Source organism: Nonomuraea fuscirosea (assembly GCF_035917475.1).
Lineage (GTDB): Bacteria > Actinomycetota > Actinomycetes > Streptosporangiales > Streptosporangiaceae > Nonomuraea > Nonomuraea fuscirosea.
The window spans coordinates 564,344-795,029 of sequence record NZ_CP109074.1 but is presented as its reverse complement, the minus strand read 5'-3'; the positions used below and the strand labels follow the sequence as shown (position 1 = coordinate 795,029).

The following is a 230,686-nucleotide window of genomic DNA, read 5'->3' as shown; positions in this document are numbered from 1 at the left end:
ACCTTCTCGTCCGAGATCAGCTCTCCGGCGGCGAGCGTGGACATGGAGGCGGAGCAGGGAGCGGCCACCTTCTGTACGCGGCTGGTGTAGTCGAGCATCCAGCTCGTGTCGTTGCGGGCGTAGGTGTAGCGGGTGCACCGGTCGTCGTCGGTGCCGGCCAGGTCGCCCTTCTCCTCGACCGTGGTGAGCAGACCCTTGGCGTCGTACGTACGCGCCTCGCCGGTACGCCGCCACTTGCCGCCGGGCAGCGCGGTACGGGTGACCATGGACTCGGCCTCGACCACGTACGCGGCCTTGGTGACGCCGTCCTGGGTGGATTCGGCGGTCTTGACCGACCACGGCGCCTCGACGGTGGCCTTCAGCAGGGAGCCGCCGTCGCCGTCGTACAGCATCTCCTCGCGCTCGAAGCCGGAGTACTGGTCGAGGTCGTCCAGTTTGACGCCCTCGGAGTCGACCACCTGCACGTTGCGCTTGGAGCCGTCGGCCTGCTTGTCGCCGTGCATGCCGCGGAAGTAGCGGAACTCCGTCAGCGTGCGCTTGGTGTCCTGGCCGTCGCCCGAACGGACCCGGACCCGGCCGAAGCCGCGGAAGTCCGACCAGGTGCGGTGTGCGGGCTTGACCAGGATGTTGTCGGCGTACCGCCAGGCGGCGCCGTCCAGGTACTCGTAGCTGGTGACCACGTTCGGGGAGGCGGCCACCCGGTCGACCTCGACCGTCTGCGCCACCACGTACTTGTGGAACCAGTCGGTGACCTCCGCCTCGTTCGGCGGGGACCAGCGCTGCGGGAAGCAGAGCTTGGTGTTCTTGTCGGCGGCGGGCAGCGCGCCGGCCTGGCAGTCGGCGGCCTTGTAGTTGACCCTCAGCTCGCCGCCCGTGCCGTTGTCGACGGACTGGACGCGCCACTTGACCAGCGGCGCGCGGCCCTCGGTGGCGTCCACCCGGTTGGGCAGCTGCACGCCCTTGAACGTGGTCTTCGGCAGCGTGATCGTGCCGCCCACGTGACCGGTCTGCTGGATGGAGGCCAGCCACAGCGCCGGGCTCAGCCCGTCACCGGTGGCGGGGAACTGGTGCGTCAGCGCCCAGGAGTCCACCGGGTAGTACTGACCGGCGGCGTTGAGCACCTGGGTGGTGACCTTGGTCAGCCGCTTGCGGGTGAAGAACGTCGGCGCGAGCCGGTCGGTGCACTTCACCCCCGAGTCGCAGATCTGGTCGAACGGGACGTCCGGCCAGTGGCTCGCGGTCTCCTTCTTCAGCTCGCCGGGCGCGCAGGTGACGGTGCCGCTGGGCAGGCAGCGCTCGGCCGTCTCGAACAGCACCCGGGACGCCGGATTCCTGGTGAACAGCTCGTTGCTCAGGTAGCCGTAGTCGATGCGGGTCAGGTACGCGTGCCGGTCGTACACGGTGCCCTGCTCGGGCTTCGAGTTCCGGCCGTAGTAGTTCTTCTCCTGGGTGTACCAGTACGTGGCGGCGTTGCCGTGCGTGTCCACCTCGTAGTCGAGGTTCCACCGGTAACCCTGCTGGCACCAGGCGTTGGCCGGAGTGCTGCTGTAACAGGGCTCACCGCTGTTGTTGCCGAACACCGGCACCGTCTGCACCGACTTGGTCTCGGCCTTACCGCTGGCCCAGCCGGGCAGCCGGTTCAGGCCGAAGCTGTACTGGGTGCCGTCCGCGGTGGTGACCCGCCAGTACTCGCCGTTGTTGTCGCCGTTCGTGGCACCGGTCAGCAGCTCGATCCTGGTGCCGTCGTCCCGCTTCGGCCGCCACTGCTTGCTGGTGGCGTCCTTGACCAGCTCGATGGACGAGCCGTCCAGCGACAGGACGGCGTTCTCCTGGTCCCAGCACAGGTCGCCGGTCTTCCTGCCGTCGATCGAGCAGGACTTGTAGCGGCGCTCGATGTAGCCGCCGGGGCTGAACTCGAAGCCGTCACCGGCCCAGGACGCCTGGTTGTTGGTGGAGGCGGTGCGGCCGTCCACGCTCTGCGAGGAGTAGGAGAGCGACAGCTCCGGCTCCTCCCCGCCCAGCGCGGGCGGGGTGCGCAGGTCGTAGCTCCAGGAGAAGTCGCCGGTCTGCGTGCCGACGCTCCAGTCGGACGAGGCTGACAGGGAGGTGGCGGAGTGGTCGCCGGACTGGCCGGAGGGGGCGGCGGCCAGCGCGTACACGGCGCCGGTCTCGACCTGGGCGCTCAGCGTGCCGGTCTTCGGGTCGTTGCTGCTCCTGACCGGCTCCGGCTGCGGGCATTCGGCCGTGGCGGTGGCCGACTGGAGCGCGCATTCCGCGAGTTTGACCATGCCGAGCCGGGCGCCGTAGTCGCCGCCGTAGGCGTAACGGAAACCGGAGTAGTCGATCTTCAGCTCGGTTTTTCTGCCGCCCGCCCTGGCGGCCGCGACGCCCTGGCCCGGGGACACCCGCATGGCCAGGCCGAGCCGGTCGGTGTCGAGCAGCTCCACGCTCACCGGATCGCCGCTCTGGTCGCTGCTGCGGTTGCCGCTCTTGTCGGCGGCCAGTCGCACGGGGAACCCTGCGGGAGCCTTGCTGCTCCCCAGCTCCGCCTTCTGCGGCTTGGGCCAGGTGACCGCCGGCGCCGCCTTCCACGCCCGTTCGGCGACGGGATCCGCCTCCGGCGGCTGGACCGGCACGCTCGTGCCCTTGACCGGGGTCTCCTTCTGCACCGCCGGGGCCGAACGCGGCGCCGCGTAGGCGGGCATGGCGTTGACCAGAGGCACCACGAGGACCATCGACAGAGCGGCCGCCAGCCGGCGCGGCCATGCGGACACGGGCTTGGCCACGTCCCGGAAGGCGTTCCACGACATGTCCGGAAGGTCTGGTTTATCGGGTTCGGGTAAACGATTCCAGCGAGCTTCTGGCAGGTCGAACTCATCCTGCGGGTCCATGAACCTCTCCCAGTGAGGGTGGGGGACTTACTGGGCTGCCAACCAGGGGTTGCTCGGCGCTCAGGACGCCGTCGTAGGTGCGGATGTTGTCCACGGTCCCCGACCAGTGGCCGGTGAAGACGCTCCGCGTACGCGCCTCACCCGAAGCCGAGCAGGGATTACGCCCGGGCGGAAAGCCGCCTGGCCTCCCGCGATCTTGTGTTGACGATCGGATTGTCACTCCGAGGCGTCCGCGGGTCCACGGTTCTGATCATTTCGCTCAAAGAATTACTTCATGACCGCACGCACGCGAGAATTGCGCCAGGGCGCCGCCGTTCACCGCTTCAGCTGCCGCGGATCGGCGTCAGGAAGAGGGTGAGGCGGTCCTGCGAGGCCGGCTCGGCGCGGGTGGTGAGCGCGTCCCCTGCCTCGACCTCACCGGTGCCCGACCGGTCCAGGTGCGCCGTGACGATGACCGTACGGCGAGGGTCCCAGGCGGGGCTCGGGAGGGAGAACGGGACGCGCCGCTCGGCGCTCCCGTCGTAGGAGAGCGCGGGCAGCGCCAGCTCCGCCAGCGGGCCGGCGGGCGCGTCGGCCTCGGTCACGTCCAGGACGCGGACGCGCAGCGTCGCGTCCTGGAACGAGCCGAGCATGGGGGTGAGAACGACCTCACCCTGCACTTCGGGCATGCGGGGCGGCTAGGAGTTCAGCACCGCGTAGCGGGCCTCGATGTCGACCGGCCCGCCGGTGAGATTGCGGATCTCGATGAAGTACTTCAGCAGCGTCGCGGCCTGGCGGTCCACCTGCACGCGCCACTCGATCTGCGCGTCACCGTCCACCATGGGCCACGTCGGGGCCACCATCCACGCCACCCGCCAGGCCTCCGGCCAGCTGTGGGTGAACCAGCGGCGGGTCGAGTTGGCGGGCACCTGTCCCTGGAACTGCACACCTAGGATCATGGCCGGGCCTCACTGTCGTCGTCACGGTCTCGGGGAGCTTCCGGCGCGGCGCCCGCGTCGTTGACCTGCGAATCGAAGACGATCTCCCCTGTGGAGAGGTCGCCGCCGCCCTGGCGCGGGGCGGGGCCGCCGTCGATGGTGGGACTCGTCGTCGTGTCGGTCATGGCAGGGGCGGACCCCTGCGGGCCGTCGAGCTGTACGGGGGCGGGCCCCGCGTCGACGGCGTCGGCCCAGTCGGTCCTTGCCTGGTCGGTGGGGATCACGGAACGTCCTCCTCTCTCGTGCTCGCTCAGGTGGCGCTGAGGCTCCAGCCGAGCACGTCGTAACGCGCCTCGATCTCGATCTGCCCCGAGGTCAGGTTGGTGATCGCCAGGAAGTACTTGATCAGCCCGCCGGACTGCCGGGTGACCTGGACGTTCCACGAGACCTGCGCGGGGCCGTCCACGATCGGGGCCTTGGGGGCGACGGTCCAGATGACGTACCACTGCGCCGGCCAGCTGTGGGTGAACCACCGGCTGGTCGCGAACGCCTCGACCTTGGCGGAGAACTGGGTGCCGGAGAAGCGGGCCGCCGGTTCGAGATCGCTGTACATGGTGCGCACGGCCCGGCAGTCGCCCGGGCTCAGCCCCTGCCGCTGCCCGATCTCGACGTTCTGCGGCGGCACGATCGTGTCCTGGCCGTTGCTGGAGAACGCCCAGCGCGGATAGTGCATGATCGAGTGGTAGTCGTAGGGGCCGACGTCGTCGCCGTCGGTGATGTGCTGGTTGAAGTTGTGCGCCTGCGCTTGCAGGATGTTCTGCCAGTTGATGGTGACGAACCGGTCGCGGTCCTCGCGGCTCTGCTCGTGCCACAGGCCCGTCGCGTGCCCGATCTCGTGGATGGTCGAGGCCGCGTCGCAGCCGCCTTCCAGCGTGATGGTCTGCTGCCCGGTACGCCGCCCGACCGCCGAGCTACAGCCGGTGCCCGGCCGGAACATGACGAAGTCGGGGAACTCGGCCTGGTTGGCGGCGGTCCTGCGGACGAAACGGATCCGGGTGTTGCGCTCCCAGTGCGCGATGGCGTCGGTGACCCGGCCCTGGTTCGGCAGAGCGGGATCGATGTCGTACGGCACCCTGCCGTTGGGCCAGCGGAACTGCGTACCCGGGATGATGATCCCCGCCTGCTCCTCGGCCACCGTGGCGTTCTCCACGTCCCCCGGGCCCATCAAGGCGAGCTCGATGTCCCCCTCGAAGAGCGGGCGCCCGTCGATCATCGTGTACTGGACGGCCTTGGGCCCTTTCGTGGCCAGCCGCACCAGCCCCGTCTCGACCGTGGAACCCACGTGGTACGGACCGAACCCCATTGTTCGTCGTGCGCCATTGTTTGCTGGCATGCGGCCTCCTTCTGATGGCGCGGTGAACGTGCGACGCGAAAAAGGATCAGGCCATTCCGAAATGGCCGCGCGTAATATCAGAGCCCGTTCCCCGATTCCCCGCCGCAGCTCTGACCTGCTCCGCCATGATGTACCCGGGTCGATATACGGTCAAGGGGCCGCCTGCCGTTCCGATAATGATTTTTCTCGGACGGCAGGCGGCCGGCGTAAAACAACGGGCGCGCTGGCGCGGATGAGGTTTGTGGTGACAACGGCGGCGAGAAAGGGCCTGCCATACGTAAGTGCGTCCTGTTATGACACGGCGGCCGACAAATCCTCGACAAGGCCGTAGCGTGCGTGGCGGGCCTGGGTGATGAAGGCCCAGTAGCGCTCGCCGAAGGACCAGTGCCACCACTCCGTGGGGTAGTTGACGAAGCCGGCGGAGGCCAGGGCGTCGCCCATGAGGCGGCGGTTGCTCCTGGCCTCGGCGGAGATGGCGGTCGCGTCGGTGTAGCAGTTCTCGTCGCTCTCCGGCGGGGTGGCGTTGACCGCCGTGCCCATGTCCAGCTCGACTCCGCCGGCAGAGCGCAGGGTCAGGTCGACCGCGCCGCCGGTGACGTGGGGGGCGACCTCGGGCGGGGAGACGTACCTGCTCGCCTCGACTCGGGCGCGGGCGTCGTCCCAGCCGGGATGCGCGGCCCGCTGGCGGGCGACGGCCGAGCCGAAGTAGCGCCGCTGCAGGCCGGCCGGGCGGTACCCCTCGATGATCAGGAACCGCAGCTCGCGAGGCAGCCGCGTCTGCGCGACCACCAGGCGATCGGCCACGCTCTGCCGCAGGTGCGCGTACGCGCCCGCCTCGTCGGCGAGCCGCGGGTCGACCCGGATGGCCTCCAAGGTACGCAGATCCACCAAGGGTTCCCCGCATTCCTTGACGGGGACCTCGGCGATCCGCGAATCGGACAGGAACACGATCTCCCGCATGGAGCCCTCCGGTTACCAGCCATGGACGCGTCGCTATGAGACGTCGACGCCATGGTGCGGCGGCCTGCTCCAAAAACGCTGCAAACGATCAGTAGGGCTTGTCCTTCAGCATTTCGTCGTACTCGCGGCAGCCGTGTAATCGGAACGTCTCCAGCGCCTCCGACCAGATGGCGTCGGCGGTGACGTCGTCGCCGAACGCCCGGTGCACCAGTGCCAGGTCACGCTGGGTCCGGGCCTGGAAGGGGAGGACCCGCAGCTCCTCCCACAGCCGCAGCGATTCCTCCAGCCGGCTCCTGGCCTGATAGAGACGCCCCTCGGCCAGGTCGAGCTCGCCGATCGTGCGCAGCGTGCAGGCCTCCCCCCAGCGATCCTGCAGGGCACGCATGGTGGCGAGCACCTCCTCCAGCGGTTGCCGCGCCTGGTCGTGCTCGCCGAGCCGGAGCCACGCCTTGGCCAGCGAACGGGTGCAGTAGGCCACCAGCAGCCGGTCGCCGAGCGGGCGGAAGATGTCCAGCGCCTGCTCGCACAGCTCCGCGGCCTTGCCGTGCTCGTCCCTGGCGCGGTGGTACAGGGACATGCTGCGCAGGGTCAGCCCGGCGCCGCGCCGGTTGCCCACCTGCTGGTAGAGCTCCAGCGCGGCGGTCAGATCCGCCCAGGACGCCGGATAGTCGCCGCGTTCCAGGCGTACCGTGCCCGACAGCCGTTTGACGTGGGCCAGGGCCGCCGTGTCGGCGAGGTCGTGCAGGAGCGTCCCGGCCTGACCGAGGAAGTGCAGGGACTCGGCCAGGTATCCCTGCTCGCGGCAGGCCTCGCCGAGCCCGGCGAGGGTGGTCGCCTCCCCGCGGACGTCCTTGGTCGTACGGAACAGCGACAGTGCCTGGCCGAGATACTGGCGGGATTCGGCGAAGGAGTCCCGCGCGTAGTGGAGGTGCCCCAGACCGGCCAGCAGGGCCGCCTCGCCCGGGACGTTGTCCATCCGCCGCGCGACCGCGAGCGCAGCGTCGTTCATCCGGCGCCAGGCCGCGAACGGGTCGTCGAAGATGTACTGGCTGCCTTCGAACGCCGCCGCCGAGACGGAGCAGGCGAGCTGGATGGCCAGTTCGTCGAGTTCCATGGCCGCCGCCAGTTCCACGCCGGCGATCAGGGCCTCCTCCTCGCTGCGGAACCAGGCGTGCGGATCGGCCAGCGCCGGCCTGGTGGCCTCGTCGTCCACCGGACGGGCCAGCCCGGGCGCGGCGCGCATGGGGATCGCCCCCGTCGGGACGGCCTGGCTCAACCGCTCGATCAGCCACAACCAGCCGCCCAGGACCCTGCAGACCGTGGCCGTCAGCTCCGCCACCGGCTCCTCCGCGTGCGCGCGTTCCGCGGCGAACAGCCGGATCAGGTCGTGCAGCCGGTAGCGGATCTGGCCGGCCGCGTCCACGTCCGCCTCTTCCAGGAGGGAGGCGTCCACGAGCTGCTCCAGCAGCTGCTCGGCCTGGCGCGGGCCGGTCTCCAGCGCCGTCGCGGCGACCCAGAGGGGGAAGCTGGGCAGGCCGAGCAGCCCGAGCCGGCGCAGCGCCGTCTTCTCCGCGGCGGGCAGCATGGCGTAGCTGAGCGCGATGCTGGCCCGCACCTCCTGGTCTCCCGCGGCCAGTTCGTCGAGCCGGTGCTGCTCGTCGGCCAGCCGGTCGGCCAGGCGTCGCGTGGACCATTGACGTCGTGAGGCGAGCCGGGCTCCGGCGATGCGCAGCGCGAGGGGCAGGCCACCGCATCGCGCGACGATGTGCCGGGCCGCGTCGAGGTCGACGGTGATGCGCTCGTGGCCGGCGATCTGGGCCAGCAGCTCGACACTCGCCTCGGCGGGCAGTGTCCCGAGGTCGATGAGGGCGGCGCCGTCCAGTCCGGCCAGGCGGTTGCGGGAGGTGACGATCACGCCGCAGCCGGGGGCGCTGGGCAGCAGGGGCCGTACCTGCGCCTCGGAGCCGGCGTCGTCCAGCACGATCAGCTTGCGCCGGCCGGCCAGCAGGGTGCGGTAGCGGTTGACGCGTTCTTCCACGGTGGCGGGGAGTTGCGCGCCGGGCGGCTGGAGCTCGCGCAGGAGCCGGCCCAGGATCTCGGCCGGGGTGGCCGGTGTGTGCGTCGTGCCGCGTAGTTCCACGTGGAGCTGGCCGTCCGGGTAGAAGTGGGCGAGCTCGTGTCCGGCACGCAGGGCCAGCGCGGACTTGCCGATGCCGCCCTGTCCGCAGATGACGCAGACCGGCATGGTGTTCGGCCTGGTGAGCCGGTCGCGTAACGCGGCCAGCTCCTCCTCGCGCGCGGTGAAGTCGGGGGGCGCGGAGGGCAGTTGCCGGGGCGCGACGGTTCTGGCCGCGCCGAGCAGCGCGGGGTCGGAGTGCAGGATCGCCTCGTACGTACGCCGCAGGTCCGGGCCGGGGTCGATGCCCAGCTCCTCGATCAGGACCTGCCTGCCCTGCTGGTAGATCGTGAGCGCGTCCGCCTGCCGACCGGCCCGGTAGAGCGCCACCATGAGATCGCGGCGCAGCCGTTCCCGGATGGGATGGACCGCGACCAGCTGGGTGAGCTCGTCGATCAGGCCCTCGACCCCGCCGGCCGCCAGGTCGGCCGCGATCCGCTCCTCCAGCACCGCGAGCCGCAGCTCCTCAAGCCTGATGGCCTCGGGGCGCAGGCCGGTGTCGCCGGTCCCGCCCAGGGCCGGGCCCCGCCACAGGGCCAGCGCCGTACGGAGGAGACCCGCCGCCTCCTGGTGGCCTCCCGTGCGCGCCGCCTGCCGTCCCTGGTCGACGAGCCGCTCGAACACGTCCTTGTCGAGAGTGCCGGGCGGGATCCGCGCCAGGTAGCCCACGCGATGGGAGACGATGATCTCCGGCAGGCCCGCGCCGTCGAAGGCCCGGCGCAACGAGGCGACGTACGTCTGCAGCACACCCCGGGCGGTCGGCGGCGGGTTCTCCTGCCAGATCGCCTCCATCAACCGCTCGACGCCGACCGCACGGCCGGCGTCGAGAAGCAGAGTGGCGAGCAGGGCCCGCGGCTTGGGCCCCCCGAGGGCGACCTGCCGCCCGTCGTTCCACACCTCGACCGGACCCAGGAGCCGGAACTCCATCGGTTTCCCCCCATAGGGTTCGGCGGACCTTGAACCGAACCCTACGGGTACAACGGCGAGGCTTACCAGAGGCGGCGGTCAGGCGAGGATCTGCGCGAAGCCGCCCCAGCCGTGACCGACCTCGCGGGGCTCGCTGCCGGTGAACGGCTGGCCGTTGTCGCGGACGAAATTGTTGCTGTACAGCATCAGCTTCCCGGCCGAATCCAGCGCCAGCAGATCCGTGAACCCGTCGCCGGTGACGTCAGCGGCAACGACCTTCGAGAAACCGCCCCAGCCATGGCCGACCTCGCGGGGCTCGCTGCCGGTGAACGGCTGGCCGTTGTCGCGGACGAAATTGTTGCTGTACAGCATCAGCTTCCCGGCCGAATCCAGCGCCAGCAGATCCGTGAACCCGTCCCCGGTCACATCCGCAGGAATGATCCGAGCGAAACCGCCCCACCCGTGACCCACTTCCCGAGGCTCACTACCGGTGAACGGCTGGCCGTTGTCGCGGACGAAATTGTTGCTGTAGAGCATCAGCTTCCCGGCGGTGTCCACGGTGAGCAGGTCCGTGAATCCGTCGCCGGTGACGTCGGCGGGAATGACGTTCGAGAAACCGCCCCACCCGTGACCGACTTCCCGAGGCTCGCTGCCCGCGTACGGCTGACCGTTGTCCCGGACGAAGTTGTTGCTGTACAGCATGAGCTTGCCGGCCGAATTCACCACGAGCACATCCGTGAACCCGTCGCCGGTGACATCGGCGGGCATGGTCCGGGCGAAACCACCCCACCCGTGACCCACTTCCCGAGGCTCGCTGCCGGTGAACGGCTGACCGCCGTCCCGGACGAAGTTGTTGCTGTACAGCATCAGCTTCCCGGCGGAATCCACGGTGAGCAGGTCGGCGTACGGGTCACCCGTCACACTGTTGCCGGGCAGTTCGGCGGGTTCCGACATGGACCACACCGCGTTCGCGATGGCCACACCGTCCGGCGTCTCTTCCGTGTACCTGTTGGGATAGGCGGAGACCTGCACCTGCTGGCATACCTTGCCAATGGGATCGTTGCGCCAGTCGAACCTGAGCATCTTGCTGAGGAACTTGTTCGTCGCGTAGACCGGGTTCAGGATCTGGTCGACCGTTCCCCAGCCCTGCGAGGGGCGCTGCTGGAAAAGGCCGACGCTGTCGTCGGCGCCATAGGTCAGGTTGCGGATGGTGGATTCGACGATGGTGGTGGTGATGGCGATCTGCGCGGCCCGGACCGGCAGGCCCCGGCTCTTGACGGTGGCGATGATGACGCGGGCGCAGGACACCCGGTAAGCCGTCATCGAGCCGCGCAGGTCACCGGGTAATTCCCGGTTCAGCCGCGTCGCCATGTTGGCGTCGGCCGTGGTGGTTCCGTTCTTGTCGCAGGGCACGGTGTCCGCGGCGTGCGCGGGAGCCGAGGACATCAGGGCGATGGGTCCCGAGAGGCACAGGGACAGAAGCAAGCCGGTCAGGGATCGGATGAGGGCAGGCCGCATGTCTACTCCATGAGTGATGAGGAAGGGGCCCCGTGCCGGCCGCCTGGGCCGGCACGGGCGGGGATGACGTCAGGCCAGGATCTGGGCGAAGCCGCCCCAGCCGTGGCCGACCTCGCGGGGCTCGCTGCCGGTGAACGGCTGGCCGTCGTCGCGGACGAAATTGTTGCTGTAGAGCATCAGCTTCCCGGCGGTGTCCACGGTGAGCAGATCAGTGAACCCGTCGCCGGTGACATCGGCGGGAATGACCTTCGAGAAACCGCCCCACCCATGGCCGACCTCGCGCGGCTCACTGCCGGTGAACGGCTGGCCGTCGTCCCGGACGAAATTGTTGCTGTAGAGCATCAGCTTCCCGGCGGTGTCCACGGTGAGCAGATCAGTGAACCCGTCCCCGGTGACATCGGCGGGAATGACCTTCGAGAAACCGCCCCACCCATGGCCGACCTCGCGCGGCTCACTGCCGGTGAACGGCTGGCCGTCGTCCCGGACGAAATTGTTGCTGTAGAGCATCAGCTTCCCGGCGGTGTCCACGGTGAGCAGGTCCGTGAATCCGTCGCCGGTGACGTCGGCGGGAATGACGTTCGAGAAACCGCCCCACCCGTGACCGACTTCCCGAGGCTCACTGCCCGCGTACGGCTGACCGTTGTCCCGGACGAAGTTGTTGCTGTACAGCATGAGCTTGCCGGCCGAATTCACCACGAGCACATCCGTGAACCCGTCGCCGGTGACATCGGCGGGCATGGTCCGGGCGAAACCACCCCACCCGTGACCCACTTCCCGAGGCTCACTGCCGGTGAACGGCTGACCGCCGTCCCGGACGAAGTTGTTGCTGTACAGCATCAGCTTCCCGGCGGAATCCACGGTGAGCAGGTCGGCGTACGGGTCACCCGTCACGCTGTTGCCGTCCCTCGGCTCCTCGGAGGTTCCTCCGACGGGAGCGCTGTAGCCGACGATGTCGATGTTGGAGCGGCTGTAGGAGTTGGCCTTGATCCGGTCGCCGCTGTTGCCCTCGATCGTGTAGACGGTGCTCCCGTTCGCCGAGCTCACGATGCCGACGTGGTCGATGTCGCCGCTCTGGTCCCAGTCGAAGACGACGGAGTCACCGGGCTGGGGCGTGTAGCCGCTGCCGCGGGTGTGCCACGTTCCGTACTTGACGCCGTAGTCCTTGAACGACGCCGCCCATCCCGTGAGGATGCCGCCGCCGGTCTCGGGCACGTTGGCGTACGGAACGCGGGCCCGCTGCCAGACGTATTTGACGAAGTCGGCGCACCAGTCGCTGTCGCGCCACTGGACGCCGTCACTCGACGGGCAGCCGCCGGCGGGCTTCCACGTACGGAAGTAGCCGGTGTAGTAGTTGCAGCCACTGCCCATCGGCGATTCGTGATTGCGCGCGGAGTTGCCGAGCTGGTCCTGGGCCGCGGCCACGATGGCCGGGCGGGACACCGCCGACGCCTGCGTCGCGGAGAGCGCGACCACGCCCAGGGCGACGACGGGAACCGCCAGCATCGAACGGAGAGCGCGGGATAAGAACGCGGTGTGCTGTTTCATGCTGCGAAGCCTGCGCCGGGCTTCTGCAAACACGGTTCAAAGCCGCTTGAACGCCGGTTACAGCGATTTTCCAGTGGCGTACGCGCCCTGGCGGCAGAGCTCGATCGCGTCCGCCAGGGCCCGCTCGGGAAGCGCCGGGACGAACGCCCGGCGCGCCCACGCGACGAACAACCGGACGAAGTCGGGATCCCCGTCGTCCGCCGCGCCGTTGACGTGGAACCACGAGATCAGCGGGGCGGCGGACGAGTGGACCTCGATCCGCCGGCTCACAGCGACAGCGCCTCCGGGCCGAGTAGCGCCTTGATGTCGGCGGCGAAACTCGGCTCGGCGTTGACCGGCCACTCCGGCAGCGCCATCACCATGACCTTGCCGGCCGGCCGCCGCAGGTTGACCTGGAGCGGCACCTGGCCCTGGTGCATCTTCAGGACCTGCCGCAGCTCGTCCAGCAGGGTCGGCGTGATGCGTTCCTCGCGCAGGAGCAGGGTGATCGGCGCGCCGGACTCGTTGACCCCGGACACGTCGATGATGGCCATCTCGTTCGCGAAGATGCTGATGGCGCCGTCGCGGTTGTTGATCTGGCCGGCGACCGACACCACGATGTCCGGCCGCAGTTCCGGCCCGTACAACTCGTAGCTGCGGGGGAAGAACAGGCATTCGACGGCGGCGTCCATGTCCTCCACCGTGAGGATGGCCCACGTGTTGCCCGCCTTGTTCACCCGCCGGTCCACCTTCGTGACCAGCCCGGCCACGCGGACGTCGCCGCGGTCGTCGCGCCCGGAGTCGAGCAGGTCGACGATCGTGGTGTCCCGGTTGCGGGCGAGCAGCCGTTCGGTGCCGGCCAGCGGGTGGTCCGACACGTACAGGCCGAGCATCTCCCGCTCGAAGTCGAGCTTGGTCTTCTTGTCCCACTCCGTGTCGGGGATGGCGATCGTGAACGCCGCGTCGTCGTCCGCGTCGTCCATGCCGCCGAACAGGGAGTCCTGGCCGTGCGCCTCGTTCTTCTTGATGTCGATGACGGACTCGACCGCCTGCTCGTGGATCATCAGCAGGCCCTTGCGCGGGTGCGCCATGGAGTCGTACGCGCCCGCCTTGATCAGCGACTCGATGACGCGCTTGTTGCAGGCCGTGAGCGGCACCTTGGCGAGGAAGTCGTTGAAGTCGGTGAAGCGCCCCTTCTCCAGGCGGGCCTTGACGATCCCGTCCACGACGTTCTCACCGACGTTGCGGACCGCGCCCATGCCGAACCGGACCTGCGTGTCTCCGACCGCGACGAAGTCGAGCTGGGAGTCGTTGACGTCCGGCGGAAGCACCTGGATGCCCATCTTGCGGCACTCGGCCAGGTAGACGGCCGCCTTGTCCTTGTCGTCGCCGACGGAGGTGAGCAGGGCGGCCATGTACTCGGCGGGGTAGTTGGCCTTGAGGTAGGCGGTCCAGTAGGCGACGAGGCCGTAGCCGGCGGTGTGCGACTTGTTGAAGGCGTACCCGGAGAAGGGCAGCATGACGTCCCACAGCGCCTGGATGGCCTCGTCGCTGTAGCCGTTGCCGCGCATGCCGGCCTGGAAGTTGGCGAACTCCTTGGCCAGGATCTCGGGCTTCTTCTTGCCCATGGCGCGGCGCAGCAGGTCGGCGCCGCCGAGCGAGTAGCCGGCCAGCTCACGGGCGACGGCCATGATCTGCTCCTGGTAGACGAGCAGATGGAAGGTCGGCCCGAGGATCGGCTCCAGCGCCTCCTTGAGCTCCGGATGGATCGGCTCGATGTCCTGGCGGGCGTTCTTGCGGTGGGCGTAGTTGGTGTGCGCGTTGGCCGCCATCGGGCCCGGCCGGTAGAGGGCGAGCACGGCGGCGATGTCCTCGAACCGGGTCGGCTCCATCAGCTTCAGGAGCTGCCGCATGGGGCCGCCGTCGAGCTGGAACACGCCGAGCGTGTCGCCGCGGGCCAGCAGCTGGTATGTCTTGGTGTCGTCGAGCGGCATCGTCAGGGTGTCCAGCTCGACACCCCGGTTCTGCTTGATGATCTTGATGGCGTGGTCGATGATGCCCAGGTTGCGCAGGCCCAGGAAGTCCATCTTGACCAGGCCCATGTCCTCACACGACGGGTAGTCGAACCCGGTGATGACGACGCCGTCCTTGTCCCGTTTGTGCATGGGGATCAGGTCGAGCAGCGGGGTGGAGGACAGGATGACGGCGGCGGCGTGCACGCCGGTGCCGCGGATCAGCCCCTCGATGCCGCGGCCGGTGTCGATGACCTTGCGCACGTCGGGGTCGTTCTCGTACAGGGCGCGCAGTTCGGTGCCCTCGTTGTAGCGCGGGTGGTCCTCGTTGAACATGTCCGCGAGCGGGACGCCCTTGCCCATGACGTCCGGCGGCATCGCCTTGGTGATCTTGTCGCCCATCGCGAACGGGTAGCCGAGGATCCGGCTGGCGTCCTTGACGGCGGCCTTGGCCTTGATGGTGCCGAACGTGTTGACCTGCGCGGTGAACTCGCTGCCGTACTTCTCGGTGACGTAGGCCACCATGCGGTCGCGCTGGCGGTCGTCGAAGTCGAGGTCGACGTCGGGCGGGTTGATCCGCTCGGGGTTGAGGAACCGCTCGAACAGCAGGCCGTGCTCCAGCGGGTCGAGCTCGGTGATGCGGGTGGCGTACGCCACGATGCTGCCGGTGGCCGATCCTCGTCCCGGCCCGACCGGGATGCCGTTGTCGCGGGCGTACTTGCAGATGTCGGCGACCACGAGGAAGTAGGAGGAGAACCCCATCGGGCCGATGACCTTCATCTCGGTCTCGTAGCGCTCCATCACCTCGGCGGGGATCGGGGTGCCGTACCGCATCGCCAGTCCGGCCTCGCACTCCTTACGCAGCCAGGACTCCTGTGTCTCCCCCTCGGGCACGTCCGGATAGTCCGGCATCCGGTCCACCTGCTTGAACACGTCGCCGTAGTCGCCGATCATCTCGGCCACGAGCAGGGTGTTGTCGCACGCCTCGGCCAGCTCGGGGAACAGGCGGTACATGTCGTCGGCGGACTTGAGGTAGTAGCCGGACCCGTTGAACCGGAACCGGTTGGGGTCGTCCTTGTTCTTGCCCACGCCGACGCACAGGAGGCTGTCGTGCGCGTCGGCCTGGTCCTCGGTCACGTAGTGGGAGTCGTTGGTGGCGAGCAGCGGGATGTTGAGCTGCCTGGCCAGCCGGAGCAGGTCCTCGCGCACCTCACGCTCGATGTTGATGCCGTGGTCCATCAGCTCCAGGAAGTAGTTCTCCTTGCCGAAGATCTCCTGGTATTCGCCGGCCACCCGGACGGCCTCGTCGTACTGGCCGAGCCGGATCCTGGTCTGCACCGCGCCGGAGGGGCAACCGGTCGTGGCGATGATCCCGGAGGCGTGCTGCGAGATCAGGTCCTGGTCCATGCGGGGCTTGGAGTAGTAGCCCTCGAACGAGGCGAGCGACGACAGCCGGAACAGGTTCCGCAGCCCGTCCGCGTCCTTGGCCCACATCGTCATATGGGTGAACCGGCCGCCGCCGGAGACGTCCTTGCCGCCCTCGCCGTCCGCCACCCCGGTCTCCGCGCGCTGCCCCCAGAACACCGGCTTCTTCACGAACCGGCTGTGCGGCGCCACGTACGCCTCGATCCCGATGATCGGCTTGACCGGGGATCCGGCGGCGACCTTCTGGAACTCGTACGCACCGAACATGTTGCCGTGATCGCTCATCGCGATCGCCGGCATCTCCAGCCGCTCGGCCTCCTTGAACAGCGGCTTCAGCTTGGCCGCTCCGTCCAGCATGCTGTACTCGGTGTGGACGTGCAGATGCACGAACGACTTGCTCACCCGGTCCCCTTAACGCTCGCCCCGGCAGACTTACCGCACGAGCCTATTCCGTCTTGTGGGGCTGATGGGGCATCGCGGCCCCAGTCGGTCGAGATGGACGCGGGCCCGCGTCATCGTGTCCGCGTTGTGTCCGGCGGGGGATCCTCGTGTCCCCGCCATGCGCGAAGTTTTTCAGGATTCATCACGACCCACACGTCCTGAATGCTGTCGTCGCAGGTGCGCAGCATGACGACCGCGGCCGTAAGACCGGCCACGCGGACGACGAGCCCCGCCCCGCCGTTGATCGACGCTTCCACCAAGGTCACGTCGTCCTGCCCGCCGAACAGGCCGACGAGGAAGCGCGCGACCTGCTCAGCTCCGGTGACCGGTTGGACAGGTGCGCGTATCCGGCCGCCGCCGTCCGTGATCAGGGTGACGTCGGGAGCGAGCAGTACGGTCAACTCGCCGACTCCGTCCGCCCTCTCGCAAGCCCTCTTGAACGCATGGACGATGCGGTCATACCGGTAGGCGGGCACCCAGGGCGCCCTCGGTCCGCCACGGGGCGCGCGTTCGCCAGGGTGACGGGATTCGGCCAGGAGGGGCGGACTCACCCGCGCCCCGTTCAGCCGTTCGAAGCACAGGCGGCTCGCGACGCTCGTGAGCCAAGCGGTAGGCCAGCCGACCTCGTCCTGCAGGTCCTCCGGCATCGCGTACCAGCGGGCATAAGTCTCCTGTACCACGTCCTCGGCTGCGCACGCCGAGCCGAGCAGCCGCTCAGCGACCGCGGCCAGCAGCCGCCGCTCGCTCACGATCGTGCTGATCCCCACGTCGGACCAGCGTCCAGGCCGGCGGTGCTCAGACATGACGGACGGAACAACGACGGACAGCCCAGGGTTGCGTGAGGTTCATGTCTCTACGACGACGCAGGGGCGTTCCTGTGTGAGGCGGACACCGCAGGAATCAGCCGGTGCGTGGCCGCAGGAGAAGGGCGGACTGTCTGCTCGGCTGAGGCAAGTGGTACAGCCAGGAAGCCGGCAAGTGGACTAGTTCACTGGTCCGTTCTCCGCCTAGCGTCGATGGCATGGATCTGAAAAGCAATTCCGAACTCACTCTGCTTCTTGACGGGACGCCGCTCCAGCTTCCCGATCCTGCCCATGCGATGACTGTGCTCATCGAACTGCCGCCCGGCGACTCCGGCTCCCCGCCACACCGGCACTCGGGCCCGGTCTACGGGTACATGATCGAAGGGGAGATGATTTTCGAGCTGGAGGGTGAGCCGGAACGGGTGATCCGCACGGGCGAGGCGTTCTGGGAGCCCGGCGGCGACGTCATCCACTACCAGGCGGCCAACAACCTGTCCGACCGGTGGAGCCGGTTCGTCGTGGTCATGTTCTGCGTGCCCGGTGAGCCGATGCTCAGCTACGTCGGTGACGAGGAGCTCGCGGCCCGCCGTGACCGCCGCGTCCCCCGTCCGTCCTGAGGGCGACCGGCGGCTGCCCCCGGGTGTGGGTGCCCGCTCGCGGCGTTCGCCGGTGGCACCCCTACCCGCTTGTTCCTGACAGGCCGCTGACCAGCGAGACCAGCAGGTCGAGCGTCTGACGCCAGGCGTGCCGCGGCGGTGTGGCATAGCCGATGAGCAGGGCGGCGGGCCGCTCCTCGTCCGTCGGGTACCAGTAATCCGCCGTGTGCAAGCCCTGCAGAAGCAGGCCCGAGCGCTCCGCCGTGGCGACCAGTTCACGTTCGGCGGCTTCCGAGGCGAGCGGCAGTAGCGTGTGCAACCCGGCGGCGACGCCCGTGAGCGGCGTGTCGGTGACCACCGCCAGCCGTTCGGCCAGCTCCTGGCGGCGCCGCCGGTAAGCCAGCCGGGCCCGCCGTACGTGCCGGTCGTAGCTCCCGCTGGAGAGCAGGTCAGCGAGCACGAGCTGGTCGATCACCGGTGGCGTCGAGCCGGTCTCTCGCACGGTCCGCAGCAGCGGGCCGCGCAGGGAGGCGGGCACCACCAGCCAGCCGAGCCGCACCCCCGGAGCCAGGGTCTTGCTGGTGCTGCCCGCGTAGATCACCCGGTCGGGTGCCAGCGGCTGCATCGCGCCAACCGGTTGCTGACCGTAGCGGAACTCACCATCGTAGTCGTCCTCGATCACGTAGGCGTCGTTCCGTCGGGCCCAGTCGATGAACGCCGAGCGCCTCCCGGGCGCCAGCACGACGCCCCACGGGTGCTGGTGGGCGGGAGTGAGCAGCGCGAACCCCGCGTCATCCGGCAGGTGCGCCGGATCGGACCCACCAGCGTCCACCGCCAGCGGCATCGGGTCGATCCCCGCCGCGGCCAGCAGTTCGCGGTGCACCGCGAATCCCGGGTCCTCGGTGGCCGCGCGCCGGGTGCCGAGACCGCGGAAGGTGCGCGCGAGCAGCGAGAGCGCCTGGGTGAACCCAGCGGTGATCACCGTCGATCCGGCGGTCGCAGCCACTCCACGGGTCCGCGAGACGTACTCGGCGACTGCCGAGCGCAGCGCGGGCACGCCTGCCGGATCGGGGTAGCCCAACTGCTCGGACTCCATCGCCGACATCACCCGGCGGACGCCGGCAACCCAGTCCGCGCGCGGAAAGGCGCTGACGTCGGGCCGGCCGGGACGCAGGTCGCCGAGGGCCGTGACGCCCGGCTCCGGAGGACCGTGGTCGGCGGCCTCGCCGGTACCGGACTCCGGCAGCACGTCGGCCACCCGGGTGCCGGATCCGCGCGCGCCTGTCAGCCACCCCCCGGCGATGAGCTGCGTGTATGCCTGGACGACCGTACCCCTGGACAGGCCGAGGTCTGCGGCGAGGGTACGGGTGCCGGGCAGCCGGGTGCCCGCGGTCAGCCGCCCCCGTCGCACGGCCTCACGCAGGGCGCTCTCCAGCGACCGTCCGGCCCCGCGGTCGCCGGTCAGGTCGAGATGCAGATCGAGACCTGACGTGAAGTCAGCCTCATCATCCGGCGAGTTTCGCATCTACCGACCCCCTCTGGTCTCGCGTCTTATGCCCCCACCTGGAACCCGCATGGCTTTCACCTGCTGTCCAAGCCTGAAGTGATCATCGGCTCGCGGTACCCCTGCCGCGCGGGTCATGGAACTGGCGGGCGATCTGGTCGTCGGCCGAAGCCGTCCCCAGCAGGCCGTCGCGAGCGCCGGCGAGAACACCCAGGCTCCCACCACGGGGACGGACTGCCGCTACAGGCCTCTTCGCGTGTGGCTTCGCTCACAGTTCGAGGTGAATCATCACACCGGTCCCGTCCCTGTCGTCGAGACAGGCGTAACCATCAGTACTCCTGGCCTGCTGCAACGGCCGGGAGCGATCGGGGGTCATCGATGCAAGCAACGAAGTTCCGCAGTCTCGCCTTCGGGGCGGCCGTGACCGCGGCACTGGCCGCGGGAACGCCGCTCGCCGCCCAGAACAGCGGCGAACCGGCGGTGACCGCGCAGCGGCCTGCGGCGCAGGCACACGCGACAACCAGGCCCCAGAGCGCAGGGGAGCTGATCTCGGCCAAGGCCGTCACCGCCCTCGACCCGGCGCTGGCGTCGGTGGCCGGACGAGCGGCTCGGATCACCTATCGCTCCCGCTCGCTGAACGGTGATGCCATCGTGGTCAGTGGGGTGCTCCTCACGCCGAATGGCAAGGCGCCCAAGGGAGGCTGGCCCGTGGTGTCGTGGGGACACGGGTCCTCCGGCACCAGCGACCAGTGCGCTCCGTCCACCACGGCGAACAAGGACGGCAAGGTCGACCTGTACGGCTACAGCGGTTTCATCGTCGAACTGCTCAAGGCCGGCTATGCGGTGGCCGCGACCGACTACGAGGGCCTGGGCACCCCTGGTGAGCATCCCTACATCGTGGCTGACAGCGAAGGCCGCGGCATGATCGATGCTGTTCGCGCTGCGATCCAGGCCGAGCCCACGCTGTCGAAGTCGTGGTTCGCCGTCGGGCATTCCCAGGGCGGGCAGGCCGCCATCGCCGCCGGGGAACTCTCCAAGACCTGGGGCCGGGGCCTCGATTTCCGGGGCACGGTCGGGCTGGCACCGGTGACCGACGTCGGCCAGGCCTACAACTACGGTTCGCCCGGTCCGGTGGACCGCGGCTTCTATCTGCTGGCGCTGCAGGGTTTGAAGACGCTGCACCCCGGCTTGCGGTACGACGATTACCTCGGCGACCAGGCCATGCGCATGCTGCCCGTGGCCGAGAAGGAGTGCACCGCGAAAATCTGGGAGTACTTCTCCACCGACCTCGGCGACAAGCTGAACGACTTCCAGTTCACGCCACAGACCCCGCAGGCCGCGCTGAAGCTGCAGCCCTTGCTGGACGCGCAGAGCGTGCCTCACGGAAAGACTCCCGGCCCGATGCTGCTGCTCCAAGGTGATCAGGACCCGTCCATCAAGATCGCAGTGACCAGGCAGGCGGCTCGCGACGCCCGCGCAGCCGGCACCGCGGTCAAGGTCCGCGTCTACCCGGGCAAGGACCACTACTCCGTGCTGACCCCGCACGACGAAGGCGGCGCGGCCACTGACGTCATCAACTGGCTCAACAGCCACAAGAACCGATGATGGCCCGGCAGGGCAGACAGATCGGGAAAAGCATCTTTGCCTCCGGTCTGGGATGGATGCGGGGTACAGCGGCATAGCCTCTGTAGACCGGGAGAAACAGTGATCTCGGGTGGTTCGCCACGTGAACCGCGGAAGGAGAGCCGTCATGCCACGCTACCGGGGGCAGGCCGCCCTCCCCCTGACTTCGATCCTCGAGGAGCGCGCCACCGTGACGCCGGACGATCGCGTCACCTTGCTGAATCTGGCGTACCGAATGCTCGGCTCGACCCACGACGCCGAGGACGTCGTGCAGGACGCCTACGCGCGGTGGTATGCCCTGTCCGACGAAGCACAGCGCGCCATCCGCTCGCAGATCGCCTGGCTCGTGCGGGTGACCAGCAGGATCTGCCTGGACCAGCTCACCTCGGCCCGGGCGCGCCGGGAGAGGTACGTCGGGGACTGGCTTCCTGAACCGCTTCCCGGCGACGCCCGGTGGTCCAGCACCGCGAGAACCCAGCAGGACGATCCGGCCGAGCAGGTGTCTCTCGACGACTCCGTCAGTATGGGCGTACTCGTCATGCTCGAATCCGTGACTCCGGCCGAACGGGTCGCCTTCGTCCTGCACGACGTCTTCAACCTGCCACATCCCGAGATCGCCGGCATCGTCGGACGTACTCCGGAGGCCTGCCGCCAGCTCGCCACCTCGGCCCGGCGGCACCTCCAGCGCGACCGCCGCCTCGCAGTCAATGCCCATCAGCATCGCAGCGTCGTCGCCGCCTTCAAGGACGCCTGCGAGCACGGTGACTTCGACAGCCTGATCAGGCTGCTCGACCCCCAGGTGAGCGTTCGCACCGACGGCGGAGGAAAGGTTCGGGCGGCCCTGCGCCCGATCGCCGGCTCCGAGAAGGCGGCGCGCTATTTCCTCGGCCTGCGCGCGAAGGAATTCGCCCAGGAGATCACCGAAGAAAGCGTCAACGGCCGTCCCGGATTGGTCACCCATGCCAACGGCGGAATCAATGGCGTCATGGCCATCGCCGTCCACAACGGCCGCGTCACCGATATTTGGCTGGTAGTCAATCCGGACAAACTCCAGGTCTGGCAAGGCTTCAATCCGTGACGATTCAGCGGCGCCGAACGTGAGGTCGATCGGCTATGAGATATGCCCTACAGGCCGAACGCGAAAAAATGGCCGATCAGTTTCTATGCTGAAGAAATGAATAACACACAGAGCCGACGCGCACTCATCGTCGGAATGGGAATCAGCGGTATGGCCACGGCGATCCGGTTGCGTCAGATCGGCTGGGAGCCGATCGTCGTCGAACGGGCACGGCAGCGCCGAACGGGCGGCTACTTCGTGCTGCTGTGGGGAGCAGGGCGCGCAAGCGCCGAGCGACTGGGCATGGGGCCAGGCGTGCCGGACCACGGCGCTCCCGACACCGTCCACTACGAGATCGACCGCCGCGGCAACCGGACCAGCACGGCCATCCTCGGCAGCCTTCCCGGCGGTCCGCGCACGATGCTGCGGGGCGACGTCGAGAACGCCGCGTTCGAAGCGTTGCCCGACGACGTCGAGATCCGCTTCTCCACCGTCCCGACAGAGATCCAGCAGGACGCCGACGGCGTCGCCGTAACCCTGCGCGACACCGCGAACGGCGACACCGTGACCGAGCGGTTCGGCCTGGTCGTCGGCGCGGATGGGCTACGGTCGACCGTGCGCGGCCTGGTGTTCGGCCCGCACGAGCGCTACATGCACCGGCTGGGCGGAATCACCTGCGCCTTCCAACTCTCCAAGCCCCTGCCCGGCCTCGCGCAGGAAGACACCGCCGTACTGCTGGAACCGGACCGCGACCGCGCGATGTGGGTGTTCGGATTCCAGGACCGGATCCCCACGGTCATGCTCACGTACCGCAGTGACGACATCGACTCCGAGTTCCGTCTGCCTCCGGCTCAGCGGCTGCGTCAGGTCTTCGGCGACCGCCCGACGGGCAAGCTGCTCGGCGCGGTCCTCGACGAGGCAGACAAGGTGAAGGACATCCTCTTCGACTCGGCCGAACAAGTACGGATGGACTCCTGGCATCGAGGGCGGGTGGTTCTACTGGGTGATTCGGCATGGTGCGTTACGCTCTACGCCGGAATGGGCGTCTCGGCAGGGTTGGTGGGAGCGGATCTGCTCGGCTCCATGCTGCAGCGGCATCCGGACGACCTCGAAACGGCGTTGACCGAATGGGAAGGTAAATTGCGACCGGTCATCACCGAGTGGCAGGGCACGGCCGAAGGGCTGCGTCAGTGGTTCAACCCATCGGGCCGCCGTGAGAAACTGCTGCGCCTTTTCTGGACTCGGGGCGAGGAATGGCCCGTCGTCGGCCACTGGGTCCGGCGCTTTTTCATGCGTGGCAGGATGTCGAAGAATGCGGACGTCGCTGCGGTCTGAGCTCGGATGAGATGCGGTGACCGAGCTTGTGCGGCACGTCCCGGCAAAGGGCGCACGCATCTTCAAGGTGACGCGAAAGCTGGTGCTCCGCCACGCTCTGCGGAGCACCAGCGTCCCGGACATCGTGCGGTCGGCGCGCATGGGCAAGGGAACGCGTCGTTACTCGCCGCCGGCTTCCACGATCATGAAGGTGGCCGTGCCCACCGCCATGTTCCCGGCCTTGTCGGTGGCCCGGTACGCCAGCGTGTGCTCGCCGGGCTGGTCGACCGTCAGCGGCTTCGTGTACGCCGCGAACGGCTGGCCGTCGAGTGAGTACTCCACCGTGTCCAGCCCGGACCCGACGTCGCTCGCCGTCAGCTTGACCGTCGCCGAGCCGACGTAGTTCCACGCCCAGTCCATGCTGCCGGTGAGCGCGGCCGACACCTGCGGCAGCGTGGTGTCGTCCTCCGGACGTACCACGGTGAACCTCAACGTCGCCACCGGCGAGGTGTTGCCGGCCTTGTCGGTGGCCCGGTACGACAGGGTGTGCGCGCCCGCCTGGGTGACGGACACGGGGGACGGATACTCGGTGTAGGGCCCGCCGTCGAGCGAGTATTCCAGGGTGTCGACCCCCGACTCGGTGTCGTTCACCGAGAGCATCACGGTGGCCGAGCCGACGTAGTTGCCCGCCGAGTCCTGCTGGCCCGACAGCTGCGCCGAGACCTGCGGCGGGGTGGTGTCCCCTCCTTGGGAGGGCGCCACCGTGAACGTCGCCGTGCCCACCGGCGAGGTGTTGCCGGCTTTGTCGGTGGCCCGGTACGCCAGGGTGTGCGCGCCTGGCTGGTCGACCGAGAGAGGCTCCGTGTAGACCGCGTACGGCTGGCCGTCGAGCGAGTATTCCACGGTGTCCACGCCCGAGCCGGAGTCGGTCGCCGTGAGCGTGACCGTCGCCGCGCCCACGTACTCGCCATCCTCGTTCCTGTCGCCGGTCACCTGGCCGGTGACCTCGGGCGGAGTGGTGTCCTCCTCCTGCGGAGCCACCACCGTGAACGCCACCGAGCCCACCGCCGAGGTGTTGCCCGCCTTGTCGGTGGCCCGGAAGGTCACCGTGTGCGCGCCGGGCACGTTCACCGACACCGGGGCCGAGTAGGCCGCGTACGGCCCGCCGTCGAGCGCGTACTCGACGGTGTCCACCCCGGACTCGGTGTCGCTCGCCGAGATCGTGACCGTCGCCGCCCCCACGTAGCCGCCGTTCTCGTCCTGGTCGCCCGTCACCTGCGCGGAGACCTGCGGCGCGGTGGTGTCCTCGCCGCCGCCCTCGGTGACGACGAGTTCGCCGACCATCTGGCCGTGACCGGGGATGACACAGGAGTAGCGGTACTTGCCGGGGGTGAGGTTCACCTGGGCGACGTGCCGGCCGCCGTCGGCGTCGAAGGGGCTGGCGATGATGTTGAGGCTGACGTCGTGGTTGTAGCCGGGGGTGGAGGTGTCGAACGTCAGCGTGTGCGTCATGCCGGTGGTGTTGCCGGTGGCCGTGCTGTTCTCGAAGACGATGGTGGCGGGGCCGGCCGTCGCCGATTCCGGCGCCGACTTGTAGGCGATCATGCTGTCGTCGGCGGTCCAGGTGAGCTCCTGGTCCGCCGCCTTCGTGGCGGTGGGTTGCGTGGCGGTGGGTTGCGTGGCGGTGAGCCGCGTACCGGGTTTCGCGGCGGCCTGGATCGACGGCAGGAAGAGCGCGGGAAGCGCCACGGCGAGCAGCACCACGGCCAGGCGCGGCGCCGTCACCGCTCCGGCCGCCCGGCGTAAGGACCTGATCACGAGAGAGGGCAGAGATCGGACACGCATGGGTCGATGCACCTTTCCGAGCTGGGGTGGAGTGCCGGGCGCGGGGACTGCTCCCCCGCCCGGCACCCGGCCGGCGTACCGTCCTAGAGTTCGCGTACGCGGATGTTGCGGAAGTCGATCACGTCGGTGTTGCTGTGGTTCTGCAGCCCGATGAACCCGCTGATGAACTGGCGCAGGTCCGTGGGCGGGTCACCGGCGCGGGACGACGCCTTGCCCGGCGTGTTGTCGAACTCGCTGATCACCGTGCCGTTGCGGATGATCGTGTAGTGCTGGCCGACCACCCGGACCTCGTAGTCGTTCCACCGGCCCTTCGGGGTCGCCCCGGCCCGGTTCAGGTCGTTGGGCGAGAAGTTGTAGACGGAGCCCGTCTTCTGCGGCTCGCCCGTGTCGCCGTCGTAGATCTGGATCTCGTGGCCGCAGAAGATCGCGACCCACGCCGCTGACGTGCGCGCCGAGCCGACCGTGCCGCAGCTTCCGGCGGGACGCTGCTCCAGCGGGGTCCTCGGGTCGGGGAACCGGACGAAGACGCCGCTGTTGGCGCGGGCCGGGTCGGGCGCGCTGTCACGGAACTGCAGCCGTACCGAGAAGTCCGCGTACGCCTGGTCGGAGTACCACAACATGCCCAGACCGCCCGAGCCGCGGATCGTGCCGTCCGGCTGGAGGGTGAACTGCCCGGACGGGGCCTGGCTCCAGCCCAGCAGCGACGCCGCCGTGCCGTCGAAGATCGACTGGTACCCGTTCACCTTTCCGACCTCGGACTTGGCGCCGGCGGTGCGCAGCGCCTCCGCCTCCTGGGCGGTGATGACGCCGTCCGCGAGGAGCTGGTCCACCACGGCCTTGACGTGCTTGACGAACTGGTTGTGGTTCTTCCAGACGCGCTCGTCGTCGATCAGGTCGTTGATCGTGCAGCCGCCGGCGACCGCCTTGTTGCGTACGCCGGTGAAGGCGTCGAGCAGCTGCACCGTCGGCCGGGCGTCGGGCGCGGCGCAGCCGACCGTGACCGGAATCTTCCCGGTGGCCTGCTCGCCGTCGGCGTAGGTGACCTTCAGCGTCGCCTGGTAGGTGCCGAACCCGGCGTAGGTGTGCGTCGGGGCGGCCTGGGTCGACGGCTCGCTGCCGTCGCCGAAGTTCCACTCCCACGCCACGCCGCCGGCCTGGGCGCTGGAGAACGTCATCGTCCTGGGGTCGGCGTTCTGCCGGGCGGGACGCGCCACGCCGGCGGCCGGGTCCGGCGTCGCCGGGCCACCCTTGTAGGTGATGCGGATCAGCTTCTGGTTGGCGTGCAGGCTGAAGAAGCCGTTGCCGTAGTCGAGCAGGTAGAGCGCGCCGTCGGGACCGAACTTCGCGTCCATCCACGACTGGAGCTGGTCGGCGCCGACGCCGCCGGGGATGATGCCGCGCAGGTCCTCGGCGAACGCCGGCCGGCCCGCGTCCCTGGCGGTCTCCGGGTTCACGGTCACGGCGATGCGGTTGTTGCTGTTGCCCTCGTCACCGATGAACCACTTGTTGTCCCAGTACTCCGGCCACGCGACCCCGCTGCCGATGTCGGTCTGCGAGCGGTGGTAGGTCGGGCCCGTCATGACCGCCTGGTTGCCGCCCTTGAGGTAGGGCATGGTGAAGGTCTCCTCGCCCTGCTTGTACGTCGGGAGACCGCTGCCGTCCGTCCGCTTCGGGTAGACCGGGCCACCGCCCTGCGGCGAGTACCAGATCATGTTGGCCCGCGCCGGCGGGATGTCGACGAGGCCGGTGTTGCGCGGCGAGGTGTTCTTCAGGTTGTCGCAGTCGTACCACGCGGCGGGCTGGGTGGCGTCGTTGTTGCTGCGGTCGCGGTAGGGCTGCTTGTTGCCCATGCAGTACGGCCAGCCCTGGTTGCCGGCCGAGGTCAGCACCGTCAGGGTCTCGTACTTCGCCGGTCCCCACGTCTCGCTCGGGCCGAAGGCGTCAGGACCGACCCAGCCGGCCGTGATCCAGTCGTTCTCCTTGTCCCACTGCAGCCGCGCGATGTTGCGCACGCCCATCACCCAGATCTCCGCGCGGGTCTTGCCGCCGCCCTCCTCCTTGCCGGTGAACAGGTTCCCCTCGGGGATCGTGTACGTGCCGTCGGGCTCCGGGTGGATGCGCAGGATCTTGCCGTTGAGGTCGTTGGTGTTTCCGGCGGTACGGCGGGCGTCCTGGAACGAGGTGCCCTTGTAGTCCTGGGTCCAGTTGTTGCCGGAGTAACCGCCGGATCCGCCGGAGGAGTTGCTGTCGCCGGAGCCGATGTAGAGGTTGCCGTCCTCGTCGAAGGTCATGCCTCCGCCCGCGTGGCAGCAGCTGTGGATCTGGGTGTCCCACTGCAGCAGGTCCTTGCGGCTGCTCAGGTCGATCGTCTGGGTGCGCGACTCGTAGTCGAACCGGGAGACCGTGCGCTTGCCGATGCGCCGGTCCCGGTCGATGGACGCGTGCGGCATCCAGTACGCGTAGATCCAGCCGTTCTCCGCGAAGTCCGGGTCTAGCGTGATGCCGACCAGGCCCTCCTCGTTCTTGATCAGCTCGTCGCCGCTGCCGCGGTTGCCCATGACGGGCAGCGTGGCCAGCAGCTTGGCCTGCTTGGTCCGCGGGTCCCACTGGTGGATGGTGCCGCAGCCGAGGCCCACCTTCGGGTCGTTCCAGTCGGGGATCGGGCCGGTGGCGCAGGCCGCCTTGCCGATGTAGAACACCTTGCCGTTCGGCGCGATGGTCAGGCCGTGCGGCTCGCCGATCTGGTCGAGCTGGCCCTGCGTGTTCGGCGTGGTCAGCCGTTCCACGGTGTAGTTGGCCGCGATGGTCGCCTGGCAGTCACCCCTGACGATGCCGGTCGCCCACCGGATGGCGCCGGTGAGGTGCGTGCGGAACTGCTTGTCGCCGTAGCTCGCCGTGGTGCCGCCCATGCCGGTGTAGAAGGAGCGGCCGCCGTCGTAGTCACGGCACCAGGAGACCGGGTGGAACGCGCCGTTGCCGTCCATCTTCGGGTTGTAGGTCCACTCCTCGACCTGCGCGATCGTGTGCACCTTGCCCACCGGGTTGGGGTCCCAGCTCAGCCACTTGTCGGTCCGCGACAGGGTGAGCGGCAGGCCCTCGTTCGCCGGGTGCTGACGGTCGACGATGTCCACGACGGCCTTCTGCTCCTTCGGCGCGGGAGGAGGCGCGGAGTCGGGCCCGAACAGCCGCAGCTCGGCGAGCTGGGTCAGCGGCTCGCCGCCGTTCGCGGTGACGTCGAGCCGGTAGTACTGGTACGCCGTGGTGTTCTCGAACTCGTACTCCTTGGTCTGGAACCGCTGGGCGAAGGTCTGACCGGTGCGCCTGTCGAGATCCGTCCAGGTCGTCCCGTTCTGCGAGCCCTGGAGGGTCCAGTCCTTCGGGTCCCGGCCGGTGAAGTCGTTGGCCGACGTCAGCGCGTAGTGCGCCACCGCGACGGGCTTGTCCAGCTTGCCCTGCACCCACGCGGTCGGCGTCCTGGCCAGCCACTTGGTGTCGTTGTCCCCGTCGAACACCTTGTCCTTGGTCTCGTTCGGCGGGTTCTCCGCGCTCGCCGCGCTCTCCGTCACCTTCTCCGCGATGGGCAGGGCGCCGACGGGACGGGTGCCGATCAGCTCGGTGAACCAGGCCGAGTCCACCTGCGCGCGGGCGGCGTCACGGATGCCGACGAACCCGCCGCCGCCCCTGATGAACGCCTGGAACGCGGCGAGCTGCGCGTCGTCCAGGTTCACGCCCTTGGCGGACAGGAACACCACGCCGCGGAAGCGCGCCAGGTTGTCGGCGGTGAAGACCGCGGGATCCTGGGCCTCCTCGACGGTGAACCCGTTCTTCTTGCTCAGTTCCCTGATCGCCGTCGCGGCCGCCCGTACCGGGTCGTCCTGCTGCGCGGCCTGACCGCTGAAGACCAGCACGTTGACGGCGGCCTTCTTGGCGGCCGGGGCGGGGGCCTGTGCTTGGACCTGCGCCTGCACGGCCGGAGGCGCCAGCCCGAGCACCAGGACGGCGACCGACAGCGTTGTCAGGACGCGCCGCCAGACGGGCGGTCGGGACGATAAATGACCTGTTCGACCCATCATTGCTCCTTGGGAATGAGAGTGATGCGGGACCATGTGCGGGATGAGTTCGGGGGGCGGCCACGGTTGGGGCGTCCGCGTGGGGCCGTACGGCATGGGGCGCCCGAATCCGGACGATTCGACGCTCAGGGCCGGGCGCGGCCGTCAGTGGCCCGTGTGAGCACCGCCGGCGCGGTGATCGCCCGGATGACCTGGCACGTTCCCGTCCGCGTCCGTCACCTTGAAGATGCCGGCCATCCCCATGTCGGAATGGCTCTGGACGTGGCAGTGGTACATCCACGCCCCTGGGCCGACCCGCTCCCCCGCGATCAGCTGGAACCCGAACGACTCGGCGGGTCCGGTGATCTTGGTGTCGATGATCCGGCTCGGGTCCTCGGGGCTCTCCAGCATGCCGGTGCGGTTGTCGGCCCAGCGGTGCCCGTGGATGTGGAACGTGTGGTAGAACTCGCCGTGGGTGATCACGATCCACTCCACCCGCTCGCCGACCTTGGCCACGAACTCCGGCGCGGCATGCGCGGGGCGATTGTTGATCATCATGTCGTTGAAGACGACGGTGAACGTCTTGTCCGGCCTGACGTCCTTCTTCCGCCGGACCACCAGCGGGCCGTAGAGCCCCTGCCGGATGCCGATCGTGCCGTGCGGGGTCCCCACCACGTGGTCGTGATAGTGCCAGTAACCCGCACTGCCCGGCTCGATGCCGGCGCCGCCGCCACGCTTGCCCTGCGGGTGGGTGCGCCAGATGTAGGTACGCCGGCCGCCGGGCTCGACCACGCCGTCGTTCAGCCGCGTACCGTCGCTGGCTATGTCGTAGTCCACCCCGTGGACGTGCAGGCTCGCCGTCACGTCCGCGTTGTTGACCATCTCGATCTCCAGCGTGTCGCCTTCGACCATCTCGATGAGCGGCCCGGGAATCGTCGCCTTGCCGGGCTCCAGGCCGTAGCCCAACTGGCCGTCCGCCAGCCGCTCGGCGTACAGGGTGATGCGACGGACCGCGCCCACGGCCGTTCCGGCTGTTGCCGACGTCGCGCTCGGATTCGCTGTGACCAGTGGCGCCAGCGCGGCAGCCGCCGCGGACGTGGTGAAGGCACGCCGGGAGAGCAGGCTTTTCGCCATGCCTCTGCCTACCTCGGTCATGGTTCCCCAATCGGTGCGCTTGCGTGAGGGTGACTTGGGGGGTGCTCGGAACACTGCGCTCACGCGACGTCGGTTCAGGCCTAAACCGGTCGCGTCGGGATTGGTTGATGCTGAGGGGTAGTTAGACCGATCATCGATCGAAGTACGCGCCATTTTCGGCGGAATGTCAATAAGTAGCACCAAAAAGAGTCAAAACCTCCACCCCTGGCCGGCCAAGGATGGAGGCATCGACGGCGGTGCCCGGTCGGGCCGCCAAGCTGGTCATCGCTGGAGCCGCTGGATGCCTACCGGACTCCGCTGGAGCGGCTCCGCCTCAGTGTCTTGTTCGAGCCGCGGCCAGATGGGGCAAATCCTCACGGCGTGCCGTGAGTCGCCCCGGCGATCCGGCTGATGGCGGCTTTCCGATCGCGCTGAGTGACGAAGCATGGAGAAACTCGTGGCTGGACAGCGGCTGAGCGTGGGTGTTATCGATGGGGCACAGCACCGATCACCTTATCCCGCTTTTATGCACCGCACCCGCATCCCTCAGGCGGCCGTGCGGAAGCCCTTCACGACCACCGCCGACGGCGAGAGCGCCAAGACGATCACCCATGACGAGGCCCGGCTGGACATCGGCAGCGCGGCGCTGGACGAGCCGGCCGAAGTTCGGCATCACACCGCTCACCCCGGAGCAACTGCCGGTGCTGGGCGCCCGGTAACCCACCGAACCCGCGGCCCCGGCGGGCCCCACGACGACCCTGCAGGGGCTGTGCACATGCTGGAGGATCGTGAAAAAGATCATCTGGTCGGCGACACTCGCGCTGTCGATCCTCGTCCTCACCGCCTGCCAACCACGCGTCAGCCGATGGGTGGAGTTCGAGAACCGCTCCGGCGAAACCGTGACGGTGAAATGGCTCGGCGACGTGAGCTACGGCCGGCAGGTTCCCGCCGGAGAGTCGGCCCGGATCCCGGTCGTCTCAGGCGGTTGCCTCCGTATGGGAGCCGAAGACGTGCTCGTGGCCGACACGGCCGGCGGACGCCGTTTCACCTTCGGCCCACCCGCCTGCGAAGGCGGCACATGGACACTGCCCACCCGCTGACCTCTCCCACGCGCCCCTGCGCCTGCCGCTTTCGGGTGCTGTGAGGCCATCAACCACGCGGGTTTCGTTCGTTTCAAGGTTGGTGGCCGCCGAACCAGCTGAGCAGTCCCCACAGCGTGGCTCCGCCGGCGGCGAGCCCGTACAACAGGGCTGACGGCCACGTGGAACCGTCCGCGATCATGAGAGCCGCGGCGATACTGGTGACTGCCGCGGTCGCCACCGTTATCAAGACAACACGATCAGGATTCATCGGCCGCTCTGAACAGTGAGCACCAGAGAGGTCGAACGAACGGGGCGGTGCACATGGACTCCTTGCGTTGATGTCGCGCCAGGCCATAGCGGAGCCGGAAAGCGACTCCCTGAGCCCAAGAAAGCCAGAGTCCTAGGGCGTTGCGCCACACTGCAACATCACCGGCAAGGGGTTGCAGACAGTTGGCAACGCCCGGGAAGGCGCAACTGCCGGGAAGGACGTGGCCGAACCCGGATGATGGACAGATGAGCGAGATTGCCCGCCGTCCGGTTGCGTTAGCTCCATTGAGCCCCGGCCTCAGTCCACAGACGATGGCCTGGGTAACAGAACTGCGTGCGCAGTTCGCCGCGTTGGGCATTTCGATCTGCCTGTTCTCCCGGCTTCATCCGATCGACAAGGGCACCGTTTCCCGGTACCTCAGCGGTAAGCGCGTCCCCACTGACCGATGGTTTCTCGACAAGATCCTTGCTCTGCGTACAGCCTCGGGTGAATCAGTGACAGAGGAAGTCCGCGAACACTTGACCAACCTCCAACTGGCCGCTCTCCAAGTGGCGCATCCACACGAGTACCGACTCAGGAAGGCGACGGATGAGTTGGACATCGCGGTCACGCGCTGGAAGGAGGCGGAACGCTACGCCCACAACCTGGAACAACAGCTGAATGAGCGCACTCACGCCCTCGAGGCTGTGCTCGCCGAGACTGATCGGCTTCGGGTCGCGTGGGACCACGACCGTGCTCAATTCCTTGAAGAAATCGCTCGCCTGACCGAGCAACTGGCACTCGCCCGCGGCAGAGCTCTCAAAACTGAAGAGCGGGTTCAGGAGATGGAAGCTCTTCTGAGTCAGTTGGAGACCCAGCAGCCAGATGAGGGCGGGTCCGCCGCCGACATCGTGGACGATCAGGTCAGCTGGCGGAGCGCGACTGCTTACATGGCAGCCGCGCAGTCGCAGGTGGTGTGGATCACCTCGCCCGCCGGCGTCGCCATCGAGGACGCCCCGCAGTGGCGTGCCATCACCGGCCAGGGCCTGGAGGAATACCTGACCAGCACCTGGCTGGGCGTCGTGCATCCCGAGGAGCGCCAACGAACCGAGAACGCCTGGCGGGAAGCCCGGCGTGAGCACAACATCTTCGAGTGGAACTGCCGGGTGCGGACCAGGGCCAGCGGTTACCGCCACTTCGAGGTGCGCGCCGTGCCGATCATCCGCCACGGACGACTGGTGGAGTGGGTTGGCATCAACACCGACGTCACCCGACAACGCGAGGCCGAGGAGATGCGCGGCAAACTGACCGACCAGCTCGGCGCCGCCACACTGCGTACCGCGCGGTTGCAGGGCGCCACGGCCATGCTGGCGGAAGCGCTCACGGTCGAGCAGGTGGTGCAGGTGATCAGCGACGTCGGCCGCACCGCCCTGGCCGCCGACCGCTCGGCGGTCGCGCTGCTCGACACCGACCGCGCCGCGCTCAAGCTGATCAACGGGGAGGGCGCCATAGGTGACGAGATCCCGCTGTCCTATCCCAACCTGATGACCATGGCCGTCAACCGCCGTAGGCCCGTGTTGGCCGAGTCCCCCGAGTCGCTGAAGGCCCAGCTGCTCGAAGCGGGCGGCGACGAGGAGGTCCTGGCCGGGTTCCTGGCCCACGGCGACGAGCGCGCCTGGGTGGGGCTGCCGCTGCTCGCCGCGGGACGCGCCCTGGGAGCGCTGCGGTTCTCCTTCACGCGCCCGCAGAAGATCTCCCAGGAGGACGGCGTCTTCCTGGAGGCGCTGGCCGGCCAGTGCGCGCTGGCGGTCGAGCGGGCCACCCTGTTCGAGCGCGAGCACCGCACGGCCGAGACGCTGCAGCGCAGCCTGCTGCCCGACCGCCTGCCGGTGGTCAAGGGCCTGGTGCTGGCCCAGCGCTTCCGCTCGGGCAGCCGCCACGTCCAGGTCGGCGGCGACTGGTACGACGCGTTCGTGCTGCAGGACGGGCGGGTCGCGGCCGTCGTCGGCGACGTCATGGGCAAGGGCGTCAAGGCAGCCGCCGGCATGGGCCGCATCCGCAACGCCATGCGGGCCTTGGCGCTGACCAACCCGCCGCCCGCGGCCGTGCTCACCGGCTTAGACCAACTCCACCAATCCGAGGGCGACGAACAGATCACCACTCTGGCCTATATGCTCGTCGAGCCCACCACTGGCGAGTGCACGCTGGCCCTCGCAGGCCATCCGCCTCCCTTGCTGATCTCGCCGGAAGGGACGGCAACCTTATGCGACGTTGAACCCAGCGCTCCCCTGGGTTGGCCGAGTCCGCGCGGGCACGCTCGCTTTCTAATACCTCCTGGCCATACTGCCGTTCTTTATTCTGACGGACTCGTAAAGGGCAGGAAGCGCGGGCTCGATGCCGGACTCGCTCAACTCTGTGCGACTGCGAGCATGGCCCCGAAAGGCGTTGTGAAAAGCCCACAATTACTGCTCGACTACCTCATCGACCAAATGCTATCCGTATTCACACAGGACGATGACGTTACTATGCTCGCGCTTCACGTTCCCGCTCCCGCAGACCCCATGCAGAGCTCGATGACCCCGTGTTCATGCCGACCTGTCCCGTCGCCGGCACCGTCTGTGTGAGCAGCCAGACTCGTGCACACGGGTCGTTCGGCGTGAACCGCCTCGCCCTAGCAGATAAGCAGATAATGGGCCGATGAAGGTACGCATCGGGATAGCGCCGCCACCTGGAGACACCCCCGGCCACCTCGCCGGGCTCGCCCAGCGGGCCGAGGCTCTCGGGATCGACTCCCTGTGGCTGTCGGAGCTCGTCCACGGGCCGTCGGTCGAGCCCGTCGTCGGCATGGCCTACACACTGGCCGTCACCCGCAGGCTGAAGGTCGGCACGGGGGTGGCGATCCTGCCGGGCCGCCATCCGGTGCGGGTGGCCAAGCAGCTCGCGTCGCTGGCCGCGCTCGGCCCCAAGCGGGTGCTGCCGGCCTTCGGGCTGACGCCGGCCAGGCCCGCGGAACGGGAGGCGTTCCCCGTGCCCGGGCCACGCGGCGCGGTGTTCGACGAGTCCCTCGAACTGCTCAGGCTGCTCCTGCGGCAGGAGAAGGTGACCTTCCACGGCGAGTTCTTCACGGTGGAGAACGCCGGGGTCGGCCCGCTGCCGGCCAAGCCGCTCGACATCTGGGTCGGCGGCAGCGGGGAGCGCGCCCTGCGCCGCGCCGGCCGGCTCGCCGACGGCTGGCTGGCCAGCTTCCTCACCCCTGACCAGGCCGCCGCCGGCCGTACGGCGATCGCGGCGCACGCGGCCGAGGCCGGCCGTGAGATCGAGGCCGACCACTACGGCACCAGCCTCGCGGTGGCCGCGGCCGAGATCCCCGCCACCGCGATCGACGCCATCGCCCGCCGCAACCCCGGCGCCGACCCCGCCGAGATCGTCCCGGTCGGCTGGGTCGCCGCCCGCGACCTGATCGAGCGCTACGTCGAGGCCGGGATCACCAAGTTCGTGGTACGGCCCGCCGCGCCGGTGCCCTCGGCCGAGCGCTGGCTCGACGAGTTCGCCGACCACCTCATGCCGCTGCAGAACTGAGCACAACCCTGACGAGCCGCCGCTACGAGGAGAACAGCTCCACTGTGAGAATCACCGACGGCAAAGATCGTGACCAGCCGGTCCCGCAACCACGTGACTCTACGTGGTTGCGGGACCGGCCGCGACACGGTCGAGCTGCGCTCACAGGCGCGGGTGCCAGGACGAGATGCCGTACTCGGAGCGACTGGACTCGTCTCGCTCGGCGATCCGCAGGCGGGCGTGGCGGCGCGCCGGTCGCCCAACCACAGCACCGGCGCGAGAGCCTCCCCCGTGCCGCCGACGTCGCGGCGGCTAAACCTCAGCAGGTGTCGTAATAACTCTTTTTGACGATGCGCTCACGAACACGGTTACGAGCCGTCTCCGCAGAACTCGAAGAATTCGATATGCCCGTCACCGTAAAGTGAATTTTGGCGAACTGCGCGGGATTGTAGCTCGTCTGTGCGGGAGCGTACGACACCTCGACCATGGTGGTGCCGTTGCTGCCCAGCACCGCGTTCGGCGGCGTGTAAGCGGTGCGATAGCCGTGGTAGGTCAGGGCTTCCTGGGAGAACTTGCGGGCGTCCTTGTAGCACATGGTCTTGACGAACCAGCCCGAATGCCATGCCAGTGGGGCGGCGTTCGGCCTCTTGTCGTCACTGACGGCGCTGCCGGTGACGAGGGCGGAGACCGTGGCCACGAGGGCCACGCATGCTTTCATCCGACTCTCCATTGCCATCCTCCCGCTTCGGCGGATACAGCCGTACGCAGGTCGGCTGCCCGCATGTGGTGATGTCGAGGTGGAGATCAACGGCGCCGGCGCCGCGTGGCGCAGGAGATGCGGCGCCGGTGCCCCATGAGGAAGCGGAGCTCCTCCCATAGTGCTCTGTGGTGCGGCAGGAACCCTCGATCGGGCACTTCTCGCACTGACTTCTTAATTGCAAATGTAGCTCTCGCGAGTAAAGGCGGGCACGAAGAAGATGCATGAACCTTGAAAAGATACTTCCGGCATAATTGTCTGTGGCTTCGCCAGAAAGCAGCAGTCGGCAAAAACTCCGAGTCCTGCTCTGGAAATCCAGCCGCCCGATGCCGGCGTTGTACCCGCTGGACAGCGTCAGCTGCCGTTCCGCGGCCACTTCAGGCCGTCATCGCCGCGTACGAGACGGGACTCATCCAGCCCGGCTGCACTGGATTTCGGTGAACCCGCCGCCTACGCCCGGGCCGGGCCCGGGAGGACGTCGCGGGCCACGTACGCGATGAGGACGAGCAGGAGGAGGTCCACGGCCAGCGGGGCGGCCATGCCGGCGACCAGGTAGAGCGCGGCCCCCAGGATCCCGCCGGCGAACATGGCGGCGATCGCGCACGCCCGGCGCCGCCACGCCTGCGCGGGCGCCTGCGAGACCAGCCGGGTGACGATGCTCGTGACCACGGTGATGTTGACCAGGTCGGGCACCGCCATGCGCAGCGCGACCGCGTTCTGCATGCCCATGCCGTAACCGAGCAGCACGATGAGCGCCACCTCCGGCCCCGTGCCCCGCACACCCGCCAGCAGCACCACGGCCGGCGCCGCCGCCACCAGAACCGCGTGCGTGACCGTGAGGTGGAACAGCCGGCGGCGAGCTTCCTCGATCTTTCTGGCCACGCGCCCCTCGCTCCACGCCCCGGCGGCGAAGGCGGCCAGGGCCAGCAGGTGCGCCCACAGCTGGTGCCGGGGCTCGCCGGCGATCGCGAAGCCGGAGAAGACCACGTTGCCGGTCATGTTGGCGACGAAGACGCGGTTCAGGCCGAGGAAGGTGATGGCGTCGACGAGGCCGGAGGAGACCATCAGCATGACGAGCAGCGCGGGCAGGGGGCCGTGCTCGTTCGTGCCACGCGGGAACAGCGCGTCGGAGAACCAGTGCGCCGGCCTGTTCACGGACGACCTCCCAGACGTTCTCCCCCGATGCCGGGTACGCGTACCCGGACGGGCGGGCGCTCATCCCGCGACGGCAGTGCGTGACCAGCCAGGACGCCGCGATCCCCGACGGTGCGTGCCGCTTCCACGCGGACCGGCGTACTGTGGATCTAGGGCACCCCGTTCGACTTCTACGACCAGGAGCCGCAAGTGACGTTTTCGGCCGACACAGCAGCCGCGCACTTCCGCGGGACGTTGCGGTGATTCTCGTCACCGGAGCCACGGGAAACGTCGGCCGCGAGCTGGTCGCGCGGCTCACCTCGGCCGGCGTCCCGGTCCGCGCCCTGTCCCGGGCCGACGGAGCCGACCTGAACGAACCCGCCTCGCTGCGTCCCGCGCTGGACGGGGTGCGAGGAGTGTTCCTGCTGCCCGGCTATCGCGACATGCCCGGGCTGACCGCCGAACTCGCCAGGGCCGGAGTCGAGCGGGTGGTGCTGCTGTCCAGTCAGGCCGCCGTGGCCACCGACACCGGCAACGCCGTCTCGGCGTACATGATCGACTCCGAGACGGCGGTACGCGAGTCCGGTCTGGCCTGGACGTTCCTGCGGCCGGCCGCCTTCATGTCCAACACCCTGCGCTGGCTGCCCCAGCTACGGACGGGCGACGTCGTGCGTGACGCCTTCGGCGACGTGCCGGTCGCCTCCGTCGACCCGGCCGACCTCGCGGCGGTGGCCGCCGAGGCGCTGCTGGAGCCGGGGCACGAGGGACGCGCCTACTCCCTCAGCGGGCCCGAGGCGCTGCTGCCCGCCGACCGCCTCCGTATCCTCGGCCGCGCGCTGGGTCGCGAGCTGCGCTTCGAGGCGCTGACCGACGAAGAGGCCTGGGAGCAGATGAGCGCCACCACGCCGATCGAATACGTCAGGGCCTTCTTCAGCTTCTACCGCGACCACACCATCGACGAGACCACCGTCCACCCTGCGGTCGAGCAGCTCACCGGCCGGCCGCCGCGCACCTTCGCCCAGTGGTCCGCCGCCCACGTCTCCGACTTCTCGCGGTGAAGGCCCCCGGCCCGTCCTGACCGTCCCGTCACCACCAGTCCGCTACGTGCCCGTCGCGGCCCCTGTCCATCCAGTTCATCGGGCTCGTCAGGGCCGGTTGTCCTTGCCGTCCAGCCAGAGCGTGTCGGACGCGTCGCGATGGACGCCCGAGCCGCCGACGTGCTTGGCGTCGATCTTCGGCCCCTTCTTGATGACGTGCACCAACGCCATCGCGTGGCCACGTCCGAGGTCGTAGTCCTGTTTCAACCAGTCGACGATCACTCCGGCCTTGACGGACGGGTCGTCGAAGCCGCGTTCCTTCGCCGCAGCGATGAAGTCACGTGGCGTCAGTCCGGTCTTGTCCTCGATGTTGTCCAGGTACGCCTGAAACGACATGCGTTCTCTCCAATCTGTCCGGCGCATACCGGCTTCACGGCAACCAAGCTTGTCTTTTACAAGCGTGCTCTGTCAATTGAAGTAGAGGCTAAGATCTGCATCATGGCGTCCCGGGAGTACGGACAGTTCTGCGGCCTGGCCCGCGCGATGGAGATGGTCGGCGAACGATGGACCATGCTGATCATCCGCAACCTGCTCACCGGAGCCCAGCGCTTCACGGACCTGCACAAAGGCCTGCCGTCGATCCCGACCAACATCCTGTCGGCCCGCCTCAGACAACTCGAGGAGACCGGGCTGGCCACCCGTCGCGCGCTCCCGCACCCCGAACGCGCCGTCGTCTATGAGCTCACCGACTACGGCCGCGACCTCGAACCCGCGTTGATCGCACTGGGCCGCTGGGGCGCACGGACACTCTCCGAACCCCGCCCCGGCGAGATCATCACCGCCGAGTCGATCGCCATGTCCTTCCGCACCACATACCGCCCGGAAGCGGCCCGCGGAGTCACCGCCGGCTACGAGATCCGGATGGGCGACTTCACGTTCCGCCTGCAGATCACCGATGGAGAGCTCGCGGTCGGCATCGGCCCGCACCCCGCCCCCGGCCTCGTCATCGAACGCCTGGCCGGCTTCCCCGTGCGCGAGCTGATGAGCGGCGACAAGACCCCGGACGAACTACTCCGCACAGGCAGCATGCGCATCGAAGGCGACCCGACGCTACTCGGCCGTTTCACCGAGATGTTCCGCTTCTGACCAGCGAACGCCCTCCCAGCCGGAGCAGCAGCCCCGCAACGCGGGCGGTACCGGCCTGGGCTGGTGCCGGTCCGCCGGGCGAACTCGCGGGCGAAGTGGGGGCCGTCCGCGTATCCGGACAGGAATCCAACCGTCGACAACAGCACGTCGGTGCCGGCGAGCAGCGTCGCCGCCCGGATGGTGCGGACGGCGGCGACCGCCGAGGAGTATCCCTCGTCCATCCCCGACCACCTCCGCACCGAGCGTACGGACCCGCGCGAGGCGATGTCGTGAACGATCGCGCCATTCCACCAGGCCCGCGGCGCTGAAGCGTCAGGCAATCTGACCCTCAAGGCCCACGCGGTCCGCGACCTCGCCCCGGCCGCCGTCACCATCGGCGGCCCGGCGGCCACGCAATGGGACAGGCAGCCAGGTCAAGGCGGGCTGAGGATGCCGCGGGCGAGGGCGGTGGTTACGGCGGCGGTGCGGTCGGCGACGCCGAGTTTGCCGAAGATGCGCATCATGTGGCTCTTCACGGTCGCCTCGCTGATGAACAGCTCCCGCCCCGTCTCCGGGTTCGACAGGCCGCGGGCCGCGCACTCCAGCACCTGGATCTCCCGCGTGGTGAGCGAGGGGGCCTCGCCCCGCATGCGGGTGGCCAGCTTGGCCGCGACCGGAGCGGCGAGCACGGTGCCGCCCGCGGCGGCCGTGCGGACCCCGGCGACCAGTTCCTCCGCCGAGGCGTCCTTCAGCAGGTAGCCGGTCGCTCCCGCGGCGACGGCGCGCAGGATGTCCCCGTCGGAGTCGTACGTGGTCAGCACGACGACCGCGGTGGCGCTCCCGGCGGCGACGATGCGCTCGGTCGCATCGACGCCGCCCAGGCCGGGCAGCCGCAGATCCATCAGCACCACATCGGGCCTGCCGTCCGCTGCCAGGGCGACCGCCTCCTCGCCGGTGCCGCATTCGGCCACGACCGCGAAGTCCGGCTGCGCGGCCAGCACCGCACACAACCCCTGCCGCACGATGGGATGGTCATCGACGATGAGCACGCGCACGGTCACGACGGCAGCTCCACCTGGACCAGGGTGCCCGACGGCCTGCCCGGTCCGATGCTCAGCACCCCGCCGACCTCGGCGACCCGGTCGCGCATGCCACCGATCCCGAATCCGGTGCCGGCCTCGCCGGGGTCGAAGCCCTGGCCGTCATCGCTGATCCGCAAGGTCACGCCCGCGCTTCCATACGCCAGCACGCCCCCCAACCGGCCCGCCCCGGAGGCGTGCTTGCGGACGTTGGCCAGGGCTTCCTGGGTGACCCGCAGCAGCACCACCTCCTCGTTCGGGGTGAGCCGGCAGGGCGTCCCCGTCACCGTGAAGCGAGCCTCCAGCCCGGTCTCCGCCTCGAACCGCTCGATGAGCCCGCCCAGGGCGTCCGGCAGCGAGGCGTCACGGAGCTGCGGCGGCGGCAGCGCCGCGACCAGGGCGCGGGCCTCGGCCAGGTTGTCCATGGCGGTGCGGCGGGCCTGGTCGAGGTGGCCGCGAGCGGCCTGGTCGCGCTCGCACGTGCCGGCCTTGGCCGCCTCCAGCAGGAGCAGCACACTGGTGAAGCCCTGCGCGAGCGTGTCGTGGATCTCCTTGGCGAGCCGCTCGCGCTCAGCCAGTACCCCGGCCTCCCGGCTGACCTCGGCGAGCTCGGCCCGCGTCGCCGCCAGCTCCTGCACCAGCCTGGCCCGCTGCCGGCTCTGCTCGATGATCCGGGTGATCCAGACCCCGAGGACCAGGGCGACCACCAGCGTCACCACCGCCAGGAGGATCACCGAGGACAGCTCCTGCTCGTACACAGCGCTGCGGACGATCATCACCGCGGCCATCGACATCACGCTCGCGACTGTCACGGCCATCGCTTTGCGCAGCGGGAGCAGCGCCCAGATATGCGGGTACAGCATGAACGACATCAGCGCGCCCTCAGGCGCCGCCGCGAACAGCGCCGCCGACAGCGGGACGGCGCCGACCAGATAGACGATTCCCAGCCGGCTGTGGTCACGATGCAGGGCCCGAGCGCCGGTAGCGCCGTACCAGCCGCTCAGCAGCACGAGCAGCGCGGCACCGCGCTCGGCGGTGGCGGGGCCGGCATCGCCGGTGACGACGAGACAGGCGGTCAGCACGGCCAGCGTGGCGAAGGCGAGATGCCAGCCGGGCACCGTCCGATGCCAATCGTCCTGCCCGGCATCGACCGGGTCTGTGAGGGAGCCACCAACCATCTGACCAGTATCGATGACCGGCGTCGCAGCCCGGTATCCACCTTTCGTTGGAATCAGCATCCCCTCCCCCGGTGGCTGTCCGCACACGTCGGGTTCGGGCACGCTCAGCAGCCATGAACGCGAAACTCTCCGCACGAGCCCTCATCGCCCTGTCCGTCGTCTACGGTTCGACGATCGGCGTCCTGGCCCTGCTCCATGTCGCCGAAACCACGACGACGACCTTCATGATCGTCGGGGCCGTCGTCATCGGCGCCCTGTGGACGGTACGCGGCCTGCTCACCGGACGCGGCCGACCGTCCTGAAATCGCAGGTCCTCGACCATCGCACAGCTCCGGCGGGCCTATCCCGACTTCAGGCTCGACGAGGACGGACCCATCGCCGGCGTCCCCGGCAACCGGAGGGCTACCTACGTCAGGTCGGCGACGTGACAGCCGCGTCACCCCGGCGCTCATGGAGCGGTGGGGCCCATCGTCGCGGGCTCCTGGCCGCTGAGCTGCTTGGACGACACCTCAGTTGCCGGGAGCCCGGGTCAGCTCGGCCGCGGGCGCTACCTCCCCCCGCAGGACCGAGCGACGGTGACGTTCTCGAACGAGCTCTCCGTGGATGCGTAAAGCCCGACGCCGCCGCTGCGTACAACGGTGTCGCGGCCCTTCAGGATCTCGGCGCCGTTCAACGTCACGGTGATGCGGTCGCCGTGGATCGCCGCGCCCAGTCGCACGGGACCGGTCAACGGGTTACTGAGGGTTGCCTTGGCCACGGTGACGGGGCCCGACGCGTGAGCCTCGCGGATGATGCTCGCGTACCGGTCTCCGTCGCTCGTCTTGCCGACGTGGATCCGGTACCCGTACGCGTCCGTGGTGTCTCGCAGCGAGATTCCCGCGTTGCCGGCGGCGGATCCGTCGATCGTGAGCGTGGTCTCCACGGCGTAGTCGCACGCCTCGGAGAAGCGCTCCGGCAGTGTCGAGTCGGCCAGGACGTGCGCCCGGCCACCGGAGGGCGTGAGGCGCAGCTTGCCCGAGGCGACGGACACCGACCCGGCTATTCCTCGCCAATGGGCCTGGTCGAGCCCTTCCCTGATCACGATGTCGTCGAAGGTCGCGGCCCGCCGATGGGTGAAGGCGGCGGCGCCACCCGTCGGCAACTGTCCGTCGTCCGCGGAGATCGACGTATCGCCGACCTTGGCGCTCAGATGCCTGCCGATCGCGGATACGACCAGCTTGTGCGGGACGTTGGCACTGATCGGCAGTTCGGTCTCCGCGAGGATCTCCGTCTTCGAGTCGTAGATCTTCACCAGCTTCAGCGTCGCTCCCGTCGTGGAGTTGAGCACTTCGGCCCGGTAGTAGTTGCGGGAATTGTGGTAGCGGAACGCGAGACCGGTACGGGACGTCGTCTGGCCGCGTAGCCCGGGAACGATGTCCGCGGCCATGACCACGTCATCGGGTACGTCCTGCAGCGCCGCGAACGACATCATGTCCGCGGTCGAGCTCTGTGCCAGTTGTCCGCCGGTCACCGCCCAGGTCCCCTGGACCGGCGTCCAGCCGCCGAGGGATCCGTTGAAGTCATGGACGGTGCGGTCCAGGCCGGCGTCGTCGAACTCCTCGTCGAGCACGGGTGCCGGGGTGAAGTGTTCCTGGAGTGACACGGTGATCAGGTTGCCCGTGCGGGTGAACGCGGTCGGGGTGCCGTTCACGGTCACCGCGGTCGCGTTCGGCGCGTGGACGGAGAGCGTGCCGGTGAACGGGTCCCCCATCGAGATCCGCGCGGTCGTGCCGCTCAGTTCCACACTGACGTCGGACACCGGTGCGGACGCGCTGATGAGCGTCTTGTTCGCGTCGGTCAGCGACGATCCTCTGGTCAGCGCGTACCTGGTGAACCCGCCGCCCGAAGCACGCTCGAGGTACGCGGTCTCGGCGTCGGTCGTGGCGGCCGCGAACGCCCTCGACGAGGGATTCGCCTCGCGCGAAAGGTAGAAGCGTCCGGTCGCGCCCGGCTGGGCGATCTCCATCGCCGTCGCCACGGAGTGACTCACCCCGGGCATGGCGATGCGCTTCGCGCTCACCGAGGGCGCCGCGCCGGCCGGGCCGGGAACCACGACCGTGTCCAGTCCCGTCGGCCCGGTGGCGGACCAGTCGTACGACAGGTAGTCGACGTCGGTGAGGACCCGCTCGCCGACGCGTACGGCGCCGTTCTTGTTGACCCTGGGAGTCACCGCGGCACCGGTCGTCGCCACCGGGATGAGCCGCACGCCGGCGCCGGGTGCGGCTCCCGGCACGGTGTCGAACCCGACCGTGGCGACCTTCGTCCTCGGATTGACGGTCACCGGATCACCGGGGAAGTGCCAGAGCTGCCGGTAGTCGTGTGCGGCGGTGTCACCGGTGAGGGCGTCGGAGACCACCCAGAAGCCGGGCTTGACGAAGTAGACCGCGCGATCGTGCGCGACCGGCCGGTAGCCCATCGCCGCACCGCGGTAGACGTCGAGGCCCGCGTTCGAGCGCCACAGCGACGTCGTGCGGGGAACGTTCTTGGCCTGCGGCTCTCCGTCGACCTCGATGGTGTTGTGCGCCTCGGTCTCACGGCGCATCCAGTTGTTCGTGTCGGTCGCGCTGTAGTCCCCCACCCCGGAGTCCACGATCAGCGGCCGCCCGTACGCCGCCATCACCAGGCTGAGATCGTCCGGATGCCGATGCGAGGCGGTGTAACTGGAAAGCTGGTTGTTGATCAGCATGTACCGGGCATCGGCGTCCCACCCGGAACGCTGCACCGCGAAGCTGATCGGAAACACCGTGGACGGCAGCGTCGGGGCGGTCCCCTGCGTCCGGCCGGAGGCGACCCAGGTGAAATCGGGCCAGGAGTTGCGTACCCCGCTCCGGCGGATGGCCGACGTACCCGCGTAGTTGTTCGGCGTGTCGCCGATCGCCGCGGGTTCGAGATTCGGCTGACGGGTCGCGAACAGCGAGTCCGCGATCCAGTCCGCCCCCTGGACGAGCGCGTCAGGAACGGTCCGCCCGTTGGCCTCTGCGACCGCTATGACGGAGTTGAGCATGTCCGCCACGTATGCCTGATAGTTGAACGCCGGCTCGCGGTACACGCCGTCGCCCTTCAGCCAGGTGCGCAGGAACCGCTCGGCCGAGCGCACCGCGAACCACTCCCAGCCGGGCGATGCCGAGAACTCGGGCAGGAACACGGCTGCCGCGTGCACGGAGCGGGCCATCGACATGTACCAGTTGTTGCCCACGTGTGTCTGCAGCACGCCGACGAGGTAGTCCGTCGTGGCGTGCACGCCGGACAGATACTCCACGAGATCGCCCGGGTCGATGCCGGGATCGGCCCTGAACACGGAGAACCCGCTGACCAGCTGGGCGAGCCGCTTGGCCGCCGACAGGTTGCGGCCCTGCGGCCAGCTCTGGTTGTCGGCGAAGAAGTCCAGCGAGATGTCCATCCACGCCTTCGCGTACGCCGCACGCTTCGCCGGATCGCTCTCGGACACGTAGGCGTACGTCAGCTTGGGCATGAACGTGAAGTCGCTCATCAACGTCTGCGCGCCGCCCGGCGCGGTCTGCGTCCCACCCCAGAGGTCCTGCCAGTCGACGTCGATCCGCTGCTCGGCGCTGTCGTAGAAGGTACGGGTCTCGGCGCCGAACCGGAAGATCCCGGCCGCGAGCTCGTCGGGGCCCGAGTCGCCACCGCCCAGGCCCTCGGCCGGAGCCGGGTAGTGGACGTCGGCGCGGCCCGCGTAATAGACCTTGAGCTCGCTCGCGGCGCCCGCTTCGTCACCGGCGGCCAGCTCGGCCGCCACTGCACTGAGCCCGGGGCGCGTCAGGTCGAGCAACCTGCCGAGATCCGACATGTCGGCGAAGGCGGCACTGCCCGATGACAGAGGCGACAGGAACGCCGCCACCAGAGCCAGCACGACCGCCGCACGTAACCTGCTCCGTCTCGCTGAGTTCACGCCTGCTCCTCGTACTCGGCCTTGATCTTGTCGCCCACCCGATCCATGAACTTCTCGATGGCCGGCTGCCACGCCGAGACGGGCTTGTTCCCCAGCTGGATCTCCAGCAGCACCGCGTCCAGTTCCTGCTGCTCGCTGGCGGCCCTGCTGGCGGCGGTCTCCGAGTAACGCCCGAGGGTCGGGTCCGCGACGGCGAGCGGGACGCCGGCCACCTGGTGGTCGTGCTGGTCCTGTACGGCCTGGCGGTTGCCCGGCTCGTAGATGACGGGCGATGCCTCGGCGAGGTACCGCACCGGCAGGAACACCTGGCTGCGCCCGGCCTCGGTGAGGGCCGGGTCGGAGCCGTCGCGGGTGAACGTCCGGCCCTCGACGCCGTACCGGAGGGCCAGGTACTCGCTGCTGCCGAAGGGTGCGCACAACCAGTCGAGGACCTTGAGGATCTGCTTGATCCGGTCGGCGTCGTCGGTCCTGGCCAGGGCGGTGAAGCTGGACAGCGTCGGGCCGGGCGTGCGTACCCGCGTCCCCTTGCCGTCGCGGGTGGGCGAGAGCATGCCGGTCAGGCGGAAGCCGGGCACGTCTTTCGCCTGGCCGTAGAACTTGCCCCACCCGGCGTACCCGCCGATGGTGAACGAGGTCGTGCCGGCCAGCATCCACGCGTTGCGCTTCGTGTTGGGCGCGCCCGCGTGGTCGGGATGCACCACCCCCGACTTCACCAGCTCGACGGTGTCCGCGAGGGCCTGCGTGAACTGCGGTGTCGTCCCTGAGTGGGTGAAGACGCCGCCTTCGGCCTGCCAGGCGCCGGCGCCGCCGGGCCAGTTGCCGGTGATCCCGTTCATCTCGAGGATCGTGGTGAACGGGATCTGCCCGAACGCCCACCGACCGGCTCGCTCGTCGGTCAGCGCGTCCGCCATCTCCTTGAACTCGGCCCATGATTCGGGCTGGAGGCTGAGTCCTGCCTTCTCCAGCAGGTCGGCCCGGGTGTACAGCACGGTGCCGATCCGGGCCCGCGGCACGGGGACGCCCCAGATCCGCTGGTCGTAGACGGTGCTGCGCCAGGCGTCGGTGGGCAGGGCGGCGAGGTTCGGGTAGGCGAGGACCGCGTCCCCTGACAGGTACTCGGTGAGGTCGGTGAACGCCGCCTTCAGCATGGCCGGCATCTGCTGGACGACGCCCTGGATCGCCACCATGTCGGGCAGATCGCCGCCGGCGATGGTCGTGGCGACCTTGCTCTTGTAGTCGGTCGAGGCGACGTACGTGAGCTTCAGCTCGGTGCCGAGCTGGCTGTTGAGGTTCTGCCAGTAGGGGTTCGAGCCGAGCGCGGGGGCGATCGGGTCGTAGGTGTACGTCAGCGCCGTGACGGCCTCGCCCCGCACCGGTTGCGATGCGGCGCTGGAGGAGGCCGGGTAGCTGAAGTATCCCGGCGACACCCCGGCCGGCTCGGCGGCCAGGTCGGGCGTGGCCGCGGTGACGGGCTTGTAGGTGGGCAGCTTGACCGGCCCGGTCGAGCTGTTCGAGCTGTTCGGCGAACTCGGGCTGCCGTCGCCGCAGGCCCCGAGCAGCGGGGCCAGCCCCGTTGCCGCACCGAGTGCCAGGACGCGGCGGCGGCTGAAGGTGGGTGCCATGACGTTCCCTTTCCACATGGCGTGGACGATCGGTCAGCCCTTGACGGCGCCGACCATGAGTCCCTTGGCGAAGTGCTTCTGTATGAAGGGGTAGATGAACAAAATGGGGAGGACGGAGATGACGAGAATCGCCATCTGGACGGAGATCTGCGGTGGCAGGTTCTCCAGGTTCGAGCTGAGCTGGTCGGCCCCGATCGGGGTGTTGTTGACGACGTAGGTGCGCAGGACCAGTTGCAGCGGCCACTTCTCCGACGACTGGAGGTACAACATCGCGGAGAAGAAGGCGTTCCAGTACGCCACCGCGTAGAACAGCCCGATCACGGCGACGACCGCCTTCGACAGCGGCAGGACGATCCGCAGCAGGATGCGCAGCTCCCCGGCACCGTCGATGTAGGCGCTCTCCCGCAGCTCGCCGGGGATTCCCTGGAAGAACGCGCGCATGACGATGACGTTGAACGCGTTGACCAGCACCGGCAGGATCAGTGCCAGATAGCCGTCCAGCAGGCCGAGCTGTTTGACCGTCAGGTACATCGGGATGATGCCCGGGTTGAACAGCAGGGTGAACACCGTCATCAGCAGGATCGGCTTCTGCAGCAACGTGCCCGGCCGCGACAGCGCGTACGCCAGAGCGATCGTGCTGACGAGGCTGAGTGCCGTGCCGACCGCGGTGATGCCGGCGCTCACCAGCAGCGCACGGGTGACGATGCCGCCGGACAGGACGGCCCGGTAGGAGTCCAGCGTCGGTTCTTTCGTCCACAGCACGAAGCCGCCCGCGCTGTTGATCTCCTCCGGGGAGGCGATGCTGGTCATGAGCACCGCCCAGAACGGCACCAGAACCGCCAGGCAGCCCAGGCCGAGCACGAGTCCGCGCGCGCCGACCCCCAGCTTGCTCGGCTCGCCCATCCAGACCGGCCGCCCGCTGCGGCTCGGGCGCGGCCTTGTCCGCGCGGCGTGGCGTGCCACGGACACCGCGGCCGGCGCAGGTCGGCTCGTCATTTGGCGTACACCCCCTGCTCGCCCAGAGCGTGGGCCAACCGGTTGGCGCCGAGTACGAGCGCGACACCGACCATGCCTTTGATCAGCCCCACCGCGGCCGCGGCGCCCCAGTCGCCGCCGACGATCCCGTGGTTGTAGACGTAGGTGTCGAGCACTTCACTGGCACCGGCGCCGACCTGCGCCTGCTGCAGGATGATCTGCTCGAACCCGACGGACAGCGAGTCCCCGAGCCGCAGAATCAGCAGCAGCACGATCACCGGGCGGATGGCGGGCAGGGTCACGTGCCACAGGCGGCGAGCCGCCGAGGCGCCGTCCACCACCGCGGCCTCCATCTGCGCCGGATCCACTCGGGACAGTGCGGCCAGGAAGATGATCGTCGACCAGCCGGTGTCCTTCCAGATCACCTGTGAAGTGATCATGAGTTTGAACAGCTCGGGTACGCCGACGACGGAGAACGTGGACAGGTCGGCCGAGCGCAGCCAGGCGTTGAGCATCCCGCCGTTGCCGAACATCTGCTGGAACAGGGCGACCACGATGACCCAGGACAGGAAGTGCGGCATGTAGAGGATCGACTGGGTGAGGCGTTTGAGCCGTTCGCTGACGGTCGCGTTCAGGATCAGCGCGAGGCAGATCGGCAGCGGGAAGACGAAGACCACCTGGATCAGCGTGATGATCAGCGTGTTGACGAGCGCGTTGAGGAACACCGGGTCGCCGGTGAGCACCGGCTCGAAGTTGTCCAGCCCGACGTACGGGCTGTGCCAGATGCCGAGGAACGGCTGAAAGTCCTGGAACGCGATGACGTTCCCGCCGAGCGGCAGATAGTGGAACAGCAGCAGCGCCGTGACCCCGGGAAGCGCCAGCAGTAGCAGGACCCGGTCGCGCCGCCAGCGGTCGCGCAGGCTACGCATCGCCGGTCCCCGCCGATATGGGCCGACCCGCTACGCAGGCTTCCACCGCCGCCCGCAGCCGGTCGTCGGCGTTGGCCGCGATCCTCCTGCTGCGGGCGACCGCGGGCGCCGGGTCGGTGGCGATGTCGGTGACCGCAGCGACGACCGCCGCCGCGGCACGATGGTCGAGCTCGATCACCAGGTCGGGGCCGCCGAGGTCGGCGAACATCTGGGACTTCGTGGTCTCGCTCGGCTGCCGGAGGTAAACGGTCGGGATCGCATGTCGTGCGGCCATGATCGGCGAATGACACTCCATGCTGACCACCAGCGACGAGACGGCGTAGACCCCGGTCGCCTCCTCCAGCGGCCAGTACCGGTCCAGGATCCGGACCTGACCGAGCGTCCGCGGGCTGAGCAGGCCGGGAAGCTGCTCGTGGGCGAGCTCGACGGCGTAGCTCATCTCGGGCACCACGAGGGCCGGCCGGCCGCTGACGCGTACCCAGGTCTCGATCGCCGCCGCAAGCACCGACAGGTCCTGCGTCACGGTGGCCCGGTTGACCGCGTCGCGCCGCATCTGCTCGCGGGTCGGTTCGGTGCCGTAGATCTTCGCGTAGGGGGCGTAACGCAGCCGCGGAACGAAGCAGGCGAACCGGCCGGGCTCCAGGCCGAGATCCTCCAGCAGGCGAGCGGCGGCGACGTCGTCGGTGTGGTCGAACGCGAACGTGCCGTCCGGCCCGAAGGCGAGGTCGGGCCCGGTGATCTTCTGGCCGCGCAGGGTCGCCAGGGTCAGCCTCTCGCGGCAGTACACGAAGTCGGCGCCGTCGAAACGCTCCTTGACGTCGTCCGCGAGATAGGACGGTGGCAGCAGCTCGACCATCTGCGCCAGCTCCGGCAGCGTCGCCATGGTCGGCGGGCACAGCGGATCCACGGTGATCCCGAAGTACCCGTACGGGCGGCCCACGTGCTCGCGCCACCAGTCGATCTCGGTGCTCTGGAAGGCGTCGGCGCCCGATCCGTGCATCAGGACGTCCGCGCCGTCGAGGGCGGCGGCCAGCTCCGGGGTGCTCGGCCCGTCCCCGCCGAGGGTGCCGTCGACGACGCGTACGTCGGGAAACGCGTGCCGCAGCATGGACCGTTCGCGCTCCTCCAGCCGCACCGGCCAGAGGACGACCTCGACCTCGGGGGCGAACCGCTGAAACGCCCGCACCACCCCAGGGGAGTGAGCCACGTCGCCGATGTTCACCGTCGCCCAGGAAGACCGCAGCAGGACGGTGCGACGTGTCGATGTCATAGATACTCCTTGCTGACGTAACGTTAATTCAACATAGGGATGGTGAGACGTTACGTCAAGAAGCGAGTAGGCTTCCACCATGGCAACGCAACGTGACGTCGCACGGGCGGCTGGGGTGTCACTCGCCGTGGTGTCGGCGGTGGTCAACGGCACGAGCCACACCCGGATGAAGGAATCCACCCGCACCCGGGTCCTCCAGGCGATGCGGGAACTGGGCTACCAGCCGAACCAGACGGCGCGCTCGCTGCGGCTCAACCAGACCGACATGATCGCGATGATCCTCAACAAGATCGACAACCCGGTCTACGGCCCGCTGCGGCACGGGGTCTACGAGGCGGCGGCCGAGCACGGCGCGACGGTCCTGCTGGGCGATGCCGAGACGATGCGCTCCGGCAGCCGGTTCCTGACCCGGCTGCTCAGCCAGGGCACGGTCGACGGCATCCTGATCCGCGGCGAAGGGTTGCTGGACGACGACGTGATGGCCGAGCTCCGCTCCCACCCCAAGCCGATCCTCATCCTGGAACACGCACTGGACCATCCCTGGATCGACGTGGACGATCACCGCGCGGGCGAGATCGCGACCCGGTTCCTGGCCAACCTCGGCCACCGCCACATCGTCTTCGTCGGGGGCACGGGATACCTGTCCCAGCAGCGCTACCTCGGCTACCGGCAGGCGATGGAAGCCGCCGGCCTTGAACCGGCCCCGCACCTGGCCACCGGGTTCGGCGAGCAGGCCGGCGCCGACGGGCTCCGGCAGGCCATGCAGGCGCCGACCGCGCCGACCGCCATCGTCGTCAACAACATCATGAGCGCGGTCGGGGTCCTCGCCGCCGCCCGCGACCTCGGCATCGCCATCCCCGACCAGCTGTCGGTGGTCGGCATCCACGACGTCGACCTGATGCGGCACCTGCGCCCGGCCGTCACCGCGGTCCGGATGCCCATGTATCAACTCGGCCGGGCCGGCGTCGAGGCGCTCTACGACCTGATCGCGGGACGGCCGAGCGCCGGCGGCGTCATCACCGACCCCCAACCCGAACTGGTGATCCGCGACTCGGCGACCGCTCCGCCCCGGCTCCGCGACTAGCGTTCGCATGATCGCGACCCGCCCTTCACCGCCGCCTTCGACGCGGTCCGCACAGGTGAAGAACCGCGGGTCGTCACCACGCGGCCTGCCTCCGGCCGCCCTCAGTGTCCGTGCCCGTGCCCGACGAGGGCCGCCGCGGGCACCCGCGGGGAGCATCAGCGCGGCGAACGTTCGGCGTACGCGCGCCCTGCAGGCTTCGAACCTGCGACCGCCGGATCAGAAGCAAGATCCCTGAGTATCGCGGAGTGTCATTTGACGGTAGTCGCTCCCACCTCCGAATGCGTGAGCGTTTCTACCGGGTGGAAGAAGCATTGCCGACACCAAGGGTCACCGCCGTATGGGGCCAGGTGAGATCGCAGTGAGTAGCAGATTGATTACAAGTCGCCGGAAGCGCCTACTCTGCGGAGGCGCAGGATCACCATAAAGGGGTGGCAGCGCGGAGAGCGAAGCGGACGGTTATGTGGGTCGCCCTGGTGGCCGGGGCTGGGTTCGTGGTGCTGGGCGGGGTGTTCTTGCAGATGGGCCTCGAACAAGCCGATCAGCTAGCCAGCGTGCTCGGCGCCTTCACCGGCCTGGCCGGACTGGGGTTGTCGGGGTACAGCGTGCTCCTGTCCTCCCGTAATGGCCAACCGGCTTCGGCTGGCCCGCCGACGGACGGCGAGAGGACGGGCCACGGGCCAACCGCAGGCGCGAAGGACGCCATGGGTGCGCCGGGAGTACACCAGATCGCCGAAACGGCAGGTACAGGCTCCCCACGCGATCCAGCGGAACCCGGCACGCCAGTGGGATGGAGTCGGCGTCTCTTCCTGTTGTCTGCGGCCGCGACGGCGGCCCTCGCCGCCGTTACCCTCCTCCTGGTCCGGCCTTGGCAGGGCGAGCGTTCTCAGCCTTCGAGCAACGCGGCCGGCCACAACACCAGCTCCGTCCAGCCGCCAGCGAGCACGCCGGCCCCCAGGCTTCGATTACCAGCCCCGCATCCACCACACCAGAGACGAGCGAAACTCCATCGCCAACAGATTCCCCGGCCGGCGAGACGAGCGCCGCAGCCTCGGGAACCGTCCTGCACCAAGGTCGGGTTTCGCTGATGGACCAGGACTATCTCGATGTGGAAAGTGGGAAGATTGGCGAGATCATCCCCGACAGCAGTGACCTGTGGTACGTCAGCCCGTACCGTGCGTTGTGGACTTCCGGCGGCGGTGCTCAGCCGATCACCCCCGTCTCAGGCAAGCCCACCGCCAAGTCCTGCGAGGCAGATCTGAAGAAACGAACCTACGACCAGATCGCCATGGCCGACATGAAAGCGGGCGGCTGGGCCTGCGCCCTCACCGTAGAAGGCAACATCGTCGGTATCCAGATACGCTCAATACCACCCATAGGTGATGAAAAGGCACCATTGCCCCTCTTCTACACCGTCTGGCAGCGATAGGGTTTATCGGAACGTTAGGGCGGCCTTTTCGACGACACCACGGTCGCACGTGTGGTGCGGAAATCGTGTCACCGCCTCTGAGTGACCGGCTGTCGGTCTACGCCCGTACGGTCCGCCCACTCTCCCAGGGGCCGTCTTGGGAGAGTGAGTCACGTTCGGTCCAAGGATCTTCTCGATCGTGGGATCTCGCAGGTGATGACCATTCTTGTGTGGCCTAGCGTGGATAACAGAGGCGAACACCAGGCTCGCTCGCCGGAGCACCGCCAGCGAGAGGAGGAGACCGATGGGAGCCCAGCTGAACCTCTACCTCTCCGAGGAAGACTCCGACTCCGAACGGCTGGACAAGCTCACCAGGTTCCTGCGTGGACAGCTGCTTGAGCTGGACGTGGAGGATGTGACGCCGGTCAGGACGGGGCCCCCGCCGCCCGGAGCCAGGGCGGTGGACGTCGCCATGATCGGCGAGCTCGTGGTCAGCCTGGGACAGTCGGCCGCCGCGCTCCAGGCCGTCCTCGGCACCGTCTTCCAGTGGATGGGCCGCAGGGGCGAGGCCAAGCGGATGGTGCGGATCGAGCTGGACGGGGACGTACTGGAGCTCTCCCAGGCGTCGAGCGACGAACAGGTCAGGCTGCTCAAGCTATTCGCCGACCGGCACGCCCCGGCGGGAGACGGGCGGTGAGCGGCGGGCGGAAGGCGCTGATCATCGCCAACGACGTGTACGAGAACCCTTCGCTGGGGCGGCTGCGATCGCCGGTCCAGGACGCCAGGGCACTGGCCAGGGCGCTCGGCGATCCGGGCATCGGCGGGTTCGAGGTGCGTGTGGTGCACAACGAGCCCGCGTACCAGATGGCCGGCCACATCGAGGACTTCTTCCTGGACGCCGTACCGGGGGACCTGCTGGTGCTGCACCTGTCCTGCCACGGGGTGAAGAGCGAGTCAGGGGAGCTGTTCTTCGCCGCCCGCAACACTCGCCCCGACCGTCTCGGCTCCACCGCCGTTCCGGCCGACTTCGTCCAGCGCTGCATGCGCGGTAGCCGGTCCAGGAGCATCGTGCTGTTCCTGGACTGCTGCTACGGCGGAGCCTTCACCGAAGGGGCCGTGGTGCGCGCGTCCGGCGACGTCAACGTGCTGGACAGCTTCGCCGGGCAGAGTTCGGGGCATGGCGGGCGCGGGCAGGCCGTCATCACCGCGTCCACCTCGATGGAGTACGCCTTCGAAGGTGACCAGCTGTCCGAAGAGTCCGGGCCGCGGCCGTCGATCTTCACCAACGCCCTGGTGGAGGGCCTGGTCACCGGGGACGCCGACAGCGACGAGGACGGCCAGGTCTCGCTGGACGAGCTGTACGACTACGTCTTCGACCGGGTCCGCGACCAGAACCCGAACCAGACCCCGAGCCGGAGCTTCGACCTGCAGGGCGAGCTGTACCTGGCGCGGAGCGGGCGACGCCGGATCCAGCCGCTGCCCGTGCCGCCGGACCTCCGGGCGGCCATGACCGATCCGAGCATCTTCGCCCGGCGCGGCGCGATCACCGAGCTTCGGCATCGGCTCACCAGTGACAATCTTCCGGCCGCCGCCGGTGCCCGGGACGCGCTGCAGGAGATGGCGCACAACGACATCGACTACATCGCCACGGCGGCCCAGGAGGCCCTGCGCGAAGCGCTCGTTCAGCCGGCCGAGCACCGGGTGGACTTCGGACAGGTGCCCCAACACTCCACGCCCAGCCATACCGTGCCCGTCCTCGGCCCACCTCTGGCCCGCGCCTGCTCGTTCCAGGTAAGCAACTGCGGCATCCACGTCGAACAGGACGCCACGGGGCTCCACATATCCCCGGACACCTCCCACCAAGGCTCCGTCCAAGGTGACATCCTCCTGAAAGACCCCATCCAGGAGACGGCGATCCACGTCGAAGCCATCGTCACCGCGCCCCAACCTGCCGACGTGACCACGGGTCCGCGGAACGGGCGGACGTCACCCCCGGATGCCGAGCGGCCGAGCTGGGAGAAGACGGCCTCCAGGCAGCCGCCCCATGCCCGCGCGCAGGCGCCGCCCCCGGAGCTGGTGATGCGATCCCGGGGGAGCCCGCCGACCCACGGCAAGGCGTTCTGGGCGCTGGGGCTCGCGAGCGCCTCGCTGCTGTCGCTGACCTGGGCCGCATGGCGGATCGGCGACTTCGCCGCAGTGGGCGTATCGAGCTACATCGACACCGTGAAGGCCGCGGGTGGCAGCTCTGAGATCATCCAATCTGTCATCGGGCAGGCGCTGTGGGACATCCTCACAATCCTTGTCTTGACGGCAGTCGGCATCGTGCTGTCCATAAAGGCCCGCCGACTGGCCGGCCAGTCGAACCAGGCGATATCAGCTTCCCCGGGCCGTTACGGCGGCCGAGGCGTCAACCAGGCTGCGCTGATCCTCTCCTGGGTCGCGATCGCCTGCGCCATGCTGGTGCTTCTGGTACGCATCTCAAACGGCATGTGAGGCGTTGCCGTACTCGGCAGGCGTGGCCAGAGCCTCCACGGCGACCTTTCCGAGGAGGCTCTGACCACTTGGCTATCTCATAGGCGCGGGTCCTGCTGGACCTTCAGGGCGTTGAGGATCGGGTCGCGCTCCCCGATCTCGCGGAGAAACTCGACCTTCAGATCGCCACCGCCGTGCTCGACGGTGACCGTGTTCACGTCCGCGGTCAGCGCACCCACCTTCTTCTGCACGTCGTGGTCGTGGAGCGCTACCTTGCCGTCGACCAGGACATCGAAGGCACGCTTGCCGACCTTGACCTTCTCGATCTCCGCGAAGTCGAGGCCGATCCGGTACATCCCGGCGGGCGCGTTCTTGAACACGTAGGCGAACGTCTCACCGGTCCGCTGGGTGCGGAACAGGTCGTCGTCCTCCGTGCCGCCGATGCCGGCCTTGGTGGTACGCGCCGTGCCGCCGACGTAGCCCCACGGCCGCGAGCCGAGTTTCTGGTCGGGCGACCAGACGAAGCCGTCGGCACCGACGTGCCCGGACCCGCCCGCGTCGACGCCCTGCCAGTAGGCCGAGGTCGCCAGGCTGACCGGTCGGAGCTGGGCTTCGCCCTTGCCGGCGTTCGACGCCACGAGCACGTCCCCGACGAGCACGCCGGGCGCGACCGCGGCGTTGTCGGCCGTTGCCGTGACCGTGGTGGACTCGCCGGCCGCGAGCTTGACCGGGCCGGCCGCGGCCGGGCCCGTGAGGGTCAGCCACGGAAGGTCGGCGGCCTCGTGCCCGCCGTCACTGGTGCGTTTCTGCTCGCTGAGCCGCACCTCGAGCGGGGCGGAACCGGCGTTGGTCACGATCACCTCGGCGGTCGCCTTCTGGTTCGGGCCGAGGAGCCAGTCGAGGTCACCTCCCGTGACGGTGGCGACGCCCGTGGCCAACGCCGTGTCGACCACCTCGGCCTGATCCTTCTTGGCGATGGTCACGGGGTGCCTGGCCGTGACGTAGTTCGGCGCCCAGACCTGCACGGTGTTCTCACCGACCAGTGCCTGAGCCTTCCACCGGCCCTTCTCGTCGGCGGTGATGACCCGCTCACCGTTCGGCCCGGTGAGCGTGACGATCGCGCCCGCGATCGGCTTGCGGTCGTTCGCGTCGGTGACCGTGCCCTCGATCGTGCCCGCGGCCGGGAGGGTGTACTCCAGCCCCAGACCGGCCTTCAGGATGGGCTGGTTGAAGGAGTACTGGCTCGCGGGGTTGCCCTTTAGGCTCTCCACGCCGACCGTCGCCGACGACCCGCGGGTGAGCGGGTTGTCGCCGCCGATGCCGTCGCCGTACCCGATCTGGATGCGGCCGTCCGCGATCAGGGTCACCGAGAAGCTCACCCGGGCCGTCTTGTCGCTGTGGAAGGCGGCGTTGCGCCACTCGATGACCTCAGCGGCCAGGCCGTCCACCTCGGTGGTGCCGAAGTAGATGCCCGCCTCGTTGTCGATCTCCAGGTCGTCCCAGAACGGGAAGGTCGCGTCGAACTTGTACGGCGTCGGCAGCGCCGTGTTGTTCCCCAGAGAGCTGGCCCGGTCGAAGACCAGCGCGCCGTTCGTCGTCACGCACACGCCGTCCCAGGCCGTGTCGTAGAACGGGAACAGGAAGCTGGAGTCGAACCACAGCACGCCGCAGGAGTCATCGCCGTGCCACCCGGAGTCCTGCGTACCCTGGCGGTAGAGCCCGTCGCTCACCTTCATCGCGTACGAACGACCGGCCGGGGACACGGGCACGGGGCCCGGCTCCGGCTCCTCGGGCTGGGGCTCCTCCTCCTTGTCTCCGCGCGGATCGAGCGTCACACGCAGCGCCGCGATGCTCGGAGCCCGCAGGCCCTTGCTGCCCCTCAGCTCCACGGTCAGCGGACCGCCGTCGTGCTGCACCACTGCGGTGTGCCAGTCGGCGGTGTTCGGGCCGGCGGCTTTCACGGGGTCGTAGGCGTACTGCGTCAGCTCGTCGTCGATGAGGACGTCGAACACCCGCTTGCCCCGCTTGACCTGCTCGATCTCGGCGAAGCCGAGGTCGACGGCGTAGGTGCCCTTCGGCGCGTCGGGGAACGTGTAGACCAGGTCCTCGCCCGGCGCGGTGCGCTGAGCCTGGAACAGGGCGTCGTCCTCGGTGCCCGCGATCGGGGCCCTCGTGGAGATCGTCTTGCCCTTCCCGGCGTAGCCCCACGCCTTGCCACGGGCGGCCTGGTCGCCGGACCAGGTGTAGCCGGAGGCGTCGGTGAACGAGCGGCCACCGGCGTTGACGCCGACCTGGTACTTCGTGGTCGTGAGCGTCACCGGGACGTAGGTCTTGGGCTGCCGTCCGGAGTCGGACCGCACGATGATGTTCGCGCCGAGAGTGCCCGGGTCGGCGTCCTTCGAGGAGATCGAAACCTTGACCGTCGTCGACTCGCCCGGGGCGAGGGTGCCGCCGGTCGAGGAGAGCGACAGCCAGGGCAGGTCGGTGATCAGGTCGTCCTCGACGTCGACCAGCACGACGTCGTCGGCGATCTGGTCCGCCGCCCACAGCGCCCCGGTCGAGTCGGTCTCGAGGCCGCCACCCTGGCCTACCTTCTGGCCGGGGAACCACCACGCGTTGACGAGCGAGCAGTCGTCGGGGTCGACCTGCAGCAGGCGGGTGGGCCTGTCCGAGGTGAGGTCGGTGTACCAGATGGTGTCGGAGGCCTGGTTGTAGGCCAGGCCCATCACCTCGGGCAGCGGCGGGGCGCAGAAGGACAGCAGCGCACCCGCGTTGTCGTGCGACGTCCCGGCGACGGTTCCGATCAGGCCGTTCGCCCGGCCGCCGACGTAGAACACGTCCTCGGCGGGGTTGTAGGCGAGTCCGGTCAGCTGCAGCGTGGACCAGTCACCCTTGATCTGCCGGGTCTCCTTCCCGGTCTCCCGGTCGAAGCAGTGGATGTAACTGGCCGGGCTGTCTTCCATCTGGCACATGTCACCGGTCTTGGTGTCGAGCGCCATGTCGAACGCCCGGTACTTGGGGTTCCACGAGGCGTCGAAGACCTTGCCGGTCGGCTTGCCCGTCACGGTGTAGGCGGTGTTGGTCCGCGCGTTGTAGTCGTGCACCCACACGTCGCCGTCGTACCCGATGCCGGAGGGTTCCTTCTCCGCGATCGTGCCAGGGATCTCGATGCGGGTGATGACGTCGCCGCCGGAGGTCTTGCCGACCTTGTCGGCCGCCTTCGCTTCCGCGGCGCTCGCCTTCGCGGCCTTGCCGTCGACGTCCGACGGCTTCATGCCGCTCGCTTCGGCCTTCCACGCCTTGAGGTCGATCGTGCTGTCCGCACCCGTCCCGGTGCGCGTGGTGGCGCCGGCGGTGTCGAGCTCGTGGTGGCGCCCGGCCTCGCCCAGGTCGTACGTGAGCGGTGCGGAACCGGTGTTGGTCAGCGTCAGCGAGCCCACACCGTTCTGGCCGGTTCCCATCACGGCGTCGAGGCCGCTCGGCTTCAGGCCGGCGACGCCCGTGGTGAGGCGCGCGTCGATCGTCGCCTTCGCGAAGAGCTTGTCGAGGGTGAAGTCGTACGACCCCGTCACGTAGTTCGGCGCCTCGACGGTCATCGTGTAGCCGGCGACCGGCAGCTGGCGGTGCACGACGCCCGTCCCGTTGGTCGTGACGCTCTCGACGAGGCCGTTCTTGTCGGTGAACGAGACCTTGGCCCCGGACACCGGCAGCCCGTCGTTCTTGTCGACGACGGTCGCGTCGAGGTAGCCCCAGTCCGGAAGATCGTAGGTGACGATCATTCCGTCGTGGAGCACCGGGACGTTCTCGGAGAACCGGATGCCGTCCACACCGGCCCAGCCCTGGATGCCGGTGATGGCGCGGGCGCCGCCGGTCACCTCGTCGTCCGTGCCGATGCCGTCGCCGTACCCGTAGATCACCTTGCCCGAGCGGGTGAGCGTGGCCGAGAAGCTGACCGGCTCCGTGTACTCGGACCGGATCGGGTAGGCCCAGATCTTGGCGTCGCGGAACTCGATGACGAACGCGTCCTCGCCGTCGACCTTGGTGGCCGCCGTGAAGACTCCCCCGCCGGAGGCGAACTGGACGGGGGACGAGACGGTGAACGGGAAGAGGCCCGCGCCGCCGAAACCGGGTCCGGTGGAGTTGTTCGGGGAGATCACGCCGCGCAGGCTGATCGCGAGGCTGTCGTGGCTGCCGTTGTAGAGCGCGATCGGGAACGGCAGGTTCACCGTCGCCCACACGCCGCTCCCGTACGTGACCGGGTCGGTGCCGCGCAGGTACTCACCCTCGGAGACGGAGCAGCTGTAGCCGCCCTTGTCGACGACGAGCCCGACCGGGATCTCCAGCGGCTGGTTCTCGGCGCCGACGGTCAGCGGGACGGACGCCGGCGAGAAGCAGGCGTTGGGCGTGACGGCGAGCCCGTACTGGCCCTCCGGCACACCGGCGATCGTGAACGCGCCGCCGGCGTCCGTGCGCACGGCGTCCAGCGGCGTGTCCTTGACGGAGACGTCGGCGTTCGGGACGGGCTGTTTCTTGTCGTCGACGACCCTGCCGCTGATGTCGTGGCGCGCGGCGGCGGTGAGCGCGATCTGGACCGAGGCGTCCTGGCCGAGGGCGATCGTGGCGCTCGCGGTCGCGGTCAGGTACCCGAAGGGCTTGGTGCTGAGCTGGTAGTCGCCGACTGGGAGGCTCACCGTGAACCGGCCGTCCTTGTCGGTCCCGACGGAGCGGCTGAACGGTCCGCTGATCGTCACGTCGGCGCCGGAGACCGGGGCGCCGTCGGCGGTGACGACACCGGTGAGGGTACCGCCCTCCCGGGGAGCGAGCTTGAGCAGGCGGACGAGGTCGAGCCGGCCTTCGCCGTACTTGTTGTTGAAGCCGGCGGTGCCGCCGCACTCGGTGTCGTCGACGTCGGCGGCCGACTCGCCCAGCAGGCGGCGCGTCTCCTCGACCTGCCCGATCAGGGTCGGGTCGTAGCTCCACAGGGCGGCGACGGCGCCGGCGACGTGGGGAGCCGCCATAGAGGTGCCGGACATCGCGATGTAACTGTCGTTCGGGTAGGAGGAGGTGACGGCGACGCCCGGAGCGGAGATCTCGGGCTTGATCCGGCCGCCTTCACCCTCGCCCTTGCGGGAGAACAACGCGAGCGTGCCGTCCGACGCGTAGGCACCGACCGAGTAGGCACTCTCGGCGGAGCCGGGCGAGGAGACGGTGTCGCACGCCGCGTACGGCGAGGAGTTGCCCGACGACCAGGTGCTGAAGATGCCCGCGGCGCTCCAGGCCTCGTCGATGGCCCGGAAGAAGTCGTCGAAGTTGTGCTCGAGGGTCTGGCCCCACGAGTTGTTGATGACGTGGGGGCGCTTGGACGGGTCGGGGTTGTTCCCGTTGACGTCGGTCGGGGCGAGCAACCACCAGCCGGACTTGAGCAACGACTCGACGCCGGTGCTCTCGCAGCAGCCGTTCGTCGCGATCCACTGCGCGTCCGGGGCGACGCCGACGTGGTTGGTGCCGTCGTCGCCGACCATGGTGCCCATGGTGTGCGTGCCGTGTCCGTCGTCGTCGCACGGCGTTCCGGTGCACGTGCCCCGGGTGGCCATCCAGTTGTAGTTGTGGTCGACGGTGCCGTCGGGCTTCCTGCCGCGGTACTGCCGCGTCAGTGCGGGGTGGTCGAACTGAACGCCCGAGTCGAGGTTGGACACGGTGATGCCCGAACCGGTGGCCCCCATGGCCCAGGCCTCGGGGGCGTGAATGGCGTCCAGACCCCACGAGACGGTGCCGTCCTCGGCGGCTTCCTTGGAGGCGTCCTTGGAGGCGTCCTTGGAGGCGTCCTTGGGGGCGGCGGGGCGGGTGGCCTGGTCGTCCGGCGTCTTCTCGTCGATGGGCTCGACCAGCGCGACCTGCGGCGACGCCTGGATCTCGGCGACCTGCCCGATCGAGGCGACGTCGAGCGCGAGCTTCTGCGTGCCACCCTTGACGAGCACGGCGTTGACGAGCGGGTAGGAGGTGTACTTCACGCCCGCCGCGTCGAGTTCGGCGGAGACGGACGCCGCGGAGGCCTTGGCCGCGGCGTTCAGCGCGTCGTAGACGAACTGACCGCGAGCGGTCCAGTCGGCGAGCTTCTTCGCCGGCGCGAGGTCGGCCTTGGTGTCGAACGTGATCCAGAAGTCGGAGACCGTCTCCGTGCGGAAACGGCCCTTCAGGTCCGACGCGATCTTGTCAACGGGTGCACCGGGATCCGGCTCAGCGGCCGACGCCGGTGGCGGCGAGATCATGCACAGGCCGACCGCTAAGGCCAGCGAAGTGACGAGGGCTTGCAGTCTCACGTGGGGGGTCCTCCGGCCTACAGGGGTTGGTAGGGGTCGTGGCTCTCGTCGTCGCCGTCATCGCCGTCATCCCGGGTGTCGGGGGCGTCAGGGGCGTCGGGGGCGTCAGGGGTGCTGAAGGCTCCGCGCGACGGCTCAAGGGGTCGCTGGTGCTCGATGGGGAAGTCGTCACGCGCGACAGGTCGCTCAGGCATGCACTGCCCTAGGGCGATGGATCATGGAGTCATGCTCGGGGTGACGAGCGATCTTCGCTATCCGGCGGATACGTCAATTTTCATGACAGGTCGCCGAAGGAATCCTCTTCCGCGAACACTCCGGCCTCTACTGCCTTGACCGCGAGCGCGGTCCGGGTGCTCACCTTCAACTTGCGCATCGCCGCACGCAGCTGTTGATCCACCGTGGCCGGTGACTTGGCCAGGATCCGGCTGATCTCCCGGTTCGTCTTGCCGGCGACGACCAGCCGGACCACGTCGAGCTCACGAGGTGAGAGCCGGTCACCGTACCCCCGCCGGCCGCCGCGCCACAATCGCGGAACCTCGGCGCCGTGTTCGCGAAGCCGCTGTGCGACACGGTCCGCATCGCCGCGGGCTCCGAGCCTGAACAGCTGCTCGTACTGTGCGGCCAGCAGTTCCCGGCCCTGTTCGACATGGCCTTGCGCGATGAGCGCCTCGGCTTGACGCTCGCGGGCGAGCATGGCGTCGTAGGGGCGCGGCAACGCGTCCCAGGCGCGCGCCGCCCGGTCGTACGCCCTCGCCGCGCGGGCGTGGTCTCCGGCGGCGGTGGCCAGCAGAGCACGGCATACGGCGAGGGCGGCGCGAGGCGCAGGCGCCGTGCGGCCGCGCAGTCCTCTGGCGAACCGGTCGCCCAGGCGGGTCGCGGCCCGCAGGTCGCCCGCGACGAGATGCGCCTCGATCCGGGCGGGGACGAGGTCCGCCGCCCAGACCCAGATGCCCTTTCGCCGGACCGTGTCCATCGGCTCGTCCGTGATCTGCAGCGCCCGGCCGCTGTTCCCCTCCGTCAGCCACAGCCTGGCCAGCGCGGCGGCGGCCTCCATCGTGTCGTCGGCCGCGCCGAGACGGGCGGACTCCTCAAGGACCAGCCGGAACTGCTCCCTCGCGGCGCGCCGCCGTCCGGCGGCGGCCGCCAGCCGGGCCGCGAGGCGAACGCTGCCGAGGTAGAGCGCCGGCCGGTCCCGGTCGGCGTCGGCGAGCTCCGCGCTCGCCTCCGCGAGACCCTCCCACCGGCCGGTGAACCACGCCAGGTTGCTCTGTTCGAGCCGGACGTTGTGCTGCAGCCGGGACGCCTGCTCGGACTCGGCGAGGCGCATGGCCACAACGAGGTGTTTCTCCGCGTCGGCGTACCGGCCCCAGATCAGTGCGCCGGTCCCGACATTGGTGTGGATGCGGGCCACGTCGAGACGCTCCGCCGAGGTCGCGCCGTCGACGGGCAGGCCGGCGACGACGTCCCAGGCCTCCTCCTCGCCGAGCATGAGCAACGCGGCGGCTCGGTTGCCGGCCAGGTTCAGCCGCTCCGCGGGAGAGTCGACCTCGGCGGTGAGCTCAGCGGCGCGATCCAGCCAGCGCCGATGGGTCGACGCCGGCCACGGTCCCGCGTAGGCCCACCCGAGATAGGTCATCGCCCGGGCCGCCTCGACCGGGTCATGGTCGAGGTTGGTCACCGCTTGCTCAAGCTCGCCGAGCGCGGCCTGCGCCTCACCCCCGATGATCAGGAGCCGGCCCAAGGGGTTACGGATCTCGGCCTGCTGGCGGGCGGAGAGCCCGGGGGTCTCCAGCGCCGAGCGCAAGGTACGGATCACCCGGTGGTAGACCTCGTCGACCGGTTCACGACGGCCCAGTGCGGCTACTCCGGCGATGCGCGCGACCCGTGCCCGATCCGCCGGCGGCAGCTCGGACCACGAGAACAGATCGAGCAGCAGGTCGACCGCCTTGGTGTGGTCACCCGAGGCCATGGCCAGCTCGGCACCCTGCTCCGCGTACCGCGCCCAGGACCGTGTCTCGCCCGCCTCACGGAAGTGGTGGGCGAGGCGGGCGACAGGCGGCGGATGGATGCCCTCCAAGGCCCGGCCGGCCAGCAGGTGGAAGCGTCTGCGGTCGGTCAACGGGATCGCTTCGTAGACGGCCGTGGCGGCCAGCACGTGCCGGAACCGCCACTGGCCGCGGTCGTCCCCGTCCAGGACGCCGACGTCGGCCGCCTCCGCGATGGCGCCTCGGCACGCGGCCGGCGACAGACCGGCGGTCATCGCGATCGTGGCCACCGATGACCGCTCGGCCAGCGTGGCCGCGGCTCGCAACACCTGCTGCGCCGTCGGTGACAGACGGCCCACCCGCTCCCGGGTGGAGTCGCGCACCGTCGGCGGCACCTGGAGTTTGCGCAGCTTCAGCCGGACCCACTGCCCGTCGCGGAAGACGAGGTCGGCCCGGTCGCACATGAGGCGAACCGACTCCTCCAGCACCAGAGGCACCCCACCGGTCCGCTCGTGCATGAACGTCGTGAACTCCTGCGATATCGGGTTGCCGTCCAGCATCGAGGACACCAGCGCCGCCGTGTCGCCGGGTCGCAGCGGCGCCAGGGCGATCCTCAGCTGGGTCACGCCGGCCGGAAACCGGGACGTCAGCCGCAGCAACAGCGATCCGGCGTCCACCTCCTCCGGCCGATAGGAGATCACGAGGCTCGGCCCGTCCGATTGCTGGCGAGAGGCGACGAACAGCAGGAACTCCAAGGTCACCTCGTCCGCCCAGTGAGCGTCCTCGAGCACGAGAACGTCGACGTGCAGAGCCCGCAGCAGCTCGTCCAGGGCGCGGAACAGGCGATGCCGTGCCGCCTTCGCATCGTTCAAAGGCGGCAACGCGGGCGGCAGGTCCGCGGACCATTCAGGAAACAGGGGCCGTAACGCACCCGCGAGCTCGGTGAGCCCCGATCGCGACACCGGGCGGTCGATGCCACGGAACGCGTCGACGATCGGCCCCAACGTCAGCGACTCGCGAAGCGGTGGGCACACCGAGACCAAGGCAGTGCGCTGGTCCGGCGCGGCCAGCCACTCCCGCAGCAGCCGGCTCTTCCCGATCCCCGCCTCGCCCTCGACCAGCACGATCGCCGGCGGCCGGGCCAAGGCGACCCGAAGCGCCGCCATCTCCCGATCACGACCCACGAAATGCGGCGTGGAAACCGTCGGTGAAGTCCCATCGTCATCGGGCAAGGGGTCGAGCATGCGTGATGATCTCGCTTTTCGCTGCTCAGGCGCAACTGCCCGCTCGCCGGGGATCCTGCGGGTGCCGATGACGGGTGACCTTCTCAGGGCTGAAGCCGTGGGAGGTCAGCGACGAGCTGTGGGCGGTGATCGAGTCGTTGTTGCCGCAGCGTCAGCGGGGGTTTCGGCATCCAGGACGTAAGCGGCTGGATGACCGGCTTGCCTTGCAGGGCATCTTGTTCGTGCTGCACACCGGGATCGCCTGGGAGCACCTGCCTCAAGAACTCGGCTACGGCTCGGGCATGACGTGCTGGCGGCGGCTGGCCGAGTGGAACAAGGCCGGCGTCTGGCAGCGATTGCATGAGATGCTGCTCGACCGGTTGCGGGCCGCCGACGCACTCGACTTCTCCCGGGCCGCGGTGGACTCCTCGCAGGTCAGAGCGTCATAAGGTGGGCAGACCGGCCCGGGGCTGCGCACTCATCTGCTGGCGCCGCCTCGCCTCATTGCGTTAGCGGCGGGTGCGGTAGCCCTGACGCCGGTTCGCCCGCTCGTCGCTGCGCCGGCCGTAGCCGGCGCCGGACACTGTTGTCCACGGCCATCACGTGTTCTCCTTCGATCTTGACTTGCGCCTTCGGAGGATCATGCGATGGCCGTCGCCATTCGACGGCGCCACTCCTGTGACCAGGTCTAACTCGCCCAGCGAAGCGATCGAAAGCAAAATAAAAGCAGCCTTCGTTAAGCTCGGCCCCTGGCGTGATGGGAGGCGCAAACGTGCGGAAAATACTGGTCGGCCTGGGCATTGCCGTAGCGATCGTGACGGGCTCTGCCGCCACGGCGCAGGCTGAGAGCGAGGGCCCGGGCTGCGTGCACTATAAGGACAGGCCCTGTGACATGTCCTGGACCGAGGAGACCGAGGCGAGGCCGACGTAGGATCTCACTTCGATCATGGGAACGGAGAAGCGGGTCGGCTGCTGACGATGTCGGGTGGCAAGGTTCGGCGTGAACGCCGTTCCCGCCATCGTTCCGAAGTCGTCACCGCGCCCCTCGCTCAGCGTGACCGGGCGAGAGCCTCCTCCGCTTTCGCCCGCCAGCGTTCTGCCCCCATGTCGCTGAACATCGCGTGCGCCTTCTCCAGGTGCGTCACCCCGCCGGGATTCCCCTGACGGCTGAGCAGCAGGCCAAGCGACAGCCTCGTCCGCCCCTCAATGTGACGTTCGCCCAGTTCCTGTGCCATCTCCAGAGCACGCGACAGAGCGCGTTCAGACTGTTCGACCTGGCCGAGGGCGGCCTGCGCCTCACCTGTCCCGTGCAGGACATAGGTCTCACCGATCCGGTCGTGGACGCTGCGTACGATGGCCAAAGCCCCTTCGAACGCCTCCAGTGCGCGCCGTGCGTCACCTCGCAGCAAAGAGAGCTCGGCGATGCGGTTCAGAGCTTGAGCCTCGCCGCGTTGGACTCCCTCGTGCCGGAAGATCTCCAGTGCACGGTCGAGTGGCGGCTCCGCCTCTCCCAGGCGGCCCTCTTCGAGATGGATGGCTGCGATGCTCACCAGGACGTGGCCCTCGGCCGCCCGGTCTCCCACTGCTTCCAGCAGCGGCAGTGCCTGCCTGTACCTGTCGAGCGCCACGTCGACCTCACCCTTGACTCTCTCCGAGAGCGCCAGATTCCGCAAGGCCAGAGCCATGCCGTGCACCTCATCGATCTTCTCGAAGATGTCGATCGCCTGGACCAGCAGGGGTTGCGCCTCGGTGTACCGCTGCTGGAAGACGGCCAGTGTGCTCAGCGAGTACAACATTGCCGCCTCTCCGCGCGTGTTGGCGGAGCTCCGGCAGGACTTGAGTGCGATCTCGGCAACGGTGCGCCACTCGTCGTAGTACGCCCGGATCTCGAACAAGGTGATGGCGGTCATCGCGATGTTCCAGCACAGCTCGTCGAGATCATGCACCGCGGCCTGCCGTACGGTCACCAGGAACGTAGTGCGCTCCTCGTCCAACCACCCGAGAGGATCATCTCCAATCAGCGCGTCGGCCAGGCCATCGTCTCGGGCCTCACCCATGTCCTTGCCGCGGAGCAGCGTGAAATGCCCGCCGTAGTAACGCTGATGCGCGCGGTCGGCCAGGGAGAGGAAGCGCCTGCAGGCGCGCTCGATCGCGGCCCGGTGCTGCTCATCGCTGTCGCTGTCGCTGTGGGTGTCGCTTTCGCCCGCGTACGCGCGCACAAGATCGTGCATCACGTATTTCTGACCCCTGCGGACCAGCAGCGAAGCGTCGACCAGCTCATCGAACGCGCCTTGGGCTGCGTCGTCGCCGAGGAGCGCCTCGCCTAACCAGTGCGCGATCTGCGGGCTGCCGAGCAGCCCGATCCGCCGGAACAGCGTTCGCGCCTTGCGCGACAGCCCTCGATAGCTGACATCGAGGCTGGCTCGTACTTCAAGATCGCCGTGGCTGAGTACGTCCAGCATGATGCGGGAGTCGCTGAGCAGATCCACCAGGGTCTGAACGGTCCACCGCGGGCGAACTGCGAGCCGCGCGCCCGCGATGCGCAGCGCGAGAGGCAGCCCGCCGCACTGCTCGGCCAGTGTCCTGACGGAGCCGTGCTCGAGCGCGGCGCGATGGGCACCGATATGGTGGGCGAGCAGTTCGACGGCGGCTTCGTGGCCAAGAACGTCGAGGCGGAGGACCCGATGCTCCGGAAGCCCGATCGGGGGGCCCGAGCCAGCGTGGCTTCAGCGCTCAAGCGCTTCTTCACCTTGCTGACAGTTCCCGGGGACACGCCGGCAGCGGCGGCGATAGTGCGAAGGGATGCATCAGGCCATCTCGCGATGAGTTGCGCCACCCGCTCTCGACGCTCAGCACTGTCTGTCGGATAGCTGTGACCGTCTTGCCCGACTCGGCTCTCATGCTCACTGCGTTGTGCATCGGCCCGCCCGCGCCGGATCACCGCGACGGTCTTGTCCGACAGGCCGGTCTTCACGGCAATGGCCCTGTCCGACAGGCCGGGAAACGCCGCGAGGACCCTCTGGGCCGCCGCCTTCCGATCCGCGAGCGGCAGATGAAGACCGTGTTGGACGTTGATTTCGACCGCGCGAGCGAAGGCTTCCTCTTCGCTGCCGTCGAAAAACCTGGCTGCGACCGTATCGTGGCCGGCGCGAATGGCGGCGTAGAGGCGGTGCATGCCGTCGATGACGCGCATCGTCTGACGGTGAATCAATATGGGCGGCAATTCGTGAAGACACTCGGTCAACAGAGTGACGTGTTGCTCGTTGATTCCGTCCAACCGTGGCGAATCCGCTGACGCTATCGTCTGGATTGGGACGCCGCACACCTCATCGTTCGGAACCACGCTCCCGGCTTCGTCACTGTTTCGCGCGGGGGGGTGCACAACCATTCTCTGAGTCCTCCGCTCTCGCCCATCCTTCACACACCCTCGAACGGGCGACAATAGGTCCCTTGGAGAGGGTTGACCTCTCGCGTCCCTGCGATCGGCGCCACGGCGACCGGGACGCTATATCTTCGCCACCATGATTCACGCGCGACCTACCAAGTCGCTAACCGCCGGCTACTGAGCCTTTTTCGCCCTGAGTAACGCCGCCCACCACCTGATCGGGCAGATGGCGCAGGAGAACCCGGGCGGGGGCATAGAGGCGGGTTGGCCCGGCTGGGCTACCCGATCGCGGCCTCCACGGTGTGGGAGATCCTCCACGCCGCCGGCATCGATCCGGCGCCCCGCCGGGCCGGGCCGACCTGGCGGCAGTTCCTGACCGCACAAGCCCTTCGTGGCACGTAAATGGACCTCCACCGACAGTGCGCCTGCCGATAATTCCATCCACGCAGGTCACGACGCTGCGAAGGCTTCGCGTGGCGGCGCGAGCTCCGGCGGCCCAGAAGATGGAACCAAGTACGGCATGATGATCGGCCGTGCTCCTCCGCCTGGCCTACCTCACCATCACCAACACCTTCGCTGCGCTGCGATTGCTGCCTATGAGCGATCGCGACAAGGACGTGGAGATTCTCGTCCTGCGTCACCAGATCACCGTCCTTGAACGCCAGATCGGCGCCGACACCAGAGTGAGATTCGCACCTGAGGACCGGGCCTTTCTCGGCGCGCTCCTGGCCTCGCTGCCCCGCGAGGTTCTACACCGGCTGCGGCTTCTCGTCCAGCCGGACACCGTCCTGCGCTGGCACCGCGATCTGATGAGACGTCGTCATGCCCGTACCTGCCGGCCGAAGCGACGTGGGCGCCCACCCACGGTCCGCTCCATCCGCACTTTCATTCTGCGACTGGTTCGGGAGAATCCCAGTTGGGCTATCGGAGGGTACATGGTGAGCTCGCCACACTCGGCATCAAGGTCGCGCCGTCCACGGTGTGGGAGATCCTCAAGCAGGAAGGTCTCGATCCGACCCCCGAGCGGGCCTCCACCACATGGGCCGACTTCCTGCGCTCGCAAGCCGACGCCCTGCTGGCCTGCGACTTCATCGAGGCCATCACCCTCAACGGGCAACGCCCGTACATCCTGGCCGTCATCGAGCACACCACCAGGCGCATCCGCGTGCTCGGCACCACCGCACACCCGAGCGCCAGCTGGGTCATCCAAGCAATCAGGAATCTGGTGATGGATCTAAACGATGCGGGTTGTCGGGCGCACTATCTGCTCCGCGATCGGGATGGGAAGTTCCCTGCCCTCATGGACGAGGTCCTCGCCGAGGCCGGCATCAAGACGGTGCTCACGGGTATCCGGATGCCGCGGATGAACGCGACGCCAAGATCAGCGCGTTAGAAGAGGCATTCACCGGCCGCTTCACCGACCACCACGCGTTCCTACTGGCCAAAATGCTTGAGGTGCCCAACAGATTCCGGACAGTCGGCTACATAAGCTGACAGAAGTCTGGAAGAGGTGGGTACGTGGCAAGGCGTCGCAGGCAGTTCTCGCCGGAGTTCAAGGAAGAAGCCGTCCGCATGGTGCTGGAGGGTGAGCGGACGGTCGCGTCGGTGGCGCGTGAGTTCGACATCAACGCCAGCACCCTGGGCAGCTGGGTGAACCGGCATCGGATCGTGAGCGCGCAGGACGAGCAGCCGCCGGTCTCTGGGCCGGAGCGGGCCAGGATCCGGGAGTTGGAGCGGGAGAACGCCGAGCTGCGCGAGAAGTTGATCTTCCTGAAAAAAGCAGCCGCCTTCTTCGCGGCCGAAACTCGATGACGCTCGCCAAGTACGAGCTCATCGACGCGGAGAAGGCCAGCCACAAGATCGCGCGGATGTGCGCCTGGCTGGGCGTGTCCCGCTCGGGCTACTACGAATGGCGCGAGCGGCCCGCCTCGGCCACCGCGCAACGCCGCACGCTGCTCAGTACGCTGGTTGCCGAGATCTTCGCCGGCTCGCACGAGACCTACGGCTACCGGCGGGTGCACGCCGCCCTGGCCCGCCGCGGTGAGCACTGCTCGGCCGAACTGGTGCGCACTCTGATGCGCGAGCAGGGCCTGGTTCCGGCGCAGGTGCGGGCGTTCCGGCCGGCCACCACCATCCAGGGTGACTACCGCGGCATCCCCGATCTGGTCGGCCGTGACTTCACGGCTGAGCGTCCGGGCGTCAAGCTGGTCGGTGACGTCACCTACGTCCGCACCTGGGAGGGCTTCCTGTATCTGGCCACGGTGATCGACTGCCACAGCAAGGCGGTGCTGGGCTGGGCGATGGCCGACCACTACCGCACCGAGCTGGTCACCGACGCGATCCGGATGGCCGCCGGCACCGGCCTGCTCCAGAGCGGCGCCGTGTTCCACAGCGACCGCGGCTCGAACTACACCAGTGACGAGTTCGGCCGCTTCCTGACCGGCCAGGGCATCCGTCGCTCGGTCGGCCGCACCGGGGTCTGCTGGGACAACGCGATGGCCGAATCGTTCTTCAGCGCGATCAAGAACGAATGGCTGCACCGCTTCGTCTTCACCACCCGAGCCAAAGCACGACGGCAGGTCATCCGCTACATCGAAGGCTTCTACAACCACCGGCGCCTGCACTCAGCCCTCGGCTACCGGCCACCCCTGGAAGTCCTCAACGAGTCCCTCTCACAACAAGCAGCCGCATAGGCTCTACGACCATAAGACGGCTGTCCGGAATCTTCGAGGCCCCTCAGCTGGCCCGCGTCGATCAGCTCAACCGGGATATCGCCGAGGTCGACGCCAAGATCGAGGAGCTCATCGCCCCTTTCACCCCGGCGGTAGAGCGACTGAATGACATCCCCGGCATCGGCCACATCGCCGCCTCGATCATCCTGTCCGAGATCGGGCTGGACATGTCCCGCTTCCCGACCGCCGGCCACCTGGCCTCCTGGGCACGCTTCGCCCCCACGACGAAGGAATCGGCCGGCCGAAAGAAAGGCCGCAGCGCCACCGGCTACGGCAACCCCTACCTGGCCCGCGTCCTGGGCGAAGCCGCAGTCTCAGCCGGCAAGATCAACACCTTCCTCGGCGAACGCTACCGCCGCATCGCCCGCCGCCGCGGCAAGAAGAGAGCCATCGTCGCCGTCGGCCGCTCCATCCTCACCATCGTCTGGCACCTGTTGTCCGACCCGAGACCTGCTTCATCGACCTGGGCGCCGACTCTTACGACACCCGCACCGGCCCCGAACGCAAGAAATGCACCCACATCCGCCAGCTCGAAGCCCTCGGCTACCGAGTCATCTTGGAACCCATCGCCTGACCAACTGGCCTGATCACAAACCCTGTCCCAGCGGCACCCATCGGGGTTCGCTGCCGCGTTCCCATCTACTCTCCGATTTTCGGATCAGAAGCGCGATCTGGACAGGTCGACCGTTTCCTGCTCCTCCAGAGTGCGCTAGCAGAAGTCGCCATATCGTCGTCGCCGAACGCAGCGGCCAGCGACGGGCGCAGGCTCAGCCGGCTCGTCGCGGCGGCCGCCGTCTGCGCAGCCGCCGGTGTTCGGGCACCTATCCTTGCGTGCATGGGTGAAGTACTGAAGGGGCGAGGTTCCGCGTGGGAGTTCGAGGACAGAGGGCTGCGCATCACGCCTGAGCCGGGTAAAGCGTCGAAACTGAGCATGGAGCTCGGTGAGCGGTTCGTGCCGTACGACGCGCTGGCCGATGTCATGGTGGAGCCCGGTGCACGCGGCAGGGTGGTGTTGCGGGTGGTTCCCCGGGAGGGGGCCGATCCGGTCATGTCCGCAGCAACGGGGCAGCTTCAGGAGTCGCTCGATCCGTACCGGCTGGTGCTGCCCGCCGCCACGAAGACGCTGGCCGACCAGTATGCCGACGAGATGCGCGCGGCCCTGTCCGAGCGCGGTCCGGCTGAGCGGTTCCTGATCGCCGGTCCTTCGGTGCCGCGTAGTTTCAAGGCATGGGACGGTGAGGCCGCCTTCGACGGGCAGGCTGTCACCTTCACCTGGTTCTCGTCCGGAGCTTCCCCGGTCAAGTTCACGGCCGGTGACCGGCGTTACCCGATCACCGAGATCGAGGGCGTCGATTGGCATGCACTGGAGGACGCTCGCGGGTCGTTGCGGCTGCGCATCCTTGGGCAGCAGGCCCTGTCCAACCCCAACAACGATCCCGCCTCCGTGGTGTTCGGCATCGGCTGGGGAGCCACGCATCACTCCCTGCCCTTCGCCGCCGCCGTGCTGGCCGCCGTACAAGCTTCCATGATCGGACAGGTCGCGACGGAAGGCTGAGCTGCGGAGTATGAGCGAGCGGCTGGGTCGGTTTGAGCAATCGATCAGGCAGCGATTGAAGTGCCCGGTCAGAGCGAGGGCGCAATTTTCAGCGCCCCCACGCTCACTACCAAGATCTCCACCTCTTTGAAGGCGCTGCCCGTGTGAGCAGCATCGGCCAGCCGAACACCCTGACCACCAGCAGATACAGAAGTTGAAACAGCGCGAGAGGCAAGCCCGGAAGACCAGGTCAGACCCTCATCACCAGTTTCTGGCACCGGACAGGCTCCGGCCGACACTCGCGGGCTCGTCGCTCGCTTTTCACACTCCCCATCATGGACGGGCCACCCGACCACCGCGCCACTAGCACGGGGGCCGGTCGCCGTGGCCACCCCGGCGCCATCCTGGCGGCCGATAGTCTTGGGGTTCTGATGACCGCCACTCTTGTTGCCAAAGAACTCGCCGCCGGCCACGGCGACCAGGTGCTGTTCGCGGATCTCGATCTGGTCGTTGCGCCCGGGGACGTGGTCGGGCTGGTCGGGGCGAACGGCGCGGGCAAGTCGACGCTGCTGCGCCTGCTGGCCGGCCTCGATGCCCCCCAGCAGGGCTCGGTACGGCTCAGCCCGCCCACCGCCAACGTCGGCCATCTGCCCCAGGAACCCGAACGGCGGCCCGGTGAGACGGTCGCCGCGTTCCTCGCCCGCCGGACCGGCGTGGCCGCCGCGCAGCGCGCCCTCGACGCGGCCACCGAGGCCCTGGTGAGCGGAGACCCCGGCGACGCGTACTCCGAGGCGTTGGACCGCTGGCTCGCCCTCGGTGGCGCGGACCTGGAAGAACGGGCCGGGGAGGTGACCGCCGGCCTCGGGCTCGCGGTCGACCTGAACCAGGAGATGACGTCACTGTCCGGCGGCCAGGCCGCGCGGGCGGGCCTGGCGTCGCTGCTGCTCAGCCGCTACGACCTGTTCCTGCTCGACGAACCCACCAACGACCTCGACCTGGACGGCCTGGAGCGGCTGGAGCGCTTCGTGACCACCTTGCGCGCTGGGACCGTCGTGGTCAGTCACGACCGCGAGTTCCTCACCCGCAGCGTGAACCGGGTCCTGGAACTCAATTTCGCCCAGCAGCAGGTCCACGCCTACGGCGGTGGCTACGACGCCTACCTGAACGAACGCGAGGTCGCCCGTCGGCACTCCCGCGAGCAGTACGAGAGCTACGCCAGGACCAGGATGTCGCTGGAGGCCCGCGCCCGAACCCAGCGCGCTTGGATGGAGAAGGGCGTCAAGAACGCCCGGCGCAAGGCCACCGACAACGACAAGACCGGCCGCAACTTCCGTACCGAGACGACCGAGAAGCAAGCCGCCAAAGCCCGGCAGACCGAGAAACTGATCGAGCGGCTGGATGTCGTCGAGGAGCCACGCAAGGAATGGGAGCTGCAGATGGAGATCGCTGCCGCGCCTCGTTCCGGGGCCGTGGTGGGGACGTTGCGCGGCGCGGTCCTACGGCGCGGCGGGTTCTCCCTCGGACCGGTCGACCTGCAGATCGACTGGGCGGAACGAATCGCGATCACCGGCGCTAACGGCTCCGGCAAGACCACCTTGCTCGGTGCGCTGCTCGGCCGGTTTCCCCTCGACGAGGGCGCCGCCGCGCTCGGCCCCGGCGTGGTCGTCGGCGAGGTCGACCAGGCACGTGCCCTGTTCGAGGGGGACGAGCCGCTGCTCGAGGCGTTCGGCGCGCTCATCGACCTGCCCCCGGCCGACGTACGCACCCTGCTGGCCAAGTTCGGCCTGCGGGCCGGCCACGTGTTGCGCCCGGCGGCCACCCTGTCCCCTGGCGAACGCACCCGGGCGGCGCTCGCCCTCCTGCAGGCCCGTGGGGTCAACCTGCTCGTCCTCGACGAGCCCACCAACCATCTCGACCTGCCCGCCATCGAACAATTGGAGTCGGCTCTCGCCGCGTACCAGGGGACCCTACTGCTGGTCACCCACGACAGGCGCATGCTGGAGGCGGTCCACACCACCCGCCGTCTCCACGTCACGTCCGGACACGTCACCGAGGGCTGATCCCACGCCGCGAGGCGGTCGCGGCCTTCGTATCGCCTGGATGCCTGTCGGTGTCAGGGATTCGGCCTGTAGGTGCCGAAAACCCTATCCATGGGCTGTGACTCGCCGGTTCTCGACATATCTGAAGACCTGAAGGGTGTCCCGCTCGCGAATACGGTTTCGCTCTGTGAGCTGGCGTTTTGCGGCATGATCAGGGCGGTGGCTGCGACCAGTTGAGCGGCCACAACGCGGACCTAGTCGCCCAGGCCGACGATCTGCCCGGCGATACGCCGATATCCCCAGTCCGGGTTCTCGGCAGCCAGGCGCGGCACCAGGGCTCGGATAGCAGGTCGAATCGGTGGCCGTCCCGGCCCGTGTTCGGGGTAGGTCCAGCGTCGCTTGCCAAGCCGGAGCTCACCGTGTCCACCCGGGAACACGGCGGCGCCCCAGCCAGAGAGTGGGCTGCTGAACCTATGGTCAGAGGGAGTTCAGCGCCGCCGAGAACGCTTCGACGGTGGCGGCGACGTCCTCCTCGGTGTGCGCGGTGGACAGGAACCACAGGCCGCGTGGCACCATGTTGACCCCGCGATCGAGCAGCGCGGCGTGCAGGCGGCCCATCATGGCCCGGTCCGTCGCCGCGAAGTCGCGGTAGTCGCGCACGGCGGGCGCCTCGGTGAAGTAGGTCTGGAAGACCGGTCCCGGCCCGTCGACCAGCATCGGCACCCCCGCCTTGGCCGCCGCCTCCGACAGGCCGCGCATCAGCTCCCGGCCGCGCGCGTACAGGGTGCCGTACACCTGGTCCCGCTGCTCGTCGAGGATGCGCAGGGTCGCCTCGGCGGCGGCGATGCCGATGGGCTGGGAGTTGAACGTGCCCGCGTGCGCGACCTTGCCGGAGGAGATGGCATCCATGACGAAGGCACGTCCGGCCAGCGCCGACACCTGCATCCCGCCCGCCATCGCCTTGCCGAACACGGACAGGTCCGGGGAGACTCCCAGGTACTCCTGGGCGCCGCCCGGAGCGAGCCGGAAGCCGGTGATGATCTCGTCGAAGACGAGCAGGCTGCCGTGGCGGTCGCAGAGCTCGCGCACGGCCTGAAGGTAGCCGGGGTCCGGCTCGATGGCGCCGGTGTTGCACAGCACCGGCTCGGTGACCACGGCCGCGATCTGCCCCGCGTGCTCGTCCATCAGCCGTGACAGGGCGTCGATGTCGTTCCACGGACAGATCACCAGGCCGGCGGCCTCCGGTTGGCCCGCCGTACCGGGAACCGCGGCCGGGCGGTCGGCGGGGCCGGCGGCCTCCAGCGGCGGATGCACGCTGTAGAGGACCGGGTCCAGCCAGCCGTGGTAGTGCCCCTCGAACTTGAGGATCTTGGGCCGTCCGGTGAAGCCGCGCGCCAGCCGCCAGGCGGCGTGCACGGCCTCCGAGCCCACGGTGTTGAACCTGACGCGCTCGGCCGAGGGCACCATGGCGCAGAGCCGTTCGGCGACCCGGACCTCCGCGGCGTGCTGGGCGGAGTAGACGATGCCCCGCGACACCTGCGCGGTGACGGCCTCGACCACCGCGGGCGGGCAGTGACCGAGCAGCGCCGGTCCCTGCCCGAGCACGTAGTCGAGGTAGGCGTTGCCGTCAACGTCCCAGAGCCGCGCACCCGCCGTCCGGTCCACGTAGAGCGGAACGCCGGCCATGCGGCGGGCGTCGCTGGAAACGCCGCCGGCGAGGTAGCGCTGGGCGGTGGTGTACAGGTCGCGGCTGACGTCCAGTGTCCGGGTCATGCCGACCATCAAACGGCGCGATGCCGCCGAGCCACAAGAAAGAGGGCAAGAAGCGGGTCGTCAGCGCAATTTTCGGTGCTTGTGGTGGTCGCGCGCCCTTGATGGGGTTGCGGCCATGTTCCTTGGACGTATTCGGCGAACCCCCTCCGGCCCTGTCGAACTGGTGGCCCTGCATTCTGACGGCGGCCTGCTCAGCCTGGCGGACCTCGGCGACGACCCGGTGGCCGCGCTGCGCGTGTACGGGCTCGACCGGCTCACCGAGCTGGTGGGCGAGCGTTCGTCAGGACCTTCGCTGGATCAGAGCGCGGTGCTCTTCGAGCCGCCGGTGGCAACCTGCACGAAGATCTGTTGTCTGGCCCTGAACTACCGGGCCCACGCGGAGGAGAGCGGCATGGAGGTACCGCCCGAGCCGGTGTTGTTCTTCAAGCCGCCGTCCGCGCTCACCGGCCACCGACGGCCGGTCCTGGCACCCGCGCGTACCCGCCATCTGGAGCACGAGGTGGAGCTGGCGGTCGTCATCGGCCGGGTCACCAGGGACCTGCCCGCGGAGCGGTGGCGGGAGGCCGTGGCCGGCTACACGGTGATCAATGACATGACGGCCCGCGACCTGCAGCTCGCCAACATCGCCAGGAACGCTCCATGGGACCAGTCGAAGGGTTTCGACACCTTCGCCCCGGTCGGCCCGTTCCTGGCGACGGTGGACGAGGTACCGGATCCGCAGGCGCTGGAGTTGGTCCTGGAGGTCGACGGCGAGGTCAGGCAGCGGGCGAACACCAAGCAGATGGTCTTCGGCCTCCCCCGGCTGATCGAGGACCTGTCCGACGGGATGACCCTGATGCCCGGAGACGTGATCGCGACCGGAACCGTGGCCGGAATCGCCCCGCTCAAGGACGGCGACACCATGCGGGCGACGGTGACGGGGGTCGGCACGCTGGTAAATACGGTCAAATTCCGGTCCGCCTAAAGTAGAGGGATGGACTACGCTGTGGCCGCCCTGGTGGACATCGACGACTACGTGGCCTCCGAGCAGGCCCGGGGGAGGTCTTGGGCGCGGCGGCAGCTCCAGCACGCCGACCAGGTGGTGCGGGCCGCGATCCGCGGCCGCCCCGGGGCCACCTGCCGGCCGCAGCCGCCGGAGGAGTGGCTCGTGCTGCTGACCGGAGCCGATCCCGAGGCCCTCATGAGCGACGCGGCGGCGCTGGCGGAGGAAGTGCGCGCGTGCATGGCACGCGAGACGGCGTGGACCGCCACCGTCAGCCTCGGGCCGCCGAGCCTGGCGGGCGGTGGGACTGCCGAGCAGGACGCCAGGCTGGCCAACGACTACAAACTCGTGCTCGGCGGCGACCGGGTGATCGCCCCGTCGTCACCGGCACATGTGCGGTTCGCTCCTCCCGTCCGCATCGAGCAGGAGCTCTCCAGGCGGGTACGCGCCGGCGACCACAACGGTACGGCGGGACTGCTCGCGAGCTGGGTGGACCGATGCGCCCGCGAACGGGACGTGGACCCCCGGACCCTGCGCAACTGGCTCATCGGGCAGTTGTTGTTCGTGGTGGACGTGGCCAACCGGTCCAGGCTGACCGACGGCTCGACCGACTGGGTGGAGGCGTGCGCCCGGCTGCCGATCGAGGACATCGTCTCGGTCGGCGACATCCACGAGCGCTCCTATCTGTACATCTGGCTGCGTGAGACGCTCGGCCGGCTCATCCCGCCGCCTCCGCGCCGGGACGTGCTCGCGCTGGCCGAGGCGTACCTGGCCGAGCACTACACCGACCCGGGGCTGCGCCTCGCGACGGTGGCTGAGGCGGTGAACGCGAGCCCGTTCTACATCTCGCACCTGTTCGCCGAGGAGCGCCGCACCACCTTCCTGCGCCACCTGACCGGCCTGAGGTTGCAGCACGCGCGCCGGCTGCTGACGACCTCGCCGCTGCCCGTCGACGTCGTCGCGGCCCGAACCGGTTACCCGAGCGCGAAGGCACTGCGCGGTGCGTTCCGGCGGCACGTCGGCTGTTCCCCGACCGAATACCGCAGGGCCGGCCTCCGGCCCGGCTCGTGATGGAGAGCGTATGGACCTGGTGATCGACGGCGGCCAGACGGGCGTGCGCCTGGGCCTGGCGAGCGGTGGCCGAATCCTGGAGGTGCACGAGAGGCCTGGCCTGTCCTACGCCGAGGGCTCGCCGGTGGAGGCGGTGTGGTCACGGATCGGCGACGGCTGGGGTGAGCTCGACACCGTCTGCCTCGGCCTGACCACCATCCTCGACGACCCGGAAGGGCTGGCCGCCCGGCTGCTCCCGACGGCTCGGCGGGTGCTGGTCACCACAGACGTGGTCACCTCGCACGCGGGTGCGTTCTCGGGCGGGCCGGGCGTGGTGCTGGCCGCGGGCACGGGCGCGATCGCCCTGGGTGTGAGTGCCGGCGCCGGGTCCCGGCCGCCCGTCGTCCGCCAGGTGGACGGATGGGGATTCCTGTACGGCGACGCGGGCGGCGGCTACTGGATCGGGCGGCGCGGGCTGGAGGCGGCCGCCCGGGGCTTCGACGGCCGCGCCCCGGACGGCCCGCTCACCCGGCGCGCCCATGAGGTCTTCGGCGACCTGTCCGAACTGCCCGCCAGGCTCTACCTCGCCCCGGACGGGGTGGCGCAGGTGGCAGGATTTGCCCTGCACGTTTTCGAGGTGGCTCGCGAAGACCGGACCGGCGACGCGGCCCGCGCCATCGTCGGGGAGGCCGCACAGGAGCTGGCGGCCACGGTGGCGGCGGCCGCCCGCGCCTTGCCCGGCACCGCGGAGGTGCCCGTGGCGTGGACCGGCCGGCTGTTGCGCGAGCCGGCGCTGCGGGCCGCGTTCGAGGCGGAGCTGACCCGCCTCTTCCCCCGGGCCCGCCCGCGTCCGCCGGACGGCGACGGCCTCGCGGGCGCGGCCCGGCTGGCCGCCGCGGCGGAACCGGGACCCTACGAGACGATGATCAGGACGGTACGGCGATGAGAGTGGGCCACGGCAGCGCGGACCTGCCCGTTCCTGACGGCACGCCGATGGGCGGCTACCTCGACCGTCCCGGCCCCTCGACCGGGCTGCTGGACCCGTTGTCGGTGGAGGCCGTCACCTGGTTCGACGGCGAGCGCCGCTTCGCGCTCGCGACCGCCGACGTCATCTGCGTGAACGAGGACCTGGCCCACCGGGTCAGGTCGGAGTCCCAGTCGTCGGACCGGTCGCTCGGCTGTGAGCTGTGGCTGGCGGCCACCCACACGCACTCGGGGCCGGAGACCGGCTGTGTGCCCGGTGGAGGCCCCACTCCCGGCCCGTGGCTCGACCGGCTCAGCGAGGCGGTGGGCACGGCCGTACGACGCGCGATCGACGACGAGCGCCCGTGCGACGGGGAGGCACGGCACGGCGAACTCCACGGCGTCGGCGCCGACCGCAGCCGGCCGTCCGCCCCGGCGGTGGTCCCGCTCACCGTGATCGCCGTTCGCGAAAGGGGGGATGACGACGGGCGGATCGCAGGGGTGCTGGCGGTGCTGCCCGTTCATCCCACGGTGTTGCCGGCCGCTGGCCGGCTGGTCAGCGCCGATCTGGCCGGGGCCGTGCGGCGGGCGCTGCGGGCCAGGCTCGGCCCGGGCGTGTGGGCGGTGGTCGCCACCGGCGCGGCGGGGGACATCAGCACCCGCCACACCCGGCGCGGTCAGGACGCGGCCGAGCTGGACCGCCTCGCCGGGATGGTCGCCGACCGCTGTGTGGAGCTGCTGCGGGAACCTCCCGGCCGGGCCTGGTCGGCGGGCTCCCGGATCGCGTTGGCGGCGCGGCGGCTGCTGCTCGACCCAGCCGGACCCGGCACGGTGGCCGGGTCCGCGGATGCGGCGGAGCTGGCCCGCGGTCTGCGGGCGGCGGAGGAGAGCGGCGACCCGATCGCCGTCCGGATGGCCCGCAGCAGGATGGAGGGCGTCCGGGCGCGCTCCGCCCGCACGGACCCGATCGGCGTGCACGTGCACGCCGCCCGCATCGGGGAGCTGTCCGTGGCGGGCCTGCCCGGTGAGCCGTTCCTCGCCGTGGCAGGCAGCATCACCTCGGCGGGGCCGGTCATGGTGCTGGGTTATGTCAACGGCTATCCCGGCTACCTGCCGACCGCGGAGGCGTACGGGCGGGCCGAGTACGAAGTGCTGGTGAGCCAGGTGGCCCCGGGCAGCGCCGAGGCGCTGGCCGGGGCCGCGCGACAACTACTGGAGGACATGTGATCGACCAGAGCACGTACGCGGACGTCGCCAGGGCTGCCGTGGAGCGGGTGCTCGGCGCGGAGCGGGCGGCGATCGAACGGGCCGGCCGCCTCCTCTACGACGGGTTGCGCGCCGGCGGGGTGGTGCAGGCGTACGGCACGGGGCATTCCAGGGCGGTCGCGCTGGAGCTGGTGGGGCGGGCCGGTGGGCTGGTCCCGGCGAACCAGCTGGGCATCCGCGACCTCGCCTACTACGGCGACGCCTCGCTCCAGGACCTCCTCGACCCGAAGACCGAGCGGCGGCCGGGGTTGGCATCGCGCATCTGGGAACTGGCCGGCATCGCGCCGGCCGACGTCTTCGTGATCATCTCCAACTCCGGCGGCAACGCCGCGATCGTCGAGATGGCCCGGCTGGCGGGCGAGCGCGGGCATCCGGTGATCGCGATCACCTCGCGGGCCCACACGGCCGAGGCCGCCGCCCGCGAGCGAGCCGCCGGCCGCGCCTCCGACGGGGTCGCGAGCGGCGGGCGGGCGCGGCTGGACGGGCTGGCCGACGTGGTCATCGACAACGGGGCGCCGTACGGGGACGCGGCCGTGCCGTTGCCCGGCGGCGGCGCCGTCTGCCCGGTGTCGAACCTGACCGGCATTCTGATCGCCCAGCTCCTGGTGGCCGAGGTGACCGGCAGGTTCCTGGCCGCCGGCCAGGAACCCCCCGTCTACAGGTCCGCCAACACCCCGGGCGGCGACGCGCACAACGAGAGACTGCTGGCCGCGTACGGCGGCCGGGTCCGGCTGGGAGACGCCTGAAGCCCGGGAGGTCAGGCCCGCACCAGCCGGTACGGCTGGCGCGGCCGCCCCGCCTGGGCGCCCTTGACGGGGGGCACGGGCCAGGCCAGTCCCTCCTCCGCGAGGCTCTGCAACACCCGGCGGGCGCTGCGTGGCGCGATGGACAGCACGTCGGCGACGATCTCGGCGTCCACCACCATCGCGTCCGGCCCGTCGTCGAGCCCTTGGATCAGGCGTTCCAGCAGTTGGGCCGCCTTGGTGGTGACGGCGGGCTCGACTCCGGCCCGCCTGCGCCGGCGTACCGGCAGGGACAGCACGGCGCCTTCGACGCCCACCAGGTAGGCGGCCGCAGCGCCCGCGTTGCGCGCCTTCTCGACCGCCGCCACGGCGTTGGCGTCGGCGTCCCTGGCGGTGCTGCCCAGGCCGATGCCGACCTCGACCTCGACGCCGGCCTCGGAGCGGATACGATCCATGAACGGCGCCGCCCGCAGCCCGTCGGTGGCCTGGCCGAGCGCGCCGAGGGTGGCGGTGACGACGTAGCTGTTCTCGTCCCGCGGGGTCACGGTCGCCCCCATGAGCCGGGCGTCGGCCAGCAGCGCCTGGTGCAGTTTGAGCTTGAGCTCCTGCTGCCAGTAGTTACCGGGCCCCGAATAGCTGGGCCGGGCGGAGGTGGCGAGCTCGACCACGACGATGGCGATCTGCGCCTCCTCCAGCCTGCTGCCGGTGCCGAGCAGGGCGGCGGTGTTGAGGGCCAGGCGCAGGGTGTGCGTGGTCGGCATCATCCGCAGGGCGGGCACGCCGGCGGTGTTCAGTGCCTTGGCGACGCTCCTTATCGTGGTCAGCGCCGCGGTGGTGGCGCCCTGCCGGTAGAGCTGCTCGTGGAAGCCGACGAAACCGCGGACGGACTCCGGCTCGTCGTACTCCGACAGGTGGACGCCCGCGGTGTCGACCCCGATCTCGTCGTAGGCCTCGTCCACGTCGGCGGCGGGCAGCGAGTCGATGCTCACCCTGGCCGGGTCGACGCCGTGGGTGAGCACCCCGCGCAGCAGGCTGGCGTAGAGGGCGGCCCCGCTCATCGGGATGTGCGTGGCGGGAACGGGCAACTCGCCCGCCTGCCTGGCGAGGTCGTGCTGGAGCGGGCCGGTGAACAGGACGACGTCGATGCTGTCGGCGATCCGGGAGAACTTCTCGTACGTCTCGTGCTCCCCTGCGTGCGGGGCGCCCACCAGCCGCCAGTCGGCGGCGGCGGGCAGGTCGGCGGCCACCATGACGATCTGCTCGACGAGGTCGTGCGGGCCCACCACCCCGATCCCCACCCTGGACCGTGTCTCGGGACGCAACCGATCCATGTTCCTGATCACCCCACTCCCGAACGCCATCGAAGCAGGCGGCTCATCGTCCCGCCGAGCACCGCCGCGCGGTCCTGCTCGGCAAGGTCACTGAAGATTACCCGGCCGAGCGACATCCGGAGATCGATGAACGGGAAGTCGGACCCGTACACCACCCGGTCCGCACCCACCTCGCGCACCATTCTGGAGATGTCCGCGCCGCTGTTGAAGGAGCCGCAGACCTCCAGTATCACCCCGGGGCGCCGGAGCGCGACCTCGATCGCGTGCTCGAAGCCGAGCGGGGTGGCCCCGGCATGTCCCGCGAGGATCCGCACGCCGGGGTGGTCGGCCGCCACCTGGTCCACCATGGGCAGGTCGTTGTACGCAGAGCCGTCGTAGGTGTGGGTGAGGACGGGGCAGCCGTTCCGCTGGGCGAACTCCCACACCGGGGCGTAGCGCGGGCCGGTGAGCGGGTAGTCGTGCAGGTCGGGGTGGAGCTTGATGCCGCCGAAGCGCTCGTCGCCGCCCCACTTCTCCAGCTCCCCCACCGGGTCCTGCCAGGGGTTGACGGTCAGGTAGCCGGTGAAGCGGTCCGGCGCGAGGTCCACCGCCGCGGCGGTGGCGGCGTTGCCGGCGGCGGCGTCGAGCTGGATCGCCAGGTGACTGGAGATGACGGCGTGCGAGACGCCGCACCGGTCCATGACCCCGACCATCGCCTCCGGTCCCGCGTCGGGGATGAAGAACAGGCTGTACGGGCCGGCGTGCGCGTGCGCGTCGACGATCCGGACCTCGGTCTGTGGGCGCCGCTTCCGCAGCGCGGACACGAGCGGGTTCACGTGGCCTCCGCCTTCAGCAGTCCCAGCAGCGTGCCGGAGCCGATGGCGGCGACGGCGTCGTCGTCGAGTTCGGCCCAGAGCAGCCGGGTCACGGCCTCGGCCGGGTCGCGCAGCGGGGCGCCGGTGCCGAAGAGGAGGCGGTGCGCGCCGTACCGCTCGGCGAGCCATTCGAGCCCGCGGTGCGAGGACAGGTTGGCCAGCCCGAGGTGGACGTTGCCGGTGCGGGACAACACGCCGGCCGCCTGCCTGAGCACGCGGTAGCCGAGCGAGCCGACGACGATCGGCAGGCCCGGGTGTGCGGCCGCGACCGCCTCCACGGCGGTCCAGCCGATCTGTGGCGCGTCCACCAGCAGCGGCAACCCGGCCTCGGCGATCGCCGCGAGCATCGGCGCCGCATCCTTGCCCGCCAGGTCGTAGCCGTGGTCGGCGGGGTAGGCGCGGACGGCGCGGACCCCGCCGTCGAGGGCGGCGGCGACGAACCGGGCGGGCGTGCCCGTCTCCCCGCAGGTGTCGGGGAGCATCACCCAGCAAGGGTGGAGCCTGGGCTCGGCCGCGACCAGGCCGAGCAGCTCCCTGTTGCCCGTTCCGGGGTCGTGCAGCCACGACAGCGTGTGGCTCACCACGGCCTCGGCGATGCCGAAGCGGTCCATCACCGCCAGTGCCCGCGTGACCGTGCCCGGGCCGGCGTCCCTTCGGGGGTGGCGGCCGAGCATGGCGTCGGCGTCAATGAGCATGGACCGTCCAACTGTCAGGGATGGTGGGCGGCTCGTCGCGGTAGGGGAACACGCCCACCGTGAAGCGGCCGTCGCGACGGCGTAGGCCGAGCGAGTGGATCTCGCCGTACTCGGCCGTCCGGGTCGCCGGGTCGGGGATCCTGGCGGGACCGCTCCCGTACAGGATCTCGTCGGGCGGTTCGAAGGGGACGACGAGGATTCCGGGCCCCCGCCCGCCGTGGTGGCCGCCGGAGCCGGGTGTCCATGGCGACAACCCGTGGATCTGCCAGATCGCGTCGGCGTCAATCCGGTCGGTGATCACCAGATAGGGCGACGGGGTCTTGACGAAGCGCAGCTCGCGGTCGTGGCGGACGCCGAAGCCGTGGTGGTGCCCGGCGAAGACGTCCGCCTCCGGCATGACGGAGTAGACGTCGCAGGCCGCACGACGGTCCTCGGTGTACTCCTGGCCCGGCACCAGCAGGGTGTTGTGGGCCCTGGTCGCCTGGTACCAGTCGTGGTAGCCGGGGTCGTCGTAGGACGGCGGGCCGCCGCCCTCCCAGGCCAGCGGCACACCCCAGCCGGACAACACGAAGTCGAGCGCGGCGTGGTGGCTGTGCGGCTCCAGTTCGTGGCCGACGTACGGGCCGTAGTTGATCACGGTGTGGAAGTGGTCGTGCCGGAAGGTCGCGTAGCCGCTGGCCGCCAGGTTGTGCGAGCCCTCGGCCGGCCGGTCGCCGTCGAGCCAGACGACGCCGCTGTCCTGGAGGTGCGGCACCCAGCCGGCGGGTGTCGACAGGATCGTCAGCCAGCGGCGCATGGCCCGGTAGCGGGGGTGCGCGTCGAGCCCGGGCTCGACGGCCGCGGCCCGGGCGAGCCCTTCGAGGCACATGCCGTGGTAGCCGGGCGAGCGCTCGTGGTGACCGCCGTCAGCCCGTACGTCGTGTTCGAGGTGCTCCAGGACGCGGGCCGTCGCGACGGCGGCCCAGCCCGCCGATTCGGGCAGGTCGGCGAAGATCCTCGCGGTGTGCAGCAACTCGCAGGCGGTGGCGAACTGCCAGTTGCCGTGCCGGAACGCGTCGTGCTCCTCGGCGGCCCAGCGGGCGCCGCCGAGGACAGTCTTCATCATCCGCGACCAGCACCCGTCGGTGAGCGCGGGCTCGTCGGCGAGGACGGCCAGGGCCTCGGTGACGTACATGGCGCGGGCCCGGACTCCGAGCGAGTACCAGATGACGTCGAGGCCCGGCCAGTCGCCCCGGACCTGGTCACGGCCGTCGTACCACTGGCGGAAGAGGCGGTCCCACCCGGCGGCGTAGCGCGGGTCGCGGGTCTCGGCGTAGGCCGTGACCAGCGGGCTCATCCAGCGCAGGTAGTGGAAGCCGTACAGCCGGGAGCGGCCGTGGCCCCGGTCGAGGAAGTCGACCTCGGCACCGAGGAGTTCGTCCGCCCCGGCGGCGGGGAGCGCGGCGGGCGCGGGCCGGGGCCGCCGCCGGCGCCTGGCCTCGGCGACGCTCGCCGCGCCCAGCGTCGCGAGCAGCGCCTCGTCGCTGATGTGCCGCATCCGCGCGAGATCGACGTGCGGCGGTTTCTCCACGTAGGTCATGTCGTCGCCCCTTCCGGCCGCACCGGAAGCCCCGTACGGGCCGACTCGTGCGCGGCGGCGAGCACGGCGGTCACGTGCCGTGAGCTCTCCACGCTGACGAGGGGCTTGGTGCCGGTACGGGCGCAGTCGACGAAGTGGTGGATGGCGTCGCGGTAGGCGCCCGCGGGCACGCCGTGCACCACCCGTTGCAGCATGTTCCTCGGGTAGGAGTAGCCCTGTTCGGTGGCGAGCTGGATGTTCTCCTTCTGCCGGTCGAGCTGGATGACGCCCGACTCCCCCACCACGGTGACGTAGCTGTCGACCATGGTCGGGAAGGTGCCGGGATAGATCCAGGCCGACTCGAACGTGGCCACCGCGCCGCCCGCGAACCTGGCCTGGATCTGCATGGCGTCGGGGGTCTCGATGCCGAGCCCGCGCAGCTTGCCGTAGCGGGCGGTGGCGAAGACCTCGACGACGCGGTCGTCGTACAGCCAGGTGACCAGGTCGATGTCGTGACTGGACAGGAACCACGCGCAGGTGGTGCGGTTGGCCCAGCCGATCATCTCGGTGGGGACGTGGATGGTGTCGTCCTTGCGGGCGTAGCCCACGACGGGCTCGCCGATGAGCGGCATCTGCTCCTTGGCCTGCGCGTAGGCGGGCACCCAGCGGTGGTTGAACAGGCACATCGCGGTCACGCCCGCCTGCCGGATCGCGGCGACGGAGCGGTCGGCGTCCTCGACCGTCGTGGTGAACGGCTTCTCGACCAGGATGTGCACGCCCGCCTCGGCCGCGGCCACCATCACGTCGGCGTGCAGGTGGTCGGGCGTGGTGACGGAGACGGCGTCGACCGTGCCGGAGGCGAGCAGTTCCCGGTAGCCGGGGAAGAGCGCCGCCCGCGGGGCCTGGTCCAGGGGGCGGCGGGCGACCGCGGTGATCTCGGCGTGCGGGTGGGCGGCCAGGACCTCGGCGTGACCGCGACCCATGATCCCGGCCCCGACGATTCCGATTCTGAGCTTAGGCAAGGGCGTCGTTCCATTGCTTCTCGGCGGCTTGGAGTGCCTCTTCGGCGGTCTTGGAGCCCTGGAGGAAGGCTCTCAGCTCCTCGGCCAGCGACTCCGACAGCTCCATGTCCTTCTGGGTGCCGAGCGGGGTGTACTCCAGCTTCGGCAGCCCCTTCACGATGACGCGGCGGGCCATGTCCATCGGATCGCCGCCGCCGTGCGTGGTGAAGAAGGGGTCCTTGGTCGAGGAGATCGTCGAGGGGTAGATCGGCACCAGCTTGCAGAAGGCGAGCTGGTTGGCGCCGTTGGTGAAGAACTTGATGAACTCGGCCGCGGCCCGCTGGTGCGCCGAGGCCTTGGGGATGGCGAAGGTCTGCTGGGCGAGCAGCAGGTAGCCGCCGGTCTTGGTCTGCACGGGCTCGGTGACCACGAGGTCGTCGTAGACGTCGGGCGCGTTCTTCTGGATGTTGAGCAGCGTGGCGGCGAGCGTGCTCGCGGACAGGGCGAGCTGGCCGTTCTCCAGGCTCTGTGGGAAGTTGCGCACGTCCTTGGAGACCGCGCCGGGCGCGATGCCGTGCCTGTCGTAGCTCTTCTTGAAGGTGCCGAGCAGCTCGGCGACCTCGGGGGTGTTGAAGGCGGCCTTCTTCTTGTCGGCCGACAGCAGCTCGACCCCGTAGTAGCGGAGGACGGAGGCGGCGTTGAGGCCGGGGATGTCGTTGGTGCCGTAGACCTTCGTCTCCGCGTAGACCTTGTCCGCCAGGGCCAGGGCCTCGTCGAACGACTTCGGCGGGGCCTGCTCGTCGAAGCCGGCCTTGGTGACGACGGATTTGCGGTAGATGCCCACCGGGGTGCCGCCGTTGTACCAGGGCACGGCGTAGAGCTTGCCGTCCACGCGCAGCGGCTCGACCAGGTTCGGCTGGAAGTCGGCCAGGTCAGCGGGCTTGATCAGGGCGTCGAGCGGGGCCAGCGACGGGACGAACCTGCCGAGATCGCTGGAGGCGAGGTTGACGGTGTCGGGGACGTCGCCGCTGGCGACCGCGGCGAGCAGCTTGGTCGCCATGTCCTGGCCGGGCACGTCGACCCACTTGACGGTGACCTTGGGGTGCTCCTTCTGGTACTGGGCGATCAGGCCGTCGATGTAGGAGCCGTAGTTCTTCTTCAGGTTGATCGTCCAGAACTCGACCTCGCCCTCGAAGGGCTGGTCGTCGGCCGTTCCGGCGGTGCCGCCGGACGTGCCGGCGACGCAGCCGGACGTCAGGAGCGCCAGGGCGAGCGCTCCTGACGTCAAGGCACCTGTTCTCATCACCGTTGGACCTCCTGGCGCTTATGGCCGTCCTTAATTCTTCTTTCGGCACGATGGCAGGATGCAGCTCGCTCCGTCAAGCCTCCGCCTACGTGGACCTTGACGCGTTTCATCGGCCGTTTATAGGCTCCGTCCAAATTCTGGCCAGTTTTTATGCGAACTTCGGCCAGCACGATTAGGTTTTGAGGGATGTGATGCCGATGGCCATCAGCCGGATCCCCGGACAGCGCTGGTACACGCCGTACCTCTTTCCGATCCCGGCCCTCATGCTGTTCGGCGTCTTCTTCGCCTGGCCGGCGATCACCGCGCTGCAACTCTCCTTCACCGACTACGACGGGGTGAGCCCGCCCGTCTTCACCGGCGTGGACAACTTCGTCAAGATCCTCGGCGACACCCGTTTCTGGACGGCGCTGGGCAACTCCCTGCTGTTCCTGCTCGGGCTGTTCCCGCTGCTGGTCGTGCTGCCGCTGCCGCTGGCCACGCTGATCAACCAGAAGCTGCCGGGAATCAGGACGTTCCGGATGCTCTACTACCTGCCCGTCGTGACCTCGATGGTCGCGGTGGCGGTGGCCTGGAACTACGTCTTCCACCAGCAGGGCGTCCTCAATTGGCTGCTCACCGGCTTCGGGCTGCTCGACGAGCCCGTCCAGTTCCTCCTCGACCCCGCCTGGGCGCTGCCCGCGCTCATCCTGGTGGAGGGCTGGAAGAGCATGGGCGTCTACATGATGATCTACCTCGCCGGTCTTCAGACCATCCCCGCCAACCTGTACGAGGCCGCGCGGGTCGACGGCGCGGGCGCCTGGCGGCGCATGCGCAGCATCACGGTCCCGCTGATGATGCCCTACGTCGCGGTCGCGATCACGATGGCCATGCTCGACGCCATGCAGGCGTTCACCACGGTGTTCGTCATGACGAAGGGCGGGCCGCAGGACGCCACGCTCATGCTCGGCTACTACATCTGGTCCGAGGCGTTCGAGAAGTACGACATGGGCTACGCCAGTGCCGTCGGGCTCGTCCTGTGGGTGCTGCTGATCGTCATGGCCCTGCTCAACTATCGGCTCACCGGCGGAAAGCAGGCGGAGCGTTGATCCACAGGCTCGGCTTCCACGCGCGGCGCGCGGGCATGTACGTGTTGCTCGTCGCGATCGCCCTGATCTTCGTCGGCCCCTTCCTCATCCTGCTGTCGGCCGGACTCAAGCCGGCCGGACAGGCCGTCTTCTCCTTCCCGCCCGACGTCGTCCCCCGGCCGCCCGTGCTCACCTGGGCCGAGGAGGCGTGGACGGCCATCCCGTTCCTGCGCTACCTGCTCAACTCCGTGCTCCTGGTCGGCGTGACCGTGCCGCTGTACATCCTGGTGTCGGCACTGTGCGCCTATCCCCTCGCGCAGTTGCGCTTCCGGGGCCGGAGCCTGATCTTCTTCGCGATCCTGGCCACGATGTTCATGCCGGGCGAGGTCATGTTGCTCCCCCGGTTCCTGGTGGTCTCCCAGATCGGGATGGCCGACAGCTACCTGGGCGTGATCCTGCCCGGGGTGCTCTCCGCCTTCGGGATCTTCCTGCTTCGCCAGACCTTCGCCGGGATACCGCGCGAGGTGGTGGACGCCGCCAGGACGGACGGCTGCCACGAACTGCGCATCTTCTGGCACATCATGCTGCCCGCCGCCCGGCCCACCCTGGCCATCCTCGGCGTCTTCGGCTTCATCTCGGTCTGGAACAGCTTCATCTGGCCCATGGTCGTGCTGAAGGACTCCTCGCTCTACCCCATCGCGCTCGGCATCGCCTATCTCGCGGGCATCACGGGCACCGACGTCCGCAGCCTCGCCGCCGGCACCGTGATCTCGATCCTGCCGGTCATCGTCTTCTTCATGCTCATGCAACGCCACGTCCTCGAAGGCATGCGCGGCGCCGTCAAAGGCTGACGCCGCGTCCCACCCCCTCGGAAGGCACTCCCATGCACCTGTCCCGCAGACAGTTCACCACCGGCGCCCTGGCCGTGGGCGCCCTGGCGCCCTTCGCCGGCGCGCTCGCCGGAACCGCCCGCGCCGCGGCCGGATACGACTACACGGCGCGCGAGACGTTCGACCTGTTCGACCGGACCTTCCACGAGAGCGGCGTCGTCGGACAGCCGGGCGACACCAACGAGGCGGGCGGGCTCGCCTGGGGCCAGTCGTACATTCTGGCCGGGTTCATCCGCATGTACGAGGCCTACCGCGACACCCACTATCTGGACCGGCTGATCACCAACATCGACCTGGTGCTGGCCGGTCGCGACTCGGCGCGCGGGGTGACGGACTATCGCGGTCGCTCGCTGCCGGCCTGGCGGGCCAGGGCGCCGTACACCGCCGGGTCCGTCACGCTGAAGGGCACGGACGGCACCCCACTGCTGGAGGTGCGCACCTCGCTCACCTACGCCGACGACGCGGTCGCCACCGTCACCGCGGGCGCTTCCGAGGGCCGCTTCACCCTGGAGGTCAGGAACAACCGGACCAACCTGGTCGCCACCTTCCCCGACCTGTCGATGGACCCGGCGGCGGCGGACTACGCGGTGCGCCGGATCCTGGACGCCTTCCCGACACCGACGCGGGTGACGGCCAAGGACCTACGGGACTCACCGTCCGGCGGCGCGGTGCCCGCGCCAGGAACGAGCCCGTTCGTCTCGCAGCCGGTCGTCTTCACCGTGCACACCGGGATGATCAGCTACCCGATGGCGTCGTTCGCCAAGATCGTCCTGCGTGACCCCCGGCTGGCGGCCGTCGCGAAGTACCGGCACAAGGCGGTCGAATACCTGAAGGCGGCGCGGGACGCGGCGGCTGTGCACGACGACGAGTGGCGCCAGACCGACGACGGGTACGGCTATTTCATCTGGAACAAGGGCACTCCGCTCGGCTACGACGGCACCGAGCAACCCACCAACCAGAGCCTGGCACTGGGCCAGACCTACGCCGAACTGGCGGCGGCCACGGGCGACCCGTTCTACCGGAACCGGACCCGGCTGATGGCCAGGATGTTCGCCCGCGAGCTCACGGTGGACGCCGACGACGCCTACACGTGGTCGTACTGGCCCGCGTTCGGCAGGACGTACCACGGCTTCGCCAAGACCGACGGCGCCTCCGAGTACACCCCGTCCAGCAATCCGGTGCGCAGCATCGAGGACCTCAGCCACGGCGCGATCGACGTCGAGTTCGCCGCCGCCGCGTTCCGCAACAACCTGTTCTTCACGGGCCGGGACATGGCCAGGTTCGCGCGCACGTACAGCAAGAACCTCATCGCCCCGGCCGGCGCCGACGGACTCCCGACCGCCAATGTGCGCGTCGACGGGACGGGCGGCGGCACCAGCCCCGGGCAGTACCTCCAGGCGCCCCGCTGGATGGCGGTCGCGCAGTGGGACGACGCGGTGTTCACCCACTCCCGCTCGATCTACGACGCCCGCGCCGTCGAACCGCAGTCCGGTTCCTACCTGAGCTCCGTCGCCTACCTCAACTGGCATGCCCGGCGTCGCTAGCGGCCGGGACGCCGCCGGCCACCGTGGTGCGGATCCACGCCGTCTTCGCCTCGGTGGCCGAGCGGGCCATGTGTCACCTCATACGTCACGCCGCGATCCCCGGCGGCAGGACGACGTGGAGGAGCCGCCGGATTCTGTCCAGGTCGACGTCGGCCGCCAGCCGGCCCTCCTCTGGCGACTCGTCCACGAGTGGTTCGACCCCGAACAGCAGGTTGATCGAAATGAGTGGTTGACGCCTGATTCGTAAGCTCGTCGTCGCTTGCCGGTGCAAGTCCGGTCCGCGTGGCCTGTGGGTGCCGAATATTGTGTCACAGGGTTTGATCTGGGGTTTTGCGGTGTTGGATGGGCTGATCTCCGGCAGGATGGCTCTGCGGATGCTGTACGTGATCGTCTTACGGGCATTCGGCTGGATCGCGCTGTTCGGCGTGCGCGGCACGTTGCGGAGTGGTCAGCGAGTGGCCATGGCGGCTGGTCCTCCGCGATCATCAAGGAATCGGACGGTGGCCTCAACGAAGGCCCGGACCCTGCTGGTCTCGCCGTTCGTGCGCCACACCAGTCCGAATTCGAAGGGGGGCGTGTCGGGCATCGGAATGAACGCGACATCCGTCCTGGGGTGGTAGCGGATGTTATGCGCTGCCACGGTGCAGATGCCCTTGCCGGCGGCGATCAGCGTCATCAGTTCCTGGAAAGTCCGCACCGCCGGCCCGCGATCGATCGGCCGGCCGCTGGGTGTTGCCCAAGGCTGGTAGCTGTCCAGCCACTGTTTGGGTGGTGACCCGGCAGGGCGGAGCATGCGGTCGGTGGTGAGATCTTCGAGCGAGGCGGTGCTGTTGCGGGCCAGTGGATGTTGCGCTGAAACCGCGAGCACGCGCGGCTCCACGATGACGACCGGTCCGGTCGTGATGCCCGGCTCCGTCACGGGGAGCTGGGTGAGGAGCAGATCGAGCTCATTGTCCCGCAGCGGCCGGCAGGGGTCGGCGACTTCGGTCGCATGGAGCTGGATCTCCAGGTCTGGGTGGGTGGATCGTAGAGTGTCGAGGATGTCGAGAAGGACCCGGCCGGCAAGCGGGCCCAGGAATCCAACCGTGAGGACGCCGTTGATGCCGCGGCCGGCTGCCTGTGCCCGCGCGATGCTGTCGAGGACCGACTGGTGGGCCGGACCAAGATCGGCCAGGAGCCTCTGGCCGATCGGTGTCAGGCTCACCCGGCGGGTGGTCCGGTCGAACAACAACGCGCCGACCCGCCGCTCCAACTTCTTGATCATCTGACTGACCCGGGCCTGGGACAGGCCAAGCCGATTCGCGGCCCGGCCAAAGTGCAATTCGTCCGCGACCGCCAGGAATGCCTCGATCTCCTGCCAGTCCATGACGCCTCGATTCATTACTCCAGCTTATTGATTGTGTCAGTTTTCACGGCTGCACATCGCCGCCGACGACTGGAGAGTGAGGGGGCGGCCGGTGGCCGGCCCAAAAGCGCGGCCGTGGCGCCACGACGGCGGAGCGAAGGAGTCTCGCGCGATGAGCAGGGTGATGCTGGATGAGCGAATGTCGCCGGACGAGTTCCGGGTCCGGCCTAACGCCCAGAAGCGGGAAGACAAGGATGTCTCGGAGGCATCGAAGTGACGACGCCACCGGCCCTGGGGATCACGGCGCCGGTCCGCCTGGACACACCGGCCGGGCGGTGGGTGCTGGTCGTCACCGCCGTCGGCTCCGGGCTGGTGCTGCTTGAGGCGACGGTGGTCAATGTGGCCTTGCCGGCACTCGGCCGGAGCCTGGACGCGTCGATGGCAGGGCTGCAGTGGACGGTCAATGCGTTCACACTCACCCTGTCCGCGCTGATCCTCTTGGGTGGCGGCTTGGGCGACCGTTTCGGTCGCCGGCGCGTGTACCTGGTGGGGGTGGTGTGGTTCGCCGTCGCGTCCCTGCTGTGCGGCGTGGCACCGAGCCTGGAGTGGTTGATCGCCGGTCGCGCCTTGCAAGGCATCGGTGGCGCCCTGGTCGTGCCGGGCTCGCTCGCCCTCATCCAATCCTCGTTCCACCCCGATGATCGAGCGCGAGCGATCGGATGGTGGTCGGGAATGAGCGGGATGGCCGGTGCTGCTGGGCCGCTACTCGGGGGAGCGCTGGTGGACGCGGCCGGGTGGCAATGGGTGTTTTTGATCAACGTGCCGGTCGCCGTGTCCCTCGCGCTGCTGCTGGTCGCTCATGTGCCGGAAAGACGTCACGGCAAGCTATCCGGCCGGTTCGACGTGGCCGGGGCGGCGCTGGCGGCGCTCGGCCTGGGCGCGATGACCTACGCGCTGATCCAAGCTCCCTATGATCCGGGCGCGGCAACCGTTGCCGCCTTTCTCGGGCTGATGGCCATGCTGGTCTTCGTGTGGGCCGAGCGGCATAGCCGCACGCCCATGCTGCCGCTCGGACTCTTCGCCTCACGTCCGTTCAGCGTCGCCAACCTCGCAAGCTTCTTCCTGTACGGCGGGCTCGCCGGTCTGTTCTTCCTGCTGCCGATCCAACTACAGGTCACCTCCGGATACGGCACGCTGGCAACCGGATTGGCGCTGCTCCCCCTCACCGTGCTGACGCTCGTTCTGTCGGCCTGGGGCGGGGCTCTCACCACACGAACCGGCCCCCGCGTACCTGTCGCTGCGGGTGCCCTCATCTGCGGACTTGCGCTCCTGCTGGCAACCCGGATCGGCTCGGACGCCTCCTACCCGGTTGACGTGCTCCCAGTGGTCGCCCTGGTCGGAATCGGCATCCCGCTGATCACACCCCCCATCACCGCCACTGCGCTCAGCGCCGTCCCCGACGCGCGTGCCGGCACCGCCAGCGCCGTCAGCAACGGGGTCGCCAGAGCCGCCGGCCTCATCGTCGTCGCCGCCCTGCCGCTGCTGGTGGGGTTGCCGCAAGACGCTGCGACCAATCCGGCCGCCCTCGACCGGGGATTCGATGTCGGCATGCTGATCTGCGGGGGTCTGTTCATCCTCGGCGGCCTCATCGTCTGGTTCGGTGTCCCCCGTCCAGCTGACGTCCCCGCCGAGCCGATACGTTGAGGCTCTCCCCCGGAGTGAGGACACCAGGGTATCGCCCACACCTGCCATTGAGCAGGGGATCGCTTGTCGCGGACCCTGGGCCAACGCCGACCCGGCACCTCTCCATCAGCCCTAGTCGCACAGGCTGCGCCGTGAGTCGCCCCGCGGGATTCGAACCTGCGACCGTCGGATCAGAAGCAAGATCCTTTAGTGTCGCGGGGTGTCATTTGAGGCTGGTTCGTACCGCCTCCGCGCACATTGCGTGCCAGACGGTGCCGGGCCCCGACGGCGCGTGACGGGGCGCCCGAGCACGCATCGAGCACGCGGCCGTCACGCGTGTTGCCCCCGGAGCCATGCCCGAGCAGCGCCCTGAGGCCCTCTACCGTGGCCCGGACCACCAGACGTAGTGATGTGGCCGTGCGGAAAGACTCTGCTCATTCCTCGGGACTGTCCTGCCGACATTGACCACGGCATCCTCATTGGGCAGGGAAACTGTCGATATGGCTTTCCCGTCTCAGGAGCATCAGCCCTTCGCTCACCTGGGCGTGCCCAACGCGGCCTTCTACCGGGCGATCCTCCGCGCGTTCGCGCGAGCGAAGGAACGATTCATCGTGCACCTCCGGCCCGAGGACGTGGCGGCGGAGCTGCGGCGGGACAACGACGACGCGCTCGCACAGGCACTGGACAAGCTGCGGGAATGGGGCAACCTGCGCGCGGACGCCGACACCGGCAGGGTCACGAGCGTCGAAGACTTCCACCGCAAGCGGTACCTGTTCCAGCTCACGCATGCCGGGCAGGCAGCCGAGCAGGCGATCGCGTTCTACGAGGATGCCATCGGCAAACGCGGTGCGCTGCAGTCCGTGGCGCTGGGAGACATCGCCGAGCAGTTGCAGTCGCTGGCCGTTCTCGCTCGCGATGCGGATCCCGACCCTGCGCGCGTGCACCTGCTGCTGCTGTCCCTGTCCGATCGGTTCTCGTCCCTGGCCGACAACGCGCAGGCTTTCATGGCCTCGTTGCGGCGCGCGATCGACTTCTCCGACGGTGACGTGGCAGGGTTCATCGCCTACAAGGAACGGCTGATCGACTACATCAACCGTTTCATCGCCGACCTCGCCAACTCCGGCGCGCGCATCGCGACGCTCCTGGAAGAGCTGGAGAGATTCGACCATGATCGGCTGCTCCGGCTGGCCGCGGGCCGCGAGGCCGCCGACGCGGTGCCCGACCAGGAGGAGGCGGCCGAGGCGTACGTCAAGGCGGAGGAGGCGGCGTTCGCCTCCTGGTCCAATCGGTGGCGCGGTCTGCGGGACTGGTTCGTCTCCACGGGCGCCGATCGGCCGTCGCAGGCGCGGCTGCTGCGCCAGGCGGCGATCACGGCGATCAAGCAGCTCATCGACACGGTCGGGCTGCTGAACGAGCGGCGGTCCGGACGTTCCGACCGCAGCGCGGACTTCCGGGCGCTGGCGCGCTGGTTCGCCGAGGCTCCCGACGAGGCCGCGGCGCACCGGTTGTGGCGGGCGGCGTTCGGACTGACCCCGGCCCGGCATCTGACGGTGACGGCTGCGACGCTGGAGGAATGGCGCGAGGCCGAGGCAGGAGCCGCTTGGCGGGAGGCGCCGCCGATCAGGATCTCGCCGCAGCTGCGCCGTACCGGCTCCTATGAGCGGCGCGGCAGGCCGAACAAGGTGACCGACCGCTCCCAGGCCCGCATGCTGCTGGTCGAGCAGGCCGAGCGGGAGACGAGCGAGACGGCCGCGGCCCGCGCCGCCCTGCGGACCAGCGGCCCGGTCCTGCTGTCGGAGCTGGATAAGCTCGATCCGCGGGCCTTCGGGTTGTTCCTGGGGCTGCTGGGCGACGCGCTCGCGGCCCGCCGGCCGGGCGAGACGGAGGTGAAGACGATGAGCGCCGACGGCTCGATGGAGATCCGCCTGACGCTTGTTCCCGATGGTGGCGAAGTGGAAATCCATGCGGAGGACGGCGTGCTCACCGGCCCCGAGCACGTGATCGAGATCACCGATCTGACGGCCGCCCCATGACCGGGGACGAAGAGCAGGCCCAGCGGCGTGCCGCACTACGCGCGCTACTGGCCAGACCGCTGCTCACCGCCGAGCGTGATCCCGAGGCGCTGCTGCTGGTGCGCCGGCATGTGACCGAGCTGCGCGACTGGCTCGCGCGCGAGACCGGCTGGCGGCTCATGGTGGACTCGGGTACGGCGAGGCTGTTCAAGACCGTCCCTGACACCCGCGACGCGACTCACCCCGCGCGGGGAAAGGCGGGAGAGCCCTACGGCCGGCGCCGTTACGTGCTGTTCTGCCTGGCCCTGGCCACGCTCGAACGGGCGGACGCGCAGACCACGCTCGGCCGGCTGGCGGAGGAGGTGCTGTCGGCCGCGGCAGAGCCTGAGCTGGACTTCGTCTTCACCCTCGACAGCCGTGCCGAGCGGGCCGATCTGGTGGCCGTGGTGCGCACGTTGCTGGACTGGGGCGTGCTGCGCCGGGTCGCCGGCGATGAGGAGGCCTATCTGTCGGCGAGCGGTGACGTGCTGTACGACGTACGCAGGCAGGTACTGGCCGCGCTGCTGACCGGCGCGCGCGGCCCGTCCACGATCACGGCATCCTCGTTCGAGGAGCGGCTCGCCGAGCTGGTGGCCGAGCCGGTCGCCGACACCGACGACCTGCGCAACCAGGCCCTGCGCCGCAGGCTGACTCGCAAGCTGCTGGAGGACCCGGTGATCTATTTCGCCGACCTCGACGAAGCCGAGCGCGCCTACCTGGCCTCCCAGCGGCACGCCATCGTCCGCCGCCTGGAGGATGCCACCGGTCTGGTGGCCGAGGTACGAGCCGAGGGCATCGCCATGGTCGATCCCGACGACGAGCTGACCGATGTCCGCATGCCGGAGCAGTACACCGACGGCCACGTGACGCTGCTCGTGGCCGAACGGCTGGCCGTCCACGGCGAGCTGACGGTGGAGGAGCTGAGGTCCTTCGTCCGGCAGGCGGCCCGCGAGCACGTGTCCTTCTGGCGCAAGGGCGTGACCGAGCCGGGCGCCGAGAACGGCCTGCTCACCACGGCTTTGGCCAAGCTGACGGCGCTGCGGCTCGTGCACGCCACCGAGGACGCGGTCGTGGGGCTGCCGGCCATCGCCCGCTACGCGCTGACCGAACCCGTGATCAAAGGACAGTGATGCTGCCTTCCCCGACCTCCGAACGCTGGAAGCCGCTGCGCGCCGGGCTCGTCGACCTGTTCTATTACGACGTGGAGGAGTTCCACTTCCACGACGGCCGGCTGCTGCTGCGCGGCAACAACGGCACCGGCAAGTCCAAGGTGCTGGCCCTGACGCTGCCGTTCCTGCTCGACGGCGAGCTGGCGCCACATCGGGTCGAACCGGACGGCGACCGTCAGAAGCGCATGGAGTGGAACCTGCTGCTGGGCGGCAAGCACCCGCACTCCGAGCGGCTGGGTTATGCGTGGATGGAGTTCGGCCGGCGCACGGCGGACGGTTCGGAGGAGTTCCGTACGATCGGGTGCGGGTTGAAGGCGGTCAAGGACCGCGGCATCGTCCGGCACTGGTTCTTCCTCACCTCGCAGCGCATCGGCGCGGAGCTCCATCTGCTCTCCTCCACCGGCGTGGTGCTCACCAGGGAGAAGCTGCGCGAGGCCGTCGAGGGCCGCGGGATGGTGTACGACCGGGCGGCCGACTACCGCAGGGCCGTGGACGAGGCGCTTTTCGGCCTCGGCGAGCACCGCTACGAGGCCCTGGTGAACCTGCTCATCCAGTTGCGCCAGCCGCAGTTGTCCAAGAAGCCGGACGAGAAGCTGCTGTCCCGTGCCCTCACCGAGGCGCTGCCGCCGCTCAGTCCCGCGCTGATCGCCACGGTGGCCGAGGCGTTCCGCGGCCTCGACGAGGAGCGCGACGCCCTGCGCGGGCTGGAGGAGGCACGCGAGGCGGCGACGGGCTTTCTGGTCCACTACCGCCGGTACGCCGCCATCGCGGCCAAGCGCAAGGCCGCCGTACCGCGACTGGCGCACAGCCGTTACGAGCACCTGGGCCGCGACCTCGGCGAGGCCGAGGGTCGCCACACCGCGGCGGAGGCGGAGCTGGCGGCGGCCCAGCAGGTGCTGGCAGAACTGGAGGAGCAGCGAACCCTGCTGCAGGCACGCCGGGACGCACTCCGGGAGAGCCCCGAGATGCGTGACGCGGAGCGGCTCAAGCAACATGGCCAGGAGGCCAAGCGGCTGGCCGATCACGCCCGCCGCTGCGAGCAGGAACGCGACCGCCTCGCTGGCGAGGCACTGCGGCGCGAGCAGCGGGCCCGTACGGCCCGGGACAAGGCCGATGCGGCGGCACGCGACCTCGACCGGGTGAGTGAGCTGGCCGTGTCGGCCGCCCATGAGGCGCGGTGCGAGCCCGGGACCGCCGGTACGGAGGCGGATCATCTCCTTGCGGCCGACGGGCAGGAGCTGGCGCGGATCCGGCGTGCGGCCGAGGCGCTGGCGGAACGTCAGGAGCAGGCGATCGACGAGCTGGAGCGGCTCATCGACCGCGTGCGCCAGGCCCAGGAGCGGATGAGGTCCGCGCGCTCGGAGGTGGAGCGGCTGACCGCGGAGACACAGGCGGTCGCCCAGCGTGTCGCCGACGCGGAAGGGGCGGTGGGCGGAGCCGTCGCCGGGCTCGTCCAGAACTACATCCTCTACCTGGCCGGCCTCGTCGAGCTGCGGCTGGACGATCCCGATGAGCTGATCGCCGCGCTGCGGTCCTGGGCCGCCTCCACCGACGGCCCCAACCCTGCCGCGAACGCCGTGGGCGACGCGGCCAGAGCCGCCACCGACGCGCTCGGCCGGCTGGGCGCGGAGCTGGACTCCGAGATCCAGGAGGCAAGACGGGCCGCCGCGGACCTGTCCGGAGAGATCTCCCGCCTGGAGGCCGGCGGCCACGAGGCGCCGCCTCCGCCTCACACGCGCGACCCCGCCGCCCGCCTCGACCGTCCCGGCGCGCCCATGTGGAAGGTGGTGGACTTCGCCGACGCGGTAGCCGCCGATCATCGGGCCGGGCTGGAGGCCGCACTGGAGGCGGCCGGCATTCTGGATGCCTGGGTGACGCCGGACGGGACGCTGCTGGCCGCGGACGACACCGTCGTCGTCGCCGGCGAGCCGCCGTCCGGCCCGTCCTGCGCCGCCGTCCTGCGTCCGGCTGTCGACCGGGCGGATCCGCAGGCCGCGACGCTGGCCGACAGCGCCGTGGAGGCCGTGTTGTCCGGCATCGGGCTCGGACCGGGCGACAACGGCCGGACGTGGGTGGCGGTGGACGGCCGGTGGGCGAACGGCGTGCTCACCGGCTCCTGGCGCAAGAGCGAGGCACGCTACATCGGCGAGGGAGCCAGAGAGGCGACGCGGCGCACCCGGCTGGTGACCCTTCGCGGGGAGCTGGACCAGGTCAACCGGCGGATCGACGACCTGCGCGACCGGCTCGAGTCGCTCGCCGCCCGCCGGGAGAGGCTCGCCGCGGAACACCGCGGCCTGCCCCCGGATTCCGAGCTGCGGGAGGCGCACGTCAAGCGCGCCACCGCCTACGAACGGCGTGACGAGGTCAACGCCGCGCACGCCGCGGCGGACAAGGCGCTCCGCGAGCGGCAGGACGAGCTCCGGGACGCGGGGACGCGGGCCGGCGAGTTCGCCGCGGACGTCGGCCTGCCCGCGGAGCCCGCCGCGCTCGACGAGGTCAAGAGGGCGCTCAGCCGCTACCGGCTGGCCCTGGCGCAGCTGTGGCCCGCCGTACAGGCCTGGCGTGACGCATACGAGAGCGCCGCGGACGCCGAAGGGGAGCTCGGCAGGACGAAGGAGCAGCTCGACGGCGCCGCCGAACTGGCCGCCAAGGCAGGCGAGGAGGCGGGCGCCGCGGCCGAGGCGTACCGCACGCTGACCGAGACCGCGGGCGCCGCCGTCGAGGAGCTGTTCCGCCGACTCGACCAGGTGGAGCACGAGCTGCGCGAGCGCACCATCGCCGAACGCGCCACTCGCCTGCGCGAGCAGCAGGCCCTGCAGCAACGCGGCAAGGCCGAGGGCGAACGCGACAACCTGCGGGGGCAGATCGAGGAGGCGGCCACGGCCCGCGACGGCGCCGTGCGGGAGTTCCAGGCGTTCGCCGCCACTGGCCTGCTGAAAGTCGCACTGGCCGGCCTGGACGTGCCCGACACCGACGGCGAGTGGGCGGCGACACCCACCGTGCTCCTGGCCAGGACGGTCAACGCCGAGCTCGACGCCGTGGACGACGGCGACGGCCCATGGGACCGGGTGCAGAAGAAGGTCGCCGAGGAGCACAAGCTGCTGTCGGATGCCATGGCCAGGCACGGGCACTCGGTCGGGCTGACCCTGCGCGACGGAGTCATGATCGTCGACGTGATCTTCCAGGGGCGCGCCAGGGACATGCCCGAGCTGGCCGCGGCGCTGGCGGAGGAGACCGGGCAACGCGCGCAGCTCCTGTCGGCCAAGGAACGCGAGATTTTGGAGAACCACCTGCTCAACGAGGTCGCCGGCACGCTGCACGAGCTGATCGCAGCGGCGGAGTCAGAGGTCCGGGAGATGAACACCGAGCTGGAATCCCGCCCCACCTCCACCGGCATGCGGCTGCGCCTGATCTGGAGGACGGCCAGGAACGCCCCCGACGGGCTCGACCGGATCAGAGGCAAGCTCCGCCAGACCGTGGACGCCTGGTCCGCCGCGGACCGGGCCGCCGTCGGCGCTTTTCTGCAGGAGCGGATCGCCCGCGAGCACGCCGACAACCCGGCCGCGGGCTGGACCGAGGCGCTGACCCGGGCGCTGGACTACCGAGCCTGGCACGAGTTCGCCATCCAGCGACTCCAGGACGGCCAGTGGCGCGCCGCCACCGGTCCCGCCTCCGGCGGAGAACGGGTGCTGGCGGCGTCGGTTCCGCTGTTCGCCGCCGCCTCGGCCCACTACAAGTCCGCGGGCAACCCGCACGCGCCACGCCTGGTCGCGCTGGACGAGGCATTCGCCGGTGTGGACGACGACTCCCGGGCCAAGTGCCTGGGCCTGCTGGCCACGTTCGACATGGACGTGGTGATGACCAGCGAGCGCGAGTGGGGGTGCTACCCGCAGGTGCCCGGCCTGGCGATCTGCCAGCTCTCCCGCCGTGACGGCATCGACGCCGTGCTGGTGACGCCCTGGCGGTGGGACGGGCGCGAACGACGACGGGCGGAACGCCCCGCTCGTGGCGTGCCTGCGCCCTCCTCCGCACCCGCCGTACGGCAGGATGGCCTGTTCGGCATGGACGAGGGTGGCGCGGCCGGATGAGCGGCGGCGGCACGAACAGCTCCGAGGCAGGCGGCGGTGCGAGCGAGCGGCTGGGGCGGCTGCTGGGAGGCGACGAGACCGCCTGGCTGGTCGACCGGGCACGCCGCCGCCTGGAACAGGGCAAAGCGCTGACGGGAACGGTGACCCTCACGACGGCGACCCCAGCGCAGCGCCGCGCGGCCGAGGTGCTGCTCGGCCGCCGTGCGGGAGCCGGTTCCTCCCTGTCGGTCTCCTTGGACGAGGTGGATCGCATCCTGCGAGCGGGTGGCATCACCGCGGACGGGCTGCGCGAGGCCGTCATCCGGCTACGTGGCCCGATCCGGGACCTGACCGGGGAGAAGGCCGCGCAGGCAGCGGCTTGGGAACGGGCCTTCGCCAAGCTCGACGCCCTCGTCTCCGAACGGCCCGAACTGTGCGGGTGGCGATCGTGGCTGGAGTCCACCGGGCTGGTCAGAAGGCTCGCCACCACGGCCGGAGAAGCACGTATCCTGCTCGACCGGCTGAGCAGCGTACTGGAGCGGCTGCCGTCACCGGGCACGCGCCTCGGCCGGCTTGCCGCCGAGACCTGCGCGGACGCACACGCCCTGGACGAAGGACGCCCGCTGGCGACCCTCGCCCTGTCCGCGGCCCGCGCCCTGTCCGGCCTGCCGTACGCGGGCGAAGGCGGCGCGGACGCCCGCCGCTCGGCCTGGGCCGCGGTCGGCGTGCACCTCGACGACCTGTCCTCCTTCGTGCTCTGCCTGGGGCTGCCGGGTGACGACCACTCCCCCACCGGGCGCATGCTCACCGCCGCCAGGGCAGCGGGCGAGCCGTGCGTGCTGACCCTGCGCCAACTCCTCCGCCACGAGGCGCCGCTCCGCGCGAACCTGGTCAGAATCTGCGAGAACCCGGTCGTGGTCGCGGCGGCGGCCGACGAACTCGGCGCCTCCTGCCCACCCCTGGTATGCGGCGGCGGCCGGCCGTCGGCGGCCGTCTGGCGACTGCTGGACCTGCTCGCGGCCGGTGGCGCGACGTTCGCCTACCACGGGGACTTCGACTGGGGCGGGATCGCCATCGCCGCCGCGGTCCACGAGCGGGTCGGATTCCTGCCGTGGCGCTTCGACGCCGCCTCCTACCTAGCCGTGCCCTCGTCGGCTCCGCTCTCCGGGCATGTACGTCCCACCTCCTGGGATCCGGAGCTGTCCGTGGTGATGGAGCGACGGGATGTGCGGGTCGAGGAGGAGCTCGTACTCGCTGAGCTGATGGCCGACCTGGCCCCGAAGGGACGTCGCGAGCACTCTTTGTGATCATCGAGGTAGTGTCGACGCTCGGCCCTGTACCGCTTCAAAAGTCATCGCAGGGTGCTTGGCCTGCGGATCGCCAGGTGCCGGATCGCCGAGGACATGACCCGTCGGCGGCGCCGGTAGACGCCGGCCCGGCGTGGCCAGAAGCCACGCCGGGCACGGTTCGTCAGCAAGCTGAGCCGGACCGTGGTGAGCTGTCCCCCGCTTCTCCGCCGATGTCGGCGATCTCCCTCCCGCGCGTTCTGCCTTCGGCGCGCGCTCCACGCTCGGACGATCTCGCTTGCCGACGCCGTCAGCCCAGGTGTTTGCCCACACGGTGAACCGGAGATCGAATCAGTGATCAATTCGCTCGTCGAACTCCTTCGTGAGCTCGGTCTCCTGCCACGCCTTCACCCGCTGGTGGAAGCGGGAGTCGAACCAAGCTAGGGGCTGTTCGGAGTTCGGATCATGTGGTTGAGGTGAGGAGTCGTAACCACAGGGTCGAGCCTCGTAGCTTTCCGGGGCATTGTCGTAGCGGGTGGCCAGGCCACGCCAGGTCTTGATCTTCTGGAAGCAGCGTTCGATGGTGTTGCGCTGCCGGTAGCGTTGCGGATCGAAGGTGACGGGCCGTCCACCGGCATAGCCCTTCTTCTCCCGGTTGGCCTGCTGATCGCTCTTCTCCGGGATGACCGCGCCAATCCGACGGCGGCGCAGATAGGCGCGGTTGGCCTTGGAGGAGTAGGCCTTGTACGTGCGGCCTGCGGCGCATCACCCGCAGCACCGGCGGCTGCACCGGCGGCTGCACCGGCAGCGGAGCCGGCAGCGGAGCCCCTTTTTTCCTCGGTCAGCGCCCGCTCCAGCGCGTCCAGGGTCTCTCCGGCGATCGCCAGCCCGGCCGATTCCTGATGTGCCCGCACGATCGTGGAGTCCACGCTGACCAGCTCCAGCCCGACCTGGCCGCGCGCTGCGGCCTCGGCGATTAACGCGTTCATCAGGTCCTGGAACACTCCGGCCTTGGCCCAGCCGTTGAACCGGGAGTAGAGGGTGGACCAAGGCCCACAGCGTTCCGGCATGTCACGCCAGCCCGACCCGGTGCGGAACCGCCACAAGATCCCATTGAACTGATCACGCACCCGCCGGGGCAGCGGCCCGGTAGCCGCCACCGGCAGATGCGGCTCGATCAACGCCCACTCGGCGTCGGTCACATCGAAACGCCAGTCACGGCCAGCCCAGCCCCCGACCTTACCAAGATCCGAACTTCAAACAGCTTCTAGCACGACGCCTTCGGCAGCTCGCAGACCCTGATCGTCATCTGTTCGGCCTGGGAGATGAGGCGACGGAAGCGGTTGATGGGCAGGCTCTTGGTCGGAGAGGCGGTCTCGCCGACGATGTAGACGGCCGCGCCGCGGCGTACGGCCACCGAATGCTCGCCGTTCTCAAAGAACAGGCCCCCCGCGCGCAGGCCCTCGTCACCCACGTCCAGCGGCTTGCTGAAGTACCGGTAGCGGTGCACGCCCTTGCCCACGTCCGCGCATTTCGTGAGATCCCTGCGCAGCAGGTTCATGGCGCGCTTGGCGTGCCTGACGTTCTTGTAGATCACTAGTTGCTCGTACTTCAGCTCCGTTTCCGCGGCGTAGATCACGGCCCGGGTGGCCACTCGCCCGGCGTCCCTGCGGTGGCGGAAGAAGCACGGATCGAGCTGGAGCGGCAGGTTGTTGGAGTCGGTCACCTTGTACGTCTCCCACTCCTTCGCGGGCGGGTGCGACTCCATGAAGAGCATGCCCTGCGGCAGCCCGCCCGACAACATCGCCGCCGCCAGCGCGACAGCCGTCCCCGTCTGGAACATCGAGAACCTCCTAGTTCGATCGTGTCGCATCATGAGACCAGCAGGCTGATGTGAGTTTTATCGGTGGCCCACACCAGCGCGGTGCGCGGTAACTCCCGCAGCCGGGCAGTGATGGGATGGCGGCCACCGCCCGCCTGGCCTGCCGCCGCCGGCCGCGCAGGTCCGCACGCAACTGCTCGATCGAGCCTTCGGGACCGTTGGCGAACACGCTGACCGGGCGCATACTGACCACGACCTCGCGGGGTGGGTGGGCGTTGCCAGCAACTTCGATCCAACTCCCAGCGAGGCCCCTGTCAACGCCCGTCCGCGCCCGCGATCTCACGCCCCGTCACGCGCAGGACTTCTGAAATCCCGCTTAGTCACGCGCGCGAGCGGCCCCGACGGCGGCGCTTTGCGTCGAGGTCTTCTGGGTCGCGGCGAGAGCAGGCGCCCCGGTCATTCCGGCTACGGCGGACAGACCGGCGCAGACGGCCAGCCCGGCGAAGAGACGACGATGCAAGGTACCTCCAACGGCTCGGCCCATCACCGCGGCGTTTCGTTCTGCGGCGACCTGGTGACACACCATCCTCCCGTGCCGGAGGCTCGTCATCCAGGACGTTGACCGGTCGCTTGCCGGACATATCTCATCAATCCAGATCAGATCATCGCGCAGGCGCGCGAGGTTCTCGACTGCACCCAGCCGATCGCCGTGATGTTCATGGGCGTGCTCGGTTACGTGAAGGACCTGCAGGTGATGCACTCGATCATCGACCGGGTCATGCAGGCCGTGCCGTCCGGCAGCTATCTGGTGTTGTGGGACGGCACCGCGACGGGCGAGGCGATGTCGGCGGGCAACGACAGGCTGGCCGAGGCCGGAGCCGTTCCGTACTACCTGCTCTGGCTGGCGGAACTGGCCGAGTGTTTCGCCGGGTTGGACCTGGTGGAGCCGGGGATGCGAGCCGTCCGCCGTTTGGGCCGGGCCGGCTGCTCATCGGTCACCCGGCCATCCTGCCCCGTCATGGCGCTCTGGTCGGCGAGGGTCATCGTCACTGTCTCGACCGTCCCGTCTCGCCCTGCTTCACATCAAAAGGTCTCATCTGTCTCATGTATCACAGCAGTCTGACAGAGAGGGCCGCTGCAGCGGAACGGAGTCTGGGCGCGCATCCTTGTCGCGTTACAAGCGCAAGCTGATGCCAAGGACCGCGCCTCTTCCTGTCATGCGCGTACATCGACCCAGAATTTGTCCCCGTCGACGACCCGGTCCTTGTTCGCCCACAAATTCATGGCGTTTCCGGCGGTCTGGCTGGCGGGGCCGCTGATCACGTACACCGAAAAATCGGGCTTACCTTGACCCGCCTGCGCCAATCCTTCGTAGGTGGGGTTGAACGGGTCTTCATCGCAGTCGCCCTGCACGCCCGGCTAATCCACGATGCCGTCGTCGAGAATGCCGTCCGGCTCTCGTCCGGCCGGCTGGGTACCCCACCGGGGCGCCCACCGGAGCCGCATATTTGCGAGAGTAATCGGCGCCGTACCAGGCGCGGCACGCCTTCGATTCTTTCCCTTCTTCTCGCAGACGTCGCCGTAGTAGCAGCGGGTCAGCAGTGAGTCCCTGGAGAAACCCGGGATCTTCTCAGGCAGGCCCAGCTGGGGATAGGTGGCGTTCATGTTGTCGCGGGCGTACTTGAGGTGCGCCCACTGGGTGTTGTATCCGACGTACCGCCGGATGTTCAGCACGGTTGCGATGCCCTCGAAGACGCAACCGCCCGCGGCCACAGGTACGACGCGCTGTCGCAGCGGACGACGACGCCGGCCTCCTGGACGGTGGCGACGCCGCCCGGTGCTGGCCGAGCAGCACGACGAGTGGACCGAAAGCCGTCGCTATCTCGGCCTGGAGGTCTTGGCCGACTGCCGCAAGGCCGCCGAGAGAGAGGCACAAGAAGACGCCGCTGATGCCAAAGTGACGAATGATGCTATTGCTGCTTAAATAGGATCTAGATCGCAGAGTGGTTGAATATCCTACACCACGATCTTGAACGCCAGCCCTAGCTGCGCCTGGGCATGCAGGTATATCCGCCACGAGGCGTCAACGCTTCGGGTACCAGCCGGATCGCCGACCGCGGGAGGGTTCTACGTACGATCGCTTCGCCGACCTGATAGCCGAGCCGGTCGAACTCCCCATGCATCCGGCGGTATCCCCCGTCGGATTCCCCTCGCCACCGCATCACCAGGTCTCTGATCGTGTTCGTAGTGATTTCGCCGACGCCAGCTCACCCCGGCAGGCCACGTCCAGCTCCGCCGGCGCGCCGCCGTCGAACACACCCTGGCCCACACCGGACGCCGGCAAGACGGCTACCACCTCGCGTCCTGACCACTATGACCGGCTCTCCAGCTTCCTGAGGGCGATGCCGAGGATTCGGTCGGCGGGGTAGGGGCCGTTCAGGCGGGAGTCGTTGCTCGCGTTGTTGTCGCCGAGGACGATCAGCGTACCGCCGGGGACGGTCCGCAGAGTGCCTGCCGCCTCCTGCGCCGGTGGCGGGATCGGGTCACCGGGGAGCGCCGCGACTCGTTTGACCTGCCATTGCGTTCGCGTCGGCAGGCGGGACAGGACCGTGACCTCGTGGGAAACGGGTACGCGTGGTGGTTCCAGGACCACGATGTCACCGACCTTCAACGCGGTGATGCCGCACCGGCGTACGAGGAGCTTCTCGCCGGGTTGAAGGGTGGGTGTCATGCTGGTCCCGGACACGGTGACGACCACGATGCGCCGCCGCACGAAGACGGTCGCCACCAAGATCGCTGCGATCACCGTCAGCGCGGAGGTCAGGGCGATCACGGGATCGGCTGCGGCTCGTGGCCGGTGTCGTAGCCCGATGCCTGCTTGCGGAAAAGCCGGGCGTAGGTGCCGTCCTGCGCCATCAGTTCGTCATGGGTGCCTTGTTCGGTGATGCAGCCGTCGTCGAGGACGGCGATACGGTCGGCCATCCGCACCCCGTTGAGCCGGTGGGAGATGATCACGCTGGTGGTGCCGTGGCGGTGTTCGACCAGCCTCTGGTGGATGGTGTGTTCGGCTTCGGCGTCCAGGCCGGAGCTGGGTTCGTCCAGGATGAGCAGGTCGCGGCGGCCACGCATCAGACCACGGGCCAGGGCGATCCGCTGCCACTGGCCGCCGGATAACGTCATTCCCGTGGTGGAGCCGTCGGAGTCGGAGTTCATGAAGAACATCCGGCTCAACAGGGTGTCGTAGCCATGGGGCAGGGCGGCGATGGTGGCGTGTACTTCGGCGGATGCCGCGGCGGCGCAGATCTTGTCACGGTCATGCAGGGCGGGCAGGTCGCCGATGCCGATGTTGTCCGCCGCCGTGAAGTCGTAGTTCATGTGGTCCTGGAAGACGGTGCCGATGCGTTCGCGCAGGTCGGCGACGGGGATATGGCGGATGTCGATGCCGTCCCAGCTGATCGAGCCGCGGGTGGGCTCATACAGCCGGCACAGGAGCTTGACCAGGGTGCTCTTACCGGCGCCGTTCACGCCGACCAGGGCGAGCAGCGAGCCGGCCGGTATCTGCAGGTCGACCCCGCGCAGCACCCAGGGTTTGTCCGGGTCGTAACGGAACCAGACGTCGCGCAGCTCGATCGCGCCACGCAACGGCGCCGCGGGCACCGGGTGAGCCGGTGTGGTCAGGTCCGGCTCGGCGTTGACAACGTCGAGGAAGTGGCCGAACTGCAGCAACGCCTGGTGCCCGCCAGCCAGTTGGGTGACCAGCCCGGACAACCCGGTCTGCACCCCAGCGACGGCCGCTGTGAAAACGATCAGATCTCCCGAGGTCAGCAGACCGGCGCGTGCCTGCAGGATGCCCCAGGCCAGGCCGGCACCGGAAACGACGGCGGTCAGCACGGCCAGCCCGAACTGGGTGTGGAACACCCGCCGGTCCAGCCCCCGCTGTGCAGCGTTGACCTGGCGCAGCTCGCCCAACATCAGCGAGCGGATGAAGTCTGCCAGACCAAACAGCCGGATTTCCTTGGCGGCGGTGCGGTCGGTCATCAGCTGGGAGTAGAACACCTGCCGCCGCTCGTGCGGGCTGATGGTCCACATCATCCGACCCCGCCTAGTGCTCAAGCCCAGCTCGGCGGCAACCACCGGGATGGCCGAGGCCAGCACCACCGCGGCCATGACAGGGCTGACGGCCAGCAGCGAGCCGGTGAACCCCAGCATGGTCACCACGGTGCGCACCCCGCCCAGTGAGGCGTCCAGGATCATTGGCGGTGACATCGCACCGGATTGCTGAGCCAGCCGGATCCGGTCATGAAAGACCGGATTCTCAAACCTCGACAGCCCGGCCAGGCGGGACAACGCTGCGTACAGCCGGTCTTGGCTGTGCAGCCGGATGGAGCGGCCCATTTCGGCATCGACGTAGTGGAAAAGGTGCGGTAGCGCCGCCGCGATCAGTCCAAGCCCGGCCAGGAGCGCGCTTTGCCCGACCAGCCAGCCGATGGACCGCTGTTGCCCCAGCAGCTCATCGAGTATCTGCTTGGTCAGCCACGCGACCGCGACCGGCGTGGCGCCCATGACCAGTGCCCCGGCCAGCTGTACGGCGAGCAGTGCCGGTCTGGCCTGCCAAGCGACCCCCAGCGCGGTCACACATCGTTCCCACCAGCCCGATTCGCCGCCTGCCACGTACTCGGCCGCCGCGTCATCACCCATAGCCTGATCAGCTGCGCGCATCACACCGAGACGGCCTGCTGCGAGCGCGCCAGAGTGGCAACGCTGCCAGCGCTGGCCTGGACTGTGCCGTCCCGCTCGAGCACGACGAACGAGGGCCAGCGCCGCACGCTGAACGCGGTCATCAGCGGACCCTCAATCGGCTCGACCACTACGCAGGCCATCGGTGAGACGGCCTCGATGATGTCCTCGGCATCGTCGGCAGATCCGGAGATCACCACCAGGTTCTGCGCCCGCCCGCCCCGCACGGTGCCGGCGTATTCGACGAAACGGGGAAGCTCTTCATGACAGGACGGGCATCCGGTGGAGAAGAACCCGACCAGCAGCGGACCTTCCGCACCACTCACACCGGCCGGATCACGCAAGGTGATCTCGGAGCCGTCCAGCGTGGTCGCGGTGAAATCGGCGATCCGCGTCCCCGGCTCGGGGACCAGCCTGCGCTCCGCGAGGTTGTCCATACCTGCGCGTGCCCATTTCTCGTCGTACTCCCGCAACCGCCGCAAGACAGCCAGCATCAACAACAGGTTGAGCCCGCCCAGCACACCGACCACGACAACCGCCGCGATCAACACCACATCCATCGACACATTCCCCTTCAGAAGATTACGTTCTCAGTGGTTCGGCGACTCAGCTTCAACGCCTTCAACGGGGAAGTACCACCGCCACAAGATCGTCATAAGAAACGACCAAAGCGGCCAAGACCACCGCCACGAATCCGGACACCGTCAACGCTGCCGGGTTCCACCCGGCAATCCCCAGGGCTGTAGTCAGCGAGGTCCCCGTAACACCCACGGCTGCGATCGACAACAAGATCGCGTTACGCACCAGGTGCCGCCTGCCCAGCGGCCGCGTCGATGCGCCGAAACACCGGCAACGCGCCGACGTACCCTGCCGCAGAACTGAATTGATCGCCATCGTGAAGATGATCAACAGCGCGGCCCCGACACCCAGACCCGCAAGCGCGGTGGCATCGGCTGCCAGCAGCACCGCTGTGGCCAGCTCACACGTGATCACCGCTGCAGCGACAGCAGATCTCCAGCGCGGTTTCACGCCAAACGCCCCTAACGACGCCCGGAATTCAGTTCGATTACGCCGCCTCAGCATTTTACTCACCGCCGCGGCGAAGAACACCACCGCAAGTAACACACGACAACCGAATCCGATATAAGCAATCAATATTCCGGCTCCCTCCCGGCAGGGCAGAAGTCAGGTGGATCCCTCCGAAGTCCACCCTCTCTGATCGGAGCGGTTGGAGTTGGTATTCATGGCGATCGACCAACCCCCTCGGGGGAATGACTACGCCTTGCATTCTGCTTGATCCCAAGAAATCGTGCTTTGGTCGATCGACGGTGTCAGAATGCAGCCTGAACCTGCCAGGGCGCGATCTGAAGAGCCGTTGATGACCTCGGCACCGACTCAGTCTGAAAGGGCCGTAACCCACAGCAGGTGCGGGACCAAGCAGAATTTCAAGGATTAAACCCTACTGGAGCCCTAGACGCAACAACCGTCGTACACCATATGGCAGTTGCTGTAGAGCGTGTAATGCTGGTAGTTGAACCTGATGCCCCCTGAATAACATGTTCTGGCGAGGCAACCTCGCTCGTATTCGCATCCCCCCGCGCTGGCAACCGCCTTGGGCGCGAGGAGTGTGAGGAGCCTGTCGCCTATTGCCGCTAGTGCAGTTCTCATGCCTTTGTCGCCTCTCTGTGACCGTTCTCGGACGCTTTATTCATGAGTATCGATGCGAAGGATACGAAATCAAGGACCCAAGGAGGGCATTTACCGGACATATATGTCATGGCCTGGTGCCGGTAAGGTGCTGGAGGCCGGATTGTTCGGCGGTCGGAGGCCGGGTTGACCCCTGTTCGGTCAAGGCTCGCTCTTCGGTGGTGAAAGGTCCCGGCGGGGGCCGGCGGGAGCGACGGTTGTTGTGATCGTTGATCTTCCAAGGTAAGTTCCCAGGTCGCCTGGTTCCTTCCGCAGTCCGCTGTGCTGGCCCGGGGTGAAACTCGGACCGGACGCCAGAACCCAGTGCGGCGCGGCGCGGCAAAGGCACCTGTCGTTCTCCTACGGTGCCGGCGACCTGGCCATCATGGACATTCGATCCCGTGAAGCGAGCACCTGCTACCGTACGTGCGAAGGTCTGCCGAGCCGCACCGAGGGGCCGCTACCAGCATGCGGCGCCCACCCGTCGAGCGATCCGGGGTCCATTCGCGTGGCGAGCGGCCATCTCGCGCGGCACTCTGGGTGCAGGGACGGATGTCCGATGCTCGAAGTGTCCGGTAAATACCCTGCCGTTGGCCTGGATCTATTACTCATGTCGACTGATACTTATGGATCTCCTAGCTCTCCGGAGAGCCCGCCGGTCGGTTAATGGACGGACGTGCATGCATTGCCGTCAGGTCGCCAGGAAGGTCTGTTGCTTTATGACTGTCTATGAACGACCCAAAGATGCAGTGAGTGTGCCGACCGATTTCGGCGCGGTCGACCTGACACCGGATCCCGATCGCCCCGGATTCTGGGTGCTGCTATTTGACTCTTTTCCGCAGTCCTATGTGGACCTCGCTGACCCACGTCATCTGAGATTCAAGTATGTTCAGTGGCTCGCGTCGATCGCAGACTGTGTCGCGGACCATGGTGCGCCGATCAGGGCGCTGCACCTGGGGGGCGGAGGTCTCACGCTCCCGCGGTACGTGGCCGCCACCCGGCCGGGGTCGGCTCAGCTGGTCGTCGATCGGGACGCCGCGCTGATGGAGGCGGTCAGGAGAGTGTTGCCGTTGCCGTCTGATTCCGCGATAGAAATCCGTATCGCGGACGCGCGGGACGCAATGCGGTCTTCGCGTCCGCGAGCCTACGATCTCATCGTCACGGACGTATTGATCCGGACCGGGGTACCCGCGCGGCTCACGAGTCTGGAGTTCGCCACCGCGGCGGCAGAGGTACTGCACCCAGGCGGGCAGTACGCGTTGAACATCGTGGATTCGGTACCCTTCGATTTCGCGCGTCGTCAGGTTGCGACATTGCGTGCGGCGTTCGGCGATGTGTGCCTGTTCTGTGAGCCGGATGTGCTGCGCGGCGACCGGATCGGAAATCTCATACTCGCGGGCGCGAACGGCAGCCTGCCAACGCGGGCGTTGGCCGAGTGGGTGGAGCGTGCGCCCGCTCGCGTGCGACTGCTCAGTGGTGGCGAGTTGGAACACTTCGTCGGTGACGCCCAGCCGATGGGCGACGCGGACGCAGTCGATTCGCCACCAGCGGTGCCTATTTAGGTCCGTCTGTCATCTTGGCGGGCCAGTACTCAGGCGTGCCCTCGACTAGTTCTGACCGCTCAGGGACCGATCACGCACGCAGAACGGTGACGTGGCATCAAAGGCCGTGCCCGGCCTCACTCGCGAGAGCGGATTCGTCGCGCTCGAAACCGCGCTGCCGTCGACGGCTGACGCACGTCCTGGACCAGGATGAAACCCGGTCCAATTCGGTAATAGCACATCGGGCCATCGCCCTGATCGTCTTCGCGACGGTTACCTTTGTGATCGTCCCGGAGTCCTGGGCGGCCGAACTCGGCACTGGCTCGGATGTGGCCCAGGGGCTCATCATGGCTGCGAATTCGCTTGGCATGACGATCGGCGGCTTGCTGTGCTCGCCTGCGTACTCCTCATGGTCGCCGTCTGCGGCGTGGTCATGTCACTGCTGCTGCCCGCTGCTCAAGCACTGTTCAACAACGTGCTTTCGGACGAGTATCGGGCCCGGGCGTTCGGTGTCATGAGTGGCGGCATGCAGGTCGCGTGCAGCCCGCACCAAGAAGCGGATGGGGGCGGCGGCGCCACCGGTCGCGGGCCCGAGTACTCCTGCGGTTCCACGTGATGCCCGCCGCCACCCTTGCTCCCATCACCACGGCGATCACCACCAGGCCGGTCCGGTTCCGGGCGGGTGGGGGCTCGGGGTTCACCCGAGTCGGCGTTCCCAAGGCGGCGATCGGTTCGGGAGTGAGCGGTTCCATGCCCTGCACCTGGTCGGAGGGCCGCAACGGCTGGTCACCGGCAGGAAGGCGCAGGTTGCCCGAGCACAACGTGGTGGTCGGCCTCGAGTCGCGAACCCTGGCGAGCACCAGGTAGCGAACGCCCTTCACGAACTCGTACCCGCAGGCCGGTCGCTGCGCCCTGGTGAACACCTCGACCACGGCATCGAGCCGGCCCTTGTAGACATGGTCGGCGCGGCGTCAGCGGCCTCACGATCACGGATGTGCTCATGAGACCGCTGAATGTCGGTCTGCTTCACCGGCGGCGTCCCGATCCTGCGGCAGGGCCGGGACGCGTTCGCGCGCCGCGCAGAACTGTACGCTGCGGAACTCAGCCCTCGGCCGGATCGTCCGCATGCCCGCCGAGGACTTTCAGGACGGCGATGGCCCCGGCCGCGCTCGTTGCGACATGGTCGAACAGGCCCTCGTCGATCCATCCGTTACGGTCGTAGAAGCGCCGGGCGCCCTCGACAGTTGCGACGACCGTGTCCCCGCCGCGCTGCGGGCTCTCACGGCTGGCCGACGGGACCGGCTCCGTCACCTGCCACCGGCAGATCACCTTGGTGAACAGGCCGGACCCGATGCGCTGGTAGAACCGCTGGGCCCGCACGTCGGCACGCGTCAACTACTCCCCGACCCTCCAGCCACGCTGTTCGGCGCGGACGCAGAGGTCGTCCAGCGCGAGCTAGTCCGTGCCCGCCCACAGGCCGGATGCTTTCGAGCGCGCGCTCCGTAACTCGTCCGCACCATGTCGTCGTCGTGTCACGATCACGCCGACAGTTCATGGTGACGGGGCGTTGAAGGCTGCTCGATGATCAATAGCCCAGTTTTCGAACGTGCCCGGCGGGCGCCCGAGGATCCTTTTCACCTCTTCCGTGAGGTGAGCGTCGCCTCCTTCCCCTGCCCAGGTCGCTCCGGCGATGACCATCTCGATGGCAGGGGCATCCATACCTGATGACCGCATCCGCACCCGCGCCTGGTCAGGCGGCACGTCAACGGTGGTGATCTGCCGGCCGAGCACGCGCGCCAGACGGGCGACCCGGTCTGGAACGCTCAACAGCTCGGGGCCGGTCAAGGTGATGGTCTGCCCTGCTCCGACGCCGGAAAGCAGGCATTCGGCCGCGACCGCGGCCACGTCCCGCGGATCGATGACGCCCTGGAGACCGGAACCCGTCATATTGGGGATCGGAAGACCCTCATTGATCGCATCCGCCCATCGGAGGAAGTTCGAGGCGAAGCTGGACGGGCGCAGGATCGTCCAGGGCAGCCCGCTGGCGATCACGGCATCTTCGGCGGCGCGGTGCCAGCTTCCCACGATCCGGTTGTTCGGTCCTCGGGCGCCTGCACTGGTGGTGGAGAGCTTGACGATCCTGGTGACGCCCGCCGATCGGGCTGCCCGAAGAATCGCCCGGTCGTGACGCGGCACAGGCGACTCGGGCGTCGTCAGCACGAAGATCGCCCTCACGCCGGCGGTGGCGGCGTCAAGAGAACGCTGATCGTCGTAATCGCCCTGCACGACGTCGACGAGCGGGTGCTCGGGAAGCATCTCGGGGTTGCGCGCGAGGGCACGGACGAGCACGCCGCGGGATTTCATGACCCCGAGGATCGCGCTCCCGACGTTGCCCGTCGCGCCGGTGACGAGGGCCTGAAAGTCGGACATCGAGCTAACACCTCATTGTGCAACAGCCAGGGCGCCATGAACGAGCATCACCGTGCAGGCAGGCGCCGGAGCGATTCTTGTCGTTTACGGAACGCCGAGATCGATGACCTCATGACTCCGGATCCGGCTCGGAGCGATAAGCCGGGAAAAGAAAGCCCGCCAGAAACATGAGGGCGGCCATACCTACAGCCACCGCGAACGCGGCGAACGCGGCGAACGAAACGGAAGATCTGTGGTTGGCCACCTCGAAGAAGACGGTGCCGAGCAAAGCGGCGCCGACAGAGCTTCCCCCCTGCTGAAGTGCCGACAGCGTGCCCGTTGCCGTACCCATCTCGTGAGGTTCGACGTCGGAGAGGGCCAACGCGAAGAAGGGCCCCATCATCAGACTGGATCCCAGCCCTGCCACCAGCAGCGAGGGTACGAGTCGCCACGGCGTGACGTCCATATGCATCGCCCACAGCAGCGACAGAAGGCCGGCGACGGTTATCGCGGCGCCGCCGTGGAACACCCTTCGGCCGTACTTGCTCAACTTCGGCATCACGAGCGAGCCGACGATGATTCCCACTGTCATCGCCATGCCGATCAGGCTCGTCTTCGCCGGCGAATAGCGCAGTCCGAGCTGCAGGTACAACGTGAATGCCAGCCCGAAGCCGGAAAGCGCTGCGAAGTACAGCAGGCCCACGGTGATCCCGGCAACATAGGAACGCTTCCGGAAAAGGCTCGGCACGACAAGAGTATCGCCGCCCAAGCGGCTCCTGCGCGCTTCGAGCCGGCCGAACATGATGAACGCCGCCAACGATCCGCCCATCATCGCATATGTCCAGATCGGCCAGTTGTGCTCGCGGCCCTGGACAATTGGGAAAATCATCAGAAGCGATCCCGCTGAGGCCAGTGCCACACCTGGCAGATCCAGTTTGACCGACCGTGGAGGCGGATCTGGCGGCAGGGTGAGCAACGCGGCCAGCCCGCCGATCAACCCTATCGGCACATTCACCAGGAAAATCATCCGCCAGCCGGCGCCCAGCAGGTCGGCCTGTAACAGCCAGCCCCCGAGAATTGGCCCGCCCAAGGAAAAGACGGCCATGAAGGGCCCCATGGCGTTGAACGCCAGCGGCAGACTCCTCGGCGGGAAAATTTCCTTGATGATGCCCAGGCCTTGTGGAATCATCGCCGCACCGAACAGCCCCTGGACGGCCCGCATGATGATGAGCATTTCTGACGTGACGGCGGCCGCGCACAGCGCTGAACCGATGGTGAAGCCGGCCATGCCGATGAGAAACATTCTCTTGCGGCCGACGATGTCACCGAGCCGGCCGCCCGTCATCAGGCCGCAGGCCAGCGCCAGGGTGTAGGTCGCGCTGTACCACTGAAGATCCGACGTACCACCTTGGAGGCCCGACCGGATCGTCGGTCCGGCGAGGACCGTGACGGAAACATCGAGAAGCTCCATGGCGGAGCCGATCATGATGATGATCAGAGCGGGCCAGCGCCACCGATAACCGGCGTCTGCTTCCCGCTCCCCCCGTTCCACATTGTCTTCGGCGACAGTCATCTCTCTCCTGTTCGCTCCCCGGCGGGCCGCATTCTCATGACGAATGCGAGGCCTATACCCGGGAGTGAAAGACGGCGCGCAACCCGCGAGGGACAAGCAGTGCTTGCGGCGCCGGCACAGCGATCTCCAGGTTGGTGACTTCGATGTCGAACCTTGTGGCTAGCCAGGCAGCGGCCAGAATCAACTGCAACATTCCGAGCTGATTGCCCAGACAGATGCGCGGTCCCGCGCCGAAGGGGAAGTACGCGTATCGGCTATGAGGTGTATCGCCGTCGAGCCATCGTTCCGGAAGGAGTTCTTCCGGGTCCTTCCACCATCGGGGATCCCGGTGCACCAGATAGGTACAGAACATCACATGTTGTCCGGGCTGCAGAGTCCACTTCCCCACGCGGGTCTCGCGGACGATGTCGCGCCCCATCAGCCACGTGGGCGGATACATCCGCAGCACTTCCTTGATCACGGCCTCGGTGTAGGGGAAGTCGGCTATCCCGAGGGGGTCGCTTGACGTGGCGAGGCCCACCTCGTCGGCTTCGGCTCGCACGCGTGCCGCGAGGTCCGGATCCATCGCGAACTGGCGCGCGATCCAGCTGAGGGAGGCGCCGGGTACACCATGAGATGCGCGTAGTACCACATTGAGAACGTCATAGATGGCTTCGTCGGTCAGCTCTGCTCCCGCACCATGAAGCAGTTCATCCAGCAGGTCCTGGGTGTGCGGCCGGATGACCGCCGCTCGCCGGCGTGCGACCTGATCGAGAAGCACGGACCTGACGTCCTGCGCGGTGCGGCGGAACCTGCGGATGCGGGGAGTGGGCAGCCAGTGCGGCAGCGTCAGCGAGCTGGACATCAGCGCGACGGCCGCCGTCGCGGCCCTGTCCACAGCCTCCGCGACCGCCCGCACCGATTCCCGGTCTGCCGGAGGACCGCCCAGGCAGAAATCGGCGATGGCCTGGCCGGAGAAGGACTTCATGAGGGACAGGACATCGACCTCCCGGTCGGCCTGCTCATCCATGATGGCGGCGAACTGTCCCACCAGCCGGGAACTGTAGGCCGCCGATCCGGCGAGATTCATGCCACGCCAGCCCTTGCGCCGTGTCGACATCCAGACGGGCAGCCGGCGGTCGATGATGTCCTGAAACCTGCCCGTCGCACCCGACACGAGCGGGCTCTCTGCACGGAATTCCGCATTCGTCCGGACCAGAACGTCGTGTATCAGTTCCGGATCCTGGACGACGACCGTTGACGAACTGAAACGGAATACGTCCCCATATTCGCGCTGTGCGCGCGCCAGGAAGCCAAGGCGATCACGGTCGTATTCATAGGTGTTACCGATCAGAAGTTTACCGGAAGGGCCGGGGACGGGTTCATATGGTTCGGACATCGATTCCATCTCAGGAGAGAGGGAGGTCCGGCCTTCTGGCCGGACCTCCCCGATATTCATCCGGTAGGCGTAGCCCAGTGGTAACGTCCGCCCATCTTGCCTCGGTTGAGGCGCAGAACCGTGAGCGTCAGAATCTTTGTCATGCGAAAAACCACTCCCTCTGGCAGTCGAAATACCTGGACAGGAGATCACATACCGCATTCACACGGTACGTGCCCCTTTCGCACCGCCACAGTAACAATTGGCAGTTTCATCATGGCTTCACATCTGTTTCTGCGACGGCGGTCGAGCGGTTGCCGTTCCGCGGCGGCGCGATCGAGTGCGACTGTTCGGAGGACGAGCCGGGGGCGACGCCGGTGCCGCTGCCCCCGGGTTCCGCCGTGGTGCACGCCGGGCGCACGTTGCACTACTCGCGCGGCACACCACCGACGGGCCGCGCCGCGCGTACATCCATAATTTCCGGCCGGCAGCCATGATCGCCAGGGAGCGCGAACTCGGCATGGACCACGGCCTGACCGGGAACGTCCGGACGGTCCGCAACAGCCTGGCGGACTGACCGGGGCACCGGCCGCGCTGGTCGCCGTCCCGGCCGGGCCATCCTGCCCTGCCCCGGCCGGGACGGCCGTCATGCCGCTTCCAGGGCCCACAGGGAGGGAAGCTTGCCGTCGAGGTGCCACGGCGGAACCATCTGATAGCAGTAGTGGTTCATTATCCGGGCATTGGCCGCGCGCCAGATCCCCGCGTAGCTGATCTGGTACACGGCGGCGAGCCGTTCGCCGGTCGGCAGGCGCGACGGGTCGAACTGTCCGTCCGCGTCGGCGTGGCCCAGCACGCCTTCGTCCACCCAGTCGCCGCTGTCACGCAGAACCGCGGCCTCGTCGGGGCGGGCGAGCCGATAGACGCTGCGGTCGGCGGCCCGCAGCCGGTGGACTGCCACGCTGCCGGGGAAGACCGTCCGGGAGATGAAACGGGCGGCCGACGAGCCCGCGGGCCCGAACCCGTGGTCGCGGATCGCCGAGTCCCGCTCGGCCGCGCTGGCGGTGTAGAAATATCCGCCGGCGGGGGTCGACAGTTCGTAGAGCTGGGTGAGCTGGGGCAGGGTCGAGGGCATGTCCGCTGCTGATGCGGGACAAGCGCCTAAAGGCAAGCCGATGGCAAATACCGTAGCGATAAGCGTCATGCGGAGCGACCGCTGCCGAATGGTGGGCATGTTCACTCGCCGTCCTTCACGGTGGGATGTTTCGAAGGAGATGGGTGGCTGCCGGAGTACCCGCGGCAAGGGTCCTCACAGGGGTCCAGCAGCGTGATGGATAGATCAGATCGCCCGATGGAAGAAGTACTACGCCGTCGTGGCGGCGCCGACTGCGGTGGCGGTCGCAGCACCTGCGGCGGAGGGTGCCAGGGGGGTCACCTGCCGCACATTAGCAACGGGCTCCTTCATTCCACCTTCAGAACTCCTCATCATCCGGAGCGGCGACAGGTGCGGCGGTAACACCGTCGACATTCGCCCGTCTTTTCTGCCGTCACCAGCAAACAGGCGAACGGAACCCGGCCGAATGACGATTCCCGGAAGCGCCCGCGAAACGTGCAAAATGTCCGGCGAGCGTCCGCGTCTTTGTCCTGGACCCGCGTTTCCCGGGAACGCACGATCATTGCGTGCCCCTGCCACCGTAGGGCGCACGAGGCCTGACGCATATCAGCGCCTGAGTGAGCCTACCGGCGACCGCGGCACCGCCGCTGATGAACCGCCATTCTCTCCACCATCGGGAAGATCATGAGCTGTTTCAAATCCCTGGCCGCCATGGCGGCTGTCACGGCCGTGTTGTTAGGCCAGCTGTCAGCCCCGCCTCCGGCCGCCGCCGAACCGACGCCGACCCCACCGCCCGCCAACGCCGACCTCACCGTACCGGCCCCGAAGTCCGCGGCTCCCGAGAGCCTGGCCACCGGCGAGCGCGCCGGAGTGCTGGGCAGCGGATGGGAGAAGTCCGCCGACCGGGCCGTGGCCACGAGCGGGGACGCCAGCGGCTTCCACGTGCTGGTGGCCGACGCCAAGGACGGCTACCGGTGGCGGACCGCCGCGTCACTGTCGGAGCCCGGGTTCGACACCGACGCGTGGATCGGCAACGTCTGCGTGACGGCCTCCGGGAAACGAGCCGTCGTGGTGTACGCGCCCCGCACGTTCACCAACAAGGCCGAGCTGGCCGATCGCGGCGGGTTCACCGCGATCGTGGACCTCGACGGCGGCCCGGTGCGCAAGCTGAAAGCGCAGACGAGCCTGGCCTACTTCAACCCGGGCTGCGGCCCGTCGGAGTCGGTGGTGCTCACCCAGGGCAGCGGGGAGGACCTGACCTCGACCCGGCTGCTGGAACTGGACACGGTCAAGGGGAAGCTGGCGTCACCCATCGAGGTGCCGGGACAGCTCACTTCGGCGGTGCCGGTGAAGGACGGCATCGTGGCCGCCGACTCCGGCGCGGTGGTCCGGGTGCGCCCCGACGGCAAGCGCACGGTGCTGGCCTCGGCCAAGGGGGTGCCGTACCGGCTGGCCCCCGACGCCGACGGCGGCGTCGTGTACGCCCAGATGGATGACGAGCAGAACGCCTCTGTGCGCCGCGTGGACATGGAGAAGGGCAATGCGGTCACCACGCTGGCCACCGGCGGCATCACCGGCCTGAGCGTACGCGCCGCCCGGGGCGGCCAGGTGTACGTCACCGGCGCCAAGTCCACCGCGGCCCGCACCGCGGCGGCGCCGAGCGTGGCGCTCGCCAACGTACCGTCCGACGCGGGAGTGTCGCTGTCCGGCGGCCTCGCGGTGACCTCGGTGCTGCGCACGAACACCAAGGACCCGCGGGTGGCGCCCGTCGACCCGGACGCGCCGCAGCGGGTGGACATCACCGCCACGTCGCTGGCCACGAACAAGCCGTTCACACTCTCGGTGACGCCGGTGAACGGCGCGGGCGGCGGCGCGGAGCCGAGCCCGGCGCTCGGCCGGTTGGCGCTCGGCCGGTCCGCGCTCGCCGCGGGCGGCGGCCCGAACGACCCCGCCGACGGCGCCCAGCAGGTCTGCTCGGTGGCGCGCAACGATCCGCGTAGCCAGGTCATGCAGCCCAAGCCGCGGCAGGTGGAGTGGGCCGTCGACCAGGCCGTGCTCGGCGTGCTGAACGTGCAACGGCCGGCCAACTGGAAGAACCTGGGCATGCCCGCGTACACGCCGCAGGGCCTGTTCCCGCCCAGGGCGCTCGACGGCGGCGGGCACGTGCCCGCGCAGATCATGATGGGCGTCGCCGTGCAGGAGTCGAACACGTGGCAGGCCGCCCGCTTCGCCATCCCGGGCGTTACGGCCAACCCCCTGATCGGCAACTATTTCGGCATCGACTACTACAACGACACCGAGAACGACGACTGGAACATCCGCTGGGACAAGGCCGACTGCGGTTACGGCATCATGCAGGTCACCGACGGCATGCGCCTGGCCGGCAAGGAGAAGCCGGGCGAGACCGCGCTGCCCGTCAACCAGCAGCGGGCGATCGCCCTCGACTTCGCCGCCAACATCGCCAAGGGCCTGCAGATGCTGCAGGACAAGTGGAACGAGACCCGCAGGGCGGGGCTGATCGTCAACAACGGCACCGCCGCGGGGCTGGAAAACTGGTTCTTCGCGGTGTGGGCCTACAACTCCGGCCTGCACCAGCCGAGCGGAACGAACCCGTGGGGGCTGGGCTGGCTGAACAACCCGGTCAATCCGCGCTACCCGGCCGACCGTCCCCCGTTCATGGAGACCTCCTACGCCGACGCAGCGCACCCGCAGCACTGGCCGTACCCGGAGAAGGTGCTGGGCTTCGCCGGCCACCCGATCGAGCTCATCGAGAGCCCCGGCACCCTCGTGTACTCCCACCTGTACGCCTGGTGGAACTCCAATGCGGACCGCTACAACGTCAAACCGCCGGTCGTGCAGTTCTGCACGGCCGGCAACGACTGCTACCCCGGCGCGTCCCACACGCCGAACGACCCCGAGGTGATCGGCGAGCCCGCCGGTCCCTGCGCGCACAAGAACGCCCTCGGCCAGTACGACCTGAAATGCTGGTGGCACCAGGCGTCCACGTGGAAGGCCAACTGCCCGACCACCTGCGGCAACGGCAGGGAGCGCTTCGACGCCGGCTACGCCTATCAGGAGGACGCCACCAACTACGCCCCGAACTGCGGCCTCAGCGGATTGCCGAGCGGCGCCCTGGTCGTCGACAATCTGCCCCCCTCCGTTCCCTCGATCAGACCGAACTGCGCCCCGCAGTACACCAGTGCCGGCACCTTCCAGTTCAGATTCCAGAACGACCTGAACGGCAACTATCCCGGCAAGATCGACATGCATCAGATCGGCTCGGGCTTCGCCGGCCAGTTCTGGATGAGCAACACCCTTCCGAGCAGCGACGAAGTCCGCAGAGCGGTCGGCACCTGGACGCTGAACCAGAGCGCCGGATGGGCCCGGGTGCTGGTGCATCTGCCGGTCACCGGAGCGCGCACGCAGCAGGCCCGCTACGAGATCGACACGGACGGGAGCCGCACCTACGGCAAGAAGCGGTACCTGCCGCAGCAGATCGGCCGCAACGGCTGGGTGTCGCTGGGGGTCTACAACTTCAACGGCACCGTCCCCAGCATCCGGCTCACCAACGAGACCAAGGACGGCAAGGGCACCGTCCGCGTCGCCTGGGACGCCATCGCCGTCCAGAAACTGCCGGCCAAGCCCAAGCACATCGTCGCCGCGCTCGGCGACTCCTACAGCTCCGGCGAGGGCGCGGGCGACTACTTCGCCTCCTCCGACGCCGACCACGGCACCGCCTGGTGGAACGCCTGCCGCCGCAGCAACGACGCCTACTCGCGCAAGGTCGTCCTGCCCGGTGACACCGAGAATCTCGGCACGCTCGTCGACCGGTTCGACGCCAACCACGAACTCGGCTTCGTGGCCTGCTCGGGAGCCAAGTCCGGGAACGCGGGCGGCTGGCTCACCCCGGAATCCTGGGCCTCGCCGGGCGACTACGAGAAGGGCGAGGGACAGTTCCACGAGTTCGCGCAGGTCAAGTCCGGCGTGCTGACCGAGAACACCACGCTGGTCGTCCTCAGCATGGGCGGCAACGACATCGTGGACGGCGGCGAGAAGGGCATCTTCGCCAAGGTCGTCGCCAACTGCATCGTCCCAGGCACCGACCCGCTCTGCGTCTCCGCCATCGACAACCAGAAGGCCGGAGTCGGCACCATGGTGAACAACGTGGAACGGGTGATCAGGGCGATCCGGGAAGAGGCCAAGAACGCCAAAATCATCCTGCAGGGCTACCCCGTGCCGGTCAGCACCATCGGCGAGTGCAGCCTCTCAACGCTGATCACTGTGGAGGACGCCCGCGCCATCGCCGACCTCGTGACGCAGATGGGCATCAAGGCGAAGGAGCGGGTGGACGCGCTGCGCGCCGGAGGCATCCCCGTGTACTTCGCGGAGCCCTACAGCCAGTTCATCTTGCACGGCGTCTGCGACCCCGACAGCTACATCAACGGAATCAAGTTCACCCCGGCCGGTGACGGCGACTTCCACGCCGGCGACGACCCCAGCCCGATGTGCATCTTCGTGGACCTCACCTGCGTCAGCAGGGAATCCTTGCACCCCAACGACTCGGGCACCTCCGCCTACGCCAGGGCCCTGCGCACCAGCCTGGACGAGGCCGGATACCGCGGCCCGTGACCGCCCGGGCCGCCGGGCGCCGTCCCCTGCGCCCGGCGGCCCGTCACTCTTTCGAGATCCCCGGACAACAGGAGAGCAACATGTGGAGACGACTGTCTCTGTTCTGTGCGGCCGTGCTGACGGCTATGGCGGGTCTGCAGGGAGCCGGCGCGGCGCAATCCGCCGCCCTGGCGCCCACGAGGGAGGCGTGCCGCAATCTCGGTAACGGCAACCTGTGCATCCGGGTCGCGCCGACCAGCAGCCTCGCGGCGAAGATCACGGTCTGGTACGACAAGAACGCCGGCGCCAAGCGCTATATCAGGCTGCGGTACTACAGTCCCGGACAGGTCGGCTGGGACGACGGCGCCTTCTGGATCTCCACGGGCCAGGTGAAGGGGTACATCTGGTATGACCAGCCTCTCACCCAGGGCTGCTTCATCGGCCAGTTGCAGGACCTCACCGATGGCGGGCTCGGCGTGACGAGCGGAGGCTACGTCTGTTACTGACCGTGACTCGCACCACCGCTGGGGAGACGGGCTGACCCGGCACACCGACCTGGGCAACAGAAAGCACCGCCGGATCCCGAGGGGGGGATCCGGCGGTGCTTGCCGTCCGCGGCCGTGAGCCGCGGCCGGTCACGCCGCCCGGATGGGCGCTATCGGGCCAGTCTCGTACACGTTCCCGTGGTCCCCCGGAATCCGGTGCAAACCTTGAACGGGCCGGACCAAACGGTGGTGGGGGTGTTGTGCCAGCCGCGCCCGCTGGTAGCAACCTTCGGGTTGACCACGTTCTGCCCACGGCTGTCGCGAAGCGAGACGTTCGCGCCGTTGCTCAGCAGGGCCGCGCCATGGTAGCCGCGCTTGGTGCCCCCGGTGCCGTTGCAGTACCACAACCGGACAGTGTCGCCGTTGGCGCTGGCTGCCTTCCTGCACGGCGCGGCAGTCGCCGCGCCGGACTCGGCGGTGACCGCCTGAGCTGGTGCCGTACCAAGCAGCGTCACGGTCAGGGCGCCGACCGCCATGGCACTGACCCTGGCCGCCCAGGCCCCACGTTCCACGGCTGCGTTCATGAATCCTTCTCCTCGTTCGGCTACTTCTGCATCGTCAGCCTCGCAGGCCACGGTTTCATCCTGGCTTCATGACGGGCCGACGGAGGTTCGTGCCAAGGTCGCGCCGCGATTCAACCGACGGCGAAAGGCGAGATGAGCGGCGAGTGTGCCGCGCTGTCGTCGTGACGGCGGATCTCGTCCAGGATCTCCTCAGCACCGCGCCGGCACCGGCCCGCCTCAAGCGGTTGGCCGGCGGCCTGGTAGGTGTCGCGTTGCGTCTCGCGGAACCAGTCGAGGCACCGCTCGGCGTGGCGCGACCCGGCCGCTCCGCGGCTGGACCTTCTGGTACGTGCGGTGGCGGGCCGGACCAGCCCTCCGGCCAGGAGCGGCTGTTCTGGCAGGCCGCCTGTCGTGGCGAGGGCGAGCACGACGGGACGCCGACAGCCCGCGTTCGGCGGCCAAGCCGAGCTGACACCGGTTTGAAGTCGATCGCCGCAACCATGGAGGCATGTCGCGCCCGTCGATCGCCAGACATCGGGAGGCGGATGTGTCAGCGCCGGCATGTGCCCTAAACAGGAGGTTTTTCATGCGCATCATTGCTCGTTATGCCATCGCGGTGGCGGCCGCCTCAGCGCTGGCGATCGTGGCCACGCCGGCCGTGGCGGCGACCGGCCAGCTCGGTCTCCGGGGGCCGGAAGGCAGCCTGGTGGTCCAGAACCCGAAGGCCGGGTGCATCAACACCGCCTTCGCCATCTCCCAGGTAGCCAACCACACCAACGCGCCCGTCACCGTCCACACCGAACCCGGATGCGCCGGCGCCGGGCTGGTGGTCGCACCGGGCAGCACCGTCTCGGTCGGGACCCGTCACAGCGTGAGGGTGCTGTCCTGACCGTCACCGCTCCTGCCGACCGCCGCGAGCCCCGATGGGTCCGGACTCGCGGCGGTCGCGCGGAGTGATCGGAGAAGTACTTCCGAGGACCGGCTGCCTGCGTCGGTCGACACCGACTGTCACTCGGCTCTGCCGTCCGGAGCCCTTCCGACCGGTGCAGGGACCTCGCGAGCTCGGCCAGGGACCGGCGCTGCTCGGGCACTGCCCGCCCGCCGTGGTCAAGGCCGTGACCGCGCAGGTGTCGCGCGGCATCCTGTTCTCCGCCCAGCACGCGCTGGAGGTACGGGTCGCCGAACGCCTGTGCGCGATGGTCTCCCTCGGCCGAGCGGGTCCGCTTCAACACCGTCGGTTCCGAGGCCGTGCACGCCGAACTGCGCCTGGCCCGGGGACACACCGGCCGGCCCATGATCCTCAAGTTCGAGGACCACTACCACGGCTGGCTCGACCCGTCCTCTACAGCGCAACCCGATCCGTCACTCCCGGGCCCGGCCGGAGCCCCCATCCCGGTGCCCGGCACGCTCGGTCGGCCCCTCGCGGCCGGCCTGATCATCGCGCCATGAAACGACCTGGTCGCGCTGTCGGAACTGATGGACCGTCACACCGGCCGCATCGCCGCCGGAGTATGCGAACCCGTAACTGGTCGAAGGATCCGGCCCCCTCTTCCACACCTACCTCACCAAAGCCGCCGCCATCAGAAACTACCGCCACTTGGCGCAACCGACCGCGCCATGATGAGCGCCCGCACGCAGCACTCCTGGACCGCGGAGTGAACATCGCGCCACGCGGACTCTGGTTCCTCTCCACCACCCATACCGCCACCGACATCGAATTCACCATCAACGCCTTCGGCGACGCGCTCACCTCACTCCCACCCGACTGAACCTCCACCCGTCGGGCGGATGAACCAACCGCCGCGCAGCCCCGCCGGCATCGGCATGGCCCGGGACGGCACGCGCCCCGGGCCGCGCCGCCTGTGCGGGCCGCAACACCGGGCGGCTCAGGTCGAGCGGCGCCGCGCCAGCCATATGGCGGCCGCGATGATCCACGCCAGCGCCGTGAAGCGGCCCAGCGGCAGCAGAAAGGCGACGGGAGTGGCGATCAGAGAGGCGACGGATGCCAGCGACACCACGCCCGAGATCGCTCCCAGCAGCGTGAGCGCTCGGGGCGCGGCCCCGGCCAGGCCGATGGTGCCTGCGCCGACGAGGATCCCAAGAAAAAGCACGTGGATGCTGCCGCCGGACAGGAACGTGAGCAGGTGTAGCGCGCGCAGCGCCTCGCCCGTGAGGCCGCCGCCGGAGACGAGCGCGATGTCGCACATGGCGGAGATCAGCAGGAACACCGCCGCAATCACGCCCGCGTGCTGGACCACCATCCGGTGCAGGGCATCGGGCAGAGCCCTGGCCAGCGCCGTCGTGAAGATCGTCAGCGGGATCGCCGCCAGCGTGTGCAGCAGCCCGAGCCCGAGCACCGCGCTGCCGCTGGCGGCGAAGTAACCGGTGATCGCCGCCTGCGTATCGTAAGGGGAGGGGAAGGTCCGGCTGCCCAGCACCATGGACAGGATCAGGCCGCCGATGAACATCCCGGCGAAGCTGATGCCCGCCAGTAGCCATCGGCCGGGTGCCCCTGACGGCGTGGCCGTCGCGGTGGGCAGAGCGGTGTCGTGCATAACTAGCCTCCGAACGCTTGGGAAACGACTCGTGTCGTTTCTCCATGGTGCGCACAGGGACACCCCTTGTCAATACGACACGTGTCGTTTCTGCTAGACTGCGCTCATGCCGAAACCACCCGATACCCAGCGACGCAGCGAGCGGAGCCGGGTGGCGATCCTTACGGCGGCGCTGGAGCTGTGCGCCGAGCACGGATACGGGAACGTGACGGTGGAGGCCATCGCGGCCAGGGCGGGGGCCAGCAAGAAGACGATCTACCGCTGGTGGCCGTCGAAGGGCGCCGTCGTCCTGGAGGCGATCGTGACCAACGCCCAGGCCGGGACACCCTTCCCCGACACCGGCGACATCACCGCCGACCTCCGCGTCCAGATGACCGGTGTGATCGAGGTCCTGACCAGCCCGCAGATCGGTTCGGCCTACACCGGGCTCATCGCCGAGGCGCAACATGACGCCACGCTCATGGAAGCGCTGGTCGGCCAGCTGATCCGGCCGAGAGTGGACGTGGTCATCGGGCGGCTCCGCCAGGCACAGGAGCGGGGCGAACTGCGCGAGGACGCGGACCTGCGACTGGTCACCGAGCTGCTGTACGGGCCCATCTACTACCGGATGCTCCTCCACCTGGGATTGCAGTCCTCCGACCGCATCCAGTCGCTGATCGACTACGTGATCAGGCCCCTCATGCTCCGGCCCAGCCGCTGAGCCGCCGCCCGCAGCCGGACCGGTCCGCGCAGACAGCGCAGGCGAGATGCACGGCCTGCGGACGCAGGATCCAGCAGCCGGGCGGCCTCCGACGGGTGAGGCGAGGCCGTCACACCCGCCACGGCGGCGCGGGCGATGTCCGGCCGGGGTGGACCGCGAGCACCTGCAGGGACTCCTCCACCAGCAGAACGGCGTGGATACCCCGCAACCCGGGAGAGGGGGCGATGCCCAGGTCGACCCATCGCTCCACGGTACGAGCCCAGGCTGACCGGCAGGTCGTCACGCCAGACCTCGGATGGCCCCAGAAGGGCGACTCGCAGGTCCGGCCGCGAGGACGGCGGGCCGGGTGGGTTCGCTGGTGTCATGTCCCCGGAGTCGCCAAGAAGGCGGCAGAGCGGGCCAGGCCGCCGCAGGACATTGCGAGGACATCGTGGCCGGACCATGTCGTGGCGCACACTGAACGCCGGACACCGTGATCCGCACGCGCCGTGGCGCACACCGGGCGCCGGCGCCGGCGCGCGGATAACGCCGAGATCACGGCGCATTCCGCCGAACCCGGCCGGATTTCCGGTCATGCACCCGGTCTCGTATTCCGCCGGGCCTATTCACGAATAGCGTGCGGCGCAGCGATCCGGCGCCGATGGTGAAAGGTGAAGCCGGTATGACGCACCGCATCCTTAGGCTATAGGCCGCTGCGACCTTTTGACGCGGTGCGAAACATTCTTGCTGCGCTCGGCGGGCCGTGCTGACGGATCCACACCGCGATACCGGCGCCGGCCGAAAAGACGAAATCCCGCACGCGTGTCGGCCTCGCACCCCGCGGCATCGCCGCAGATACGCGCAGCAGAATCCCGCCTTTGCGCCGAACGTGACGCACTGTTCTTCATCACCACAGGAGTCAGACATGAATTCAGGGCGGCACCGTAACCTATCCGCCACGCCGCAACGCGAGCCGGGACAATACGCGGTTCCAGCGGCCCGTAAACCGGTGCTGCTGTCCATCGCGACCGGCTGGAGCGCGCTGATCGGCTGCCTCTACGTCTACAGCGGCATCAACGGGCTGGTCAGCGCGAAGGACAGCCTGGTGGCCTACATCGCGGGCGCGAGCATCGGCGACATGACGAGCAACCAGCTCGCCTCGCTCGCCGCCGACCCGGAGGTCGCCGCGGCGGTCGACGACCGTTACGAGATCATCGCCACCAAGGCCGTTTCCGTACTGATCGCGGGCGTGACCATCGTCCTGCTGACCTGGCTCGCCCGTCACGCCGCCACGTGGGCGCGGGCGCTCGTCCTGGTCGCCACGTTCGTGGCCATGGTGCCGGTTGTGGTGCTCCTGGCGGAGAACACCGGTCTGGCCGTCAACAAGGTCCTGCCCACCGGGACCTGGATAGCGGCGTTCTGCGCCGTCCCGCTCAGTTTCGCCGTGTACGTGCTGTTCTTCCTACCGCCCATCAACCGGTACGCCAGGGCACTGCGAGCGGCGCGTTGAGTGGTTCGTCCAGCACCCACCCCAAGCGGCCCGGCACGGACGGGGCCGCCGCGAAGGCACGACATCCACGGAAGGACTCACATCATGTGCGCTTCGAACCGCGCTAGCCTTCTTGCCACCGGGCTCACAGCCGCTTTCCTGTGGGGCGGCCTCGCCGCGTGCGGCGGCTCCGCCGGGGCCGGCGACGGGCAGGCCGCCGCCTCCCCTGGCCCCACCGCGTCGGACACGCCACGGCCGCGGAAGAAGGCGACCAGCGCACGGCCGACGCCGCCCTCTGACGGAGGCATCAGCAAGACCGCTCTCCTGCGCAAGATGCGCAAGGACCCGGAGCTGCAGGGGCTACCCGACACGTACGTCACCTGCATGGCGGACCTCGCCATGAAGTACGGCGACAAGAAGGACCTGCGACGCTACATCAACGGCGCGATCAAGTCCGACGACATCAAGGGCCTGACCCCGTCGAACAAGCGCTTCTGGAACGAGGCGGACAAGTGCGTGCAGTGACCGCCCGGCGGTCCGGGGCAGTGCCACCAGCCGGGGCGTGACCGGCCAGCCGTCGTATCGGGGGACGCGGCCTGCGCGGAGTGAAGCGGGACTGAAGCCGGCACTTGCTAGGTTTCCGGCGTTCGTCCAAGATCCTTCACTCCCGGTCATGGAGGTTGTCCATCTTGTCGTTACCAGGTGGGTCAGGACGCGGGCACGACGGGTCGCGCCCACATCACGGAGGACGCACTCGTCCGCTGCCGGCGGCGATCGCCGTGGCACTCACCGCGGGCGCGCCGGCGGGCGGCGTTCCCGCGCACGCTGCGTCGGCTCGATCAGCGGCGGCACCGGCCGCCCTCTACCTGGTGCAGTTCGACGCCGCCCCGCTCGCTACGTACGCCGGCGGGGTGGGCGGTATCGACGCCACCCGGCCCGCGCCGGGCGGCAGGCTGGACCTCGGGTCCAGGCAGTACACGGCCTATTTGCCACCTACGCCCCCGACGTCCCGGCCGGCACCGACCTCAACCTGTACGTCTACCGCGACGGCGCCCTAGCCGGACGCAGCCTGGGGCTCACCGCCGAGGAGGCGTTCACGGCCACCACGGCCGACCGCTACGAGGTGTACGTCGTGCGGTATGCCACGGCCGAAGGGGTGTCCGAGCAGGACGTGGGGCTGAACGCCTTCGTGGCCGCACCCGCGTCCGCGGGCAACCTGACCGTGACCCCGGCCTCCGTCGCGGTGACGCCCGGCAGGCAGATGGAGCTGACGGACGCCTGGTCCGGACTCGGGCGCGCACCCGGTACCTGAGCGTCGTCGGGTACGGCGACGGCGCCGCGCCCCGCGGCACGATCCTCGTGTCCGTGGCCACGTGAGGCCGCTACCGCCGCGTCCTCTCATTTTGAGAAACACCGATGATCCCTCAGGAGGGACAGTTGCCCCGATTCTCCAGGTTTGTGGCGGCTTTTCTGACGCCGATGCTGGCGGCCGCGGTGGCCATCAGCTCTGCTCCCCCACCGGCCTCGGCCGCCGCCCCCGCCGGTGCCCCCGCGGATGTCGACACCGGCGCGCTCCGCAGCGCCATCACCCTCGACGGGGTCACCCGGCACGCGCGCGCCCTGCAGCGGATCGCGAGCGCCAACGGCAACACCCGGGCCTCCGGCACGCCGGGCTACGACGCGTCGGCGGACTACGTCAAGAAGGCCCTGACGGACGCCGGTTACCAGGTGACCGAGCAGGCCTTCACCTTCCCGTTCTACCGCGAGCTCGCGCCCGCCACGCTGGCGCAGACGTCGCCGAACCAGGTCACCTACCAGACGCTGGCCATGGATTTCTCCGGCAGCGGGGACGTCACCGGCCAGGTCGTGCCCACCAATGACGTACAGGTGCCGCCCGGCGCCCAGCCGAACTCCTCGACCTCGGGCTGCGAGCCCGGGGACTTCGCGCCGGTCGGCGCCGAGCCGCGGATCGCTCTGATCCAGCGGGGCACCTGCTCCTACGCCGTGAAGGTCGCCAACGCCGAGGCGGCCGGCTACGACGCGGTGGTCGTCTTCAACGAGGGCCAGGCCGGCCGCCAGGCGCTCGTGCCGGGCAGCCTGTTCACCCCGGCACACGTGCCGGTGGTGCTGCTCAGCTACGCCGACGGGGCCGCGCTGCACGCCGCGGCGCAGGCCGGGCCCACCGAGCTGCGCGTAGTCACCCGGACCGAGATCCGGCCCGACGCGGTGACGTCCAACATCATCGCCGACTCGCCGGGCGGCGACCCCGGCAACGTGCTCGTCGTCGGCGCGCACCTGGACTCGGTCACCGGCGGGCCCGGCGTCAACGACAACGGTTCCGGCGTCGCGGCGCTCGTCGAGATCGCCCGGCAGATGGCGGCCCTGAAGATCACGCCGCGGCAGAAGGTGCGCTTCACGTTCTGGGGCGCCGAGGAGTTCGGCAGCCTGGGCTCGCAGCACTACGTGGACAACCTGACCGACGCCCAGCTCGGCGCGGTCGCCGCCAACCTGAACTTCGACATGATCGGCTCGCCGAACTTCGCCCGGTTCGTCTACGACGGGGACGGCTCCGACTTCGGCGTGCCCGGCCCGAAGGGGTCGGGCGAGCTGGAGCGTATCTTCACCTCCTACTTCGAGGGGCGCGACCTCCCGCTGGCACCGACCGTCTTCGACTTCCGCTCCGACTACGTGCCCTTCTTCGACGCGGGCATCCCGACGGGCGGCCTGTTCAGCGGCTCGGAAGGCATCAAGACCGCGGCCGAAGTAGCACTCTTCGGCGGTGTCGCGGGCAAGCCGTACGACCCGTGCTACCACAAGGCGTGCGACACGATCACCAACGTCAGCAACACGGTGATCCTTGAGCTGACGCACGGGGCGGCGCACGCAGTCCTGACGAGCGCCCTGTCGCAGGACCTCGCACCCGCGCGGGCCGACCGGGCCTCCGCGCGCAAAACCGCCCGCCCGCTCCGCCCGACCGAGGGCTGACGATGGCCGGGTAGAGCCGGAGCGAGGCGGGCCGCTGGCCACCGGGCGCCCGCCTCGCTCCTCTCCGTTCGGAGCAACTCCTTCTCGGACAGGCCCCCACGACTCCTCAGCCAGGCTTGCACGACGGTCTCGGACAGACTGCACGACCTGTCGACGAGACATGCGCGACGCCTCGCGGCTCCGTATCTCTGCAGTGGCTGGCGTTGCAGCTCACGGCCCTGCTCCACGATCGTCTCCTCAATCCGCTGCCGCGCCATGGCCTCGCGCCGCGCCAGCTCCTCCAGCAACGAGCCCACCGTCACCCCTGCCTCACACTCTGCACTCACAGGAGAAGCGCTCAGGGACGCGCGTAGCCAGGACGCGGCAGGACAACTCGCTCGTTGAGCGTGCTCATGGTCTGCGACACGTTGCAGAGCCAAGACGCCTTGTTCCCTCGGCGTAGCCACCTTGGCCAGACTCGTCGCTCGATGATGCTGGCTGGTTACGGCCTGCGCCATCAGCTTGCCGTCCTGCGCCGCCAAACGAGGTCCGATGCGTGTCGATGCCGAAAACTCGACCACCCTATGCGACCTGGGAGTATTTGTGTATCCAGGCAGGCTCTTGCTGCCCCCGGCCGCTCAGCAAGTTCCGAGATCGCAGGATCGCTCGGCGCAGCCCGCTCGACACGATCCTGGAGCGCGCGGAGACTGCCGGGCTGCTTCGGCTAGCGGCCGGCAGCGGTCCGATTCGACCCACGTGCTCTTCGCCGTCGGCGTCGATCCGGCGGCCAGGTAGGCAAGCTTGGCCTGCGTCAAGCCCTCACCGGTCAGCCGCAGCCCGCCCGCAGGTGCTCGCGACAGGCTGCAACCGGCTCGGCGGCGTAGAAGGCTACACGCATGGCGCGGGCCGCGATGACTTTTGCGGACGCGCCGAGTCCATCCCTTGGAAGGCCCGGACCTCCCCGGTCCCGGCAGAGAGGAAGACGGACAATGACAGTAGGGATCTTCGCGGGCATTCCTGTCCGCGACTGCAAGAGCGCCGTGGAGTGGTACGCCAAGCTCCTTGGTAAAGAGCCGGCGTTCTATCCCAACGACATCGAAGCGGTGTGGCAGCTGGCCGAGGACCGGTACGTGTACGTCATCGAGGACGCCGCTCGCGTCGGAGGCGGAGTGGGCATGATCTGGGTGGACGACCCGGCGTCCGAGGTGGACCGGATCGCGGAGCGCGGGCTGCGGCCGGTGGACCTGGAACAGCATGGGAACGTCTGCAAGTGGGTCTTCCACGACGCCGACGGTAATGAGACGGGCATCGGAGGCGAGATCGCGCCCGCGCCCTGAGCCGGAGATCAGCCACTGACGCTTTGATCGCTCCACTCTGCCGGACGACCTCGCCGCCGGCGAGATGGACTGGGAATGCGCCGCGCCAGGTCCAGGCAAGCGCCCGCTGGGCGGGCCCGGCACACCCAGTCGGCGAGGTGAGGCTGATGACAGCCGGTGGGGTCGAAAAAGGCCTCGCTGCGCGCCCAGCCGACCTGGGCGATCGCGAACGCCCGAAAAGCCCTTCGAGGGCTACCGAGTCGATCTCGCGCAGCAGACCGGCTGCGGGTGTGCCCGGGGTCGGCCTGACACCACTGAGATGGGCGACCATGGCCCGTACCCGGGGTCCAATCCGAGGCATGTCCCGACACCGAACCGTCGACGTAGGAGTGTTTGATGGTGTTAGGTCCATGGGGGTGGAGGATGGCGAGACACGGCGCGCCATCGCGGTCCGGCGGCCCGTACCGGAACGCTTGAAGAACCGCGCATCGACGGGCAGATCTGTGTTCAGGCCGACGATCATCATTGTTCGCGGCGAACTCGGGATCCTTGCTGGTGGTCCAGGATCAGGTACGGCGCCATCTCATCCCTTCCTTCAGCAGGATCCGGCGGTTCTGGGAGCGGTGCACGTCGATCCCCGCGGTGCGGGCCGCGGCGGTGAGCGTGTCCAGTGTCCACACCGCCGGCCCGCTCTCCCCGGCGGCCCGCAGTTCACCCCGGTTTGCGGCCCGGCCCCGGCAGGCCGGCCAAGCCGTGGATCCCCTCGGCGGAGAATCGGCGAAGACGGCGCCGCACCGTGGCTGGATGGCAACGGGGCATGCCGGGCCCCGGCCAGCAGGCGAATTTGGTGCTCTTCCCGATCGTCTCGCGGTGGCCTGGCGCGTAACAACTTCGGCATGGCATAACCCCTCCTACCATGCACGATGTCTCTGCTCAGAACGACGAATCAGCGAGAAACTGCTTACCCGATGAGGAACGCGGCACTTGAAGGGTTGGAGCAACGCCAAGCCCGCTCTGCCCGACTAATTAGTCGACGGTGGCCGCACCTCCCTGGTCCACCTCGAACAGGCAGAACGCGGACACCAGATCACCGTGGTCGGACCGCTTCCGGGCACCCCCACCCACCAGAACCGCCAGGGTGAGGGTTTCGCCCGCGACGACATTCGCATCGACTTCGACCGCCAGGAAGCCACCCACAGGGCCAGGTCAGCAAGGGCCGGCACGGGCCCTTGTCCGGCATCCTCGCTGACCGCCGCCCCGTTGATCGTGGCCCGCTTCACCAAGGGCCAGTGCCAACCTGCCCGGTCCGAACCAAGTGCACCACCTCCCGCGACGGTGCGCGCAACGTGGGCTTTCCTCCGCGAGAACTACACGAACCACAGCTGCGCAATGCGCCGCTACCGCTACCGCTACCGCTTCCGCAGGCAAGCCAAGGCCACCTGCAACACATGCTCACCGCCATCGCCGTCAACGTCGAACGCCTCAGCCGGGGTTGAAGTAGGCCAGGCTGGTCCGCACCTTCAGCTTGCGTACCGGACCGCCGTCGAGGTCCGCGATCGCGGTGAACCCGCCGCGGTCGGCCAGCTCGGCCTTGTTGGTGAACGTGCGCGGCCCCTACACCACCGCGGCTCGTTCGCCGGACGCCGTCACGCGGATATTGCCGATCCACGTGTGAGCGGGCGCGCAAGTTCACTGCTCGGACGAAGGGTCAGGCGTTGTAGCGGAGCCAGGTCTGATGGGCCCGGCGGTGGCAGTCCCACTGAACGATCTTGGTGAGGTCGGCCAGCGAACCTCCCTGGACCTCCATGCAGTAGTGGGAGGCGTCGTTCACCTGCACGTTGGGGTAGGTACTGGTGTTGTACCAGACCTGGTTGTCCAGGCCGAGGTAGCAGTTGTACTGCAGGAGCGGCGCTCCCCGCGTCGCGCTCGGAATGGGCTCCAGGCACTTCCCGCTGTTGCCGTTAGCGATCAGGTGGAAGTCGATGGAGCCGTCGCCCTCGGTGTGCCAGAGGTACCACATTTGCGAGGTCCTGCCAGCGATACACCTGTACTGCACCGCCTGCGCGCCGCTGTCCTTGGAGGCACCCCGGATGTCCAGGCACCTGCCGCTGTTGAGGTTCCGGTACGTGTAGGGCCCGATCCACGAGCCCTGGAGCTGCACCCCGTCGTTGGTGACCGGTGGAGGCGGTGGCGCCGGTACGTCGTCTGTGGTGGCCGGGACCGCTTCGATCTGGGGGTCCGACGGCTGCGCGTTCGCCGTACCGGACAGGCCGCCGACTAACATGGCGACGGCTGAGATGAGCATGGCAATCTTTCTGACACGCAAGATGTGCCTTCCTCTCGTGCTGGGAGTGTTCAGACGAAATGGTCGCAGCGCAGAGGGTTGCCGGATAGGTATTCAACAGGACATCTGCCGGGCATTTCCGGTGTGGCCAGCAATTTTCGCGTCGCTGGCCGACGGACGAAGATCGCCCCGCGCAGGACTGCACCAGGCCCGGGCCGTCGGTCACGATGCCGCCGTTCTCCGGTTCGAGGAGGTGCGGCAGGGCCGCAACCGCTCCCGCGCCGCCGACCCGCTGCCCTGCACGACCGCGGCTACGTCACCCTCGCGCTCTACGTCAGCACACTGGCGCGCCGCCAGGAATTAGCGATTGCTCCGGGTGGCAGCACGAGGACATTCAGCGGACATCTGCGACATTCGGCGCCGTCCGCAGTGTCCCCTGCCCATTCATGCGGAACAATCTCATCACCGGCAACGATGGCAGCAAAGAGCCCTTTGGTGCCATCGTACATACCGGAGATCGCCTCAACGTATCAAAGGGGAGCGGGCGATCAGGGCGGGACATCATCGCCAGCGGGCGTGGATCGGCTCCGCGATGCCACCGTTGCCCAGCGGGTCGTCGCCTGACGGCTGCTTGCCCAGACGCGGATCGCGGTCGTCGACGTGCCGGTCAACACCACAGCCCAGCGCGCTTTCGACAAGGCCGGCGAGAGCGTGCCCGGACGAGCGCGCCAGAAGGCGTAGAAAGAAAGGTGTCGTGATCCCCATACGATTCTCGGTGCTCGGCCCTTTGGCAGTGGTCCGTGATGGGGTGAAGGTGCCCATCCCGGGCGGCAAGATCCGGACTCTGCTGGCGGCACTCCTGCTGCGGCCCAACCAGGTCGTCTCGTTCGACCAGCTCGCCGAACGGCTGTGGGGCCATGACCTGCCGCGCCACCCCCGCCGGGTCCTGCAGACCAACGTTGTGCGCCTGCGCCAATTCCTGGACCTCACCGACGTGATCTTCACCGAGCGGCACGGCTATCTCGCCCGCCTGGAGCCCGGCCAGCTCGACCTGCTCGAGTTCCAGCAGCTGATTCGCACGGCCGCCGGTGCGGCGACTCCCGCGTTGGAAGGGCGTCTCCTCCATGACGCCCTCGCCCTGTGGAGCGGGCCGGTGTGCGCCGATGTCGAGTCGGACGTGCTCGACCAGATCGACGTCCCCCCTCTCACCGAGCAGCGGTTGCAGGCCATCGAACGCCGCGTGGACATCGACGTCCAGTTGGGCGGGAGCGCCGCGCTCGTGCCGGAATTGCGCGCCCTCACCACCGAGCACCCGCTGCGCGAGCGGTTCTGGGCCCAGCTCATGACCGTCCTTTATCGGACCGGGCGGCAGGCCGATGCTCTTGAGGCGTACCGTACCGTGTCCCGCCTGCTGAAGGAGGAGGCCGGCATCGACCCCAGCGCCGAACTGCGCGAGCTCCACCAGAACTTCCTCACCCAGCAGTACGCGCTCCAGGAGCGCTCCCCTCTGCCTGCCTCGCGGAGTGATGACCCGCCCGCTGGGATCCGCGCGCCCAAAGGCCGGCCGAAAGCGAGAGAGGCTGGAGTGTCCACGGCGCCGCAAGCCCACGGCACGCAGGCGGCTTCGCTGGAGGAGGCGCCAGAGGTGGGCACGCTGATCCGCACCTGGCGAACGCGGGCCTTGCTGACGCAGGAGCAACTGGCGCAGCGGTCCGGACTGAATGTCCGCACCATCCGTCGGCTGGAAATGCACGCACAACACCGGCCGCGTACGGCTTCCTTGTCCCTGCTGGCCAAGGCGCTGAAGCTGGATGAGATGGAGGAGGCGCAACTGATCGCCTTGGCGCGGACCGCGAGCGAAGGCGCCGAGGCGGCGCCGAGTCGGGAGCCGTCGCCGAGCTCGATCACCGTACCCCGGCAGCTTCCTCTCGGCACCGCGTACTTCATCGGCCGGGACAAGGAGTTGTCGGCGTTGGACGCCACGCTCGCGGAGGACGGATGGGCCCGGCAGCTCGCCCCCCAGCTGGTGGTCGTCGTCGGATGCGCAGGTGTCGGGAAGACAGCGCTGGCCGTGCACTGGGCGCACCGTGTGATGGGCCGCTTTCCTGACGGCCAGTTGTATGTGGACCTGCGCGGGTTCGACGTGAGCGAGGACCCGCTCGATCCATCGACGGTGATCCGGGGCTTTCTGCACGCGTGCGGCGTTACCTCGCAACGCATTCCCGCCGATCCGGACGCCCAGTCGGCGCTGCTGCGCAGCACACTGCACGGCAAGCGGCTCCTGATCCTGCTCGACAACGCGCGCGAAGCCGCACAGGTGCGGCATCTGCTCCCGGGCGCCGGCGGCTGCCTCATCATCGTGACCAGTCGTAACCAGTTGTCCGGCCTGGTCGCGGCAGGCGCCACGCCGGTGGTCCTCGACCCGCTGCCCGATACCGACGCCCGGCTGCTGCTGTCGCAACGGCTCGGAGCCGCGCGTGTCGACGCGGATCCACGCGCACTCGACGAGATCGCCGTGTTGTGTTCCGGGCTGCCGCTCGCGCTGGCCATGGTGGCGGCCCGTGCGGCAATCCATGAGAGCTTCAATCTCGAAGCGCTAGCCGCGGAGCTGCGAGCCACGAACGACCGCCTGGACGCGCTGTCAGGAGATGACGGCTTCGCCGACGTCCGCACCGTGTTCTCCTGGTCATACCGGACCCTGAGTGTTGAGGCTGCACGCCTGTTCCGGCTCCTCAGCGTGCATCCGGCACAGGACATCGGCGTGCCGGCGGCCGCCAGCCTGGCAGGACTGCCGATCCGCAGGACGCGCCGACTCCTGGGCGAGCTGCGCGGCGCGCATTTGGTCTTCGAGCCCGCTCCTGGTCGGTATCTGCAGCACGACCTCGTACGGGCATACGCCGCCGAACTGGTGGCGAGCCAGGAGCTGTCCTCGGGGCGCACGGATCTGGAGAACCGCGTAGTCAGCCATTATGTCCATACCGGCCTGGCAGCATCGCGTCACCTGACCAGCCATCCGCAGAGTGCGGTCCAGGTCGATCCGCTTCCCGAGGGAGTTGATCCCCAGCCCATCGCCGGGTACGAGGAGGCGATGAACTGGTTCCGCGACGAGCACAAGACGCTGCTCACTCTCGTCACCCAGGCCATTGACAACGGGCACGACAGCCTGGTGAGTCAGATCACGGGCGTCCTCACCGACTATTTCCACCGCAGCGGGCACTGGCAGGACTGGGCGATCATCGAGCGTTTGGCGCTGGAGGCGGCCCGCCGCACAGGCGACATCGCCGCACAGGCTCGTGCCCTGCACATGCTCGCCAGGGCCACCGCCAGACTGGGCGACCACGAGGAGGCCTGTGAGCTACTCCTGCTCGCCATCAGGCTCTATCGCAGGCTGGGCGACCGGCTCGGCGAAGCCACCGTGCATCCCGACGCCGGTGAAGTCCGGCACAAGCTGCGGAGCCTGCCGCCTTCTCGTCTCCCGGGTCGCTCCCCTGTGCGGGAACGGTCCGGCGCCACCGGCTCGCCGGACGCCTGTGGATCACGGCATGCGCCGGCACAGCCGGTAAACGAGTAAGGCCGTTCGCCGGCCAGATCATGGCCTCGCGGGCTCATGACCGAGCTGGTTCAGGAGTTCGAAGACATCTTTCTCAGGAAGCTCGCAACGCGTGCCTGCCACTCGCGGGCCGAGGCCAGCACCGCGGTCATCTCGTGCGATCCATGGACATGCCCCGGCCAGCAGATCACTTCGGCCGGGACTTCGTCCCGTCTCAGTGCCTGGCCGTAGGCTTCGCCTTCGTCGCGGAGAATGTCGTACTCGGCCACCATGATCAACGCTGGTGGCAGGCCTGCCAGGTCGCTGGCGAGGAGTGGCGAGGCGTACGGGTGGCGGCGGTCCTCGGGGCCGCAGTACCTGTCGATGTTGGCGGCTAGTTCGTCCGGCGTCAGCACGAGCGCCTCAGCGGCGTTGGTCACCCGGCTCATCGTCAGGTCGAGCGTCGGGATCTCCAGGACCTGGACGATGAGCCGCGGCCCGCTCAGGTCGCGGGCCATGAGCGCGACCGCGGCGGCCAGGTTTGCGCCCGAGGAGTCGCCACCGATCGACAGCCGTGACGCGTCGGCGCCGAGCCGGGCGGCGTGCTCGGCCACCCACAGCAGCGCCGCGTAGCAGTCGAGGACCGGCACGGGAAAGCAGTGCTCAGGGGCCAGTCGGTGAGCGACGGAGAACACCACGCAGTTGGCGTCGGCCGCGAGACGGCCACAGACGGCGTCGCGGTGGGCGAGTTCACCCAGCCACCAACCGCCCCCGTGAATGTAGACGTGACAGGGCAGCGGCCCCATCCCGGCCGGCGTGTAGCTGCGAACCGTGATCTCGCCACCCTCCACCTGGACCAGGTGATCCCGTTGCGTCACTGCGGGCGCCGGTAGGGATACGGTGGCGGCGCGTTGATCCATCCCTCGATGGATCATGGCTCGCCGCTGGGCCACCGGCACCGACGCGTCCGCCGTGCGCGCGCGGTTCTCCTCGATGCGGGCCAGCATGGGGATGAGCTCAGGAAGTACGGGCACAGGTTCGGGCCTCCAGATTGACGTGACAGGCGTCCCTCGGATTGTTGGCCGTCGGGTGGAGCAATTTCCAGGGCAGCAACAGGCCGTTGGCGGGACATTTCATGCCAGGTGCGGGTGGAGCCGGGGGCGGCGGAAAAGTACCAGCTCACGCGCTGCTGGTCGGCGTCGCAGCAGGCTGTCCGGTACGTGCCGGCCGGACGGTCCGCGCCGCCGACGGTGTCAGGACTGTGATGGTAGGCGACGTCACCCTCGCTGACCAGAATGTCCTCGACACGCATCTCCGAGGTCAGGGGGATGTCGACGTAAGCGACGTGTCCCGGCCGCTGCCAGGTGAAAGCGTGCTTCTCAGTGACCGCGACCCGGCCATCCGCCGTGACCTCCGCCAGCACGGACGTCCCGGGAAGCGTGTAGCTCGGATCGTCGTGGGTCGCCGCCTGCGCGGCCGCACTGCCGGCGAGGAGCAGCGCACAGTGCGAGGATCACCCTCAGTAATTGACGCATTGTTTCCCCTACGCGTCATCTGAGCAGATTTCCGTGCTTCGAGCGTACGAGGGAAAGACCCGTCCATGCCGCTCGCCATCGGTGCGGGCTGACCGTGGCCGAGGAGATTCGCACCGCCACCAACTGCCGGAACACCACTCTTGTCGCTGGGCCACCATGAGTTCAACCGCTCCGCAATGCCCGCCAAATGTCCGGTTGCTGCCCTGAGGCGGCCACTTCTCATCGTAGAAAATGTACTGATTTGAAAGGTCGTGCGGATGTCTGATCCCCTTCGTCCGAAGGGCGTGGCATGCCGTGCCGTCACCGCGAAGAACGCTCGGGCGTGGTCTGGAGGCACGTGATGGGCGATGTGTCGCGGCAGGGCGAGCTGACGCCGACGGTCGCCTGGCTGTTCGCCCCGGCCTTCCTGTGCCTGGTGCTACCCGCCAGGTCGGCCGTGGCGGCGTACGGGGCTGGGCCGGTCGGCGTGGTGGCGGTCATGACGCTGTTCGTGCTGCCGTTGTCGTACGCGGTCCCGCCTGGCCGGGCGCTGTGGGCCCGTTGCCGTGATCCGCTGCTCGTCGTCCAGGCTGTCCTGACGTATGTGCCGTTCGTCGTGTTCGGCCAGGACTGGTTCGTGGGGCTGGCGGGACTGCTGGGCGGTCTGCTGCTGCTCACGGTGGGAGCGCCGGCCTCCTGGGTCCTGTTCGGCGCCGTCCTTCTGCTCGAAGGGATCCTGCGGGCCGACGGCTCGTGGTCGTTGACCATCTGGGCGCTGACGGGCCCGGCGAACATGGCTTTGGCGTTGTTCGGCCTGGTCCGGTTGGCCGACCTGGTCCACGATATGCATACAACCCAGGCCGAGCTGGTCGCCATGGCCGTTGCCCGGCAACGCCTTCGGGGGGCCGCGCTCCTGCGTGAGGCGATCGGGGACCGGCTCCAAGCCGTTACCGCACATGGCAAAGCCGCCTTGGCGTTGATCACCGACAGTCCGGGCCAGGCGCGTGACCGTCTCATCGAGGCGGCCGGCATTACGCGTCAGGCGCTCGACCAGGTCCGGGTGACGGTGGCCCGTGACGACCGCGCCCACGGCCCGCCGAAGGCCGGACGGGAAGGCGACACCGCCGACGGCATTCAGCACGGCATTCAGGGCGGCACCGTGGCGCCGCAGGTGGCCCGGATGGTGCTGGTGGTGGTGCTGTGCGCTTTCTCGGCCCAGACGCTGGTCAACGTACTGGAAACGGCGGCGGATGTAGCCGCCAAGGTCGGCGCGTGCACCGTCATCGTCACGGTGGGGGCGCTGCAGCTCCGGCACACCCGTGATCGCCGCGATGGTGTCCGCCCCCAGGGCTGGGTCTGGACTTTCACGGCTCAGACGCTGCTGAGCGTCGCGTCGGTCTGGGTCTTCGACGAGGTGAACCTGCTCGGCATGGCGGGATTCGCGGCGGGTTCGGCGATGCTGCTGGTTCCGGGCCGCTGGGCGTGGGCGGCATTCGGGGCCATCTCGCTCATGGCCGGGACGACGATGGTGGCCTACAGCACGTACGGACTCTACGACGCGGTGTATGCCGCGACAGGAACAGCGGCGTACGGCCTGGTGGTATACGGACTCTCGCGACTGACCGACCTGGCGCTCAGGGTGGAGACCGCTCACCGGGAACTGGCCGGCAACGCCGTGGTGCGGGAGCGGGCACGCGTCGCCAGGGACACCCACGACCTTCTGGGCCTGGGCCTGTCGGCCGTCGCACTCAAGTGCGACCTGGTTGTGCGACTCATCGACCGCGACGACGCCAGGGCCCGGCACGAACTGGAGCAGCTCCTGCGGATCATTGCCGAGTCCCGTGACGAGGTTCTGTCGGTAACTGAGGATGTGCGCGGTCATCTGTCCTTTCTCCATGAGCTCGCCACGGCCCGTGACGCTCTGGCCGCCGCCGGCGTCGAGGTTCGCACCGATCTGCCCGTTGTGCCGATCCCTCCTCCGATCGACGAGGTGCTGGCCACTGTGCTGCGCGAAGGCATCACCAACGTCCTTCGCCACGCGGCGGCCAAGTGGTGCGCCATCCGGCTGTCCGCCACGGACGAAGCCGTCCGGCTGCGCATCACCAATGACGGTGCCCGTCCCTCCGAGGCGGCCGGCACCGGCCTTGACAACCTCCGCGCACGAGTCGGTGCCCTCAGCGGGCGCCTCACCGCCGCGGACGATGGTGCGGGCCGCTTCGATCTGGCCGTGGAGATTCCGCTCGTTCTGTGAGCAGGGGCGGTGCCGGTGCCCACGGGTGCTACGTTGATGGCTGGCCGGCAGTGGGGACGGTGGTGGTGGCCTGGGCACCGGGCCGTAAGGTCGCAGCAGCCGTCGTGGTCGCCACGGGGAGGTGGAGATGATCCGGGTCCTGATCGCCGAGGACATGCGCATCCTGCGCGACACCCTGGTCGCCCTCCTGGAGTTGGAGGACGACCTCAAGGTCGTCGCCGAATTGAGTTCCGGTGAGGACGTCGTGCCCGCCGCGCTTGAGCATCGCCCCGATGTGGCCGTGATCGATATCGACCTGCCCGGTTCCGATGGGCTCACCGCCGCCGCCGAACTGCGTCGGCGGCTACCGCAGTGCCACACCTTGATCCTTACGGGCCTGGGCAGGCCAGGGACACTGCGCCGCGCACTCGCCGCGCAGGTGTCCGGGTTTCTGGTAAAAGACGCTCCAGCGCAGGAACTGCTCGACGCGGTACGCCGGGTTGCCAAGGGCGAGCGCGTGATCGACACGAAACTGGCTCTCGCCGCACTGGAGACCACCGAGAGCCCGCTTACTCCCCGGGAAGCCGAGGTGCTCAGGCGTCACGCAAACGGGGCCTCGGCGGCCGAAATAGCTGTAGAGGTGAATCTGACGTACGGGACCGTACGAAACTATCTGGCATCCGCGGTCACCAAGCTGGGCGCGCGCAACCGGGTGGACGCTGCGCGCATCGCTGATGAGGCCGGCTGGCTGTAGCCGGCCTGCGCCCACGTGATCGATCAGGGTCGGCAGCCACGCGCAGGGCCGTCACCGCCGTCCGCCGTCCGGAGAACGCGGGCCCGCCGAACCAGCCAGGCGGCGCCGAGGGCGGCGGCCAGTCCCGTCAGGCCCAGCAAGAGCGGGCGCAGGACCAGCGCCCATGGCCACCCGGGACCGGACAGCCCAAGCCCGTCGGCCGGGTACTCCAGGACCTTGGCGGCCCACCGCGCCGTAGGAACATCCATCGTGCGGGCGACATCCCGCAGTGCCGCGTCGAAGGCGAAGCCCGGCCGCGCCTGGAGGTACTCCACCGGCACACCTCCCCGTCGGGCGGCCTCGACTGCAGCCTGCGGATTCGCCGCCGCAGCGCCGCCGGGCACCAGCAACCGGTCAAATCGGACAGCAGCGTTCGCCAGGGTGTCCCGCGGGGTGAACGTCAGCCCATGGCGGGAGCGGATGGCGGCTCCATCCGGCGTGACCGCGACGGTACGCGCGGCCATCGAGTGCTCGGCATACGGGTCGAACGCAGCGGCCAGTTCAATCTCGCCGACGCCGTCGGTGAGCACAACACCCACGTTGGGAGCCTCCCAGCGGAAGCCCACGTTGAGCGTATGCAGGATGGCATCGCCGAGAGTCAGCTTCGACTGAGGGAGCGTAGCGGCCTTCCCGGGGGTGTAGTACCGCCAGCCGACGGACTCGGCGGCGGCCTGGGCGGAGTCGGCGCCGAGGAGCCGCTCGACCACGCGCAGTGTTCCGTCGACTGCCGACAACAGCCCGCCAGTGCTGATCACATCGCCGTCATCGACATATCGGATGCCGCGCTGCCAGTTCACCTCGGGATGGTCGCGCTCGAGCCGGGAAATCCAGTACCAGTGCGAGGCCGCGTCGCGCCCGTCGAGCAACCCGGCTTCGGCGACCAGTTGCGCGCCGGCACACACGCTCAGCAGCAACCCCTTACTCCCGGTGTCCCGAATCCAGGTGGTCACCATCGTACGGTCGGAGGCGTCTGAGTTCGGCATGGCAGGCACTACGGTCACGTCCGGGGCCGAACCACTCGTCAGCTGCCCCAACTGCGCGAAGCTGAGGTCCGGCACCAGATCCAGCCCACCAAGCAGAGGTAGCGGGCGGCGGTCCGGCGCGACAGTGTAGACGTTGAACCTTCCCGTGACGGCCAGGATCTCGTACGAGACGAGTGCGTCGGCGATGTTGGCACCACTGTTGCCGACGACGACCACGGCCGTGGGCTTGCCCGGATCGTACGCCGGCTGCGTCACGGTGGCTGTGGTCCTCTCAGGTTGGCTGTACTGGTTTCTCGCATAGGCCGCGGAGCCCGCTGTGTACGCGGCGCCGGGAACGAGCAGGAAGGCGAGCAGAACGGCCAGGCCGTAGCCGAGCTTCCGCACAGCCGGCCGGGCAGGGCCGTGGGCCATGCTGTATTCCTGACGGCGGCGGAGCATGACCATCAGCATGGCCGGCAGCATCAGCACGTGCAGCAGCATCATGAGCGCCCCGTCCGAAACCGCTCCCGCCCATAGCAGTGCCACCAGCACCACGAGCGGGGCGACCATGGCCGCCACCATCTCCAGGATGCTCCCCCAACTGTGCCGGCGGTAGCGCATCCATGCGGCCATGCCCAGCGACATGGTGAGCACCATTTCGCTCGCGCCGATCACCGGGTGATCGGCGTGGGAGTAATCCCACCCGACGGCACTGAGCACAATGCTCAGCGCCGCTCCCAAGGCCAGCATCCCGGCCAGCATCGCCACGACCATCTCCACGTAGTGCCAGGCGAAGCGCCACCAGCTTCCGCGGAGAGCGGTGTCGGCCCTTTCGACGGCCCGCACCCGGCCGGCCGAGGTGTCATGATCCAGTTCGGTGTGAGTCATCACACAGTCCCTCCTCCACGGGAACGGAAATCGCTCCTCTTCAGCGAATTGTCTGCTTGACAGGGAGAACCGGACCAGTGCCAGACGCACAACCTGCATATGGGTTCCGCAGCAGCTCGGGGATGCAAAATGCACAAACAGCCTTCCCTTCACCGGAAGAGAAAGCGGGGTGAACTTAAGGCGATACGAAACAGGCACCGTGCACGCCACCTGCCCACGATGGTCATGGAGAAGGCCCAGTACCTGTCAAAAGAGACCGGTCGTGGGGATGCCAGCCGCGGAGCTGAAGCATCGCATCCATCTCAAAGCGGAACCTATCGGACATGGCCAATGTTCGGGGCCGCGGACACCGCCATTCCGTCAGTCCACTCGCGTGAGATCACGTATTGCGGGGACCACGAGCAACGGACAGCAGACGACGAGGACCATGGCCGAGGCCGCGAGCAGCAACGGAACCGTCCCCAGCAGCAGGGCGAGAGGCCCATCCGGAAGCCGGATCAGGCCGGCACATGGCCGGTGCTGTCGCCAGTGCTGGGTCACCCGCATCGAGCTCGCCACCTGGGTACGCTCACCCCGATACAGTCCCAGAACGCGTCCACCGTGCCATGACCATCCAGGAATGCGATCCACCAAAACTCGGGGCTCACCGGCGCCGGAGCGGTTCACGCAGCCAACAGGGCGCGGACCTTGTTGGCCTCGGGGCTGCCGATGTCGGTGAACAGCTCCAGAGCTTCCTTCCAGCGGCGCACGGCCGTCAGGAGATCGCCGGCATCACGGAGCACACACCCCATCACCTGCAGGGCGCGGGCGGCCCCGAGTCTGTGGCCGGTTTGCTGGTGCAGCTCCAATGCCTGCTGGGCGTGCATGAGCGCTTGGTCATAGCAGCCGAGCTGATGGTGGGTCGCGGCCAGCGTGGTGTGGGCGTGGCCCTGAAGGGGGCGTATGCCGGCCTCGGCCGCGAAGTCCAGTGCTAGCCGGGCACCGTCGAGGGCCTGGCGGGGCTGGTCGAGGGCGAGACAGACGTCGGCCAGCCCCAGTCGCGCGGCGGCCTCGGTCCAACGACTGAAGATACGCTGTGCCAGTTTCAGGGCCCGCCGGTAGTGATCATCGGCGTCATGGGCCTGGCCGAGATGCAGGTGAATCCTGGCCAGGACGATACGGACCCTGGCCTCGGTATAGGGGTCACCGATCTCTCCGGCCAGCCGCAGTGCCTCCTCAGCTGTCACCAGCGCCTCCTGAGTCTGACCGGCATCGCAGGTCACTGCGGCAAGGGCACGCAGCCAGTAGGCTCGCCCGAACCGCATGCCCAGCTCCTCATAGAGCCGCGCCGCGTCGGTGAGGTGCCGGCGGGCGCTCTCCCACTGCCCCAGGTCGTGGTCGATCTCGCCCAGGGCGCCCAGGACGCCCGTGTCCCCGAGGCGTGAGCCGATCTGCCGGTAAAGCTCGGACGCCTGGTGGTGGTGGGCGGCAGCCTCCTGCAACTGGCCAAGCTCCCGCTCGACCAGGGCGAGGTCGAACAGGCTGTCGGCCTGCGCGCCCTGCGAACCGCTGCTGTGGTACAACGCCACCGCCTGGGCCAGCTCTTCGGCGGCCTGCCGGAAGTCGCCCGACAACACGCTGACGACTCCCTGGCAGCTCAGGGCGGCGGCCTGGCCCTCGGTCCAGCCGACCTGCCGGGCCAGGGTGAGCGCGTCGGTGAGATGTCGGCGAGCCGACTGCGGTCGGCCGGCGGCCCGGTCGACTTGGCCGAGGCTGAGGTGGCCGAGGACTTGGGCGCGTACGTCGCCGATGACCGTGGCGGCCTCGAGTCCGGCCTGAGCGATCAACTCCCATTCCACCATGGGCCGTCGCTGCCAGAAGTATTCACGCAGCGCGTCGGCCAGGCGCCAGGCGACCGGATGAGGACCGTGGTCGGCAGCGTATCTGGTGGCTGCGACCAGGTTGGCCAACTCGGCTTCGAGCCACGCGGCTGCCTCTGGCAGATCGCCGAACGCTGTCGGGAAGGTGGTGTCGGCCGCCGGTGGCTGAGGCAGCCGCATCGTCTCCGGATACAGCAGCCCCACGGCCGCGTCGACCCCGCCCAGGTACCAGTCCAGCAGCCGTTCCACAGCCGCCTCGCATTCCACTTGGCCGTCGTGAAGGTGCGCGCGCTGACGCGCGTACACCCGCAGCAGGTCGTGCATGCTGTACCGGTCCCGGCCGTGTGGCTGCACCAGGTGTGCGTCCGCCAATTCGCCCAGCGCCCGTCTCGCATCCTCTGCCTCAACGTCCGCCAGCACCGCGACGCCCGCGACGCAGACGTCCGGGCCTGGGATCAGGCCCAGCAGCCGGTACAGCCGTTGGCGGTCAGGGGTCAGGCGATTATAGGAGTGGTCGAAGGCCACCCGGATGGCCGCTTGGGGATCGTGGGAGATGGTCAGGCCGTCCAGCCGGTCCTCCTCCTGCAGTTCGGCCAGATACTCGGCGATCGGCTTGTCCGGCCGGCCGGTGATGTTGGCCGCGGCGATTCGCAAGGCCAGTGGCAGGTAGCCGCACACCTGTGCCAGCGTGGTCACGGCCTCAGGCTCGGCCGCCGCCCGCTCCGGTCCGATGATGTGCGTCAGCAGCAGCGCCGCCTCGCCGGGGTCCAGGACCTCCAAGATCAGCCGGTGGCCACCGTGGGTGGCCGTCAGCCCGGTCAGCCGGTCACGGCTGGTGACGATCACCATGCATCCCTGAGCGCCGGGCAGCAGCGGGCGGACCTGCTCGGCGCTGTGGGCGTTGTCCAACATCACGAGGATCCGCTTGCCCGCCAGCAGCGATCGGTACAGCCCTGTGGCCTCCTCCAGTTCCGTCGGGACCTGGCCGGCCGTGACGCCCAGGCCGCGCAGAAGCGTGGCCAGCGCCTGTAGGGAGGAAAGCGGCGGCCCTGGTGCGTACCCCTGGAGGTTGATGTAGAGCTGTCCGTCGGGAAAACGATCGGCCATCCGGTGCGCCCAATGCACCGCCAGCGCGGTTTTCCCTACGCCCCCCATCCCGTCGATGGCCGTGATGATCAAGGTTCCCGCGACGTGGGCCTCGTCCACGAAGGCCAGTTCCCGCCCGCGGCCCACGAACGCCGCCACGTCGGGAGGCAACTGCCGCGGCATCATCACCGGCGCCGGATACGAAGGGTGCGGAGCAGCGTTCGTGGTATTGATCAGAAGCGACGATTCCTCGGCATCCAGGCCCAGTGCCTCGACCAGCAGCCGCAGCGATGAACTGCGCGGCCGTCGCAGCTCACCGGTCTCCAGCCGGCGTACGGTTCGCTCATTAAGCCCTGCCCGTACCGCCAGTTGCTTCTGGGTGAGCAGCGCCCGCTCACGCCAGACGCGCAACAACACACTCAACGTCGCTTTCTGCGCGTGCGAATTCTCTTGACCGTTGTCGCGTGCTTCTAACGGCATGAACGCCCCTCCTCGCTCCCTCGACTTTGCAGACTACCGGGCTTGGAACTCCTGAGAGTCTGTCCCGCGGATCAATGCCGTTTAGATAGATCATTTAGTTCTGGGGGTGCGGAGGTCAAGCAGGAATTGGACGGTGGGCGGCCCGGGTGGCGGGTGCCCCTGTCGCTAACGACCTCGACCCCCAATTTCTGCCGGGCCTGGGTGACCGCTCCACGCGTCGGTGGCTCCCATCGCACTCCAGGAACCGCCGTGAGCAGGCCGGTCAGTTTCTCCGCGACCTCCTCATAATCGTCGTCCGCGAACAGGCATAACGCCGTCAGCAGGTAAAGCATCACATGCGCGGGGAGCTTCCGCACCCGCTCCTCACGGCATCCGTGCAGCTCGATCGCCTCGTCCAAGACCTGCCTCGGCACCAGCGACGTCAACGCCCCCAGCCCCACCAGATCCGTCAGCCGACCCGGCCCAGCACCCTTGATCCACTCCGCCACCCGGCGGACGCTACCAGCACAAACCCCTACCTAAACGGCATCGGTTCGACCGTCCACCCAGCCCGCCACCCGGGCATGACGGCCCGGCGATGTGTCCTGTGAATGTCCACATAATGTCCTGGCCGGCATTCACCACGCGGCGGGACAATGGCCTCTCCGGCCTGCGAGAACGACATGCCGGAGAGAATGACACGCCGGAGAGAACGACATGCGAAGAGGTGAAGAACCGGTGCGGCGCGAAGGTGTCGGGCCGCTTGGTTCGAAACGTCCATGAGGGTAGAACTTCATGATGTCCGCTGTGATCCGGAACCGCCTGAGTATCGGGAGTTCCGTCGCAGTGAACGATTGACCGCGGCGTGGTCCTATGACGTTCTGCAGGCATTGTCCCACTCTTCTTGGGCGCCGGTTCTCATCGCCTTGCTGCGCGCCGGCCCACGCGTGTGCGGAGTGGTCTGCGCCGGCTATTTTGGCGTGCGGCGCAACGGGCGCCCGAAACCGCGGAAAGAGCCTTTGTTGCTGGACGTCCGGGTCCCCGGTTATTCGCACTGCCCCGGGTGGCATTTCGCGTCGTGGGTGCCGGTCGAGCAGCGACGTGAATTGTTGCGCGCCTATGAGCGGGAGGCCGTGCGGTGGCTTGGCGCGGGCTGCGTCGGTGTGGCGTACCGGGGGGTGCGGGCGCGGGAACTGGCGCTGGTCGCGCGGCGCGGGGCCATGTCGCAGTCCGCCGACACCTCGGGGTCATGCCGACGGTCTGATCCTCGGTGGACGAATGGATGGGGTCACTGAGCAAGAGCCGGCGCACGGATCTGCGGCGTCAGGGCCGCATCGTGGCCCTGAGCGACGTGCGGGTCGAGTTCGGGCCCGGTCGCAGGGACCTGGACGCCGGCGAGGTCGCCTCGCTGCATCACGCCCATGTCGAGCGGCTACGTGCCCGGCTCGACCCGAGGGCGCCGCTGCCTGCGGACTACTTCGCGACGTTGTTCGCCCACGAGGACGTCTTCGCCCTCTCCTACCGCGATCCCGCGGGCCGGCTACTGGCTTTCGGCGCGCTGCTCGACCATCCCGTCGCACCGCGCATCGGCACCTGGGCCGCCCTGCGTCCCGAGCAGGGCGGCCGTAAACATCTGTACTTCGACCACTACGTGCGGCTGATCCGGCACGTCATCGAGGCGGGCGGACGCAGGGAACTGTCGGCGGCGCAGGCGAACTTCGAGGTGAAGCGGTCTTTGGGGTTTCACTGGTCGCCCATGCACCGGGTGGCCGTACCGCGCTGGCGAACCGGCCGCTGACGAGCGGCCCAGAAAGGGAGACGAGCATGCGCGCCGAAACCGTGAGCACACCGGACGAGCAGCGGCCGGCCGATTCCGGGCAAGGCGAGAAGCCTTCATTCCTGCGGGCGAACGCGGTCACGCTCATCGCCGGGACGGTCGCCGTGGCGCTCGCCGGAATCATCTGGTTCGGCCTGCCGCACGAACGCGAGATCGATTCGCTGTGGCTGTTTCTGCTCAAGCTGGCGCCGTTCGCGGCGGCCGGTGTCGCGATCGGCTGGCTGGACCTGCGGTGGGCGCGGCGGCTGCGGCTGCAGCTGGTGTTGATACCCGCCGCCTTCCTCGCCTTCTTCTGCCTCTTCGTGCCGAGGATCTTCTTCTACCGCAGCATTTTTGGGGCCGAGCACTATTACACGATTCTGACCCTGTCGTTCATCATGGCCCTGGTGCCGTTCATCATTCTGGCTCTGGTGCTCGCCTACCGGCTGGGCGGCGGGTCGCGGCCGACGACGTTCCGGCTGTGCGCGGCCCTGCTCATCCTGCAACGCCTGCGCACCATCGCGGTCGACCAGCGGCGGGACCGGCCCGCGGGCGCGGAGGCCGACGCCTTCGTCCAGGTGTCCACCCGTGACCACAGGGCGATCACGGTGGCGCTCGACGGTGTCGTGCCCACCGCCGTGGTCTCGGGCGGCAGTGACGCGTCCCCGATGAGCTGGCACGAGCTCTCGGTTCTCCACCGGACCCCGGTGCGCTACCCGCGCAAGGCCGCCGCCTCCATGGACAAGGCCGTCTTCCACGAACTCGTGCGCCGGGCGGGACTGACCGGGTACCGGTGGCTGCGGACGACCGGTGCCGGGGATCGTGCGGTGCTGGCGCCCGGGCTGGATCTGCCGGTCGTCGTGAAACCCTCCGACGCCTCAGGCAGCAAGGGCACCACCCTCGTCACCGAGCGGGCGGGCCTGGCCCCGGCGCTCGCGCACGCCGCGGCGTTCTCCGTCTCGGGCGAGATCATGGTCGAGGAGTTCGTCGCCGGCCGCAACCTCACCGTCGAGGTGTTCCTGCGGCACGGTTCGGCGATCTTCTCCGTGATCACGGAGAAGCGCCTTCTTCCCGGGCCGAACTTTCTCATCGCCGGGCACACCTGCCCGGCCGTCATCGGGGAGCCGGCTCGCCGCCGCGTCGTCGAGGCCGCCGTACGCCTGTGCGAGGCCATGGACCTGACGGACGGCCCCGCCCACTTCGACATGATCCTCGCCGCCGACGGCACCCCGTACCTGCTGGAGGTGGGCGCACGGCTCTGCGGCAACGGCTACCCGCGGCTAACCAGGGCCGTGTACGGGGTGGACACGGTGGCCGCGCAACGGGACCTCGTGCTCGGCCGCCCCTTCGACCTCCGGTCCGAGCACGCCTGTCACGGCATCATCCAGGTGCTCGGCTCCCCCTCGGGCCGCGAGGGCGTCCTGGCCGACGTCAGGGGTCTCGACGAGATCAGGACGTCGCCCGGCGTGGCCGACGCCGAGGTGGTCACCCCGATCGGCGGGATGGTCCGGCCGTTCACGGATTCGGGCAACAAGCTCGGCTATGTCGTGGTGACCGGTGACACGCCCGCCGCGGCCGAGGCCAGGCTGGCAGCCGCCCTGGACACCCTCGAACTGGACATCAAGCCGAGCTGAGCGTTTCGGCATGCTCCTTGCGGGCGTTCTTCAACAATCCGGCTGTACCCTCGTCCGGCTGACGAGGCAACCCGCTCACGAAGGACTGAGATGATCACGGACAGGGCCGGCGCGATGCCCGCCGAGGCGACCACGCCCACCTGGAGGAAGGCTGCGCGCCTGACGACCTCGGCCTGTGCCGTGTCCCTTTCCGTCGTGCTCCTCGCGAGTTGTTCGCCGGTGCCGGGGCCCCTCCAGGACCCCGGCCAAGGCCTCGCCGCGACGCGGAACCCCGCCACGGCGACCGCGACGCCGGCGCCGTCGTCCGGCCCGGCCGATGCGTTCGCCGGCGTCGATCCGTGCGGGCTCGTGCCCCACGACGCCCGCACCCGGCTCGGCCTGACCGAGCCGCGGGACAAGCAGGTCGGTCAGGCCCGCGTCTGCCGGTTCCGAATCCAGGGCGCGACCCTGCGCAACAGCTACACCGTGGGCGTCGAGTTGTTCTCCACCCGCGGACTGGAGGACATCGTGGCCGCCCGGACGGATCGGCTTGCCGACATCGGGCACCACCGGGCCGTCAGGTTCAAGGGCGCCAACGGCGGATGCGCGGTCGCGCTGGGCGTGGGCGACCGGTCGCGGGTGGACGTCACCGCGGTCGGCGGCGACCTCGAACCCGCCTGCGACATCGTCGCCAGGCTCGCCGCCGCGCTCGAACCCTCGCTCCCGTGACGGCGATGAGCCGGCACGCGGGCGGGGACGACACCGAGATCTGGCGGCCCGCCACGCCGTGCAGTTGTTGTCCGTCCCCGAGGGGCGCCAGCAGAATCTGACCCCGGTCACGTTGGACGGCAGGGGCTGGTCCAGGAAGAAGCCGGCGATGAACAGCACGAAAGCCACCCAGCGCAGCACGTGGCCAGGACGGGCGCGGTCGAGCACGGCGGCGACGAGACCGGCGATCCTCGCCGCGAGGAGCTGGGGCAGCAGGCCGACGGCCGGCCCTCGCGCAGGGCCAGGAAGATCGAGGCCAGGAACAGGGCGAAGCCGATGCCCACTGCTCCGGGCGCGGCGACCGTCTCGGGGACGAGGCGGTGATCGTGTCGCGTAACCCGTCCGTCATCTCGACGGTGATCCACGGCTGGTCGGGCAGCGGCTCCATGGGCCAGGTGCCGTCCACCATGAGCAGGCGTTCGTCCTTGATGTCGGAGATGGAAAGGCCCCACAGGATGCTGCCCGAGGTCTGGCTTTCTGACAGCCAGATCGTGACGACCTTCTCCAGGTCCGGATGGCCCGTACGACCACGAGGGCGACCGCCAGGCCCCAGACTGCTGTGGTGAAAACGATCCTCGACCGCATGACACCAGCGTGTCACGCAGCATGCGCCGCTGCTCGGTCCGCATCGCCCTCGCCGCCCGGAGGCGGGCGGAGGCGGGCGGAGGCGGGCGGTGCGCGCCGGCTACCGCCCACGAGGCGGGCCCGGCCGATCACGGCCAGGCATAGGTCCTCTCGCAGGGGGCGTGGTCGACGGACTCGATGGACATGCAGATGTCGGCGCCCGCGTCGTAGGCGTACTCACGGGCGTGGTCGATCCCCCACTCGCCGATGAGGGAATCACTGCCCGCGCCACCGTAAAGGTAGTCGTCGCCGCCTATCAGATCGCTGTCGTCGGAGTCGCCGTAGAGCTTGTCGTTGCCGGGACCGCCGTAGAGCCAGTCGCCGCCCGGCATGCCGATGAGCGTGTCGCTGCCGCCGGGACCGCCGTTCATGGTGTTGTTCGCGCGGTTGCCGACGAGGGTGTCGTTCGCCCAGCCGCCGTAGAGGTCCTCCACGTCGTCCGGAACGTTCTCCAGCTCGCCCGGCGCGCCGTCGTCGGCCTTGCCGTTCAGCGACACCCTCACGGCCGCCGTGTGGTCGGCGTAGCTCACCAGGTCGTGGACGCCCGCGCCGCCACGGTAGGTGTCGGTGCCGAGGCCGCCCCGGAGGTCGTCGTCGCCCGCCCCGCCGTCGAGGTCGTCGTCGCCGTCCGACCCCTCCAGCAGGTCTCCGCCGTCCGCGCACTGCTGCTCACAGCCGCCGAAGAGCCGGTCGTCACCCGCTTCCTGCTTGCCCGCGTTGAGGCGCAGGTCGTCGGGGCTGAGCCCCCCGGAGACCCACTGCACCCCGGGCCCGCCGTAGATGACGTCGTTCCCCTTACCGCCGAACAGGCGGGCATCGGTCTTGCTGCTCGTCGGCAGTAGGTTGATGATCGTGTCGTCGCCCCCACGGCCGTCGACGTACAGTTTGGTGGCGCCCGCACTGCAGCGGACCTCGTTGTCCGTGAGGGCGATGCAGCCGCCACCGGCGTAGATCGGGAAGTTGTCGTCGATGACTCGCACCCGGCCGTTGGCGTCCGGCACGATCCGGACGTCATTGTCCCCGTGGCCGCCGTCGAAGTACAGGACTCCTGCCGTGTCGAGCCTGACGTCGCCGGTGCTGGGGTCGAGCGGGTCCACCTCAGCCGTGGCGCTGACCGGCGCGACTGCGGTGAACCCCGTGGCTAATATCGCGATGCCCAGCCACAGGGCGACTTTCCTGCATTTCATGTGCTCTCCTTCTGCCTGCTTGAGGGTCGCCGATCTAGAGACGCAGGGACCAGCCGTCGATCCGGCCCTCGGAACCGGTGACGAGATCCCGGGCGCGCAGTTTCCACGTTCCGTCCGCCACCGAGAAGGAGAGGTTCTCCGTGAAGGTCTTGTGAATGTCCGGCAGCCCGCTGGCGGTCCGGTAGTGCAGCGCGATCGCGCGCCCGCTCGCCGACACCAGCCACACCTCCAGGTCGGAGATCCTGGGGTGGACGATGTCCACCGTCACCGTCGCCGTCGTCGAGGCGTTGCCCCCGCAGCCGTCGATGGCGATGTACGACTCCGTCATGGCCGTGATCGGGATGTCGGTGCCGTTCGCGCCCGAGCAGCCCGGTTCGGGCACCGGGACGACCGTCCAGTCGTATGACGTGCTGCCCGAACGCTTCGGGTTGGTCGAGTCGTTCACCGTGACCCGCACGGTGAACGACCCTACCTCGGTGGGGGTGCCGGAGATCGTACCCGTAGTGGCCTTGATGGACAGGCCGGGAGGCAGGCCCGTCGCCGTCCAGGTGTAGGGACTCTTCCCGTCCGCAGTCGTATGGCTCACCGGCGAGATCGCGGTGCCCACCACATCGGCCTGCATACCCGGGCCCCGCACCTCCAGGCCGCCGGCCGGCACCCACTCCCAGTCGGTCACGTCGACGTTCCGGCCGCCGGTCATGTGGACGCCGCCCTCGTAGTCGGCATGGAGGTACCTGCCGGTCTCGTAGTTCGAGATCGAGGCCCACGAGCGGCCCGCGGCGGCGACGATGTGCCATTTCATGGCGGGCCGCGCCGGCCAGTCGCCGCAGCCGTGCAGGTAGACGTCGGTGTAGGCGGCTTCCAGGCATTGGAAGCCGTCGTAGGTCTGCAGGCGGTAGTCCGCGTTCGTCACCTGGTTGAAGCGCCACTTGGTGCCGTCGGAGCCGCATGTCGCCAACGCGACCTCGGTACCGCTGTACGCGAGACACTGGTCGGTGTCGAGAACCCGGAGATAACTCACGTACGCGATCGTCGAGTCGGCCGCGGTCGGCGCCGGAGCCGCCAGGCCGCCCGCGAGCGCCGCCATCGCCGTGATGGCCGTGCCGATACGCCGCAGGGATAATATGCCCGGCTTCTTCATATGTTGCCTCCTGAATTTTCGGGTCTCCGGCTGCCGGACAGCGAGTTCGGTGATGTCGTCCTGGCCGGGCCGCGTGACGCGTTGCCGTCCATGAATACGAGCCACGAACCGTCCACGCTCATCGGCGTCCGCCGACGGGTGAATTTCTGACGGCCGTGCTACATGAATGTGCACGGGGCCGGCGTCAAATCTGCTTCACCCAAGGCCGCCTCCATCTGCGTGCGCGGGAGAGGTGAAGTCGGAGTGAAACGGCGTCCCAATACCATCGCACTACCGAAGAACGGATGAAAGGGGAGCGGGATGCGGCGACTCGCATGGTTGGCGACAATGGCCGTCATCGCACCAGCCCTGGTCGTGGGCAATTCCGGTGCGGCACAGGCGGATCCGGGAAACTGCTGGTGGGGCAGGTACGATGTCCACTCCGGTTACGCCCGCTGCTATTCGGGCTCGGGCTGGTACCGGGCGTGGGCGACCTGCTGGGGACGCTCCAACGTGTACGGCCCGTACGTCGCCAGCGGCCAGACGAGCGTCGCCTACTGCGGCATCGCCTACGAGGTGAAAGAGGTCTTCCTGCAGATCAAATAGGGCAATCGCCGAACGCGCAGGCCGCCCGCCGATCGGACGACTTCATGAGGCCGGAGCCGGCCGTCGATTGGTCGTCCGATCGCGCCCATGACGAGGCGGTGCGGCCTGGTATTCCCCTCAGTCCACGTAGACGTAGAGAATCCGGTACGGCTGCGTACCCGAAGAATACTTGCAGTAATAGTCGATGACTTCCCCGCTCCTGACCAGGTCCTCGCCCACATAGACGCATGCGGAATACGGGACGTAGGTCGCGTACGTGTACCAGAGGTTGTTCGTGGAGAAGTCGGGGGCCGCCGAGACGGCCGTTCGCGGTGACGCGTGGGCGGTTCCGATCAGCCCGAATCCGAGCCCGGCCGCCACCAGGATGACAGCGAAATCCTTCTGATCACGATGTTTCTCCGATCTCCGTTCCCGGGGAGGAGCGCGATGCCGGGAGCCATTGCGCAAATGGCCCCGAAGTGACTGCGGGTGCGGCGGGCGAGCAGGCGGGGCAGCAGCCGGGCAGTGCCGGACTGCCACAGGGCCTCGATCAGGTGCCGGTCGATGACCTTCGTGGCGTCGGTGTTCTCCCGGCGCCGCTAGACCAGCACGGCCAGGTCGGAGGTCATGGTCAGTGTCGTCGGCGGCCGGGGTCGTGCTCGGCCAGTGCGGCGGCGTCGGGCTTCGGTCACGAGGCATGCGATCACCCTGCTGGCGGTGTGCGGTGAAAGCCGCTCCCGTCTCCGCGCTCATGATCGGGAAGAACTTCTTGGCTTCGGAGCCGAATGATGCCAGGAGTTGTGATCATCGGAGCGGGGCCGGGGATCGGCCGGTTCGTCGCCCGCCGCATGCGCGCGCTGCCTCCGCAGGTTGCCCACCATGCCCGGGCACGCCGTCGGCACTAGACGTAGGCCGTGGTCACGGGGATCGGTGATCCTTGGAATTGCGGAGGATGGACTCGGTGTCCATGAGCGCGTTCATCGCCGCGGCAGCGGTCTCGAACGGCCGGGCGGGTGCGTCTGCGGCGCGCTGTCGGTCGGAGGCGGAGCTTGGCGCGGGTTCGGGGATCACCGGCAGGTTCCTATGTGACAGGGAACGTGTTGTCTTCGACCCTAGAGGCGCGATGCGGAACCGCTGGCCGGAATGAAGGAAGGATCTTGTATGTGACAGGGAATGGTCTCTTCCCTGTCACATCGGCCACGGCGCGCGGCAGACGCTCAGTCGTCGTCGCCACTAGCCCGCCACCCTGGGACGTCGGCGACGAAGCCGTCCCGGCGTGGGCCGGGTTTCACGGCTCCAGGCGGGTGAGGTCGAGCCGGGCCTGCCGGTCGGGGTCGGACAGAATGTCAAGGGTGGCGATCTTGCCGTCGGCGATGGTGCAGCTCATGACGGAGATGAGCTGATCGTCGATGGTGTTGACCAGGCCGGCGAGGCCGTTGACAAGCGCCGGGTGGGTGGTGGCGCTGGTGGCCATGGGCTGGAAGGTAGCGAGCTGCCCGGCCACGGCCGCGACACCGCGCAGGACCTTGTACCGCTTCAAAGTCATCGCAGGGTGCTTGGCCTGCGGATCGACCTGATATGGCGATACGGGCAGGATCAGTTCTTGTGTCTGTCCATCTCCTGTATCTGATCGTGGTTCGGGTGTTCGGCTGGCTGGTACTCCTGGGCCGAAGCGAGGCGGTCAAGGGCGCCGAGATCATGGTGCTGCGGCATGAGGTAGCGGTGCTGCGGCGTCAGGTCGTCCGACCCAAAGCTGGACTGGGCCGATCGAGCGGCCCTGGCCGCGCTGGCGCGGCTCTTGCCGCCGAGATTGCGGACTGATCGGCTAGTGACGCCGGGCACCCTGCTGGCTTGGCACCGGCACTTGGTCCGAGATCGGTGGACATATCCGAACCGGTCCGGCCGCCGCAAGGAGGTTCGGGACTTGGTGCTGCGCCCTGGCGCGGGAGAATCCGGCCTGGGGATACCGTCGGGTGCATGGCGAACTGACCCGGCTCGGCTATCGCGTGAGTGAAGCGACCGTGCACCGAACCCTCCGGCGCCGGCGGGTCGGCCCTGCTCCCCGAGAGTGCGCCTGCCGATAATTACATCCGCCCAGGTCATAACCCTGCAAGGCTTCGCGTGGCGGCGCGAGCTCCGGCCACCCACGAGACGGAACCAAGTGCGGCAGGATGATCGGCCGTGCTTCTTCGCCTGGCTTACCTCATCGTCACGAACACTTTCGCCGCACTGCGGTTGCTGCCCATGGGCGATCGGGACAAGGACGTGGAGATACTTGCCCTGCGTCACCAGATCACCGTCCTCAAGCGCCAGCTCGGCACCGACACCAGGGTCAGATTCGCACCCGAGGACCGAGCCTTTCTCGCCGCCCTGCTGACCTCGCTGCCCCGCTCGATCCTGCGCCGACTGCGGCTCCTCGTCCAGCCGGACACCGTCCTGCGCTGGCACCGCGATCTGATGAAACGACGTCACGCGCGTGCCTGCCGGCCGAAACGGCCCGGGCGCCCGCCCATGGTGCGCTCTATCCGCGCCCTCATCGTGCGCCTGGTCCGGGAGAACCCCGGCTGGGGCTATCGGCGGGTTCACGGAGAGCTCACCACGCTCGGCATCAAAGTCGCACCGTCCACGGTGTGGGAGATCCTCAAGCAGGAAGGTTTCGATCCGACGCCCGAGCGGGCGGCCACCACGTGGGCCGACTTCCTGCGCTCGCAAGCCGACGCCCTGCTGGCCTGCGATTTCATCGAGACCGTCACCTTGAACGGGCAACGCCAGTACATCATGGCGGTCATCGAGCATGCCACCAGGCGTGTCCGTGTGCTCGGCACCACCGCGCACCCGAGCGTGAGCTGGGTCACCCCGGCGATCAGGAATCTGGAGATGGATCTGGACGATGCGGACTGCAGGGCGCGCTATCTGATCCGAGACAGGGATGGGAAGTTCCCAGCCCTCATGGACGAGGTCCTCGCCGACGCCGACATCAAGATCGTGCTCACCGGTGTCCGGATGCCGCGGATGAACTCGATCATGGAGCGGTGGGTGCAGTCGTGCCGTCACGAGCTTCTCGACCGCTGCCTCGTATGGAACGAACGCCATCTGCGGCACGCCCTGCGCGAGTACGCACACTTCTACAACCAGCACCGAGCACATCAAGCCCTGAACCAAGCAGCGCCACTGCGCGCCGTCCCCGATCCAATCACAGATCCAGAGCGAATCACCGACCTGAATGTACGCCGACGAGACCGGCTCGGCGGCCTCCTCCACGAGTACTCACATGCGACTTGAACTGCATGGATGGAATTTTCGGCAGGCGCAGGGCTGCTGCTGTTGTGCGGCCGGATGGCGGATCTGCTGAGCCGCCGCCGCGTCTTCCTCATCGGGGTGGCTCTGTTCGGGGTGGCCAGCCTGGCTTGCGGGCTCGCGCAGGAGCCGTGGCAGCTCGTTATCGGGCGGTTCGTGCAGGGTGCGGGTTCTGCGATGGCCGGCCCAGCGGCGATGTCGATGATCACGTTGCTGTATCCGGGGCCGGAGGAGCGAGCCAAGGCGCTGGGCGTCTGGGGCGGCATCGCGGCTCTGGGCGGGACCTCGGGCCTGGTGCTGTCCGGGGCGCTGACCGACCTGGTGTCCTGGCGGGGGATCTTCCTGATCAACCTGCCCATCGTCGCCGTGGCCCTGGCGCTGCTCCCGCGCCTGATCCCCGAGTCCCGTGCCCCCGGCCGGCGCCGCCTCGACGTTCCCGGCGACCTTCAGGTCCGCCATCCGGCTCGCTCCACCCGACAGGGCGGTCATCGACTCCAGGAACTGCGGCACCCACCCATCACCTCCAGGATCTGATCTCCGATGTCGATCGGGGGCAGCATGGCCGCCACCCGCTTGCGCAGATCGATCAGCGACGTCCGCCCAGAGCCGTTCCGCGAGAAAGCCGTCTCTCTGTCGACATCCTCCAGCGTCCGCCAGCGGCGGCCTGAAGTCGCTGGACAGACGAACCATCCAGGGCTTCCAACGCCTGCATCGGGATGAGCGAGGGCAGCCGAGGCCAACCTCCTTGCCTGAAGTCCTTCTGGACCTGTTCACCCAGCACGGCCCCGACGCTGCCGATGACGAACCCGCGACAGCGGTGAACCGGGACGAACCTTCTGCCATGCATGACCGCTCGAGCAGATCCGGGCCGCCTACTTGCCTGACGTGACTGACACGCCTTCAACCGCGCTGACCAGCAGATTCGCTCTGGCCGCCCGTGTACCCGTGCCTCCGGCGCCGCAGCGGCGGCGCGTGCGCCGGGCGCACACGTTCAGCCCATCCCGACCTTCTGGTGTTCGGGGTCGATGACGAAGACGGTGCGGGGGCTGTCGTGGGGATAGGGCTGGTCGGTGTACTTCGCGGCGATAGCGTCGATGATTTCCCAGGTGGCGTCGCCTTCGATGCGGTCGACGACTCGGCCGCGGACGACGATGGGCTCGAACCACTTGGCGGCGGGGACGATGGAGATGGCGACGCGGGGGTCGCGTGCGAGGTTGCGGGCCTTGCGGGTGTGCGGGCCGGTGAAGAAGATGACCTGTTCGCCGCGGGCCGCGACGTACACGGGTGTGCTGTGCGGCGCGCCGTCGGGGCCGATGGTGGCGAGGTGACCGAAGGACGCGGCGTCGAGGGCGGCGCGTACGGCGGGTTCCAGCATGGTGAGACTCCTCAACGGGGATTGGTGGTTCGCCAGTCGACGTAGTCGGCGACGGCGCGGTTGATGTCGAACTCCGGCGTGAATCCGGTGTCGGCGGTGAGCCGGGTGATGTCCAGGTACGGCGCGGGGCCCAAGGTGCGGCCAGGAAGCAGGTCGCCGGCGATCTCCGGGCGGACGGCCTTGACCGCCTCGACGAACTCGCGGTTGCTGACCGGTTGCCCGCTGGACACGTTGTAGACGGTGTGCGGCAGCGTCGGAGCCGTTGTCAGCAAGGCGATCGCGCGGCCCGCGTCCGGTGCGTAGCAGGAGTCCTCGGCGGCGTCGTCGGGCAGCGCCGGCGGTGTTTCGCCGCGCAGGACCGCGCCGATGTACGGCGGTTTGGGGCTGAAGGCGGACTCCGGATCCATCAGCGGCCCCCACGTGCTCCCGATGCGCAGCAGCACCGGCTGTACGTCGGTGCCCTGCAGGGCGTGGGTGACGATCGGCTCGGCGGCCTTCTTGAACGCGATGATGAGGTGCGGGTAGTCCGCCACCGGGAGCGGCAGGTCCTCGGTCCAGCAGATCTCTGGCCGGCCGATGTAGTTGCCGATGCTGCTGGCCACCGCGAATCGTCCTACGCCCCAGGTCCGAGCCGCGTCCAGCGCGTTCAGCAGGCCGGTCAGATCGGTGCGGAAGAACGACACCGGGTCATCGCCCGGGATGCTGCCGGCCAGGTGCACGATGTCGCTGATCTCGTACCGCTTGCCCAGGGACAGAAACTCCTCCCGGTCGGTCACGTCCAGCGTCTCCACCGTCGCCGCACCGGCGAGGAACGACGGTAGGTCGGATCGCCGGTGCGAGGTGACGATCACCTCCTGACCCAGGTCCAGGAGCGCGCGGGCGGTGTGGGCGCCGATCATGCCGAGCCCGCCGGTGACGAGGATCATCGGACCACCTCGTAGCGCAGGTGCGTCACGCCCGGAGCCGGGACGGCCTCGAGCAGGCGCAGCTCGACATGCTGGGGAAGTGCCTGGAAGAACGGGTGCCCGCCGCCGAGCAGGACCGGGACCTGGTGCAGGACGATCTCGTCGACCAGCCCGGCAGCCAGCGCGGAGGTGACGGCACCGCCGCCCATGATGCCGACATCCTTGCCGTCGGCAAGCTTGCGGGCGATCTCGACCGCCGCGTCGATGGTGGAGGCGACCGTCTGCGTCGGATGCAGCTCCGGCACCGGCCGGTGGGTCAGGACGACGAGCGGCGCGTTCGGGTGCGGACTGCCGTCGCTGAAATGACTGGAGTGTTCGTACGTGGTTCGCCCGCAGATCACGGCGCCGTCCCGGCCCGCGAGCTCGTCGAAGATCCGGGCGCTCTCCGGGCTCAGCTTGAACCCGTCGCCGAACACCTTGCTCGGGGTGTCACCGTCGAAGTACCAGTCGAACAGCATGCCGGCATCGCCGAGCCCGCGGCCGAACTCGTCGGCGCCCTCCGGCGTCCGGCCACTGATGTAGCCGTCGACCGAGACGGCGAGCGCCGCCACTACCTTGCTCATGGAACGTCCTTTCAGAGTGCTTGCGGAAAGTCGAAGAAGCGGTCCGGGTCGTAGAGTTGTTTCACCGCGCGGAGACGGTCGAGGTTCTCGCCGTGGTAGGCCGGGGGGCCGTTGGCCAGGGCTGGATCCGGGAAGTTGGGATACACCCGGCCGGAGCCGTCTTCGTGGGCGATCGCCCATGAGGTGTCGACCCAGCCGGGCGTGCCGACGTGCTCGAGGAGGAACCGTTCGTTGCGGTGGGCGAACGCGGTGGCGTCGGGACCGACGCGGTTGTAGGCACCGCCCATCGCGGTGAACGACAGCCGCCCACCAGGCTGGTGATCCAGCAACTCGGTGAGAACCCGGTCCGAGAGCGAACGGGCAAAGAATTCGGATCGGGTGTGGTGCTGCTGCACCGGCTCGTTGAAACTCCCCTTCAGCTCAGGCAGCGACATGCCGCCCCGCAGGTCGAACGGAATCTCGTGCCCGGCCAGATCGCTCAGCTCCCGGACGAGCTCCCGGGTCGGCTCCACCGCGAGAAGCGAGGCACCGACCAGACCAGCCCGTACACCTATCGTGAGGTTGACGGTCAGGTTGTCGGGGATTTCGGGGGCCCAGGCTTGCCAGGCCGCGGCCAGAAGTTCGGGGTCCGGGGGAGCCCACTGGGCGGAGATCCGGGTGATCGGAGTAGCCGGAACGGTTTTGAAGTGGAGTTTGGTGACCACGGCGAAGTGGCCGCCGCCGGCCCCCCGGAGCGCCCAGAACAGATCGGGCTCCCGAGTGGCATCGCAGTCGGCAATGGTGCCGTCGGCAAGAACGACCTGCGCGCCGATCAGCCGATCGCACGTCAGCCCGTGAGCGCGGCCGATCAGGCCGATGCCCCCACCAAGAGTCAGCCCGGTGATACCGACTGTCGGACCGCAGCCGGCCGGAAGCGCCCGACCCGCGGCGTCCAACGCCGGATAGACCTCACCAAGTACAGCGCCGGCTTCGATCGTGGCGACATCGCCGACAACGCTGATCGACCGCAGGCCCGTCATGTCGAGCACGACGTCGGCCCCCGACAGGCGATCGGTGAAGCAGTGACCGCCTCCGCGCGGCACCAGCCGCGCACCGGACTGCCGTGCGTGCTTGATCGCGGCGACAACCTCCGCGACCGACCGGCACCGCACTACCTGGCGAGTGATCATGCTCCGACCTTAGGAGCGCGGCACCACCGGGTTCTTGAACAAATCGCGCATCCCGGCCAGGAACGGCAGGTACGACCCCGAGTGGTCGTGCTCACACCCGCAGCGGTTCACGTTCATGCCGAGCAGCTGCGTCGGCGTCAACCCGGTCAGCCGCAGGCATTCCCGGCTGAGGTGGGCCTGATCGGCGTACCCGGCATCGATCGCGAGTCCTGCGGTCCCGTCCGTCCCGCGCCGTCCGGACGGCGCCGCGCCGGCCTGCGCCAGGGCGAGAAATCCCTGGAACCGCAACGTCCGCTGCAACACCTTCGGCGTTATCCCGACCGCCTGCAGACACCGTCGCCGGAGCTGGCTCGACGACAGTGCCAACTCCGAAGCCAGTGAGTCGATCGACACCGACTGCCACGGCATCAGTCCCCGGACGGCCTCTCGCACCAGTGGATCCAGCCGATCGGCGCGGAACTCGTTCAGCAGTTGCGCCTGCAGGTACAGCAGCGCTCGCTCCGGCGACGTCTCCTGAGCCATCCCCTCGACCAGCCGATCCGCGGTGTGCCCCCACAGATCCGCCAGGCTGAGCTGCTGGTCGACCAACTCGTCCAACGCCGCCGGCAGCGGAGGAGCAGTCCCCGGATGGAACCGTACGCCGACCAGCGTGGTGCCGGCCGGAATCACCTCACGGGCCGGTCGCGTCAGCGGCCCGAGCAGTCGCGGTCGCTCACCAAGCGGGAAGTGGATCTCGACCCCGCCGGTCGGCAGATGCCGGTGGACGTGGTCGGTCGCGCCGATGCGCTGGATCCACACGGTCCGGACCACTCCGGAAAGCCCCCGCACCGGCAGGCTCTCGACGTACGCCTCCACTGTGGCCACACCCGCACTGAATCGGTGGCGCCGGGGTGGTGTCAACCAGATTCGCTCAGGACCGAAAAGGAAATGTGCCGATCCCTTGACCCGGCACCCCGATCGGGGAGGTCCAGGAGCCCAGCCCCCCTGTCAGCTCAACGAGCCCTTGGGCTTGCCGTAGCTGGAGGAGTTCTGTGCCGTTCGGGAAGCCGGTTGGCGAAGAACGCGCGGGTGTCGTGGACGAGAAGACCCGGCGCCTGGTGGGCGGCGTAGTGACCGCCCCGGTCGTAGGTGTTCCAGGACACGATGTCGGCATGGTCACCGTTCGCCTGGATACGACCACCACCACCGCTGTGCGCATCCACTCCAACGGCGAGACCTTCTTGCCCGCCGGCACGCCGTCCTGGCCGATCCAGGCCGTCAGCCGGTGCCGTACCCAGCCGGGGACGTGACGGGTCTCCTCCGAGCTGGACCAGGTGTAGGTCCACCGGCTGTCATCCGGCCGCACGTCCAGGCCGTGCGGCACGTCCCGCACGGTGGCGCCTGCGTCGAAGAACGGCTTGAGCAGCCACCGCAGGTAGCTGGCTGTCATCCGGCGCAGCACCGGTGCCTCCAACCGCAGCCGCTCGCAGGCCTCCAGCCGGTCGCGTTTCGATCCGGGCGTCGCCTGCAGCGGCCACATCGGCGAGGTTCGGGAGTGCTCGCGGCTGGGGCGGCGGGTCTCGCGCGTGTGCGTGGGAGCGTCTCTTTCTCCCCGAGGGGGAGAAAGAGTGGGGGGTTCACTTAGAGCCTGGTGACAAAGGCTTAAGTGTTGGCGGGCATGGGCCCGTAGAGAGCAGGTCCGATCTTGTTGATGTAGCCCTGGTGGGACCATTGGGACAGCTGGACGCGGAAGCTGTTGACGTTCTCGATCCCGAGAATGGCGGCCAGTTCACTTCCTCGCCAGGCGTGCCAGGGCTGAGCCCGAGCGTCTCCACCACGACGTGCCGCTTCTGCCCCTTCAGCTTCTTGCCCGCGTCGTAGCCGCAGGCCACCGCGCCGACGGTCTCAGCGGCTCGGACCGTCTGGGAGTCGATGCACCCGGCGGTCGGCAATTCGGCCCGTCCGGCCAGGATGCGCAGCCGGCCACGCAACCTCCCGGCCAGCCGTTCGGGCAGACCCCGCCGCGACCAGCGCACGAAGAACGCATACACCGCCTCATGCGGCGGGAAGCCGACCGGCAGGGCCCGCCACTCGATCCCGTACCGGGTCACATACCCGATCGCGTCCAGCACCGCGCGCAGGTCATGCACCATCGGCCGGCCCGACACCGCGACCAGCTCAGCCATCACGCCCCGCGCCTCAGGCACCAGCACCGACCACTCGGCATCGGCCAGATCCGACGGGTATGCCGGTATCCGGCCGCGACATGCGCATCCCGGTGAGGCGCAACCGCTGGCGCTCACGGCCGCGGACGTGTAGACAGACAACAACGGGCTCCTGGCCGCTGAGCTGCTTAGACACCACCTCAGCTACCGGGAGCCCGCTCCTGTTCACCGGTCAACAGCCCAACCATGACCACACCCCGGCACGATCCTGACCCAAGCCCCGACACCAAATCCCATTGTCAGCAGGCTCTTAAGAGGGAAGCGCACAGGAGCCGACGAAGAACTCCGCCGCCTGTCCTATCCACTCAGGACTGCGCCTGCCATCGGAGCGGCCGCTCGACGTTTGGCTGATGACGTCGCTGCCGTCGTAGGCCCGTGTGCAGCGCGTCTTGTCGATGGTGGCTTCCTGCGCGTTGAGGAACGTGTGCGTCTCGGCCCCGCGCGTGGCCGCCTTGCAGAGGAGCATCTCCTCATAGCAAGCGCCGGAACAAGCCGCCAACCCGACGACGAGGACAGGCAGCGCGAGCAGGAAACCTGTGGGGGTGACCATCACCCCCGCGTGTCCTGGGGCGGTGGCATCGGTGCTTATCGGCATAGGGAGCCAAATGTCACAACGGCACGAAGACAAATCGACGGAATTGAGTTTCAGGTACAAGTCCACGGCGAACCGTTGTGCGCCGACGACAAAACCCCTTACCCGTCCCGCCTCGGGAAGACCTCGTAGCCGGGGGTGAGGACGCGGCCGGGGTCATACGCCTGCTTGGCGGCGGCGAGCTGGTCCCACACCGGACCGAAGTGGGCCTGCCAGTCGCGGGCGGACATGGGTAGGGCGCTGGTCGGGTTGAGCGTGCCGCCCGCCGCCACGACCCGCTCGTACACGGTGCGGTTGCCGGCCACCATGGCGGCGACCGTGTCGGCGGGGCCCGGTACCGGAATTCGCATGAGGTTCATCGCGAACGCCACCGGCTCCGCGGGGAGCCGGAACAGAGGGCTGCGCACGGCGCTCGTCCGCAGCGGCATGATCGAGACGGTGCCGTGGTCGCCGACGGCCAGCCCGGCGAGCGTCTCGGCCAGGACCGCACCCGCGCGGGACGCACCGACGAAGGTGAACAGCCAGGGGTGCGGAGAATCCCAGCGCCCGACGCCGCGCAGCTCGTTCTCCAAGGGCGTGAACCGGTCGGTGTAGGTGCGGTAGTCCTGTGTGCCGATGGTCGCCTTCGCGCGGTCGTCGGCAAGTCCCGCGAGCATGGCGTCGTCGTTGGGCACCTCGCCGGAGAACAACGCCGATCCGTCGACGAGGTAGGTCCAGCCGCCATCCCGGCCGGGGATGGCGCGGCTGTGGAGGTAGTCCCATCTGCCCTCGTCGAGGAGCAGGCGCTGGTCGGTGAGCATCGTGTCGAGGTCGGAGTAGACGAGCTGGTACCTGCGGACGGTCTCGGGCGCCGTCGTCAGTCGCAGAGTCGCCCGCGTGATGACGCCCACCTGGCCGAGTCCGGCGCGTACGGCGTCGATCAGGTCCGGGTGCTCGTCGGCTGAGCAGGTGCGGACGTGTCCGTCGCCGGTGACGACCTCGAGCGCGAGCACGGAGTCGCTCATGACGCCTTGCCGCCAGCTGGTGCCGCCGACGCCGCCGACGGTGACGGTGCCGCCGATCGTCAGGTCGAGGTACTCGGGGAGGATCGGTGGGGTGCGGCCATCGCGAAGCGCGGCCGTGAGGACGTCGCGCCAGGTCGCGCCCGCGTCGACGACGATCCGGTCCGCGCCGACGTGGTGGATCGTGTTGTGTCCGGACATGTCGATGACAACGCCGCGATCGACCTGGGACCGGCCGTACACCGAATGCCTCGCGCCCTGGGCAGCGACCTGCCTGCCGGAGCCGGCCGCCCACCGCACGACGGCGGCGACGTCCGCGACCGAGCCGGGGCGGAGCACCGCCTCGGGGACGGTGTGCACCACGTGGCCGAAGTCGGCTGCGGCCCGCTCGCGGGTGGCCGGGTCGCGCACGAGCTCGCCGTCGAGCGGAGGCTGGTCGAGGTCCTGGGGGTACCAGCGGAGTTCGACGGTGTTGCCGTCGGGATCGTGGACGTAGATCGACTGGCCTTCGCCGCGGGCGCCCGAGCGGACGACCGGCCCCTGGACTACGTCGAGGATCCCGGCGCCGATGACCGCCGGCCAGTCGAGCGGCGCCACGACCAGGCAGATGTGGTCCACATTGGACTCCCCACGCGGACGTTCCACGAGGTCGATGATCGTGGCCGCATCGACGCGGACCGATGGGAAGGAGACCTGGTCGCGGCGCCACTCGTCGACCCGCTCCATCTCGAGGCCCAGGATGTCGTGGTAGAACCGCAGCGAACGGTCGGCGTCCTCGACGTTCAGGACTATGTGGTCCAGTGCCGTCACGCGGATCGCCCGGCTGTGCGTGGTGGTGTTCACGTATGTACCCCTTTCAGGTGTGCGCGGCGTCGCGGTGCGAGCCGAAGGCGGTCAGCAGTGCGATCACCGTCAACGCGACGCCGAACCACACTGCGCCGATGGTCCCGAAGCCGCCCGCGAACAGTCCGCCGAGCAGCGCGCCGAGTGCGATCGAGATGTTGTAGCCCATGGTGTTGAGCGACATGGCGGCCTCGAAGGTGTCCGGGGCCGCGGCGAGCATCATGTTGACCTGGCAGAGGTTGGCGGCGCCGAAGGACACCCCCCACACCACGACGGCGACCGCCAGACCCGCCGGGCTGCCGCCGATCACCAGGAGCAGTAGCAGTGCGGCAACGAGCCCGGTGCAGGCGACGACGAATGTCGCGCGCATGTTCTTGTTGACCGTGTGCCCGGCGACGAAGTTGCCGATCGCGCCGCCGACGCCGAAGACGATCAGCAGCCCGGTCACCCACGCCACCGACGCCCCGGCGCGCTCTTCCATGAAGGGGCGGATGAACGTGTACGCGCCGAAGTGCCCAAGCACGTACAGCGCGACGGTGGTCATCACCACCCGCAGCCGCCCGTTCCGGATCGGCAGCGCGAACACCTCCCGCACCGGGATGGCGCTCTGGGACGGCAGCGACGGGAGCGTCAGCACGACGGCAAGGAGCACCACCACGCTCAGGCCGCTCCAGATGAGGAACGTGGTGCGCCAGTCCGTGAGGCTCTCGATGAACGTGCCCAGCGGCATGCCCACGACGGTGGCGATCGACATGCCGGAAAGCACGACCGCAGCGGCCTTGCTGGCTTTCTCACCGGGGACGAGCCGCATTGCCATGGCGACGCCGATCGCCCAGAACACGCCGTGCGCGAACCCGGTGACGAGCCGGGCGGCCAGGATGATCGCGAAGTTCGGCGACACGGCCGTGACGAGGTTGCCGACCGCCATGATCGCCAACAGCGTGGCGAGGAGCGCGCGGCGGTTCACCGTGCGGCTCCAGGCGACCAGGAACGGCACTCCGACGCCAGCGGAGATGCCGTAGAGCGTCACCATCATGCCCGCGAGGCCGACGGAGACGGACAGTCCCGCGCTGACCGGGGTGAGCAGCCCGACGGGCATCAGCTCGGTGGTGACGAAGACGAACAAGCTCGCGGTGATGGCCGCGACGCCCAGCCACGCCCGGAACTCTGAGCGCGGTTCAGTACTGACAGTGGTCATATGTGTCCTTAAGAACGTCCCCCGCACGAGCGGGGAGAGGGTGCGAGGTCAGGAGAAGCTGGGTTCGCGGTCGCGGCCGCGCTTCAGCTCGAAGAACCCGTCCGTCCCGGCGACGGTGACGACCCCGTCCCACAGCGCACCCGCGGCCTCGCCGCGCGGCGCCGGGGTGACGACGGGACCGAAGAACGCGATCCGGTCACCGGCGGGACCGGGAACGTGGATGACGGGGGTGCCCACCTCGCCGCCGACCGGAGCCATCCCCGCGTGGTGGCTGGCGCGCAATGCCGTGTCGTAGCCGGTGTCGTCCGCCGCGTCGACGAGCGTGTCCGGCAGGGCGACGGTACGCAGCGCGGCGAGCATCATGTCCCGGCCCAACCCGGCGCCCTCGAGATGGATCCGCGCTCCCATCGCCTCGTACAGCGGGCGCAGCACCGCTTCGCCGTGTTGTTGTGCCGCGGCGACGCACACCCGCACCGGGCCCCAGCCCTCGATCTGCGCCTGCCGGTACTTCTCCGGCACCTCCCGGTTCTCGTTGAGGACCGAGAGGCTCATGATGTGGAACCGTGTCCGCACGGGCCGGACCCGCTCGACCTCCAGCAGCCACCGCGACGTGATCCACGCCCACGGACAGCGCGGATCGACCCACACGTCGATTGCGGTCACGTTCCCTGGCGTATCAGCCATGACGATCCGTACACCTCCGAAGTCCCGATGTGGCATTGCCACGACTCGAGTCTTGCGGTGCGCCAACGATGAGTCCAACGCAATGTTGTCACTGCAGCAATGCTGAACCATCATTGATCCATGGAGCTCCAACAAATGCGTTACGTCCTCGCCGTCGCCGAGACGAACAGCTTCACCCGCGCCGCGGAGCAGTGTCTGGTCGTTCAGTCGGCGCTGAGCCGCCAGATCGCCAGCCTCGAACGGGAACTGGGCGCGCGACTGTTCGACCGCACCAGCCGCCACGTGCGCATCACGCCGGCCGGGAAGGCGTTCGTGGCAGCGGCCCGCGAGAGCCTCAACGCCGTGGAGCGGGCGGTCGCCGACGTCGCCGCGGTGACCGGCGAGGTGCGCGGCAGGCTCGCCCTCGGCCTCATTCCCACCGTGGCCGCCGTCGACATCCCGGACGCGCTGAGCCGGTTCCGCGACAGATATCCCCAGGTCCAGCTGAACATCCGTGTCGGCGGCAGCGAAGAACTCATCGAGCAGGTCATAGAGGGCAGGATCGAGGTCGCCTTCCTCGGCTTGCCCACCAGCGCGCGACCGGTGGGCGTCAACGCCCGTGAACTCGCCCGGGATCAGCTGGTCGCCGTCGTCGCCCCCGACCACCCACTGGCGGGCGAACCGGCCGTCGACCTCGCTCGGCTCTCTACCGAGACCTTCATCGACCTGCCGCCGCAATCCGCCGCACGGGCGCAGTCGGACGAGGCGTTCGCCGCCGCGGGTCTGAGCCGTGAAGTCGCGTTCGAGGTCACCACCGCGGACTTCATGATGGCCCGGCTCGTGCGGAAGGGACTGGCGATCGCGCTGCTGCCCTCGGCCTTCGTCCCCCACCTGACCGGTCTGGCCACCATCGAGATCACTGACGCACCTATGCGCGTCGAGTACCTCATCTGGAGCGGCGTCGGACGCACCCCGGCGGCGACCGCGTTCCTCGACCTGCTGGACCTGCCGGACCGCTGGCCGGCGCGGGATCGGCGATCTCCCCGTACGAGTAGCCGAACGCGTCGTACAGAACGAACACCCCACCCTCGGCAAGGCTGATTGTTTCCAGCACCACCAGCAGCGCCTTCGACGACGACTCGGCCCGCAGGACGGGGCGGGCCGATCGGGACGACCGGTTCGGGCAGCCACTGGCCGACGACGTCCGCGGCGTCATCTCCACGACCGTCCATAAGTTCGCCGACGCCGGCAAGAACCTCTCGACCCGGAGCAACATCATCGTGCTAGTCGATGAGACGCACCGCACCCAGTCCGACAGGAAGGAGTCCCGGGAGCTTCCCCCAAAACGTGGACACCGATTTCAGGCGGCGAGCTTCAGGTTATCTGCCGTCTTCTCGTAGTCGATCGGGCTGAGCTGGCCGAGGCGGGAGTGCCGCCGGACCGTGTTGTAGCGGGTGATCCAGCGGAAGACGGCCAGGCGGGCGGTGTGGACGTCGGGCCAGCCGTGTGCGCCCCGCAGCGTCTCGCGTTTCAGGCTCGCGTTGAAGGACTCGGCCGCCGCGTTGTCGCTGTGAAAGATCGCGCCGTCCAGATGTCCGTCCCGGGTGTGCGCCGCGGCCTGCAGCGCATCGACGACGAGCTCGGTGCGCATGTGATCGGCGATGGACCATCGCACCAGCCGACGCGACCACAAGTCCACCACGGTGGCCAGGTAGAGGAACCGGCCACCGCTGACGGGCAGGTAGGTGATGTCGCCGACGTAGCGGGTGTTCGGCTGCTCGGCGGTGAAGTCGCGCTGGATCAGGTCCGGCACGGGTGCCGCGTCGGGTTCCGGGATGGTGGTGCGGACCTTCTTGCGCAGCTGTAGCCCGGCGATGCCGTGCTCGCGCATCACCCGCTCCACCCGCTTGTGGTTGACCACGATCCCGGCCGCGCGCAGCTCGGCCGCCATCCGGGCGAGCCGTAGGTGCCCTCATGCTCGGCATGAACGCGCCGTACTCACCCGGCCAGTTGGTCGTCGGCCTGGCGGCGGACCAGCCGCGCCGCAATTCCCTTCAGCCACCGGTAGAAGCCCGAGCGTGACACCTGCAGCACCCGGCACAACCGCTTCACCCCGTAGAGCGCCTTGCGCTCAACAACCGGCCCCGCAAGATCCTCGGCTGGCGCACCCCCGCCGAGGTGTTCGACGAGCAGCTACGCTCGATCCAACAAGCCGGTGTTGCAACGACAGGTTGAACCCAAGCAGTTCGGATCCAGTGCCTTCACCCAGCGGGCCAAGAACTCCGGCCTGCTGCCCTCGATGGGGCAGCGTCGGCGATTGCTTCGACAACGCCATGATGGAGTCGTTCTGGTCCCGGATGCAGGTGATCTCGTTCCATCGCCGGTGGCAGGCAGCGCTTCGGTGTTGACGGCGTCGCCGCCAGAGCGACCAGTGCAGGGCGTGTTCAGGATGACAAAGGTCCCGTCTGCGACGGGGGCAGAGTGAGGATGCGTAGGAGTTCAATTCGACGGGACCGCCTTAGGATCGGGCGTCGCCGCTCGATGGCGTTAGTGCAGCAGATGGCCTTGCGGATCTTGACGTCGAAGACGGGGCAGGTCAGGAGCTCCGCCCAACCGCTGCGCCACAAGTGCAAAATGCCCGGGCACTTCTGCTCCCAAACCTCGAGAACTCGTAGAACCGCTTCAATGCCGCCCCCTGGACCGGACGGGGGCTTGAACGCACAACCGATCTTGCCTCAGCGCCCGCGGGCGACGTACCTGAACGAGTCGCGCAGCAGGTGGATCACACCTCTGAACGTTGGCGCACGGCGAGGAATCGTCAATACCTGTGGATCAAGTTCTTTCAGGCGGCTGTCGATTGCTCTTCGGTGGCTGATTCCTCGGGTCGTTCGATGAGCTTGCCCTTGCGGAACTTCGCCCCAGCGCGGACCAGGGCGACAAGGTGAGGTGCGTTGACCGCGCGCCAGCGGGCTTGGGCCGACTCGATCAGCTTGAAGGCCATCGCGAGCCCGGCCGCGCGTGAGCCCGGCCCCTTGGTGACCTTGGTGCGGTGCCGGACGGTGGCGAAGGTCGATCGATCGGATTGGTGGTGCGCAGATGCACCCAATGCTCCAAGGGGAAGTCGTAGAAGGCGAGCAACTCGTCCAGGTCGTCGATGACCTTGGCGACGGCCTTGGGGTATTTGGCGCCGTAGGCGGCCTGGAAGTCGCGGGCTGCGGCCTGGGCGTGTTCCTTGTCCTCGGCGTTCCAGATCTCGGCCAGGTGCTTCTTAGCCGCCGGATGCGCTGACTTCGGAAGCGCCCCCAGCACGTTGGAGATTTTGTGAAACCAGCACCGCTGCTCCTTGGCCTGCGGAAACACCTCCCGAAGCGCCGATTAGAAGCCGAGCGCGCCATCACCGATCGCCAGCACCGGGGCGCGCGTCCCGCGCCGCCTGCAGTCCCGCAGCAGGTCGGCCCACGACTCCGTCGACTCGCGGTAGCCGTCGGCCAAGGCGACGAGCTCCTTACGGCCGTCGGCACGCACGCCGATCATCACCAGCAGGCACAACTTGTGCTCCTCCAGCCGGATGTTGACGTGGATGCCGTCCACCCACAGATAGACGTAGTCCACCCCGGACAGGTCACGGCCGGCGAACGCGCGCTGCTCGCTCTTCCACTGCTCAGTCAGCCTGGTGATCACCGAAGCGGACAGCCCCGCGCTGGAGCCGAGGAACTGTCCCAGCGCGGGCACGAAGTCCCCGCTGGACAGGCCGTGCAGGTACAGCAGCGGCAGCACCTCGCTGATCTGCGGGGTCTTGCGCGCCCAGGCCGGCAGTATCGCCGAGGAGAACCGCTGCCGCTCACCCGTCTCGGCATCGATGCGCTTGTCGTTGACCCGGGGAGCTTTGACCTCGATCGCGCCGGCCGCGGTGAGGATCTCCCGCGGGGCATGCGAGCCGTTGCGCACGACCAGGCGCCGGCCATTCTCATCGCGCTCACCGGCGAAGGCGGCGATGTAGGCGTCCACCTCGGCCTGCAGAGCGGCGGCGAGCATCCGGCGGGCACCCTCACGGACAATTTGATCGATCAGCGAGGAGGAAGATCCGGCAGAGACGGGGTTGCAGTCGTCATCGGGCAGTTCGGGCACTACGGTAAGCGGCACGGGTGTGCCTTCCCGACCGACGTTGGCGCGTCGGCCTTATCTCGAAACCACATCGGATGATCCGGGAAGGTACACCCCTTCCCGGCAGATCCACAGGTTTCGATCATTCCTCCGGCCTGCTCCAGTGCTCTCAGGATGCCCCAGATGCGGGCGGCACTCAGGTCATGGGCTTTGCCCGGCAGCGCACCGGAGGTCCACAGAATCGTCCCGTCCGGTGAGGCGAGGACCTGCACGTTCATCCCATGCACGCGGTGCTTGCCGGAGAAGTACGGCCGGTCGGCCTTGACCCGGTCGATGTGGATCAGCGTGCCGTCCAGCACCAGGTAGTGCCGCCCGTCCCGCTTCGCTTTACGCAGTGCCTGTTCGAGCTTGGGCGAGCGCGCCGACAACAGCGAGACCGTCTCCTCTACGTACCGCCAAGCGGTCGCCGTCGACACCCCGAAACCGGCGCCGAGCTCGATGAATGTCTCGCCCTTGCGCAGGTAGACCAGCACCAGCAGTGCCTGTTGACCGGGGTTGAGCAGCCGCCAGCCTGACCCGATCGCCTTACGGTGCCGGCGGATCATCCCGGCGACGTAGTCCAGCGTTGAACGCGACAAATCGACGGCGGCACGATAGAAAAGCATCCGAGGCCCCTGGTTGTGACGGATCTGGTTGTGGTGATCAATCCATCTACCAGGGGTTTCTTACGTCGTCAGGCGAACGCCAGACTAGCGATCACGCTGTGACCAGCACCCCGCCGCCAGGGGGATGAAAAAGCTTCAGTGTACGGAACACGGCATCCTGCGGCTCCCGAACGCCGAAAGGGTCAACCGCACTTCGGCCAGTTCGGGGATCTTCCAGTAACGCTCATAGGACAGGAGCGTGAAGGTGTCCCCCAGGACCCGGCCCATCCTGTTGATCACTCGCTCGGCTCCGGCCTGCTTGTTGGCGCGCAGATAGCCTCTCCAGTGGATCAACTCGAACATGGCGTCATCGTGGCACGTCCTGAGCAAATGGGGATACCTGGATCGAGCGCAAGGTAGGCGCGTGAGGCCGTCAGACGATCCTGAGGGCGGCACTGTCTACGGTGACGTAACGCCTTGAAGTGACGGGCATCGGACTATCAACGGTTTACAGCGGGCCGGTGATCCAGGCTTCGACTGGTCGCTGAGCTGGAGAAACACCGTTGACTGTGATCTCTGTCTGCTCCATCATCCCGCGTATATCCCGGATCTTGCTCATGCCTTCGCGAAGGACTTGGCCAGGGGATTATGGCGTGTCTGACGGATTCGACGACGGCACGAGGGATTCGGCGTCCCCTCCGGAGGGGAGAGGGTCAGGGAGAACTAAACTACGAAGTTCGGATAGTACCACTGTACAGGATTCGATGTACTGGATCGCGGCGGCCCTTGTGACACCGGTGTTTTCGTAGCGCACCTGGTCTCCAAGGTGGACGAGCCTCTCAGCCAGGGACAGGGTCCGTGCCGACACGCCTATCTGTTTTAAGGCGCCTACCAGTGAGGACTCGGCGATGGAGGAGTTGCCATTCATATTTCGCAGGAACAGGTAGACAAACGACTCCATGCGAGCATGTGCTGTGACGATGGCGGTGGCGGGCAAATTCTCCACCATCTTGAACGCGTCGTCCAAGAGCGGGTCAATCCTGCGGTCTCCTGCCAAATCTTCGGCGGATATGCGCTCGGGGACGAGCCGGTGCAACACCACTGTCCCATCGCCGTCCAGAACTACGCCATGACTCGTCGGGGCGAGCACCGCGCGTCGACGTACTTCACCAGGGCGGATGCTGCGAGGGCTGCTCTCCTGCACTTCTTCGGCGATCTCGGCCGCCTCGCGGATCCTGGCTTCGAACTCCGCAGCCCCTCCCAACGTCTCTATCCGCCTCATCCGGGAGAAGAGTTCCCGCAACTGTCTGCGGAAAGCGAGCACACACCCCAGCACCACAGCAGGCCACACAAGCGTCTCCACGTATGTGTGCACCATCTCGGCGATATCCATCTCTGCATGATGCCTCGCTGATGATTCCTTGGGTAGAGGCTTCTCAGGTCGTTTATGCGTGATCTGCACCCCTTATGAACCGAGCCCGAGACGTACAACAATCACTCTGCCGTAAGTTACACAGGTGAAGTGGAACCTGGCCGTCCCTACGGGCTCGACTGTTCGAGGGCTGGCGAATTGTTAGGCCGAGCCCGCGGAAGACGGTGGGCCAGGGCTGAGGAACGAAGCCCTGGCCCTTCGATCGCCCCCAACCACGTGCAATGGCCAGCCATGCCGTGGCGATCGTAAGGCCTGCATCTGCGCGGCGGCGCGGCAACCCCGGCCGGAGCGTTCGGTTGGTACGGCGGGGCTGGCGTGCGGTGACCGGCCCGGTGTCCCGCCGCCGTCCGGGACCGGCCCCCAGGCCGCACGCCCGGACGGCGGGCGGGCGGAGGGCCGGGGGTACGGCGGCGCGCCGCGCCGCCGCTTGATACCTGAAAGAACAACTCGGCAATTCGGCGGACTAGACAGGCAGACCTGCAAAGTGGTCCCGCTTCTCGCTCAATCGAGCAGGTCCGGACGGCGGTTAGTGAGGGCTCTACGGGCAGTGACGAACCGCTCGTGGGACTCTTCGGCAAGCGCTTCGCGTCGATAGCGCTGTCGTAGCACACGGTCGAGATCTCCAGCACGGTGCACGAGGTCGGTAAGGGACCGTCGATCGATGTCGAAGGCAGCCAGTCCCCGATCAACAGCCGCGTCAAGATCGCCGCGCCGAGCGTGGACGATGCCAAGGTCTATGTGTGCATCGGCGACTCTCATCGGGGCATTGGATGTGCCGTCAGGGCGCATGTGCATCTGGATGGTTTCGCGGGCATGCTCTTCAGCGCGGTCATCATCGCTCAGCCATGTGTAGCAGATGGCGGCGTAGAAGACCCACTTGGCGTGGTCGAAGACGAAGTGGTGGTCCGGGTGCTCGGGCATGGGCAGGGTGCTGAGGACCTCGGCTCCACGTGTTAGTGCGCGGTCGGCTTCACGGCGGTCGCCGATGCGGGCAAGGCCACGAGCCTCTTGCAGGGTTAGCTGAACCATGGCGCTGCTGGTCCCAGCGACGGCTTGGCCCATGCGGGCGGCGTGATCTCGGGCTCGGCGTACGCGAAGGTCTGGCAGGAAGCCCGAACCTACGCCTTCACGCCCGACCAGGTCGCCTCTCCCCTGGCGGGCCGACCGTACGATCTCCGGCACGCTGCCGTCTCGCTCTGGCTCAACGCGGGAGTGCACGCCCCGGAAGCGGCCGAGAGAGCGGGACACGGCGTGGACGTGATGCTGCGTGTCTACGCCAAGTGCATCGACGGCCAACAGGAGATCGCCAACCAGCGCATCCTGGAAGCACTCGCGGCGTGACACAGGAGCTACGGCAGGACCCCGGGACACCTCGGGGTCCTTTCGCCGTTCCGGGCCTCGAAACTCCCGTGCCGACCTGGGGAAACACGGCTGCGGGCATTCCGCGTATGTTCCGTGAAGAGTGGCACAGGGCTGCTTCGGGCCGCCTCCCGCTGCCTACAGGGCAACCGGGCCGATCATGCAAAAGACCAGGTCAACCCGTGGATTGCCTGGTCTCGAACGCGCGCCCTGCAGGATTCGAACCTGCGACCGTCGGATTAGAAGCAAGATCTTTTAGTGTCGCGCCGTGCCGTTGAGTGATCATTCGTGCGGCCTCAGTGCGTTTTGCGTGTCCAGCAGTGCCGGGCCCTGACGGGGCGTACGAGCACGCAGCGAGCACGGCGGCATCCCACGCCCCCGCGAGCGCGTCATCGGCACCCTGCGCCGGGAACTTCTCGACCGGATCCTGATTCCTCAACGAACGCCACACGACCTACGATCCATCCGCCGAAAACCCGTCGCCACAGGCACAATCAACTGATACCAACACACCGCTTAGCCGCAGGTCAGGGCGCTTAGCCAATATTCGAGCGGCACACGGTTAGGTCACCGGGACTCAGTCGGTGACTTCGCCAGGAGAAGGATTGTTTTTCGCCGCGAGCAGAGCCTCCACCGTCTCCTTGGTGTCCGGGTGGTCCGGTCCAAGCACTTGCCTCCGGCTGTCCAGCACCTGTTCGAGCAAGCTGACCGCTGCTGCCCGCTGTCCCTGATCGGAGAGCAGCACACCCCAGTAATGCAAGTTCTCCAGGGTCGCCCTATGACTCACGCCGATTACTTCTTCCATCGACCGTTGGACGTCGCGGTACGCGTCGGCGGCAGCGGCGAAGTCGCCGCGTGCGTGCAGGATACGTGCCCAGCCGTGGCGGGTGATCAAAGTGTCCGGATACGTACCACCGAGAGTTCGTTCGTAGATCATCAAGGTGTCACGCGTGAGCTGTTCGGCCGCGTCGAGATCGCCGCTTCTGAATAGAATGTCGGCCAGATTGAGGCCTGCGCGCAGGGTATCGGGATCTTCCTGACCCAAGAGTCTTGTGCGCTCACGGAAGTCCCTTTTCATGATGGACAGGGCTTCTGCGTGACGACCTTGCAGGGTAAGAACGATCGCCAAATTGCCTCTTGTGTGAGAGGTTTCTCTAGCATCTATCCCGTGGAGATTCTCGCGTTTGTGTAGGACATCACGAAGCAGGCGCTCCGAGTCTGCATAAAGGCCGCGGCATTCCAGAATGGTGGCCAGATTGTGCTGGACGCCGGCCAAGATGGCCTCATTCCGCTTAAGCTTGTCGGCGGCGGCGATGGCGACCGCTCCTAGACGTTCAGCCTCGTGCCAGGCGTTGCTGAGCCGCAGCATCGCGACCAAGGATGGCGCCAGTTCAAGCAGTTGCCGTTGGTCGCGTTTCGGCTGCGTGGCCGAGGTACTGAGGAGCGCCTCGAAATGGGCGACCATGAGGCGCCAGATGGGCCAGTGGCTGGGGAGACGGATGTCCAGCGTCTTGGCCGCTGCAGTGAGCATGTGCAGAGCTGTGCTCCAGTGAGACCTGCTCGACCGTCGGATCGCGGGAGCGTGCTGGCGTATGGTCGTCGCGACCAGATCATGCATACGGATGCCCCGGGGTTCCGAAGGGACGGACCAGTCGATGAGTCCCATCCGGTCCAGGCCTTCGAGGGCGGTGACGTCAATGGCACGCGTCTTTGAGGCGCGTCTGCCCTCAGCGGGAATCTCCGCGCGGAGCATCTCCATCGGTATGACCTGCCCGCCGGTGAACTCGGCGAGCGTTCTCGCTACGGCCTGAGCGTGCTCCGTTCCTTGTTCGGTGAGAGTGATCAGGGACAGCTCCCACGTTCGCGTGATCATGTGACGTTCGTTCGCCTGCTGCTGCGCTAGAGAGATGGGCTGGTCGCACACCGTGGAGGCGAAGTCGGTCTGCAGGGCTTCGAGATAGGCGTTGAAAGTCCGGTGTTGGCTGATCTCCGCGCTGATGTGAGTGCCAGCTAGATGTAGCGCCAGCGGGAGTCCGTTGAGGCGATGTCCCACCGCCAGTGCAGCGCCACGATCGCTGTCGCCTGGGACAAGGTCAAGGAGAAGATCAGCGGCGGCATCTGGGGACAGGGGACCGAGGAGGTGTAGCTCGCACAGGCGGCCCCATGTAGTCGGTGCCCTGTCTCTGGATGTCACGACAACGGAGCATTTCCGGCTGGCTCGCATCCATCCTGTCCCATCAGCGACATGGTCCCCGGTCATGGTCAGCACCGTCTGCGGGTCGTCGGCGTTGTCGATGATCAGCAACCGGTCGCCGTCGGTGGCCGTCTGCTCGATTGCGTTCCAGAAGAGGTCCGCGGCGTTTCTGCGGCCGGACATGGCCTCGCGAATGGCCGGTTCTGGCACGTTTAACTCATGCTGGGCGATGCCCAGCATGGAGGTCATGAGGGTGACACGATCAGCACCATTAACCCACCAGACCGACATACACCGATTTCGCGCTTCCTCTGCAAGTTTCAAAGCTAGTGTCGTTTTTCCAATACCTCCCAATCCTGCGATCACCTGGATGCGCTCCGGCTGCGATCTTATGGCGCGGCTCAGTTGGCCTAGGACTTCCGCGCGTCCGTGCAAACGTCCTGGCAGGCGACCTAAGGGGGGTTGGATCGAAGCTGCCGGAGGGGCTGATATATGAGCTGCATGATCGTTATCGGAAGGGAGTACGGTAGGTTTCCCGATCTCTTCTCTTTGCGGCTTGATGCGCATCTGGATAAAACCGGCACCAACTGCCACAAGAATGCCCACGATCGATGCAATGGCGCCCATGGCATCCCAGTCCATACGTCAATCGTAAACGGAGCGCGTTGCATGGGCGCCTCCAATCGCGGCGACTCCCGTAGTGGCCGTTGGTGTGGGGTCGGTGAAGGCTGGCCTCACAGTTCCGCCGGACGCGTCCGCGATGTGTCAAGGATATGATCACTGGCCTCACAGCCTGATCGTGATCTCACAGGCGACGAGCACTTTCAGGCCACGTCGCCGACGCCCGCGCTTACGGTCACCGCCAACGCCACCGGCCCGTGGACCGCTCAGGCCGCTCGTAACTTCCTCATGGACACCGCACCGACATGACGAAACTGAAGTTCCTGATCCGTGACCGCGGCGGCCAATTCACCGAAGCCATCGACGCGGTCTTCGCCGACGCCAGCCTGCGCGTCGTCAAGAGCCCACCGCGAGGTTCTACACCGGCTGCGGCTTCTCGTCCGGCCGGACACCGTCCTGCGCTGGCACCGCGATCTGATGAGACGTCGTCATGCCCGTACCTGCCGGCCGAAGCGACGTGGGCGCCCACCCACGGTCCGCTCCATCCGCACTCTCATTCTGCGCCTTGTTCGGGAGAACCCCAGTTGGGGCTATCGGAGGGTACATGGAGAGCTCACCACGCTGGGCATCGAGGTGGCGCCGTCCACGGTGTGGGAGATCCTCAAGCGGGAAGGTCTTGATCCGGCGCCCGAGCGGGCGTCCACCAGCTGGGCCGACTTCCTGCGCTCGCAAGCCGACGCCCTGCTGGCCTGCGATTTCATCGAGACCATCACCCTGAACGGACAGCGCCAGTACATCCTGGCCGTCATCGAGCACGCCACCAGGCGCATCCGGGTGCTCGGCACCACCGCGCACCCGAGCGCCAACTGGGTCACCCAGACGATAAAGAACCTGGTGATGGATCTGAACGATGCGGGCTGCCGGGCGCGCTATCTGATCCGCGATCGGGATGGAAGGTATCCCGCCCTCATGGACGAGATTCTCGCCGAAGCCGGCATCAAGACCGTGATCACCGGCATCCGCATGCCGCGGATGAACTCGATCATGGAGAGGTGGGTGCAGTCATACCGCCGCGAACTCCTCGACCGCTGCCTCGTATGGAACGAACGTCACCTGCGGTACGCCCTGCGCGAGTACGAACGCTTCTACAACCGGCACCGAGCCCACCAAGCCCTCGGCCAAGCGGCTCCGCAACACACCGTCCCCGATCCGATCACGGATCCCGAGCAAATCATCGACCTGAACATACGCCGGCGAGACCGGCTCGGCGGCATCCTCCACGAATACTCCCATGCCGCTTGACCTGCACGGACGGAATTGTCGGCAGGCACAGCGCCGGCCTGCCCCTGGCATTGACCATCGTCGCCGCCTACGGCGCAGTTCACCCGCAGTTCTCCCTCGCGGCGCTGGTCACCCAGCTTCGCGACCGTGAGCAGAGCCTCGACGCCTTTCCCGGCGAGGACGCGCCGACGGATCTCCGTACCGTCTTCTCGTGGTCGTACCGGCACCTCGCCGATCCCGCCGCGAGAGTGTTCCGCCTGATGGGTCTCCACCCCGGGCATGAGATCACCGTGCCCGCCATGGCGAGCTTCGCCGGCTTGGGGGGCGAGCCGCTCGCGAAGCTCTCTCCAACCTGTCGGCGGCGCATCTGGTCGCCGAGCTGGCAGCCGGCCGCTACAGCCAGCACGACCTCCTGCGGGCCTACGCCGGCGAACTGGCCCACGCGCACGAGCGGGACGACGATCGCAGGGACGCGATCGACCGGCTGCTCGCGCACTACCTGCACAGCGCCTTCACGGCGGCGGTGCTCCTCCACCCGCGAGCCGGCCCGCTCATCGACATCCCCGACTGTCCACCTCCCAGGGTCGCACTCGCGGAGATCCCGAACTACGCCAGCGCCATCTCCTGGTTCGAGACCGAACACGCGACCCTCATGGCAACCGTCCGCCTGGCGGCCGAGACGGGGCGTCACACGTACGCATGGCAGCTGCCTTGGACCATGGAGGAGTATCTGGACCGGCGTGGCCACCGCAACGACAGCCTGGCCATGCAGAAGACCGCCTTGTGGGCGGCGGAATGCCAAGGCAGCACCATCGGGCAGGCGCACGCGCACTCGGCGCTGGGCAGGGCGTATCACTGGCCGCGCCTGGACAAGAAGTCGCGCCACCACTACGAGCAGGCCGCGCGGCTCTTCGAAACCCTGGGCAACCCGGTGGGTCACGCGCACGCCCTCATCGACATCAGCCACATCTGCGAGCACCAAGGCAAAGTCCCGGAGGCACTGATCCACGGCGACAGGGCACTCCAACTGGCAGAGGGTACGGGCGACGGACGCGCGCTCGCCCGAGCCTTATATTTCAGCGGCTGGTACCTGGCCATCCTCGGCCAAGCAGCGCCCGCCATCGCGCGCTGCCGGGACGCGCTGCTGTTGGAACGTGACATCGGTGACGTCCGTGGCGAGGCGTTCGCCCTGGACGGTCTCGGTTCCGCCCACCATCGCTCCGGTCTCCACACCGAGGCTGTGGCCTTTCACCAGGGCGCCTTCATCCTGTTCGAAGGCTTCGGCGACCGGTACGGGCAGATCAAGTCCCTCCGCAACCGCGGCGACGCCCTGCATGCGGCGGGCCGGGCCGACGAGGCCCGGGCGGTGTGGCAGCAGGCACTGGACATCGCCATCGAGATCGGCGACGCCGACCCGGGTCACGTCTTCCCCGATCTCATCCGCGACCGGCTCACCGCCCTCGGCTGAGCCCCCCTTTGCAAACGCTCATCCTGGGTCGCGTACTCCCAATGCCCGTCGGCGTTTCTCGGGCGCTCAATCCGCAGGCGCGCCAACTTCTTCTCGCGCCTCATCGCTCACATACTACGTGCCGCCATAACTGCGGCCCCGGGCGATGAGCGTGCACTGGATACGAGCGCTTTGTCTCGTAGTCGTGGTCAAGCCTTTGCTTCGCCTGCTGTCCGAATCCGGGCCTGATCACAGGTATTTAGAAAGGTGACAGGGATCAGGTGGCCCAAGTGATCGGACCGCACTGACATGACTCCATCTCGCTACAGCGCGCCGATCGATTGCACATCGTCAACAGCCACTGCGCGGTCATTCCGGGCCGGCGTGGGACCGACTGCCTCATCTCACCTGCACGGTTAGTAGGTGCATTCCTTGGATGCCAGAGCCGTCCGCATTCGGTGGCGCCTCACGAAGCAAAGCTGGACAGAATGGCGGCAACGCCGTGCGGGAACCGCCGGCGCCCCGGCCCGGCGTTGACCGTCGGATTCGGCCTTGACCAGCGCCATCCAGTTAGGCGTCGATACACCCTGTCCGGTACGGCCATCAATGCGGCGACGTGATGACCACGGGCATGCTCGCCCGATCACACCACCGCATCGGCCGTACCGGATGGGAACACCGCGACCCCGGCGCTCCACGCCCCACAGACGGCGCACAGGCGACAGGACCGCCGTGCGCCCCTATCCAGCGATCACCGGGGCCATGACCGGACGGGGATATCGCGGAATGCGTGCCGATAGGACTTCCGCAGGAACGTCCTTTGACGAGGGCGATTAGTCCCCTTCACCGGCCGCATCGGGGCTTGGCGCAGCACTCCTGCGCCAAGCGCCACCCGCTCTCCCCGCTCACCACCACCAAGCCCCGCCCGACAGCACCGAAGAGAACAGGACAGGCACCACGATGGCCGAAGGACGCACGTTCAAACGCTGTTCCTGCCGCGACAGCGGCAGCAAGCCGCTCGGGCAGCAATGCCCGAAGCTGCGCCGCGCCGACGGCGGGTGGAGCTATCGGCACGGCATCTGGAACTACCAGATCGAGCTCCCACCCGGGCCCGATGGCAAGCGACGCGGGCCGCTGCGGCGGGGCGGGTTCGCCACCCAGGACGCCGCCAAGGACGAACTCGGCCGGGTGCGGGACCTGCTCGCGCTGGCCGACCCGCGCGAGCCGGCCACCCGTACCCAGATCGCCGATCTGATCAAACGGTCGCTGGCCGAGACCGACATGCTCCCGGACATGGAGACGGTCCGCCGGAAGATCAAGACCGGGCAGCACCTCACTCAAGAGATCACCGTCGAGCATTGGCTGGCCGAGTTCCTCAACCGCAAGCGGAAGATCGAGGAGACCACCCGCCGTTCCTATGAGGGCCACATCCGGCTCTACCTCAACCCGTATCTGGGGCGGCTGCGGTTGGAGCAGCTCAAGGTCAGCGACATCGCGTTGATGTTCGAGCAGATCGAGGAGTTCAACGACACCATCACCGAACGCCGCGCCAACCCCGACCCGCAGATTCGGGCTACGGTGAAGCACCGGCGGCCGATCAGCATCGCCACCATGCACCGCATCCGCGCGACCTTGCGACATGCGCTCAACGTGGCCATGCGGCAGGACCGGCTGATCGACTTCAACCCCGCCGCCGTGCTGGAGATGGCCGCCTACACCCGGCCCAAGCCGCTGGTGTGGACCGAGGACCGGGTCCGCGCCTGGCAGCAAGACTTCCGCACCTACCGGGAGACCGAGAAACACCGCCGAGGCGGCCGTAGGGTCGATCCCATCGACGCCTACACCAGCGTGCCCCGCCCCTCCCCGGTCATGGTGTGGACACCCGCGCATACGCGCCGGTTTCTCAAGGAAGCCAAGGCCCACCGCCTCTTCGCCCTCTACCAGCTGATCGCGCTGCGGGGGCTACGCCGAGGCGAAGCGTGCGGGCTGCGCTGGAAGGAGGTCGATCTCGACCGCCACACCCTGACCGTGAACTGGCAGCTCGTGCAGCTGGCCTGGGCGGTTCGTGAGGGCGCCCCGAAGACCGACGCTTCAGTGCGGACCATCGCCCTGGACACCGACACCGCTCAACTGCTGCGTGCCCATCGTCAGCAGCAACTCCAGGAACGGCTGGCCATGGGTGAGGCGTGGACGGACACCGGGTTCGTGCTCACCCAGCCCGACGGCAACCGGCTCCATCCCCAGCACATCTCCGACCAGTTTCTCTGGCTGGCCTACCTCGCCGGCCTGCCGCCTATCCGCCTTCACGACCTGCGCCACGGGGCGGCCTCACTGATGCTGGCGGCCGGGGTGGAGATGAAGGTGGTACAGGAAACACTGGGACATACCTCGAGTGCGTTCACCGCCGACACCTACACCTCCGTCTACCCGCAGGTCGCCATGGCGGCAGCCGAGAAGACCGCCGCCTTGCTGTTCAACGATGACGGTCAGGCCGACACTGGGAAGCTCATCTCGCTGAGGAGCTGACAGTCGGATTAAGCATCCGGCCCCGCGTTCGCCGCCTGCTCGCGGCGAGGCGGGGCCGCCGCTCTTGGGCCGAGTGGGAGGATGGCAAATGGATCATGGTGTGTGCGGGGTTGGTGCGGGCGAGCACGTACGGAGCACGTAACACCTAGACGGAAATTCTAGAACGCATCCGATCCCGCAAAACCGCAGGTCAGAACATGATCAAAGCGCGCCCTGCAGGATTCGAACCTGCGACCGTCGGATTAGAAGCCAGGCTATACAAGGATCTCATCCGCCTCTCAACCTGGCGCTTCCTTGATCGGTACTGTCGCCCACGCGGCGGTTGGGCGAGCAATGGGCAGGCACCAGAGGTCGAGCACTGCTGCACGGTTGTATCTACCTTCGAGACCCGCGGCTCATACTGTACGTCGGCCTCTGCGAAAACAACGCTCACAAGCTAGTGAGCTCCCATATCTGCTTAAGCGATGCCCTATCTTGATCCCGACTTGGGCCGCCCCAATCAGATGCAGGCTGGTCCCCCGCCCATTTCCTAGCATTGGAAAACGAGCTAAATTCGGGCGCCCGTTGGCCTAGGTATTCAGCTGCTACCCTCGGAACACCGACCATTCTCAACGCGATCGCGCCTCGACTTTTGACGCCATAAAACGCCATTGCTGGAACGCGCTTTGCATCAAGAAGCTGCTCAGGTCCTCCGCTGTCGGCCATAGTAACAAGTTGCAAGGCGCCGAGACCCCATGGCATTTGACCTGTTAGGTCTCGAAACAGGTAGCGACCAATCGTGCGCAAGCTGTCAGCCTGGTTGCCCGGCGGGGCCCAGCTATCTACTATCTCTGGAAGAGTAGCACCGTTAACCCAATCCCGAAGGATTCCTGCAACGCGCCATTTATTTAGTCCTCCGCGCTCGTCGGACAGTCCTAGGGAAAGTTCAGGTACCTCGCTAAGAAGCTCAATAGTAGAGATCAATGAGCTTAGATCGTGGCCGAAAAGATTATCCGGGCTCCAGAAAGCCGGGCTTCGCATCTCTGGGGCCGCCGTTGAAGCAATAAGGCCGACGCTGGGCAACGATAGCCCAGTAGCGTCTGCCACGTTGAGAAGCCTCTCTCCCCGACTGGCTTCAAGAAACCGTCTCGACCAGCGAACCAGTCGCTCTGCATCATCTCGATTCTCGCCTCGCATCCGGTGAAAGACTAGAGAAGATCTAAGAATATCTTCGATCTCCGCACTTGCCTGTGCGAAGCCACCGACCTTAAGCGCGTGAGCGAGGTATTGAAGGAAATGACTGAGAGATGGATCATTGCGCACGAGTGACAGGTTATATTCAGGGGAAGCTTCATCGATAGAACTCAGGGCTCCAGCCAAAGCCGAAACAACGCTCGCAGCTTCGCCCTCTAGAAACTCTAGGAACTCTCGATCGCTAGCTTTTCCATCAGAAGGCCATATGACAGCCCCGATTCTGTCCTGAAGAGCCCGACCGGCTCGTCCTGCGATGTTCCAGAACTCCGAATACTGCAGAGATCTCCACTTTTTGCCGCGACCTTGAGAGACACGAAGCGTTTCTACAATGACAGCGGCCAAGGGGAAATTGACACCTTGAGCAAGGGTGGTCGTACCCGCTAGGACTTTAACTGTTCCCTTTTCTAGGAGTCGCTCGACAAGGCTTCGCACTTCTGGTGGAAGACCCGCATGGTGAAAAGCCACGCCATGCCTAAGCGTCCTAACAAGCGGATAAGACTCGCCGAGCTCTTCGGAGACATACTTGATCACGACATCAAGGACTGGATCCTCCTCGACAACTCCAGCACTGCCAAGAATCTCGGCAACGCGCAATGCGCGTTCTTCTGCAGTCCCCGGCCCTTTAGTGAGGATAAGCGTTGAAGCCCCGGAAAGTGCCAATGAAGCAGCGGTAGATGCTGATATTCCTGGTCTCGATCTGGTCGCCGGCTGCAGATGAGATTCACCTAGATCAATCTCGACACCCTGCCACTCGGGTGGCTGCGTCACCGAGGGAACTAGATCGAGCGCATCATGAAATTTCTTCCTCTTGCGACGCCAATGTCCTAGAGCCCGTATCTGAAGGGCAGGACGCCAATCAAGGCTAATCGCGGCATGGTCTGCATCTCCGAGCCACCGGGCTAGCTCGTCAGCATTCGGCAAGAACGGCGTGAGAAGCAAATACCGGCACGAGGCCCGCCGTTCTCGCTTCAGCGTAGCGAGCAACAACTCCAGCCGTGGGCCACGGCTTGGCTCTGAGATATGATGGGCCTCATCGACAACCAAGAGAGCGATATCTCTAGCTACGGGGTGTCCGGAACGGACTAGAAGATCAAGCTTCTCGGGCGTTGTGACTAGCACATCCGGACGATAGGTCAGCATCGCGTTTTCGGTTGGATCTAGCTCAAAGACAGGAACCGCAGCTTCAACGAGAATCGTTCGTCCTTGGATATCGCTACCTTCCAGGTCTTGCCGAAGGCGCCTAGTGACCTGGTTCACTAGTGCACGGGTTGGGACCAGGTATGCGACTGTTGAGGATGGATTCAAGGCAAGCGTTTGAACAATAGAAAACTCAGCAAGCAAAGTCTTGCCAGCACTGGTGGGCATCTGCACGCCGATGGCAATTTTAAAGGGGTCGAGAAGGTTTTGAGCCAAGGCCTCCCGTTGGGCCCACCATAGTTCAAGAACAGGCTGATTTTCAGTGCTCTCGGTGAGATTCCTTGCGAATTGTCGAGCAGCTTCAGACAAACGACTAGTATTGTGCCAGATGCTTGCCCGAACGAGTTGAGGAAGCACTACCACCGCAGCAGATGCGATTTTTATTAGATCTTCTTCGCCTGTGCTTTGCAATAAATGCAACGAATGTTCGGTATTGCGCTCAATCGTTGAAAGTGCAGAATCTGGAGAACCGGTCCGCAGATATTCGCCGAGAGTGGTAAGCCCTTCCGCCAGGTGATACAGCCCCAGCAGTAGGGCAGCGCTGTCCGGCTGCTGCTGGGCAAGCAAGTCGGGTTCCTGCTCGCGCTGAAGCAATACTAGATCCTTCAAAGCACGAAGTGCGATGTCAATGTCTTCCCAGCCACCACGTTTCCTAGTCAGATGGAACAGTGCTCGCGTAGATTCCCAGAGGACTCGCTGATCCCACTGCGTAGGCGCATCTCCGAAACGACCAGGCCAATCTATCTCTCCAAGTGTTTCACGTACTTGTGGTTGATTCTGTGACGCTAGCCCTGAAGCGATAAGCAGCCAGACGTCGGTTAGGGTCATGCTGTCCTCCGCAGCAAGCAGGCTAGACCGAATCCGGAATGCTTTCTCGAAAATACCGATAAGTTGCCGTTCTGGGAATCCACTCCTGGATGCTTCAACGCCTAGAGATTCAAAGCTCCACGCTACATCCCGAAGATCTATTCCATCGGTCTCGATGGGCTCACTTTTTCCAGTCAGCGCTTCCACAATATATGATATTTGTGCGCGACCAATAAGCGCATCACCGCCATCCTCGGCGAAGGCGCTCTCGTATAGTGAGATTCGTCTCTCAAGAGTCATGGGCGATTCAATCTACGAGCTTCCTTATAGACTGCGACCGCAAAAGTAAAGAGATCTTCTACGTCCAGTATAGCGCTTGCGAAGCGAACCGTATAGGGGAATTTATCACGTTGCTTATAGAAGATCCCGAAATCACCGAAATCACTGGTTTCCCTCGTTCGAACGAGTACGGGAGCAAAGACTATATTTGGTTCATACTTTCGTAGCTGATATCTGGCGCACATGCGCGTGCATACTTCCAAGTACTCGTCATCGCAATGGTCTCTCAGCCATATCAGCTCTTGTAGCATTGTGCGACGCTCGCTGGCTACTTCCTTGAGCTTCTTAGCCATATCCGCTACTACCGCCGGTGGAGTTTTTGCCTCGCAGGATCCCTTGACTTCTGCGATGATCAAGGTAGGAGAGTCTGTGCTGATATCCTCAATGGCCAGCACATCGACTCCCCTCGTTTGCTGGTCGGGAATTTCTTTGGCAGCGATGCGTGACGCAGGAACCAGCGAGCCGAAGTTGAGCCGGAGGATTTCGGCCGCGATTATTTCGGCCAACTCACTGCGCTGAGTATCCGTTTGACGGGGACGACCTCCCTTCCACTCAGCTGGAAGCACTGCATCCAGCTCTTCTTCTAATGCTCGTTCGATTTCCGATTCTGTTATCTGAAAAGCTTCCGAATTGAATCGAGTCAGTTCTGCGGCAGCCCGGCGTAGACGTTGCTCGGCGGCATCAATGTCGAAATAGGCCTGGCGAATGCGAGGGGCAAGAGTCTTTACGAGTTCAGCGGGATCGGCCGGCGACAGAGTAACGAACCTATGCTTGTCCTGAACGTCGTCGGAGCAAATAACGAAGACGGCCGCGTTATTAGCGTTCATCGACTGTCGTTACAGAGGTAACAGTGGTCATCTATCGAAACAGCTCCCCGCATCAAGGTCCTCGATCTGTTGCTCGCCTAGAACATGTAACTTCCAGGTGCTAAAGAAGATCGCGCCACTTGGCAAGATTGTTACGGATGCCCACTAATGGCCTATTTAGATGCCCTAATCCCTGTTAGTTCTGAGGCGGGTTGGAGGCGGTGCTCTGGCCTACGAGCGGAGCGGGGGTTTCGAGGATAAATGTCCTATTATAGGGTTTTTGGGGTGATTCACTAGGAGTCTTGGATCCTGCGTCGGTCCCCGCTGAGCCTTGTTTTCACATCAAGTAGCAAGGTCATCTCGATCCGGGAGTAATCGGTGATGGCCTGATGGTCTTCCCTTGAGTGCGTGAACCTAGGCCTGTCATGGGGGCTTCAGGGTTGCGAGGGAGAAGCCACTCCGCATTCGATGAGGATCACTTGCTCACAGATGGTTCATCGACGATGAGCTCTACGTGATCGCCGCGTAGCACTCTTCGATGCTTGCGTGTACCCGGGATGATCTCAAACACCGGTACGCCCTCAGGTACACCGCCGAACTCACGCAGTTCTGCTGGTGTGGCCAGGTCGCGTCGTTCGTCTGGCGTCGGCATGCGAACGACCACACGAGCTCCAGGTGAGATTGCATACGCCTTGCGCGTCGGTTCAGAAGTGACCATGGAACCTCGCTTGCGCACCGTGGTAATCCTGCCCTCGGCCCGTAGATAGGCCAGTGCCTCGCGAACCGTATCGCGGCCCACTTCGTACATCTGCGCCAGTTGGGTCTCTGAGGGCAACCACGCTCCTGGGCGGTAGCGGCCGGCGGTGATGTCGTCGCGGATCGCGTTGGCGACCTGCCGATACACCGGCACCCCAGAGCTGTAGTCGATCACAGCACACAAGTGTCACGCGGCTATGTTGCCATGAGCCTTGTGGCCATGAGGCCCTAGCGTTAACGTGGGCAAACGTCAGCTAGCGAGGATTTCCGGCTGACTTCCCTGTCCAAGGCAACACGGGGAGATCAATCCCACATGACTTCCATCTTCGGCGTCTCGCCGCACGACCTGCGCGGCGCATTCAGACGCTTCTACGTATGGCGCGGCCAGTTCGGCGTCTGGCGGGCGAGGCCGCTGCCCAAGCTGACCGCCGACGAGATCGCCTATGGCGTCAAGCTGCAGCTCGAAGCCGACACGCTGCTGGAACTCGCCTTCGCCTGCGCATGGCAGCGATGCCGCCGCAACGTCTTCCGCTACCTCCAGGAGTACGCTGAAGAAGTACCGAGCGGCCATGTCAGCCCCTGACCTGCCGGTACTGCGGTGGGAACCTTATCTGCGCCCTCGGAAGGACCACCTTCGGATCACTGAGACGTCGTGCTGCGGAGTGTACGAGTGGGCGAGCCAGGGTGGGCAGTTCTTGATTCTCCGTGCTGCAGAGGCTAGGGGCTATGAAGAGGCTGGCAGGGGACGCTACAAGCACGCGCGTGAGCTTTGGATGATGCTCATCGTGGAGTTCGAGAAGGACCATGTGTGTAGAGATCCGTACGCTGCCGACACCCAAGCCGGGTGGCGCGGTGACACGAGGCCGGGCAAGAGTCCGCGGCTTGAGCGGTCACCGGCATCTGCTGTAAGCACTGTGTCCAGGGATGCGTAGAGCGCCGGAGCCCTCATAATCCGCGCTCAGAGATCTCGGTAAGACTTGTTGGCTCAATCTGGCGCCGCATCGCGTCTGTGACCCCACGGAGGGGAAGACTTCGAGAGAAGACGTGGAGCCGCGTTAGTCCGCAGGTCCTGCCCTGTCCGCCCTACCCTAGAGACGATGTGCCTCGGTGAGGGAGCGCGATGAGCAAGGCGATAGATGGGCCCACCTACGTTCGGATAGCCGAGGATATCCGCTGTCGTATCCGTGACGGAGATCCCCCCGTCGGCGGCATGCTGCCTTCTGAGGCGATCCTTGCCCGCACGTATGGCGTGGCACGAGGAACCGTACGCCAAGCCGTCGCCGAGCTGGAGCGGGCGGGCCTGGTGGCCAGCGAGGCAGGCCGTGGACGTCGGGTGGTTGGAGAAGCGCCGTCAGGAGACCGCCGTGCGGCCTCGACGCAGTACGAGACGATCGCCGAGGCGATGCGCAAGCGGATCGAGAGCGGCGAACTCGCGGCCGGCCAACAGCTACCGGGCGAAGCCGCGACTGCGGAGGAGTATGGCGTCTCGAAGGGCACTGTCCGACAGGCGTTCCAGTTGCTCGCCTCTGAACAGACGATCACCTCCATCCACGGGAGGGGGTGGTTCGTCGGCGGGCCCGACCACGCACATACACGCGCTGACGACGTCGCCGCTGCCCTACGGCGGGAGATAGCCAGTGGTCAGTTCGCCATAGGTGCCGTGCTCCCTGGAGAGAGTGCACTGGCTCAAGAGCGAGGCGTTGGCCGTATCACTGTCAGACGAGCGTTCGCGCTGCTAGAAGCAGAGGGGATAGTCGAGAAGCGGGCCGGTAAAGGCCGCGTGGTCAAGACACAACCAAAGGGCTCATAGTGACCGTGTTCGAGTCAGCCGCCGTCCCCTTCACCTCTCAGGAAGCACAGGCGACTCTCCAGGAGGCATGCAAGGTCGCCGGCCTCGCGAGCGAGGACGCGCGGCTGATCCGCCTCGGCGAGAATGCCCTCTTCGTGCTGTCGGCCGAACAGGTCGTCGTACGCATCGCGCGGAGCCTGGACGTTCTTGACGACGCCCGCAAGGAGGTGGCTGTGGCCGCCTGGCTTCATGAAGCGGGACTACCAGCGGCGCGGACAACGCACCACCCCCAACCTCTCGTTGCCAGGGACAGGCCCGTGACGCTGTGGCGCTTCATCGACAGCGGCGATGGTGCCGCGACCTTAACTGACCTAGCCGAGGTTCTGCGGGCTCTGCATCGGATGCCGGTTCCGGAAGATCTGGCGCTGCCACAGCTCGACATCCTTGGGCGCGTCTCGGAACGCATCTCCTCGGCCAGTGTCCTCACCGACCAGGAACGCCAGTTCCTGCTCACGAGGTACCAGCAGCTCCAGACAGCCTACGAGGCCCTGCATTTCCCCCTGGCCGCCTGCGCCGTGCACGGTGACGCACACTCGGACAACCTCATCAAGACCACCGAAGGCGCCGTCGTGCTGATTGACTTCGAGCGTTTCGCCTTCGGCCCTCCTGAGACCGATCTCGCCGTCACAGCCATCGAACACTCTCTGGGCTGGGGTACTCGTGCCGAATATGACCAGTTCGCGGAGCGCTACGGGTTTGACGTCGTGGCATGGGAGGGCTATCCCGTGCTCAGAGACATCAACGAGTTGAAGATGACGACATGGCTGATGCAGAACGTCAATGAAGATGAGGATATCGCTCGGGAGTTTCGCAACCGCCTTTTCTGCCTGCAGAATCCGGACGCGCCTCGTCAGTGGCGGGCTTTCTAGCCACCGAGGGACGGATATTTTTCCGCGATGAGGGTGTTGAAGGCCCTGACCGAATCTTCGCAGTCGAAGCCCGCGAGGTCGGCTTTCAGATCTCGGACGTACCGGAGATAACGCGCGGACTTGAGTGGCCCGGCCAGGTTGACGGCTTCAAGTGCAACCAAGGCGGCTTTCGCGGGTTGCCCCATGTGGACGTAGCTGGCTGCTTGTACGAGGCGGTCGAAGGCGAGCGTCCGCACGTACATCGGATCGCAGAGATCGACGGCGTGGCCGACGAACTCCATGGCCTGCGAAGGGATTCTGAGGTCGCGGTAGCAGTGCGCGCCCTCACTCGCCAGCTCGGCGGCGTCGAAGTAGCGTGACCATGGCGGGTCATCGTCCACCTTGCGCTTGCTGAAATACGTTTCGGCCTGGAGCAAGGCGCGTGCGCACTGGGCCTCATCGCCGTTCCCTGCGTGGGCCCGCGCTTCCATGGCGTGGAACAGAGCCATGGGCGTGGCGGTGGAGACGTCCTTGCATCCTTCCTGTGCTGCCCGCGCAAGCTGTATCGCCTGGTTGTAGCGGCCGAGGTAGTTGGCCTGATGGCTCATATCGGCGAGCAGCAGACCGCCCATCATGCGGTCACCCGACGCCTGTGCGAGGCGTAGCCCTTGGAGGAAATACCGCTGAGCGAGCCCGTGCCTGCCCAGGTCGTAAGCCGTCCAGGCGACCAACTCCGTGATTTCCGCAGCCGCCGCGTACAACGATCGCCCAACCGACTCGGTGAATTTCCCGTTCAGCATCGGGACGACCTCGCGGTTGTAATACTGAATGAGCGCAGAGCGCGCATGACCGCCGCCGAACTGGAATCCCATGTTGGCGAAGATCTCGGTTGTCACCCGGATCGCGTGGACGTCCCACACGCCCACAGATGGCCGGGCGTTCTGCCTGGTTTGATGCGGCTCAGGGCGGGACAGCAGCCATGCGATCAGAGCCTCGCTCCAGGCGTCCGGCACGATCACGGACTCCAGAGCTACAGGATCATCGGCGAGGTCGCGCCGAGTAAGACCCAGCAGCAGGCTCCCGACATCGGATATCCCGCCGCCGTGGGCGAGGGTGGCTTCAAGCGTCTCGGGAGTGACGACGCTGCCCAAGCCGACGTCGTCCAACGAGAACGTCACGCCGGCCTTCTGAGAGAGGGCCTCGGTGATGAACCTTGCCGTTGTCGGCCGAGGCTTCACGCCATCAAGCCAGCGCTTCACGTCCACATGGGTGCAGCTCAGGCTTATGCCCTCTTTCTGGGCGATTTGCCGTACCCGTGAAGCAAGTCCCGAATTTGAGCAATCCGCACGTCGCATAGCCTGCGCGAGCGCAACATTGGGCATTCGAGACACGTTCACCTCCATATATCCGCGCCTTCGCATCATGGCGCGGACAAGGCTTCCGCGGCTCGAACTCCACAAATTTGGTCTGGATGTTTTCGCTGGTCGAGGGCCAGATCACCCCTAAAAAGCACCCCCTGTGCATTCAGTCCCGGGGGTGATCACAGTGTTGCCGCAGCGTGCGGCGAGGAATCCTTGAGTCAGCAGGAACGAGCGAGGCGAGACCCGCAGCAATCCAACGCGACCGGTGCTGTGGACTTGACTCTCAGTGACTGTACATGTTCTATGTCTCTTAGAACCTGCTCGCAGGTTCTCGAATCGAGAGGGCTCACCATGCTTGTCCGTCCGCGAAAGGTGCTCCCGACCGTCCTCATGATCTGCGCCGCCCTCTACGCCCTGAAGGACCCGGAGGGCGCGGCGACCATCGTCAAGGCGGCGGCGCACCTGGTCATGAGCGCGTCCGAGTCGTTCGCGCGGTTCGTCCAGACCGTCAGCAACTAACCGCCGGAAGAGAGACCCACCAGTGACACACAACATCAACCGCCCGATCCACCCGGCGCGCATGTCGCTCGCCGAAGTGGAAGCGACCTGGCGCGTGGACGGCGAAACGCCGCTCCCCGAATGCACCTACGACCCCGAGCTGCACACCGGCCCTCGGCTCACGATCGAGACCACCGAGGAACGCGCCGCCCGCGAGGCCGTCGCCCGCGAGATCTGCGCAACCTGCCCGGCGCGGTTGTTCTGCGACGTCTACGCGCTGGAGACGCGCCCGACCTCGGGCATCTGGGCGGGCCGGACGCCCGCCGAGGTGGCCGAGCACGCCGCCGAGCTGGAAGACCTGGAGGTGGCCTGATGGCAAGCCGCCTCCGCGCCCGCTTCTGGGACCCGACCGGCGACCGGTACAGCATCCCCACCTACCCGTGGAAGATGGCTCCGCCGCACCTGCGCACCCTTCGCCAGCTCACCGCCGAGGGGCTGCGCCCTGGCGGCCAGGGCGTACAGGCTCAAGTGCTGTGGTGCTCCCGCCGCTACGGCGCACCCGGCGTCCGCACCGCCTACCTGTACGACGTCCGGTTCGCTCTGCCCAAGCGCACCGCGACCCTTCGCCAGCGCGCCGCCTTGTCGAAGGCGAACGCGGCTCGGCGTACCTGCCCGGAGTGCCTGACGGATGTCGGCTACGTGCTGCCGCGCCACCTCGGCACGTGCCTCGACTGCGCAGAGGAGATCGCCGCATGAACGTCTGCCACACCGCACCCCGCCCCCTCACCGAGGGTGAGCGGACAGCCGTAGCCGTCACGGCCGCCGTAACCGGCGCGCTCGGACTGATCGGGTTCATCAACAGCTTCGAGCGCGTCGCACACGCCGCCGGCCCGTCGTTCGGCTGGTTCGCGTGGACGGTCCCGCTCGGCATTGACCTGGGCATCGCCGTGTTCTCAGCGCTCGACATCGTGCTGGCCCGCCTCGGCATGCGGGTGAGCTGGCTCCGGTTCATCCCGTGGGCGCTGACCGGCGCGACGGTCTACCTCAACGTGGCCACCTACCTCAGCGCACCGGGTGCTACCGACTGGTTCGCGGTCGTCGCCCACGCCCTGCTCCCACTGCTGTGGGTCATCGCCATCGAGGTCGGTGCGCATGTCATCCGCAAGCGCGCTGACCTGGCCAAGCCCGATCACATGGACGGGATCCGCCGTTCACGCTGGCTGCTCGCCCCGATGGCGACCGTCGCGCTCTGGCGTCGCATGGTGCTCTGGGAGATCTGCAGCTACCCCGAGGCCCTCGGACGCGAGCGCGAACGCATCCTGGCCAAGACAGAGCTGCAGGACCGGTACGGCCTGCTCTGGCGCTGGAAGGCCACCCGTCGAGAGCGAGCCCTGTACTACCTCGGCGAACTCACACCGAAGAACATCCCGCTGCAGGCGGAGGCAGTACGTGTCGATCAGGAGAACGTCCCCCCAGCCCTGCCACCCGCGCCGCGCAAGCGCCCAGCCCCGAAGAGCACCCGTGCCAAGTCCCCGTCGCGAACGCCGAACGTGGGTGACCTCGTCCCCCTCGGACGACGCGTCGCCGCTGACCTCAAGGCACAAGGCGAGCCTCTGACCCGTGACCGCCTTCGAGACGCCTTCCGCCGCCAAGGACAGAGCATCTCTACCGATCGGGCCGGAGCGCTTCTGTCCCGGCTGAAGAGCGAGGGCTCCGCGAAACAGGCGACGCCCGTACGCGAAGACGAGGCCGCCTGATGACCCTGACCATCACCGACACGCACATGACCTCGGACGACTGCCCGAACATGGCCGGACTTCGAGACCGCCTCTGGAGCGTCACCGGCTACCCCGGACGCACCTTCGATCGCAACCAGGCCATCACCGCCATACTGCTGGCCGAACTCCTGGCTACGCGCCAGTTCCCGGAGGACCGTACCGAGCTGCTCGCCGCCACCTGGCGCGCCGAACTCGGCCTCACCGCAGCGGACGGGCCGCACACTCCGACCGCTGCCGAAACGCCCGCAGACCGACCGGACGAGCAGCGGTCCGACCGCCCATCGTCCCTGACCGCCACATGGGGCGCGGCCTCATCCGCCAAGACAACGACCGCGCCCCAGGACCCCGCGACCAGCAAGTCAAACGAGGTGCACACATCATGACCCACCAGCAGGACAATCCCAACCACGAGGACGGCAAGGACCCGGACCGGTCCGCCACCCCGGACCAGGAGAACGGCAAGGACGCGGACATCGTCCACCTGGACGCCGCCCGCGCGGGACGTCAGCCGCAGAATCCCGCAGACCGGTCCGAGCAGGACAACGAGGACAGCCCCGCGAGCGCTGACGGACCGGTCCTCGAAGGCGCGGTCGTCCGCGTCGACCAACCCGGTCCGACCGCCGCCGACTGGCGGACCGCACTGGAGGGGAAGGCCCGCAGCCGACAGCCGATCGTCCCGCTGTGGCTGCGCTCCCGGAGCGAGGCGGTCGAGACCGTCAAGTGGGTCGGTCTTCACTACCTGCACGTGGCCGGATACCAGGTCTGCCGCGTGCCGCTGTACGGCGGACGGCTGACCGCCCGCGCTCCCCGCGGTCTGCTTCGGCTGATCGGCGGAAGCCTCAAGTGGACGTTCGATCTGGAGGGCGAGCCGGTACGACTTGCCGCCGTCCAGAAGGCCGACCCGGAGGCGTACCTCAAGCTCAGCAGGCAACGAGACCGGCGCGTGCGACTGCGGGCCTTGGTCTCCGCCGCAGCGCTGGTGACGCTGCTGATCGTGGCCATCATGGTGGCCAAGCAGCCGACCACCATGCAATGGATGGCGCTCGCGGTCGCCATCGTCACGCTTGGCATCCTCGGCAAGCCTGCCGACCGCCCGCTGATCAACCGCGCGGTCGTGCCGTCCACGGTGGAGAAGCTCACCAGCGACATCGTCGTGCGGTCCCTGACCGCGCTCGGCATCGCCGGCATCAACCAGGCCATCGCCAAGAACCCGAAGGACGCCATCCGGTTCGTCGCCCCGATCACCCGCGACGGCCCCGGTTGGCGGGCGGACATCGACCTGCCCTACGGCGTGACCGTGGCCGACGTGATGGACAAGCGCGACCGCATGGCCTCGGCCCTACGCCGCCCGCTGGGCTGCATCTGGCCCGAGGGCGACTCGACCATCCACGAGGGACGGCTGATCCTGTGGGTGGGGGACAAGGACCTGTCCAAGACCGTCATCAAGTCCCCGCTGCTCAAGACCAGCTCGCACGACGTCTTCAAGGGCATCCCGTTCGGCTGCGACCCGCGAGGCCGCGCCATCGTCGTACCGCTCATCGAACAGAACATCCTGATCGGATCCCAGCCCGGCCAGGGCAAGACCGCCTCCGTGCGGGTGCTGGCCTCTGGCGCGGCCCTCGACCCGAGCGCCGAACTGTGGATCCACGAACTCAAGGGCACCGGCGACCTCGACCCGCACGAACAGAACTGCCACCGCTACGTCTCCGGCATCGAGGACGAGGCCATCGGCTACGCCGCCGACTCACTGGCGCTGCTCCGCAAGGAGGTGATGCGCCGCGCCGCCGCGCTCAAGGCCCTGCCGCCGGACCTGTGCCCGGACAAGAAGGTCACCCGGCAGATCGCCGACAAGCGCTCGCTGGGGCTGCATCCGCTGGTCGCCATTTTCGACGAGTGCCAGAACCTGTTCGCTCATGCCGAGTTCGGCGACAAGGCGGGTGATGATGCCGAGTTCATCATCAAGCTCGGCCGCGCTCTCGGTGTGATCCTGGTGCTGGCCACTCAGCGCCCGGACAAGGACAGCCTGCCCACCGGCATCAGCGCGAACGTCACCATCCGCTTCTGCCTGCGCGTCGCCGGCCAGCTCGAAAACGACATGATCCTCGGTACGTCCGCCTACAAGAACGGCATCCGCGCCACCGTCTTCCAACCCAAGATGGACGCCGGTATCGGCTACCTGCTCGGCGCGACCCCGATGCCCAAGGTCGTCCGCACGGCCTATCTGGACACGCCCGCCACCCAACGCATCGCCGACCGTGCCCACGCGCTGCGCGCCAGCACGGGAGCGCTGAGCGGGCACGCCCTCGGCGAGACGCCCGAGCAGAACGCGCCCACGTTCGATCTGCTCGCTGACGTCCTGGCCGTGGTCCCGCCGTCCGAGGCCAAGGTGTGGAACGAGGCGATCGTGGATCGTCTCGCCGAGCTGCGGCCGGACGTCTACGGCGCGTGGGCGCGCCTGGAAGGCGGCGCGAAGACCGCCCAGCTCACTACCGCGCTCAAGCCGTACGGCATCAAGACCATGCAGGTGTGGGGCACGCCCGAGGGCGGCGGCAAGGGCGCCAACCGCATCGGCATCACCCGAGACGACATCGTCACCGCCGTCACCCAGCGTGACAGAGGTAGGGCCTCGTAGCTCAGCCGATCGCCTCTAGACCTAGAGGCAGACCCCTCTAGGTCTAGAGGCCCGCCTAGAGCCCAAAACCGCACCCGACCTGCGATCTAGCACCTAGACCCTGACCTGCGGAAACCCTGGAAATCGGCCCTGGAGGCCCACATGGCCACTGCCCTCACCCTGCTAGCAGTCTGCCTACCGTCGATCACTCTCAGTTACATCATCATCTGCCTGGCATGGCCCTGGCGCCGCTGCATCCGATGCCGCCCCGGCGGCAAGAACCGCACCTGCCGCACCTGCGACGGCACCGGCATGCGGCCCCGCCTCGGCTGGCAGCTCTACGTCTACCTCCGCCGCCTGTACCGCGACGGCACCCACTAATCCCGGCCTTTAGGAAGGAAGCCCGCCATGTCCGGCGAAACCACGATCACGATCATCGGCAACCTGACCAACGACCCCGAACTGCGCTTCACCCAGACCGGAACGGCCGTCGCCACCTTCACCATCGCCTCAAGCCCGCGCGTCTACAACAAGCAGCTTGAGCAATGGGAAGACGGCGAGGCCCTGTTCATGCGCTGCTCGGCCTGGCGCGACCTCGGCGAGCACATCTGCGAGTCCCTCGCCCGAGGCACCCGCGTCATCGCCTCCGGACAGCTCCGGATGCGCACCTACGAGACCGACGAGGGCGAACACCGCACCGTCTTCGAGATGACCGTGGACGAGATCGGCCCGTCCCTGCGCTTCGCCACCGCCAAGCCCGCCAGAGCGACCCGCAAGGCCACTGCCAGCAACGACAGCGGCGCACCCGACGCATGGGCCACCACCGCCACGACGGGCGACAAACCGCCGTTCTAGCCACGCTCACGCACCACGGGATACGGCCTCGGCGACCAGCCGCCAAGCACAACCGCCGAGGCCACCCACCCCGATCACGAGGAAAGGCACTGCCAGCATGTCACCGACCAACACCCATTCCTACCGCTACACCCAAACGACCACACCGCGCCCACACCTGCACGACCTCAACCACCTCGGCCGGGGTCAGCTCACGCTCGACGCGCACACCGCCACCCCATTGGACGCACCCATGCACGTCCTTGCCGAGGGCCACCGCCTGCGGTTCCTTGCGGCCAAGGAGGCGTCCAATGGGGTGGCCTGACCTGACCCGCGCCGCCCTCCAGGCCGCCGCCCGTGGCTGGTACGTCTTCCCGCTCACCCCACGCGGCAAGAAGCCGTTGCGCGGCTTCACCGACTGGGAGCGGCACGCCACCACCGACACCAACCGCATCGCCGCCTTCTGGCCACGCCAGCCGTACAACCTCGGCATCGCCTGCGGCCCGTCCCGCCTGGTCGTGATCGACCTCGACCAGCCCAAGCCCGGCGAGCACCCGCCCGCCGGCCTCGCCCAGCACCACCCACAGAACGGAGAACACGTCTTCCGCCTGCTGTGCGCCGAGCACGCCCAGCCCTACCCCGACGACACCTTCACCGTCAGCACCCGGCGCGGCGGCACACACCTCTACTTCACCCCGCCTGAAGGTCAACGCCTGCGCAACAGCGCAGGCCACAAGGGCGGGCTCGGCTGGCTGATCGACACCCGCGCCTGTGGCGGCTACGTCGTCGGCCCTGGCAGCCACGTCACCCAACCGGACGGCACCGGCCCGTACGAGATCATCCGCGACCTACCACCCACGCCGCTCCCGGCCTGGCTCGCCGAGGCACTCGCACCGACCGCACCGCCCTCGATGAGCGCCGCCGATCTCCTGGCCAGCCTGCCCGATCACCGGCTGACCAAGTACGGCCAGGCCGCGCTACGCGGCGAGGTCGAACGCGTGGCCACCGCCCAACGCGGCACCCGCAACCGCGCGCTCAACACCGCCGCCTTCAACCTCGGCCAACTCGTCACACGCCGCGTACTGCCCGCCGAGGTCGTCATCACCGCCCTTCAGTCCGCAGCCGAGACCGCGAACGCCGAAGGCGACCCGAACCCGCCACGCGAGATCGCCGCCGTCATCGCCTCTGGCCTGTCCGCAGGCATGAAAGCCCAGCCACGCCGTAGCAGGGCCGCATGAACACCAGCCAAGGAGCACCAGCCATGAACAACCGCACACCCACCGGCGCCGCCCTACTCGACCGACTACGCGCCGCACTCGTCCGCTACGTCATCCTGCCGAGCGCCGAGGCGGCCGACGCCGTCACTCTGTGGATCGCCGCCACCCACGCGCAACCCGCATGGGCACACGCGCCCCGGCTCGTCATCCGCGGACCGGAGAAGCGCTGCGGCAAGTCCCGGCTCCTGGACGTGGTCGAGGCCACCTGCCACGAACCGTTCATCACCGTCAACAGCTCCAGCGCCGCCGTCTACCGCTCCATCACCGAAGACCCGCCAACCATGCTCGTGGACGAGGCCGACACCATCTTCGGCCCCAAAGCCGACGGCAACGAAGACCTGCGCGGCCTGCTCAACGCCGGACACCAGCGCAACCGCCCGGCCAAACGCTACGACGCCGCCACCAACCGCGTCGAAAGCATCCCAACCTTCGCCATGGCCGCACTCGCCGGCATAGGTGCGATGCCCGACACCATCGAAGACCGTGCCGTCGTCATCCGCATGCGCCGCCGCGCCCCCGGCGAGAACGCCGCCCCCTACCGCCACCGCCGCGACCGCGCTCCACTTCGCGAGCTGGCGACCGACCTGAACCAGTGGCTTCGCGCCGACCTGTCCGCTCTGGAGGAGGCTGAGCCGAGCATGCCCGTCGAAGACCGTGCGGCCGATACCTGGGAACCCTTGGTCATCGTTGCCGACCACGCTGGGGGAGGCTGGCCTGATCGGGCCCGCGCCGCCACGTTGCAGCTCACCGCCGAGGCCGACGACAACGGCCAGACCTCGGCCCGCGTACGCCTACTGACGGCTTGCCGCACCGCCTTCGGCTCGGACACCGCCCTGCCCACCGCGGTCTTGCTGGAACGGCTCAAGAGCGACCCCGAGAGCGAATGGGCCGACCACGGCCCGGCCGGACTGACCGCGATGAAGCTCGGCACGATGCTGCGCGAATACGACATCCGCTCAGCCAACATCCGCTTCCCCAATGGCCAGCAGGCCAAGGGCTACCAGCGGGCCGACTTCGCCGACTCCTGGGCCCGCTACTGCCCGGCCCTCGGACCCATCCCAGAGGCCGACGTCGTCCCGATCGACAGGGAGACCCGTCCCAGCCGTCCCAGCCTCGTCACCGCAGGTCAGAGCGGGACGGCTCCCATCGCCGGGACGGCATAACCCGTCCCACCAAAACAAGCCGTCCCAGGCTTGACCTGCAGAAATGACCCTGGGACGGCTGGGACGGCTCACCCCTCCCGAACCGTCCACGAGCACCCTCGGCGACCAGCCGCCAAGCACAACCGCCGAGGCGTCACCCAGCACCGATCACATGCCGGAAGGAACGCGCCTCATGGCCACCGTCACCCGCCTCCGAGCAATGCTCACTGTCCCGGAGGTCTGCGCCGAACTCCAGATTTCCCGATCCACCTTCTACGACTGGCGGCAGAAGGGCCGTGCCCCGCGCTGCGTCACCTTGCCGAACGGCTCACTCCGCATCCGCCTCGCTGACCTGGACAACTGGCTCAACTCGCGAGAGGACGCCGCCTGATGAAGAACACCACCTACGACGTGCGCTTCTACAAGACCGAGGTCCGCAAGAACACGCTGGGCAAGGTCACGTCCTACCGCGTCCGCTGGTCCACTGCCGGGAAGGAATGGAAGAAGACCTTCCAGAAGAGCGCCCAGGCAGACGCCTACCGCAGCAGCCTCGTCACCGCCGCCCGCGAGGGAGAAGCGTTCGACCTGGTCACGGGCGAACCCGCAAAGTGGGGGCGCACTCAGCAACCGGAAATGACCTGGTACGAGTTCGCCTGCAAGTTCGCCGATTTCAAGTGGAAGGCGGCCTCGGCGAAATACCGCCAAGACATAGCCCGCGCGCTCACCGCCGCCACACCCGCCATGCTCTCCAGCAATAGAGGCAAGCCCAGCGACCTCGCGCTCCGCACCGCCATGCGCCGATGGGCATTCAACACGAAACAGCGTGCCGAAGCTTCCGAGGAAACCGCTCAGGTCCTCACCTGGCTCGCCAAGAACACCATGCCCGTGTCCGCACTGGCAGAGCCCGCCACGCTGCGCGCCGTTCTCGAAGTCGCCAACAGCCGGTTGGATGGCAAGCCCGCCGCCACGAGCACGATTCGCAGGAACAAGACCATCCTGCAAAACGCCTTGGACTACGCCGTCGAGCTGAAGCTCCTCACCACCAACCCGATCAAGTCCCTGAGGTGGAAGCCGCCCAAGGTCACGTACGAGGTGGACAAGCGCAGCGTGATCAACCACGCACAGGCGCGCCACCTTCTCGCCGAGGTCGGAAAGCAGCAACCGAGCGGGCAGCGACTGGTGGCGTTCTTCGCGGTGATGTACTACACCGCTCTGCGCCCCGAGGAAGCCGTCAACCTCAGAGGGGACAACGTGCTCATCCCGGATCTCGTCAGAAACGAGGAGACCGGCGAGATGGAAGAACCCGCCGACGATTGGGGAGAACTACATCTTGCCAACGCCGCGCCGTTCGCCGGCCGGGAATGGACCGACGACGGCAGTCTGCGCGAGGAACGCGCACTCAAGCACCGCGCCAAGGGCCAGACGCGGACGATCCCGTGTCCGCCCGCCCTTACCAAGCTCCTCCGCGCCCATCTCGCCGAGTTCGACACCGGCCCCGAAGGGCGGCTCTTCACCGGCGTGCGAGGAGGAGAACTGCCGAGCATCACCTACTGCCGAGCCTGGCGTAGAGCCCGCGAGAACGCCCTGACGCCGCGAGAGGCACGCTCGCCCCTAGCCAAGCGCGTCTACGATCTCCGCCACGCCTGCGTCTCCACCTGGCTCAACGCAGGTGTCCCCGCCACACAAGTAGCCGAGTGGGCAGGCCACAGCGTCGAAGTCCTGCTCAGGATCTACGCCAAGTGCATCGTCGGCCAGGACGAGGCCGCCAAGCGACGCATCGCTGAGGCCCTTAAGGACGACGAGCCATGACCGGGTCCACACACGGAAGCGTGGGCAAGCGTTAGAGGTAGATGCCCGCGACCGATCAGCGAGAGCTGCAAACAACCGGACATGTGAAGAGAGCCTCTGGTCTGTGTCTGCGCATTTCAGAGGCTCTTAAGGGGATCGTTCCGTATATGTTAGAGATCATGGAACGTGCAGCCCGTCTGCGCACACCTCGACACGCGAATGTCCAAAGCGCCTATTAGCAGCTAGGTGCTTGATCGTCCCGGACCGTTCCATGTGGTCCGATGCGGCTGGGCTTGCTTCCTGGAGCGGGGTGGTACGGCATGAAACTGCAACCCAAACTGCAACCCGCGCCGATCTTCGCCCGCACCAGCGGAGACCTCTTCTTGCCATCCCGTCTACCGACGTGGAAGCCGGGCCTCCTCAAGTCACCAGATCCAGAATTACAGTACTGCAGTGGAGATAAGTGACTTCCGCCGGATGCTAGTTACTCCTTTCGCACGAGACCGGTATAGCCGATCACGGCAAGGGTGGTGAATGCCCAACCGAACGCGATGGCGAGCCAGCTCGCCCACAGATAAAAACAACCCCATGGCGCCTGGCGGTTTATCCGCCAGTTCTCGATTTGTCCGACCTTGATAATCGGGACGACGAGATCGATGGCGTATCCCATAGGGGAGAAGCAGGTATAGGATGCCGTGCATTTCATGGCGGTGGGAAATGGTGCACTCCAATGTATAGGTTTAGCCGGTACGATTACGCTCTCTTGATTTTGGGCAACCAAGAGCACCGCCAGAACCAAAAGATAGACTACGCCGAGCGCCAACACCGCTCGCCATGACTCATAGCCATACTTGATGAACTTGTCGAAAAACAAGTTAGTGAACTGCCTCCACCGAGTGAGACCACCATACTTACGCAGGTCAGCGCGCCGGGCGATCGCTACGGTCCGCGCCTCCGTGTCCTGCCCAGCTTGTCGGTATACCCGGACCAATTGTTCGTATGGCTGCCCAGCGAATACCTTCAAATTCGTCATTGCTACATGACTTTTCTGGATCCACTTCTGCACCCGATGACGCGCTGTTGGCTGGTTTGAGCCGCCGAAGCCGTCGTAGATGAACCCTGCTAGCTGTAGCTTGCCGGCAGGAGGCCAGTACCCCTCCGGCCTGCCTACCCCCCAATCATCGTCGAGTCGACGTACCGATGCCCGTGCCAGATCTACCAGTCCAGTCACTGCGGAACTCGGCGTCCAATTTAGCTCATGGTCCACTCGAAGTCCTGGAGCGACAAAAGCCGCCGATCGTCCGAGAAGTTCGGCTTCCTCCAAAGTGACCCTGCCGGTTATACATGCCATACGAAGTGACACAGTGCCCTTGGCCATGAACCCCTTATCGAGAAGCACGTCGCCGCCGACCTTCATCCCATCACCGATCAGCGATTCCCCTTCATCGTCGACGCCAACGAGTTGCGCGCCGGTGCACGAGAGATGACCGCCGATGCCCATCCCACGTAGGCGTACCGCACCCTTGGCCATAAACCCATTATCGAGGAGCACGTCGCCGCCAACCTTCATCCCATTGCCAATCAACGCATTGCCGTTGCTATTGGCGCCAACGAGCTGCGCGCCGGTGCAGGAGAGCTGGCCACCGATGTCCGCGCCAAACAGACGTACCGCACCTTTAGCGGTGAACCCCCTATCGGGGGGAACATTCCTATTGAGGAGTGCATCCCTATCGAAGAGCACGTTGCCGACGACATTTAGCCTGTCGCCGATAAACGCATTGCCCTTGGTATCCGTGCCCCTGAGTTGCGCGCCGGTGCAGGAGAGCTGGCCACCGATGTCCGCGCCAAACAGACGTACCGCGCCCTCAGCGGAGAACTCCTTATCGAGGAGCACGTTGCCGACGACATTTAGCCTGTCGCCGATAAACGCATTGCCCTTGGTATCCGTGCCCCTGAGTTGCGCGCCGGTGCAGGAGAGCTGGCCACCGATGTCCGCGCCAAACAGACGTACCGTACCATTGGCAATGATTCCTTTGTGCAAGAACACGTCGCCGCCAACCTTCATTCCGTCGCCGATAAACGCATTGCCCTTGGTATCCGTGCCCCTGAGTTGCGCGCCGGTGCAGCAAAGCTGGCCACCGATGTTCGCCCCTGGTAGCCGTACCGCGCCCTTGGCCATGAACCCCTTATCGAGGAACGCGGCCCCGCCCACTTTCATCCCGTCACCGATCAATGCATCACCATCGTTGTCAGCACCAACGAGCTGCGCACCGGTGCACGTGAGGTCGCCGGTGATTAGGGCAACAGCCAAGCTGATCGAACCGCGAAACGTTGATCCGGTTATGTTTAGATCATGACTCGTCACAAGCCTGTCAGCAGCAAACCCCGGTGCATGACAGCCAAGCAGGGCAATGGTAGAAGCAGTCACTCCGCTTAGGTTTATTGGGCTCCAGCTATCCAGGTAGCAATCAGTCAGTACCAGCGGGCAGTGTAGGCTAGCGTAAGCGAGGTCGAGAGGACCGGTGATCCGCACGCCCCGGAGCTGAATACCTTTGGTGTGCACTGGTTGCTGTGGGTCCACCAGCAGATAACGTAGTACCGTTGCCCGCACCGTACGGTCCGGTCCCCATTTCATCATCACGCTAAGGACAGGGCGGTCCTCGCAGGGATAGCTCAAACAGGAGCCCTTTGCAGCACTCTGAACCAGGCTTGCCTCTGGCGGCCTCAAGGTGTCGGTTGTCTGCCAACCAACTGCATCCCAGTCACAGGGCGAAGCTGCTGGCCACTGAAAACGCGTACCCCGCACCACCGGGCCCCCAGTGTCGTCCGCTGACGAGCGATGCATTATACGTCCTTCCTTGTAGCAGTTCTCTGTTGCAGCTGTTCTATATGGCTCAGAAAGGCAGGCTACCGAGCGGTGGAAATTTGAATCCGTATTTGTTACCGGCACATGCACTCCGCATGGCGCCGTGTCGGTGGAAATGTTGTACTGTGGGCACCCGCCCTCACTGGTATGGACGCTGCAGGGGCGTGACCATTCTCAGCGATTCACAGCCTCTGACCTACGACGGCGCTTCCATCTGCGCCAGCAATGACCTCAATTTTTACGCCTTTTTGCACGTATGGCGCGCACCCCCCCTGTGCTGCTGTGGCAGCCTGGCGCAAATCTTCGGGAGGCTCTAACTCCTGACATCCTGCTCGCAAATAGCTGTGACGATCTTGGCCTGCGCGGGAAGACTCAGCTCAGCGTCTTGATCGGTTATCCGTGGCTCCCTGCTGTTGCCCTTCATTCCCATCTCATTGGGCACGCAGTGGGCACGGAGCCACGATGCTGGAGCGCTGCTTGGCTCAACCCGACCCCCGCTAACCTGCGGCCATCCCAGAGGGGCCAACCAAGCCGCAGTCACGAGGGAAGCCGCCGTCCGGCCACCGATCGAGACCCGTAGGTCCTTTTTACGATCATCACGCATCACCTTGCCCTTCTTGTCTCGTGTGCTGTTTCGCTTGTAGGTGTACGAGATATGGAGGAAGGCCACGCATAGAAGTCCGACGAAGATTGTCATCAGCTCGGGAGTCGAGTTCAGCCCAGCAATGCCCGGTAATCAACCTACGTCAAATCGGATATCCACGAAGGTGAGACCGATACGGAGCCGTCCCCTATTGATGGTCCCGTCGCCGTCGTCCCACCCGTCAGGGGAGCGGGGCAGAGGGTAGGGGTGAAGGTGGAGGTCCCCACTGGAAGAACGACTTCGCCCCTACCCTCTGGTCTGCTCGGGCTTGTCCTGGGCGACGGTGACGGGACGATCAGGCTCTACTCAGCCACTGGCTGGCCTTTGTTGTCCACAATCATCTCGGAGCCCGAGGCTCCCGCCGGAGGCTTGCTTGAAGGGCACTCCATGGGTGCGGAGCGGCGTGGCCGGCGGAATGCTGTAGGCACCCAAAGGGCGAGCGTGAGCGAGTTCGACCAGCGACGGTGCGGCCGGTTTTGTGCGGCGGTGCGGCGCTTGGTCGGTGGGCTTTGGGGCGTACGGTGGGGCGGGCGTACGGCGATGCTCCGCGCGGCGCTTGCGCGAGAACGGCCCCTAGACCGCACGCGCAGCGCGGGACGGTGGCGCGGGGCGTATGGCGGCGCGCCGCGCCGCTGTTTGATCCTCACAAGAACGATTCAGCAGGCATCGCATACGCATGCCATTGAGCAGGGAACTGGTCTGGGCAGACGTGGCCAGGGCCGACCCAGCTCCCGTCCATCAGTTCTAAGCCCTCACAGACTGCTTCGTGAGCACGAGAGCCGAACAGCACACCAGAGTGACACTGATGCACCCCAGGCGAGAGGTGAGGACATCGTCGGTCATGAGAGGAGGCCGAGCGACGCATCGCCGAGACCCTCAAGGATGGCCCTGGCTGGCCGAAACCGTGCATGGGGTCGTGGGCAAGCATTGGGCGTGGACGCCCGCAAACGATCAGTGAGAGCCGTAGACGGCCGGACATGCGAAGAGAGCCTCTGACTTGCATTGCCGCAGGTCAGAGGCCCTCTTGTACTGGTGGAGAGAAGCGCGCCCTGCAGGATTCGAACCTGCGACCGTCGGATTAGAAGTCCGATGCTCTATCCAGCTGAGCTAAGGGCGCTCCCGCCTTATTGTGCATGATCCGGCGACATGTCACGTACATGTTTTCGTCGTGTCAGTCTGTCAGGCCGATCACACCCCACATGAGCAGCGTTCCGACGACCGTGGCCGTGAGGGTCCAGCCGGTGGCGCGGCGGGGGGTGTGGGCCTCAGGGAGGATATCGGAGGTGGCTAGGTAGAGGAGGAATCCGGAGAAAAGTCCGAGGTAGGCGGCCAGGAGGCCGTCCGGGATGGAGATGACGGAGGTGAGGGTGGCGCCTGTTACGGGGGCCAGGGCGTCGAGGGTGAGGAGGGTGAGGGCGCGGCGGCGGGCGTTGCCGTAGAGGGAGATGATCGTGTACGTGTTGAAGCCGTCGGTGAAGTCGTGAGCGATTACTCCTATCGCCACGGCGACGGCCAGGGAGGTGTCGGTCTGGTGGGCGGCGCCGATGGCGGCTCCGTCCAGGAAGCTGTGGGCGATCAAGGCTGAGCCGGCCGCGAGGCCGACGCCGGCGCGGTGGTGGCGGTGGGTGGCGTAGTCGGTTTCGTGGGCGTCGTGCATGCCCATGGAGCGCTCCACGATGTGGATGCCGAGGAAGGCCACAGCGAACATGAGCATGGGCACCGGAGCGCCGTACAGGGTGAGTGAAGTGGCGGAGAGGGCCTCCGGGAGCAGGTCGAAGGCGACCACGCCGAGCATGACGCCGGCGGCGAAGCCGAGGACGAGGTGGCGGTGCCGGCCGATGCGGTCGGCGACCAGCCCGCCGAGCAGGGTCATCAGGAACGCTGCCAGCGACAGCAGGATCGGCATGAAGCGCCAGGCTAGCGGGGCCGTGGGTGACGACGGGGAGGGTTGGAAAAGGCGGGGCGGACGCGGGTCGAATGGGTCTAAGCTATCTCGCCATGGTCGCGACGCTCCTGCATGAGATTCCCCTGCAGGGCGGGGACGTGACAGACGGGGTGGTGCGCGTCGGTGACACCGTGCGCAGACCGGCCAGTACGTCGACGCCCGCCGTGCACGCCCTGCTCAGACACCTGGAAGCGGCCGGGTTCGACGGCGCCCCCAGAGTCGTGGGGATGGACGGGCTCGGGCGCGAGATCCTCACCTACCTGCCCGGTACGACCGGGTTGCGGCTGGAGAGTGTGAGTGATGAGGCGCTGGCGGGGCTGGCTCTGCTGGTGCGCCGGTTTCATGATGCGACGGCCGGGTTTCCGCTCACGATGGAGGGGTGGGAAGGGGGGTCGAATGATGACGCGGAGCCGGAAGTCATCGGGCATTGTGATTTGACGCCAGACAATGTGGTTTTTTGGGCCCAAGCCGTGTCTTCATCCGCCTCGGTCTGCGCATCTTCATCCGCCTCGGCGGTCTCCGGCTCCTTCTCCGCTTCAGGCTCGGTCTCCGGCTCCTTCTCCGCTTCAGGCTTGGTCTCGGGCGCTCCGGCGGCGGGTGGCGGGCCGTACGGGATGATTGACTTTGATTTGGCGCGGCCTACTACGCGGCTGTTCGACATCGTGACGACCTTGCGGCACTGGGCGCCCATCGCCGATCCGGTCGATCGGGCTCCGCTCCTGCGTACGGTGGACGTGGGTGCGCGGTTGCGGTTGTTCTGCGACGCGTACGGGGTTTCCGCGCGGGAGCGGCGTCGGCTGCTCGGCCTGGCCAGGCTCCGGTTTCACCGTTCCTACGCCGTCATGCGCACTCGCGCCGCGGCCGGGGGGAACTGGGCGAAGATGTGGGCGGGCGGCGCGGGTGCGCGGATCCGCCGTGCCGCGGCCTGGCTGGATGTGCACGAAGATGAGCTTCATGCCCATCTGGTATGACCCGCTGGGGCTCGCCCTCGGCGTCGCCCTCGACCGGCTGCTGGCCGATCCGCGTAGTTCCGTTCATCCTGTCGCGCTGTTCGGGCGTGGCGCGGCGAAGCTGGAGGCGTCCCTGTACGGGGACGACCGCGCCCGGGGCGTGCTGCACGTCGCCGTGTGCGTCGGCGGTTCGGCCGCGCTCGGCGTGCTGGCCATGCGGTACGCACCCAACCGGGTCGCGCGCACGGCCGTCACCGCCGTCGCCACCTGGGCCGTGCTCGGTGGCACCACACTCGCCCGCGAGGGTGACCACCTGGCCGACGCGCTGGAGGACGCCGATCTGGAACGCGCCAGGGCCAGGCTGCCCCACCTGTGCGGCCGCGACCCCAGCCGGCTGGACGCGCCGGAGATCGCGCGGGCCACGGTCGAGTCGCTGGCCGAGAACACCTCGGACGCCGTCGTGGCCCCGCTGTTCTGGGGGGCGGTGGCGGGGGTGCCGGGACTGCTGGCGTACCGGGCGATCAACACGCTGGACGCCATGATCGGGCACCACTCCCCCAGGTACGAGCGGTTCGGCTGGGCCGCCGCCCGGCTCGACGACGTCGCGAACTACGTGCCGGCCCGGCTCACCGGGGCGCTCACCGTGCTGACCGGGCCTGATCCCGGGCAGGCGCGGGCGGTGCTGCGCAGGGACGGGCACCGGCATCCCAGCCCGAACGCGGGCCGGTGCGAGGCCGCGTTCGCCGGCGCGCTCGGGGTGCGGCTGGGCGGGACGAACGTGTACGCGGGAAGAGTGGAGGAGCGGCCGACGATGGGGGACGGTCCCAGACCGGAGGTCAAGGACATCCGGCGTGCCGTGCGGTTGACGCGGGCGGTGGGGCTGGCGGCGGCCGGCGTGGCCGTGGTCGCCGCCTGGGCCCTCCGCAGGAGGTCGTCGACGGGTTGACGGCCTGAACGCCGTCCGCACGTCAGTGAACGCCCCACCCCACCATCGGCCCTGCGCGGCTCACATGAGGCGGTTGAGGTTGACGCTGAGCCAGATCACGAAGAGTGCCACGACCGTGATCCCGATCATCGACTTCGCCGCGTTGTGCGCGACGACCTTTCTGGCCGTCACCTGCTTGGCGCTCTGCTTCCAGACCTGACGCATGACGATCATGTTCTGGAAGCGCCGCCCCAGGGCGAACACGGCGATCCCGATGAGGACGAACAGGATGACGCGTCCATCGGCAGGTTCCACGGAGATCCCCCCTCGTGGTCCTTGATCTGTTTAATCCCCCCGAAACATGTGAGAACACAGATTACTCGGCCGACAGCGGTTTGTAATTGCCTTTATCGCTCGAGGTCGACCACGATCGGCGCGTGATCGGACGGGCCTTTCCCCTTGCGGGCCTCACGATCGACGTACGCCGACCGCACCTGCCCGGCCACGTCCGCGCTCGCGTACACCAGGTCGATCCGCATGCCCTTGTTCTGGTGGAACATCCCGGCCCGGTAGTCCCAGTACGTGTAGGGGTGCGGGCCCTTCATCGGCGTCGGCACCACGTCCGTGAGCCCGAGGTCGCGCAGCTCGGTCAGGGCCCGCCGTTCGGGCGGCGTGACGTGGGTGGAGCCGACGAACAGGGCGGGGTCCCACACGTCGGCGTCCGTCGGCGCCACGTTGTAGTCGCCGCAGGCCACCAGCGGCCCGGCGGCCAGTTCGGGAACGAGGGCGTCGCGCAGGGCGGCGAACCAGGCCAGCTTGTACGCGTAGTGGGGCGAGTCGACGGTACGGCCGTTGGGCGCGTACAGGGACCACACCCGGATCCCGCCGCAGGTCGCGCCGATGGCCCGGGCCTCGGGGCGGGCCGCGCCGACGCTGTCGAGCTCGCCGAAGCCGGGCTCGCCGGGGAAGCCGGGCGTGACGTCCGCCAGCCCGGCCCTGGACAGCAACGCGACGCCGTTCCAGCGTCCGTCGCCGTGGGCGGCGGCCTCGTAGCCCAGCTCGCCCACCTCCGCCACAGGGAACGCCTCGGCGGCGCATTTGGTCTCCTGCAGGCACACGACGTCGGGCCGGGCCTCGGCGAGCCATTCGAGCAGGCGGGGCAGCCGTGCCTTGACCGAGTTCACGTTCCAGGTAGCCAGGCGCATCCCCCTAGCCTGCCACCGCCCCGGCCGGCACAGGGGACCGACTCAGCCGAAAGCCGGCCGGACGGCTCCGGTAGAGGTCGAGCTGCTCGGCCGTGTCCCTGGGCGCGGGTACGCCGAGCGCGCCGGGCGCGCCGTCCCGGCCCGCCGGCCGGCGAAGGCGGCCACGGCTCTGGGCGGCCGGAGCGGCACCACGGGCCGGTGGCCGTCGAGGATGCGCTGCGGATGTCCATCCCGGCCGACCCGCGTGCGTCAGACCGCCTTCATCAGCGCCAGGGAGACCTCTTCGAGCAGGCCGCCGACGCCCTGGTCGAGGGCTGCCCTGGCGTGCCGCGCGGCGTCCAGGGCGTGGCCTGCGGCGCTGGGCGAGTCCTCGACGACCAGGCGCAGCTCCAGCTCCAGCGGGGAGGCGCCGAAGCCCACGCCGTCCAGCCGGATGTAGGCGACCTTGCGGTCGTCCATGAAGGGCAGATATTGCGCGCTGACGTGGGTGGACGTCCCGGCGCCGGTGGACTTGGTGGCCTTCTTGCTCTTCATCCGCTCGGGGTCCTCCAGGTTGACGAAGTCCATGTTGCCGCCGGCCAGCAGCTGGTGGCCGCCGGTGAGGTGGACTCCGCCGGCCGTCAGGGCCTCGACCAGCGCCCGGTGCACCAGCGTCGCGCCGAACGAGCTCTTCAGGTCGTCGCCCACCAGCGGCAGCCCGGCCGCGGCGAAGCGGGCGCGCCATTCCGGCGACCGGGCGAGCACGGCCGGCATGCAGTTCACGAAGGCGCATCCGGCCTCGACGGCGGCCGCCGCGTACAGCTCGGTGGCCCGCTGCGCGCCGGTGGGCAGGAAGTTCAGCACGACGTGGCTGCCGGTCCGCCTGAGGTGGCCGGCGACCTCACCGGGCGTGGCGCCGCCGCGCGGATCGATCAGGCCGGCCGAGCCGGGGCCCACGCCGTCGGCCAGGATGCCCTCGGTGACGGGCACGCCGAGATGCGGCACGGCGGCGAATCTCCTGGCGTTGTTCGGCTCGGCCCAGATGGCCTCCGACAGGTCGCGGCCGAGCTTGGCGGCGCCCACGTCGAAGGCGGCGGTGAAGCGGATCTGGGAGACGGCGTAGCCGGCGCAGACGGGGTTCGGCAGGCCGGCGGCCTCGCCGTCGCGGTAGTACTCGACGCCCTGCACCAGGGAGGAGACGCAGTTGCCCACGCCGATCACGGCGACGTTCACGCTAGTCATGCCCTGTATTGGATCAGGGGCGGCGGGCGCGCTCCAGCTCGACCCCGACGGTGATCTCGTTGCCCAGCCGGCGGCCGAGGAGCAGGTCGAGGTCGTCGCCGCTCCAGAACCTGCCGGGGTCGTACCAGTTGGGGCGGCGGCCGGCGGGCAGCAGGCCCATCTCCTCGTAGGTGACGGCCACCACCTCGGCGCAGTAGACGCTCTCCACCGTCTGCTCCTTGCGCGTGCGGCGCGGCACGCGGCCCCTGGCCCAGCGGGCGGCCAGCCGGGCGGTGGAGGGGAACGGGGTGCCGTCGAGCCTGGCGACGGTGCGCAGGGCGGCGTCCTCCATCTCCTGCGTGGCCTCCGGCTCCAATTGGCGCAGCCAGGCGCGCTGGTCGTAGCGGTCGGCCCAGGTCGTGACCGCCGCGCGCAGGTCGTGCAGCTGCACGCCGCGCTGGTGGATGCCCGACCACAGGTCGAGCAGCGACTTGCCCAGCTCGGCGTGCCACATCATGGGTGGCAGGTCCTCGATCACGATGGCCATGCCGACGTGGTTGACCGGGCTGTTGGTCATCGTCTGGATGGCGCGGTCGGGCACGGAACGCCCGCGGAAGACCCACAGATCGCCGGTCCTGGTCACCTTGACGGCTTCGTCGAGAGTCAGCACAGGGCTAGCCTAGGCAACATGCGCTGGTGGAAGATGCTCGGTCTGGCGGGAATCATGGGTGTGGCGGCGACGGGCGTGGTCATCGCGCGGGCCGAACGGCGCCGCCGGGCGTACACGCCGGAGGAGATCAGGGCCCGGCTGCGGGAGCGGGTGGAGAGTCCCCGGCCTGACGACGTCAGCCCGAAGGCTTGAGGTCGTAGACGAAGACGACGTCCGGATAGGCCGGGTTGTCGTCGTAGCCCTGGATGCCGCCCAGGAACGCCCGCCGCGACTTGACCACCCAGGGCAGTGCGGCGGCGGCCCGCTCGTCGAGCACGCGCTCGGTGGCCTGCTCGTACACCCGCTGCGCCGCGGGCTTGTCGGTCACCGTCAGTTCGGGCACCGCGTCGAGCATCGCGTCGAGGCGGTGGTCGTTGAGGTAGGTCAGGTTGAACACGGGCGGGTTCGCGGCGCGGAAGACCTGGCCGAAGTAGGAGTAGCCGTCGGCGTAGTCGGGCCACCAGTACATGACGAAGATGTCCTGGCCGCGCTTCTTGCCCCGCTCCCACTGCGCGTTCCAGTGCATGCCCTCGACCTTGAGGGTGACGTTGAGCGGGCGCAGCGCCGCCCGCAGCCGCTTGGCCAGCAGCTCCTCGTCGGCCTCGCCCTCGCCGTAGGTCAGCCGGAGCCGCAGCGGCGCGCCGCCGGGGCCGTAGCCGGCGTCCTGCAGCAGCCGGGTGGCGCTCTCCAGGTCCTGCTCGGGCACCCGGCCTGGTACGTGGCCGAGCAGCCCTTCGGGGACGACGCCGCTGGCCGGCATCACGGAGCCCTTGAGCGCCTTGACGATGCCGCGGTAGTCGATGGCCTGCTGCACCGCCTTGCGCACCCTGATGTCCTTCATGGGGCCGGCGGCGGTGTTGAACAGCATCATGGCCGTGGTGAACGACGGCCGGTCCGAGGTGCGCACGCCCGGCGCGGCGCCGGCCTGGGCGAACAGCTTCGGGTCGAGCCGGTCCACGAAGCTCGCCTCGCCGCGGCGCAACATCCGGTACGCCCGCTCGGGGTCGGGCACGACCCGGTACTTGACCGTGTTGTAGTGCGGCCGCTCGTTCCACCCGCCCCAATATCCGTCGTACGCCTTGAGGGTGAGCTCGTCCTCCTTGCCCTTGTTCCACTTCGCCACCGTGTAAGGACCCGACCCGGCGTCCCTGCCCTGCGCGAACCACTTGCCGAGGTCGGGGGCCGCCTTGGTGTCGTAGATGTAGGCCGCGTACCCGGCGGAGGCCACCAGGTCCAGCGGAACGGGGTACTTCAGCGCGAACGTCACCGTCAGCGGCCCGTCGACCCGGATGGAGGAGACGGCGTCCCAGAGGTAGGAGGCGCCGGTCCTGGCGCGCATGGTCCGCTCGATCGAGGCCTTGACCGCCTCCGCGTCCAGCGGGTTGCCGGTGTGGAACGTCACGCCGGAGCGCAGGGTGAAGGTCCAGCTCCTGCCGTCGGCCGTGGACCGCCAGCCGGTGGCCAGGCGGGGCGCCGACTTCTTGGTGACCGGGTTCCAGAGGGTGAGGGTCTCGTAGACGTTCTGGAAGGCGATGATCTCGTTGGAGTAGGAGCGGGCTGGGTCCCACTCGGTGATGATGTCGGTGTTCTTGACGTAGACGAAGGGCGACTCCCCCACCGGCGCCTGGCGCACCTCGGTGGGCGGCGAGCAGGCCGTGAGCAGGACCGCCACGAGAATCGACACCAGGACGGACGCGGGGGCCGTTGAGACTCGCCGGCGCAACGCATCTCCCTCTGTCGCCGATGTACCCGGGAAACCTACTCCAAGATCGATGCCAGAGGGACTCGTGTGTCCAAAAGTCCCGAAAAATTGGGCATTCTGGTGATCCAATTGCTATCCTCGGGGCTTGTCCCGTCCGGGGTTGCCAGCTTGGGACCAACCGGAGTGAGGTGCCATGGGTCGTAGCCGAACGATCCGGATGAAGATCATCGGACTACTGCTGGTGCCACTGGCCTCCATGGTGGTGTTGTGGGGGGTCATCACCGCCGTCACCGCGAGCGAGAGCTTGGAGCTGCGTCAGTACAAGACAGTCTGGACGAACCTGCGCCTTCCCGCGTACAAAGTGATCACCGAGATCCAGCGCGAGCGCCTGATCTCGGCCAGGTTCCTGCGGAGCGGTGCCGACAAGACCGCCATGGCGGCGCAGCGGGTCCGCACCGACGCCGCCCGGGACGCCTTCAAGCAGCTTTCCAGTAAGTCCAAGAACAGATCAGAAGAGATCCGCACACAGGTGGACGCGGTGTACACGCAGATAGACAGGCTCGACGCGGTCCGAGGTGAGATCGACACGGGCCTGTCCGACCGTCTGCACACCGTGGAGGCCTACAACGCGATCATCGACACGCTGTTCGGCCTGCACCGCCGGGTGGCGCTGATCGACGACATCCCGATCTACGAGCAGTCCCGCGTGACCATCGACATGAGTTACGCGAAGGAACTGCTGACCAGGGAGCAGGCACTCGGGCTCGGCACGGTGACCCGGGCCGAGCGCAGGCTGTTCACCCAGATCACGGGCAACCGGCGCTTCCTCGTGGACCAGAGCCTCGGCGAGCTCGACCCGGAGCTGCGCGATCCCCAGGTCGCCCTCATCACCTCCCCCGCCTACCAGCGGATGCGGATGATGGAGGACCAGATCATCGCCGGCGGCACCCCGCAGGGCTGGCTGCCCACCACCGACGGCCTGGCCAGGTCGTTCCAGGAGGCCCAGCTGCGGGCCAGCACGACGCTGAACGAGCGCGCCGACCCGGTGGCCGACGAGGTGCTGTCGCGGGCGTTCCTGCTCGCGGGCACGGCCCTGGCGCTGGTGATCGTGTCGATCGGGTTCTCGCTGCGCATGGGCAACCGGCTGTCCAAGGAGCTCGGGACGCTCCGGCTGGCCGCCCTGGAGGTGGCCCAGGAACGGCTGCCGCACGTGGTCGCCAAGCTGCGCAAGGGCGAGACCGTCGAGGTGCCCGAGGTGTCGCTCACCAGCACCACGGTCGAGATCGACGACGTGGGCAAGGCCTTCTCCACCGTCCAGCAGACCGCCGTCGAGGCCGCGGTCGGCCAGGCGCAGCTCAGCGAGGGCGTCGGCCACGTCTTCAGGAACCTGGCCAGGCGCAGCCAGACGCTGCTGCACCGCCAGCGCATCCAGCTCGCCGACATGCAGCACCGCGCGACCGACCCCGGCCAGCTGGACGACCTGTTCAAGCTCGACCACCTCACCACCCGCATGCGCCGCCACGCCGAGGGCCTGATCATCCTGTCGGGCGCGACGCCGGGACGCGGCTGGAGCCGTCCTGTGCCGCTGCTCGACGTGGCCCGCGGCGCGGCGGCCGAGGTGGAGGACTACCAGCGGGTCGTCGTCGAGCCCATGTCCGGCCAGCGCCTGGCCGGCCCCGTGGTCGGCGACGTGATCCACCTCATCGCCGAGCTGATCGAGAACGCCACCGTCTACTCCCCCGCGCACACCTCGGTCTTCGTCCGCGGCGACGCCGCGGCCCGGGGCTTCGCCTTCGAGGTCGAGGACCGCGGGTTCGGGATGAGCGCGGAGCAGCTGGCCGAGTTGAACGAGCGGCTGGCCAGCCCGCCGGAGTTCGACCTGGCCGACAGCGACAGGCTCGGCCTTTTCGTCGTTTCCCGCCTGGCCGCCAGGCATGACATCCGCGTGACGTTGCGCGGTTCACCATATGGAGGGACCACCGCGATCGTGTTGATCCCGGAAGAGCACGTGGCAGAGCCAGAGGCCGAGGCCCCGAGGGCGGCTCAGCAGGAGTCCGAGCGCCCCATGCGGGTGGTGCGAAGTGACTGAAGAACGCTGGCTGGACGAGGACGCCGGTCCCATCGTTCCGGCCTACCTGCTGACCAGAGGCCGGACGGTGCCCGCGAGCGAGGCCATCGACCTCATCGCGGTGATCATCACCGCCGGCGGCCTGGCGCCGCCGCGCGGCCTCGACCCCGAGCATCTGATCATCCTGCAGAAGTGCACCCAGCCCACCCGGCTGGTGGACGTCGCGGCCGAGCTGAACCTGCCCATCGGGGTGGTCCGGGTGCTGGTCGGCGACCTGCACGCGCAGCAGCTCGTTCAGGTCGAGCTGCCGCCGCCCGCCCCCGACGCCAAGGTGCTGCTGGAAGTGATCAGCGGGCTGAAGGCCCTGTGATCGGCCCTGTGATCGGCGCTGTGACGGCCCTGCTGTTGAGGTATCCGAATCCCGCCGCGAAGAGCGCGGCGACGACGCCCGCCCCGGCGGCTGCCCCGAAGACCCACTGGTAGCCGCCGGCGCCCGGCCGGGCCGCCAGGATGGCCGCGATCACCGCGCCCGCCGTGCTGCCACCCACGATGCGCACCAGGGCGTTCACCCCCGACGCCACGGCGGTCTTGTCCTGGCCCACGTGCTCGACGGCCATGGTGCCCAGGGCCGCGTATCCGACGCCGAGACCGACGCCCATGATCGAGGAGGCCGCGTACAGGTGCGCGGGGGCGTCGTTCGCGATCATCAGGTAGAGCGCGGCCAGCCCTGTCACCAGTGAGCCCGTCGCCACCATGGACGAGGCGGGCAGGCGGCGCATGATGCGGCCCGCGAACAGCGAGATCACCAGCATGAACAGCGTGCTCGGCAGCAGGTAGAGCCCGACCTCCAGGGTCGTGGCGGAGAATCCCTCGGGCGACTGGGCGAAGCTGGAGATGCCGGTCAGCAGGGTGAAGAAGGTGAACCCGAGCAGCAGCGAGGACACCGTCGCGCCGACCGTGCCCCTGTGCACGAGCATCGCCATGTCCACCAGCGGCTCGGCCACCCTCCGCTCGACCGCCACCCACGCGGCCGCGAGCACGGCCGCCGCGCCGAGCAACCCGAGCACGCCGGGCGAGGTCCAGCCCCACGAGCCGCCCTCGCTGACCGCCAGCAGCAGCGCCACCAGCCAGGTGGCGAGCAGCGTGGCGCCGATCAGGTCGGGGCGGCCCTTGACGGGCGGGGCCGAGTCGCGGACGAGGAAGGCCACGACGATCCCGGCCGCCAGGGAGAGGCCGCCGACGACCCAGAACGCCAGGTGGAAGTCTCCCGAGGCCAGCCCGGCCAGGATCATCCCGCCGCCGCTGCCGAAGCCCATCGTCGCGCTGAGCACACCGACACCGGTCGCGAACTGCTCGCGCGGCAGCGCGTCACGGACCACCCCGATGGACAAGGGGACGAGCGCGGACACGGCGCCCTGCAACACCCGGGCCACGATCAGCCAGGCCAGCGAGGTGGCCAGGGCCGCCATGACCGACCCGATCACCAGGAGGGCCAGCGCTCCGAGGATCATGCGGCGCCGCCCGTACATGTCGCCGAAGCGGGAGAGCAGCGGCGTGGACACCGCGCCGACCAGCAAGCTCACCGTGAGGGTCCAGCTCACGGCGGTCAAGGAGGTGCCCAGCTCCCGTTGCAGCACGGGAAGCAGCGGCACCACCGCGGTGTTCTGCATGGCGGCGATGGACGCCGCGATGGACAACGTGACCACCGCGGGCCAGGGATTTCTGGTGGACGTCCCGCGTGCTGCGGGCACGACGACTGTCGCCATGACGGCTCCTTTGGATAACTTAGGTAAGTAATCGAGAACCGATAATACATACGTAAGTTAGGTAAGCAACCGGATGGACGAGGATCTGCAGACGCCGGTGACCGCCTTCCGCCGGCTCGTCACCATGCTCAACCGGGGCAAGACGCACGAACGGCTGACCGAGGCGGCGGGCGTCCGGCTGGACCGGCCGGACGTCCAGATCCTCGTCCACCTGCGCGACGTCGGCGAGCCGCGCAGGATCGGGGCGATCGCCGACAGTCTCCAGGTGGAGAGCCCGCACGTGACCCGGCACGTGGCCGCGCTGGAGCAGCGCGGCCTGGTCGAGCGGGTACGCGACCCCGACGACGGCCGGGCCTGGCGCATCACGCTCACTGAGGAGGGCACCGTGGCGGCGGACCACTGCCGCCGGGTGACCAACGAGTGGCTGGGGGGCGCCCTGGCCGGCTGGTCGGGCGCGGACCGGGCCGAGCTGAACCGGCTGATGACCAAGCTCGCCGACGACCTCCACGAGCACCTGAAGGCCCTTCAGGTGCTCAAGTGAGGACGTCCTCCGCGCGATGGCAGGCCACCTGACGTCCCTGGACGTCCCTCGGCTCGGGCGTCTGCTCGCATGCGGTCACGGCCAGCGGGCAGCGCAGCCGGAACGGGCATCCGGTGGCCGCGGGCACGGCCTCGGTCCTGCCCTTGGCCTCGGGCGGGTCCCCGCCCAGCTTCGGTACGGCGTCGCGCAGGGCCCGGGTGTAGGGATGGGCCGGGTTCGCCAGCAGGTCGGCGGTGGGCCCCGACTCGACCACGCGGCCCGCGAAGAGCACGTGGGAGGTGCGGCAGAGCCGTTCCACCACGGCCAGGTTGTGCGTGATGAGCAGGCGCTCGGTGTCCAGGGAGGCCAGCAGGTCGAGCACCCTGGCCTGGACGGTGACGTCGAGCGCGCTGGTGGGCTCGTCCAGGATGAGCAGGCGCGGGCCGACGGCCAGGGCGCGGGCGATCACCACGCGCTGGCGCTGGCCGCCGGAGAGCTCGTGGGGGCGGCGGCCGGCCAGTCCCGGATCGAGGCCGACCTGTTCGAGCAGGTCGGGGACGCGGGAGCGGGCGGCGCGCGGGAGGGCCTCGGCGATGGAGGTGCCGACGCGCATGCGGGGGTCGAGGGCCTCGGCCTGGAAGACGGGCTGAACGTCCCTCCGGAACTTCCGCATGTCCGCTTTTTTCAGCGTTTGATCGCCGTACCAGATATCTCCCGAAATGGGGCTGAGGAGGCCCAGGAACGCGCGGGCCAGCGTCGTCTTGCCCGAGCCGCTCTCCCCGATCAGCCCCACGCCGCCCTCGGTGATGTCGATGCTCACGTCGTGGACGACCGGGCGGCGGCCGTACCCGAGCGTCACGCGCTCGGCCCTGAGCATGGTCACGGCAGCGCCTCCAGCAGCTCGCGGGTGTAGGGATGGGACGGCTCGGCCAGCACCGTGGCGGCGGGGCCCGACTCCACCACCGCGCCGTCCTTCATGACCAGCACCCGGTCGGCGATCGTCGAGACCAGGGCCAGGTCGTGCGAGACCAGCAGCAGCGCGAGGTCCCGTTCGGCCCTGAGCCGGCGCAGCACGCCGACCACCTCGGCCTGTACGGTCACGTCCAGCGCGCTGGTGGGCTCGTCGGCCAGGATGACCTCGGCGCCCAGGGCGATGGCCAGCGCGATGGCGAAGCGCTGGGCCTGGCCGCCGGAGACCTCGTGCGGATAGCGGCGCAGCAGCTCGCGGTCGAGCAGGACCTCCTCCATGGCCCGCGCCATGGTCCTGTCCACGTCCCGCACGCCGTGCAGCTTGAGCGCGCGGCGCATCAGCACGCCGAGGCGGGTGGCGGGGCTGAGGGCGGCGTGCGGCGACTGCATCACCAGCGCCGCCCGCGCGCCGCGCAGCTCGCGCAGCGCGCGTGGGGAGGCCGTGAGCACGTCCACGCCGCACACCCGTACATGTCCTGATATTTCGGCATTCTGGGTGAGGCCGAGCAGCGAGAGCAGCGTCGTGGACTTGCCCGACCCGCTCTCCCCCACGATCGCCACGCACTCCCCCGCGCCCACGTCGAGCCGCGGCACCTCGGCCACCACCCGCCCGCCGTAACTGACGCGCAGGTCGCGCGCCTCGATCAGGTGATCGCTCACTTGACCGCCCTCCGCGGGTCGAGCGCGTTGCGCAGCCCCTCGCCGAGCACGTTGAACGCGAACGCCGTCACCAGGATCGCCAGCCCCGGGAAGGTCACCACCCACCAGTTCGTGGTGAACAGCGTCTGTCCCTGCTGCACCATCAGCCCCCATTCGGCCGTCGGCTCCTGCGCGCCCAGCCCCAGGTACGACAGCGCCGCCGAGGTCAGGATCACCCCGCCCGCGTCCAGCGAGAGCTGCACCAGCACGGGCGTGAGCGAGTTGGGCAGCACGTGGCGCAGGATGATCAGCGGCGCGGGCACGCCCAGGCAGCGGGCCGCGTCCACGTAGGGGCGGGTGGCGATCGAGGCGGCCATGGAGGCGGCCAGCCGCGTGTACCAGGGCCACCAGGTCACCGCGATGGCCAGGATCACGGTGTTCACGCCGGGCTGCAGCACCACCGCCAGGGCCAGGGAGAGCAGCAGCGCGGGGAAGGCCAGGAAGACGTCCGTGACGCGCATGATCACGTCTCTGATCCAGCCGCCCGCGTACCCGGCGACCACGCCGAGCGTCACCCCGGCCAGCGCCGAGACGGCCAGCACGGCCACGGCGATGAACAGCGAGGTGCGCCCGCCGTACAGGATCCTCGTGAGCACGTCCCGGCCGACCTGGTCGGTGCCGAACCAGTGCGCGCCGCTCGGCGGCAGCAGCCGCTCCAGCGGCCTCGGGTCGTCCACCGGGTACGGCGCCAGCCACGGCGCGAGCACCGCCGCCAGCACGACGACCACGATGAGCACCGCCCCGAACGCGGCGAACCGGTCGGGGATGCGCGGCAGGGTGCGGCGCAGCGGCTGCGTTTGCGGTGTCTGTGTCTCCGTCGTCATCGTGTCCTGGCCCGGGGGTCGACGAAGCCCTGGAGGATGTCCACGACCAGGTTGGCCAGGACGTAGACCAGGGCGACCAGCAGGGTGACGCCCGCGATGGCCGGGGTGTCCAGCGAGCGGATGGACTCGGCGGCGTAGCGGCCCAGGCCCGGCCAGTTGAAGACGGCCTCGACGAGGAAGCCGTTGACGATCGCGTACGCGAAGACCAGCGCGATCAGCGACAGCACGGGACCGAGCGCCGGCCGCAGCGCGAACCTGGTCAGGATGGACGTCTCCCCGAAGCCCAGCGCGCGCTCCAGCCTGGCGTGGTCCTGGCCCGACTCCTCGATGAGCGCGGCCCTGGTCATCTGCGCGATGACGCCGGTGGGATAGGCGGCCACGACCAGGGCGGGCAGCACCAGGTGGTCGAGGGTGCTGGTGAGGATGGGCCAGTTCCCGGTGATGAGGGCGTCGACGACGGTGATGTTGGTCCAGAGGGTGAGCGGGCTGGTGGTGTCGAGCGCGGAGTCGTACTCGCCGGCGATGGGGAACCAGCCGAGGTTGCTGGCGAAGATCGTCTGGAGGGCCAGGGCCAGCCAGAAGACCGGGACGGAGACGGCCAGCATGCTCCCGACCCGCACCCCAAAGTCAGGAAATTTCGTCTTATAGCGGGCGGCGAGCACGCCGAGCGGAATGCCCAGCACGACCGCGATGAGCAGCGCCGTACCGACGAGTTCGAGCGAGGCGGGAAAGGCGAGGTAGAGGTCGTCCCGCACGGGCTGCCGCGTGCGCAGGCTGACGCCCCAGTCCCCGGTCAGCAGGTCGCGCACGTACGTGAGCAGCTGCGCCGGCAGCGGATCGTCGAGCCCGAACCGCGCGCGGGCCGCGGCCAGCTGCTCGGGCGTGGCCTTCGGCCCGGCGAAGGCCACCGCCGGATCGCCGGGCACGAGCCGCATCACCGCGAACGTGAGCACGACCACGCCGGCCACGACCAGGAGGGCCTGGCCGAGGCGGCGGGCCAGATAGCGCAGCATGGTCAGGAGGCGCGGGTCAGGTCGTAGAAGAAGACGACGTTGGGGTAGGCCGCGTTGTCCTTGTAGCCCTGTACGTCAGAGGAGAGGGCGCGTTGGTATTTCTGCACGTAGGGCACAGCTACTGCTGCCTGCTCCTGGATGATCTTCTCTTGCAGGGTCTTGTACTCCTCGACGGCCGCCAGCCGGTCCGTGGCCGTCAGCTCGGGGAGCTTGTCGATGGCCGCGTCGATCTCGGCGTTCTTCAGGTAGGAGAGGTTGAACTGCGGCTTGTCGGCGCTCTTGAACACGTTGAGGAACCAGGAGTAGGCGTCCGGATAGTCCGGGTACCAGTACATGACGAAGACGTCCTGGCCGCCCTTCTTGCCCAGGTCCCACTGCGCGCTCCAGTTCATCGGCTTGGCCTGGAGGGTCACGTTCAGCTTGCTGAGCGTCGAGCTGAGCAGCGTGACCAGCAGCTTCTGGTCCTCGTCGCCGATGCCGTACGTGAGGCTCAGCTTGAGCTCCTTCAGGTCAGGCCCGTAACCCGCCTCGGCCAGCAGCGCCTGCGCCTTGGCCAGGTCCTGCTTGGGCTCCATCCCACTGGCGTGCCCGACCAGGCCCTGCGGCACCAGGCCGCTGGCCTTCTGACCGGCGCCCTCCAGCGCCGCCGCCAGGCCGTCGTAGTCGATCGCGAGCTGCAGCGCCTGCCTGACCTTGACGTCCTCCGTCGGGCCCGCGGCCGTGTTGAACAGCACCAGCAGGTTCTGGAACGACGGCGACTCGGCGGTCCGCACCGACTCCGTCGTCTGCGCCTGCTCGAAGAGCTGCGGGTTCAGCCGCTCGACGAAGTTCACCTCACCCTTCTGCAGCAGCTGCCAGGCGGTGGTGATCTCGGGCGTGACGCGGAAGGCGACCTTCTTGTACTGCGCCGGCTTCCAGCCGCCCCAGTAGTCGTCGAACGCCTTCAGCGTGAGCTCGGTCTCCTTGCCCTTCTGCCAGGTGTCGATCGTGTACGGCCCCGTGCCGGCCGTCTTCTTGCCGTCGGCGTCCACCGCGTCCACGTCGTAGATCCAGGCGGCGTAGCCGGAGGCGGCGATCAGGTCGAGCGGGGCGGCGTACTTCAGGGTGAACTTCAGCGTGCTCGCGTCCACCGCCTCGATCTCGTCGACCGGGTCCCAGATGTAGGCGGCGCCGCCCTTCTTCTCCTTCGTCCGCTCGATGGCCTTCTTCGCGGCCGTGGCGTCGAACGTGGCGCCGGAGTGGAACTTCACGCCCTGCCGCAGCTTGAAGGTCCACTCCTTGCCGTCCTTCGCCGAGGTCCACTCGGTGGCCAGGCGCGGCGCGGCCTCCTTGGTCTCGGAGTCGTACCTGGTCAGGCCCTCGTAGATGTTCGACAGAGCGATGATCTCGTTGGAGTAGGAGGTGGCCGGGTCCCAGTCGGTGACCACGTCGTGGTTGGGCGCGTAGACGAAGGTGGCGTCGTTGGCCTGCCCGCCGGCCGGGCTGCCGCCGCCGCTCGTCTGCGGCTGGGGTGTGCCGCCGGCGCCACGTACCTGACCGCCCGCGCACGCGGACGCGGTCAGGGCCATGAGACCGGCTACCCCGGCGACGAGCAGACGCTTGTGCCAGCGCATGGTGGGGGATCCTTTCGGTGGGTCACCGGGCGAGGGGTCCGGCTGCTTTCACGTGTACCCGCACGGCGGGTTCGGAGAGGTAGCTCAGCGGCACCTCGAGAAGGTCCACGATCTCGACTCCGGAGGGGTCGGCCCCGGCCGCCACGGCTCGCGCCCGCGCCTCCTCCTTGACGCTTTCGATCGCTTCTGTCCTGCTATCTCCCGCAGGCAAGATCGTATCCACTCTGCCGCTCGCGAGCGCGATGGCGGCCCCCACCGCGTTGGCCACCTCCGCGTGCTCGGGGCGGATCACCGTGCTCGCCCCGGCGATGTGATCGGGCAGCAGGAACGCCCCGCCCCCCACCGCCACCAGCGGACGGTCGCTCCGGCCGAGCGACATGCGGTCCACGGCGTCGGCCACCATCCCGTCGGCGACGGACAGCGCCCTTTGCAGGATGTCGGCGATTCCTTCCGACATGTCACCCGTCTCGGTGGCCTTCAGGGCGGCTTTCAGCCGCTCGCGCCACTCTTCGGCCCCGGCCGGGATCCGGCCCGCCGCCACCGCCGCGTCCGTCATCGTCGCCGTCGTCCCGCCGAAGACCAGCGCTTCCCGCGCGATCCGGTAGCCGACGGAGTCCGGCCCGACGCCCCCGCTCCGCGCCACGGTGCCGCCGCCCAGGGCGATGGCCAGGATGTCGGGCATGCGGAAGTTGGTCAGCACCCCACCGATCTCCACCGCCGCCGCCGACTCCCTCGGGAAGCCGCCGACCAGCACCCCGAGGTCGGTGCTGGTACCGCCCACGTCCACCACGATCGCGTCCGACACGCCCGACAGGTAGGCGGCGCCGCGCAGCGAGTTCGCCGGGCCGGAGCCGATCGTGGAGACCGGCAGGCGGGCGGCGTGCTCCAACGTCATGAGCGTGCCGTCGTTCTGCGCCAGGTACGGCCGCGCGCCGAGGCCGCGTTCGGCCAGTGCCGTGACCAGGGCGTCGGTGACGTGGGCGGCGACGCCGTACAGGGCGGCGTTCAGCACGGTCGCGTTCTCGCGTTCGAGCAGGCCGAGTGAGCCGATCTCGTGGCTCACCGAGACCGGCAGCCCGTACTCGGCGCGGACCAGCGCCTCGACGGCCCGCTCGTGCCCGTCGTCGGCCGGGCTGAACACGCTGGTGACCGCCACCGCGTCGGCCTGCACGCCGTCCATGAAGCGGCGTACGGCGTCCAGGTCCAGCGGGCTGATCTCCCTGCCGTCCACGTAGTGGCCGCCGGGCACGATCGCCTCACCGGCCGAGACCACCTCACGCAGGTCGGCGGGCCAGTCGGAGAGCGGGGGCACGGAGGTGGTGGCGGGCGCGCCGAGCCGCAGCACCGCGACCCGGCCCAGGCCGCGCCGCTCCAGGATCGCGTTCGTGGCGTGCGTGGTGCCCAGCATGACGCGCGTCACCTCGGCCCGGTCCTCGACCTGGTCCAGCACGGCGTCCAGGGCCGCGCGCAGGCCGTCGGTCACCCCGGGCGTGGTGGGCCGCTTGGCCTTGGCGAGCACCTGGCCGTCCGCCCCGAGCACCACCGCGTCGGTGTTGGTCCCGCCGACGTCGATCCCTATCCGCAGGTCAGGCACGCGCCCTCAGCTCCTCGACGGGTACGTAGTCCAGGTCGTATCCGAAGGCCGCGGGCCCGGCCGTCTCCAGCCCCTTGGGCGTGCGCCAGAGCGGGTCGCAGGGCCAGGCGAGCACCGTGACGCGCTGGCCGTAGCGCAGGCCCTCCGTCTGGACGGCGGCGGCCGTCTCGGTGTCCACCACCGTGATCAGGTCGGGGACCATGGCCAGCGTCCGGCCGTCCTCCGTGGCGACCAGGTTCTCGTTCTGCAGCTCCAGCGCGAGCCGGCGGCCCCGGTCGTCGCCGGTGCCCTCGATCGTGGCCGTGCCCCTGACGAACCCGCCCGTGGTGCGGCGTTCCACATCGGTCAGCTTGCCGGTGATCAGCCGGGCGGCGCCGAGGCGCTCCTGGAGCGCGCCAAGCGGGTCCGCCGCGCCCTGCGTGGCCCGGCCGATCTCCAGCGCGCGGGTGACCGTGCCCTCGATGACCGCGCCCCTGGCCCGGCCGGCCGTGAGCACGTAGTCGGCCATCAGCGCGTGCGACCCGGCCGCCACGCAGACGGCGCGGGCCAGGCGCTCCGACCAGAGCCCGTCCACCGGGCGGATCGTCACCACGTTGCCCGCGACGTCCGACATGACCACGAGGTCGGCGGGCAGCCCCGCCACGTACATCGAGACCATCTGGACCTCGGGGAACGCCCGTCCCATGCCGTCGGCGTCGAGCAGTGGCACCCCGAGCTGGGCGGCCCAGGCCACGGGCGCGACCCCGTTGGCGCCGCCGATCTCGGAGGACATGATCGCGCTCGGAGGGCGGCCGAAGATCCGCTCGATCTCCTCGACGATGCGCCTGGGCTCGTCCTCGCCGTGGATCATCTCGTGGCTGACGGTCGGGGCCCCGATGCCGGACAGCGGCACGACCAGGGCGTCCTCCGGCAGGTCGGCCAGCCGGGTCAGCGGCACAGGACCGTGCTCCCGGATGGCCCGCACCGCCGCCAGCGAACCCGTACGCACGTCTCCCCCGCCGCCCGTGCCCAGGACGGCACATCCCCGGGCGAGCGCCGCGATGTCATTCGCGTCAATACTCGTAAGACTCATATGACGCCACAACCAAGCACATACCGCCCCGGCGCGCCAGTCCGCGTACGTGCGAGTATGGGTGGATGCGGATATCGGTGGCCGCCGACAGCAAGGACGGCGTGGCCGAGCGGGTCGTGGTGGAGCTGCGCGGGCGCGGGCACGAGGTCGTCACCCACGGCGCGCTCAGCGACGGCGAGCGCGACGACTGGGCGTGGGCCTGCGAGCTGGCCGCGCGAGACGTGAGCGAGGGGCGGGCCGAGCAGGCGGTCGTCTGCTGCTGGACCGGCACCGGCGCGTCGATCGCGGCCAACAAGGTTCGCGGGGTGCGCGCGGCGCTGTGCGTCGACGCCTACACCGCCGACGGCGCCCGCAAGTGGAACGACGCCAACGTGCTGGCGCTCAGCCTGCGGCTCACCTCCGAGGTGGTGCTGAAGGAGATCCTGGACGCCTGGTTCGCGGGCCGGCCGAGCGCCGACCCCGCCGATGTGGCCAACGTCTCCCACCTCGACGGCATCTGATCGGGCGCGGCGGCCCGCCGTACCCCATGGGGAGCCTCAGAGGGCGGAAAGGTATGCAAGACCGTCACAGCTGAGCCGGCGAAATCGTCGGTCCCGCCGTTTAGGGTGCTGGGCATGACCGACGTGCTGCTCCGTGGCGGGCTCCCGTGGGAGCCCGCAGCCTCCGGGCCCGGCGTTCGCGCGCCGGTCGACATCCTGGTGCGCGACGGGCGGATCGACCGGGTCGCGCCCGCGATCGACGCGCCCGGGGCCACCGTCG

Annotated in this window: 192 protein-coding genes, 1 tRNA gene and 7 pseudogenes (2 of these 200 cut by a window edge); 91 read left to right on the top strand and 109 right to left on the bottom strand. The window is 68.2% G+C overall.

Translation table 11 applies throughout. The annotated features are described in order from the left end of the window. From OIE67_RS03610 to OIE67_RS03555, 12 genes are all read right to left on the bottom strand, one after another. Positions 1-2,810 carry the start of an RHS repeat-associated core domain-containing protein gene (locus OIE67_RS03610; RefSeq protein WP_326636620.1) on the bottom strand. 3,370 nt of this gene lie to the left of the window's left edge, so only the first 2,810 of its 6,180 coding nucleotides appear in the window; it begins with the start codon at positions 2,808-2,810; its stop codon lies beyond the left edge, outside the window. Positions 2,811-3,214: 404 nt separating this feature from the next. Further along, positions 3,215-3,559, bottom strand: coding sequence for a hypothetical protein (locus OIE67_RS03605; protein WP_326636618.1), 345 nt, complete (start codon positions 3,557-3,559; stop codon positions 3,215-3,217). Positions 3,560-3,568: 9 nt separating this feature from the next. After that, positions 3,569-3,817, bottom strand: a complete 249-nt coding sequence (locus OIE67_RS03600) for a hypothetical protein (RefSeq protein ID WP_326636616.1) — start codon at positions 3,815-3,817, stop codon at positions 3,569-3,571. An 8-nt stretch (positions 3,818-3,825) separates the two neighbouring features. Beyond that, the gene (locus OIE67_RS03595; protein WP_326636614.1) at positions 3,826-4,092 is read right to left on the bottom strand and encodes a hypothetical protein; all 267 of its coding nucleotides are present in this window, start codon (positions 4,090-4,092) and stop codon (positions 3,826-3,828) included. Positions 4,093-4,118: 26 nt separating this feature from the next. Continuing rightward, positions 4,119-5,201: a Dot/Icm T4SS effector Zinc-dependent metalloprotease LegP gene (gene legP, locus OIE67_RS03590; RefSeq protein WP_326636612.1), complete on the bottom strand. Its 1,083-nt coding sequence runs from the start codon at positions 5,199-5,201 to the stop codon at positions 4,119-4,121. Positions 5,202-5,492: 291 nt separating this feature from the next. Continuing rightward, on the bottom strand, positions 5,493-6,161 hold the full coding sequence (locus OIE67_RS03585) for a M15 family metallopeptidase (protein ID WP_326636610.1): 669 nt from the start codon (positions 6,159-6,161) through the stop codon (positions 5,493-5,495). 88 nt (positions 6,162-6,249) lie between these two features. Then, positions 6,250-9,264, bottom strand: coding sequence for an AfsR/SARP family transcriptional regulator (locus tag OIE67_RS03580; RefSeq protein ID WP_326636609.1), 3,015 nt, complete (start codon positions 9,262-9,264; stop codon positions 6,250-6,252). Positions 9,265-9,342: 78 nt separating this feature from the next. Continuing rightward, positions 9,343-10,761 carry an FG-GAP repeat domain-containing protein gene (locus tag OIE67_RS03575; protein WP_326636608.1) on the bottom strand — a complete coding sequence of 473 codons (1,419 nt, stop codon included), beginning with the start codon at positions 10,759-10,761 and terminating at the stop codon, positions 9,343-9,345. Positions 10,762-10,830: 69 nt separating this feature from the next. Then, positions 10,831-12,306 carry an FG-GAP-like repeat-containing protein gene (locus OIE67_RS03570; protein ID WP_326636606.1) on the bottom strand — a complete coding sequence of 492 codons (1,476 nt, stop codon included), beginning with the start codon at positions 12,304-12,306 and terminating at the stop codon, positions 10,831-10,833. A gap of 57 nt (positions 12,307-12,363) precedes the next feature. Further along, positions 12,364-12,576, bottom strand: coding sequence for a hypothetical protein (locus OIE67_RS03565; protein ID WP_326636604.1), 213 nt, complete (start codon positions 12,574-12,576; stop codon positions 12,364-12,366). After that, the gene (gene dnaE, locus OIE67_RS03560) at positions 12,573-16,124 is read right to left on the bottom strand and encodes a DNA polymerase III subunit alpha (protein ID WP_326636602.1); all 3,552 of its coding nucleotides are present in this window, start codon (positions 16,122-16,124) and stop codon (positions 12,573-12,575) included. Before dnaE ends, OIE67_RS03565 begins: the two co-directional genes overlap by 4 nt. Positions 16,125-16,234: 110 nt before the next feature. Further along, positions 16,235-16,930 (bottom strand): sigma factor, encoded by a 696-nt coding sequence (locus OIE67_RS03555; protein ID WP_326636600.1) that lies wholly within the window; start codon positions 16,928-16,930, stop codon positions 16,235-16,237. A 332-nt stretch (positions 16,931-17,262) separates the two neighbouring features. Between OIE67_RS03555 and OIE67_RS03550 the strand changes: the two genes are divergently transcribed. Further along, a complete protein-coding gene (locus OIE67_RS03550) occupies positions 17,263-17,583 on the top strand; it encodes a cupin domain-containing protein (RefSeq protein WP_326636598.1) in 321 nt (106 codons plus the stop codon). A 61-nt stretch (positions 17,584-17,644) separates the two neighbouring features. Here the strand turns inward: OIE67_RS03550 and pdxR are convergent, their stop codons facing one another. After that, entirely contained in the window at positions 17,645-19,087 is a 1,443-nt protein-coding gene (pdxR, locus tag OIE67_RS03545) for a MocR-like pyridoxine biosynthesis transcription factor PdxR (protein ID WP_326636596.1), read from the bottom strand. Between the two features lie 357 nt (positions 19,088-19,444). Here pdxR and OIE67_RS03540 point away from each other — a divergent pair, with 357 nt between their 5' ends. From OIE67_RS03540 to OIE67_RS03530, 3 genes are all read left to right on the top strand, one after another. Then, positions 19,445-20,671 (top strand): alpha/beta fold hydrolase, encoded by a 1,227-nt coding sequence (locus OIE67_RS03540; RefSeq protein WP_326636594.1) that lies wholly within the window; start codon positions 19,445-19,447, stop codon positions 20,669-20,671. 145 nt (positions 20,672-20,816) lie between these two features. Next, positions 20,817-21,767, top strand: coding sequence for an RNA polymerase sigma factor SigJ (gene sigJ / locus OIE67_RS03535; RefSeq protein ID WP_326636593.1), 951 nt, complete (start codon positions 20,817-20,819; stop codon positions 21,765-21,767). Between the two features lie 96 nt (positions 21,768-21,863). Further along, on the top strand, positions 21,864-23,081 hold the full coding sequence (locus OIE67_RS03530) for an FAD-dependent monooxygenase (protein ID WP_326636592.1): 1,218 nt from the start codon (positions 21,864-21,866) through the stop codon (positions 23,079-23,081). 159 nt (positions 23,082-23,240) lie between these two features. Here the strand turns inward: OIE67_RS03530 and OIE67_RS03525 are convergent, their stop codons facing one another. The 3 genes from OIE67_RS03525 to OIE67_RS03515 form a co-directional block, all read right to left on the bottom strand. Continuing rightward, complete coding sequence (locus OIE67_RS03525) at positions 23,241-24,905, bottom strand: OmpL47-type beta-barrel domain-containing protein (RefSeq protein WP_326636590.1); 1,665 nt, start codon at positions 24,903-24,905, stop codon at positions 23,241-23,243. 83 nt (positions 24,906-24,988) lie between these two features. Further along, positions 24,989-28,978 (bottom strand): ThuA domain-containing protein, encoded by a 3,990-nt coding sequence (locus OIE67_RS03520; RefSeq protein ID WP_326636588.1) that lies wholly within the window; start codon positions 28,976-28,978, stop codon positions 24,989-24,991. Between the two features lie 141 nt (positions 28,979-29,119). Continuing rightward, complete coding sequence (locus tag OIE67_RS03515) at positions 29,120-29,974, bottom strand: multicopper oxidase domain-containing protein (protein ID WP_326636586.1); 855 nt, start codon at positions 29,972-29,974, stop codon at positions 29,120-29,122. Positions 29,975-30,876: 902 nt separating this feature from the next. Here OIE67_RS03515 and OIE67_RS03510 point away from each other — a divergent pair. The 3 genes from OIE67_RS03510 to OIE67_RS03500 all read left to right on the top strand — a co-directional run bounded on the left by OIE67_RS03510 (position 30,877) and on the right by OIE67_RS03500 (position 34,996). Further along, positions 30,877-31,188, top strand: a complete 312-nt coding sequence (locus OIE67_RS03510) for a hypothetical protein (protein ID WP_326636584.1) — start codon at positions 30,877-30,879, stop codon at positions 31,186-31,188. A gap of 495 nt (positions 31,189-31,683) precedes the next feature. Beyond that, positions 31,684-34,041, top strand: coding sequence for a SpoIIE family protein phosphatase (locus tag OIE67_RS03505; RefSeq protein WP_326636582.1), 2,358 nt, complete (start codon positions 31,684-31,686; stop codon positions 34,039-34,041). A gap of 73 nt (positions 34,042-34,114) precedes the next feature. Next, entirely contained in the window at positions 34,115-34,996 is an 882-nt protein-coding gene (locus OIE67_RS03500; protein WP_326636580.1) for a TIGR03854 family LLM class F420-dependent oxidoreductase, read from the top strand. Positions 34,997-35,294: 298 nt separating this feature from the next. On the opposite strand, the gene OIE67_RS03495 is transcribed toward OIE67_RS03500, so the two are convergent. Both OIE67_RS03495 and OIE67_RS03490 read right to left on the bottom strand, forming a co-directional pair. Next, positions 35,295-35,693, bottom strand: coding sequence for a hypothetical protein (locus OIE67_RS03495; RefSeq protein WP_326636578.1), 399 nt, complete (start codon positions 35,691-35,693; stop codon positions 35,295-35,297). Positions 35,694-36,182: 489 nt separating this feature from the next. Then, positions 36,183-36,887 carry a YoaK family protein gene (locus tag OIE67_RS03490; protein WP_326636576.1) on the bottom strand — a complete coding sequence of 235 codons (705 nt, stop codon included), beginning with the start codon at positions 36,885-36,887 and terminating at the stop codon, positions 36,183-36,185. Between the two features lie 239 nt (positions 36,888-37,126). Here OIE67_RS03490 and OIE67_RS03485 point away from each other — a divergent pair, with 239 nt between their 5' ends. Further along, positions 37,127-37,924 carry an NAD(P)H-binding protein gene (locus OIE67_RS03485; protein WP_326636574.1) on the top strand — a complete coding sequence of 266 codons (798 nt, stop codon included), beginning with the start codon at positions 37,127-37,129 and terminating at the stop codon, positions 37,922-37,924. A gap of 87 nt (positions 37,925-38,011) precedes the next feature. On the opposite strand, the gene OIE67_RS03480 is transcribed toward OIE67_RS03485, so the two are convergent. Continuing rightward, positions 38,012-38,299: a DUF4287 domain-containing protein gene (locus OIE67_RS03480; protein ID WP_326636572.1), complete on the bottom strand. Its 288-nt coding sequence runs from the start codon at positions 38,297-38,299 to the stop codon at positions 38,012-38,014. A gap of 102 nt (positions 38,300-38,401) precedes the next feature. Here OIE67_RS03480 and OIE67_RS03475 point away from each other — a divergent pair, with 102 nt between their 5' ends. Continuing rightward, on the top strand, positions 38,402-39,049 hold the full coding sequence (locus OIE67_RS03475) for a winged helix-turn-helix transcriptional regulator (RefSeq protein ID WP_326636570.1): 648 nt from the start codon (positions 38,402-38,404) through the stop codon (positions 39,047-39,049). Positions 39,050-39,153: 104 nt separating this feature from the next. Here OIE67_RS03475 and OIE67_RS55335 read toward each other — a convergent pair. Beyond that, positions 39,154-39,213, bottom strand: a pseudogene (locus tag OIE67_RS55335) (hypothetical protein); the annotation flags it as partial. Here OIE67_RS55335 and OIE67_RS03470 point away from each other — a divergent pair. Beyond that, positions 39,200-39,322: a hypothetical protein gene (locus OIE67_RS03470; RefSeq protein ID WP_326636568.1), complete on the top strand. Its 123-nt coding sequence runs from the start codon at positions 39,200-39,202 to the stop codon at positions 39,320-39,322. The pseudogene OIE67_RS55335 and the gene OIE67_RS03470 overlap by 14 nt on opposite strands. A 140-nt stretch (positions 39,323-39,462) precedes the next feature. On the opposite strand, the gene OIE67_RS03465 is transcribed toward OIE67_RS03470, so the two are convergent. Then, complete coding sequence (locus OIE67_RS03465; protein ID WP_326636566.1) at positions 39,463-40,089, bottom strand: response regulator transcription factor; 627 nt, start codon at positions 40,087-40,089, stop codon at positions 39,463-39,465. Continuing rightward, positions 40,086-41,225: a sensor histidine kinase gene (locus tag OIE67_RS03460; protein WP_326636564.1), complete on the bottom strand. Its 1,140-nt coding sequence runs from the start codon at positions 41,223-41,225 to the stop codon at positions 40,086-40,088. Before OIE67_RS03460 ends, OIE67_RS03465 begins: the two co-directional genes overlap by 4 nt. A gap of 173 nt (positions 41,226-41,398) precedes the next feature. On the opposite strand from OIE67_RS03460, the gene OIE67_RS03455 reads away from it, so the two are divergent. Further along, a complete protein-coding gene (locus OIE67_RS03455) occupies positions 41,399-41,587 on the top strand; it encodes a hypothetical protein (protein ID WP_326636562.1) in 189 nt (62 codons plus the stop codon). Between the two features lie 245 nt (positions 41,588-41,832). On the opposite strand, the gene OIE67_RS03450 is transcribed toward OIE67_RS03455, so the two are convergent. Genes OIE67_RS03450 through OIE67_RS03430 form a run of 5 tightly spaced genes read right to left on the bottom strand, consistent with a single transcriptional unit; the run spans position 41,833 to position 50,030 of the window. Beyond that, complete coding sequence (locus OIE67_RS03450) at positions 41,833-45,234, bottom strand: alginate lyase family protein (RefSeq protein WP_326636560.1); 3,402 nt, start codon at positions 45,232-45,234, stop codon at positions 41,833-41,835. Beyond that, the gene (locus tag OIE67_RS03445; RefSeq protein ID WP_326636558.1) at positions 45,231-46,856 is read right to left on the bottom strand and encodes an extracellular solute-binding protein; all 1,626 of its coding nucleotides are present in this window, start codon (positions 46,854-46,856) and stop codon (positions 45,231-45,233) included. The genes OIE67_RS03450 and OIE67_RS03445 overlap by 4 nt, the downstream gene beginning before the upstream one ends. A 33-nt stretch (positions 46,857-46,889) precedes the next feature. Further along, entirely contained in the window at positions 46,890-47,852 is a 963-nt protein-coding gene (locus tag OIE67_RS03440; RefSeq protein WP_326636556.1) for a carbohydrate ABC transporter permease, read from the bottom strand. Next, positions 47,849-48,760 (bottom strand): ABC transporter permease, encoded by a 912-nt coding sequence (locus OIE67_RS03435; RefSeq protein WP_326636554.1) that lies wholly within the window; start codon positions 48,758-48,760, stop codon positions 47,849-47,851. Before OIE67_RS03435 ends, OIE67_RS03440 begins: the two co-directional genes overlap by 4 nt. Next, on the bottom strand, positions 48,753-50,030 hold the full coding sequence (locus OIE67_RS03430) for a polysaccharide pyruvyl transferase family protein (protein ID WP_326636552.1): 1,278 nt from the start codon (positions 50,028-50,030) through the stop codon (positions 48,753-48,755). The genes OIE67_RS03435 and OIE67_RS03430 overlap by 8 nt, the downstream gene beginning before the upstream one ends. Positions 50,031-50,109: 79 nt before the next feature. Between OIE67_RS03430 and OIE67_RS03425 the strand changes: the two genes are divergently transcribed. From OIE67_RS03425 to OIE67_RS03410, 4 genes are all read left to right on the top strand, one after another. After that, on the top strand, positions 50,110-51,114 hold the full coding sequence (locus tag OIE67_RS03425; RefSeq protein WP_326636551.1) for a LacI family DNA-binding transcriptional regulator: 1,005 nt from the start codon (positions 50,110-50,112) through the stop codon (positions 51,112-51,114). A gap of 1,084 nt (positions 51,115-52,198) precedes the next feature. Continuing rightward, positions 52,199-52,540, top strand: a complete 342-nt coding sequence (locus OIE67_RS03420; protein ID WP_326636549.1) for a hypothetical protein — start codon at positions 52,199-52,201, stop codon at positions 52,538-52,540. 283 nt (positions 52,541-52,823) lie between these two features. Next, the gene (locus OIE67_RS03415) at positions 52,824-53,216 is read left to right on the top strand and encodes an effector-associated constant component EACC1 (RefSeq protein WP_326636547.1); all 393 of its coding nucleotides are present in this window, start codon (positions 52,824-52,826) and stop codon (positions 53,214-53,216) included. After that, positions 53,213-55,012 (top strand): caspase, EACC1-associated type, encoded by a 1,800-nt coding sequence (locus OIE67_RS03410; RefSeq protein WP_326636545.1) that lies wholly within the window; start codon positions 53,213-53,215, stop codon positions 55,010-55,012. Before OIE67_RS03415 ends, OIE67_RS03410 begins: the two co-directional genes overlap by 4 nt. 77 nt (positions 55,013-55,089) lie before the next feature. On the opposite strand, the gene OIE67_RS03405 is transcribed toward OIE67_RS03410, so the two are convergent. The 3 genes from OIE67_RS03405 to OIE67_RS03395 all read right to left on the bottom strand — a co-directional run bounded on the left by OIE67_RS03405 (position 55,090) and on the right by OIE67_RS03395 (position 64,540). After that, positions 55,090-61,311 carry a S8 family serine peptidase gene (locus OIE67_RS03405; protein WP_326636543.1) on the bottom strand — a complete coding sequence of 2,074 codons (6,222 nt, stop codon included), beginning with the start codon at positions 61,309-61,311 and terminating at the stop codon, positions 55,090-55,092. A gap of 17 nt (positions 61,312-61,328) precedes the next feature. Continuing rightward, complete coding sequence (locus OIE67_RS03400) at positions 61,329-61,505, bottom strand: hypothetical protein (RefSeq protein WP_326636541.1); 177 nt, start codon at positions 61,503-61,505, stop codon at positions 61,329-61,331. Positions 61,506-61,585: 80 nt separating this feature from the next. Further along, positions 61,586-64,540, bottom strand: a complete 2,955-nt coding sequence (locus OIE67_RS03395) for a helix-turn-helix transcriptional regulator (protein ID WP_326636538.1) — start codon at positions 64,538-64,540, stop codon at positions 61,586-61,588. An 89-nt stretch (positions 64,541-64,629) separates the two neighbouring features. On the opposite strand from OIE67_RS03395, the pseudogene OIE67_RS03390 reads away from it, so the two are divergent. Continuing rightward, a pseudogene (locus OIE67_RS03390) lies at positions 64,630-64,962 on the top strand (transposase); the annotation flags it as partial. 606 nt (positions 64,963-65,568) lie between these two features. Here OIE67_RS03390 and OIE67_RS03385 read toward each other — a convergent pair. Then, the gene (locus OIE67_RS03385; RefSeq protein WP_326636536.1) at positions 65,569-67,008 is read right to left on the bottom strand and encodes a tetratricopeptide repeat protein; all 1,440 of its coding nucleotides are present in this window, start codon (positions 67,006-67,008) and stop codon (positions 65,569-65,571) included. 105 nt (positions 67,009-67,113) lie between these two features. Here OIE67_RS03385 and OIE67_RS03380 point away from each other — a divergent pair, with 105 nt between their 5' ends. The 8 genes from OIE67_RS03380 (at position 67,114) to OIE67_RS03345 (ending at position 74,230) form a co-directional block, all read left to right on the top strand. Next, positions 67,114-67,389: a hypothetical protein gene (locus tag OIE67_RS03380; protein ID WP_326636534.1), complete on the top strand. Its 276-nt coding sequence runs from the start codon at positions 67,114-67,116 to the stop codon at positions 67,387-67,389. Positions 67,390-67,418: 29 nt separating this feature from the next. Beyond that, positions 67,419-67,814 (top strand): hypothetical protein, encoded by a 396-nt coding sequence (locus OIE67_RS55735; protein ID WP_326636532.1) that lies wholly within the window; start codon positions 67,419-67,421, stop codon positions 67,812-67,814. A 354-nt stretch (positions 67,815-68,168) separates the two neighbouring features. Further along, positions 68,169-68,306 carry a hypothetical protein gene (locus OIE67_RS03370; RefSeq protein ID WP_326636530.1) on the top strand — a complete coding sequence of 46 codons (138 nt, stop codon included), beginning with the start codon at positions 68,169-68,171 and terminating at the stop codon, positions 68,304-68,306. A 514-nt stretch (positions 68,307-68,820) separates the two neighbouring features. Continuing rightward, on the top strand, positions 68,821-69,297 hold the full coding sequence (locus tag OIE67_RS03365) for a hypothetical protein (RefSeq protein WP_326636528.1): 477 nt from the start codon (positions 68,821-68,823) through the stop codon (positions 69,295-69,297). Positions 69,298-69,422: 125 nt separating this feature from the next. Beyond that, a protein-coding gene (locus OIE67_RS03360) for an IS3 family transposase (RefSeq protein ID WP_326631470.1) occupies positions 69,423-70,597 on the top strand; the annotation gives its coding sequence in 2 pieces (ribosomal slippage) (positions 69,423-69,683 and positions 69,686-70,597; 1,173 coding nt in all). Next, the gene (locus OIE67_RS03355; RefSeq protein WP_326645198.1) at positions 70,594-71,223 is read left to right on the top strand and encodes a transposase; all 630 of its coding nucleotides are present in this window, start codon (positions 70,594-70,596) and stop codon (positions 71,221-71,223) included. Before OIE67_RS03360 ends, OIE67_RS03355 begins: the two co-directional genes overlap by 4 nt. 248 nt (positions 71,224-71,471) lie before the next feature. Beyond that, complete coding sequence (locus OIE67_RS03350; protein ID WP_326636526.1) at positions 71,472-72,191, top strand: DUF4429 domain-containing protein; 720 nt, start codon at positions 71,472-71,474, stop codon at positions 72,189-72,191. A 410-nt stretch (positions 72,192-72,601) separates the two neighbouring features. After that, positions 72,602-74,230 (top strand): ABC-F family ATP-binding cassette domain-containing protein, encoded by a 1,629-nt coding sequence (locus OIE67_RS03345; RefSeq protein WP_326636524.1) that lies wholly within the window; start codon positions 72,602-72,604, stop codon positions 74,228-74,230. Between the two features lie 456 nt (positions 74,231-74,686). Here the strand turns inward: OIE67_RS03345 and OIE67_RS03340 are convergent, their stop codons facing one another. Further along, entirely contained in the window at positions 74,687-75,982 is a 1,296-nt protein-coding gene (locus tag OIE67_RS03340; protein WP_326636522.1) for an aspartate aminotransferase family protein, read from the bottom strand. 163 nt (positions 75,983-76,145) lie between these two features. Between OIE67_RS03340 and OIE67_RS03335 the strand changes: the two genes are divergently transcribed. The 5 genes from OIE67_RS03335 (at position 76,146) to OIE67_RS03315 (ending at position 80,989) form a co-directional block, all read left to right on the top strand. Then, on the top strand, positions 76,146-76,946 hold the full coding sequence (locus tag OIE67_RS03335; protein ID WP_326636521.1) for a fumarylacetoacetate hydrolase family protein: 801 nt from the start codon (positions 76,146-76,148) through the stop codon (positions 76,944-76,946). A gap of 507 nt (positions 76,947-77,453) precedes the next feature. Then, positions 77,454-78,035, top strand: a complete 582-nt coding sequence (locus OIE67_RS55325; RefSeq protein ID WP_393277123.1) for a helix-turn-helix domain-containing protein — start codon at positions 77,454-77,456, stop codon at positions 78,033-78,035. Between the two features lie 10 nt (positions 78,036-78,045). Further along, a complete protein-coding gene (locus tag OIE67_RS03325; protein WP_326636517.1) occupies positions 78,046-78,960 on the top strand; it encodes an N-acetylglucosamine kinase in 915 nt (304 codons plus the stop codon). Then, positions 78,957-80,204: a hypothetical protein gene (locus OIE67_RS03320; RefSeq protein WP_326636516.1), complete on the top strand. Its 1,248-nt coding sequence runs from the start codon at positions 78,957-78,959 to the stop codon at positions 80,202-80,204. The genes OIE67_RS03325 and OIE67_RS03320 overlap by 4 nt, the downstream gene beginning before the upstream one ends. Beyond that, positions 80,201-80,989, top strand: coding sequence for an SIS domain-containing protein (locus OIE67_RS03315; RefSeq protein ID WP_326636514.1), 789 nt, complete (start codon positions 80,201-80,203; stop codon positions 80,987-80,989). Before OIE67_RS03320 ends, OIE67_RS03315 begins: the two co-directional genes overlap by 4 nt. An 11-nt stretch (positions 80,990-81,000) precedes the next feature. Here OIE67_RS03315 and OIE67_RS03310 read toward each other — a convergent pair whose 3' ends face one another. The 6 genes from OIE67_RS03310 to OIE67_RS03285 are packed head-to-tail and all read right to left on the bottom strand — an operon-like array spanning position 81,001 to position 87,728. Continuing rightward, on the bottom strand, positions 81,001-82,317 hold the full coding sequence (locus OIE67_RS03310; protein ID WP_326636512.1) for a GTP cyclohydrolase IIa: 1,317 nt from the start codon (positions 82,315-82,317) through the stop codon (positions 81,001-81,003). Positions 82,318-82,325: 8 nt separating this feature from the next. Then, positions 82,326-83,132, bottom strand: a complete 807-nt coding sequence (locus tag OIE67_RS03305) for an amidohydrolase family protein (protein WP_326636510.1) — start codon at positions 83,130-83,132, stop codon at positions 82,326-82,328. Beyond that, positions 83,129-83,866: an amidohydrolase family protein gene (locus OIE67_RS03300; protein WP_326636508.1), complete on the bottom strand. Its 738-nt coding sequence runs from the start codon at positions 83,864-83,866 to the stop codon at positions 83,129-83,131. The genes OIE67_RS03305 and OIE67_RS03300 overlap by 4 nt, the downstream gene beginning before the upstream one ends. Beyond that, on the bottom strand, positions 83,856-85,445 hold the full coding sequence (locus tag OIE67_RS03295; protein WP_326636506.1) for a heparinase II/III domain-containing protein: 1,590 nt from the start codon (positions 85,443-85,445) through the stop codon (positions 83,856-83,858). The genes OIE67_RS03300 and OIE67_RS03295 overlap by 11 nt, the downstream gene beginning before the upstream one ends. After that, positions 85,442-86,446, bottom strand: a complete 1,005-nt coding sequence (locus OIE67_RS03290) for a Gfo/Idh/MocA family protein (protein ID WP_326636504.1) — start codon at positions 86,444-86,446, stop codon at positions 85,442-85,444. The genes OIE67_RS03295 and OIE67_RS03290 overlap by 4 nt, the downstream gene beginning before the upstream one ends. After that, positions 86,439-87,728 carry an ABC transporter substrate-binding protein gene (locus OIE67_RS03285; RefSeq protein ID WP_326636502.1) on the bottom strand — a complete coding sequence of 430 codons (1,290 nt, stop codon included), beginning with the start codon at positions 87,726-87,728 and terminating at the stop codon, positions 86,439-86,441. The genes OIE67_RS03290 and OIE67_RS03285 overlap by 8 nt, the downstream gene beginning before the upstream one ends. 200 nt (positions 87,729-87,928) lie before the next feature. On the opposite strand from OIE67_RS03285, the gene OIE67_RS03280 reads away from it, so the two are divergent. Genes OIE67_RS03280 through OIE67_RS03270 form a run of 3 tightly spaced genes read left to right on the top strand, consistent with a single transcriptional unit; the run spans position 87,929 to position 91,229 of the window. Then, positions 87,929-88,816, top strand: coding sequence for a carbohydrate ABC transporter permease (locus OIE67_RS03280; protein WP_326636500.1), 888 nt, complete (start codon positions 87,929-87,931; stop codon positions 88,814-88,816). Continuing rightward, the gene (locus OIE67_RS03275) at positions 88,813-89,646 is read left to right on the top strand and encodes a carbohydrate ABC transporter permease (protein ID WP_326636499.1); all 834 of its coding nucleotides are present in this window, start codon (positions 88,813-88,815) and stop codon (positions 89,644-89,646) included. The genes OIE67_RS03280 and OIE67_RS03275 overlap by 4 nt, the downstream gene beginning before the upstream one ends. 32 nt (positions 89,647-89,678) lie before the next feature. Beyond that, entirely contained in the window at positions 89,679-91,229 is a 1,551-nt protein-coding gene (locus OIE67_RS03270) for a hypothetical protein (RefSeq protein ID WP_326636498.1), read from the top strand. 85 nt (positions 91,230-91,314) lie between these two features. Here the strand turns inward: OIE67_RS03270 and OIE67_RS03265 are convergent, their stop codons facing one another. Both OIE67_RS03265 and OIE67_RS03260 read right to left on the bottom strand, forming a co-directional pair. Further along, complete coding sequence (locus OIE67_RS03265; protein ID WP_326636497.1) at positions 91,315-91,665, bottom strand: hypothetical protein; 351 nt, start codon at positions 91,663-91,665, stop codon at positions 91,315-91,317. 12 nt (positions 91,666-91,677) lie between these two features. Then, positions 91,678-92,595 carry a LysR family transcriptional regulator gene (locus OIE67_RS03260; protein ID WP_326636496.1) on the bottom strand — a complete coding sequence of 306 codons (918 nt, stop codon included), beginning with the start codon at positions 92,593-92,595 and terminating at the stop codon, positions 91,678-91,680. A 252-nt stretch (positions 92,596-92,847) separates the two neighbouring features. Here OIE67_RS03260 and OIE67_RS03255 point away from each other — a divergent pair, with 252 nt between their 5' ends. From OIE67_RS03255 to OIE67_RS03235, 5 genes are all read left to right on the top strand, one after another. After that, the gene (locus OIE67_RS03255; RefSeq protein WP_326636494.1) at positions 92,848-94,278 is read left to right on the top strand and encodes an MFS transporter; all 1,431 of its coding nucleotides are present in this window, start codon (positions 92,848-92,850) and stop codon (positions 94,276-94,278) included. 479 nt (positions 94,279-94,757) lie between these two features. Continuing rightward, complete coding sequence (locus tag OIE67_RS03250; protein ID WP_326636492.1) at positions 94,758-96,290, top strand: TIGR02677 family protein; 1,533 nt, start codon at positions 94,758-94,760, stop codon at positions 96,288-96,290. Beyond that, positions 96,287-97,438, top strand: coding sequence for a TIGR02678 family protein (locus OIE67_RS03245; RefSeq protein WP_326636490.1), 1,152 nt, complete (start codon positions 96,287-96,289; stop codon positions 97,436-97,438). The genes OIE67_RS03250 and OIE67_RS03245 overlap by 4 nt, the downstream gene beginning before the upstream one ends. Beyond that, complete coding sequence (locus OIE67_RS03240; RefSeq protein ID WP_326636488.1) at positions 97,438-101,565, top strand: TIGR02680 family protein; 4,128 nt, start codon at positions 97,438-97,440, stop codon at positions 101,563-101,565. The genes OIE67_RS03245 and OIE67_RS03240 overlap by 1 nt, the downstream gene beginning before the upstream one ends. Further along, the gene (locus tag OIE67_RS03235; RefSeq protein ID WP_326636486.1) at positions 101,562-102,851 is read left to right on the top strand and encodes a TIGR02679 family protein; all 1,290 of its coding nucleotides are present in this window, start codon (positions 101,562-101,564) and stop codon (positions 102,849-102,851) included. The genes OIE67_RS03240 and OIE67_RS03235 overlap by 4 nt, the downstream gene beginning before the upstream one ends. A 419-nt stretch (positions 102,852-103,270) precedes the next feature. On the opposite strand, the gene OIE67_RS03230 is transcribed toward OIE67_RS03235, so the two are convergent. The 3 genes and pseudogenes from OIE67_RS03230 to OIE67_RS03220 all read right to left on the bottom strand — a co-directional run. Continuing rightward, positions 103,271-104,032 carry a transposase gene (locus tag OIE67_RS03230; RefSeq protein WP_407674828.1) on the bottom strand — a complete coding sequence of 254 codons (762 nt, stop codon included), beginning with the start codon at positions 104,030-104,032 and terminating at the stop codon, positions 103,271-103,273. A 65-nt stretch (positions 104,033-104,097) separates the two neighbouring features. After that, on the bottom strand, positions 104,098-104,673 hold the full coding sequence (locus tag OIE67_RS03225; protein WP_326636484.1) for a hypothetical protein: 576 nt from the start codon (positions 104,671-104,673) through the stop codon (positions 104,098-104,100). 67 nt (positions 104,674-104,740) lie between these two features. Next, positions 104,741-104,896: pseudogene (locus tag OIE67_RS03220) on the bottom strand (IS630 family transposase); the annotation flags it as partial. Between the two features lie 402 nt (positions 104,897-105,298). Between OIE67_RS03220 and OIE67_RS03215 the strand changes: the two are divergent. Then, positions 105,299-105,775 (top strand): SAM-dependent methyltransferase, encoded by a 477-nt coding sequence (locus OIE67_RS03215; protein WP_326645196.1) that lies wholly within the window; start codon positions 105,299-105,301, stop codon positions 105,773-105,775. 92 nt (positions 105,776-105,867) lie between these two features. Here the strand turns inward: OIE67_RS03215 and OIE67_RS03210 are convergent, their stop codons facing one another. Continuing rightward, positions 105,868-106,065: a hypothetical protein gene (locus OIE67_RS03210; protein WP_326636483.1), complete on the bottom strand. Its 198-nt coding sequence runs from the start codon at positions 106,063-106,065 to the stop codon at positions 105,868-105,870. Positions 106,066-106,071: 6 nt separating this feature from the next. After that, positions 106,072-106,386 (bottom strand): hypothetical protein, encoded by a 315-nt coding sequence (locus OIE67_RS03205; RefSeq protein WP_326636480.1) that lies wholly within the window; start codon positions 106,384-106,386, stop codon positions 106,072-106,074. Positions 106,387-106,489: 103 nt separating this feature from the next. Here OIE67_RS03205 and OIE67_RS03200 point away from each other — a divergent pair. After that, a pseudogene (locus tag OIE67_RS03200) lies at positions 106,490-106,636 on the top strand (IS256 family transposase); the annotation flags it as partial. A gap of 387 nt (positions 106,637-107,023) precedes the next feature. On the opposite strand, the gene OIE67_RS03195 reads toward OIE67_RS03200, so the two are convergent. The 4 genes from OIE67_RS03195 to OIE67_RS03180 form a co-directional block, all read right to left on the bottom strand. Next, a complete protein-coding gene (locus OIE67_RS03195; protein WP_326636479.1) occupies positions 107,024-107,485 on the bottom strand; it encodes a S26 family signal peptidase in 462 nt (153 codons plus the stop codon). Beyond that, positions 107,482-109,350, bottom strand: a complete 1,869-nt coding sequence (locus OIE67_RS03190; RefSeq protein WP_326636476.1) for an ABC transporter ATP-binding protein — start codon at positions 109,348-109,350, stop codon at positions 107,482-107,484. Before OIE67_RS03190 ends, OIE67_RS03195 begins: the two co-directional genes overlap by 4 nt. 20 nt (positions 109,351-109,370) lie before the next feature. After that, positions 109,371-109,949, bottom strand: coding sequence for a TlpA family protein disulfide reductase (locus OIE67_RS03185; protein WP_326636474.1), 579 nt, complete (start codon positions 109,947-109,949; stop codon positions 109,371-109,373). A 61-nt stretch (positions 109,950-110,010) separates the two neighbouring features. Beyond that, positions 110,011-110,544: a MauE/DoxX family redox-associated membrane protein gene (locus OIE67_RS03180; RefSeq protein ID WP_326636472.1), complete on the bottom strand. Its 534-nt coding sequence runs from the start codon at positions 110,542-110,544 to the stop codon at positions 110,011-110,013. Between the two features lie 1,250 nt (positions 110,545-111,794). Between OIE67_RS03180 and OIE67_RS03175 the strand changes: the two genes are divergently transcribed. Both OIE67_RS03175 and OIE67_RS03170 read left to right on the top strand, forming a co-directional pair. Then, positions 111,795-112,637 (top strand): spermidine synthase, encoded by an 843-nt coding sequence (locus OIE67_RS03175; protein ID WP_326636469.1) that lies wholly within the window; start codon positions 111,795-111,797, stop codon positions 112,635-112,637. A 412-nt stretch (positions 112,638-113,049) separates the two neighbouring features. After that, positions 113,050-113,232, top strand: coding sequence for a hypothetical protein (locus tag OIE67_RS03170; RefSeq protein ID WP_326636467.1), 183 nt, complete (start codon positions 113,050-113,052; stop codon positions 113,230-113,232). Between the two features lie 485 nt (positions 113,233-113,717). On the opposite strand, the gene OIE67_RS03165 is transcribed toward OIE67_RS03170, so the two are convergent. From OIE67_RS03165 to OIE67_RS03145, 5 genes are all read right to left on the bottom strand, one after another. After that, positions 113,718-114,011 carry a hypothetical protein gene (locus tag OIE67_RS03165; protein WP_326636465.1) on the bottom strand — a complete coding sequence of 98 codons (294 nt, stop codon included), beginning with the start codon at positions 114,009-114,011 and terminating at the stop codon, positions 113,718-113,720. Between the two features lie 156 nt (positions 114,012-114,167). Then, on the bottom strand, positions 114,168-115,046 hold the full coding sequence (locus tag OIE67_RS03160) for an NAD(P)H-binding protein (protein ID WP_326636463.1): 879 nt from the start codon (positions 115,044-115,046) through the stop codon (positions 114,168-114,170). A gap of 109 nt (positions 115,047-115,155) precedes the next feature. Next, positions 115,156-116,598, bottom strand: a complete 1,443-nt coding sequence (locus OIE67_RS03155) for an MFS transporter (RefSeq protein ID WP_326636461.1) — start codon at positions 116,596-116,598, stop codon at positions 115,156-115,158. Between the two features lie 52 nt (positions 116,599-116,650). Continuing rightward, a complete protein-coding gene (locus tag OIE67_RS03150) occupies positions 116,651-118,036 on the bottom strand; it encodes a cytochrome P450 (RefSeq protein WP_326636459.1) in 1,386 nt (461 codons plus the stop codon). 565 nt (positions 118,037-118,601) lie between these two features. After that, a complete protein-coding gene (locus OIE67_RS03145) occupies positions 118,602-119,087 on the bottom strand; it encodes a hypothetical protein (RefSeq protein ID WP_326636457.1) in 486 nt (161 codons plus the stop codon). Positions 119,088-119,750: 663 nt separating this feature from the next. On the opposite strand from OIE67_RS03145, the gene OIE67_RS03140 reads away from it, so the two are divergent. Continuing rightward, positions 119,751-123,695, top strand: a complete 3,945-nt coding sequence (locus OIE67_RS03140; protein ID WP_326636455.1) for a hypothetical protein — start codon at positions 119,751-119,753, stop codon at positions 123,693-123,695. Between the two features lie 80 nt (positions 123,696-123,775). Continuing rightward, positions 123,776-124,180: a hypothetical protein gene (locus OIE67_RS03135; protein WP_326636453.1), complete on the top strand. Its 405-nt coding sequence runs from the start codon at positions 123,776-123,778 to the stop codon at positions 124,178-124,180. A 149-nt stretch (positions 124,181-124,329) separates the two neighbouring features. On the opposite strand, the gene OIE67_RS03130 is transcribed toward OIE67_RS03135, so the two are convergent. Beyond that, positions 124,330-124,743, bottom strand: coding sequence for a hypothetical protein (locus OIE67_RS03130; RefSeq protein WP_326636451.1), 414 nt, complete (start codon positions 124,741-124,743; stop codon positions 124,330-124,332). 110 nt (positions 124,744-124,853) lie between these two features. Beyond that, positions 124,854-125,150, bottom strand: coding sequence for a hypothetical protein (locus OIE67_RS03125; RefSeq protein ID WP_326636449.1), 297 nt, complete (start codon positions 125,148-125,150; stop codon positions 124,854-124,856). 158 nt (positions 125,151-125,308) lie between these two features. Between OIE67_RS03125 and OIE67_RS03120 the strand changes: the two genes are divergently transcribed. Beyond that, on the top strand, positions 125,309-125,611 hold the full coding sequence (locus OIE67_RS03120; RefSeq protein ID WP_326636446.1) for a hypothetical protein: 303 nt from the start codon (positions 125,309-125,311) through the stop codon (positions 125,609-125,611). 997 nt (positions 125,612-126,608) lie between these two features. Here the strand turns inward: OIE67_RS03120 and OIE67_RS03115 are convergent. Continuing rightward, positions 126,609-127,190: a hypothetical protein gene (locus tag OIE67_RS03115; protein WP_326636444.1), complete on the bottom strand. Its 582-nt coding sequence runs from the start codon at positions 127,188-127,190 to the stop codon at positions 126,609-126,611. A gap of 193 nt (positions 127,191-127,383) precedes the next feature. Here OIE67_RS03115 and OIE67_RS03110 point away from each other — a divergent pair, with 193 nt between their 5' ends. Then, the gene (locus tag OIE67_RS03110) at positions 127,384-127,977 is read left to right on the top strand and encodes a TetR/AcrR family transcriptional regulator (protein WP_326636442.1); all 594 of its coding nucleotides are present in this window, start codon (positions 127,384-127,386) and stop codon (positions 127,975-127,977) included. A 109-nt stretch (positions 127,978-128,086) separates the two neighbouring features. Here the strand turns inward: OIE67_RS03110 and OIE67_RS03105 are convergent, their stop codons facing one another. Next, complete coding sequence (locus OIE67_RS03105) at positions 128,087-128,227, bottom strand: hypothetical protein (protein ID WP_326636440.1); 141 nt, start codon at positions 128,225-128,227, stop codon at positions 128,087-128,089. A 738-nt stretch (positions 128,228-128,965) separates the two neighbouring features. Here OIE67_RS03105 and OIE67_RS03100 point away from each other — a divergent pair. From OIE67_RS03100 to OIE67_RS03080, 5 genes are all read left to right on the top strand, one after another. After that, positions 128,966-129,466 carry a hypothetical protein gene (locus OIE67_RS03100; protein WP_326636438.1) on the top strand — a complete coding sequence of 167 codons (501 nt, stop codon included), beginning with the start codon at positions 128,966-128,968 and terminating at the stop codon, positions 129,464-129,466. A gap of 312 nt (positions 129,467-129,778) precedes the next feature. After that, on the top strand, positions 129,779-129,970 hold the full coding sequence (locus OIE67_RS03095; RefSeq protein ID WP_326636436.1) for a hypothetical protein: 192 nt from the start codon (positions 129,779-129,781) through the stop codon (positions 129,968-129,970). 607 nt (positions 129,971-130,577) lie between these two features. Continuing rightward, positions 130,578-130,757, top strand: a complete 180-nt coding sequence (locus tag OIE67_RS03090) for a hypothetical protein (protein WP_326636435.1) — start codon at positions 130,578-130,580, stop codon at positions 130,755-130,757. A gap of 146 nt (positions 130,758-130,903) precedes the next feature. Then, a complete protein-coding gene (locus tag OIE67_RS03085) occupies positions 130,904-132,430 on the top strand; it encodes a M20/M25/M40 family metallo-hydrolase (protein ID WP_326636433.1) in 1,527 nt (508 codons plus the stop codon). Positions 132,431-133,398: 968 nt separating this feature from the next. Continuing rightward, positions 133,399-133,746 carry a VOC family protein gene (locus OIE67_RS03080; protein WP_326636431.1) on the top strand — a complete coding sequence of 116 codons (348 nt, stop codon included), beginning with the start codon at positions 133,399-133,401 and terminating at the stop codon, positions 133,744-133,746. A 1,005-nt stretch (positions 133,747-134,751) separates the two neighbouring features. Here the strand turns inward: OIE67_RS03080 and OIE67_RS03075 are convergent. The 3 genes from OIE67_RS03075 to OIE67_RS03065 all read right to left on the bottom strand — a co-directional run bounded on the left by OIE67_RS03075 (position 134,752) and on the right by OIE67_RS03065 (position 136,774). Further along, positions 134,752-134,922 carry a hypothetical protein gene (locus OIE67_RS03075; RefSeq protein ID WP_326636429.1) on the bottom strand — a complete coding sequence of 57 codons (171 nt, stop codon included), beginning with the start codon at positions 134,920-134,922 and terminating at the stop codon, positions 134,752-134,754. A 511-nt stretch (positions 134,923-135,433) separates the two neighbouring features. Continuing rightward, positions 135,434-136,030: an RICIN domain-containing protein gene (locus OIE67_RS03070; protein ID WP_326636427.1), complete on the bottom strand. Its 597-nt coding sequence runs from the start codon at positions 136,028-136,030 to the stop codon at positions 135,434-135,436. Positions 136,031-136,570: 540 nt separating this feature from the next. After that, complete coding sequence (locus OIE67_RS03065; protein WP_319709458.1) at positions 136,571-136,774, bottom strand: hypothetical protein; 204 nt, start codon at positions 136,772-136,774, stop codon at positions 136,571-136,573. Between OIE67_RS03065 and OIE67_RS03060 the strand changes: the two genes are divergently transcribed. Then, positions 136,764-139,580, top strand: a complete 2,817-nt coding sequence (locus OIE67_RS03060) for an AfsR/SARP family transcriptional regulator (RefSeq protein WP_326636425.1) — start codon at positions 136,764-136,766, stop codon at positions 139,578-139,580. The two genes, OIE67_RS03065 and OIE67_RS03060, sit on opposite strands and share 11 nt — an antisense overlap. A gap of 50 nt (positions 139,581-139,630) precedes the next feature. Here the strand turns inward: OIE67_RS03060 and OIE67_RS03055 are convergent, their stop codons facing one another. Beyond that, a complete protein-coding gene (locus OIE67_RS03055) occupies positions 139,631-140,545 on the bottom strand; it encodes an alpha/beta hydrolase (RefSeq protein ID WP_326636423.1) in 915 nt (304 codons plus the stop codon). Between the two features lie 868 nt (positions 140,546-141,413). Here OIE67_RS03055 and OIE67_RS03050 point away from each other — a divergent pair. Next, positions 141,414-143,303, top strand: coding sequence for a sensor histidine kinase (locus OIE67_RS03050; RefSeq protein WP_326645194.1), 1,890 nt, complete (start codon positions 141,414-141,416; stop codon positions 143,301-143,303). Positions 143,304-143,430: 127 nt separating this feature from the next. Beyond that, the gene (locus tag OIE67_RS03045; protein WP_319709448.1) at positions 143,431-144,036 is read left to right on the top strand and encodes a response regulator transcription factor; all 606 of its coding nucleotides are present in this window, start codon (positions 143,431-143,433) and stop codon (positions 144,034-144,036) included. Between the two features lie 23 nt (positions 144,037-144,059). Here OIE67_RS03045 and OIE67_RS03040 read toward each other — a convergent pair whose 3' ends face one another. The 3 genes from OIE67_RS03040 to OIE67_RS03030 form a co-directional block, all read right to left on the bottom strand. Beyond that, on the bottom strand, positions 144,060-145,925 hold the full coding sequence (locus tag OIE67_RS03040; protein WP_326645191.1) for a DJ-1/PfpI family protein: 1,866 nt from the start codon (positions 145,923-145,925) through the stop codon (positions 144,060-144,062). Positions 145,926-146,587: 662 nt separating this feature from the next. Next, positions 146,588-149,350 carry an ATP-binding protein gene (locus OIE67_RS03035; RefSeq protein WP_326636417.1) on the bottom strand — a complete coding sequence of 921 codons (2,763 nt, stop codon included), beginning with the start codon at positions 149,348-149,350 and terminating at the stop codon, positions 146,588-146,590. A gap of 71 nt (positions 149,351-149,421) precedes the next feature. Further along, complete coding sequence (locus OIE67_RS03030; RefSeq protein ID WP_326636415.1) at positions 149,422-149,838, bottom strand: transposase domain-containing protein; 417 nt, start codon at positions 149,836-149,838, stop codon at positions 149,422-149,424. 773 nt (positions 149,839-150,611) lie between these two features. Between OIE67_RS03030 and OIE67_RS03025 the strand changes: the two genes are divergently transcribed. The 4 genes from OIE67_RS03025 to OIE67_RS03010 all read left to right on the top strand — a co-directional run bounded on the left by OIE67_RS03025 (position 150,612) and on the right by OIE67_RS03010 (position 153,850). Further along, positions 150,612-151,127, top strand: coding sequence for a hypothetical protein (locus OIE67_RS03025; protein ID WP_326636413.1), 516 nt, complete (start codon positions 150,612-150,614; stop codon positions 151,125-151,127). 26 nt (positions 151,128-151,153) lie between these two features. Further along, a complete protein-coding gene (locus OIE67_RS03020) occupies positions 151,154-152,779 on the top strand; it encodes an ATP-grasp domain-containing protein (RefSeq protein WP_326636411.1) in 1,626 nt (541 codons plus the stop codon). Positions 152,780-152,869: 90 nt separating this feature from the next. After that, entirely contained in the window at positions 152,870-153,487 is a 618-nt protein-coding gene (locus OIE67_RS03015) for a DUF3558 family protein (protein WP_326636409.1), read from the top strand. A 180-nt stretch (positions 153,488-153,667) separates the two neighbouring features. Next, positions 153,668-153,850, top strand: a complete 183-nt coding sequence (locus OIE67_RS03010; protein WP_326636407.1) for a hypothetical protein — start codon at positions 153,668-153,670, stop codon at positions 153,848-153,850. Between the two features lie 389 nt (positions 153,851-154,239). On the opposite strand, the gene OIE67_RS03005 is transcribed toward OIE67_RS03010, so the two are convergent. Both OIE67_RS03005 and OIE67_RS03000 read right to left on the bottom strand, forming a co-directional pair. Next, positions 154,240-155,337, bottom strand: a complete 1,098-nt coding sequence (locus OIE67_RS03005; RefSeq protein WP_326636405.1) for a calcium-binding protein — start codon at positions 155,335-155,337, stop codon at positions 154,240-154,242. A 34-nt stretch (positions 155,338-155,371) separates the two neighbouring features. Next, positions 155,372-156,478, bottom strand: coding sequence for a putative Ig domain-containing protein (locus tag OIE67_RS03000; protein ID WP_326636403.1), 1,107 nt, complete (start codon positions 156,476-156,478; stop codon positions 155,372-155,374). Positions 156,479-156,805: 327 nt separating this feature from the next. On the opposite strand from OIE67_RS03000, the gene OIE67_RS02995 reads away from it, so the two are divergent. Next, positions 156,806-157,063 (top strand): hypothetical protein, encoded by a 258-nt coding sequence (locus OIE67_RS02995; RefSeq protein WP_326636401.1) that lies wholly within the window; start codon positions 156,806-156,808, stop codon positions 157,061-157,063. A gap of 117 nt (positions 157,064-157,180) precedes the next feature. Here the strand turns inward: OIE67_RS02995 and OIE67_RS02990 are convergent, their stop codons facing one another. Then, positions 157,181-157,423: a hypothetical protein gene (locus OIE67_RS02990; protein ID WP_326636400.1), complete on the bottom strand. Its 243-nt coding sequence runs from the start codon at positions 157,421-157,423 to the stop codon at positions 157,181-157,183. A gap of 907 nt (positions 157,424-158,330) precedes the next feature. Continuing rightward, the gene (locus tag OIE67_RS02985; RefSeq protein ID WP_326636398.1) at positions 158,331-158,588 is read right to left on the bottom strand and encodes a sigma-70 family RNA polymerase sigma factor family protein; all 258 of its coding nucleotides are present in this window, start codon (positions 158,586-158,588) and stop codon (positions 158,331-158,333) included. 59 nt (positions 158,589-158,647) lie between these two features. On the opposite strand from OIE67_RS02985, the gene OIE67_RS02980 reads away from it, so the two are divergent. The 3 genes from OIE67_RS02980 (at position 158,648) to OIE67_RS02970 (ending at position 160,873) form a co-directional block, all read left to right on the top strand. Next, positions 158,648-158,863 carry a hypothetical protein gene (locus OIE67_RS02980; RefSeq protein ID WP_326636396.1) on the top strand — a complete coding sequence of 72 codons (216 nt, stop codon included), beginning with the start codon at positions 158,648-158,650 and terminating at the stop codon, positions 158,861-158,863. Between the two features lie 360 nt (positions 158,864-159,223). Then, complete coding sequence (locus tag OIE67_RS02975) at positions 159,224-160,324, top strand: integrase core domain-containing protein (protein ID WP_326636394.1); 1,101 nt, start codon at positions 159,224-159,226, stop codon at positions 160,322-160,324. A gap of 9 nt (positions 160,325-160,333) precedes the next feature. Further along, the gene (locus tag OIE67_RS02970) at positions 160,334-160,873 is read left to right on the top strand and encodes an MFS transporter (protein WP_326636392.1); all 540 of its coding nucleotides are present in this window, start codon (positions 160,334-160,336) and stop codon (positions 160,871-160,873) included. A gap of 457 nt (positions 160,874-161,330) precedes the next feature. Here the strand turns inward: OIE67_RS02970 and OIE67_RS02965 are convergent, their stop codons facing one another. The 11 genes from OIE67_RS02965 to OIE67_RS02915 all read right to left on the bottom strand — a co-directional run bounded on the left by OIE67_RS02965 (position 161,331) and on the right by OIE67_RS02915 (position 170,933). Continuing rightward, positions 161,331-161,714 carry a PPOX class F420-dependent oxidoreductase gene (locus OIE67_RS02965; RefSeq protein ID WP_326636390.1) on the bottom strand — a complete coding sequence of 128 codons (384 nt, stop codon included), beginning with the start codon at positions 161,712-161,714 and terminating at the stop codon, positions 161,331-161,333. Between the two features lie 11 nt (positions 161,715-161,725). Further along, the gene (locus OIE67_RS02960) at positions 161,726-162,640 is read right to left on the bottom strand and encodes an NAD-dependent epimerase/dehydratase family protein (RefSeq protein ID WP_326636388.1); all 915 of its coding nucleotides are present in this window, start codon (positions 162,638-162,640) and stop codon (positions 161,726-161,728) included. Beyond that, on the bottom strand, positions 162,637-163,242 hold the full coding sequence (locus OIE67_RS02955; protein ID WP_326636385.1) for a dihydrofolate reductase family protein: 606 nt from the start codon (positions 163,240-163,242) through the stop codon (positions 162,637-162,639). The genes OIE67_RS02960 and OIE67_RS02955 overlap by 4 nt, the downstream gene beginning before the upstream one ends. A gap of 11 nt (positions 163,243-163,253) precedes the next feature. Further along, positions 163,254-164,411 (bottom strand): FAD-binding oxidoreductase, encoded by a 1,158-nt coding sequence (locus OIE67_RS02950; RefSeq protein WP_326636383.1) that lies wholly within the window; start codon positions 164,409-164,411, stop codon positions 163,254-163,256. A gap of 9 nt (positions 164,412-164,420) precedes the next feature. Further along, complete coding sequence (locus tag OIE67_RS02945) at positions 164,421-165,275, bottom strand: helix-turn-helix domain-containing protein (protein WP_326636381.1); 855 nt, start codon at positions 165,273-165,275, stop codon at positions 164,421-164,423. Positions 165,276-165,321: 46 nt separating this feature from the next. Next, positions 165,322-165,930: a hypothetical protein gene (locus OIE67_RS02940; protein WP_326636379.1), complete on the bottom strand. Its 609-nt coding sequence runs from the start codon at positions 165,928-165,930 to the stop codon at positions 165,322-165,324. Between the two features lie 97 nt (positions 165,931-166,027). Further along, positions 166,028-166,693 (bottom strand): transposase, encoded by a 666-nt coding sequence (locus tag OIE67_RS02935; protein ID WP_326645189.1) that lies wholly within the window; start codon positions 166,691-166,693, stop codon positions 166,028-166,030. A gap of 172 nt (positions 166,694-166,865) precedes the next feature. After that, entirely contained in the window at positions 166,866-167,168 is a 303-nt protein-coding gene (locus OIE67_RS02930) for a hypothetical protein (RefSeq protein WP_326636377.1), read from the bottom strand. A 140-nt stretch (positions 167,169-167,308) separates the two neighbouring features. Continuing rightward, positions 167,309-169,051, bottom strand: coding sequence for an FAD-binding protein (locus OIE67_RS02925; protein ID WP_326636375.1), 1,743 nt, complete (start codon positions 169,049-169,051; stop codon positions 167,309-167,311). A gap of 13 nt (positions 169,052-169,064) precedes the next feature. Beyond that, complete coding sequence (locus OIE67_RS02920; protein ID WP_326636374.1) at positions 169,065-170,249, bottom strand: MFS transporter; 1,185 nt, start codon at positions 170,247-170,249, stop codon at positions 169,065-169,067. A gap of 48 nt (positions 170,250-170,297) precedes the next feature. Further along, positions 170,298-170,933 carry a mycothiol-dependent nitroreductase Rv2466c family protein gene (locus tag OIE67_RS02915; RefSeq protein ID WP_326636373.1) on the bottom strand — a complete coding sequence of 212 codons (636 nt, stop codon included), beginning with the start codon at positions 170,931-170,933 and terminating at the stop codon, positions 170,298-170,300. Between the two features lie 120 nt (positions 170,934-171,053). On the opposite strand from OIE67_RS02915, the gene OIE67_RS02910 reads away from it, so the two are divergent. Both OIE67_RS02910 and OIE67_RS55320 read left to right on the top strand, forming a co-directional pair. Further along, positions 171,054-172,013, top strand: a complete 960-nt coding sequence (locus OIE67_RS02910) for a LysR substrate-binding domain-containing protein (protein WP_326636371.1) — start codon at positions 171,054-171,056, stop codon at positions 172,011-172,013. Next, on the top strand, positions 172,010-172,312 hold the full coding sequence (locus OIE67_RS55320) for a hypothetical protein (protein WP_407674885.1): 303 nt from the start codon (positions 172,010-172,012) through the stop codon (positions 172,310-172,312). The genes OIE67_RS02910 and OIE67_RS55320 overlap by 4 nt, the downstream gene beginning before the upstream one ends. Here OIE67_RS55320 and OIE67_RS02905 read toward each other — a convergent pair. The 7 genes and pseudogenes from OIE67_RS02905 to OIE67_RS02880 all read right to left on the bottom strand — a co-directional run. Continuing rightward, positions 172,273-173,024, bottom strand: a pseudogene (locus tag OIE67_RS02905) (IS3 family transposase); the annotation flags it as partial. The gene OIE67_RS55320 and the pseudogene OIE67_RS02905 overlap by 40 nt on opposite strands. A 332-nt stretch (positions 173,025-173,356) precedes the next feature. Next, positions 173,357-173,599 carry a transposase gene (locus tag OIE67_RS55315; protein WP_407674884.1) on the bottom strand — a complete coding sequence of 81 codons (243 nt, stop codon included), beginning with the start codon at positions 173,597-173,599 and terminating at the stop codon, positions 173,357-173,359. A 155-nt stretch (positions 173,600-173,754) separates the two neighbouring features. Beyond that, positions 173,755-175,031: pseudogene (locus OIE67_RS02900) on the bottom strand (IS256 family transposase). A 134-nt stretch (positions 175,032-175,165) separates the two neighbouring features. Continuing rightward, positions 175,166-175,681, bottom strand: a pseudogene (locus OIE67_RS02895) (transposase family protein); the annotation flags it as partial. 135 nt (positions 175,682-175,816) lie between these two features. Beyond that, the gene (locus OIE67_RS02890) at positions 175,817-176,023 is read right to left on the bottom strand and encodes a hypothetical protein (protein ID WP_326636369.1); all 207 of its coding nucleotides are present in this window, start codon (positions 176,021-176,023) and stop codon (positions 175,817-175,819) included. 283 nt (positions 176,024-176,306) lie between these two features. Then, positions 176,307-177,053 carry a hypothetical protein gene (locus OIE67_RS02885; protein ID WP_326636367.1) on the bottom strand — a complete coding sequence of 249 codons (747 nt, stop codon included), beginning with the start codon at positions 177,051-177,053 and terminating at the stop codon, positions 176,307-176,309. A gap of 540 nt (positions 177,054-177,593) precedes the next feature. Next, positions 177,594-178,154 (bottom strand): hypothetical protein, encoded by a 561-nt coding sequence (locus OIE67_RS02880; protein WP_326636366.1) that lies wholly within the window; start codon positions 178,152-178,154, stop codon positions 177,594-177,596. Between the two features lie 9 nt (positions 178,155-178,163). On the opposite strand from OIE67_RS02880, the gene OIE67_RS02875 reads away from it, so the two are divergent. Next, positions 178,164-178,433: a hypothetical protein gene (locus OIE67_RS02875; RefSeq protein WP_326636364.1), complete on the top strand. Its 270-nt coding sequence runs from the start codon at positions 178,164-178,166 to the stop codon at positions 178,431-178,433. Positions 178,434-179,028: 595 nt separating this feature from the next. Here the strand turns inward: OIE67_RS02875 and OIE67_RS02870 are convergent. Beyond that, the gene (locus OIE67_RS02870) at positions 179,029-181,287 is read right to left on the bottom strand and encodes a tetratricopeptide repeat protein (protein ID WP_326636362.1); all 2,259 of its coding nucleotides are present in this window, start codon (positions 181,285-181,287) and stop codon (positions 179,029-179,031) included. Positions 181,288-181,914: 627 nt separating this feature from the next. On the opposite strand from OIE67_RS02870, the gene OIE67_RS02865 reads away from it, so the two are divergent. After that, positions 181,915-182,568, top strand: a complete 654-nt coding sequence (locus OIE67_RS02865) for an integrase core domain-containing protein (protein WP_326636360.1) — start codon at positions 181,915-181,917, stop codon at positions 182,566-182,568. 79 nt (positions 182,569-182,647) lie between these two features. On the opposite strand, the gene OIE67_RS02860 is transcribed toward OIE67_RS02865, so the two are convergent. Then, entirely contained in the window at positions 182,648-183,190 is a 543-nt protein-coding gene (locus OIE67_RS02860; RefSeq protein ID WP_326636358.1) for a hypothetical protein, read from the bottom strand. 75 nt (positions 183,191-183,265) lie between these two features. Here OIE67_RS02860 and OIE67_RS02855 point away from each other — a divergent pair, with 75 nt between their 5' ends. Further along, positions 183,266-184,015: a tetratricopeptide repeat protein gene (locus tag OIE67_RS02855; protein WP_326636356.1), complete on the top strand. Its 750-nt coding sequence runs from the start codon at positions 183,266-183,268 to the stop codon at positions 184,013-184,015. A gap of 939 nt (positions 184,016-184,954) precedes the next feature. Next, on the top strand, positions 184,955-186,520 hold the full coding sequence (locus OIE67_RS02850; RefSeq protein ID WP_326636354.1) for a tyrosine-type recombinase/integrase: 1,566 nt from the start codon (positions 184,955-184,957) through the stop codon (positions 186,518-186,520). 429 nt (positions 186,521-186,949) lie between these two features. On the opposite strand, the gene OIE67_RS02845 is transcribed toward OIE67_RS02850, so the two are convergent. From OIE67_RS02845 to OIE67_RS02835, 3 genes are all read right to left on the bottom strand, one after another. Then, positions 186,950-190,057, bottom strand: coding sequence for a DEAD/DEAH box helicase (locus tag OIE67_RS02845; protein ID WP_326636352.1), 3,108 nt, complete (start codon positions 190,055-190,057; stop codon positions 186,950-186,952). Then, on the bottom strand, positions 190,054-190,923 hold the full coding sequence (locus tag OIE67_RS02840) for a Hachiman antiphage defense system protein HamA (protein ID WP_326636350.1): 870 nt from the start codon (positions 190,921-190,923) through the stop codon (positions 190,054-190,056). Before OIE67_RS02840 ends, OIE67_RS02845 begins: the two co-directional genes overlap by 4 nt. A 454-nt stretch (positions 190,924-191,377) precedes the next feature. Next, positions 191,378-191,833 (bottom strand): GntR family transcriptional regulator, encoded by a 456-nt coding sequence (locus tag OIE67_RS02835; RefSeq protein ID WP_326636348.1) that lies wholly within the window; start codon positions 191,831-191,833, stop codon positions 191,378-191,380. A gap of 138 nt (positions 191,834-191,971) precedes the next feature. On the opposite strand from OIE67_RS02835, the gene OIE67_RS02830 reads away from it, so the two are divergent. The 3 genes from OIE67_RS02830 (at position 191,972) to OIE67_RS02820 (ending at position 194,376) form a co-directional block, all read left to right on the top strand. Continuing rightward, complete coding sequence (locus OIE67_RS02830) at positions 191,972-192,241, top strand: hypothetical protein (protein ID WP_326636346.1); 270 nt, start codon at positions 191,972-191,974, stop codon at positions 192,239-192,241. Between the two features lie 537 nt (positions 192,242-192,778). Further along, complete coding sequence (locus tag OIE67_RS02825) at positions 192,779-193,468, top strand: GntR family transcriptional regulator (RefSeq protein WP_326636343.1); 690 nt, start codon at positions 192,779-192,781, stop codon at positions 193,466-193,468. Then, positions 193,468-194,376 (top strand): aminoglycoside phosphotransferase family protein, encoded by a 909-nt coding sequence (locus tag OIE67_RS02820; protein WP_326636341.1) that lies wholly within the window; start codon positions 193,468-193,470, stop codon positions 194,374-194,376. Before OIE67_RS02825 ends, OIE67_RS02820 begins: the two co-directional genes overlap by 1 nt. Here the strand turns inward: OIE67_RS02820 and OIE67_RS02815 are convergent. After that, positions 194,373-195,758, bottom strand: coding sequence for a hypothetical protein (locus OIE67_RS02815; RefSeq protein WP_326636340.1), 1,386 nt, complete (start codon positions 195,756-195,758; stop codon positions 194,373-194,375). The genes OIE67_RS02820 and OIE67_RS02815 overlap by 4 nt on opposite strands. A gap of 309 nt (positions 195,759-196,067) precedes the next feature. On the opposite strand from OIE67_RS02815, the gene OIE67_RS02810 reads away from it, so the two are divergent. The 13 genes from OIE67_RS02810 to OIE67_RS02750 all read left to right on the top strand — a co-directional run bounded on the left by OIE67_RS02810 (position 196,068) and on the right by OIE67_RS02750 (position 205,665). After that, on the top strand, positions 196,068-196,235 hold the full coding sequence (locus tag OIE67_RS02810) for a hypothetical protein (RefSeq protein ID WP_189138686.1): 168 nt from the start codon (positions 196,068-196,070) through the stop codon (positions 196,233-196,235). A gap of 22 nt (positions 196,236-196,257) precedes the next feature. Beyond that, on the top strand, positions 196,258-196,587 hold the full coding sequence (locus OIE67_RS02805) for a WhiB family transcriptional regulator (RefSeq protein ID WP_326636333.1): 330 nt from the start codon (positions 196,258-196,260) through the stop codon (positions 196,585-196,587). Next, the gene (locus tag OIE67_RS02800; protein WP_326636331.1) at positions 196,587-196,970 is read left to right on the top strand and encodes an RRQRL motif-containing zinc-binding protein; all 384 of its coding nucleotides are present in this window, start codon (positions 196,587-196,589) and stop codon (positions 196,968-196,970) included. Before OIE67_RS02805 ends, OIE67_RS02800 begins: the two co-directional genes overlap by 1 nt. After that, on the top strand, positions 196,967-197,971 hold the full coding sequence (locus OIE67_RS02795) for a DUF2637 domain-containing protein (protein WP_326636330.1): 1,005 nt from the start codon (positions 196,967-196,969) through the stop codon (positions 197,969-197,971). Before OIE67_RS02800 ends, OIE67_RS02795 begins: the two co-directional genes overlap by 4 nt. Beyond that, positions 197,971-198,375 carry a hypothetical protein gene (locus OIE67_RS02790; RefSeq protein ID WP_326636328.1) on the top strand — a complete coding sequence of 135 codons (405 nt, stop codon included), beginning with the start codon at positions 197,971-197,973 and terminating at the stop codon, positions 198,373-198,375. The genes OIE67_RS02795 and OIE67_RS02790 overlap by 1 nt, the downstream gene beginning before the upstream one ends. Continuing rightward, positions 198,372-200,624 (top strand): cell division protein FtsK, encoded by a 2,253-nt coding sequence (locus OIE67_RS02785; protein ID WP_326636326.1) that lies wholly within the window; start codon positions 198,372-198,374, stop codon positions 200,622-200,624. The genes OIE67_RS02790 and OIE67_RS02785 overlap by 4 nt, the downstream gene beginning before the upstream one ends. Before the next feature lie 141 nt (positions 200,625-200,765). After that, positions 200,766-200,984 carry a DnaJ-like cysteine-rich domain-containing protein gene (locus tag OIE67_RS02780; protein ID WP_326636324.1) on the top strand — a complete coding sequence of 73 codons (219 nt, stop codon included), beginning with the start codon at positions 200,766-200,768 and terminating at the stop codon, positions 200,982-200,984. A 27-nt stretch (positions 200,985-201,011) separates the two neighbouring features. Beyond that, positions 201,012-201,458: a single-stranded DNA-binding protein gene (locus tag OIE67_RS02775; RefSeq protein WP_326636322.1), complete on the top strand. Its 447-nt coding sequence runs from the start codon at positions 201,012-201,014 to the stop codon at positions 201,456-201,458. A 97-nt stretch (positions 201,459-201,555) separates the two neighbouring features. Further along, positions 201,556-201,762 carry a hypothetical protein gene (locus tag OIE67_RS02770; RefSeq protein ID WP_326636320.1) on the top strand — a complete coding sequence of 69 codons (207 nt, stop codon included), beginning with the start codon at positions 201,556-201,558 and terminating at the stop codon, positions 201,760-201,762. Next, on the top strand, positions 201,749-202,675 hold the full coding sequence (locus OIE67_RS02765; protein ID WP_326636318.1) for a bifunctional DNA primase/polymerase: 927 nt from the start codon (positions 201,749-201,751) through the stop codon (positions 202,673-202,675). The genes OIE67_RS02770 and OIE67_RS02765 overlap by 14 nt, the downstream gene beginning before the upstream one ends. Before the next feature lie 23 nt (positions 202,676-202,698). Continuing rightward, positions 202,699-203,877 (top strand): DUF3631 domain-containing protein, encoded by a 1,179-nt coding sequence (locus tag OIE67_RS02760; protein WP_326636316.1) that lies wholly within the window; start codon positions 202,699-202,701, stop codon positions 203,875-203,877. Between the two features lie 172 nt (positions 203,878-204,049). Then, positions 204,050-204,247, top strand: coding sequence for a helix-turn-helix transcriptional regulator (locus tag OIE67_RS02755; RefSeq protein ID WP_326636314.1), 198 nt, complete (start codon positions 204,050-204,052; stop codon positions 204,245-204,247). Beyond that, positions 204,247-205,665 carry a tyrosine-type recombinase/integrase gene (locus OIE67_RS02750; protein WP_326636312.1) on the top strand — a complete coding sequence of 473 codons (1,419 nt, stop codon included), beginning with the start codon at positions 204,247-204,249 and terminating at the stop codon, positions 205,663-205,665. Before OIE67_RS02755 ends, OIE67_RS02750 begins: the two co-directional genes overlap by 1 nt. Positions 205,666-206,128: 463 nt before the next feature. On the opposite strand, the gene OIE67_RS02745 is transcribed toward OIE67_RS02750, so the two are convergent. The 3 genes from OIE67_RS02745 to OIE67_RS02735 all read right to left on the bottom strand — a co-directional run bounded on the left by OIE67_RS02745 (position 206,129) and on the right by OIE67_RS02735 (position 211,059). Next, positions 206,129-208,072 carry a hypothetical protein gene (locus tag OIE67_RS02745; protein ID WP_326636310.1) on the bottom strand — a complete coding sequence of 648 codons (1,944 nt, stop codon included), beginning with the start codon at positions 208,070-208,072 and terminating at the stop codon, positions 206,129-206,131. Between the two features lie 2,124 nt (positions 208,073-210,196). Further along, a tRNA-Arg gene (locus tag OIE67_RS02740) sits at positions 210,197-210,270 on the bottom strand. Between the two features lie 54 nt (positions 210,271-210,324). Next, positions 210,325-211,059, bottom strand: coding sequence for a ZIP family metal transporter (locus OIE67_RS02735; RefSeq protein WP_326636308.1), 735 nt, complete (start codon positions 211,057-211,059; stop codon positions 210,325-210,327). Positions 211,060-211,151: 92 nt separating this feature from the next. On the opposite strand from OIE67_RS02735, the gene OIE67_RS02730 reads away from it, so the two are divergent. Beyond that, on the top strand, positions 211,152-212,069 hold the full coding sequence (locus OIE67_RS02730; protein ID WP_326636306.1) for a protein kinase family protein: 918 nt from the start codon (positions 211,152-211,154) through the stop codon (positions 212,067-212,069). Continuing rightward, on the top strand, positions 212,053-212,994 hold the full coding sequence (locus OIE67_RS02725) for a cobalamin biosynthesis protein (RefSeq protein WP_326636302.1): 942 nt from the start codon (positions 212,053-212,055) through the stop codon (positions 212,992-212,994). The genes OIE67_RS02730 and OIE67_RS02725 overlap by 17 nt, the downstream gene beginning before the upstream one ends. A 60-nt stretch (positions 212,995-213,054) precedes the next feature. Here OIE67_RS02725 and OIE67_RS02720 read toward each other — a convergent pair whose 3' ends face one another. The 4 genes from OIE67_RS02720 to OIE67_RS02705 all read right to left on the bottom strand — a co-directional run bounded on the left by OIE67_RS02720 (position 213,055) and on the right by OIE67_RS02705 (position 216,045). After that, positions 213,055-213,288: a hypothetical protein gene (locus OIE67_RS02720; RefSeq protein WP_106249168.1), complete on the bottom strand. Its 234-nt coding sequence runs from the start codon at positions 213,286-213,288 to the stop codon at positions 213,055-213,057. Between the two features lie 92 nt (positions 213,289-213,380). Next, positions 213,381-214,178 carry an exodeoxyribonuclease III gene (locus OIE67_RS02715; RefSeq protein ID WP_326636299.1) on the bottom strand — a complete coding sequence of 266 codons (798 nt, stop codon included), beginning with the start codon at positions 214,176-214,178 and terminating at the stop codon, positions 213,381-213,383. Between the two features lie 249 nt (positions 214,179-214,427). After that, a complete protein-coding gene (locus OIE67_RS02710) occupies positions 214,428-215,399 on the bottom strand; it encodes an inositol-3-phosphate synthase (protein WP_326636298.1) in 972 nt (323 codons plus the stop codon). Between the two features lie 13 nt (positions 215,400-215,412). After that, positions 215,413-216,045 (bottom strand): hypothetical protein, encoded by a 633-nt coding sequence (locus tag OIE67_RS02705; RefSeq protein ID WP_326645186.1) that lies wholly within the window; start codon positions 216,043-216,045, stop codon positions 215,413-215,415. Positions 216,046-216,066: 21 nt separating this feature from the next. Between OIE67_RS02705 and OIE67_RS02700 the strand changes: the two genes are divergently transcribed. Further along, entirely contained in the window at positions 216,067-216,240 is a 174-nt protein-coding gene (locus tag OIE67_RS02700; protein ID WP_326645838.1) for a hypothetical protein, read from the top strand. Here OIE67_RS02700 and OIE67_RS02695 read toward each other — a convergent pair. Continuing rightward, on the bottom strand, positions 216,224-217,771 hold the full coding sequence (locus OIE67_RS02695) for an ABC transporter substrate-binding protein (RefSeq protein WP_326636296.1): 1,548 nt from the start codon (positions 217,769-217,771) through the stop codon (positions 216,224-216,226). The two genes, OIE67_RS02700 and OIE67_RS02695, sit on opposite strands and share 17 nt — an antisense overlap. Before the next feature lie 211 nt (positions 217,772-217,982). Between OIE67_RS02695 and OIE67_RS02690 the strand changes: the two genes are divergently transcribed. After that, positions 217,983-219,878 (top strand): sensor histidine kinase, encoded by a 1,896-nt coding sequence (locus OIE67_RS02690; protein WP_326636294.1) that lies wholly within the window; start codon positions 217,983-217,985, stop codon positions 219,876-219,878. Next, positions 219,871-220,227, top strand: a complete 357-nt coding sequence (locus OIE67_RS02685; RefSeq protein ID WP_106249159.1) for a DUF742 domain-containing protein — start codon at positions 219,871-219,873, stop codon at positions 220,225-220,227. The genes OIE67_RS02690 and OIE67_RS02685 overlap by 8 nt, the downstream gene beginning before the upstream one ends. Here OIE67_RS02685 and OIE67_RS02680 read toward each other — a convergent pair. Then, positions 220,205-221,623 (bottom strand): MFS transporter, encoded by a 1,419-nt coding sequence (locus tag OIE67_RS02680; protein WP_326636291.1) that lies wholly within the window; start codon positions 221,621-221,623, stop codon positions 220,205-220,207. The two genes, OIE67_RS02685 and OIE67_RS02680, sit on opposite strands and share 23 nt — an antisense overlap. A gap of 73 nt (positions 221,624-221,696) precedes the next feature. On the opposite strand from OIE67_RS02680, the gene OIE67_RS02675 reads away from it, so the two are divergent. Next, complete coding sequence (locus OIE67_RS02675; RefSeq protein ID WP_326636289.1) at positions 221,697-222,164, top strand: MarR family winged helix-turn-helix transcriptional regulator; 468 nt, start codon at positions 221,697-221,699, stop codon at positions 222,162-222,164. Here the strand turns inward: OIE67_RS02675 and OIE67_RS02670 are convergent. From OIE67_RS02670 to OIE67_RS02640, 7 genes are read right to left on the bottom strand one after another with little or no spacing between them, the layout of a single operon-like run. Then, the gene (locus tag OIE67_RS02670) at positions 222,157-223,020 is read right to left on the bottom strand and encodes an ABC transporter ATP-binding protein (RefSeq protein ID WP_326645184.1); all 864 of its coding nucleotides are present in this window, start codon (positions 223,018-223,020) and stop codon (positions 222,157-222,159) included. The genes OIE67_RS02675 and OIE67_RS02670 overlap by 8 nt on opposite strands. Before the next feature lie 2 nt (positions 223,021-223,022). Next, positions 223,023-223,772 (bottom strand): ATP-binding cassette domain-containing protein, encoded by a 750-nt coding sequence (locus OIE67_RS02665; protein ID WP_326636287.1) that lies wholly within the window; start codon positions 223,770-223,772, stop codon positions 223,023-223,025. Next, complete coding sequence (locus OIE67_RS02660) at positions 223,769-224,635, bottom strand: ABC transporter permease (protein WP_326636285.1); 867 nt, start codon at positions 224,633-224,635, stop codon at positions 223,769-223,771. Before OIE67_RS02660 ends, OIE67_RS02665 begins: the two co-directional genes overlap by 4 nt. After that, positions 224,632-225,648: an ABC transporter permease gene (locus OIE67_RS02655; protein WP_326636283.1), complete on the bottom strand. Its 1,017-nt coding sequence runs from the start codon at positions 225,646-225,648 to the stop codon at positions 224,632-224,634. The genes OIE67_RS02660 and OIE67_RS02655 overlap by 4 nt, the downstream gene beginning before the upstream one ends. Positions 225,649-225,650: 2 nt before the next feature. Next, complete coding sequence (locus OIE67_RS02650) at positions 225,651-227,261, bottom strand: ABC transporter substrate-binding protein (protein ID WP_326636281.1); 1,611 nt, start codon at positions 227,259-227,261, stop codon at positions 225,651-225,653. A 22-nt stretch (positions 227,262-227,283) separates the two neighbouring features. Then, the gene (locus OIE67_RS02645; protein WP_326636279.1) at positions 227,284-228,855 is read right to left on the bottom strand and encodes a hydantoinase/oxoprolinase family protein; all 1,572 of its coding nucleotides are present in this window, start codon (positions 228,853-228,855) and stop codon (positions 227,284-227,286) included. Then, positions 228,848-229,927 (bottom strand): DUF917 domain-containing protein, encoded by a 1,080-nt coding sequence (locus tag OIE67_RS02640; protein ID WP_326636277.1) that lies wholly within the window; start codon positions 229,925-229,927, stop codon positions 228,848-228,850. Before OIE67_RS02640 ends, OIE67_RS02645 begins: the two co-directional genes overlap by 8 nt. Before the next feature lie 65 nt (positions 229,928-229,992). Between OIE67_RS02640 and OIE67_RS02635 the strand changes: the two genes are divergently transcribed. Both OIE67_RS02635 and OIE67_RS02630 read left to right on the top strand, forming a co-directional pair. Continuing rightward, positions 229,993-230,427: an RpiB/LacA/LacB family sugar-phosphate isomerase gene (locus OIE67_RS02635; protein ID WP_326636275.1), complete on the top strand. Its 435-nt coding sequence runs from the start codon at positions 229,993-229,995 to the stop codon at positions 230,425-230,427. A 114-nt stretch (positions 230,428-230,541) separates the two neighbouring features. Next, on the top strand, positions 230,542-230,686 hold the start of the coding sequence (locus OIE67_RS02630; protein WP_326636273.1) for an amidohydrolase. 1,040 nt of this gene lie beyond the right edge of the window; 145 of the gene's 1,185 nt are visible here — the first part of the coding sequence; it begins with the start codon at positions 230,542-230,544; its stop codon lies beyond the right edge, outside the window.

What these genes read in the sequence shown, in the direction of transcription:
- OIE67_RS03605 (WP_326636618.1), bottom strand. Translation starts at nt 3,559, where the DNA reads ATGCCCGAAGTGCAGGGTGAGGTCGTTCTCACCCCCATGCTCGGCTCG.
- legP (WP_326636612.1), bottom strand. Translation starts at nt 5,201, where the DNA reads ATGCCAGCAAACAATGGCGCACGACGAACAATGGGGTTCGGTCCGTAC.
- OIE67_RS03585 (WP_326636610.1), bottom strand. Translation starts at nt 6,161, where the DNA reads ATGCGGGAGATCGTGTTCCTGTCCGATTCGCGGATCGCCGAGGTCCCC.
- OIE67_RS03580 (WP_326636609.1), bottom strand. Translation starts at nt 9,264, where the DNA reads ATGGAGTTCCGGCTCCTGGGTCCGGTCGAGGTGTGGAACGACGGGCGG.
- OIE67_RS03575 (WP_326636608.1), bottom strand. Translation starts at nt 10,761, where the DNA reads ATGCGGCCTGCCCTCATCCGATCCCTGACCGGCTTGCTTCTGTCCCTG.
- OIE67_RS03570 (WP_326636606.1), bottom strand. Translation starts at nt 12,306, where the DNA reads ATGAAACAGCACACCGCGTTCTTATCCCGCGCTCTCCGTTCGATGCTG.
- OIE67_RS03550 (WP_326636598.1), top strand. Translation starts at nt 17,263, where the DNA reads ATGACTGTGCTCATCGAACTGCCGCCCGGCGACTCCGGCTCCCCGCCA.
- pdxR (WP_326636596.1), bottom strand. Translation starts at nt 19,087, where the DNA reads ATGCGAAACTCGCCGGATGATGAGGCTGACTTCACGTCAGGTCTCGAT.
- OIE67_RS03540 (WP_326636594.1), top strand. Translation starts at nt 19,445, where the DNA reads ATGCAAGCAACGAAGTTCCGCAGTCTCGCCTTCGGGGCGGCCGTGACC.
- sigJ (WP_326636593.1), top strand. Translation starts at nt 20,817, where the DNA reads ATGCCACGCTACCGGGGGCAGGCCGCCCTCCCCCTGACTTCGATCCTC.
- OIE67_RS03530 (WP_326636592.1), top strand. Translation starts at nt 21,864, where the DNA reads ATGAATAACACACAGAGCCGACGCGCACTCATCGTCGGAATGGGAATC.
- OIE67_RS03525 (WP_326636590.1), bottom strand. Translation starts at nt 24,905, where the DNA reads ATGCGTGTCCGATCTCTGCCCTCTCTCGTGATCAGGTCCTTACGCCGG.
- OIE67_RS03520 (WP_326636588.1), bottom strand. Translation starts at nt 28,978, where the DNA reads ATGATGGGTCGAACAGGTCATTTATCGTCCCGACCGCCCGTCTGGCGG.
- OIE67_RS03505 (WP_326636582.1), top strand. Translation starts at nt 31,684, where the DNA reads ATGAGCGAGATTGCCCGCCGTCCGGTTGCGTTAGCTCCATTGAGCCCC.
- OIE67_RS03500 (WP_326636580.1), top strand. Translation starts at nt 34,115, where the DNA reads ATGAAGGTACGCATCGGGATAGCGCCGCCACCTGGAGACACCCCCGGC.
- OIE67_RS03495 (WP_326636578.1), bottom strand. Translation starts at nt 35,693, where the DNA reads ATGAAAGCATGCGTGGCCCTCGTGGCCACGGTCTCCGCCCTCGTCACC.
- OIE67_RS03480 (WP_326636572.1), bottom strand. Translation starts at nt 38,299, where the DNA reads ATGTCGTTTCAGGCGTACCTGGACAACATCGAGGACAAGACCGGACTG.
- OIE67_RS03475 (WP_326636570.1), top strand. Translation starts at nt 38,402, where the DNA reads ATGGCGTCCCGGGAGTACGGACAGTTCTGCGGCCTGGCCCGCGCGATG.
- OIE67_RS03455 (WP_326636562.1), top strand. Translation starts at nt 41,399, where the DNA reads ATGAACGCGAAACTCTCCGCACGAGCCCTCATCGCCCTGTCCGTCGTC.
- OIE67_RS03445 (WP_326636558.1), bottom strand. Translation starts at nt 46,856, where the DNA reads ATGGCACCCACCTTCAGCCGCCGCCGCGTCCTGGCACTCGGTGCGGCA.
- OIE67_RS03440 (WP_326636556.1), bottom strand. Translation starts at nt 47,852, where the DNA reads ATGACGAGCCGACCTGCGCCGGCCGCGGTGTCCGTGGCACGCCACGCC.
- OIE67_RS03435 (WP_326636554.1), bottom strand. Translation starts at nt 48,760, where the DNA reads ATGCGTAGCCTGCGCGACCGCTGGCGGCGCGACCGGGTCCTGCTACTG.
- OIE67_RS03430 (WP_326636552.1), bottom strand. Translation starts at nt 50,030, where the DNA reads ATGACATCGACACGTCGCACCGTCCTGCTGCGGTCTTCCTGGGCGACG.
- OIE67_RS03425 (WP_326636551.1), top strand. Translation starts at nt 50,110, where the DNA reads ATGGCAACGCAACGTGACGTCGCACGGGCGGCTGGGGTGTCACTCGCC.
- OIE67_RS03420 (WP_326636549.1), top strand. Translation starts at nt 52,199, where the DNA reads ATGGACCAGGACTATCTCGATGTGGAAAGTGGGAAGATTGGCGAGATC.
- OIE67_RS03415 (WP_326636547.1), top strand. Translation starts at nt 52,824, where the DNA reads ATGGGAGCCCAGCTGAACCTCTACCTCTCCGAGGAAGACTCCGACTCC.
- OIE67_RS03400 (WP_326636541.1), bottom strand. Translation starts at nt 61,505, where the DNA reads ATGCCTGAGCGACCTGTCGCGCGTGACGACTTCCCCATCGAGCACCAG.
- OIE67_RS03395 (WP_326636538.1), bottom strand. Translation starts at nt 64,540, where the DNA reads ATGCTCGACCCCTTGCCCGATGACGATGGGACTTCACCGACGGTTTCC.
- OIE67_RS55735 (WP_326636532.1), top strand. Translation starts at nt 67,419, where the DNA reads ATGCTCACTGCGTTGTGCATCGGCCCGCCCGCGCCGGATCACCGCGAC.
- OIE67_RS03350 (WP_326636526.1), top strand. Translation starts at nt 71,472, where the DNA reads ATGGGTGAAGTACTGAAGGGGCGAGGTTCCGCGTGGGAGTTCGAGGAC.
- OIE67_RS03345 (WP_326636524.1), top strand. Translation starts at nt 72,602, where the DNA reads ATGACCGCCACTCTTGTTGCCAAAGAACTCGCCGCCGGCCACGGCGAC.
- OIE67_RS03340 (WP_326636522.1), bottom strand. Translation starts at nt 75,982, where the DNA reads ATGACCCGGACACTGGACGTCAGCCGCGACCTGTACACCACCGCCCAG.
- OIE67_RS03325 (WP_326636517.1), top strand. Translation starts at nt 78,046, where the DNA reads ATGGACCTGGTGATCGACGGCGGCCAGACGGGCGTGCGCCTGGGCCTG.
- OIE67_RS03320 (WP_326636516.1), top strand. Translation starts at nt 78,957, where the DNA reads ATGAGAGTGGGCCACGGCAGCGCGGACCTGCCCGTTCCTGACGGCACG.
- OIE67_RS03310 (WP_326636512.1), bottom strand. Translation starts at nt 82,317, where the DNA reads ATGGATCGGTTGCGTCCCGAGACACGGTCCAGGGTGGGGATCGGGGTG.
- OIE67_RS03300 (WP_326636508.1), bottom strand. Translation starts at nt 83,866, where the DNA reads ATGCTCATTGACGCCGACGCCATGCTCGGCCGCCACCCCCGAAGGGAC.
- OIE67_RS03295 (WP_326636506.1), bottom strand. Translation starts at nt 85,445, where the DNA reads ATGACCTACGTGGAGAAACCGCCGCACGTCGATCTCGCGCGGATGCGG.
- OIE67_RS03285 (WP_326636502.1), bottom strand. Translation starts at nt 87,728, where the DNA reads ATGAGAACAGGTGCCTTGACGTCAGGAGCGCTCGCCCTGGCGCTCCTG.
- OIE67_RS03280 (WP_326636500.1), top strand. Translation starts at nt 87,929, where the DNA reads ATGGCCATCAGCCGGATCCCCGGACAGCGCTGGTACACGCCGTACCTC.
- OIE67_RS03270 (WP_326636498.1), top strand. Translation starts at nt 89,679, where the DNA reads ATGCACCTGTCCCGCAGACAGTTCACCACCGGCGCCCTGGCCGTGGGC.
- OIE67_RS03260 (WP_326636496.1), bottom strand. Translation starts at nt 92,595, where the DNA reads ATGGACTGGCAGGAGATCGAGGCATTCCTGGCGGTCGCGGACGAATTG.
- OIE67_RS03250 (WP_326636492.1), top strand. Translation starts at nt 94,758, where the DNA reads ATGGCTTTCCCGTCTCAGGAGCATCAGCCCTTCGCTCACCTGGGCGTG.
- OIE67_RS03245 (WP_326636490.1), top strand. Translation starts at nt 96,287, where the DNA reads ATGACCGGGGACGAAGAGCAGGCCCAGCGGCGTGCCGCACTACGCGCG.
- OIE67_RS03240 (WP_326636488.1), top strand. Translation starts at nt 97,438, where the DNA reads ATGCTGCCTTCCCCGACCTCCGAACGCTGGAAGCCGCTGCGCGCCGGG.
- OIE67_RS03235 (WP_326636486.1), top strand. Translation starts at nt 101,562, where the DNA reads ATGAGCGGCGGCGGCACGAACAGCTCCGAGGCAGGCGGCGGTGCGAGC.
- OIE67_RS03225 (WP_326636484.1), bottom strand. Translation starts at nt 104,673, where the DNA reads ATGTTCCAGACGGGGACGGCTGTCGCGCTGGCGGCGGCGATGTTGTCG.
- OIE67_RS03190 (WP_326636476.1), bottom strand. Translation starts at nt 109,350, where the DNA reads ATGGGTGATGACGCGGCGGCCGAGTACGTGGCAGGCGGCGAATCGGGC.
- OIE67_RS03185 (WP_326636474.1), bottom strand. Translation starts at nt 109,949, where the DNA reads ATGGATGTGGTGTTGATCGCGGCGGTTGTCGTGGTCGGTGTGCTGGGC.
- OIE67_RS03175 (WP_326636469.1), top strand. Translation starts at nt 111,795, where the DNA reads ATGACTGTCTATGAACGACCCAAAGATGCAGTGAGTGTGCCGACCGAT.
- OIE67_RS03170 (WP_326636467.1), top strand. Translation starts at nt 113,050, where the DNA reads ATGTCACTGCTGCTGCCCGCTGCTCAAGCACTGTTCAACAACGTGCTT.
- OIE67_RS03160 (WP_326636463.1), bottom strand. Translation starts at nt 115,046, where the DNA reads ATGTCCGACTTTCAGGCCCTCGTCACCGGCGCGACGGGCAACGTCGGG.
- OIE67_RS03155 (WP_326636461.1), bottom strand. Translation starts at nt 116,598, where the DNA reads ATGACTGTCGCCGAAGACAATGTGGAACGGGGGGAGCGGGAAGCAGAC.
- OIE67_RS03150 (WP_326636459.1), bottom strand. Translation starts at nt 118,036, where the DNA reads ATGAATATCGGGGAGGTCCGGCCAGAAGGCCGGACCTCCCTCTCTCCT.
- OIE67_RS03145 (WP_326636457.1), bottom strand. Translation starts at nt 119,087, where the DNA reads ATGCCCTCGACCCTGCCCCAGCTCACCCAGCTCTACGAACTGTCGACC.
- OIE67_RS03140 (WP_326636455.1), top strand. Translation starts at nt 119,751, where the DNA reads ATGAGCTGTTTCAAATCCCTGGCCGCCATGGCGGCTGTCACGGCCGTG.
- OIE67_RS03135 (WP_326636453.1), top strand. Translation starts at nt 123,776, where the DNA reads ATGTGGAGACGACTGTCTCTGTTCTGTGCGGCCGTGCTGACGGCTATG.
- OIE67_RS03130 (WP_326636451.1), bottom strand. Translation starts at nt 124,743, where the DNA reads ATGAACGCAGCCGTGGAACGTGGGGCCTGGGCGGCCAGGGTCAGTGCC.
- OIE67_RS03120 (WP_326636446.1), top strand. Translation starts at nt 125,309, where the DNA reads ATGCGCATCATTGCTCGTTATGCCATCGCGGTGGCGGCCGCCTCAGCG.
- OIE67_RS03115 (WP_326636444.1), bottom strand. Translation starts at nt 127,190, where the DNA reads ATGTTCATCGGCGGCCTGATCCTGTCCATGGTGCTGGGCAGCCGGACC.
- OIE67_RS03110 (WP_326636442.1), top strand. Translation starts at nt 127,384, where the DNA reads ATGCCGAAACCACCCGATACCCAGCGACGCAGCGAGCGGAGCCGGGTG.
- OIE67_RS03095 (WP_326636436.1), top strand. Translation starts at nt 129,779, where the DNA reads ATGCGCAAGGACCCGGAGCTGCAGGGGCTACCCGACACGTACGTCACC.
- OIE67_RS03080 (WP_326636431.1), top strand. Translation starts at nt 133,399, where the DNA reads ATGACAGTAGGGATCTTCGCGGGCATTCCTGTCCGCGACTGCAAGAGC.
- OIE67_RS03070 (WP_326636427.1), bottom strand. Translation starts at nt 136,030, where the DNA reads ATGCTCATCTCAGCCGTCGCCATGTTAGTCGGCGGCCTGTCCGGTACG.
- OIE67_RS03065 (WP_319709458.1), bottom strand. Translation starts at nt 136,774, where the DNA reads ATGGGGATCACGACACCTTTCTTTCTACGCCTTCTGGCGCGCTCGTCC.
- OIE67_RS03055 (WP_326636423.1), bottom strand. Translation starts at nt 140,545, where the DNA reads ATGCTGGCCCGCATCGAGGAGAACCGCGCGCGCACGGCGGACGCGTCG.
- OIE67_RS03050 (WP_326645194.1), top strand. Translation starts at nt 141,414, where the DNA reads ATGGGCGATGTGTCGCGGCAGGGCGAGCTGACGCCGACGGTCGCCTGG.
- OIE67_RS03045 (WP_319709448.1), top strand. Translation starts at nt 143,431, where the DNA reads ATGATCCGGGTCCTGATCGCCGAGGACATGCGCATCCTGCGCGACACC.
- OIE67_RS03040 (WP_326645191.1), bottom strand. Translation starts at nt 145,925, where the DNA reads ATGACTCACACCGAACTGGATCATGACACCTCGGCCGGCCGGGTGCGG.
- OIE67_RS03035 (WP_326636417.1), bottom strand. Translation starts at nt 149,350, where the DNA reads ATGCCGTTAGAAGCACGCGACAACGGTCAAGAGAATTCGCACGCGCAG.
- OIE67_RS03025 (WP_326636413.1), top strand. Translation starts at nt 150,612, where the DNA reads ATGGGGTCACTGAGCAAGAGCCGGCGCACGGATCTGCGGCGTCAGGGC.
- OIE67_RS03020 (WP_326636411.1), top strand. Translation starts at nt 151,154, where the DNA reads ATGCGCGCCGAAACCGTGAGCACACCGGACGAGCAGCGGCCGGCCGAT.
- OIE67_RS03015 (WP_326636409.1), top strand. Translation starts at nt 152,870, where the DNA reads ATGATCACGGACAGGGCCGGCGCGATGCCCGCCGAGGCGACCACGCCC.
- OIE67_RS03005 (WP_326636405.1), bottom strand. Translation starts at nt 155,337, where the DNA reads ATGAAATGCAGGAAAGTCGCCCTGTGGCTGGGCATCGCGATATTAGCC.
- OIE67_RS03000 (WP_326636403.1), bottom strand. Translation starts at nt 156,478, where the DNA reads ATGAAGAAGCCGGGCATATTATCCCTGCGGCGTATCGGCACGGCCATC.
- OIE67_RS02995 (WP_326636401.1), top strand. Translation starts at nt 156,806, where the DNA reads ATGGCCGTCATCGCACCAGCCCTGGTCGTGGGCAATTCCGGTGCGGCA.
- OIE67_RS02985 (WP_326636398.1), bottom strand. Translation starts at nt 158,588, where the DNA reads ATGACTTTGAAGCGGTACAAGGTCCTGCGCGGTGTCGCGGCCGTGGCC.
- OIE67_RS02970 (WP_326636392.1), top strand. Translation starts at nt 160,334, where the DNA reads ATGGAATTTTCGGCAGGCGCAGGGCTGCTGCTGTTGTGCGGCCGGATG.
- OIE67_RS02965 (WP_326636390.1), bottom strand. Translation starts at nt 161,714, where the DNA reads ATGCTGGAACCCGCCGTACGCGCCGCCCTCGACGCCGCGTCCTTCGGT.
- OIE67_RS02960 (WP_326636388.1), bottom strand. Translation starts at nt 162,640, where the DNA reads ATGATCCTCGTCACCGGCGGGCTCGGCATGATCGGCGCCCACACCGCC.
- OIE67_RS02955 (WP_326636385.1), bottom strand. Translation starts at nt 163,242, where the DNA reads ATGAGCAAGGTAGTGGCGGCGCTCGCCGTCTCGGTCGACGGCTACATC.
- OIE67_RS02950 (WP_326636383.1), bottom strand. Translation starts at nt 164,411, where the DNA reads ATGATCACTCGCCAGGTAGTGCGGTGCCGGTCGGTCGCGGAGGTTGTC.
- OIE67_RS02940 (WP_326636379.1), bottom strand. Translation starts at nt 165,930, where the DNA reads ATGTGGCCGCTGCAGGCGACGCCCGGATCGAAACGCGACCGGCTGGAG.
- OIE67_RS02920 (WP_326636374.1), bottom strand. Translation starts at nt 170,249, where the DNA reads ATGACCACTGTCAGTACTGAACCGCGCTCAGAGTTCCGGGCGTGGCTG.
- OIE67_RS02915 (WP_326636373.1), bottom strand. Translation starts at nt 170,933, where the DNA reads ATGGCTGATACGCCAGGGAACGTGACCGCAATCGACGTGTGGGTCGAT.
- OIE67_RS02910 (WP_326636371.1), top strand. Translation starts at nt 171,054, where the DNA reads ATGGAGCTCCAACAAATGCGTTACGTCCTCGCCGTCGCCGAGACGAAC.
- OIE67_RS02890 (WP_326636369.1), bottom strand. Translation starts at nt 176,023, where the DNA reads ATGTTCGAGTTGATCCACTGGAGAGGCTATCTGCGCGCCAACAAGCAG.
- OIE67_RS02885 (WP_326636367.1), bottom strand. Translation starts at nt 177,053, where the DNA reads ATGGATATCGCCGAGATGGTGCACACATACGTGGAGACGCTTGTGTGG.
- OIE67_RS02880 (WP_326636366.1), bottom strand. Translation starts at nt 178,154, where the DNA reads ATGGGCCAAGCCGTCGCTGGGACCAGCAGCGCCATGGTTCAGCTAACC.
- OIE67_RS02870 (WP_326636362.1), bottom strand. Translation starts at nt 181,287, where the DNA reads ATGGACTGGGATGCCATGGGCGCCATTGCATCGATCGTGGGCATTCTT.
- OIE67_RS02855 (WP_326636356.1), top strand. Translation starts at nt 183,266, where the DNA reads ATGGAGGAGTATCTGGACCGGCGTGGCCACCGCAACGACAGCCTGGCC.
- OIE67_RS02850 (WP_326636354.1), top strand. Translation starts at nt 184,955, where the DNA reads ATGGCCGAAGGACGCACGTTCAAACGCTGTTCCTGCCGCGACAGCGGC.
- OIE67_RS02845 (WP_326636352.1), bottom strand. Translation starts at nt 190,057, where the DNA reads ATGACTCTTGAGAGACGAATCTCACTATACGAGAGCGCCTTCGCCGAG.
- OIE67_RS02840 (WP_326636350.1), bottom strand. Translation starts at nt 190,923, where the DNA reads ATGAACGCTAATAACGCGGCCGTCTTCGTTATTTGCTCCGACGACGTT.
- OIE67_RS02830 (WP_326636346.1), top strand. Translation starts at nt 191,972, where the DNA reads ATGACTTCCATCTTCGGCGTCTCGCCGCACGACCTGCGCGGCGCATTC.
- OIE67_RS02825 (WP_326636343.1), top strand. Translation starts at nt 192,779, where the DNA reads ATGAGCAAGGCGATAGATGGGCCCACCTACGTTCGGATAGCCGAGGAT.
- OIE67_RS02815 (WP_326636340.1), bottom strand. Translation starts at nt 195,758, where the DNA reads ATGGAGGTGAACGTGTCTCGAATGCCCAATGTTGCGCTCGCGCAGGCT.
- OIE67_RS02810 (WP_189138686.1), top strand. Translation starts at nt 196,068, where the DNA reads ATGCTTGTCCGTCCGCGAAAGGTGCTCCCGACCGTCCTCATGATCTGC.
- OIE67_RS02800 (WP_326636331.1), top strand. Translation starts at nt 196,587, where the DNA reads ATGGCAAGCCGCCTCCGCGCCCGCTTCTGGGACCCGACCGGCGACCGG.
- OIE67_RS02795 (WP_326636330.1), top strand. Translation starts at nt 196,967, where the DNA reads ATGAACGTCTGCCACACCGCACCCCGCCCCCTCACCGAGGGTGAGCGG.
- OIE67_RS02790 (WP_326636328.1), top strand. Translation starts at nt 197,971, where the DNA reads ATGACCCTGACCATCACCGACACGCACATGACCTCGGACGACTGCCCG.
- OIE67_RS02785 (WP_326636326.1), top strand. Translation starts at nt 198,372, where the DNA reads ATGACCCACCAGCAGGACAATCCCAACCACGAGGACGGCAAGGACCCG.
- OIE67_RS02780 (WP_326636324.1), top strand. Translation starts at nt 200,766, where the DNA reads ATGGCCACTGCCCTCACCCTGCTAGCAGTCTGCCTACCGTCGATCACT.
- OIE67_RS02775 (WP_326636322.1), top strand. Translation starts at nt 201,012, where the DNA reads ATGTCCGGCGAAACCACGATCACGATCATCGGCAACCTGACCAACGAC.
- OIE67_RS02770 (WP_326636320.1), top strand. Translation starts at nt 201,556, where the DNA reads ATGTCACCGACCAACACCCATTCCTACCGCTACACCCAAACGACCACA.
- OIE67_RS02765 (WP_326636318.1), top strand. Translation starts at nt 201,749, where the DNA reads ATGGGGTGGCCTGACCTGACCCGCGCCGCCCTCCAGGCCGCCGCCCGT.
- OIE67_RS02760 (WP_326636316.1), top strand. Translation starts at nt 202,699, where the DNA reads ATGAACAACCGCACACCCACCGGCGCCGCCCTACTCGACCGACTACGC.
- OIE67_RS02755 (WP_326636314.1), top strand. Translation starts at nt 204,050, where the DNA reads ATGGCCACCGTCACCCGCCTCCGAGCAATGCTCACTGTCCCGGAGGTC.
- OIE67_RS02750 (WP_326636312.1), top strand. Translation starts at nt 204,247, where the DNA reads ATGAAGAACACCACCTACGACGTGCGCTTCTACAAGACCGAGGTCCGC.
- OIE67_RS02735 (WP_326636308.1), bottom strand. Translation starts at nt 211,059, where the DNA reads ATGCCGATCCTGCTGTCGCTGGCAGCGTTCCTGATGACCCTGCTCGGC.
- OIE67_RS02730 (WP_326636306.1), top strand. Translation starts at nt 211,152, where the DNA reads ATGGTCGCGACGCTCCTGCATGAGATTCCCCTGCAGGGCGGGGACGTG.
- OIE67_RS02725 (WP_326636302.1), top strand. Translation starts at nt 212,053, where the DNA reads ATGCCCATCTGGTATGACCCGCTGGGGCTCGCCCTCGGCGTCGCCCTC.
- OIE67_RS02715 (WP_326636299.1), bottom strand. Translation starts at nt 214,178, where the DNA reads ATGCGCCTGGCTACCTGGAACGTGAACTCGGTCAAGGCACGGCTGCCC.
- OIE67_RS02710 (WP_326636298.1), bottom strand. Translation starts at nt 215,399, where the DNA reads ATGACTAGCGTGAACGTCGCCGTGATCGGCGTGGGCAACTGCGTCTCC.
- OIE67_RS02700 (WP_326645838.1), top strand. Translation starts at nt 216,067, where the DNA reads ATGCGCTGGTGGAAGATGCTCGGTCTGGCGGGAATCATGGGTGTGGCG.
- OIE67_RS02690 (WP_326636294.1), top strand. Translation starts at nt 217,983, where the DNA reads ATGGGTCGTAGCCGAACGATCCGGATGAAGATCATCGGACTACTGCTG.
- OIE67_RS02680 (WP_326636291.1), bottom strand. Translation starts at nt 221,623, where the DNA reads ATGGCGACAGTCGTCGTGCCCGCAGCACGCGGGACGTCCACCAGAAAT.
- OIE67_RS02675 (WP_326636289.1), top strand. Translation starts at nt 221,697, where the DNA reads ATGGACGAGGATCTGCAGACGCCGGTGACCGCCTTCCGCCGGCTCGTC.
- OIE67_RS02670 (WP_326645184.1), bottom strand. Translation starts at nt 223,020, where the DNA reads ATGCTCAGGGCCGAGCGCGTGACGCTCGGGTACGGCCGCCGCCCGGTC.
- OIE67_RS02660 (WP_326636285.1), bottom strand. Translation starts at nt 224,635, where the DNA reads ATGACGACGGAGACACAGACACCGCAAACGCAGCCGCTGCGCCGCACC.
- OIE67_RS02655 (WP_326636283.1), bottom strand. Translation starts at nt 225,648, where the DNA reads ATGCTGCGCTATCTGGCCCGCCGCCTCGGCCAGGCCCTCCTGGTCGTG.
- OIE67_RS02650 (WP_326636281.1), bottom strand. Translation starts at nt 227,261, where the DNA reads ATGCGCTGGCACAAGCGTCTGCTCGTCGCCGGGGTAGCCGGTCTCATG.
- OIE67_RS02640 (WP_326636277.1), bottom strand. Translation starts at nt 229,927, where the DNA reads ATGAGTCTTACGAGTATTGACGCGAATGACATCGCGGCGCTCGCCCGG.
- OIE67_RS02635 (WP_326636275.1), top strand. Translation starts at nt 229,993, where the DNA reads ATGCGGATATCGGTGGCCGCCGACAGCAAGGACGGCGTGGCCGAGCGG.